This window comes from Streptosporangium amethystogenes (assembly GCF_000721075.1).
GTDB classification, from domain to species: Bacteria; Actinomycetota; Actinomycetes; order Streptosporangiales; family Streptosporangiaceae; genus Streptosporangium; species Streptosporangium amethystogenes.
This window is the reverse complement of sequence record NZ_JOEQ01000005.1, coordinates 57,672-288,357: the sequence shown is the minus strand read 5'-3', so window position 1 is coordinate 288,357 and position 230,686 is coordinate 57,672. Positions and strand designations below refer to the sequence as shown.

At 70.3% G+C, this 230,686-nt stretch carries 181 protein-coding genes, 4 tRNA genes, 8 pseudogenes and 1 riboswitch (1 of these 194 running past the window's edge); of the genes and pseudogenes, 82 read left to right on the top strand and 111 right to left on the bottom strand.

The annotated features are described in order from the left end of the window. On the top strand, window positions 1-94 hold the 3' portion of the coding sequence (locus IG98_RS0109150; protein ID WP_030908432.1) for a VOC family protein. 278 nt of this gene lie to the left of the window's left edge; only the last 94 of its 372 coding nucleotides appear in the window; its start codon lies beyond the left edge, outside the window; the stop codon is at window positions 92-94. Here IG98_RS0109150 and IG98_RS0109145 read toward each other — a convergent pair. From IG98_RS0109145 to IG98_RS0109115, 7 genes are all read right to left on the bottom strand, one after another. Next, window positions 81-869 (bottom strand): enoyl-CoA hydratase/isomerase family protein, encoded by a 789-nt coding sequence (locus IG98_RS0109145; protein ID WP_342666800.1) that lies wholly within the window; start codon window positions 867-869, stop codon window positions 81-83. The two genes, IG98_RS0109150 and IG98_RS0109145, sit on opposite strands and share 14 nt — an antisense overlap. Window positions 870-1,080: 211 nt before the next feature. Further along, window positions 1,081-2,178, bottom strand: a complete 1,098-nt coding sequence (locus tag IG98_RS0109140; protein ID WP_084195284.1) for a mechanosensitive ion channel family protein — start codon at window positions 2,176-2,178, stop codon at window positions 1,081-1,083. 62 nt (window positions 2,179-2,240) lie between these two features. After that, window positions 2,241-3,236 (bottom strand): ribonucleotide-diphosphate reductase subunit beta, encoded by a 996-nt coding sequence (locus tag IG98_RS0109135; protein WP_030908425.1) that lies wholly within the window; start codon window positions 3,234-3,236, stop codon window positions 2,241-2,243. Window positions 3,237-3,313: 77 nt separating this feature from the next. Next, window positions 3,314-5,524 carry a ribonucleoside-diphosphate reductase subunit alpha gene (locus IG98_RS0109130; RefSeq protein ID WP_030908422.1) on the bottom strand — a complete coding sequence of 737 codons (2,211 nt, stop codon included), beginning with the start codon at window positions 5,522-5,524 and terminating at the stop codon, window positions 3,314-3,316. A gap of 116 nt (window positions 5,525-5,640) precedes the next feature. Next, window positions 5,641-5,842, bottom strand: a riboswitch (cobalamin riboswitch). A 4-nt stretch (window positions 5,843-5,846) separates the two neighbouring features. After that, a complete protein-coding gene (locus tag IG98_RS0109125) occupies window positions 5,847-6,869 on the bottom strand; it encodes a tripartite tricarboxylate transporter substrate-binding protein (RefSeq protein WP_157594244.1) in 1,023 nt (340 codons plus the stop codon). A gap of 126 nt (window positions 6,870-6,995) precedes the next feature. Beyond that, window positions 6,996-8,816, bottom strand: a complete 1,821-nt coding sequence (gene glmS / locus IG98_RS0109120) for a glutamine--fructose-6-phosphate transaminase (isomerizing) (RefSeq protein ID WP_030908416.1) — start codon at window positions 8,814-8,816, stop codon at window positions 6,996-6,998. 11 nt (window positions 8,817-8,827) lie between these two features. Further along, window positions 8,828-9,103, bottom strand: coding sequence for a hypothetical protein (locus tag IG98_RS0109115; RefSeq protein WP_030908413.1), 276 nt, complete (start codon window positions 9,101-9,103; stop codon window positions 8,828-8,830). 153 nt (window positions 9,104-9,256) lie between these two features. Between IG98_RS0109115 and IG98_RS0109110 the strand changes: the two genes are divergently transcribed. The 5 genes from IG98_RS0109110 to IG98_RS0109090 all read left to right on the top strand — a co-directional run bounded on the left by IG98_RS0109110 (window position 9,257) and on the right by IG98_RS0109090 (window position 11,902). Continuing rightward, the gene (locus tag IG98_RS0109110; protein ID WP_037969740.1) at window positions 9,257-11,425 is read left to right on the top strand and encodes an N-acetylmuramoyl-L-alanine amidase; all 2,169 of its coding nucleotides are present in this window, start codon (window positions 9,257-9,259) and stop codon (window positions 11,423-11,425) included. Between the two features lie 78 nt (window positions 11,426-11,503). After that, window positions 11,504-11,575: transfer RNA gene (locus IG98_RS0109105), tRNA-Gly, on the top strand. Between the two features lie 26 nt (window positions 11,576-11,601). Continuing rightward, a tRNA-Cys gene (locus tag IG98_RS0109100) sits at window positions 11,602-11,672 on the top strand. A 72-nt stretch (window positions 11,673-11,744) separates the two neighbouring features. After that, a tRNA-Gly gene (locus tag IG98_RS0109095) sits at window positions 11,745-11,816 on the top strand. Window positions 11,817-11,830: 14 nt separating this feature from the next. Beyond that, window positions 11,831-11,902: transfer RNA gene (locus tag IG98_RS0109090), tRNA-Val, on the top strand. 103 nt (window positions 11,903-12,005) lie between these two features. On the opposite strand, the gene IG98_RS0109085 is transcribed toward IG98_RS0109090, so the two are convergent. Further along, on the bottom strand, window positions 12,006-12,587 hold the full coding sequence (locus IG98_RS0109085; RefSeq protein WP_030908406.1) for a hypothetical protein: 582 nt from the start codon (window positions 12,585-12,587) through the stop codon (window positions 12,006-12,008). Window positions 12,588-13,124: 537 nt separating this feature from the next. Next, window positions 13,125-13,307, bottom strand: coding sequence for a hypothetical protein (locus IG98_RS50300; protein ID WP_157594243.1), 183 nt, complete (start codon window positions 13,305-13,307; stop codon window positions 13,125-13,127). Between the two features lie 27 nt (window positions 13,308-13,334). On the opposite strand from IG98_RS50300, the gene IG98_RS48490 reads away from it, so the two are divergent. From IG98_RS48490 to pcp, 6 genes are all read left to right on the top strand, one after another. Next, window positions 13,335-13,634 carry a hypothetical protein gene (locus IG98_RS48490; protein WP_084195224.1) on the top strand — a complete coding sequence of 100 codons (300 nt, stop codon included), beginning with the start codon at window positions 13,335-13,337 and terminating at the stop codon, window positions 13,632-13,634. Between the two features lie 33 nt (window positions 13,635-13,667). Then, window positions 13,668-14,267, top strand: coding sequence for a hypothetical protein (locus tag IG98_RS48485; protein WP_211263918.1), 600 nt, complete (start codon window positions 13,668-13,670; stop codon window positions 14,265-14,267). Then, on the top strand, window positions 14,194-14,502 hold the full coding sequence (locus IG98_RS52395; protein WP_211263917.1) for a hypothetical protein: 309 nt from the start codon (window positions 14,194-14,196) through the stop codon (window positions 14,500-14,502). The genes IG98_RS48485 and IG98_RS52395 overlap by 74 nt, the downstream gene beginning before the upstream one ends. A gap of 84 nt (window positions 14,503-14,586) precedes the next feature. Next, a complete protein-coding gene (locus IG98_RS0109070) occupies window positions 14,587-16,440 on the top strand; it encodes an endonuclease/exonuclease/phosphatase family protein (RefSeq protein WP_030908398.1) in 1,854 nt (617 codons plus the stop codon). A gap of 28 nt (window positions 16,441-16,468) precedes the next feature. Continuing rightward, window positions 16,469-16,846: a thiol-disulfide oxidoreductase DCC family protein gene (locus IG98_RS0109065; RefSeq protein WP_030908395.1), complete on the top strand. Its 378-nt coding sequence runs from the start codon at window positions 16,469-16,471 to the stop codon at window positions 16,844-16,846. After that, the gene (pcp, locus tag IG98_RS0109060) at window positions 16,843-17,469 is read left to right on the top strand and encodes a pyroglutamyl-peptidase I (RefSeq protein WP_030908392.1); all 627 of its coding nucleotides are present in this window, start codon (window positions 16,843-16,845) and stop codon (window positions 17,467-17,469) included. The genes IG98_RS0109065 and pcp overlap by 4 nt, the downstream gene beginning before the upstream one ends. Before the next feature lie 66 nt (window positions 17,470-17,535). Here pcp and IG98_RS0109055 read toward each other — a convergent pair whose 3' ends face one another. Together IG98_RS0109055 and IG98_RS0109050 are read right to left on the bottom strand one after the other, a co-directional pair. Further along, window positions 17,536-18,582, bottom strand: coding sequence for a hypothetical protein (locus IG98_RS0109055; RefSeq protein WP_157594242.1), 1,047 nt, complete (start codon window positions 18,580-18,582; stop codon window positions 17,536-17,538). 88 nt (window positions 18,583-18,670) lie between these two features. Continuing rightward, window positions 18,671-20,107: a glutamate-cysteine ligase family protein gene (locus IG98_RS0109050; protein ID WP_030908386.1), complete on the bottom strand. Its 1,437-nt coding sequence runs from the start codon at window positions 20,105-20,107 to the stop codon at window positions 18,671-18,673. A gap of 254 nt (window positions 20,108-20,361) precedes the next feature. On the opposite strand from IG98_RS0109050, the gene IG98_RS0109045 reads away from it, so the two are divergent. The 5 genes from IG98_RS0109045 (at window position 20,362) to IG98_RS46730 (ending at window position 26,749) form a co-directional block, all read left to right on the top strand. Beyond that, window positions 20,362-21,399 (top strand): alcohol dehydrogenase catalytic domain-containing protein, encoded by a 1,038-nt coding sequence (locus tag IG98_RS0109045; RefSeq protein WP_030908383.1) that lies wholly within the window; start codon window positions 20,362-20,364, stop codon window positions 21,397-21,399. Between the two features lie 103 nt (window positions 21,400-21,502). Next, entirely contained in the window at window positions 21,503-22,807 is a 1,305-nt protein-coding gene (locus IG98_RS0109040) for a hypothetical protein (protein ID WP_157594241.1), read from the top strand. Window positions 22,808-22,962: 155 nt separating this feature from the next. Continuing rightward, window positions 22,963-23,652: an SDR family NAD(P)-dependent oxidoreductase gene (locus IG98_RS0109035; RefSeq protein WP_030908377.1), complete on the top strand. Its 690-nt coding sequence runs from the start codon at window positions 22,963-22,965 to the stop codon at window positions 23,650-23,652. A 261-nt stretch (window positions 23,653-23,913) separates the two neighbouring features. Further along, window positions 23,914-25,818 carry a S9 family peptidase gene (locus IG98_RS0109030; protein ID WP_030908374.1) on the top strand — a complete coding sequence of 635 codons (1,905 nt, stop codon included), beginning with the start codon at window positions 23,914-23,916 and terminating at the stop codon, window positions 25,816-25,818. Between the two features lie 274 nt (window positions 25,819-26,092). After that, a complete protein-coding gene (locus IG98_RS46730; RefSeq protein WP_051751897.1) occupies window positions 26,093-26,749 on the top strand; it encodes a DUF4232 domain-containing protein in 657 nt (218 codons plus the stop codon). A gap of 93 nt (window positions 26,750-26,842) precedes the next feature. Here IG98_RS46730 and IG98_RS46725 read toward each other — a convergent pair whose 3' ends face one another. Beyond that, window positions 26,843-28,273, bottom strand: coding sequence for a class I SAM-dependent methyltransferase (locus IG98_RS46725; RefSeq protein WP_051751894.1), 1,431 nt, complete (start codon window positions 28,271-28,273; stop codon window positions 26,843-26,845). A 303-nt stretch (window positions 28,274-28,576) separates the two neighbouring features. Further along, window positions 28,577-29,542, bottom strand: coding sequence for a serine hydrolase domain-containing protein (locus IG98_RS0109015; protein ID WP_030908366.1), 966 nt, complete (start codon window positions 29,540-29,542; stop codon window positions 28,577-28,579). 66 nt (window positions 29,543-29,608) lie between these two features. Between IG98_RS0109015 and IG98_RS0109010 the strand changes: the two genes are divergently transcribed. Both IG98_RS0109010 and IG98_RS0109005 read left to right on the top strand, forming a co-directional pair. After that, window positions 29,609-29,860 carry a hypothetical protein gene (locus tag IG98_RS0109010; RefSeq protein ID WP_157594239.1) on the top strand — a complete coding sequence of 84 codons (252 nt, stop codon included), beginning with the start codon at window positions 29,609-29,611 and terminating at the stop codon, window positions 29,858-29,860. A 115-nt stretch (window positions 29,861-29,975) separates the two neighbouring features. Then, window positions 29,976-31,844 (top strand): glycoside hydrolase family 97 protein, encoded by a 1,869-nt coding sequence (locus IG98_RS0109005; RefSeq protein WP_051751892.1) that lies wholly within the window; start codon window positions 29,976-29,978, stop codon window positions 31,842-31,844. A 94-nt stretch (window positions 31,845-31,938) separates the two neighbouring features. On the opposite strand, the gene IG98_RS0109000 is transcribed toward IG98_RS0109005, so the two are convergent. Further along, on the bottom strand, window positions 31,939-33,225 hold the full coding sequence (locus IG98_RS0109000; protein WP_211263916.1) for an ROK family transcriptional regulator: 1,287 nt from the start codon (window positions 33,223-33,225) through the stop codon (window positions 31,939-31,941). Between the two features lie 129 nt (window positions 33,226-33,354). Between IG98_RS0109000 and IG98_RS0108995 the strand changes: the two genes are divergently transcribed. Next, a complete protein-coding gene (locus IG98_RS0108995) occupies window positions 33,355-35,589 on the top strand; it encodes an FAD-dependent oxidoreductase (RefSeq protein WP_030908351.1) in 2,235 nt (744 codons plus the stop codon). 125 nt (window positions 35,590-35,714) lie between these two features. Then, window positions 35,715-36,083: pseudogene (locus IG98_RS55125) on the top strand (hypothetical protein); the annotation flags it as partial. A gap of 32 nt (window positions 36,084-36,115) precedes the next feature. On the opposite strand, the gene IG98_RS0108990 reads toward IG98_RS55125, so the two are convergent. From IG98_RS0108990 to IG98_RS51860, 4 genes are all read right to left on the bottom strand, one after another. Continuing rightward, window positions 36,116-37,129, bottom strand: coding sequence for a sugar-binding protein (locus IG98_RS0108990; RefSeq protein WP_030908350.1), 1,014 nt, complete (start codon window positions 37,127-37,129; stop codon window positions 36,116-36,118). After that, the gene (locus tag IG98_RS0108985; protein ID WP_157594238.1) at window positions 37,126-38,619 is read right to left on the bottom strand and encodes a hypothetical protein; all 1,494 of its coding nucleotides are present in this window, start codon (window positions 38,617-38,619) and stop codon (window positions 37,126-37,128) included. Before IG98_RS0108985 ends, IG98_RS0108990 begins: the two co-directional genes overlap by 4 nt. Window positions 38,620-39,326: 707 nt before the next feature. After that, window positions 39,327-40,361, bottom strand: coding sequence for a LacI family DNA-binding transcriptional regulator (locus IG98_RS0108980; RefSeq protein WP_051751890.1), 1,035 nt, complete (start codon window positions 40,359-40,361; stop codon window positions 39,327-39,329). Between the two features lie 34 nt (window positions 40,362-40,395). After that, window positions 40,396-40,704 carry a hypothetical protein gene (locus tag IG98_RS51860; protein ID WP_169750097.1) on the bottom strand — a complete coding sequence of 103 codons (309 nt, stop codon included), beginning with the start codon at window positions 40,702-40,704 and terminating at the stop codon, window positions 40,396-40,398. Here IG98_RS51860 and IG98_RS0108975 point away from each other — a divergent pair. From IG98_RS0108975 to IG98_RS0108955, 5 genes are read left to right on the top strand one after another with little or no spacing between them, the layout of a single operon-like run. Then, the gene (locus IG98_RS0108975) at window positions 40,693-41,958 is read left to right on the top strand and encodes an extracellular solute-binding protein (protein ID WP_169750096.1); all 1,266 of its coding nucleotides are present in this window, start codon (window positions 40,693-40,695) and stop codon (window positions 41,956-41,958) included. The two genes, IG98_RS51860 and IG98_RS0108975, sit on opposite strands and share 12 nt — an antisense overlap. Further along, on the top strand, window positions 41,945-42,853 hold the full coding sequence (locus tag IG98_RS0108970) for a carbohydrate ABC transporter permease (protein ID WP_084195223.1): 909 nt from the start codon (window positions 41,945-41,947) through the stop codon (window positions 42,851-42,853). The genes IG98_RS0108975 and IG98_RS0108970 overlap by 14 nt, the downstream gene beginning before the upstream one ends. Next, window positions 42,850-43,728, top strand: coding sequence for a carbohydrate ABC transporter permease (locus IG98_RS0108965; protein WP_030908336.1), 879 nt, complete (start codon window positions 42,850-42,852; stop codon window positions 43,726-43,728). The genes IG98_RS0108970 and IG98_RS0108965 overlap by 4 nt, the downstream gene beginning before the upstream one ends. A gap of 4 nt (window positions 43,729-43,732) precedes the next feature. After that, window positions 43,733-46,888, top strand: coding sequence for a glycosyl hydrolase (locus IG98_RS0108960; RefSeq protein WP_157594236.1), 3,156 nt, complete (start codon window positions 43,733-43,735; stop codon window positions 46,886-46,888). Between the two features lie 12 nt (window positions 46,889-46,900). Continuing rightward, window positions 46,901-50,110, top strand: a complete 3,210-nt coding sequence (locus IG98_RS0108955; RefSeq protein WP_030908330.1) for a glycosyl hydrolase — start codon at window positions 46,901-46,903, stop codon at window positions 50,108-50,110. 342 nt (window positions 50,111-50,452) lie between these two features. On the opposite strand, the gene IG98_RS0108945 is transcribed toward IG98_RS0108955, so the two are convergent. Both IG98_RS0108945 and IG98_RS0108940 read right to left on the bottom strand, forming a co-directional pair. Then, entirely contained in the window at window positions 50,453-50,734 is a 282-nt protein-coding gene (locus tag IG98_RS0108945; protein WP_030908324.1) for a hypothetical protein, read from the bottom strand. Between the two features lie 147 nt (window positions 50,735-50,881). After that, a pseudogene (locus IG98_RS0108940) lies at window positions 50,882-51,040 on the bottom strand (IS5/IS1182 family transposase); the annotation flags it as partial. A 259-nt stretch (window positions 51,041-51,299) separates the two neighbouring features. Here IG98_RS0108940 and IG98_RS0108935 point away from each other — a divergent pair. Together IG98_RS0108935 and IG98_RS0108930 are read left to right on the top strand one after the other, a co-directional pair. Next, complete coding sequence (locus tag IG98_RS0108935) at window positions 51,300-52,292, top strand: dihydrodipicolinate synthase family protein (RefSeq protein ID WP_063766191.1); 993 nt, start codon at window positions 51,300-51,302, stop codon at window positions 52,290-52,292. Further along, complete coding sequence (locus IG98_RS0108930) at window positions 52,289-53,044, top strand: polysaccharide deacetylase family protein (protein ID WP_030908315.1); 756 nt, start codon at window positions 52,289-52,291, stop codon at window positions 53,042-53,044. Before IG98_RS0108935 ends, IG98_RS0108930 begins: the two co-directional genes overlap by 4 nt. A 727-nt stretch (window positions 53,045-53,771) precedes the next feature. Here IG98_RS0108930 and IG98_RS50285 read toward each other — a convergent pair. From IG98_RS50285 to IG98_RS0108855, 13 genes are all read right to left on the bottom strand, one after another. Continuing rightward, on the bottom strand, window positions 53,772-54,458 hold the full coding sequence (locus IG98_RS50285; protein ID WP_169750094.1) for a twin-arginine translocation signal domain-containing protein: 687 nt from the start codon (window positions 54,456-54,458) through the stop codon (window positions 53,772-53,774). 26 nt (window positions 54,459-54,484) lie between these two features. Next, window positions 54,485-54,847 (bottom strand): hypothetical protein, encoded by a 363-nt coding sequence (locus IG98_RS51855; RefSeq protein WP_030908309.1) that lies wholly within the window; start codon window positions 54,845-54,847, stop codon window positions 54,485-54,487. Window positions 54,848-54,972: 125 nt separating this feature from the next. Then, on the bottom strand, window positions 54,973-55,407 hold the full coding sequence (locus IG98_RS46715) for a hypothetical protein (protein ID WP_030908306.1): 435 nt from the start codon (window positions 55,405-55,407) through the stop codon (window positions 54,973-54,975). Beyond that, window positions 55,389-56,462 carry a hypothetical protein gene (locus tag IG98_RS0108900; RefSeq protein WP_051751883.1) on the bottom strand — a complete coding sequence of 358 codons (1,074 nt, stop codon included), beginning with the start codon at window positions 56,460-56,462 and terminating at the stop codon, window positions 55,389-55,391. Before IG98_RS0108900 ends, IG98_RS46715 begins: the two co-directional genes overlap by 19 nt. After that, window positions 56,462-59,614, bottom strand: a complete 3,153-nt coding sequence (locus IG98_RS0108895) for a hypothetical protein (protein ID WP_157594233.1) — start codon at window positions 59,612-59,614, stop codon at window positions 56,462-56,464. Before IG98_RS0108895 ends, IG98_RS0108900 begins: the two co-directional genes overlap by 1 nt. Before the next feature lie 95 nt (window positions 59,615-59,709). Beyond that, window positions 59,710-60,423, bottom strand: a complete 714-nt coding sequence (locus IG98_RS0108890) for an RraA family protein (RefSeq protein ID WP_030908297.1) — start codon at window positions 60,421-60,423, stop codon at window positions 59,710-59,712. Between the two features lie 10 nt (window positions 60,424-60,433). Beyond that, window positions 60,434-60,694, bottom strand: a complete 261-nt coding sequence (locus IG98_RS0108885) for a hypothetical protein (RefSeq protein ID WP_030908294.1) — start codon at window positions 60,692-60,694, stop codon at window positions 60,434-60,436. Window positions 60,695-60,711: 17 nt separating this feature from the next. Continuing rightward, window positions 60,712-61,296 (bottom strand): DUF7158 domain-containing protein, encoded by a 585-nt coding sequence (locus IG98_RS0108880; protein ID WP_030908291.1) that lies wholly within the window; start codon window positions 61,294-61,296, stop codon window positions 60,712-60,714. Then, window positions 61,293-65,465, bottom strand: coding sequence for a glycoside hydrolase family 38 N-terminal domain-containing protein (locus tag IG98_RS0108875; RefSeq protein WP_030908288.1), 4,173 nt, complete (start codon window positions 65,463-65,465; stop codon window positions 61,293-61,295). Before IG98_RS0108875 ends, IG98_RS0108880 begins: the two co-directional genes overlap by 4 nt. A 6-nt stretch (window positions 65,466-65,471) precedes the next feature. Then, window positions 65,472-66,344 carry a carbohydrate ABC transporter permease gene (locus tag IG98_RS0108870; protein ID WP_245651459.1) on the bottom strand — a complete coding sequence of 291 codons (873 nt, stop codon included), beginning with the start codon at window positions 66,342-66,344 and terminating at the stop codon, window positions 65,472-65,474. Next, on the bottom strand, window positions 66,341-67,270 hold the full coding sequence (locus tag IG98_RS0108865) for a carbohydrate ABC transporter permease (RefSeq protein ID WP_030908283.1): 930 nt from the start codon (window positions 67,268-67,270) through the stop codon (window positions 66,341-66,343). Before IG98_RS0108865 ends, IG98_RS0108870 begins: the two co-directional genes overlap by 4 nt. Next, complete coding sequence (locus IG98_RS0108860; RefSeq protein WP_051751880.1) at window positions 67,267-68,655, bottom strand: extracellular solute-binding protein; 1,389 nt, start codon at window positions 68,653-68,655, stop codon at window positions 67,267-67,269. The genes IG98_RS0108865 and IG98_RS0108860 overlap by 4 nt, the downstream gene beginning before the upstream one ends. A gap of 117 nt (window positions 68,656-68,772) precedes the next feature. Next, a complete protein-coding gene (locus tag IG98_RS0108855) occupies window positions 68,773-70,419 on the bottom strand; it encodes a hypothetical protein (RefSeq protein ID WP_157594232.1) in 1,647 nt (548 codons plus the stop codon). Between the two features lie 99 nt (window positions 70,420-70,518). Between IG98_RS0108855 and IG98_RS0108850 the strand changes: the two genes are divergently transcribed. After that, complete coding sequence (locus IG98_RS0108850; RefSeq protein ID WP_030908276.1) at window positions 70,519-71,634, top strand: LacI family DNA-binding transcriptional regulator; 1,116 nt, start codon at window positions 70,519-70,521, stop codon at window positions 71,632-71,634. A 52-nt stretch (window positions 71,635-71,686) separates the two neighbouring features. On the opposite strand, the gene IG98_RS44645 is transcribed toward IG98_RS0108850, so the two are convergent. The 4 genes from IG98_RS44645 to IG98_RS0108830 all read right to left on the bottom strand — a co-directional run bounded on the left by IG98_RS44645 (window position 71,687) and on the right by IG98_RS0108830 (window position 74,844). Beyond that, complete coding sequence (locus IG98_RS44645) at window positions 71,687-72,007, bottom strand: TrmO family methyltransferase domain-containing protein (RefSeq protein WP_211263915.1); 321 nt, start codon at window positions 72,005-72,007, stop codon at window positions 71,687-71,689. 230 nt (window positions 72,008-72,237) lie between these two features. Next, window positions 72,238-73,218 carry an acetylxylan esterase gene (locus IG98_RS0108840; protein WP_030908273.1) on the bottom strand — a complete coding sequence of 327 codons (981 nt, stop codon included), beginning with the start codon at window positions 73,216-73,218 and terminating at the stop codon, window positions 72,238-72,240. A 106-nt stretch (window positions 73,219-73,324) separates the two neighbouring features. Then, a complete protein-coding gene (locus tag IG98_RS0108835; protein ID WP_030908270.1) occupies window positions 73,325-73,681 on the bottom strand; it encodes a phosphomannose isomerase type II C-terminal cupin domain in 357 nt (118 codons plus the stop codon). After that, a complete protein-coding gene (locus IG98_RS0108830; RefSeq protein WP_084195221.1) occupies window positions 73,678-74,844 on the bottom strand; it encodes an ROK family protein in 1,167 nt (388 codons plus the stop codon). Before IG98_RS0108830 ends, IG98_RS0108835 begins: the two co-directional genes overlap by 4 nt. Window positions 74,845-75,173: 329 nt before the next feature. Here IG98_RS0108830 and IG98_RS0108825 point away from each other — a divergent pair, with 329 nt between their 5' ends. The 4 genes and pseudogenes from IG98_RS0108825 to IG98_RS0108810 all read left to right on the top strand — a co-directional run. Next, window positions 75,174-76,289, top strand: a complete 1,116-nt coding sequence (locus IG98_RS0108825) for a Gfo/Idh/MocA family protein (protein WP_030908265.1) — start codon at window positions 75,174-75,176, stop codon at window positions 76,287-76,289. Next, window positions 76,286-77,158, top strand: coding sequence for a DUF6807 domain-containing protein (locus IG98_RS0108820; protein WP_030908262.1), 873 nt, complete (start codon window positions 76,286-76,288; stop codon window positions 77,156-77,158). Before IG98_RS0108825 ends, IG98_RS0108820 begins: the two co-directional genes overlap by 4 nt. Next, a complete protein-coding gene (locus IG98_RS0108815) occupies window positions 77,152-77,886 on the top strand; it encodes a cupin domain-containing protein (RefSeq protein WP_063766180.1) in 735 nt (244 codons plus the stop codon). The genes IG98_RS0108820 and IG98_RS0108815 overlap by 7 nt, the downstream gene beginning before the upstream one ends. Window positions 77,887-78,242: 356 nt before the next feature. Next, window positions 78,243-78,458: pseudogene (locus tag IG98_RS0108810) on the top strand (IS5/IS1182 family transposase); the annotation flags it as partial. Window positions 78,459-78,858: 400 nt separating this feature from the next. Here IG98_RS0108810 and IG98_RS0108805 read toward each other — a convergent pair. Further along, window positions 78,859-79,488 (bottom strand): nitroreductase family protein, encoded by a 630-nt coding sequence (locus IG98_RS0108805; protein ID WP_245651458.1) that lies wholly within the window; start codon window positions 79,486-79,488, stop codon window positions 78,859-78,861. 171 nt (window positions 79,489-79,659) lie between these two features. On the opposite strand from IG98_RS0108805, the gene IG98_RS0108800 reads away from it, so the two are divergent. After that, window positions 79,660-80,133, top strand: coding sequence for an Lrp/AsnC family transcriptional regulator (locus IG98_RS0108800; protein WP_030908249.1), 474 nt, complete (start codon window positions 79,660-79,662; stop codon window positions 80,131-80,133). Between the two features lie 115 nt (window positions 80,134-80,248). On the opposite strand, the gene IG98_RS0108795 is transcribed toward IG98_RS0108800, so the two are convergent. Then, window positions 80,249-80,620, bottom strand: coding sequence for a hypothetical protein (locus tag IG98_RS0108795; RefSeq protein ID WP_245651457.1), 372 nt, complete (start codon window positions 80,618-80,620; stop codon window positions 80,249-80,251). A 211-nt stretch (window positions 80,621-80,831) separates the two neighbouring features. On the opposite strand from IG98_RS0108795, the gene IG98_RS0108790 reads away from it, so the two are divergent. Both IG98_RS0108790 and IG98_RS0108785 read left to right on the top strand, forming a co-directional pair. Continuing rightward, window positions 80,832-81,803 (top strand): aldo/keto reductase, encoded by a 972-nt coding sequence (locus IG98_RS0108790; protein WP_030908243.1) that lies wholly within the window; start codon window positions 80,832-80,834, stop codon window positions 81,801-81,803. Window positions 81,804-82,115: 312 nt separating this feature from the next. Then, a complete protein-coding gene (locus IG98_RS0108785) occupies window positions 82,116-82,733 on the top strand; it encodes a DUF4142 domain-containing protein (RefSeq protein WP_084195219.1) in 618 nt (205 codons plus the stop codon). A gap of 86 nt (window positions 82,734-82,819) precedes the next feature. On the opposite strand, the gene IG98_RS0108780 is transcribed toward IG98_RS0108785, so the two are convergent. The 6 genes from IG98_RS0108780 to IG98_RS0108755 all read right to left on the bottom strand — a co-directional run bounded on the left by IG98_RS0108780 (window position 82,820) and on the right by IG98_RS0108755 (window position 92,228). Then, window positions 82,820-84,433, bottom strand: a complete 1,614-nt coding sequence (locus tag IG98_RS0108780; protein WP_037969736.1) for a glycoside hydrolase family 43 protein — start codon at window positions 84,431-84,433, stop codon at window positions 82,820-82,822. 147 nt (window positions 84,434-84,580) lie between these two features. Further along, the gene (locus IG98_RS44640; protein WP_051751878.1) at window positions 84,581-87,538 is read right to left on the bottom strand and encodes an endo-1,4-beta-xylanase; all 2,958 of its coding nucleotides are present in this window, start codon (window positions 87,536-87,538) and stop codon (window positions 84,581-84,583) included. A 60-nt stretch (window positions 87,539-87,598) separates the two neighbouring features. After that, window positions 87,599-89,005 carry a glycoside hydrolase family 5 protein gene (locus IG98_RS0108770; protein ID WP_051751876.1) on the bottom strand — a complete coding sequence of 469 codons (1,407 nt, stop codon included), beginning with the start codon at window positions 89,003-89,005 and terminating at the stop codon, window positions 87,599-87,601. A 49-nt stretch (window positions 89,006-89,054) separates the two neighbouring features. After that, window positions 89,055-89,879: a carbohydrate ABC transporter permease gene (locus IG98_RS0108765; RefSeq protein ID WP_030908227.1), complete on the bottom strand. Its 825-nt coding sequence runs from the start codon at window positions 89,877-89,879 to the stop codon at window positions 89,055-89,057. Then, window positions 89,876-90,850 carry a carbohydrate ABC transporter permease gene (locus IG98_RS0108760; protein ID WP_051751874.1) on the bottom strand — a complete coding sequence of 325 codons (975 nt, stop codon included), beginning with the start codon at window positions 90,848-90,850 and terminating at the stop codon, window positions 89,876-89,878. The genes IG98_RS0108765 and IG98_RS0108760 overlap by 4 nt, the downstream gene beginning before the upstream one ends. Window positions 90,851-90,932: 82 nt before the next feature. Next, window positions 90,933-92,228 (bottom strand): extracellular solute-binding protein, encoded by a 1,296-nt coding sequence (locus IG98_RS0108755; RefSeq protein WP_030908221.1) that lies wholly within the window; start codon window positions 92,226-92,228, stop codon window positions 90,933-90,935. Between the two features lie 179 nt (window positions 92,229-92,407). Between IG98_RS0108755 and IG98_RS0108750 the strand changes: the two genes are divergently transcribed. From IG98_RS0108750 to IG98_RS0108715, 8 genes are all read left to right on the top strand, one after another. Next, window positions 92,408-93,421, top strand: coding sequence for a LacI family DNA-binding transcriptional regulator (locus IG98_RS0108750; protein WP_030908219.1), 1,014 nt, complete (start codon window positions 92,408-92,410; stop codon window positions 93,419-93,421). 178 nt (window positions 93,422-93,599) lie between these two features. Further along, window positions 93,600-94,871 (top strand): glycoside hydrolase family 30 protein, encoded by a 1,272-nt coding sequence (locus tag IG98_RS0108745; protein ID WP_245651456.1) that lies wholly within the window; start codon window positions 93,600-93,602, stop codon window positions 94,869-94,871. Window positions 94,872-94,914: 43 nt separating this feature from the next. Then, window positions 94,915-95,946 carry a Gfo/Idh/MocA family protein gene (locus IG98_RS0108740; RefSeq protein WP_030908212.1) on the top strand — a complete coding sequence of 344 codons (1,032 nt, stop codon included), beginning with the start codon at window positions 94,915-94,917 and terminating at the stop codon, window positions 95,944-95,946. Beyond that, on the top strand, window positions 95,937-96,776 hold the full coding sequence (locus tag IG98_RS0108735; RefSeq protein WP_051751870.1) for a DUF6807 domain-containing protein: 840 nt from the start codon (window positions 95,937-95,939) through the stop codon (window positions 96,774-96,776). Before IG98_RS0108740 ends, IG98_RS0108735 begins: the two co-directional genes overlap by 10 nt. Before the next feature lie 18 nt (window positions 96,777-96,794). Next, window positions 96,795-97,463: a cupin domain-containing protein gene (locus IG98_RS0108730; protein ID WP_030908206.1), complete on the top strand. Its 669-nt coding sequence runs from the start codon at window positions 96,795-96,797 to the stop codon at window positions 97,461-97,463. A 48-nt stretch (window positions 97,464-97,511) separates the two neighbouring features. Beyond that, window positions 97,512-99,197: a DNA polymerase/3'-5' exonuclease PolX gene (gene polX / locus IG98_RS0108725; protein ID WP_030908201.1), complete on the top strand. Its 1,686-nt coding sequence runs from the start codon at window positions 97,512-97,514 to the stop codon at window positions 99,195-99,197. Between the two features lie 90 nt (window positions 99,198-99,287). After that, window positions 99,288-100,529, top strand: a complete 1,242-nt coding sequence (locus IG98_RS0108720; RefSeq protein ID WP_030908197.1) for a sulfite oxidase — start codon at window positions 99,288-99,290, stop codon at window positions 100,527-100,529. Between the two features lie 268 nt (window positions 100,530-100,797). Beyond that, entirely contained in the window at window positions 100,798-102,297 is a 1,500-nt protein-coding gene (locus tag IG98_RS0108715) for a WS/DGAT/MGAT family O-acyltransferase (protein ID WP_051751868.1), read from the top strand. Between the two features lie 28 nt (window positions 102,298-102,325). Here the strand turns inward: IG98_RS0108715 and IG98_RS0108710 are convergent, their stop codons facing one another. Further along, complete coding sequence (locus tag IG98_RS0108710; RefSeq protein ID WP_030908191.1) at window positions 102,326-103,699, bottom strand: aldehyde dehydrogenase family protein; 1,374 nt, start codon at window positions 103,697-103,699, stop codon at window positions 102,326-102,328. A 147-nt stretch (window positions 103,700-103,846) separates the two neighbouring features. Further along, a complete protein-coding gene (locus IG98_RS0108705; protein WP_030908188.1) occupies window positions 103,847-104,914 on the bottom strand; it encodes an alpha/beta hydrolase in 1,068 nt (355 codons plus the stop codon). A gap of 102 nt (window positions 104,915-105,016) precedes the next feature. Between IG98_RS0108705 and IG98_RS0108700 the strand changes: the two genes are divergently transcribed. Then, complete coding sequence (locus IG98_RS0108700) at window positions 105,017-105,940, top strand: aldo/keto reductase (RefSeq protein WP_030908186.1); 924 nt, start codon at window positions 105,017-105,019, stop codon at window positions 105,938-105,940. A gap of 72 nt (window positions 105,941-106,012) precedes the next feature. On the opposite strand, the gene IG98_RS0108695 is transcribed toward IG98_RS0108700, so the two are convergent. From IG98_RS0108695 to IG98_RS0108635, 12 genes are all read right to left on the bottom strand, one after another. Then, window positions 106,013-107,686 carry a solute symporter family protein gene (locus IG98_RS0108695; protein ID WP_245651455.1) on the bottom strand — a complete coding sequence of 558 codons (1,674 nt, stop codon included), beginning with the start codon at window positions 107,684-107,686 and terminating at the stop codon, window positions 106,013-106,015. Then, window positions 107,683-108,012, bottom strand: coding sequence for a DUF485 domain-containing protein (locus IG98_RS0108690; RefSeq protein ID WP_030908181.1), 330 nt, complete (start codon window positions 108,010-108,012; stop codon window positions 107,683-107,685). The genes IG98_RS0108695 and IG98_RS0108690 overlap by 4 nt, the downstream gene beginning before the upstream one ends. 197 nt (window positions 108,013-108,209) lie before the next feature. After that, window positions 108,210-109,709 carry a sodium/solute symporter gene (locus IG98_RS0108685; protein ID WP_030908179.1) on the bottom strand — a complete coding sequence of 500 codons (1,500 nt, stop codon included), beginning with the start codon at window positions 109,707-109,709 and terminating at the stop codon, window positions 108,210-108,212. A gap of 49 nt (window positions 109,710-109,758) precedes the next feature. Then, entirely contained in the window at window positions 109,759-110,244 is a 486-nt protein-coding gene (locus IG98_RS44635) for a hypothetical protein (protein ID WP_245651454.1), read from the bottom strand. Then, window positions 110,241-111,002 carry a LytR/AlgR family response regulator transcription factor gene (locus tag IG98_RS0108675; protein ID WP_211263913.1) on the bottom strand — a complete coding sequence of 254 codons (762 nt, stop codon included), beginning with the start codon at window positions 111,000-111,002 and terminating at the stop codon, window positions 110,241-110,243. The genes IG98_RS44635 and IG98_RS0108675 overlap by 4 nt, the downstream gene beginning before the upstream one ends. Window positions 111,003-111,213: 211 nt before the next feature. Next, window positions 111,214-112,413, bottom strand: coding sequence for a sensor histidine kinase (locus IG98_RS0108670; RefSeq protein ID WP_030908171.1), 1,200 nt, complete (start codon window positions 112,411-112,413; stop codon window positions 111,214-111,216). Window positions 112,414-112,735: 322 nt separating this feature from the next. After that, a complete protein-coding gene (locus IG98_RS0108660; RefSeq protein ID WP_030908168.1) occupies window positions 112,736-113,167 on the bottom strand; it encodes an HIT family protein in 432 nt (143 codons plus the stop codon). Window positions 113,168-113,171: 4 nt separating this feature from the next. Beyond that, complete coding sequence (locus tag IG98_RS0108655) at window positions 113,172-113,999, bottom strand: HpcH/HpaI aldolase/citrate lyase family protein (RefSeq protein ID WP_051751866.1); 828 nt, start codon at window positions 113,997-113,999, stop codon at window positions 113,172-113,174. Then, on the bottom strand, window positions 113,999-115,159 hold the full coding sequence (locus IG98_RS0108650; protein ID WP_030908162.1) for an acyl-CoA dehydrogenase family protein: 1,161 nt from the start codon (window positions 115,157-115,159) through the stop codon (window positions 113,999-114,001). Before IG98_RS0108650 ends, IG98_RS0108655 begins: the two co-directional genes overlap by 1 nt. Before the next feature lie 292 nt (window positions 115,160-115,451). After that, on the bottom strand, window positions 115,452-116,012 hold the full coding sequence (locus IG98_RS0108645) for a hypothetical protein (RefSeq protein WP_030908159.1): 561 nt from the start codon (window positions 116,010-116,012) through the stop codon (window positions 115,452-115,454). Between the two features lie 431 nt (window positions 116,013-116,443). After that, window positions 116,444-117,136 (bottom strand): DUF3618 domain-containing protein, encoded by a 693-nt coding sequence (locus tag IG98_RS52390; protein WP_030908156.1) that lies wholly within the window; start codon window positions 117,134-117,136, stop codon window positions 116,444-116,446. Continuing rightward, window positions 117,133-117,531, bottom strand: coding sequence for a phage holin family protein (locus IG98_RS0108635; protein WP_030908154.1), 399 nt, complete (start codon window positions 117,529-117,531; stop codon window positions 117,133-117,135). The genes IG98_RS52390 and IG98_RS0108635 overlap by 4 nt, the downstream gene beginning before the upstream one ends. A 351-nt stretch (window positions 117,532-117,882) precedes the next feature. Between IG98_RS0108635 and mads6 the strand changes: the two genes are divergently transcribed. Next, a complete protein-coding gene (gene mads6, locus IG98_RS0108630; RefSeq protein ID WP_245651453.1) occupies window positions 117,883-119,457 on the top strand; it encodes a methylation-associated defense system protein kinase MAD6 in 1,575 nt (524 codons plus the stop codon). 125 nt (window positions 119,458-119,582) lie between these two features. Here mads6 and IG98_RS0108625 read toward each other — a convergent pair whose 3' ends face one another. Next, entirely contained in the window at window positions 119,583-120,521 is a 939-nt protein-coding gene (locus tag IG98_RS0108625; RefSeq protein ID WP_030908148.1) for a diacylglycerol/lipid kinase family protein, read from the bottom strand. 85 nt (window positions 120,522-120,606) lie between these two features. Beyond that, window positions 120,607-123,300: an immune inhibitor A domain-containing protein gene (locus IG98_RS0108620; protein ID WP_245651452.1), complete on the bottom strand. Its 2,694-nt coding sequence runs from the start codon at window positions 123,298-123,300 to the stop codon at window positions 120,607-120,609. A gap of 379 nt (window positions 123,301-123,679) precedes the next feature. Here IG98_RS0108620 and IG98_RS0108615 point away from each other — a divergent pair, with 379 nt between their 5' ends. From IG98_RS0108615 to IG98_RS0108605, 3 genes are all read left to right on the top strand, one after another. Then, a complete protein-coding gene (locus IG98_RS0108615) occupies window positions 123,680-125,041 on the top strand; it encodes an FAD-binding oxidoreductase (RefSeq protein ID WP_030908143.1) in 1,362 nt (453 codons plus the stop codon). A 186-nt stretch (window positions 125,042-125,227) separates the two neighbouring features. Then, on the top strand, window positions 125,228-127,114 hold the full coding sequence (locus IG98_RS52385) for a serine/threonine protein kinase (protein ID WP_051751864.1): 1,887 nt from the start codon (window positions 125,228-125,230) through the stop codon (window positions 127,112-127,114). A gap of 690 nt (window positions 127,115-127,804) precedes the next feature. Beyond that, entirely contained in the window at window positions 127,805-128,575 is a 771-nt protein-coding gene (locus IG98_RS0108605) for an AfsR/SARP family transcriptional regulator (protein WP_030908138.1), read from the top strand. 17 nt (window positions 128,576-128,592) lie between these two features. On the opposite strand, the gene speB is transcribed toward IG98_RS0108605, so the two are convergent. From speB to IG98_RS50265, 13 genes are all read right to left on the bottom strand, one after another. After that, on the bottom strand, window positions 128,593-129,498 hold the full coding sequence (speB, locus tag IG98_RS0108600; RefSeq protein ID WP_030908134.1) for an agmatinase: 906 nt from the start codon (window positions 129,496-129,498) through the stop codon (window positions 128,593-128,595). 34 nt (window positions 129,499-129,532) lie between these two features. Beyond that, a complete protein-coding gene (locus tag IG98_RS44620) occupies window positions 129,533-130,924 on the bottom strand; it encodes a SagB/ThcOx family dehydrogenase (RefSeq protein ID WP_051751862.1) in 1,392 nt (463 codons plus the stop codon). A gap of 16 nt (window positions 130,925-130,940) precedes the next feature. Continuing rightward, on the bottom strand, window positions 130,941-132,719 hold the full coding sequence (locus IG98_RS0108590) for an ABC transporter ATP-binding protein (RefSeq protein WP_051751860.1): 1,779 nt from the start codon (window positions 132,717-132,719) through the stop codon (window positions 130,941-130,943). Continuing rightward, a complete protein-coding gene (locus IG98_RS0108585; protein ID WP_030908124.1) occupies window positions 132,712-133,614 on the bottom strand; it encodes a sulfotransferase family protein in 903 nt (300 codons plus the stop codon). Before IG98_RS0108585 ends, IG98_RS0108590 begins: the two co-directional genes overlap by 8 nt. A 24-nt stretch (window positions 133,615-133,638) precedes the next feature. After that, entirely contained in the window at window positions 133,639-134,316 is a 678-nt protein-coding gene (locus tag IG98_RS46700; RefSeq protein ID WP_030908121.1) for a hypothetical protein, read from the bottom strand. Next, complete coding sequence (locus IG98_RS0108575) at window positions 134,307-136,004, bottom strand: SagB family peptide dehydrogenase (RefSeq protein ID WP_030908118.1); 1,698 nt, start codon at window positions 136,002-136,004, stop codon at window positions 134,307-134,309. The genes IG98_RS46700 and IG98_RS0108575 overlap by 10 nt, the downstream gene beginning before the upstream one ends. Beyond that, window positions 136,001-136,645: a TOMM precursor leader peptide-binding protein gene (locus IG98_RS0108570; protein ID WP_030908115.1), complete on the bottom strand. Its 645-nt coding sequence runs from the start codon at window positions 136,643-136,645 to the stop codon at window positions 136,001-136,003. The genes IG98_RS0108575 and IG98_RS0108570 overlap by 4 nt, the downstream gene beginning before the upstream one ends. Window positions 136,646-136,677: 32 nt before the next feature. Then, window positions 136,678-138,279: a DUF4135 domain-containing protein gene (locus IG98_RS0108565; RefSeq protein ID WP_211263912.1), complete on the bottom strand. Its 1,602-nt coding sequence runs from the start codon at window positions 138,277-138,279 to the stop codon at window positions 136,678-136,680. A gap of 81 nt (window positions 138,280-138,360) precedes the next feature. Continuing rightward, complete coding sequence (locus IG98_RS50270) at window positions 138,361-138,519, bottom strand: hypothetical protein (RefSeq protein ID WP_157594231.1); 159 nt, start codon at window positions 138,517-138,519, stop codon at window positions 138,361-138,363. Between the two features lie 80 nt (window positions 138,520-138,599). Further along, window positions 138,600-139,514, bottom strand: coding sequence for a JmjC domain-containing protein (locus tag IG98_RS0108555; protein ID WP_030908108.1), 915 nt, complete (start codon window positions 139,512-139,514; stop codon window positions 138,600-138,602). Continuing rightward, entirely contained in the window at window positions 139,511-140,329 is an 819-nt protein-coding gene (locus tag IG98_RS0108550) for a hypothetical protein (RefSeq protein WP_030908105.1), read from the bottom strand. The genes IG98_RS0108555 and IG98_RS0108550 overlap by 4 nt, the downstream gene beginning before the upstream one ends. Before the next feature lie 9 nt (window positions 140,330-140,338). Further along, window positions 140,339-141,646, bottom strand: a complete 1,308-nt coding sequence (locus IG98_RS0108545; protein ID WP_051751858.1) for a YcaO-like family protein — start codon at window positions 141,644-141,646, stop codon at window positions 140,339-140,341. A 161-nt stretch (window positions 141,647-141,807) separates the two neighbouring features. Next, window positions 141,808-141,969 carry a hypothetical protein gene (locus tag IG98_RS50265; protein WP_157594230.1) on the bottom strand — a complete coding sequence of 54 codons (162 nt, stop codon included), beginning with the start codon at window positions 141,967-141,969 and terminating at the stop codon, window positions 141,808-141,810. A 336-nt stretch (window positions 141,970-142,305) separates the two neighbouring features. Here IG98_RS50265 and IG98_RS0108535 point away from each other — a divergent pair, with 336 nt between their 5' ends. The 9 genes from IG98_RS0108535 to IG98_RS0108495 all read left to right on the top strand — a co-directional run bounded on the left by IG98_RS0108535 (window position 142,306) and on the right by IG98_RS0108495 (window position 152,014). Beyond that, a complete protein-coding gene (locus IG98_RS0108535; RefSeq protein WP_051751856.1) occupies window positions 142,306-142,965 on the top strand; it encodes a TetR/AcrR family transcriptional regulator in 660 nt (219 codons plus the stop codon). A gap of 47 nt (window positions 142,966-143,012) precedes the next feature. Next, window positions 143,013-144,545 (top strand): acyl-CoA carboxylase subunit beta, encoded by a 1,533-nt coding sequence (locus IG98_RS0108530; RefSeq protein ID WP_245651496.1) that lies wholly within the window; start codon window positions 143,013-143,015, stop codon window positions 144,543-144,545. A 2-nt stretch (window positions 144,546-144,547) separates the two neighbouring features. Next, on the top strand, window positions 144,548-146,599 hold the full coding sequence (locus IG98_RS0108525; RefSeq protein WP_245651451.1) for an acetyl/propionyl/methylcrotonyl-CoA carboxylase subunit alpha: 2,052 nt from the start codon (window positions 144,548-144,550) through the stop codon (window positions 146,597-146,599). A gap of 58 nt (window positions 146,600-146,657) precedes the next feature. Next, the gene (locus IG98_RS0108520) at window positions 146,658-147,470 is read left to right on the top strand and encodes an enoyl-CoA hydratase-related protein (protein ID WP_030908094.1); all 813 of its coding nucleotides are present in this window, start codon (window positions 146,658-146,660) and stop codon (window positions 147,468-147,470) included. Between the two features lie 34 nt (window positions 147,471-147,504). Next, a complete protein-coding gene (locus IG98_RS0108515; RefSeq protein WP_030908092.1) occupies window positions 147,505-149,241 on the top strand; it encodes an acyclic terpene utilization AtuA family protein in 1,737 nt (578 codons plus the stop codon). Between the two features lie 103 nt (window positions 149,242-149,344). Continuing rightward, entirely contained in the window at window positions 149,345-150,370 is a 1,026-nt protein-coding gene (locus IG98_RS0108510) for a phosphotransferase family protein (RefSeq protein WP_030908089.1), read from the top strand. Between the two features lie 118 nt (window positions 150,371-150,488). Next, window positions 150,489-150,713, top strand: a complete 225-nt coding sequence (locus IG98_RS0108505) for a hypothetical protein (RefSeq protein WP_030908087.1) — start codon at window positions 150,489-150,491, stop codon at window positions 150,711-150,713. A gap of 112 nt (window positions 150,714-150,825) precedes the next feature. Further along, on the top strand, window positions 150,826-151,677 hold the full coding sequence (locus tag IG98_RS0108500; RefSeq protein ID WP_030908086.1) for a helix-turn-helix domain-containing protein: 852 nt from the start codon (window positions 150,826-150,828) through the stop codon (window positions 151,675-151,677). A gap of 67 nt (window positions 151,678-151,744) precedes the next feature. After that, window positions 151,745-152,014 carry a hypothetical protein gene (locus IG98_RS0108495; RefSeq protein WP_030908083.1) on the top strand — a complete coding sequence of 90 codons (270 nt, stop codon included), beginning with the start codon at window positions 151,745-151,747 and terminating at the stop codon, window positions 152,012-152,014. A gap of 16 nt (window positions 152,015-152,030) precedes the next feature. Here the strand turns inward: IG98_RS0108495 and IG98_RS0108490 are convergent, their stop codons facing one another. Together IG98_RS0108490 and IG98_RS0108485 are read right to left on the bottom strand one after the other, a co-directional pair. Continuing rightward, on the bottom strand, window positions 152,031-152,684 hold the full coding sequence (locus tag IG98_RS0108490) for a TetR/AcrR family transcriptional regulator (RefSeq protein WP_051751853.1): 654 nt from the start codon (window positions 152,682-152,684) through the stop codon (window positions 152,031-152,033). A 248-nt stretch (window positions 152,685-152,932) separates the two neighbouring features. Next, entirely contained in the window at window positions 152,933-154,051 is a 1,119-nt protein-coding gene (locus IG98_RS0108485) for an FAD-dependent oxidoreductase (protein ID WP_030908080.1), read from the bottom strand. Window positions 154,052-154,104: 53 nt separating this feature from the next. On the opposite strand from IG98_RS0108485, the gene IG98_RS0108480 reads away from it, so the two are divergent. Next, entirely contained in the window at window positions 154,105-154,797 is a 693-nt protein-coding gene (locus IG98_RS0108480; RefSeq protein ID WP_037969730.1) for a TetR/AcrR family transcriptional regulator, read from the top strand. Window positions 154,798-154,839: 42 nt separating this feature from the next. On the opposite strand, the gene IG98_RS54225 is transcribed toward IG98_RS0108480, so the two are convergent. The 8 genes from IG98_RS54225 to IG98_RS0108440 form a co-directional block, all read right to left on the bottom strand. Further along, window positions 154,840-156,927 (bottom strand): mannosyltransferase YkcB-related protein, encoded by a 2,088-nt coding sequence (locus tag IG98_RS54225; protein WP_084195216.1) that lies wholly within the window; start codon window positions 156,925-156,927, stop codon window positions 154,840-154,842. Next, window positions 156,924-158,120, bottom strand: coding sequence for a bifunctional glycosyltransferase family 2/GtrA family protein (locus IG98_RS0108470; protein WP_030908074.1), 1,197 nt, complete (start codon window positions 158,118-158,120; stop codon window positions 156,924-156,926). Before IG98_RS0108470 ends, IG98_RS54225 begins: the two co-directional genes overlap by 4 nt. A gap of 136 nt (window positions 158,121-158,256) precedes the next feature. After that, window positions 158,257-160,119: a hydantoinase B/oxoprolinase family protein gene (locus IG98_RS0108465; protein WP_245651450.1), complete on the bottom strand. Its 1,863-nt coding sequence runs from the start codon at window positions 160,117-160,119 to the stop codon at window positions 158,257-158,259. Then, on the bottom strand, window positions 160,116-162,155 hold the full coding sequence (locus tag IG98_RS0108460; protein ID WP_030908071.1) for a hydantoinase/oxoprolinase family protein: 2,040 nt from the start codon (window positions 162,153-162,155) through the stop codon (window positions 160,116-160,118). The genes IG98_RS0108465 and IG98_RS0108460 overlap by 4 nt, the downstream gene beginning before the upstream one ends. 442 nt (window positions 162,156-162,597) lie before the next feature. Continuing rightward, window positions 162,598-163,986: a HAMP domain-containing sensor histidine kinase gene (locus IG98_RS0108455; protein ID WP_030908069.1), complete on the bottom strand. Its 1,389-nt coding sequence runs from the start codon at window positions 163,984-163,986 to the stop codon at window positions 162,598-162,600. Next, complete coding sequence (locus IG98_RS0108450; RefSeq protein WP_030908067.1) at window positions 163,983-164,690, bottom strand: response regulator transcription factor; 708 nt, start codon at window positions 164,688-164,690, stop codon at window positions 163,983-163,985. The genes IG98_RS0108455 and IG98_RS0108450 overlap by 4 nt, the downstream gene beginning before the upstream one ends. 73 nt (window positions 164,691-164,763) lie before the next feature. Continuing rightward, window positions 164,764-166,278, bottom strand: a complete 1,515-nt coding sequence (locus IG98_RS0108445; protein WP_030908065.1) for a phytoene desaturase family protein — start codon at window positions 166,276-166,278, stop codon at window positions 164,764-164,766. Between the two features lie 248 nt (window positions 166,279-166,526). Beyond that, a complete protein-coding gene (locus tag IG98_RS0108440; protein ID WP_051751851.1) occupies window positions 166,527-167,453 on the bottom strand; it encodes a LysR family transcriptional regulator in 927 nt (308 codons plus the stop codon). Window positions 167,454-167,523: 70 nt separating this feature from the next. Between IG98_RS0108440 and IG98_RS0108435 the strand changes: the two genes are divergently transcribed. The 5 genes and pseudogenes from IG98_RS0108435 to IG98_RS53205 all read left to right on the top strand — a co-directional run. Then, window positions 167,524-168,612, top strand: coding sequence for a YeiH family protein (locus tag IG98_RS0108435; RefSeq protein WP_084195215.1), 1,089 nt, complete (start codon window positions 167,524-167,526; stop codon window positions 168,610-168,612). A gap of 123 nt (window positions 168,613-168,735) precedes the next feature. Next, window positions 168,736-169,677 (top strand): pseudouridine-5'-phosphate glycosidase, encoded by a 942-nt coding sequence (locus IG98_RS0108430; protein ID WP_051751849.1) that lies wholly within the window; start codon window positions 168,736-168,738, stop codon window positions 169,675-169,677. 7 nt (window positions 169,678-169,684) lie between these two features. After that, window positions 169,685-170,635 carry a carbohydrate kinase family protein gene (locus IG98_RS0108425; protein WP_030908057.1) on the top strand — a complete coding sequence of 317 codons (951 nt, stop codon included), beginning with the start codon at window positions 169,685-169,687 and terminating at the stop codon, window positions 170,633-170,635. 64 nt (window positions 170,636-170,699) lie between these two features. Beyond that, on the top strand, window positions 170,700-172,370 hold the full coding sequence (locus IG98_RS46695; protein WP_051751846.1) for a hypothetical protein: 1,671 nt from the start codon (window positions 170,700-170,702) through the stop codon (window positions 172,368-172,370). A gap of 451 nt (window positions 172,371-172,821) precedes the next feature. Beyond that, window positions 172,822-174,024 (top strand): annotated as a pseudogene (locus tag IG98_RS53205) (MFS transporter); the annotation flags it as partial. A gap of 94 nt (window positions 174,025-174,118) precedes the next feature. On the opposite strand, the gene IG98_RS54590 reads toward IG98_RS53205, so the two are convergent. The 3 genes from IG98_RS54590 to IG98_RS50260 form a co-directional block, all read right to left on the bottom strand. Then, window positions 174,119-176,140, bottom strand: coding sequence for an nSTAND1 domain-containing NTPase (locus IG98_RS54590; RefSeq protein WP_030908051.1), 2,022 nt, complete (start codon window positions 176,138-176,140; stop codon window positions 174,119-174,121). Then, complete coding sequence (locus IG98_RS0108405) at window positions 176,137-177,027, bottom strand: SIR2 family NAD-dependent protein deacylase (RefSeq protein ID WP_245651495.1); 891 nt, start codon at window positions 177,025-177,027, stop codon at window positions 176,137-176,139. The genes IG98_RS54590 and IG98_RS0108405 overlap by 4 nt, the downstream gene beginning before the upstream one ends. A gap of 210 nt (window positions 177,028-177,237) precedes the next feature. After that, window positions 177,238-177,396, bottom strand: a complete 159-nt coding sequence (locus IG98_RS50260) for a hypothetical protein (protein ID WP_157594228.1) — start codon at window positions 177,394-177,396, stop codon at window positions 177,238-177,240. Between the two features lie 201 nt (window positions 177,397-177,597). On the opposite strand from IG98_RS50260, the gene fxsT (IG98_RS0108395) reads away from it, so the two are divergent. Next, on the top strand, window positions 177,598-180,129 hold the full coding sequence (gene fxsT / locus IG98_RS0108395) for an FxSxx-COOH system tetratricopeptide repeat protein (RefSeq protein WP_245651449.1): 2,532 nt from the start codon (window positions 177,598-177,600) through the stop codon (window positions 180,127-180,129). A gap of 11 nt (window positions 180,130-180,140) precedes the next feature. On the opposite strand, the gene IG98_RS0108390 is transcribed toward fxsT (IG98_RS0108395), so the two are convergent. Further along, window positions 180,141-181,445 (bottom strand): HEXXH motif domain-containing protein, encoded by a 1,305-nt coding sequence (locus IG98_RS0108390; protein WP_051751844.1) that lies wholly within the window; start codon window positions 181,443-181,445, stop codon window positions 180,141-180,143. Further along, the gene (locus tag IG98_RS0108385; RefSeq protein ID WP_084195214.1) at window positions 181,442-182,719 is read right to left on the bottom strand and encodes an FxsB family cyclophane-forming radical SAM/SPASM peptide maturase; all 1,278 of its coding nucleotides are present in this window, start codon (window positions 182,717-182,719) and stop codon (window positions 181,442-181,444) included. The genes IG98_RS0108390 and IG98_RS0108385 overlap by 4 nt, the downstream gene beginning before the upstream one ends. 199 nt (window positions 182,720-182,918) lie before the next feature. Between IG98_RS0108385 and IG98_RS50255 the strand changes: the two genes are divergently transcribed. After that, a complete protein-coding gene (locus tag IG98_RS50255) occupies window positions 182,919-185,393 on the top strand; it encodes an FxsB family cyclophane-forming radical SAM/SPASM peptide maturase (RefSeq protein ID WP_030908038.1) in 2,475 nt (824 codons plus the stop codon). 76 nt (window positions 185,394-185,469) lie between these two features. Here the strand turns inward: IG98_RS50255 and fxsT (IG98_RS0108375) are convergent, their stop codons facing one another. Further along, window positions 185,470-188,007, bottom strand: coding sequence for an FxSxx-COOH system tetratricopeptide repeat protein (gene fxsT / locus IG98_RS0108375; protein WP_084195213.1), 2,538 nt, complete (start codon window positions 188,005-188,007; stop codon window positions 185,470-185,472). Between the two features lie 279 nt (window positions 188,008-188,286). Between fxsT (IG98_RS0108375) and fxsA the strand changes: the two genes are divergently transcribed. The 3 genes from fxsA (at window position 188,287) to IG98_RS0108360 (ending at window position 191,402) form a co-directional block, all read left to right on the top strand. Next, window positions 188,287-188,463 carry an FxSxx-COOH cyclophane-containing RiPP peptide gene (gene fxsA, locus IG98_RS48055; RefSeq protein WP_063766178.1) on the top strand — a complete coding sequence of 59 codons (177 nt, stop codon included), beginning with the start codon at window positions 188,287-188,289 and terminating at the stop codon, window positions 188,461-188,463. A 78-nt stretch (window positions 188,464-188,541) separates the two neighbouring features. Continuing rightward, window positions 188,542-189,420 carry an SIR2 family NAD-dependent protein deacylase gene (locus IG98_RS0108365; protein ID WP_030908034.1) on the top strand — a complete coding sequence of 293 codons (879 nt, stop codon included), beginning with the start codon at window positions 188,542-188,544 and terminating at the stop codon, window positions 189,418-189,420. Continuing rightward, window positions 189,417-191,402 carry a tetratricopeptide repeat protein gene (locus tag IG98_RS0108360; RefSeq protein ID WP_030908031.1) on the top strand — a complete coding sequence of 662 codons (1,986 nt, stop codon included), beginning with the start codon at window positions 189,417-189,419 and terminating at the stop codon, window positions 191,400-191,402. Before IG98_RS0108365 ends, IG98_RS0108360 begins: the two co-directional genes overlap by 4 nt. Here the strand turns inward: IG98_RS0108360 and IG98_RS0108355 are convergent. Further along, window positions 191,338-192,153, bottom strand: coding sequence for a hypothetical protein (locus IG98_RS0108355; protein WP_030908028.1), 816 nt, complete (start codon window positions 192,151-192,153; stop codon window positions 191,338-191,340). The two genes, IG98_RS0108360 and IG98_RS0108355, sit on opposite strands and share 65 nt — an antisense overlap. Window positions 192,154-192,363: 210 nt before the next feature. After that, on the bottom strand, window positions 192,364-192,786 hold the full coding sequence (locus tag IG98_RS0108350; RefSeq protein WP_030908025.1) for a DoxX family protein: 423 nt from the start codon (window positions 192,784-192,786) through the stop codon (window positions 192,364-192,366). Between the two features lie 79 nt (window positions 192,787-192,865). On the opposite strand from IG98_RS0108350, the gene IG98_RS0108345 reads away from it, so the two are divergent. Next, window positions 192,866-193,369, top strand: coding sequence for a MarR family winged helix-turn-helix transcriptional regulator (locus tag IG98_RS0108345; protein ID WP_030908022.1), 504 nt, complete (start codon window positions 192,866-192,868; stop codon window positions 193,367-193,369). A 133-nt stretch (window positions 193,370-193,502) separates the two neighbouring features. On the opposite strand, the gene IG98_RS0108340 is transcribed toward IG98_RS0108345, so the two are convergent. The 12 genes and pseudogenes from IG98_RS0108340 to IG98_RS0108305 all read right to left on the bottom strand — a co-directional run bounded on the left by IG98_RS0108340 (window position 193,503) and on the right by IG98_RS0108305 (window position 209,540). After that, window positions 193,503-194,843: a glycoside hydrolase family 6 protein gene (locus tag IG98_RS0108340; RefSeq protein ID WP_030908019.1), complete on the bottom strand. Its 1,341-nt coding sequence runs from the start codon at window positions 194,841-194,843 to the stop codon at window positions 193,503-193,505. Window positions 194,844-194,994: 151 nt separating this feature from the next. Next, window positions 194,995-196,257 (bottom strand): MFS transporter, encoded by a 1,263-nt coding sequence (locus IG98_RS0108335; RefSeq protein WP_063766177.1) that lies wholly within the window; start codon window positions 196,255-196,257, stop codon window positions 194,995-194,997. Then, window positions 196,229-197,407, bottom strand: a complete 1,179-nt coding sequence (locus tag IG98_RS51850; RefSeq protein ID WP_281178462.1) for a serine hydrolase domain-containing protein — start codon at window positions 197,405-197,407, stop codon at window positions 196,229-196,231. The genes IG98_RS0108335 and IG98_RS51850 overlap by 29 nt, the downstream gene beginning before the upstream one ends. Next, window positions 197,382-197,636, bottom strand: a pseudogene (locus IG98_RS54795) (serine hydrolase); the annotation flags it as partial. The gene IG98_RS51850 and the pseudogene IG98_RS54795, both read right to left, overlap by 26 nt. 2 nt (window positions 197,637-197,638) lie before the next feature. Next, the gene (locus IG98_RS53200; protein ID WP_281178461.1) at window positions 197,639-199,231 is read right to left on the bottom strand and encodes a condensation domain-containing protein; all 1,593 of its coding nucleotides are present in this window, start codon (window positions 199,229-199,231) and stop codon (window positions 197,639-197,641) included. Further along, a pseudogene (locus IG98_RS54790) lies at window positions 199,117-201,075 on the bottom strand (non-ribosomal peptide synthetase); the annotation flags it as partial. The pseudogene IG98_RS54790 and the gene IG98_RS53200, both read right to left, overlap by 115 nt. A gap of 112 nt (window positions 201,076-201,187) precedes the next feature. Beyond that, window positions 201,188-202,795 (bottom strand): annotated as a pseudogene (locus tag IG98_RS54785) (condensation domain-containing protein); the annotation flags it as partial. 123 nt (window positions 202,796-202,918) lie between these two features. Continuing rightward, a pseudogene (locus IG98_RS46650) lies at window positions 202,919-203,560 on the bottom strand (AMP-binding protein); the annotation flags it as partial. 257 nt (window positions 203,561-203,817) lie between these two features. Next, window positions 203,818-204,975: an acyl-CoA dehydrogenase family protein gene (locus tag IG98_RS0108320; RefSeq protein WP_425427994.1), complete on the bottom strand. Its 1,158-nt coding sequence runs from the start codon at window positions 204,973-204,975 to the stop codon at window positions 203,818-203,820. Between the two features lie 2 nt (window positions 204,976-204,977). Further along, complete coding sequence (locus tag IG98_RS0108315; protein WP_030908010.1) at window positions 204,978-205,925, bottom strand: hydroxymethylglutaryl-CoA lyase; 948 nt, start codon at window positions 205,923-205,925, stop codon at window positions 204,978-204,980. Window positions 205,926-205,962: 37 nt separating this feature from the next. Beyond that, window positions 205,963-207,963, bottom strand: a complete 2,001-nt coding sequence (locus IG98_RS0108310; RefSeq protein WP_245651446.1) for an acetyl/propionyl/methylcrotonyl-CoA carboxylase subunit alpha — start codon at window positions 207,961-207,963, stop codon at window positions 205,963-205,965. 8 nt (window positions 207,964-207,971) lie between these two features. Beyond that, window positions 207,972-209,540: a carboxyl transferase domain-containing protein gene (locus tag IG98_RS0108305; RefSeq protein WP_030908004.1), complete on the bottom strand. Its 1,569-nt coding sequence runs from the start codon at window positions 209,538-209,540 to the stop codon at window positions 207,972-207,974. 59 nt (window positions 209,541-209,599) lie between these two features. Here IG98_RS0108305 and IG98_RS0108300 point away from each other — a divergent pair, with 59 nt between their 5' ends. Continuing rightward, on the top strand, window positions 209,600-210,229 hold the full coding sequence (locus tag IG98_RS0108300; RefSeq protein WP_084195209.1) for an SACE_7040 family transcriptional regulator: 630 nt from the start codon (window positions 209,600-209,602) through the stop codon (window positions 210,227-210,229). Window positions 210,230-210,235: 6 nt separating this feature from the next. Here the strand turns inward: IG98_RS0108300 and IG98_RS46645 are convergent, their stop codons facing one another. Beyond that, a complete protein-coding gene (locus IG98_RS46645; protein WP_051751823.1) occupies window positions 210,236-211,105 on the bottom strand; it encodes a universal stress protein in 870 nt (289 codons plus the stop codon). A 257-nt stretch (window positions 211,106-211,362) separates the two neighbouring features. Here IG98_RS46645 and IG98_RS0108290 point away from each other — a divergent pair, with 257 nt between their 5' ends. Then, entirely contained in the window at window positions 211,363-213,579 is a 2,217-nt protein-coding gene (locus IG98_RS0108290; protein WP_030907996.1) for a thiamine pyrophosphate-dependent enzyme, read from the top strand. A 135-nt stretch (window positions 213,580-213,714) separates the two neighbouring features. Beyond that, entirely contained in the window at window positions 213,715-214,128 is a 414-nt protein-coding gene (locus IG98_RS0108285; protein WP_030907994.1) for a DUF2730 family protein, read from the top strand. Between the two features lie 44 nt (window positions 214,129-214,172). Here the strand turns inward: IG98_RS0108285 and IG98_RS0108280 are convergent, their stop codons facing one another. The 3 genes from IG98_RS0108280 to IG98_RS0108270 are packed head-to-tail and all read right to left on the bottom strand — an operon-like array spanning window position 214,173 to window position 216,739. Then, complete coding sequence (locus tag IG98_RS0108280) at window positions 214,173-215,318, bottom strand: magnesium and cobalt transport protein CorA (protein WP_030907991.1); 1,146 nt, start codon at window positions 215,316-215,318, stop codon at window positions 214,173-214,175. A gap of 10 nt (window positions 215,319-215,328) precedes the next feature. Beyond that, window positions 215,329-215,805, bottom strand: coding sequence for a nuclear transport factor 2 family protein (locus tag IG98_RS0108275; RefSeq protein ID WP_030907989.1), 477 nt, complete (start codon window positions 215,803-215,805; stop codon window positions 215,329-215,331). Window positions 215,806-215,821: 16 nt separating this feature from the next. Next, entirely contained in the window at window positions 215,822-216,739 is a 918-nt protein-coding gene (locus IG98_RS0108270; RefSeq protein ID WP_030907987.1) for an amidohydrolase family protein, read from the bottom strand. Window positions 216,740-216,822: 83 nt separating this feature from the next. On the opposite strand from IG98_RS0108270, the gene IG98_RS0108265 reads away from it, so the two are divergent. The 9 genes from IG98_RS0108265 to IG98_RS0108225 all read left to right on the top strand — a co-directional run bounded on the left by IG98_RS0108265 (window position 216,823) and on the right by IG98_RS0108225 (window position 227,563). Beyond that, window positions 216,823-217,539, top strand: a complete 717-nt coding sequence (locus IG98_RS0108265; protein WP_030907985.1) for a M50 family metallopeptidase — start codon at window positions 216,823-216,825, stop codon at window positions 217,537-217,539. A gap of 238 nt (window positions 217,540-217,777) precedes the next feature. Beyond that, complete coding sequence (locus tag IG98_RS0108260; RefSeq protein ID WP_051751821.1) at window positions 217,778-218,503, top strand: sensor histidine kinase; 726 nt, start codon at window positions 217,778-217,780, stop codon at window positions 218,501-218,503. Window positions 218,504-218,651: 148 nt separating this feature from the next. After that, a complete protein-coding gene (gene lanKC / locus IG98_RS0108255) occupies window positions 218,652-221,288 on the top strand; it encodes a class III lanthionine synthetase LanKC (RefSeq protein ID WP_030907980.1) in 2,637 nt (878 codons plus the stop codon). 4 nt (window positions 221,289-221,292) lie between these two features. Beyond that, on the top strand, window positions 221,293-221,424 hold the full coding sequence (locus tag IG98_RS50225) for a SapB/AmfS family lanthipeptide (RefSeq protein ID WP_157594223.1): 132 nt from the start codon (window positions 221,293-221,295) through the stop codon (window positions 221,422-221,424). A 49-nt stretch (window positions 221,425-221,473) separates the two neighbouring features. Continuing rightward, the gene (locus tag IG98_RS50220) at window positions 221,474-221,605 is read left to right on the top strand and encodes a SapB/AmfS family lanthipeptide (protein WP_157594222.1); all 132 of its coding nucleotides are present in this window, start codon (window positions 221,474-221,476) and stop codon (window positions 221,603-221,605) included. Window positions 221,606-221,676: 71 nt separating this feature from the next. Further along, entirely contained in the window at window positions 221,677-223,422 is a 1,746-nt protein-coding gene (locus IG98_RS0108240) for an ABC transporter ATP-binding protein (protein ID WP_030907978.1), read from the top strand. A 28-nt stretch (window positions 223,423-223,450) separates the two neighbouring features. Continuing rightward, window positions 223,451-225,142 (top strand): ATP-binding cassette domain-containing protein, encoded by a 1,692-nt coding sequence (locus tag IG98_RS0108235; protein ID WP_051751820.1) that lies wholly within the window; start codon window positions 223,451-223,453, stop codon window positions 225,140-225,142. Between the two features lie 49 nt (window positions 225,143-225,191). Continuing rightward, the gene (locus IG98_RS0108230; RefSeq protein WP_030907974.1) at window positions 225,192-227,186 is read left to right on the top strand and encodes a prolyl oligopeptidase family serine peptidase; all 1,995 of its coding nucleotides are present in this window, start codon (window positions 225,192-225,194) and stop codon (window positions 227,184-227,186) included. Next, the gene (locus IG98_RS0108225) at window positions 227,183-227,563 is read left to right on the top strand and encodes a hypothetical protein (RefSeq protein WP_030907972.1); all 381 of its coding nucleotides are present in this window, start codon (window positions 227,183-227,185) and stop codon (window positions 227,561-227,563) included. Before IG98_RS0108230 ends, IG98_RS0108225 begins: the two co-directional genes overlap by 4 nt. On the opposite strand, the gene IG98_RS54780 is transcribed toward IG98_RS0108225, so the two are convergent. The 3 genes from IG98_RS54780 to IG98_RS0108210 form a co-directional block, all read right to left on the bottom strand. Beyond that, window positions 227,464-227,988, bottom strand: coding sequence for a DUF6461 domain-containing protein (locus tag IG98_RS54780; RefSeq protein WP_030907970.1), 525 nt, complete (start codon window positions 227,986-227,988; stop codon window positions 227,464-227,466). The two genes, IG98_RS0108225 and IG98_RS54780, sit on opposite strands and share 100 nt — an antisense overlap. A gap of 66 nt (window positions 227,989-228,054) precedes the next feature. Next, complete coding sequence (locus IG98_RS0108215) at window positions 228,055-229,320, bottom strand: MFS transporter (RefSeq protein ID WP_245651445.1); 1,266 nt, start codon at window positions 229,318-229,320, stop codon at window positions 228,055-228,057. Between the two features lie 26 nt (window positions 229,321-229,346). After that, window positions 229,347-229,928: an ArsR/SmtB family transcription factor gene (locus tag IG98_RS0108210; RefSeq protein ID WP_030907966.1), complete on the bottom strand. Its 582-nt coding sequence runs from the start codon at window positions 229,926-229,928 to the stop codon at window positions 229,347-229,349. Window positions 229,929-230,686 lie beyond the last annotated feature (758 nt).

Below are 230,686 nucleotides of genomic sequence, written 5' to 3'. Positions count from 1 at the left end.
CCACGACAACGGGCGGATCGACCATCCACTCCGCCCGCGCGGCCTGTTCTTCACGGACGAGACGGGCAACCTCTACGAGGTCATGTCCGACTGACCGCGACACCCCCGGCCCAGGTGAAGCGAGGCGGGCGACGTTCGAGGAAGGCTGCGACGCCCTCGCCGACCTCCTCATGCGCCTCCTTCTGCCACAGCAGGAAGCGCGCCTCGTCGGCGCGGCCGTCCACGATCTCCTTCGCGGCGGCCACCGTCAGCTGGGAGCGGCCGGCCAGGGTGCGGGCGAGGCCGTACACGCGCTCGGACAGCTCCGCTTCCGGCAGGACCTCGTCCACCAGGCCGGTGCGCAGCGCGCGGTCGGCGCCGATGAGCTCCGCGGAGAAGAGCAGGAACTTGGCGGTGGACGGGCCGACGGCGGCGGTGAGGCGCCGGGTGGAGCTCGGCGGGTAGACGATGCCGAGCTTGGCGGGAGTGATGCCGAAACGGGCTCCCTCTGCGGCCAGGCGCAGGTCACAGGCGAGGGCGAGCTGGCAGCCGCCGCCCACGCAGAAGCCCTCGATCATCGCGATCACCGGTTTGGGGAACTCCGCCAGCGCCCGCTCCGCGGCGACCGTCGCCCCCGTGTCGTCGCCGCTCTCGTCGCCGTTGCCGGCGAGTTCGGCGAGCTCCGAGATGTCGGCCCCGGAGCAGAAGGTACCCGCCGCCCCGGTGAGCACCAGCACCCGCACGGCCGGATCGTCCGCAAGCGGCGCGAGCAGCGCGGGCAGGGCCCGCCACATGGCCGCGCTCAGCGCGTTGCGCTTCTCTGGGCGGTTGATCCTCAATGTGGCGACATACTGGTCAACGGACAGTTCAAAGCCTTCGGAGATCTGCACGGGTTAGATTCTCCCGGCACGCTTCATGATCTTGTCATCAGACCACCCCAAAGCACGAGAAACCGCATGTTCAGCATCATGCGCCCCCGCAGTGAGCACTCCTGCGCGGCCCCGCGTCCAAACAGCCGCGGCATCTGAGACATCCCATCGGACATCGCGGGACGCCTCCCTGTCGCACCCCGGCGCGGCCGGATCAGGAAACCGGCCGCCCTCAGGACGGAACCGGCCGGTCGCCGTCCTCACCGCCGGAACACCCCGCCGTCGGCGCCATCAGGCCGGTGAGTGTCCCGGGAAGGGTGGCGGCCATGGGCGGATTCTCGACCCGGAAGCGGGGCAGGGCCTGGGGGTACTTCTCGCGGACGAAGGCCACCAGATGCTCGCGGATGTCGCACTTGAGGTCCCAGGCGCTGGCCGAGTCGGCGGCGCTCATCAGGGCGCGCAACTCCAGCAGCCCGTTGGGAAGGGTGTCGGTGACCTGGAGGGTCCAGTCCTTCTGGTCCCACAGCGGGTGCACGCGCAGGGCCTGGTAGAGCTCGGTGCGCAGTTCCTCGACCGGCACCGACCAGTCGACCCGGATGAACACGTGGCCGATCACCCTGCTGCTGTGCCGGGTCCAGTTCTCGAACGGATTGGTGGTGAAGTAGGAGACGGGCAGGACCAGCCGGCGCTCGTCCCAGAGCCGCAGCACCACGTAGGTCAGGCTGAGCTCCTCGATGCGACCCCACTCGCCCTGCACCACGACGACGTCGTCCAGGCGGAGCGCGTCGCTGAAGGCCAGCTGAAGGCCGGCGAGCAGGTTGCCGAGTGTCGACTGGGCGGCGATGCCGACGACGACTCCGGCGATCCCGGCCGAGGCCAGCAGACCGGCGCCGAGCGCCCGCACCTGCGGAAAGGTGAAGAGCATCGCACCCAGCGCCACCACGATGATCACCGCCGAGGCCACCCTGCGGACCAGGGTGATCTGGGTGCGGATGCGGCGGGCCCTGCGGTTGCGCTCGCCCTGGACGGTGACCAGGCGGTCCAGGACCACGTCGGTGACGGCGTAGGCGGCCTGGATGACCAGCCAGGTGGCGCATCCGATCATCGCCATGCTGAGGCCGCGGTCGATCATCTGGCTGACCGAGCCCTCCGCCATGCCCGGCTCGTAGACGGTGTAGGCGGTCGCCACGGCGGCCGTGGCGAACCCCGGCCAGGTGCAGCGGCTCACGACCGGACCGGCGAGCGCCCACTTCTCGCCGATCAGCCGTGAGCGCAGCACCCTTCGCACCGCCTCCACCGCCACGATGGCGGCGGCCACGGAAACGATCATGATGATCCAGCTGAACACTGACGACTTCCCCTCGTCGCTCTCTTCCCCGGACCATCAGCCAATCAGAAGGACTCGTCGAACGTGACATTCCCCTCGACGGCTATCTGGTAGGCCGAAACCCTCCGCTCGAAGAAGTTGGCCAGCTCCTGCACATCCTGCAGCTCCATGAACGCGAACGGGTTGGCGGTGCCGTACCGGACGGGCATCTGGAGCCTGACCAGCCGCTGGTCGGCCACGTACTCAAGGTAGCGCCGCATCTGCTCCGCCCCCATTCCCTGCAGACCGTCGCCGCACAGGTCGGCCGCGAAGGCCAGCTCGGCCGCCACCGCCTCCTCGATCATCCGGGTGACCTGCTCGGCGAGCTTGTCGTCGAACAGCTCGGGCTCCTCGGCCCGTACGGTCTCCACGACGCCGAAGGCGAACTCCATGTGCATGGACTCGTCGCGGAAGACCCAGTTCGTCCCGGTGGCCAGGCCGCTGAGCAGCCCCCTGGAGCGGAACCAGTAGACGTAGGCGAAGGCCCCGTAGAAGAACAGGCCCTCGATGCACGCCGCGAAGCAGATCAGGTTGAGCAGGAACGTCCGCCGGTCCTCCCTGGTCTCCAGCCGGGTCAGCCCACCGAGCGAGTCGATCCAGCGGAAGCAGAACTCCGCCTTGTCGCGGATCGAAGGGATGTGCTCGACCGCGGCGAACGCCTTGACCCGCTCGTCGGGGTCGGGCAGGTAGGTATCCAGCAGGGTCAGGTAGAACTGGACGTGCACCGCCTCCTCGAACAGCTGCCTGCTGAGATAGAGGCGCGCCTCCGGGGCGTTGAGGTGCTGGTAGAGGTTGAGGACGAGGTTGTTGGCCACGATCGAGTCGCCGGTGGCGAAGAACGCCACGAGGCGGTTGATCAGGTGACGCTCCTCGGGCGTCATCCTCGCCAGGTCCGCCAGGTCGGAGGCGAGATCCACCTCCTCGACGGTCCAGGTGTTGCGGATCGCGGCCCGGTAGCGTTCGTAGAACTCGGGGTAGCGCATCGGCCGCAGGGTGAGATCCATGCCGGGGTCGAGCAACATCGGGAGAACGCCTTTCGGGGTGGCTGAGGGGTGGCTGAAAAGGTGGCGGGGTGCCTTGGGACGGGCCGCCGGCAGGTCTACTGGCAGGCGTCGCAGTACTCGGGGTTCTCCAGGGAGCAGGCGACGGCCTCGGGGTCGGGAACCTCGCCGGCCACCGGTGCCGCCACGGTGGCCTGCGCGATCCGGGTGGCCGGGCGCGAGCGCAGGTAGTAGGTGGTCTTCAGGCCCGACTTCCAGGCGTAGGCGTACATCGAGGAGAGCTTGCCGATGGTCGGCGTGGCCATGAACAGGTTCAGCGACTGCGACTGGTCGATGTACGGGGTGCGCGCGGCGGCCAGGTCGATCAGCGCCTTCTGCGGCAGCTCCCAGGCGGTCCGGTAGAGCAGCCTCAGGTCGGCGGGGATCTCGGGAATGTCCTGGACGGAGCCGTCGGCGCGCTTGATCGCGTCACGGATCCGCGCGGTCCACAGTCCCCGGGCCCGCAGATCGGCGACGAGATAGCGGTTGACCTGGAGGAACTCACCCGAGAGGGTCTCGCGCTTGAAGATGTTGGAGACCTGCGGCTCGATGCACTCGTAGCAACCGGCGATGGAGGCGATCGTGGCCGTGGGCGCGATCGCGATCATCAGCGAGTTACGCAGCCCCGTCCTGGCGATCCGCTCCCTGATCTCCGTCCACTCCTCGGACGTCGCGGCCCCGTAGTGGTCGGGGTGGAGCACCCCGGCGGCGGCCCTGGTCTCCTGGTAGGAGGGGTGGCGGCCACGCTCCGCGGCCAGGTCCGAGGAGGTCCGGTAGGCGGCCAGCGCGATCTCCTCGGAGATCCGGGTGGACAGCCGCAGCGCCCGCGGCGAGTCGAACGGCAGCCGCAGCGTGAACAGCACGTCGGCCAGACCCATCACGCCGAGCCCGATCGGGCGCCACCTCTGGTTGGCGGCCCGGGCCTCGGGGGTCGGGTAGAAGCCCAGGTCGATGGTGCGGTCGAGGAACCGCACGGCGGTGCGGACCGTCGCGCGCAGCCGCACCCAGTCGATCCCGTCTCCGGAGTCCGGAGACAGGTGGGCGGCCAGGTTGATCGAGCCGAGGTTGCAGACCGCGGTCTCGGCGTCGCTGGTGACCTCAAGGATCTCGGTGCAGAGGTTCGACAGATGAATGACGTTCTGGGGCCTGGCCGTCTGGTTGGAGGTCCGGTTGGCCGCGTCCTTGAAGGTCATCCAGCCGTTGCCGGTCTGGGCGAGCGTGCGCATCATCCGGCCGTACAGGGTGCGGGCGGGGAGCTGCGCGGTGAACCGGCCCTCGGCCTCGGCGGCCCGGTAGGCCTCGTCGAACGCGGCACCGTACAGGTCGGTGAGGTGCGGGACCTCCTTGGGGTCGAACAGTGACCACACGCCGTCGGCCTCGACCCGGCGCATGAACTCGTCGGGGATCCAGTTGGCCAGGTTCAGGTTGTGCGTGCGACGGGCCTCCTCGCCGGTGTTGTCGCGCAGTTCGAGGAACTCCTCGATGTCGGCGTGCCAGGGCTCCAGATAGACGCAGGCCGCACCCTTGCGGCGGCCGCCCTGGTTGACCGCGGCGACGCTTGCGTCCAGGGTGCGCAGCCAGGGCACGATGCCGTTGGAATGGCCGTTGGTACCGCGGATCAACGAGCCCCGAGAGCGGATCCGGCTCCAGGCGATCCCGATGCCCCCCGCGTACTTCGACAGCCGCGCGACCTGCCCGTAGCGCTCGTAGATGGCCTCCAGCTCGTCGCGGGGCGAGTCGAGCAGGAAGCACGAGGAGAGCTGGGGCCTGCGCGAGCCGGAGTTGAACAGCGTGGGCGAGCTGGGCAGGTAGGACAGGGTGGCCATGAGCGCGTACAGCTCGGCGGCCTCCTCGACGGTTTCGGACAGGCCGCAGGCCACCCGGAGGAAGAAGTGCTGCGGGCGCTCCAGCACCTTGCGGGTACGCGGGTGACGCAGCAGGTAGCGGTCATAGACCGTACGCAGCCCGAAGTACTCGAATCTGGCGTCGGCGTCCGGCTCGATGAGCGCGTCCAGGACTCCGGCATGGGCGGCCACGAACTCCGCGAGCCCGTCGGCGATCAGCCCCGCCTCGTGCGTCGCGGCGACCGACTCGGAGAAGTCGCGGACGCCGTGCTCGGCGGCCTCGTCGGCGATCAGCTCGGCCAGCAGCGCGGCGGCGACCCTGGAGTTCTCCGGGTCGGTGATCACTCGGGCCGCCGCCTCGTCGATGGCCTGCCTGCGATCGACTGCCGCGGTCCCTGCTGAGATCCCTGCCAAGGCCTGTGTCACGTGGTGTTCCTCGCTCGCTCTGACTTCCCCGTACGGCTCCGCCGAAGAGGCACGCGTCCGCGAGCGATCCCGGGCACGCCGGACCGCCTCGTTCCGCGGGCCCTCCCACGAGGCCCTGGACAATCACGTCACCGGCAGGTCTTCGGACTCACGGGCGCCCTGCGTGTGCCTACCGGCCGTCGCTTCCCGGGCATGGTTCACCCAGTGCTCACCTGACGGCTTTCGTTCCCGTTCACCGCTGCGGGGCAGTCCCGGAATCTCACCGGGTTCCCTCTTGCCTCGCCCCTCCCGGGGCGAACCAGCAACGAGCAGGATCCTACATCTAGGGGCGTCTGACGCAACTACCCCAACAAGTTGTGTCGGAGGACTTCAGTAGCCCGAGTTCGTGGAGCACCCCGCGGGTGCGGGCCGTCTCGGTGAAGAGCCACTGACGGAAGTCGTCACCGCTGAGGTAGACCCGGCTCCATCCATTGGCCGCGCACAGGGCGCGCCAGCGCGGCGCGGCGTCGATCCTGTCGCACAGGGCGACCGCGGCGTCCCGGTCCGCCTGGCTCATGCCCTTGGGTCCCAGCAGGCCGCACCAGTCGCTGTACTCCAGCCGAACCTCGACCTCCAGGAGCGTCGGGGCGTCGATCCCGTCGATCCGGCTGCCCGAGGAGACCACCAGGGGGCGCAGGCGGCCCGCGGCGATCTCGGGTCGCAGGGCGCGGGCCGACCCCAGCAGGGCCGCGACCCGTCCGATCTGGAGCGCCTCGGCGGCATCCTCGGCGCCGAGGAACCCCGCGTACTCCAGCAACCGGGTGTCCACCCCGAGGCACTTGCCGATCATGCCGTAGAGCACGTGGTCGGAACCGCCCTCCGGCCGGCCGCCGACCGTCAGCGCCGCCGGGTTGCGCCGCAGCTCCGCGGCGAAGTCCTCGAAGGTGCGCAGGCGGGAGTCCGAGGGGACGACCAGGACCGTCCAGTCGCCGACCAGGCGGGCGAGGGGGGTGGCGGCGTCCACCACCGCGGCGGTGTTGGCGATCTCCGCGGCCGCCACCATCGGCATCGCGGTGACGAGCAGCCTGCCCTCGCGCGCGAACGAGCCGCGCACGGCGCCGAACGCGTCACGCGGGACCGACCCCAGGGGTCCCGGCCGCTCGACGGCCATGGCGGAGCGCGCCAGCCCCGACAGGACCAGGACGGAGGCGAGCCTGCCCGCGATCCCGTCCCAGCCGTGGCCGTCGGCGGTGGGTTCGAGGATGCTCAGGCGGCCCACGGCCGAGTCCGCGGAGTCACCGTTCAGGTCGCAGCCCGCCACGACCATGGCACCCACGACCAGCGCGAAAAACCTCCTACGGCGCATAAGCGCCCCTTCCCCCAAGAACCCCCTATACCATAGGTTACCGCCTTATCACTATCTGTTACAGACCGGGGGTGTCACCGCCCCCTGGCGGGGCGACCACCGTCGGCGGTCGCCCCGGGAGCCGCCTCACTCCACCGTGACGCTCTTGGCCAGGTTGCGGGGCTTGTCGACGTCCCGCCCCAGCGCCACGGCGGCGTGGTAGGCGAAGAGCTGAAGCGGGATCGACAGCAGGATCGGGTCCAGCTCGGTCTCGTTCCTGGGCACCACGACGCAGTCGTCGGCCAGCTTGGGGTCGGCCGTGCGGTGACCGACCATGAGCACCCGGCCGCCCCGGGCGCGGATCTCACCCAGCGTGGTGAGGTTCTTGTCCAGCAGCTCGTCGTCGGGGACGATCGCCACGGTCGGCATGTCCGGCCCGATCAGCGCCAGCGGCCCGTGCTTGAGCTCGCTGGCCGGGTACGCCTCGGCGTGCACGTAGGAGATCTCCTTGAGCTTCTGTGCGCCCTCGCGAGCCACCGGATATCCTCGGACCCGGCCCACGAACATCATGCTCGGCGCCTCGGCGTACTTCTGCGCCAGCTCCTTGAGCCGCGGCTCCAGCGCCAGGATCTCCTTGATCTGGTCCGGCAGCCTTCGCAGGCCCTCGCAGATCCGGCGGCCGTCGGCGGGAGACAGGTCACGCACCCGGCCGAGGTGCAGCGCGAGCAGCGCGAAGGCCACGGCGGTCGAGGTGAACGCCTTCGTGCTCGCCACCGAGACCTCGGGACCCGCGTGCAGGTAGACGCCGCCGTCGCACTCGCGGGCGATCGCGCTGCCCACCGTGTTGACGATGCCGAGCACCCGGCCGCCCTTGCGCTTGAGCTCCTGGACGGCGGCGAGGGTGTCATAGGTCTCCCCCGACTGGCTGATCGCCACATACAGGGTGTCCGCCTCCACCACCGGGCTGCGGTAGCGGAACTCACTGGCCGGCTCCGCGTCGGCCGGGATACGCGCCAGCTCCTCGATGAGCTGCGCGCCGATCTGGCCCGAGTAGTACGCGGAACCACAGCCGATGATCTTCACCCGGCGGAACGAGCGGGTCTCCCGCGCGTCCATGTTGAGGCCGCCCAGGTGGGCGATGTGGAAGCGGTCGTCCAGACGCCCGCGAAGCGTCCTGGCCACGGTGTCGGGCTGCTCGGAGATCTCCTTGAGCAGGTAGTGCTCGTAACCGCCCGTGTCGTAGTGCCCCGCCTCCCAGTCGACGGTCAGCGTCTCCTTGGACGTCTCCCGCGCGTCGCTGGCGAAGGTGTTGAACCCGTCCGCCTTGAGCACGGCGATCTCGCCGTCCTCCAGGTGGACCACCTGACGGGTGTAGCGGACCAGCGCGGCGACGTCCGACGCGGCGAACATCTCCTTCTCCCCGATGCCCAGCACGATCGGGCTTCCGTTGCGGGCCACCACCACCTCGCCGGGGCGCTCGGAGTCGATCACCGCGATACCGTACGTGCCGACGACCCGCTTGAGCGCGGTCCTGACGGCCTCCTCCAGGGAGTCGGCCTCCTTGACCGTACGAGCGATCAGATGCGAGAGCACCTCGGTGTCGGTCTCCGACAGGAAGATCGCGCCGTCGGCCTCCAGCTTGGCGCGCAGTTCGTCGGCGTTCTCGATGATGCCGTTGTGCACGACGGCGATGCGCTCGTCGGTGGACAGATGAGGGTGGGCGTTGACGTCGCTGGGCGCGCCGTGGGTGGCCCAGCGGGTGTGGCCGATGCCCAGCCCGCCCTTGAACCGCGTGGGCACGACCGCCGCCAGGTCGGCCACCCTGCCCTTGACCTTGCGCATCTTCAGGCCCTTGTTGGAGACCACCACCCCGGCCGAGTCGTAGCCCCGGTACTCAAGACGCTGCAGACCCTCCAGCAGGATGGGGGCCGCGTCCTTGGGCCCTACATAGGCCACGATTCCACACATGTAACCACTCCTTATCCGTAGACGATCCGGCGCAGCTGGCGCAGGGAGAGTTCAGGTGCCGCGACACGGCGTACCGCCAGCTCGGCGACCAGCCTGGGGAAGATCTCGTCATTGACCAGCCCCCTCCCCTTGAGCTCCGCGTGACGCCGCCTGACGAACTCCTCAAGGGGCTCGGAGAAGTAGGCCAGCACATCGGCGACGACTCGCGCCGCTTCCCCCGGGCCGAGCGCGCTCGTCCGGGTCAGGTAGGTGATCAGATCCTCATACGGATGCCGTGTCGTGGGCATAGAGCAGGACCATACGCATCCGGGAGGGAGCACACCAAGTTCTCTGCCCGATTTCGGGCAGAGAATCTCCACAATGCCGTAACCCCGCCACAACGCGCGACAATCAGCAATCTCTGATAACTCTAAGTAGCCACCAGAGGGGGAGGAACCATCATGCGCCGTCTGCCGGGGATCACCGTCGCCGCTCTCGCCGTACTGGTCTCGGCCGTCCCGGCGCAGGCGGCATACCCGGGAGATCGGGTGACATGGCCCCGGAAGCGCCCGGCACCCGCCACGACCACGATCTCCCCCGGCGCTGTCGCCGGCACGCCGTCATCGGCGGGAACGGACGCGCGATCCGGCAGGCAGGCCGCCTTCGCGAAGGCGGCGCGGACGTACGGGGTGCCGGAGAGCGTGCTGCTCGCGGTCTCCTATCTGGAGTCCCGCTGGGAGGGCCACCGCGGGCTGCCCAGCGTCTCCGCCGGTTACGGCCCGATGCATCTGGTCGACGGCCGGGCCAGGCCGGGCCGGCCCCACGGCGTCGGTGAGGACCCGCGCGGCGACGAGACCCGGCCGCGCGTGATCGCCCTTCCGCCCGTCGCGCCGGCCCCGCCCCAGGACACCCTGCGACAGGCCTCGGAACTGACCGGCCTGCCCCTCCGCCGGCTGCGCGAGGACCCCTCGGCCAACATCATGGGCGGTGCCGCGCTGCTCGCCGACTACCGGCGCCGCACCGGCGGGAGCCCCGACGCCGGCCCGGCGGGCTGGTACGACGCGGTGGCCCGCTATCCCGGCGTACCGGAAGAGGGCGCCGCGGGGACGGAGGCGGCACGGTCCTTCGCCGACGAGGTCTACGCGACGATCCAGACCGGTGCCGCGCGGGTGACCGACGACGGCGAACGGATGGCGCTGCCCGCGACGCCGGACCTTTCCACCCCGCGGGCACCACTCGCCGAACCGCCCGGTCCGGCGGCACAGCGCCGCGCGCACGGCCCCACCCCCACCCCCGCACCCGTCACGGACATCGTCGTGAAACCCGCGACGGAGCCTGCCACGAAGACCTCCACGGTGCTCGCCGCGGCCCCCTCCCCCCTGCCCACGGCGAGACCGGCGGCCCTCGCGGCGGCTCCCGCCGCGGGAGCCACTGTGAAAACCACTGCGGGGCCCGACTGCCCGAGGAACGTCTCCTGCGAGTGGCTCCCCGCCGTCTACCGGCGGCTCAAGGACGGCGGCTACGGCAACCACGACCGCTCCGACGGTCCCCGGAAGATCGACTACATCGTGATCCACGACGGCGAGACGAGCTACGACGCGATGACCCGCCTGGTCAGGAATCCCGAATACCTGAGCTGGCACTTCACCATCCGCTCCAGCGACGGCCACATCGCCCAGCACCTACGGGCCAGGGACATCGGCTGGCACGCCGGAAACTGGTACGTCAACTCCCGTTCCATCGGCCTGGAACACGAGGGATACCTGGCCAGGGGCGGATCCTGGTTCACCGAGGCGATGTACCGGGCCTCGGCCAGGCTGGTACGCCACCTCGCGGCCAGGTACGACGTCCCTCTCGACCGGGCGCACATCCTGGGCCACGACAACGTGCCGGGCACCACCCCGGAGACCGTGGGCGGCATGCACGACGACCCCGGCCCGTACTGGGACTGGAGCCACTACTTCGAACTGCTCGGCAGCCCGCTGCGCGCCTCCGGCGGTGCCGCCGCGCGTTCGGTGCTGATCAAGCCCGACTACGGCACCAACAGCCCGAACTTCACCGGCTGTCCCGGAGGGTGCCGCGGCCTGGGCGCCTCCTCGGTCTGGCTGCACACCCGCCCCTCCCTCACCGCGCCACTGGTCTCCGACATCGGCAAGCACCCCACCGGCGAATCCACCTACAGCGTCTACGACCACGCCGCCCGCGCCTCCAGCGGCCAGCGGTACGCGCTCGCCGAGCGCAGGGACGGCTGGACCGCGATCTGGTACCTCGGCCGGAAGGCGTGGTTCAGCGACCCCGCCGAGGCCCCCACCTCCCTGCCCGCGTCGGGTCCCCTGGTGACGCCCAGACCCGGCCGAGCCCCGATCAGGGTGTACGGCAGGGCCTATCCGAAGGCGCACGCCTACCCGGTGGGCGTCCCCGTGCAGGCCCTGACCCCGCTGCAGTACTCGATACCCGCCGGGCAGGTCTACAGCTCCGGCCCGACGACCCGCGCCTCCTATCTGCGGGCGGCCGCCTTCGATCCTGCCGAGCACCGCGTCGTCAGGGGCGAGACCCGCTACCGGCAGATCCAGTTCGGGCACCGGGTCATGTTCGTCCGGGCCTCCGACGTCCAACCGGTCAGCAGGTGAAGATCCGAGCCTTGCGCGCATCCGCCCTGCGGAGGCGCTAGAGTTTTCACGTGCCCCGGAGACGACTCCGGGGAGCACGCGGAAGTGGCTCAGTGGTAGAGCATCACCTTGCCAAGGTGAGGGTCGCGGGTTCGAATCCCGTCTTCCGCTCCGGCAGATCCTTTCGGGATCTGGCTGGTGGAGTGGCCGAGAGGCGAGGCAACGGCCTGCAAAGCCGTCTACACGGGTTCAAATCCCGTCTCCACCTCAGCGCACGACCTGCGGACCCCCGGGATCCGGTAGGGTGGTGCGAGCGCCAAGGGGAAACCCGAAGCAAAACGCGGAAGTGGCTCAGTGGTAGAGCATCACCTTGCCAAGGTGAGGGTCGCGGGTTCGAATCCCGTCTTCCGCTCTGGTGGTACCCGAGGACGATTAGCTCAGCGGGAGAGCGCTTCCCTGACACGGAAGAGGTCACAGGTTCAATCCCTGTATCGTCCACCGGAGAAATCCCAGGCCCTCGGCCTGGGATTTTCTGTTTCCCGGCGCCGTGCCGCCCGCGCGGAGCGGCGCCCCGGCGTCCGGATCCCGCACGGCCCGCGGGTCAGCCGCCGGGTCCCACCTCGTTGTTCGGCGCACCGTCACCGCTGGTCGGCAGATCGCCGCGCTCCACCGGGCCGGGCGGCGGCGAGGACGTCCCGGAACCGTCCGGGACCGCGTGCCGCGCTCCGGCCACGGCCGCCTTCAGCACGGTCCGGTCGACCTCACCGATGCCGCCGTTCAACCGGATGAAGTGATCGGCCCGGACCGCCGTGTACTCATGACGGCCCCCGCCCGAGCGGTACCAGCCCACCTCGTCACGCTCGCACCTCACCGGCGCCGACGCCGGTTCCGCGTCCATCAACGGCGTGTCCGCGCACAGGGCGTCGCTGAACGTGCCGCGGTCGACCCTCAGCTGAACGCGCGCGCTCCCGGAGAAGTAGAAGGCTCCGAACCCGTCGTTCCCGATCACCCCGGCCGACTGCTCGGCCAGCTGGTATCCCGGCAGATCCAGTGCGTAGATCAGCTCCGGAGCCGCTCCCTGCCGCCGCACCTGGTCCAGCACGCTCTGGCCGAGCGACGCCTCGGAGCCGCAACCGGACACGACCAGCCCGAGGAGTGCGACGGAAACGAACCGTTCCTTCATTGTGATCACTTTGTCGTAACCGGTCACCCTCCGACAACCCCGGCCGCGCGAGGTCCGCCAGAGCGCCCCGGGAAGGTCCTCCCTTCCTGCCCGCTCGCCCCCGGACTTCCCCGGCCGAACCCCGCCTGACGCGGCCTCGGGGCCGAAACAATCATCACGATCACCTTTTTGGCCCGCGTCACCGGCGGGCAAAGAGGCACCATGGGAGGACGCATGACCTGAAACACCATTAATCGCTATGCTTTTGAAACGTGGCAAAGGGGGCGAGCCTGTGCAACGCGTAGTGGTCGATCCTGAGGTGCCAAGGGACATCGCCGAACTCCTCCGTCGTAACGGGCCCCTGCTCTACCGCTTTCGCACCGGACGTGTCCCGAGGAGGGACGACGAGCCCCGGGTTCCGGGAGTGCTCATCGGGCTCTTCGGCGGCTCGGCCGCCGTCGCGACGGCCGGATTGACACTCGGTGGCATCCCGCTCCCGGCCTCCGTGGCCGTGCTCACCATGCTGGTCGGTTTCTACCTCCTCATCCTCACGGTGATCTACCTCGCCAGGAAGCCCTCACCCGCCGACTCCATCGAGCGGGTCCTGTACCGGCACTCCCTGCAGTGGCAGGGGCGCTTCCTGATCCTGGAGGACTTCGACCACGACGCCAGGAACCTGCTCGGCCGGGTCCAGCGGGCGATCGACTTCATCGTGCGCTCCCGGGTCAACGCCATGGGCATGCTCGACAGCGTGCGCAACGCGCGGCCATGGCACCGCTGGAGCGTGCCCTGGCCGCCAGCGAGGCCGCCGTGCTCGCGCGGGTGGAGGCACTGGAACGCTACGCGGGCCACGTGTCCGAGGCCGAGCGCGCCCTGCTCTCCCAGGGACAGATCGAGGCCCTGCGAGCTCACCTGCCCGAGTACGAGCAGCTCGTCGCCGAGACGGGCGCGGCCAGATTCTCCGCACCGGAGATCGGGCATCTCAGCGATGACGCCGACATGCTCCGGCGGGCGCTCCGCGAGAGCGTACGCTCGGCACACGAGGCGTTCCGCTATCTCGACCGATGATGTGAGAACCCGACCGGACGGAGGGGCGAGCCTGTGCGGCGAGTGGTGGTCGATCCCGAGGTTCCCGCCCGGACCGCCGATCTCTTTCGCCAGCACGCGTCGTTGTTGTCGCGCATCCGCGCCGGTTGGAGCCCCGAGCCTGCTGAGCCCGCCTCGCGACTGCCCGTCCGTTTCCTGTGGTCCGGAGGGGCGGTGTCGGCGCTCCTGCTGGCCTGCCTGCTCCTCCTCGCGGACGCCGGGCAGCTGTTCTTCTTCGTACTCGCCCTGCTCGCCCTCGTGATCCTCGTCGGTTTCCTCACCGTCCGTGAGCCGCTGGAGCTGGAGGCGACCGAGCACGAGCTGTATCGCGAGGCCCGCTGGTACGAGGGCCGCTACCTGCTGCCCGCCGAGGACTTCGACCACAACGCCGGCCGGCTGCTCGAACGGGCCCAGCGGGCGATCGACTTCATCCTGCGCTCCCGGGTCAACCGCGGCCATGGCACCGCTGGAGCGTGCCCTGGCCGCCAGCGAGGCCGCCGTGCTCGCGCGGGTGGAGGCACTGGAACGCTACGCGGGCCACGTGTCCGACGCCGAGCGGGCGCTACGCGCCCACGAGCAGATCGAGATACTCCGCTCACGGCTTCCCCGCTATGAGGAACTCCTGGCGGAGTCGGGTGCGGACGCCTTCGCCGTACCGGAGATAGGGAAGCTGACCGAGGACGCCGGCCACCTGGAGCAGGCGCTGCGCGACAGTGTCCGTTCGGCACACGAGGCCTTCCGCCACCTCGACGGGGTCTCCGACGGGACCACCGGCCCCTCGTCCTCCCCGAGCGGGCCCGCCCATCCCCCAAAGTCCGGGGACATCGGGCAGGAACCTTCGGCTCCCTGAGGACGAATTTCCCTCCGCGGGCGGACCGGGCCTTGTCACGCATCCCAAAGAAGACGAGGATAGCTCGCGTTCTTTGGAGGTAGCATGCGGATCCGCCTGGACACAACCCTCGGCGTGGTCGTACTGGTCGACGTGTTACGGGTCTTCCTGCCCTCGCTGATCACGCTCTTCGGCCGGGCGGGAAGCACTCCCGCGGAGATGATGGGCCTGTACGCCCTCTCCTGGTTCGTCCTGGCCTTCCTGACCGTCCCGCTGGCCAGGCTCGTCCAGCCGCGGCTGATCGCCCTCGGGGCCGGATGCCTGCTGCTCCTGGCCAGGCTGGCGCTCCAGCTGACCGGGGGCGGGGATCCGCAGCTGTACGTGGCCAGCCTCGGCCTGCTGGCCGGCCTGGTCTGGCTGGTGGCGACCGCGACGGGCGGCCGGGACGCCCGGCCCGTGATGGCCGGGGTGATCACCGGCCTGGCGGCCTCCACTGTGATCCACGCGGCGCTGGACGGCATCGACCTGATGTGGCGGCCTGGAGCGATCCCGTGGGCGCTGCTGGCCGTGGAACTCGGGCTCTTCGGCCTGTTCCTGATCCGGGCGGAACCTCCGGACGAGGAGTACTCCGGTGCCCCCCGCGCCTGGCTGGCCATCGGCCCCGCCCTGCTGCTCTGGGGTCTCTACACGGGCAACACCGCGCACGCCCAGGCGGCGACCGTCTCCGCCCAGCAGGCCGCCGCCGTGATCGTGGCGGCGTTCGCGGTGGTGTCGACGGCGCCCGCCGCGCTGCCGGTGCTGCGCCGCCCGCTTCCGCCCGCCATCGCCCTGGTCGCCTCGGCGGTGGCGTTCACCCTGGGCAGGGCCACCGTGGGCGGCGTCCACGGTGTGGCACCCGGCTGGACGATCGCCGCGCAGATCATCGGCCAGCTCGCGCTCGGCGCCTGTCTGGCGCACGCCGCGGCGACCTTCGGCCCGGACAGGGCGGCGCGGCGAGGCCTGGCCGCGGCAGGAGGCATGCTGCTGTTCGTCGTGTTCGTCTTCGGTTACTACGCCGCCTACGACCTCTACCTTTCCAACCAGTGGGTGCCGGTCGGCGCGGCGCTCATCGTCGCGGTCCTGAGCCTGGTGGGCAGCACGGGTCTGCCGCGCCGCTCCTACGACCGGCGATTCGCGGCGGCCGCCGTGGCCGCGGTCGTGCTGGTGGCGGCCGTTCCCCTCTGGCAGGGGGAGCGACCCCGCTGGGAGGCGCCGCGTGACGGGCTACGGGTCGCGGCCTACAACATCAGGATGGGGTACGGCGAGTCCGGCAGGCTCTCCCTGGAGCAGCAGGCCGACGCGCTCAGGGAGTTGCGGCCGCACGTGGTGGTGCTGAGCGAGGCCGACCGGGGCTGGCTGCTCAACGGCGGCCACGACGGGGTGCGGCTGATCGCCGAGCGGCTGGGCATGCACTACATCTGGGCCCCGGCGACCGACGAGGTGTGGGGCGACGCCCTGCTCACCACGCTGCCGATCACCTCGATAAGGAACCACGTGCTGGTCCGGGGCGGACCGACCGGCGCGCAGGCGCTGCAGGTCGGGCTGCGCTGGCAGGGCCAGGACATCACCGTGATCGGCACCCACCTGCAGCCTCCGCCGGGCTGGCGCGAGCTCGACCAGGTCGAGCAGCTCGGCGGAATCGTCAGGGAGGCCGCCAGGAACGGCGCCCCGGTGATCGTGGCCGGCGACCTCAACCTTCAGCCCGGGGAGCGGGCCTGGGAGGTGCTGACCGGTGCGGGTCTGACCGACCCCCTCGCCCCGGTCAGGCCGTTCAACACCATTCCGTCCCGGGGACATTCTGTCGAGCAGATCGACCACGTGCTCGTCACCCCGGGTCTCACCGGAAAGGACCAGGCCAACCCCGATGTCCCGCACTCCGACCACCGCCCGATCGCGGTCACCCTGGTCGCCGGGCCTTGATCGGGTTCCGCTGGGTAGTGTCGGGTGCATGACAGGACGACCTGTACTGATCTTCGACGGCGACTGCGGTTTCTGCACGACGAGCGTCAGGTTCGCCGAGCGCCGCATCGGGGTTCGCGCCCTGGTCGTCCCCTGGCAGTTCACCGATCTTCCGGCGCTGGGCGTGACCCGCGAGCGGGCCGAGCGCGAGGTGCTCTGGGTCCAGGACGGCGGGGTGTACGGCGGGGCACAGGCGGTGGCCAGGCTGCTGATCGCCGCCGGTCTCCCGTGGAGCCCGCTGGGGTTCGCGCTGCGGGTCCCGCCGTTGCGCTGGGCGGCCCAGGGCCTCTACCGCCTGATCGCCGGCAACCGGCACCGTCTGCCCGGCGGCACCCCCGCCTGCGCCCTGCCTCCGGACCACCGGTGAAGGGCGTCCTGCTCACCGGGTTCGAGCCGCTCGACGGCGGCGGCAACCCGTCGTGGGAGGCGATCTCCCTGGTGCCCGGGGTGCGGACCGCACTGCTCCCCTGCCGGTTCGGCGAGATGCTTGAGCGACTGCGCGCGGCGGTGGCCGAGCACGACCCGGCGGTGGTCGTGTGCGTCGGGCAGGCCGGAGGGCGGCCGGACGTGACCGTGGAGCGGGTGGCCGTCAACCTCGACGACGCGTGCGTCCCCGACAGCGCCGGGCGGCAGCCGATCGACGAGCCGGTGGTACGCGGCGGCCCTGCCGCCTACTTCGCCACGCTGCCGGTGAAGGCGTGCGTGGCGGCGGCACGGGCGGTCGGGGTGCCCGCGAGCGTCTCACAGAGCGCCGGAACGTTCCTGTGCAACCACCTCTTCTATGGCCTGATGCACCTGATCGCCACCGAGCGGCCGGGGGTCCGCGGAGGTTTCGTGCACCTGCCGTACAGCCCCGAGCAGGTCCTCGGCGAGGCCAGACCCTCAATGCCCGTCCCGGTGTCCGCCCAGGCGCTCACGGCGATCGTGACCACCGCCGTCTCCGTCTCGCTGGGCGGTGATCTCCGCCTGGTCGGTGGCTCCCTGCACTGACCTGGCGCCCCGCGCCGAGGCCGGCCGCTCCTTTCGTCCCCGGTCCGGTGACAGGCGGCCCGCCGGTCAGAGCGGCACGCCGTACACCACCCGGCGGCCCGCGAACTCGGTCACGCTCCACAGCGTCTTCTTGTCGCGGACGCAGGTGAGATCCTCGGGCCCCACCGGGTAGGGCCGTCTGCGCACCGTGTCGCCGACCACGACCAGGGTGCCGTTCCCCGTGGCGCCCGCGGTCTGGCTGAGGTACCAGGTGCCGTTGTAGGAGAGCGCGCCCTGGACCTTGCTCACGGGGAGCGCGTGGGCGTCCACGGCCTGGACGACGCCGCCGGCGGGGGCGTTCAGTGCCCCCTGCGCGGTCAGCGACCAGCGGGCCACCCGTCCGACCGTGCCCGCCGTGTCGACGTACTCGCCACAGATCAGGGTGTGCGGGACGGTGCTGCGGTCGACGGCGGCGTAGGAGAAGCGCACCGTGCCGCTGGTGGTGGTCCAGGCGTCGGTCTGCGGCATCACGTACCGGTAGCCGAACGCCTCGTATCTGCCGCCCTTCCTGCCGATCTCGGCCGTGCCGTCCCCGTTGACCTCGAAGATCTGCCGGGTGTCGAACACCCGCAGGCCCCGCGTGGTGTCGACGACGTACAGCAGGCCGCCGTACCAGGCGACGCCGCCGGCGTGGATGTTGATCGGCGTGATGTTCCCGTCGGCGGCGACCCGCACCAGCAGGACGTGCCGGTAGCGGAGCGTCGCGGTGTTCAGGAAGGTCAGCCGCGCGCCCCGCTCGGCCCCCGTCGTCGGCGAGTGGTACCAGCTCACCACGAACGTGCTCCCGGCGATCCCGGCGTCGGAGGCGGAGGTCAGGCCCTGGGGGTACCACTCCCTGGTGACGTTGTCGTCCGCGTCGAAGCAGTACCAGTCGACGGGTCTGGGGGTCATCTTGGCGAACGCCCCGGCACCGGTCGATCCCTTCCTGGCCGCGACGCGATTGGCCTTGGCCAGCACGGTGTCGAGGGAGACCCGTTGCAGTTCCTTCTCCAGGACCTTGATCCCGGCCGCGAGGCCGCCGGCGTCCCGTTTCAACCCGAACGGCTCCGCCGGTGCGGCCTTCATCTGACTCATGTGGGGGTCTCCTCGTCCGGTCTCGCCAGGATCGGCGGATCAAGATACGGAGTTCATGAGTATGCCTTTACTCAAATCCCTTTTGTAGCTAAAAGGGCCAGGTGTGGACGGGCTCCCCGGTCCGTGACAGTTCCCGGTACCGGCTCACCAGGCGCGCCCGCGCCGCGTGGTCGCCCCCCATGCCCGCCAGCGCCTTCCGCTGCCAGATCGCACCGGTACGGCGGCGCGTGACGCGTTCCCGCACGATGTCCAGCGCCCACCGGATCTCATCCGGCTCCACGCCCATCTTGCCGAGACCGGTCTCGGCGACCGGCAGCAGGTCCAGGGCGAGCCGCCAGGCCGGGACCTCCTCGCGCAGGCCGGGCCAGCTCAGCGGCGCGTCCAGGCCGTGGATCGCGCCTCGGTAGAAGTTGCGGTAGGCCCCGGCGAAGGGGAACTCCTCCACCGGTTGGAGGGCCAGGGCCGCGGTCAGCCCGAGCAGGAACGCGCTGTTGGCCGCCATGTCCGCCGCGCTCGGCCCCGCGGGCAGAGCGCGCATCTCCACCCGAAGATGGCCGCCGCCGGCCGGGTCGTAGACCGGCCGGTTCCACAGCCACACGGTGCCCTGGTGGAGCCGGAGCTCGGCCAGCTTCGGGACGCCGCCCTCGGGCACCTCCTCCGGCACCGAGTTCATCGGCAGCACCGGTTCGTAGTCGCGGACGCATGCCTCGAACAGCTCCTCGGCGCTCCGCGCCCAGCCGGAGCCGAACGCCACCCGCCGGACCCTGCGGTCGAGCCGCTCGACGTCCCGGTCGTCGGCGGCCTCCTCGAACAGCGCGATCCTCGTCTCCTCCCAGAGCTGCCTGCCCAGGAAGGCGGGTGAGTTGCCGCTGACCGCCAGGACCGGGCCGATGGCCAGCTGGGCGGCGTTGTAGACGCGGGCGAAGTCGGCGGGAGGCGTGCGGAGATGGACCTGCCAGGAGGTGTTGGCGCTCTCCAGGATCACCCCCTTGACCTCCAGCTCCAGCAGCTCGACCCCCTCGATGCGCACCCGGAAGGGCTCCGTGCGCAGCCGCCGCATGCCCCTGGCCAGCGCTCGGTAGCGCCCCTCACCGCTCAGCGCCTCGTGGGTGAAGTCGAACTCGCTCAGTGAGGGCAGGATCCCGATCATCACGACCTGCCCGCCCTGCGTCTCGGCCGCCGTGTCCACCACGGCCATGATCTCCCGCATCTCGCGCATCATGGCGGTGAACGGCCGCCCGGCGATCGGCAGCGGGGTCAGGTTGGCCTCCAGGTTGAACCTGCCCAGCTCCAGCGTGAGCCGGTCGTCGGCGGCGACCGCCTGCACCTCCTGGTTGCGGGGCAGCGGCCGGCCGTCGGGTGTTACGAGGAACATCTCCAGCTCAGCCCCGATCGTCACGGGACCGGCCCCGAAACCGGGCCGCGCGAGCACCTCGCGGAGGGTGTCGATCTGCTCCACGAGTCTCTCCCCGAAGCGGACGAACTCCGCCTCGGAATAACGGTCCTTGTCGACTTTCTGCCCCATCACACCGTCCGATCAGTCGGTCCTCGTGCTCCCTCCTCTCTCCCAGCTTGCGCCTTCTAATCAGGGCTTTCGTCACAGCCCTCCGCGGACGAGGGCACGCGGCACGTCCGGAGCCCGTCGCCGCGTCTCCCCTGGCTTCCCACGATGCCTCGCGGGCGCCGAGAAGGGAACGGTGCCCGGGACCGGATTGAGTAGTGTCAGGTTCGAGTGGGGCCGAAAAGCGGCGGCCGACAGCCGGAAGAGAGTGTGCGCGGGTGCGAGCGGTGGTCTTCGACGACTTTGGAGCCGAGCTTGAGGTTCGGGAGGTGCCCGCCCCCGAACCCCCGCCCGGTGGAGCGGTGATCCGGGTGGAGGCCACCGGGCTCTGCCGGAGCGACTGGCACGGCTGGCAGGGCCACGACCCGGACATCCGGGTCCTCCCCCACGTGCCGGGGCACGAGCTCGCCGGGGTGGTCGAGGCGGTGGGCGCGGGCGTCGCCTCGTGGCGGCCCGGCGACCGGGTGACCGTCCCATTCGTCTGCGCCTGCGGTTCCTGCGCGGCGTGCGCGGCCGGTGAGCAGCAGGTCTGCGAGCGTCAGACCCAGCCGGGGTTCACCCACTGGGGTTCCTTCGCCGAGTACGTGGCGATCGATCACGCGGACGTGAACCTGGTGCGGCTCCCCGAGGAGATGAGTTTCAGCACCGCCGCGAGCCTGGGCTGCCGCTTCGCCACCGCCTACCGGGCCGTGGCCACCGTGGGCCGGGTGCGGCCCGGCGAATGGGTGGCCGTGCACGGCTGCGGCGGTGTGGGCCTGTCCGCCATCATGATCGCGGTCGCGGCCGGGGCCAGGGTGATCGCCGTGGACGTCTCCGCGGGTGCCCTGGAGATGGCCAGGGCGTTCGGCGCCACCGCCTGCGTCGGTGCCGCCCCGGCCGAGGCCGATGTCCCCGCGCGGGTCGTGGAGCTCACCTCCGGGGGCGCCTGCGTCTCCATCGACGCGCTCGGCAGCCCGGAAACGTGCACGGCGTCGATCGAGAGTCTGCGCCGCCGGGGACGCCACGTCCAGATCGGCCTGCTGCCGGGGCTCACCGCGATCCCGATGGGCCGGGTGATCGGCTACGAGCTCGAACTCCTCGGTAGCCACGGCATGGCCGCGCGTGCCTATCCGGCGATGCTGGCGGCCGTCGTCGACGGCACCCTTCGCCCGGACGCACTGGTCACCCGCTCCATCGGCCTCCAGGAGGCGGGAGGTGCGCTCGCCTCGATCGGATCCGTCCCCGGCATCACAATGATCATCCCGTCCCTGCGCTGACGGCGCGGGCCGCGAACCAAAAGAGAACGCGTTTCAGTTTTTTGTTGACCGAGCCCTGGACACGTGTCTAGTTTGAGGGTCCCGGTTCGGCGAAGGACACGACGTGACAGTGCTGCCCGACTACTCAGGCCCCTTCGATCCCGGCTTCCGACTGGAACGCCTCTCTCGCGGAGCACTCGCCGTCCTCGGCAGAGAATGGCTGCTCCATGGCCACCTGCAGGACCGCGTCGGCGTCCCGATGGTCCTGGAGCTCGGCGACAGGCAGGAGGCCGAGCGGGTCGCCATCGAGGAGTGGGCGGCCGCCAGCCCGATCTACTCGGTCAGGATGCAGGAGGCCCTGGGTTTCCGGGGTGACACCGTCTCGGCCATCCTGAAGAACCTCCAGCTCGACATCGGGGCGCCGCCGCAGTTCATGGACTTCCGGCTGCGGCTGATCGACGAGCGGCACGGTGAGTTCGAACTGGCCCACTGCGGCGCACTGCTCGACGTCGAGCCGATGGGCGAGGACTGGGTCCGCGGCATGTGCCACACCATCGAGGACCCCACCTTCGACGCGACGGGGTCGGCCACCAACCCCCGCGCGAGGTTCCTGCCGCTGCACCGCCCGCCCCGGGTGCCACCCGGCCGGACGCCGCACTGCCACTGGCGCGTCGAGATCTCCGACGCCGCCGAGCCCCTCGCTCCGCACCCCAACCAGGCCTCGGTGGCGAGGTCGTTGCTCGCCCGGCTGCCGATCACCTCGGGCAAGATCTCCGCCGAGCCCGGCGGGCTGGACGGCTACGGTGGCCCCTTCGACACGGACTTCCAGCTGGAGGACCTCTCGCATGCGGCGCTGCAGACCGCGCTGGAGGAGGTGGCGATTCAAAGCCACCTGCTCTTCCGCGGCTACCTGCTCAGCATGAGCGACCACTACGGCGAGCCGGCCGCCCGCAGCGCGGGGTCCCGGGTGCTCGTCGGGCTGGCCGGCCTCACCTCGGGCAGAGTCCGTGCGGCCATGAACGTCCCCGGCGACGACGCCGCCGCCATCGGCAGGGTGCTGCAACTGCATCCGACCTTCCAGCCCGGCTCCTACGTCGGCTTGGAGGTCGAGGTCACCGGGCCGCTCCGGGTGAGGTTCGGCTTCACCGACTCGCCGATCTTCCAGGAGACCGACCCGCTCACCTGGCTGGCCGAGCTCGGCGGCGACGGCGACCGCGCCCTGGACGCGGTGGTCCAGGCGGTCAACCCGCGTGCCCGGTGCGTCCCGGTTCCACCTCGCGAGGGAGAGCGCCACGCCTACGAGGCCGTGATCGACCCCGGCGCCGAGCCCGCGCGCGAGGAGCCCGAGGTGCGCCTGGCCCGCTTCAGCGGCGGCGCCGCCTTCGCCTTCCACCGGTTGGGAGCCCGGTCGCAGATCGGCAGGCCATGAACACCGAGCCCAACAGGCGCACCCGGCGGCCACGTCCCGTTCGCCGTTGAACCGGCTCGCGGCGATCCGGAACGCCCGGCCGCGCCACCACTGATCCACAGGTCACTTACAAGAGGCTGCACCCAGACTGTGCGTACTCAACAGAAGGAGAACCTGTGAAAATCGCACTGGTCACCGGGGCCGGGCGGGGCATCGGCCGGGAGATCGCCCGGCAGCTCGCCGAGCGCGGGATGACCGTGTTCGCCGGGGTCCGCGATGAGGGGCACGCTCCCGAGGGCACCCGTCCCATACTGCTCGACGTCACCGACCCGGCGACGGCCGCGAGTGCGGCCAAGATCGTCGGTGAGGAGTTCGGGCGGCTGGACGTACTGGTCAACAATGCCGCGACCTGCGGTGACTTCGGAGTGGCACCGGCGGAGGTGACCGCCGAGCACATGCGGGTCACCTACGAGGTGGGCGTCTTCGGGGTCGTCACCGTCACCCACGCGATGATCCCGCTGCTGCGGGCGTCCGGCGAGGCCAGGATCGTCAACATGACGACCCGGCTGGCCTCGGTCGGACTCACCTCCGCCGGGGACGACCTCAACGTCGCATGGCCGATGCTGGCCTACAACTCGGCCAAGAGCGCGCTCAACGCGCTCACCGTGCTCTACGCCAACGAACTGCGCGGGTCCGGGATCCTGGTCAACGCCGTCGATCCCGGCCACTGCGCCACCGATCTGACCGGCCACACCGGAACCCGTACGGCGGCCGAGGGCGCGGCGGTGGCCGTACGGATGGCGATCCTCGACGGCGACGGCCCGACCGGCACGTTCAGCTCGCAGGAGGGCCCCATCCCCTGGTAGACGGACCCACCGCCGGTGACAGCCGGGGAGAGCACCGGCCGGTTCTCTCCCCGGCTGTCACCGGCCGGGTGAAATCAGGGTCTCCGGCAAAAGCGGCACCCGCCATCAATGGCCGGCCTGTCCTTTCATTCAATGAGGCCCGATAAAAAAAATCCCCCTCCCCGAAGAACAGGGAACAGCGCAACGACCAGCCAAAACGGGGCAGCCACAGAGCTTTAAATACTTATATAAACGATTAAAGCGGTGATAGCGTCGTTAACCATGCGTCCAGAAGATCTCGCCCTGCTCAACGTACCCGGCAGCGTCACCCGCCATGGCGATCTCCTTCTCGTCGACGTGGCCCGGCCCGATCTGGAGGCCGACGCCTACTCCGGGAGCCTGTGGCGGGTGCCGCAGGACGGCCCGCCCGTCCGGTTCACCTTCGGCGACCGCGACAGCGCGCCGCGCATCTCCCCCGACGGCGCCTGGGTCGCCTTCCTGCGCGCCGGCGACGGCAGCCCGCAGCTGCACGTGATGCCCACCGGTGGCGGTGAGGGCCGGCCGGTCACCGACCTGCCGTTGGGCGCGGGCGTCCCGGTCTGGGCACCGGACTCGCGCCGGATCGCGTTCGTCGCCCGGGTCGCCGAACCGGGCCGGTACGGCACCGAGAAGGACGTGAGCGCCGAGGCCGAGGCACCGCGCCGGATCACCGGGTTCCGCTACCGGACCGAGGGAATCGGCTTCACCTTCGACCGGCGGCAGAGCCTGTTCACGGTCAACGCCCTCGCGGACATCCCGGTGCCGGTACGGCTGACCGAGGGACCCTACGACGTCGACTCCCCCTGCTGGACACCGGACGGCGAGCATGTGCTGGTCTCGGCCCCCCGCGACCTCGACGGTGAGAGCCTGCACACGGACGTGTACGCCGTCCCGGCCGGCGGGGGCGCCCCGGTCCTCGCGGTACGCAGCGACGGCTCCGCCGAGCATCCCGTCGCCCTGCCCGACGGGGAGGTGCTCTACCTCGGCATGGAGTTCTCCGGACTCGACGCGGTGGCCCACAACCTCGGCCTCTACCGCGCGCCACTGCGGATCGCCGGCGAGACGGTGGCCGGGGCAGTGGCCGGGACCCGGCTGACCGAGGAGGAGTCGGTGGACTGCGAGCCACTGCCCCCCGTACCGCTGCGGGACGGCGTCCTGGTCGCGGTGCGGGTGCGCGGCGCGGTCGAACTGCGACTGGTCCCCTCCGGCGCCCTCGACGCGCCACTGGAGAAACTCGTCCCGATCCTGGGCGAGCGGGCGAGCGTCAAATCCTTCACCTCCTGCGGCGAGCAGGTGGTCGCGGTGGTGTCCACCCCCGCGAGCCCCGGCGAGGTGGTCACCCCTGACGGGCCACTGACGGACTTCTCCGGCGCCCTCGCCGGGATCGGCCCGCTGCTGGAGATCACCGCCGTCTCCGCCGACGGCTACCCGGTCCACGGCTGGCTGGCCCTGCCCGAGGGCGAAGGCCCGCATCCCGTCCTGCTGAACGTGCACGGCGGCCCGTTCCATCAGCACGGGTGGGCCTTCCTGGACGAGACCCAGGTCTACCGGGGCGCCGGGTACGCGGTGGTCCTGCCGAACCCGCGCGGCTCCTCAGGATACGGACAGGCGCACGGCCGGTCGGTGATCGGCGCGCTGGGCACCGTGGACGCCGACGACGTGCTGGCCCTGCTCGACGCCGCACTGGAGCGACCCGAGTGCGACGCCGGACGGGTGGGCGTGATGGGCGGCTCCTACGGCGGTTTCATGACGAGCTGGCTGGCCGCCCGGCACGGGGGCCGGTTCAGGGCCGCCTGGAGCGAGCGCGCGGTCAACGCCTGGGACTCCTTCACCGGCTCCTCCGACATCGGCTGGTTCTTCGCCGAGGCCTACTGCGGTCCCGACATCGAGACGCAGCGCGCGATGAGCCCGCTCTACCACGCCGACCGGATCACGCTGCCGTTCGCCGTGGTCCACTCCGAGGAGGACATCCGCTGCCCGGTCGAGCAGGCACAGCGGATGTTCGTCGCGCTACGCCGCAACGGCACCCCCGTGGAGTTCCTGCTCTTTCCCGGCGAGGGCCACGAGCTCAGCCGCGGCGGGCGTCCGAAGCACCGCCTGCAGCGCTTCGAGGCGGTGCTGGAGTGGTGGTCTCGCCACCTGTCCTGACCGGACCTGCTCCCCGGCGGTGAGACGCCGGGGAGTTCCGCCGCATCGTTTCCACAGCCTCCCGGAGAGTCGCCGCGCAGCGGAGCCGAGCGACACCCGTCCGCCTCGCCCCGGTAGGCCCGGAACCGGGTCAGGCCAGGCAGGTCAGAGGCCGGCCCCCAAAGAAGGTCTGCCCTCTCTCAGGCGGTTTCGGAATGAAAAAAATACCCACTCGGCCTCCCGATCGAATGCACAGTACGACAACAAAGCAGGCGCGGTGCGCGTCCAACGGACCATGAAACAATCCATCGGCACCGGACTGCTCGTCGCCACCTCGGCGCTGGCCATGCTGGCGGCCACGACCGCGTGCGCCCCACCCGCCGCCCGCCCCCGGGGCGCCGTCCCGGCTGCCGGCGGCGCTCCCGCGAGTTTCTCCCCCGCACGGGACAGCGCCCCCGCCTCCTCGTCTCCAAGCTCCGCCCCCGCGCGCCCCGCCGTCGCCGTCCAGGCCGCGGGCCTGCGGGTGGCGGGCGGCGGCACCGCCGCCGGGCGCTGCCGCACCGAGGCGCTCGCGGCACGCGTCGGCAGGGTGGACGCCGGAGCGGGACAGCGGTACGCGCCACTGGTGTTCACCAACACCTCCACCAGGACCTGCTGGGTGTACGGCTTCGTCGGCCTGATCATGATCGACGGCAGCGGCGACGCGATGCGTACCAGGACGCGCAGGGAGAGCCTCCAGCCCCGGCGGATCACCCTGCGCCCCGGAGCGAGCGCGCACGCCAGGCTGCACTGGAGCGAGGTGCCCGGCGGAAGCAGGCCCTGCCCGGCCTCCGCACGGCTGATGATCATCCCGCCGGACGAGGTGGCGCACCTGGAGATCCCGTTCAAGGCGGCCGTCTGCGACGACGGCCGCCTGGACGCCACCCCGCTGGCCTCCGGTGCGCGCCTGTAGCTCCTCGAACCGGGTCCGGGAAACGGAACCGCCTGTTTGACCCTGCTCCGCTCCGGCCGCCGTGCCCTCGGCCGGAGCGGAGCGGCGGTACGTCTAGGGGCATCTCCGGTAGACCTGGGTTTTGATGTCCACCCCGATCTCGCATTCCACGCTGAAGTAGTGGTCGCGCGCCTCCAGGAAGCTCTCCTCGATACCGCGCTGCGACCTCACGAAGGAGAGCAGGCTCCACGCCTCCTCCCTGCCGAGCCGGATCTCGTCAGGGCCGAACCCCGGCTCTGCGTCCACCGCGTAGCGGAGCGTGGTGGAAAAGCTCCGGACGGGCTGGAAGCCGAACTCCGCGGCGCGCTCCGGGAGGTCGCCGAGGATCGTACGGTCGGCGGCGTAGTTACGGTCGTAGGTCTCGAGCATGCGGCGAGCCACATCGGGGCCACGGAAGGCCGTGTCGTCGACGTCGACCACGTACAGCAGCCCACCGGGCCGCAGCACCCGGCGCATTTCGAGCAGGGCCAGGTCCGGACTGCGCAGGTGGACGAAGAGGAAGCTCGCCGTGACCACGTCGTGCGACGCGTCCGCCTCACCGGTGGCGTACGCGGTGCCCTGACGGAACGTGAGGCCGGGGTGGTTCGAGCGGGCCCTGGCGAGCAACCGGGGAGCCGGTTCGACGCCCCGCACGTCGTATCCGGCGAACGGGCCCTCCTCGGCGACCGCCGCCAGATAGTCCCCGGGTCCGCTGCCGACGTCGAGCAGCGACGCGGGCGCGGGCGGGAAGGGCGTCGAGGCCAGGCGTGGCCGCTGCTCGGCGAGTACCAGCCGTCCCTGTGCGCCCAGCCGCGGCGCCTCCTCCTGCAGGGACAGCAGGTCCAGGTAGAAGTTCTCCGCGCCGAGTCGCTCCACCGCCAGCAGGTCACCGCACCCCTCGTCGGCGAGAAACCGAACCAGCGAGGGCATCGCCAACCGCTCGTCGCCGGACGGCGACTCCCAGGTCAGCTCCCGATGCCTGAGGTAGAACCCCTCCAGCGCCTCTCCACCCTCCACGGTCATCACCGTGACCGCGTCGTCGCCCGAGCCGACCTCACCGCGCACCACGAAGTCCCGCTTGGCGTACCGATCGAGGAGGTGGTCGTACTGGCTCGGCCGGACGATGAGGAAGAACCGGGACGGGCAGAGCGACTCGCAGAGCTGCCGCACCATCGAGTTGGCGATCCGCGTGCTGATCAGGCGGCCCCGATGGGTCTGGAGCGCCACCCGCTTGCCGATCTCGACGGTCGGCCCGTCCAGGTCGGGCAGCTCCAGAGCGGCCAGCCCCGGTGCTCCCGGGCGGTAGACGTACGCGGAGATGGCGGCCACGATCTTCCCCCCGGACAGGGCGCACAGGTGAAAACCCTCCGGGTCGCTGTCGTGGTGCACCCTCTCCTCGCTCCACCCCAGCTCGGACATGAACACCCGCCGCCGTAGATCAAGGATCTCCTCGGCGGCCTCTTCCCACTTCAGCCAGCGGACCTCGATGTCACTTCCGTTGTGCATGCTCAAAGACCTCTCAGTGGATGCGTCCGAACCGCTCACGCGAGCTGGAGGCGTCCGGCGGCGAGTCGACCGGGGTTCCGGGAACCCCGAGATCGTGACCGCCGGTGAGGACGTCGCCATATCGCGAAAAGAACCAGGAGAGTAGGGGCGGACGGTTCACCGCCGGGCATGGCCAGGGCCACGCCGGGGGCGGTTCACGTCTGCCGGGCAGGCCGTCAGCCGCAATATAGGACAGCGGACTTGTGACTTTCTTGGTGTCCCGCCGGACGGCACGGCACGCCCCGCAGGAGCGGTGAGCGCGCCTCAGCTCACGATCCCCGGCAGGATCACCTCGTCGAGCACGACCGAGGCGGTCGGCTGATCGGGCCTGTCGTACTGACCTGCGGTGACGGCGACCACGAGGTCCAGCGCGGGCGCCACGTAGATCCGCTGACCGCCGTTGCCGAACCCGCCCGTCCAGGTGTCTCCCACATACCACTGGTAGCCGTAGTGGAACCCCTCGTCGATCCGTACCCGCGGACGCAGGGCCTCCGCCAGCCAGGACTCGGGCACGATGCCGGCGCCCCCGGCGAGCACGAGCCGTCCGATCGCGAGGAGACCACGAGGGGTCAGTCGCAACCCCGAGGCCGCCAGGGCCACCCCGTCCTCACCGGCCGACCACTCGGAACGCTCGATCTGCAGTGGCTCGAAGAGCCTGGCACGCGCGTACTCCTTCAGTGCCACTCCCGTGCCCTTCTCAATGAGCCGCGCCAGCAGCGCCGAGGCGCCCCCGCAGTAGGACCATCGGACGCCGGGCTCTTCCACGATCGGCTGTCTCAGGATGTAGTGGAAACGGTCGGGGGCCGCCTCCATCGCGATCTCGCTGTTGGCCGTACTGGTGTATGGGACGTTCTCGTTCCACTCCAGACCGAGCGTCATGGTGAGCGCGTGCTCGACGGTCAGCGCGGCGCGCCGGGGGTCCGCCGCGAGGTCCGGATACTCGGGGAAGTTCCGTAGCAGCGGCTCGTGCGGCTCCGGCACCCGACCGTCGGCCAGGGCGATGCCGTACAGGAGGCCGACGACGCTCTTGGTGACCGAGCGGATGTCGTGGAGTGTGTCGGGGGTGAAGCGCACGTGGCCGAGGGGTTCGCTCAGCCTGAAGTCCTCACCTTCGCCGTAGTGCTCGATGACCACCTGGCCGTGGTGGAGGGCGACAACGGCGTGGAGATCGGGCACTCGGTTCCGCTCGATGGCCCGGGCGAGGCGGTCGGCGATCATATGGCTGCTCATGATCTCGTTCTAAGTTGCGACTGGGGTCAGAGATAGGAGTCCGGGGCCGGCTTGGGCGGCGGACGCGTGCTCGACGCTAGCATCGTCGCCCCACGTGCCGGCTCCCGCTTCGGCTGTGGACGGGGAGCAGTGCGCGGCGACCGCGAGTGGCAGGGCTACTCGGGCTACTACGGCGGCTTCACCGTCATCGGCGCGACGGACATGGCGCGTGGTTTGTCACTCACGGCCGTTACCAACCGGCTGGGGTCGACCAGCGAGGCGGGCGTTATCTGGATGAAGCTGGCCAAGGCGTACGCCAGGGTCACGAACCGATGGTGACGGGTGCCGGTCTGAGCTCTCCGGTGGTTCGGACCGGCACCGCGGTTGCACGGTTCCCATCCTTGATGGGACTATTTATTCCGGAAATCGGAGTAATGAGACAGGAGACATAGGCGTGCAGTGGACCGTGAACTCGCCCGACGGCGCGGTAGAGCTCGATGTGTCACTCGATGAGCAGGGCCGGCTCTGGTATGACGTGCGGCGGCGCGGTGTCGTGCTCCTTGAGCGCTCCAGGCTCGGGGTCGAGCGGCAGGACGCGTCCTTCCACAGCGGGCTCGCGCTGGTCGCCGAACCGGTGCCCGAGGCGCGCAACGAGAGCTACGCCGCCGTACACGGCAAGCGCAGCGCGCTCCACGAGCTTTCCACCGCCGCAACACTCTCGGTGCGAGGGCGCAACGGGGCGCCGCTCGACATCGAGTTCCGCGTCTTCGACGAGGCCGTCGCGTTCCGCTACCGGTTTCCTTGCTCGTCTGACGGACCTGGCGACGCGACGGTCACCAGGGAGCTGACGACCTTCGCCTTCGCTGCCGAAGGGCGCGGGTGGCTGCAGCCGACGTCTCCCTCCGACGGGGGCGGACCCGCGCACGAGAACCTCTACACGAACGGCGTGCCCATCGGCACCCCAACAGTGGCGCGCTCGTACGACCTGCCCGCGACCTTCGAGGTGAACGGGCACTGGCTGCTCGTCTCCGAGGCCGGTCTCGACGCGACCTACCACGGTACGCGGCTCGACCCCTCGCCGGTGGGGCGTGAGTATGGCGTGCTTGGGCCCGACCCCGACGAGGGACTGGGCCATGGCGACGTCCTGGCCACCTCGGCGTTGCCGTGGACCCTGCCGTGGCGGTTCGTCGCGCTCGCGGACACCGCGGCCGAACTGGTCGAGTCCACGGTGGTGTGGCACCTGGCCGAGCCCGCGCGGATCGCCGACACCGCGTGGATCAGGCCTGGACGCGTCTCCTGGAGTTGGTGGTCGGAGAACGCCAGCCCCCGCGATCTGGACGCGTTGCGGCGTTTCGTCGACCTCGCCGCCGAGATGGGATGGGAATACTCGCTGGTTGACGCGAACTGGACGGTGCACGCGGAGGAGGAGATCCGCGAGTTGGTCGGCTACGCAGCCGAGCGCGACGTGCGGCTGTTCCTCTGGTACAACTCGGCCGGGCTGAACAACCCCTCGACGGAGGGACCGCGGGACCTCATGCACCTGCCGGAGGTGCGCAGGGCGGAGCTGGCGAAGATCTCGAGCTGGGGGATCGCCGGGATCAAGGTCGACTTCTTCCACTCGGACAAGCAGGACGGGATCGCGCACTACCTCGGGATTCTCGAGGATGCGGCGGAGGCACGGGTGATGGTCAACTTCCACGGCAGCACGATCCCGCGGGGGTGGGAGCGGACCTGGCCGCACCTGATGACGCTGGAGGCGGTGCGGGGGGCCGAGTGGTACCTGTTCGGGCCGTCGTTCGCGGAGGAGGCGGTGTGGCACAACACCGTTCTGCCGTTCACGCGCAACGTGATCGGGCCGATGGACTACACGCCGGTCACCTTCGGCGACGCGCTGCGGCCGCGGTTGACCACGGCGGCGCACGAGCTGGCGCTGGCGGTGGTGTACGAGTCGGGGCTGGTGCACTTCGCGGACTCGCCGGAGTCCTATCAGGGGCAGCAGGAGGGGGTGCGTGAGGTATTGCGCGCCGTACCGGCGGCGTGGGACGAGACGGTCGGGCTGGCTGGTGAGCCGGGTGAGCACATTGTGCTGGCTCGTCGTACGGGTGGGACGTGGTGGCTCGCGGGGATCAACGGTCCCGCGCCGCGTCCGGAGGTTGAGCTTGACCTCGGACGCCTGGGGCTGCTCTGCGGCATGTGGCGCGTGGTCGCGGACGGTGCGGATCGCGATGAGGTCGCGGTGTCGGAGGTCGCAGCAGGCGAGGTGGTCCGCGTTCCCGCAATGTCGGCGGGCGGCGGTTTCGTCGCGCGCCTGCTGCCCGAGTAACCGGCCGCCGCGGCCTGAGTCGATGGCCGGTCTCACCGACCCCGCCCGCCGGGGAGCCGACCCCCGAGGCCTGGCCTGCAGCGAGCAGCCGCCGCTACGGCCTGGCCGCGAAACGTTCGTCGAGTATCAGGCAGGCCGCGCCGATCGCCGCCACGTCGGCGCCCAGCGCGGTGCCGACCACGTTTAGGCCGTGGATCTCACGCATCACGAACTGCTGGGCGACCATCGGCTTGAGCAGTGGAAGATAGTGGTGCGCCGCAGGAGCCCAGGCCGGCCCCCCGCACACGACGAGCTCGGTGTCCAGGATGCCGCCGATGGTCGTGATCGCCCGCGCGAGCCGCCGCGCGGACTGGTGCAGGACCGCCACCGCCCGCTCGTCACCATCGTCAGCCGCCCGGCACAACGTCCCCACCCGCCTGACCGCCTGCACGAGCTGCCCGTCGTCAGGCGACGCGGGCAACACGCCCGCCGCCACCGCCTCCTGAATGAGAAAGAGCGGCGAGCACGCCGCACCCAGGCACCCCCGTTGCCCGCAGATACATGGCGGCCCGTCCACGTCGACGATCAGGTGTCCGATGTCGCCCGCGTTGCCGGACCGGCCGCGCACCACGATGTCGCCGTTGACAAGCCCCACCCCGACACCAGTGCCCAGATAGAGGAACGCGAAATCGCTGCTGCCAATCGCGGCCCCCGCCCACCGCTCGGCCACGACCGCGGCGGTGACGTCCTTGCCGAGCACGACGGGCAGCCCGGTCGCCTGGTGCAGCCGGTCGACCAGCTCGACCCGATGCCACCCCGGCAGGTGCGGCGGATCGACCATGACCCCGCCCGCGATGTCAATGGGACCCGGCGCCGCGATACCGAGCCCGAGTATCCGGTCCTGCTCGATCCCCGATCCGGCGAGCAGCACGTCCAGCGCCGATGTCATCCCGGCCAGGATGACATCGGCATCCTGGGGACTCGAGGTCTGCCTGCTGAAGTGCGCCACCAGATTGCCGCTGAGATCGAGCAGCACATACGTGATCGTGGCCGGGTCGATGTGGATGCCGAGCGCATAACGGCTCGCGGGCACAAGCTCCAACGTACGGCGGGGCCGCCCGAAGCCGGTCGACGTCGTCCCGGTCTCCGCGATGAGCCCCTGGTCGAGCAGGCGCTGGCACACGTCGGAGACGGTCTGCGCGGCGAGCCCCGTCTCGGCCGTCAGCTCCGCGCGTGAGCTCCCCGTGCGTGAGCGCCGGATCGCGTCGAGAACGACGGAGTCGTTGAAGTCGGCGACGTGTTCGAGATTGGAGCCGCGCCGAAGGCCGGAGGAACCGGCCGGAAGCCTGGCCTCCCGCCTGCCGGTCTTCCCGATTGTGGAGGACTCCCGCCCGACTGCCACTGGTCTCCGTGCCCCCTCGCCCATCATTCCGCTCTCCGTCTACCCTAGCCAACCCGCACATTGATTTATTCAGGATGTCGGAAATATTCTAGGAGTCCTTCGTCGGAGTCGAGCAGAAAGTCGGCATTCATGATCGAGCTCAGCTACACCGCCGATGTCACCGTGGTCGGCGGTGGTCTGGCCGGTGTCACCGCAGCCGTGAGCGCCGCGCGCAACGGCGCGAGAGTCGCCCTGATCAACAACAGGGGCGTGCTCGGCGGCAACTCCAGCAGCGAGATCCGGGTGTGGGTGGTGGGCGCCACGGCGCACGGCGCGCAGAAGTTCGCCCGCGAGACGGGTCTCATGGGCGAACTGTTCACCGAGAACCAGTGGCGCAACCCCGAGGGCAACCCCATCCTCTGGGACCACGTCGTGCTCGACCTCGTGCGCGCGGAGCCGAACATCACGCTCTTCCTCAACACCGAGGTGCGCGAGGTCGAGGCCGATGGCGACGAGGCCGACCGAGTCATCGGCTCGGTCACCGGCTGGCAGTCCGGCTCCGAGCGGCTGATCAGGTTCGAGTCGCCGATCTTCCTCGACTGCACGGGTGACGGCCTGGTCGGCCTGCTCGCGGGCGCCAGGTTCGCGACCGGCAGGGAGGACAGGAGCGTCCACGGCGAGGAGTGGGCGCCAGAAGTCGCCGACGACAACATGCTCGGCAGCACGATCCTCTTCTACACCAAAGACGCAGGACAGCCGGTCCGGTTTGTTCCGCCCGGCATCACCAAGGACATCGAGGCCTTCAACCTGCCGCTCCGCCGCCACATCGACCCCGGCATGAACGGCTGCGACTACTGGTGGATCGAGTGGGGCGGCGAGCTCGACGCGGTCGCCGACAACGAGCGCATCCGCGACGAGCTGTGGGGCGTCGTCTTCGGCATCTGGGACTACGTCAAGAACTCCGGCCGCTTCGCCGCCGACAACCTCACCCTGGAGTGGGTGGGCACGCTCCCCGGCAAGCGCGAGTACCGCCGCTTCATCGGCGACCACGTGCTGACGCAGCAGGACATCACCGGCCAGACCCGCTTCCCCGACACGATCGGCTTCGGCGGCTGGTCCATCGACCTGCACCCGCCAGGCGGCATCTACGCCGCCGACAGCCCCTCCAAGCACCTGTTCGGCCCCGGCCTCTACGACATCCCGTTCCGCTCGCTGTACTCGGTGAACGTGCGCAACATGCTCATGGCCGGCCGCGACATATCCGCCAGCCATGTCGCCTTCGGCAGCACCCGGGTCATGGCGACCTGCGCCGTCGTGGGTGAGGCGGCGGGTACGGCTGCCGCGCTCGCGGTGCGCAGGAGCGTCACGCCGCGCCAGATCGCGGCCGCCCACCTGGACGAACTCCAGGCCATGCTCGTCCGGCAGGACGCCTCGCTGCTGGGCGTGCCCTGGCAGGATCCGCGCGACCTGGCGCTGAAGGCCACCGTCACGGCGTCGTCCACGCTGACCCGGCTGGCTGGTGACGCGGGCGCGGAGCCGGAGCTGCTCCCGATCGGCGAGGCCGATTTCGGTCTGCTCCTGCCCGCCGACCCCCGGGTCGACGTCGTGCGCATCGGTGTCGAGGCCGCCCGCGCGACCACCGCGACGGTCGAGCTGTGGAGCACGGGCAGCGGGCTGAACCACATCCCGGTCACGCTGCTCGCGACCAGGGAGGCGAGCCTCGAGCAGGCCGGGCGCGGCTGGCTGGAGGCCCGCTTCGACGACGTGCCCGTGGAAGGGGGCGAGGTGGTCGTGGTCGTCCGGCGCAACGACGATCTCGCCGTCCTGGTCGGCGCGGGCCGCCCGCCGTACGGCGTGCTGGGCCTACTCAGCAGGGACCCGGCACTCGACCTGGGGACGCCGCAGAGCAACGCGTGGTCGGCCTTCGAGCTGCGCAGGCGCACGCCGCGGTTCGAGGTCGAGCCGGCGACCGCGGCCTACCGGCCCGACCAGGTCGCGGGCGGGCTGGCCCGGCCGTTCGACGGCCCCAACCTGTGGGCCTCGGAGACCGGAGGCGAGCAGCACGTCGAGCTCCGCTGGCCCGAGGAGCGCACCATCGGCCGTGTCGAGCTGATCTTCAACGACGACGTCGATGAGGACCTGGTCAACCTGCACCACCACCGCACGCCGTACCTGGTCATGCCCGAACTCGTGAAGGACTACCGGATCGAGGCGGAGACGGCGGCCGGGTGGGCGCCGGTCGTGGAGGTCACGGGCAACCGCTTACGCCGCCGGGTGCACGCGCTCGGCCAGGCCGTACGGGCGGGCGCGCTGCGGGTCGTGGTCACGGCCACCAACGGCGACGAACGCGCCATGATCGCCGCCGTGCGCGTCTTCGAGAACTGACTGACGGAGAGAGAACTCACTGTGCATGACAACCGCTTGATCGTCGAGGAGCGGCTGGCCCGTTTCGTTCAGCAGTTCCTGCCCGCCGCGCTGTACCGCGAGCGGCGACCACTGGCCGTCGAGGCGTGGAACGTGCCCGGCGAGCCTGTGCCCGCGGCCGAGGCGTTCCAGGCCAGGTACACCCCATCACACTCCCGCACAACTGGGGCACCCCCTGGGGCACGACGTGGTTCCACGCGACAGGACGCGTGCCTGACGAGCTTCCCGAGGGCACGCGCCTCGAGATCGTCGTCGATCTCGGCTTCCACGGCCGCCGCCCCGGCTTCCAGGTCGAGGGCCTCGGCTACCGTGCCGACGGCAGCCTCATCAAGGCCGTCGCGCCGCTGAGCCAGTACCTGCCGTGGAGCCTGGCCGAGCCCGTCGTCGACGTGTACGTCGAGGCGGCCGCCAATCCGGACGTCGCGGGTGAGTACACCTACGAGCCGACCGCGCTCGGGGACAGGACCACCGCGGGCACCGACCCGATCTACCGGCTGAGGAGCTTCGACCTCGCCCTGCTCGATGTCGGGGTGTGGGAGCTCGCACAGGACGTGTGGACGCTGGACGGGCTGATGCGCGAGCTGAGCGTCGACTCCTCGCGGCGCTGGGAGATCCTGCGCGCGTTCGAGCGGATGCTCACCTCGACCCGGCGGTCGGCATCGTCCCAGTTCAGTACTAAGATCGCCGCCTTGACCTGGGCCCCCACCTCGACCTGGTCCTCGTCGAGGGTGATCCAGGCCTGGCACGCACCCGACTCGGGCAGCGCCGCGAGCCGGACGAACTCCTGCGCCGACTTGCCGGTGGCGATGCCGGGGCACCACTGGATCCAGCCCCGCCGGTTCGCGCCGTCGTTGTCGTTGATGATCGCGTTGAACAGCACCGAGCCGCCGGGACCGGGAGCGCCGACGCCGGTCGAAGCCCACGGGAACGCTGCCAGGTAATGGGTCTGGGTGCCGTCACGCCGAGCGGTCAGGGTGACGTCGCTGACCGGCGAGGTGACCGAACCGTCGCTGAATCGGTAGACCTCGGGACCACTGTCGAGCAACGCGAGGCCGTACTCCGGACCGTACCCGCCGTTGCTGTCCCCGAAGGCGATCTGGAACCCGTCACCCTGCCACTGGTTGGTGCCACCGATCGGCCGGTGGACGTTGTCGGTCACCGTCGCCGCGACGTACAGCCGTTCCGCGTCATAGCCGAGCGCGAGGTCGGTCGACAGGTCGTCCTCGCCGGCCCACCCGGTGATCGAAACCTGGTTGTCGCGGCTCGGCAGATGGGCGCCGAACGCGTCGGCGAGGGCTCCGGATCCGCTACCGGCGGGCGTTGTGGTGAGTTTGGTGAGCGGGAGGTGCGCGCCCCGTCCGAGTAATGCCGTGAGCTGTTCGCGGGTCAGGAGGGTTGTCTGCGGATCGGCGGCGGCCCACTGGGCGGTGACCACCGGAAGCATGGCGGCGGTGGCGGAGATGCCGACACCACGGAGGAAGGTACGGCGGGAGATTGTCACAGAGAGACCTCAAGATAGCAGGTGCGGATGGTTGATGCGGCGTTGTACGAAGCGGCGACCGACCCGGGCTCGTCGGCCAACGCGACGGTGACCGCATTGCCGGCGAGGGCCAGCGGCGCGCGCTGACCGGTCAGGTCCACCCGGGCCGCGCCGGCCGTGGGCGGCAGCGTCGCCAGGGTGACGGTGACGTTCGTGCCGGCCCAGCCGGCCGGGGTGTGGATGGCGATGATGATCTTGATGCCGCCGACCAGGAACCCTTCGATAGAACCGGAAGCCCAGTCCCGGGCCGTCGTCAGTCCGGCGTCGTTGGTGTGGTCGTCGTAGGTTTCGGGCACCACGCCGCCGAAGAGATCCGCGATGGTGCTGAGGCAGACGCCGTGGGAGGTGAGCGAACCGTCGGCCTTGCGGAGGTATCGACCGGCGCCGGTCGCCGGCGCCGAAGCGGGCGCCTGCCACGCGTACCAGAGAAGTTTGAACCCGTCGGGCAGCTGCGCGAGGCCGCGCGTGATCGCCCAGTGCAGGAGTCCGGGGTACACCAGGGCGGCCGCCGCCGGGCTGGTCGAGTAGCCGATCTCGGTCTGCCAGATCGGTAGCGACGACCCCAGCGCGGCGACGCACGCGACGCGCAGCGACTCCAGGTCGGACGGCTTGTAGTAGTGCACGTCGAGCACGTCGACGCTGGACCACGCGTTCGTCTCGTTCAGGAGCGCGGTGAACCGCGCGATCGCTGCCAGCGAGGGCCAGCCGCCGTAGACGACCTTGCCACCATGGTTGCGGATCGCCGTTGACGCCGGCTTGTGTATCTGGTCGATGTACTCGTACGGGCTGCCGTACCAGAACCCCGCCGACCAGTAGGTCTCGTTCCACACCTGGAAGTACTCGACGCCGTAGGTGCTGCGGAGGATCGTCACCACGTGGTCGACGAACGCGAGCCATCTCGCCGGATCCGCCGGCGGCGTCTTGTCCTTGGGCAGCACCAGGTCCTCGTCCTGGAGGACCTCGCCGGTGCTGATCCGGGTTCGGGTCACCCGGCGCGACCAACCCGATCCGGCGTCGACCTGGGCCGCACCGACCGCGTACTGCACGTCCCAATGCGACCATCCGTACGCGGTCGTCCGCGCGGCCCACGGAGCGGAGTAGGCCAGCACCGGGAGCAGGGTTACGCCGTTCGCCGCGGCGGCGGCGAACCGGGTGCCGAATGCGTGGATGGCGCTGTCGTCGTACGTCCCTTGGGTCGATTCGACCGCGGCCCAGAGTATGTCGCTGCGATCCCATGACATCCCCGCCAGCGCGCCGATGCTGGGGCCGGCGGCGGCGGCGTGGTTGGTCCCGAGCAGTGTCCCCAGCGGCATCGGTGTCACGGCCGCGCTCGCGGGTCGCGCCGGTCCGGGGAGCCCGAGTACGGCGGTGGCCATTCCGAGACCTGCGCCCGCGAGGACGGCACGCCGGGGCACGGCGTGAGGAACGTTCGAGTGGGGGGCTGCGGTCACGGGTTCTCCTTCGAACGGCGGCGACGTAGACACGATCAAGCCACGGGTAACTAATTCCATTTTCCGGATTAAGCGGAGATTAGAGATCTGAACCGCCTCTCGTCAACGGACGCCGCGCGGCTCGCTTCGCTCCGCAACCGTTGGCCGGCGCCTCGGCTGGCGGGCGGCAGAGCACGGCTGGGAAATACTCTCTCGAAGCTGTCGAAAAGCTCCGGGCCGTACGAGGCGAGGGTGAAAGGTCGCCAAACTAGTGGGTGCGGCGACGTTGGGCGGGGCTGCTTTGGCGGTAATGCGCGCGGAGGTCTGTTCGCCGAGTAGCACGTAGCGGCCGAGGCCGGCCAGATGCTGGTGGCGGCTCTTGGCCCGCCGTCTTCATTTCTCGGCCGCTACGCTAGTGACCAGGTCAAACTCGTACACCACCCATGACCTCGCTCGTACCGTTCGGCTGGGGCGACGGCGGCGGGCCGACCCGCGAGATGCTCGCCGCCGCCAATCGGCTCAGGTCGCCGGAGGGCTCGCCGGCGGTCACGATCGACTCGCCGCAGCCCTTTTTCGAGTGCGCGGAGGGCGAGTACGAGAGCCTGCCGGTGTGGTCGGGCGAGCTCCACCTCGAACTGCACCGCGGATCCCTCACCACCCGGCACCTGACCACGCAGGGCAACCGCCGCGACGAGCACCTGCTGCGCGAGGCCGAGCTGTGGGCCGCTTCAGAGCAACTGGTCGATGAACTCCAGGAGGGTGGTCAGGTCGGCGGATGCCTGACCACCCGCCGTCGTGCGGCCGACGAAGAGCTTCGGCGCGAAGTCGCCCGCCATGCCCGGCGAGATCAGGTGCTGTGCCGCCGCGTTGCCGAGCGCGGGCAGGTTGGGGTCGATGCTCGTCAGGAACCCCGATCGGCGTTCCGGCGGGTCCATGGAGAAGTGGTCGTGGCCCACGAGCGCCACGTCCTCGGGGATCCGCATGCCGTGGGCGCGTAGGCCGACGTAGGCGCCGTAGGCGATGAAGTCGTTGGCGCAGAAGATCGCGTCGAACTCGGTGCCCGCCTCGATCAGCTGGTTGACCGCCTGGAGACCCCAGGCCTTGGACCAGTCGCCGTAGAGCGGCTCCAGCGGCTGCCCCGCGGCGGCGAGGGTCTCCACGAAACCACGCGTGCGCAGCTCGGCGCCCCGCTCGCTGCCCTCCGCGATGTGCGCGATCTTCGTCCTGCCGAGCGACAGCAGGTGCTCGGCGGCGAGCCGCCCGGCACCGTAGTCGTCGGGGAGGAACGACGCGTCGGCGGGGTTGTCGGACTCGCAGAAGGCGTAGGCGACGGGGCAGGACAACCTGTCGGAGATGGACGGGTAGAGACCCGACGGCCCGGAGCCGATGACCAGCACGGCGTCGACGTGGCGCGCTTCGAGCGCGCGGACGAACTGCGATCGCCGCTGGTCGCTCTCGGCGGCGTCGCACACGAGCGTGGCCAGGCCGCCCGTGGCCAGCCTGCGCTCCGCGCCGCGCAGCACCATGCTGCTGAAGATCTCCGAGGCGTCCTCGATGAGGATCCCGACCAGCTCGCTCCGCCCTCGGGCGAAGGACTTGGCCAGCGCGTTGGGCTGGAAGTCGAGCCGCTCCACGGCATCGAAGATGCGCCGGCGGGTCTCCTCCGAGGCGCGTCCGGTGTTGCTGAGCACCTTCGACACCAGCGACACCGAGACCCCGGCGGCCGCGGCGACATCCGCGAGAGTAGCGGCCTTGCGTGCCATGAGTTCCTTTCCATCTCGGTGATAACAGGTTAAATCATGTTTCTCCGGATACTTGACAAAGTAGCAGGAACGACAAGACCATGACGATGGTCAAACGGTTGACCACTGCCACGAAACTCGCCGGCACGCCACTGCTGCCCGCGTGAGCGCCGCGGTCACGACAACGCCCGAGCGTGACCGCCGTTTGCGCCACCATGCCCGCAAAAAGGGGTTCGTCATGCTGCATCAAAAAAATCGGTTCGCCAGTTTCGCGATGGCCGGAATCATAGCTCTCACCGCCGGTGCGTGTTCGTCCGGCCGGCCCGGCACCGAGGCAGACCCGAACGCCAAGGTGACGATCCACGTCGGCAACATGCCCACCAAGGACAACCCTGACAACCTCGCCCTGTTCAACAAGCAGGTCGCGACCTTCCAGAAGCTCCATCCGAACGTCACTGTGGTCGGCGAGGAGACCAAATTCGACCCGCAGACGTTCGCCGCCCTCGTCGCCGGCGGCTCGATGCCGACCACGATGCAGGTGCCGTACACCAACATCCAGCAGCTCGCCCTCAACGGCCAGGTGCGCGACATCACCGACCTCGTCAAGGGCGACGTGATGCTCTCGAAGCTCAACCCGGCCGTCGCCAAGCAGACGCAGAACGCCGAAGGCCGCACCTTCGGCGTCGTCTCCGCCGCCTACACGATGGCCCTCATCTACAACAGGGCGCTGTACAAGAAGGCAGGCCTCGACCCCGACGCCCCGCCGAAGACCTGGGACCAGGTGCGCGAGAACGCCAAGGCGATCAGCAGGGCGAGCGACGCGGCAGGCTTCATGATCGCGACGACGACCAACTCCGGCGGCTGGATCCTCACCACGATGGCCTACGCCAACGGCAGCGCCATCCAGCAGCGCGAAGGCGACACCGTCAAGGCCACGATCAACGCCGGCGGCGTGAAGGACGCGCTGACGTTCCTGCACGACGTGCGGTGGACCGACCAGGCCGCAGGCAAGAACTTCCTGATGAGCCAGGACGACATGCGCAACGCGATCGCCGCCGGGCGGATCGGGCAGACCGTGCTCGGCGCCGACCTCTACCGCGACCTCGTCGGCAACCGCGACATGCCCGGTTCCGACCTGGGGATCGCGCCGCTGCCGCAGTCGGCCTCCGGCATCGGCAGCCTGGGCGGCGGCGACATCGCCGTCGCCAGCCCCAAGGCCAGCGCCAGTGAGGCGGCCGCCGCGCTGGAGTGGGTGAAGTTCCGCTACCTGGGCCGCTTCCTCGACAAGCAGGCGGCGGTCGAGTGGGCCGAGACCTCCAAGGCGGGTGGCCTGCCCGTGGGCGCCCCCGAGGTGCCGCTGTTCTCGCCGGAGATCTACGACCGCTATCTGTCCTGGGTCTCCGGCTACGTCAACGTCGACCGGGCCAACTACAAGGCGTACTTCGCCAGCCTCGGCACCCTCCCGATCCTTGGCGAGCCTCCCGTGGCAGCGCAGGAGACCTACGCGCTGCTCGACGCCGTGACCCAGCAGGTGCTCACGAAGCAGGACGCCGACGTCGACGCGGCGCTCACCCAGCTCCAGACGGACGCGCAGGCGCTGATCGATGCCACGCAGTGACACCCTCCAGGGCGCGATGACCAGGTGGGTACGGCACGGCGGCGCGGGAAAGCTGCTCTTCACCACCCCGCTGCTGATCGTGTTCGGCCTCTTCGCCTGGTGGCCGATCCTGCGGAGCCTGGTCCTCAGCTTCCAGCGCACCAACCTGGTCGCCGATCCCGCCTGGGTCGGGCTGCGCAACTTCAGCCGCGTGCTCGCCGACCCGCTGCTCGTCACCGCGGCCTGGAACACCGCGTGGTTCACGCTGCTGGCCCTGGTCATCGGCTTCCCCGTGCCGGTGCTGCTCGCCGTGTTCATCGGGGAGCTCCGCCGTACCAGGACCATCACCAGCGTGCTCGTCTACATCCCGATCATCATCCCCCCGGTGGTGGCGGTGCTGCTGTGGAAGCAGCTGTACGACCCGAGCGAGCACGGCCTGCTCAACACCGTGGCCGGCTGGGCCGGGCTGGGACCCTTTCCCTGGCTGCAAAGCGCCGAGACGGCGATGCCCAGCATCGTCGTCCAGGCGACCTGGGCGGGCTTCGGCACGACAACGATCATCTACGTCGCCGCGCTGATGTCGGTGCCACCCGAGCTCTACGAGGCGGCCGAACTCGACGGCGCCGGGGTGTTGCGGCGGGTCTGGCACATCACGCTGCCGCAGCTGCGCTCCGTCATCCTGCTCATGCTGATCCTCCAGGTGATCGGCACCTTCCAGGTGTTCACCGAGCCCTACGTCATGACCGGCGGCGGGCCGGACAACAGCACGATCACGCTGCTCATGCTGATCTTCAAGTACGCGTTCGTGGTCGGCGACTTCGGCAAGGCGACGGCGCTGAGCCTGATGCTCGCCGTCTTCCTCACCGCCCTGTCCGCGGTGTACCTGCGGGCGACGAGGGAGTGGAAACCCTCATGAACGAGCGTGGAATCCTGTCCACCGGCGAGCGCCGCCAGCCAGTGACCCGCGTGGTGTTCACGGGGCTGATCGCCGCCGTGCTCGCCTGCCTCGCGATCGTCGCGGCGGGGCCAATCCTCTGGCTGGCCAAGTCGGCGGTGTCGACCTCGCAGGACATCCTGCGCGACCCGTTCGGCTGGTGGCCCAGCGGGATCCGGTGGGGCAACCTCGCCGAGGCCTGGAACGGCATGGACATCGGGCGCGCCTTGGCCAACACGGTCTACATCGCGGCGGGAAACTGGTTCTTCGGCCTGCTCGTCGCGTTGACCGGCGGCTACTCGCTGGCGATCCTGCGGCCGAGGTACGCGGGAGCGGTCTCGGCCGCGGTGATGGCCACGCTGTTCATCCCCGGTGTCGTCTCCCTCGTGTCGCTGTACCTGACCGTGATCGACGTGCCTGGCCTCGGGGCCAACCTGATCAACAGCTACTGGGCCGTGTGGCTGCCCGCCGCCGCGCACGCCTTCAACGTGCTGCTGGTGAAGAACTTCTTTGCCGAGTTGCCGAAGGAGGTCTTCGAGGCGGCCAAGGTCGACGGGGCCAATTCCTTCGACGTGTTCTGGCGCATCGTGCTGCCGATGTCGCGGCCGATCATCGCCGTCGTCTCCCTGCTCACGCTGGTGTCGGCCTGGAAGGAGTTCCTCTGGCCGCTCCTCGTGCTGCCCTCACCCGATCTGCAGCCGCTGTCCGTGGTGCTCTACAAGATCTCGGCCACCGCGGAGACCAGCACGCTCATCGCCGCCATGTTCATCGCGGTGATCCTTCCGCTGGTCTTCTTCCTCCTGTTCCAGAAGCAGTTCCTCCGCAGCGCCGGCCGGGCCGGCGCCGTAAAGGGGTGACCCGATGAACCCACAGTTAACCCGTCGCGTGCTCGCTGCCCTGATCTCCGTGGTGCTGGTCTGGAGCGGCACCGCCGCTCTCGCCGACACTCGGCTCCCGTACTCCAACACCTTCGACGCGTGGAGCATCAGCAGGAACGGCTCCGCCGAGGTCGCCTTCACCGCCACGCCCCAGGGGCACACCGGGTCGGCGCTGCGGATCGTGAACCAGACGCCGAGCAGCCCGGACACCTTCGGGCAGATCGCTCAGACGGTGCCGGTCAAGCCGGGCACCCTCTACCGGTTCACCGCCTGGATCGCCTCGGAGGGCCTGTCGAAGACGGCCGCACTACAGGCCGTGCTCAGCCCCGACACCACCCAGCGCTACAACTTCCCGATGGGCGTCTACGACTGGCGTCAGGTCTCGTGGACCTACACGACCCTGGCCACGCAGACCAGCTTCTCGCTCCGCCTCGTGTCGCAGGACGTGACGCCTGGCGTGCGCCTTGACGACTTGACCATGACCGAGGACGGCAGCGGGCAGAACCTGCTGGCCAACGCCGGGTTCGAGCAGCACTCCACCTACTTCGGGGTCATGAACGACTCCTTGCTCTTCGATCCCGGCACGGCCTCGCTCGAGCTGTTCACCGACGCCCAGAACCCCGATCCCGCAGGCTGGGCCGTACGGGATGTGCGCGGGACCCAGGTGGCGAGCGGGACGGCCACCTTCACCGGGGGGAGCAGCGTGGTGAACCTCGCCTCGCTGCCCAACGGCTTCTACACGTTCGTGTCGGGCACGTTGAGCGCGAGCTTCGGCATCGTGCCGCCGATGCCCGCCGCCGCGGCCGACTCGCCGTTCGGGGTCGGGCTGCACGGCTACGAGCAGGAGCTCATCGACGGCATCGCGCGCATCGGCTACACCCACTCGCGCAACGACGTGTCCTGGTCTGCCGTCGAGAAGCAGCAGGGCGTCTACACCTTCGACCGGTACGACGGCGGGTTCGCCGCATTGCACGCCGCCGGCATCGAGCCGCTGCCGATCTCCAGCTACCGCAACCCGCTCTACGACGGCAACCGCACGCCGAGCTCGCCTGAGGGCCTGGCCGCCTACGGACGCTTCACGGCCACCGTCAACCAGCACTTCAAGAGCTACACGCAGGCGACCGAGGTCTACAACGAGTTCAACATCAACTTCAACGACGGCCTCTGCGGGCGCACGCCCGCCTGCTACGCCCAGCTCCTCCAGGCCGCCGCCGACCGGGTCGACCCGCAGAACCCGCAGGCCCAGCTCGTGGGCCCGGCGATCTCCGGCGCCTCGGCCGACTACGTGCGCCAGGTGCTCGAACTGGGCGGCGCCGCCGTACTGGACGCGGTGTCCGTCCACCCGTACCGCCACCCCACCCCGCCCGAGGGGATGGACACCCAGATGGCGTCGCTGAGCCAGACCATCGACGACGCCGCCGGCCGCCCGCTCCCGCTGTGGCTCACCGAGTACGGCTGGCCGACCCACACCGCGGGCGGCACGACCGACGCCATGCAGGCCGACTACCTGGTGCGCTCAGCGGTGCTCTCCTTGGCCGGCGGCGCCGACCGGCTCTACTGGTACGACGCCCGCGACGACGGCACCGACCCGAACAACCAGGAGCACAACTTCGGCGTCTTCGAGGTACGGCGCGCGACAGCCCGCTACGCCGCCGAGCCCAAGCCCGCCGCCGTCGCGCAGGCGGTGATGGCGGCCGAACTCGCCGGGCGCACTATCACCAAGCGGGACACCCTGGACGCGACGACCTACTCCTTCCCTTTCAAGAACGCGGTGGACGACCTCAACCGCGTCATGTGGGCGCCGAACAGTCCCAAGACCGTGACCCTGCGCACCGGCCAGCCGCTCACGCTCACCGACCAGTACGGCGTGCGGACCACGCTGACCCCGCACGCGGGCGCCGTCGAAGTGACGCTGACCGAGCACCCGGTCTACGTCCGCGGCCAGGTCGACTCCCTCACGGTCGCCCCCGCTCCCGCGATCACGCTGAAGACCACGGCGACCGTCGCCGACGGCGAGAGCATCGAGGTCCACGCGGCTGTCGACCGCACCGGCCAGAACTGCCGCGCGATCCCCGCCAAGGTGGCGATCACCCTGGAAGGGCAGCGCCGCGACGTCAAGGTCAGGGGCTGCGGCACCGGCGAGGCCGTCTTCGACGTCCCCACCCCCGCGGGCGGCAAAGCGAGCTGGGTCACCGGCTGGGCCTCCGCCGGGGCCGATAAGCTGGCGCGCCTGGCGACACCGACGATCAGGATCACCACCCCGGTCGTCGCCGCCGTCGGGGTCGACCTCGTCCGCGACGGCGGCTACCGGGGCGAGGCGTCCGTCACCCTGACCAACACCTCGCGCAAGACCCCGGTGACCCTCGACGGCCTCACCTGGACGCTCGGCAAGCAGTCGGGCACGATCGCCGACACCACCACGCTGCAGCCGGGAAAGCAGGCCGAGCACACCATCCCGCTCCCGTCGCTGCGCGTGTGGGAGCAGGGCTACCTCGACGTGTCGGTCGGCCTGCAGGGCCGCGCGGACCTGTCCCTCCGGCAATCCGTCGGCGCCGGTCCCATCGAGCCCGACAGCGCCACCGCGGTCGCGCCGATCGACCTGTCCACCGACGCGAAGTGGTTCCGCTACACCGCGGACTGGGGCGGGGCCGCCGACCTCAGCGGCCCGGTGAAGATCACCGAGACCGCGACGGGACTGAGGGTCCAGGCCACGGTCGAGGACGACGTGTTCACCCAGAAGAACCCGGCTGGCAACCTGTACAACGGCGACTCCATCCAGCTCTCCCTCTCGCCCGCGCTGCCCGGCGCCTCGACGGAGCGGACCGAGATCGGCCTGGCGCTGACGCCTGGCGGGCCGGCCGCCTACACGTTCGCGGCCTTCGGGATCGCGATCCCCGGGTCGACGCCCACGGAACGGCTCACGGTGACCAGGGCGGGCATGACGACCACCTACGACGTCGTCCTGCCGTGGCAGAGCCTGGGACTCAACGGGCCGCCCACAGGGATGTTCGCGCTGTCCCTGCTGGTGAACGACGACGACGGTGCCGGCAGGAAGGGCTACCTGGAGTGGTCGTCCGGCATCGGCCACACCAAGGACACCAGCCAGCACTTCCCCGTGCGACTCACCAGCGGGCTCTGAAGGGTGACGACCATGACATCGCCACGTTTACTCGCCGCCCTGGCCGCCGCGGTGCTGGCCTGGGGCGGATCCACGGCCACGGCTTCCGCCGGCACGGCCGATTCGCACACCTTCGCGTCGTGGACACAATACGCGACCGGAGGCACCGACCTCACGGTCACGGCCGACACGCAGACCCCGCACGGCGGCGCGGCCGCGGTGAAGGTGGTCAACGCCACGCCGAAGGCCTCGAACGTCTACGGCGGCATCGTGCAGGCCGTCACCCTCGCGCCGTCGACCACCTACCAGTTCAGCGCCTGGGTGAAGGCGGGCGGCCTGCCCTCCGGTTCGGCCGCCCAGTTCGTGCTGAGCCCGGACTGGAGCGTGCGGCAGTCGTTCCCGGCCGGCAGCTATGACTGGACACGGTTCACCTGGAGCTACACCACGACGGCCACGCAGAGCAGTCTCGCCCTGCGCCTGCTGCTCCAGGACGCCGGCGCCCTCTGGCTGGACGACCTGACGATCACCGCGCCAGGCTCGTCGGCCAACCTGGCCGCCAACCCCGGCTTCGAGCAGTACACGACGGTCCCGCCGGTCATCCCCGCCGAGCTCAGCATCACCAACCCGGACCTCGTCTTCACCACCGGCCCCGCTTCGATCACCATGACGAGTAACCGGCCCAGCATCGACTGGAAGGTGACCGACGTGGCCGGGCAAGCCGTGCGCAGCGGCACCACGGCGATCAGCGGGGGCGTCGGCGCCCTGGCCCTCCCCGGCCTCGGCAACGGCTACTACGGGCTCGAACTGACGACCGCAGGTTCCGACCCGATCACTCGAAGGACGTCGTTCGCCGTCCTCCCGCCGCAAAACGACAACGCGCAGAACGTCGGCAGCCCCTTCGGCATTGCCTGGCACGCCGCGGCGCTCAATTTGAACCAGCTGCCGACCATGGACGAGCTCGGAGTCTCCTACGTGCGCTTCGACGTCTCGTGGAGCTCCGTGGAGAAGGCCAAGGGGGTCTACGCGATCCCCACGCTCATCCAGGAGAGGTTCGACAAGATCGTGTCGATGGGCCTGCGGCCGCTGGTCATCCTCAACTACCGGAACACGCTCTATGACGGGGGCAAGACCCCCAGCACTCCGGAGGGAATCGCGGCCTTCGCCGCGTACGCCCGTTTCGTCGCCCAGCAGTTCGGCACGGCCGCCGACTACGAGGTTTACAACGAGTACAACGGCACCGGCTTCAACGACGGCGCCTGCGGCACGACGGCCGACTGCTACCTGCAACTGCTCAAGCCCACCTCCGAGGCGATCCACGCCGCGGTGCCGGGCGCCGTGGTCGCCGGTCCCGTGCTCGCCGGCGTCGACCTCGCGTGGCTGAAGCGGCTGTTCGAGCTGGGCGGCCTCGACTACGTCGACGCCGTCAGCGTCCACACCTACGCGCGCAACGCGGCGCCGGAGGGTGTCACCGCGCCCCAACTGGCCTCGCTGCGCGCACTGATCCGGCAGTACAACAACGGGCAGGACAAGCCGCTGTGGCTCAGCGAGACCGGGTGGAACACCGCGAACGCTGGGGTGAGCGAAGCACAGCAGGCCGACTACCTCGTCCGGGACCTAGTGCTCAACATCCAGACGGGCGTCACCCGTGAGTACTGGTACGACTTCCTCGACGACTGCGTGAACGCCGACGACAAGGAATGCAGGTACGGCTTGCTTCGCGACATCAACAGCGGCCAGTCCGTCGCGGCGCCCAAACCGGCCTACGTGACCTACGCCGTGCTCACCCGCCGGCTCGCCGGATACCGGCCGACCAGGCTGGAGGCCCTCGCCTCCGGCGCGTACTCCGCGCTCTTCACGAACTCCTCCGGCGCGACGACCCGGGTTCTCTGGGCGACGAGCCCGCAGGCGGTGAACGTGACCGCCGCCGGCGCCGTGACCGTGACCGATCGCTGGGGGGTGTCGAACACCACAGACGGCTCCATGCGACTCGCGCTGACGGAGCACCCGGTCTACCTCTCCGGTGCCGTCTCAGCGGTCACCAGTCCCGGCGTGCCCGCCGGCGGGGAGGATCCTCCACCGGTCCTGAGAAAGCCGTGCGGGCCTGCCGCCCTCGTCTATCGTGCCGGCTACCCCGCGGTGGCCGCTGCGGGAGAGTCCATCGACGTCACGGTCAAGGTCGACTGCCGCTCGCAGCGCAACGCCGAACCCGTGACCGTCACGTTCGCCACCCCCGACGGCGCCCACAGGGTGCTCGTGCCGTCGGTGTCACGGAAGCTGAGCAAGGCGACGCTGAGCATCCCGGCGCCGGACACGACGGGGAGCTCGCCGTACACCATCAACGTGCTGGTCAAGGGAGAGGTGGTCGCGCGTCTCACCGGCGACGTGCCGGTGGTGGACAATCGCGCGTCCGTCGATGTGCGACCCGCCTTCACGGCAGGTGCCCCGGGTGCTCAGGTCGTCATTGGCAACGCGAGCGCGTCGACGACGCTCAGCGCGACACATGTCGCCGCACGAATAGGAGAACATCCGGTCACTCTCCGGAAGCGCCTGGACATCGCGCCGGGCCGGTCCGCGACGTTGCCGTTCGATGTGACTGGCCTGCCCGGGTGGACGCGGCTGCCGATGAGCGCCGAGGTCAGGTTCAGCGACGGCATCACCCGTACCGTGAACGGGAACACCGCCCTCGCTCCCGTGCTGCCTGACGGAACCGCGAACCCGCCCGTCGCGGATCTGGCCACGTCGGGAACGGTCGTCAACCTGGCAGGTGACGGCATCGCCGGAGCAGCCGACCTCTCCGGCCGGATGTGGGCGAGCCACACGGGCGACACCATCACGATCCACGCGGTCGTCACCGACGACGTGCACACGTCGACCGCCGATGCGACGAGCCTCTGGACCAAGGACTCGATCCAGTTCGCCTTCGCCACGAAGGAAAGATTCGAGTTCGGCGCCGCCCGGCTGACCGATGGCACGGCCACGGTCTACGGCTACGCCGGTCGAAGCGGAAGGATCACGGACGCCACGGCGGTGATCACCCGGGATAAGGCGGCGAAGACTACGGCCTACGCGGTCACCCTGCCCAAGGAGCTGATCGGCGTGTCCACCACGGACACGGTCGTCGACTTCTCCTTCCTGGTCAACGACGACGACGGGCACGGCCGTACGGGCTACATCGAGTGGGCTTCCGGCATCGGAAAGACCAAGGACATCGGCCAGTACCTGCCACTCGTCCTGGCTGAGTAGCGGAGTCAACATGAATCCCACCATGTCCCGACGCGCCGACTTCCGGCTGTTCGATACAGGCGCGCTCGCCACGGTCGCCGCTCCACTGCTCTCTCCTGCCCAGGTATCAGCCGCTTCCACGCTGCTCGCCCTATCGGACCTGATCGGTGAGACGGGTGCGGGCACCTACCTCCCGTTGTTGCCACTCACATCGGGGCAGACGCGCTGCCCGACGACCAGGTCCTTATAGCCCCTACGGAGGCGCCGACGACCTGTCGGTCATGGCGCGCTTCGGCTACGACGCTGACAACTTCTCCCTCGCCGAGACCGTCAACGACAACCATCACATGCCATCGCGGGCAGTCATGCGCGCGGGGACTGTACGGTCTTCGGCCTGCGCCGTGAGGCGCTGTGATTCGAGTGGGGGTGAAAGACCTTCGCCGCCTTCACCGCGGCCTCCACGCTGTGCGGGCTCGCACCGTCGATCACCATCCTGGTCGCGTCCACCGGCCCGATGCTCGCCCAGGCCACCGCGATCGGCGTCTTCGGCGGCCTGTACCTGACCGTGGGCTGGTCTCGGCCGAGCTCGCGATAGTGGCGACGCTGGTCGTCGGGGTCCGGTGTCGGCGGGTGTGCTCCTCCCACGCGGCGACGAGCCGCGACTCGACAATCCATGGAAGCGTCTCCCACGACGGCCAAGGCTCTCCGAGCGCGGGCCGAAGACCCGCGGCCGGGCCATCATCCCGCCCTTGTAAGATCGCCGCACGTCTCCCCTTGTTGCACATACCTTGCAACTACGATGCCCTCGTGCAGGTAGCGGTAGGCGGTCGTGCGGCTGACGCCGTGATCGATCGCGAGCTGCGTGATTCGGGTGTTGTCCAGGAGCCAGCGCAGGATGAGCATGGCCTGGGTGAAGCAGGTGATCACGCGACGGCCTTTCCGGGTACCGCGACATCCAGCGCAGCGGCGTGCCCATGGGGAGCTCCGCAGGCCACTGGGGGCGCCCCAGTCCCCCGCCCTCGCCGCATCGAAAACCATGACGTTCCCTTGTCACGCGCGATCCGCTGTCACGCACGATCCGCCGAGCCGGGGGCACCCGTCGGCGTCGTCAGGCGGATATCGCAGGTATTTAGAGTGTTAACGCGTTATATGGAGCCGTTTTCCGGTAGCCTTGCCGATGATCGTCCGCCTCCGCGAGAGGAGCAGCCGCATGGCACCTCCACCTCCCGTCCGCCTGATCGCGGCCCCCTTCACGCCCATGTGCGCCGACGGCGCGCTGAACCTGAGCGTGGTCCCCGCCCAGGCGGCCCACCTGGCCGGATCCGGCGTCGCCGGCGTCTTCGTCGGCGGCACCACCGGCGAATGGCCATCGCTGACAGTGGACGAACGGACGCGGCTGGCCGTGTCCTGGCTCCGCGCACGAGACGACCTACGGGACAGCTCGCGGGCCGGCGTGCGAGACGACGACGGCACCCGGGACGACCTTCGAGACGGTCTGGAGGTGATCGTGCACGTCGGCCACGACAACGTACGCGAGGCCCGGGCGCTGGCCGCACACGCCGAGAGCACAGGAGCCAACGCGATCGCGGCCCTGCCGCCGCACTTCTTCCGTCCGCGCACCGTGGCCGAGCTGGTCGAACTGTGCGGCCGGATCGCCGGCGCGGCCCCCACGCTGCCGTTCCTCTACTACCACATCCCCTCGATGAGCGGCGTGGACCTGCCGATCACGCAGTTCGTCAGGGCGGCCCGCGAGCACATCCCGACCTTCGCCGGCGTGAAGTTCACCGACTACCGGCTCGCCGACTTCGACCGCTGCCTCCAGGAGTCGGTACGGCTCTGCTTCGGCCGCGACGAGATCCTGCTGGCTGCCCTCGCCCTCGGCGCCACCGAGGCGGTCGGCAGCACCTACAACTTCGCCGCGCCGCTCTTCCACCGCCTGGCGCGGGCGCACGCCGACGGCGACCTCGTCACCGCCCGGCGCCTGCAGAGCCTGGTACGGCAGGCCGTCGACGTCTGCGAGACCTTCGGCGGCCTGCCCGCGCTCAAGACCGCCGCTTCGATGCTCGGCCCCGAGCTCGGCCCGTGCCGCGCCCCGCTCCGCCCCGTGGACAGGGACGCGCTCCGCGCCGAACTCGACAGGCTCGGCCTGCTTGAGGCGTGCGGAACCGGCGGCGGCGCCGAGCCGCGGAATGTGCGGCCATGACGCGCGGCGAACCCGGGACGGCCCCGATCGCCGCCGACGCCGGAGCTGGCGGCGGGATCCTGCTGCTGACCTTCGACGACTACTTCGTCCCCGAGTGGAGCGCGGCCAGGGAGATCTTCACCCGGTACGGCGCCCGGGTGACGTTCTTCATCAGCGAGCCGTACAAGCTCGGCGCCGACGACTGGCGTGGGCTCCGCGAGCTGGCCGACGACGGCCACACGGTCGGCGCGCACGGTTACCGGCACCTGTGGGCGCCGGACCGGATCGCCGCGCTGGGCGGTGACGGCTACCTGCGCGAGGACGTCGACCCGTGCCTGGACGCGTTACGCGGACACGGCTTCGAGCCACGCTGCTTCGCCTATCCCGTGAGCCGCCGCGACGGCGCCTCGGACGAGGTCCTGGGCCGGATCTTCACCCGGCTGCGCGGCGGAGCGAGGATCGATCCGGGCACCGATCTGGCCTCCGCCGACGCGATCTTCGTGCCCGCGGCCGAGGCGGCCGGGAGACGCGTGCTGCTGGGCGCAGGTGTCGACACCGGCAAGGAGTTCAGGCCCGCGGGCGTGAGCGACGCGTCGGTGCGGTCGGCGCTCGTCCGCGCGGCGGAACGGGCGGAGGCCGTCACCTTCTACGCCCACGCGATCGCCGACCGACACCAGGCCAACCACACCGCGCCGGGACGGGTGGAGGCGATCCTCGCCCAGGCCTCCGAGCTTGGCCTGGGCAGCCTCGGCTTCGACGACCTGGACGGCTGAGATCCGGCTTACACCAGCTTCACCAGCTCGATGCTGGAGTACGCGGGCACACCCGACCGGGTCACCACCGCCCGCACGGTCACCCAGCCCGTCCTGCGGTCCCCGCGCGTCACCAGCCGCCCGTCGCGAACCCGGGCCAGGCCGTGGTCGCTGACTTCGTAGGTCACCTCGGCCCCGGCGAGGTCGACCGGCGTACCGGCCCAGTCGGTGATCGCCAGCGAGACGGCCCGCGGCTCGCCGGCGGGCAGCTCGGCGGCGGAGACGGTCAGCCTGAGATCGGACTTGATCACGTTGAATCGGCATCCGGCCAGGTCGGCGGGGTACCAGGCGATCTTCGGCACGAACCGGCCCGCCGACCAGCGCGACAGATACCCGGGTGCGTGGTGCTCGTCGGCGGTGAGGGCGTAGAGCGGCGCCCCGCCGTACAGCGCGACGAAGCCGTGCGGCGCGACCGCGACGGGCGCGAGACCACCGGGCAGGTCCAGCGAGCGAGGCGCCAGGTCGTGCGAAGCGATGATCTCCACGCCGTCGAACGTGGTGCGCGACACCTTCAGATCCTCGCTGACGTACCGGAAACCGGTCATCGCCCGGCCGAAGTAGCGGCGAGCGATCTCCCGCTGCACGATCGAGAGCGCCTTCAGCGCCTCGAACCCGCGGCCCATCCGGAAGTCGCCCTCCATGTGCTGGGCCTGGTAATGCATGTTCAGCCCGAACGCCAGGGCCCAGCTCAGGTTCTCCGTGGTATCGATCCCCCTGTCCAGGTTGTGCGGGTAGAAGGCGATCCTGTCGTGCATGACCGCGGTGCCGAGCGGCCACTGCTGGACGACGACGCCGTTCCTGTTGGGGTTGTCGTAGACGTTCGCCCTGTCCTGCTGCATGGTGCTGAGGAAGAAGCCGAGGCTGGAGCTGAGGTGGCGGAACAGCCGGTCGCCGCCGACCCCCTCGGTGCCGGCTCCTTGAACCGGGCCGAGCCGCCGAGGTAGTCGAAGGTGAGGAAGTCGGGATAGTTGTGGTCGTGCCGCCCGTCGGCGTAGTAGCTGGCCAGCTCCACGCTGTACGGCCCGCCGGGCACCGCACTGAGGCAGTCGAAGGCCACCTCAGGCTTGCCCGTCGCCCACGTTCCGCCGGTCGGCTGCCACATGTCCACCTTGAGGTGCACCGACCTGGCCAGCGTGGCGTGGATCGGCGCGGACAGTTTCTCCCTGAGCCCTGGCCAGGTGTCGATGCCGTTGTCGGCCCGGTAGCGCGCGAACAGGTCGAAGGCGCTGCCGCCGTGCACGACGCGGGCGGGCGGCAGCGCGGCCGTCTCACCGGGCCTGATCCAGGCGTCGGCGAGTACGATGGGGGCGAGCGCGACCGTGGCGGCCGCCGCGGAGGTAGTGGCGAGGAAGGATCGGCGGGTGACGTCGGTCATGGGGGGTTCCTCGGGTCGAAGGGGTGTCACGGCCCTGCGACGGCGCGGCAGAAGGCGCGCACCGCGTCGTGATGCTTGGGGAAGGTGTCGTCCACGATGGACAGCACGGGCACGTACCCGTCCACCCGCAGCGGTAGGCCGAGCGGCCGCGTTCCTCCCTCGTGGACGCCCGTGCTGCCCGCGCCGGGAGCGCCGTCCAGGAGATGCCCGAGCACCCTGGCGTATCTCATCGGCAGCTCGTCGAAGCGCGGTGGCGCGGCCATGTCCAGCCAGGTCTGGTTCATCGGGAAGATCGCGAGCAGCGCGTCGTACCAGCCCTCGCCGCATACCAGCAGGCCGGGATGGCGGCGTCGCAGCTCGGCGACGAGATCGCGGTACCCGACGTACACCTCGTGGCGCGGGTCGTTGAACCAGCACGCGCTGGTGTCGAGGAAAACCCCTTCGACACCTTAGCGCTCGACCACGGAGCCGACCTGCTCAACGAGGTGCCGCTGGAAGGCGGGCTCGCCGGGGTTCAGGAAGATCTGGTCGTCCTCCACTGCCCGGTCGTTGTCCCAGTCAGGGGTGTTGACCAGCGCCGAGTACCGGTCGGAGGGGCTGCGCAGGGCCGAGCACTCCCAGTCCGGATAGCGGGCGACGTGCGCTCCGTTGGCACCGAACCCCCGCGCAGGAGCAGCTTCACCCCTTTGACCGCGTCCGCGTGCTCGGCGGTGATCTGCCAGGAGCCCTCCTCCAAGGTCACCGTGACGTGCCCCGGCGCCTGCCGCTGGCCGCCGAGCCACTGCAGGCGGTCGGCGGTCAGCCGGTGGCCGTCGAAGGACGTGCGGGCGGGGTCGAGCCCCCAGGCGTCCTGGGTGGTGAACACTTCGACCGTCCACTCGGCGCCCGCCAGCCAGGGGACGGGGTGCCAGGCGTGGCGGGGATCGAAGCTCAGGTCGTTGACGTACAAAGTGGATTCCTCACAGCTGTCACGGCTACGGCGCCATCCGGTTCCGTGCTGTTGAACAGCACGACGTCGCCTTCGGGCGAGAAGACCGGATGCGGGTGGTAGGGGTGGGAGGAGGCCGGGGTGCGGGCCAGCCGTACCCGGTCTCCTGAGGCGACGTCGATCAGCAGCACGTCGGAGACGCCGCCCGCGTCCTGCCAGCCACGTCCGGGCAGGTCGGAGGGGCCGGTGGTGTCGACGGCCGCCCAGCGGCCGTCGCGACTGACGTCACAGTGCCAGAACCGGTCGCCCGCGCCGACCAGCACGGGCGGGCGGTCGTCGGGGTGGACGAAGTAGAGGCCGCGCGGGCCCGCCGCGCTCTCGCCGTAACCGATCACGGCCGCGCCGAGGTCGTGGAACAACCACCGCTCGTGTCCCACCGCGACGAAGGCGCCGGTGGTGTCGGAGATCGCGGCCTGGTCGAGCACGCACCGGGCGGTGTCGTCGTGCCAGGCCCACATCCGGTCAGGTGTGTCGCGGGCCGGTCCCTCGTGGGAGAAGGCCAGCCACGACTCGTCGTACGGGCAGTGGTGGACATGGTTGGCGAACCAGGACATGGTGAAGACCTCGGTCAGCGCGCCGGTGGCGAGGTCGAGCCTGAGGCAGGTGCGCTCGTCCCCTGTCTCCAGCGTCATCGCCACCTGGCCGCCGTCGGCGGTCACACTGCACAGGTCCTGCAGGGCGCTGCCGGGAGGAGCCTGGTACACCCGCTCCACCGAACCCGGGCGGTCCGCGATGTACAGGACGTCGTCCCAGATCCAGACGGTCCGGCCGGTGCCGCGGGCGACGTCGGGGTACGCGGGCCGTACCACGCCGTCGCGCCGCGGCGCGATCGTCGCCACGGGCCACTCGTCGAGTCCCCCGCCCCCGCCCGGTCCCCGCTCTTCCTCACGCCGGCGCACGCTGACCAGGCCGGTCGCCCCGACCCCCGGCTCGTAGCGGGCGAGCACGAGCCGGTCGTCGTGGAAGCCGTTGGCGTGCGGGTACGTCAGGTGCGCACCCGTGGCGACGATATGCATCAGCCGCTCACGAGCTGGGCCGAGCGGAAGAGAGCGGGGTTCTTCGGTGCTGCGCCGACGCCGCCGCCCCACTCCAGATAGCCGTCGCGGGCGTCGCCGTTGGTGCCCGCATCGGCGTCGTTGACCAGGAACGACAGCCCGATCACGCCCTTCGGCGGTCCGTCGAAGCCCAGCGACGCCCACGGTACGGCCAGGCGGTACGTCGTGGTCTTGGCCGTCTCGTCGCGCACGATCGAGACGTCCGCGCCCGGTGTCGGCCCTGCCTGCCCGCCCGGCGGTGCCGTCCAGGTGTAGGCGGCGGGACCGCTCGGCAGCAGCGCCGCGCCGACCTCGACCCTGGTGCCGCCGAGTTCGCCGGGGAACGCCGAGTAGATGTCGTACTGGATCGAGTCCGTCTGCCAGGCCAGCGACGGGTCGGTACGTGCGGCGTTGTGCACATCGTCCTTGATCACCGCGTCGAGGATGAGCGCCTGATCAGTGTGCGTGAACCTGATATTTCCCGAAATATCCTCCGGGCCGGACCGGGTGCCGCCCCGCAGGCCCACCCACCTGCCCAGGATGTCGAGGTCGATGGCGTCGAGCGTGGTCGCCCCGGCCTCCTCAATGGGGCTGAAGCTCAGCGACCCGCTGTCGACGGCGTCTCCCGCGGTCACCGCGTAGGAATAGGACACGTACGGGGCCGCGGCGCTGACCGGGGCCTCCACCGATGCCGAGCCGAGCGGCGGCACCTCGGGAGCGGTCGCCGTCCCCTGCCACGCCCCCACCCGCCAGGTCACCGGACCGGATTCGAGCGTGGTCGTGGGGCTGTTGTTGGTGACCGTCATCTTCAGGCGCTTGCCGTCGATGATCGGACGGCCCACGACCGTGTACGGCTTGACGACCTGGGTGCCGCCGCGCAGACGGGCGATCGGGTCGTGGTTCTTGGCCGCGGCGACGGTGACCGCGCGTCTGCCCGTCGAGCCGGTCGCGGGCAGCTCCAAGGTGACCGAAGTCTTCCGCCCCTTCTCGGTGACCAGCGTGGCTCGGGCGTCACCGGCGGCGACGGCCAGCTTCTTGGGCAGCTTCGCGCCGTCGGTGCGGTCGGCGGTGACCGTGACGGCCAGCTTCTCGCCGGTGACCGACTGCGCGGACGCGGAGACCGACAGCGCCGGGGTCACCGTCGTGACGCTCCGGACGGGACCGTTGACGAAGACCGGGCTGCCGTCCAGGTCGAGCCGGACCTTTCCGGCGTTCGGCGCGTACGTGGTGGCCGCGCCGTACTGGTCGGTCACGGTCAGCGGCACGTCGGTGCGCAGCTCGACCGTGCGGGGGTCGGTCGCCCAGAGCACCCGCACGCCGCCGCTCCAGGGGTAGGAGTAGACGGCGGCGTCGCCCGCGTCCTCGCGCGCCCCCAACGTACGGCCCGCCACCTGCCTGATCAGCACCGCGTTGGCTATCGCGGCGGGCTTGGGCGACGGCGCGGCGACACCCGCGCCCGGACGCCGGAACAGGCCGAACCGGTGCTCTCGCTCGCCCGGGTTGTCACCGTCGTCGATCAGGTCGTACCAGAAGTACTTGTCCGCGCCCGCCGTCCTGGCCAGGGTCTGCGCCCGGATCAGGTAGTCGGCCTGCTGCGCCTCGGTCGAGCCGGCGGTGTGGGTGGGCCAGCCGTTCTCGCTGATCCAGATCGGCATGTCCTTCTTCTGCTTCACCATCCCCACGAGCTTCGGGAAGTCGCCGGTCATCGCCGTCTTCTCCGGCGGGGTGCCGGGGCCGGAGTCGCTGTAGCCGTAGAAGTTGACGCTGAAGGTGTCGAGGTAGTCCAGGCCACCGAGGTCGAAGAAGCCCTGGTGCCAGGAAAGCTGGGTGCCCGCCGAGGTGGGGCCGACGACGTTCGCCGCCGGGTTGGCCCGCTTGATCGCCGGATGGACGGCCTTGACCATGTTCAGGTAGCACTGCGGGGTGATGCCGCAGGCGCCGTCGTTGAAGCCGGTCGAGTTGTACTCGTTGTAGATCGAGATGTCCTTGGTCAGCGCCGCGTACTGCGTGGACGTCGCGGCGCCGAAGTTCGCGAAGGCCCCCAGCCCCGCCGGCGTGCTGGGCGTCTTGCCGCCGTCGTACAGGGGGTTGCGGTAGCCCAGGATCGGCATCGAGGTGATGCCGTGCTTGGCGGCCTCGCGCATGCCCTTGTCGAAGGCGTAGCCGGCGAACTCGTAGACGCCCGCCTGCTTCTCGATCGCCGACCAGTTGGCGTCGGAGCGCACCTCGGTCCAGCCGATCCGGCCCGCGGTCTCCAGCATGGCCGCCTCGGTGGCCTGCTGCCAGCCGTAGTGCATGGCGACGGCGAAGAAGGGGTCCCTGGCGGCGAGCGGCGTGATCACGCCGAACGACGTCGTCCTCGTGGTGAGCGCGGTCTTCGCCGTCAGGGTGTAGTAGCCGGGACCCAGGTCGGAGATGTCGAGCGACGCGGCGCCGTTCGCGACGGGCAGCGTCCCCGAGCGCAGCGGGACACCGGCCGGGTCACCGATCGTCCAGGCGATCTGGTCATCGGCGGCGGCGAAGGTGATGGCGTTCCCCCCCTTGGTGAAGACCAGCGAGGGGTTCGTCACGGTGAGCTGGGAGGGGTCGGTGAAGTGGACGTCGATCCGGGAGAAGCAGACTCCGGGCATCGCGCCCGCGTCCGCCTTGACGTTGAGCCGGAAGTCGGCGCCGTTGGTCCGATTCTTGAAGTTGATGTTCCCGAGCTGGAACTGACCGGTCTTCCACGTGCCGGATCCCGTCAGCGCCAGGTTGGCCGAGCCGGTGAACGCGCCGGAGGTGGAGTCGTAGTGGACGTCCACGCCGACGGGCCCCGCGTCGAAGTAACGGACCACGACATAGGCCGTGGTCGCGCCCGCCGGGATGGCGGAGTCGGCGACGTCCACATAGACGTACCTGTTGTACGGCGTGCCGGAGGTCTGCCAGCAGGAGACGCCGTCGCGCTCGCTCACCGCGGTGGCCGGGTTCTTGTCCGCGTCACCGGGCCAGGCCCGGGTGACGCCGGTGTAGACGGGGTTCGCACCGAGCACGGCGCCGGCCGCGGGGGTCGCGGCGGCGGCCGGCTGGGCCGTCAGCAGCCCGGCGACCAGCATGGCCGCGCAGACCGCGGCCGTCCGCCCTAAAATGCTCTTCATACGAGTCCTTTCTCGTGTGCGGCCGCCCGCCCCTTCTTGGCCGTCGTGGCGGGCGGCACCTGACCTTCGTTTTCGGCTCACCGTTGGTTGTCGGCTCACCATTCGCCGTGTCCGCCGAACCTGTCGCGCGCGGCCTCGGCGAATGCCGTGCCTGCCGCCTCCAGGTCCTTGATCACCTCCTCCAGCGACCGCCCGGCCTGACGCGCCGCCGGGATGACGGTCGCGCACTCGTTGGCGTCCATGAACCCGACGGCTTCCAGGACTCCCGCCTCGTCCTCCGGCGGGATGGCGAGGAAGCCGTGCTTGTCGGCGTGAACCAGCCGTCCCGGCTCGACCACGCGGCCGAACACCTCGACGGGCACGCCCCACCGCACCGGCACCACGTGGGCGTGGCCCACGCACAGCCGCCGCGCGATGGCCTTGAACCCGGCGCCGGTCATCTCGTCGAGGTCGCGGATCGCGCCATCGGTGATCGTGCCGACGCAGCCGAGCGCGCGGTGGGCGTTGCTGTTGACCTCGCCCCAGAACGACCCGATCGTGCGCGGCTTGTCCAGGTCCTGGACCACGACGATCTTCGGGCCGGGGACGGAGGCGACGTAGCGCCGGTACTGCGCCCACACGTCCTTCGGATGGGCCGGGTTGCTCGGCTCCACCACGACGGTCACGGCCCGGCCGACCATGGGCCCCATCTGGGGCATGAAGTCCCTGGTCTCCTCCAGGTTGAAGCCGTCGGCGGCGACGTCGTGGCGGGTGATTTGTTCCCAGCCGTTGTAGACCGACGGGGTGTTCCAGCGCTGCAGGCGGTGCATGGGTCCTCCGCTATCCGGTGATGCCGGCGATCGGCCCGTCGACGAAGACGGGTGACGGCCCCAGGGACAAGGTGGCCGTCGAGGGGAGCGTCGAGCCACGGCCGTATGCGTCGACGACGGTGATCGGCCCGGTCGCCGGGAAGACGCCGCTGCGCTCAAGCGTCGTGCCAAACGTCACGGTCGCCTGCTGCTGGGCGGCGTGCGCGGGCTGGGCGATCACGATGGGCAGCATGAGGAGCGCCGCGGCGAGGCGGCGGAGGGCGGATCTCATAGGGGGTGTCGATCCTCTCAGTGACGGTGACGGTTATCCGGCTGGGTGGGATCTCCTGGGTGTTCGAGGCCTGAGACGAGGGTGAGACGGGTGGCTCGCTGGCGGTCGAGCCAGTGGGCGAAGGCACGGCGCCGGGCGGCCTGCCGTACCTGGTCGCGCAGGTCGGTGACGGGGGTGTCCGGGCGGTACCTGCCGAGGCTGGCGACCTCGGCCTCGTCGGCGTCCACGTCGGCGGTGACCACCGCGTACACGGCGCGCACGTCGGCGCTGCCCGCGTACGCGGCGGCGTTGATGGAGCCCAGCTCGACGGCCGCCCGCTGGTCCAGCGGGCGTTCCGGCTCCTCGGTCAGGCCCCTGTTCACGACCTCGGCGGCACAGAGCCGCTCGGTCAGCACGACCTGCGCGACCCAGCGGGCCAGCTGCCGGTCCTCCGAGCTGCCTTCCACGGGGAGGGCCGCTGCGCGCGGCCCCCTGCGCAGCGCGCCGAGGCGGTCGTCGACCAGGGCTCTGGGGACGGCCCGGCCGTCGACGAACCCCGCCGCGTCCTCGCCGTACCCGTGACCGTGATCCTGCCCGTGACCATGACCGTGACCGCGGCTCACCGGGTCACCTCCAGGCGTATGGCGGGCGCGTACTGGGCCCGGCCGAACCACATGACCTTGGGCAGCGCCCACGCGTGTCCCGGTGCGGCGTCCAGCGGCACCTTGATCGGGAAGCTCAGCTCGGCGCTCTCCCCCGCGCCCACCACGAACCCGGTCACCGCGTCGGGCAGCAGCTCCCAGGTGCCCCACGGGGAGACCAGCTGCGCCTCGCCCCTGATCTCGCCCCTGGTCCGGTTGGCCAGCACCATCGTGATCGCCGCCTCGCTACCCGGCCTCAGGACGATCTCAGGGGTGGTCGGCGCGACGGAGAGCCCGGTGTCCCTGCCCGTCTCCGCCGTCGTGCCGCGCATCACCGCCTGGCCGTCCGGCCGTACCGCCTCGCCGTGGGGGAGGTCGCCGATGACCACGGTGACGACGTCCTCGAACGCCTGGCCCTCGTGCCGGATGCGGGCGGCGACGAAGTACGACCCCGGCTCGGCGCCCGGGGGCGGGGTGACGGTGACCGGGAAGACGGCCGGCTCCTCCGCGCTCACCTTGTACGGCAGGCGCGTCTCCGACACGGTCCAGCCGTCGGGCGTGATCAGCTCGACGGTGCCCTCGGCCCGGGCACCGGTGAGGTGCGTGGCCACGACCACCTCGACCAGGACCGGGCCGTCGGTCGCCGTGGCCAGGCCGGGCGAGACGGTGACGCTGACCGGCAGGTACCCCATGGGTGCGGGCCCCCGGTTGTGCAGCCAGTACCGGCTGTAGACGGGCTGCGTCACCTCCGCCACCGGCCCGAGCGCCGCCCCGCCACTCCGTCCTTCCTCCGGGGTGATCACGAACGTCGCCACCTCCGCACCGCGGAGCACGATCTCGGGGAAGCCGGCCACCGGCTCGCCCGGCCGTTCCAGCAGGTCGGCCTCTCGTACCCCGGCCACCCGAAGTTCACCCGACACGCGGGCGGTGGTGCCGAACCCGGTGGCCTCCACCACCCGCAGCGTCACCTCGCGCCCCTCCTGCGGGATCCGGCCGTGGGCGATGGGGTTGCCGGTGGGCTTGAGCGTGGAGATCAGGACCGCACGCTGGGGCTCCAGCCGGAGGAAGGAGTGGACGGCGGGCAGGTCGCCGCCGTGCTCGGGCTCCGCCCTGCCGTACAGGGGGTGGTTGAACTCCTGGCCCCGCGCGGGCAGCCGCAGCGCGCGCCAGTCACCGTCGCCGGACACCAGGGCGTACCGGAACTCGTGGGTCCAGTGCTGGAGCTGGAAGGAGGTCCCGTCGGGAGCGGTACGGCGGGGCGGGTCGATCCACACACCCGACGGCCAGCCGGTGCAGGAGCGCATGAGCGACAGGTGCATGGCCCCGGTCGGGTCCACCGCGAAGCCCGGCAGGCCGTACGTGAGCAGCGCGACGGTGTGATCGGTCAGCCGCTCGGACTCCGCCAGGTCGCCGGGGCACGGCGCGCCGATCCGCCCGCCGGCCAGCTCAGCGGCCACCGTCGCCACCTGCTCTTCCACGACGACGAGGGCGGGCAGGGCGCGGGCGTCGCGGAGGTCGGCGTTGGGCCGCCACACCTCGGCCAGCGGCTCCTCGGCCGGGATCCAGACGCGGCCGTGCTCGGTGAGGGTCTCGGCGTAGCCGGGTCCCGCGCGGTCGAGCAGCTCGGCCGCCAGGTCGTTGGTCTCCGGGCCGCCCAGCACGATCCGGAAGTCGGGCAGGTTGGAGTCGACCTCCAGCCAGCCGTACCGGGACCAGTCGGCGCTGGAGGTGGTCGCGGTGACGCCCACGCGGGCCAGCGCGACCACCAGATCGCGCGCCAGGCCGGAGGCGTCCTCCAGGTCGGGCACCACCACCTCGGCCACCCCGAGCGCCCGCTGACCGGCCTCGCCCAGGTCCACGCGCGCGGTGGAGCTGAGGGCGAACCAGGTGTTGGCCGGGTTGTCGAGAGTCCAGGGCGCGTCGGCGGTGTCCACGTCGGGGAGGGCGAAACCGCGCCCCACGACCGCGCCCGCGACCTCGGACACCGGCAGGGCGCCGGGCAGGTCGATGGGGAAACGCACCCGCAGCAGGCGGTCGGCGCCCGCGTAGTCCACCACGCGGGTCGAGCACTCGACCCGGTCCACGCCGTGCCACAGGGTGACGGTCTGCTCGTACGACAGCCCCTCCAGGGTGCCGGTGATCACCAGGCGTTCGCCGAGGACGGAGCGTTCGGCGCGTACCTCTGCGGGGTGCTCGGCGGTGCCCGTGACCTCGCCGGTGGGCAGCAGGTGCCAGGGGCCCTCGCCGAACCGGGGGTGCTCGGGGTACTCCGCGTACAGGCGCAGCTCGTTGCCGACCGCACCGTCCTGGAGGAGCTCGCGGCCCGTGACGAGGTTGGTGACGGCGGACAGGCCGCCGCCGCGGGCAGGGTCGGCGGTCACCCGGTAGCGGGCGTTCTCGATCGTGGATCCCGCCAGCGGCGTCCAGACGGGATCGGCGGCCGCCGTCCCGGTGTCCTCGCCCAGGAGCCGCCATGTGCGCCAGCCCATGGCGGGGACGTCCTCGGCGAGGAAGCGCAGCGTGCCCCGGTCGACCACCGCGGGGACCGGCGTGCCCGTGTCGTCGACCAGCGGCGGCGCGGCGCCATCGGGAAGGGGGACGGGCAGGGGGACGGAGACCGGGGCGGTGCGGTCGAAGGACAGCGTGTTGGTGACCACCACCGCGGTCCCCTCGCCGGAGGTGTCCACGCGTCCCGCCAGCGCCGCCAGCGACGTGTCCACCACCGAGGCTGCCAGGTCGTACGCCTCCCGCCAGCCGGACAGCAGGTCGATGTAGACCTGGTCGGACTCGGAGCCGGTGATCGCGTCGTGGTGCGCGCCATAGGCGAGCTGCCGCCACACCTTGTCCAGCGCGGCGTGCGGGTAGGCGCCGAGGCCGCGCAGCGAGGCGAGCGTGGCGAGCTTCTCCGCGTCCACCGCCGCCACCTCGCCCGCCCGCTGGGCCTGCTTGGTGTCGATGTAGGAGACGTCCTTGCCGGTGTAGATCGGGTTCATGTCGCGGGTCTGCGGGCTGAACGACGTCGCCGAGGCGCGCACCGCCGACAGGAAGTCCCGCGGCGTCCCGCAGACGAACCGCGGCCACACGTAGCGGGAGGCCCATTCCCGGTGGATCGCGGTGACCCACTTGTTGGGCGGGGAGTAGTCGGTGCCGACGGGCAGCAGCAGGTTGCGGGTCGCGCCGACCGGCTTGAGCCGCCGGTACAGCTCGTACACCGCGTCCATGGCCTCCTCCAGGGACGGCGCGGAGTCCATCCACCATCCCGCCGAGTAGTGGTGCGGCATGTAGTGGGTCAGCACGCCCTGCCCCGACGGCGAGATCCACTCGAACTCCGACGGGAACTGCATCGCCCGCGCCGACCCGCGCAGCTCGTGCGGCACGACCTCGATCGGTCCCCACTGGTGGAAGGGCCCGCGCGCCCACGCCGACCCGGTCAGGCCGGCCGCCGCGAGGTATCCGGGGAACTGCGGGTCGTGCCCGAACACGTCCAGCTGCCACGCGGTGGCCGGGTCGCCGCCGAGGATGTCGCGCTGGTAGCCGATGCCGTACACGATGTTGCGGATCGTCGCCTCGGCCCCGGTGAGGTTCGTGTTGGGCTCGTTGTACGTGCCGCCGACCAGTTCCACCCGCCCCTCGGCCATGAGTGCGCGCAGGTCCGCCAGCCGGTGCGGGTGGGTGTCGAAGAACGGCTTCAGATAGTCGATCTCGGACAGGACGAACGTGTACACGGGGTCCCGCAGCGCCAGGTCGATGTGCGCCTCCACCAGAGCAAACCCGTTGCGCTCCCACAGCGGCCTGGTCGTCGCGTCACCGGCGAGCATCTCCCACGGCGAGGTGTAGGCGGCCTGGGTGTTCCACCAGACCGGGTCGTAGTGGAAGTGCGAGACCAGGAACATCGTCCACCCCGGCTCCTCCACGGTGACGACCGCCTCCGCCCGCGCCTCCCCCGCCGTGACGACCACGGGTACGGCGGTGCCGGGCGGCAGCGAGGTCTCCACGGGCACTTCCACGACGCCGGAGCCGTCGGCCGTGCCGTACAGGCCGGTCCCGTTGACGGTGACGGTCACGGGGCCGCCCGACAGATGGACGCGGACCACCTGCCCCGACGCCGTGAACAGATCGGTGGACTCCACGGCGGTGATGCATGTCGACAAGACGTGTTACCCCTTCAGTCCGGTGAATCCCACACCGCGCACGATGTACTTCTGGAAGGCGATAAAGATCAGCACGGGCGGCATCAGCGCGAGGAACATCCCGGCGATGACCATGTTCTCCTCGGAGAACTCCGCCAGCCTGGGCAGCGCGACCGAGATCGGGTGCGCCTCCCCGTCGGAGATGGCCACCATGGGCCACAGGAAGTCCTTCCACGCGCTCATCAGCGTCAGCAGCGACGCGACGGCCAGGATCGGCTTGGACATCGGCAGCACGATCAGGAAGAACATCCGCCACGGCCCCGCGCCGTCCACCTGGGCCGCGCCGAACAGCTCGCGCGGGATGCCGTCGAAGAACCGCTTCATCAGCAGGATCGTGAACGCGTGCGCGGCGTGCGGCAGCCAGACCGCCCACGGGGTGTTGGCGATCGACAGGCCGCCGGTCAGCGGCAGGTCGAGGATGGTGAGATAGAGCGCGACCAGCGAGACGCTGCCCGGCAGGAACAGGGTGGCCAGGATCGCGCCGTAGACGTACTTGCCGTACCGGGGGCGCAGCACCGACAGGGCGTAGGCGCCCATCGTGGACACGATGATCTGGGCCAGCCACGAGCCGCCCGCCAGGATGACGGTGTTGAGCATGAAATGGCCGATGCGCAGCCGGCTCCACGCCTCGCCGAGCGCCGCCCAGTCGGGCTGGCTGGGAAACAGCTTCAGCGGATCGGTCAGCAGCTCCTGGGTGGGCGAGAGGGCGCCCTTGACCGTCCAGAGGATCGGGCCGAGGCCGAGCACCAGGATGCCGAGGAAGACGGCGAACTGCGTCGAGCCGAGCACCGCCCGCACGGTGCGGCGCTTCCTGTCGGAGTCGGAGATCAGTCCGCTCACGTCGAGCTCCAAGTCTTGGTCGCGCGCAGGTACACCGCCGAGAGCAGGCCGAGCACCACGGCCAGCAGCACCGACAGCGCCGCGGCCATGCCGTAGTCGCCGTAGACGAAGGCGTACCGGTAGATGAGCAGTAGCACGGTCGCCGTGGAGTCCTCGGGCCCTCCGTCGGTCATGACGAACGGCTCGGTGAACACCTGGAAGGTGCCGATGATCTGCAGGAGCAGCATGAGCAGCAGTACGCCGCGCAGCTGCGGCAGCGTGATGTGCCAGATCCGCCGCCAGATGGAGGCGCCGTCGCTCTCGGCCGCCTCGTACAGCTCCTTCGGCACCGAGGTCAGCGCCGCGATGTAGATCAGCACCGTCCCGCCCGCGCCCGCCCAGGTGGCCTCGAGCACCAGCGACGGCATCGCCCACGCGGTGTCCTGCAACCACGGGAACGGGCCGAGCCCGACCAGGCCGAACATGCCGTTGAGCAGGCCGTAGTCCGAGTTGTAGAAGAACTTCCACATCATGACCGCGACCACGGGCGGCACCGCGACCGGCAGGTAGACCAGCACCCTGAACAGCCCGCCGCCCCTGCGCAGCTCCGACATCACCACCGCCAGGAACACCGGCACGGGAAAACCGAAGATCAGCGCCAGTACGGTGAACCACACCGTGTTCAGGGCAGCAGTGCCGAGCAGCGGATCGGCGAAGAGGTTGGCGAAGTTCTGCCAGCCCACCCACTGGGCCGGGTCCACCAGGTTGGTGCGCTGGAAGGCCAGCAGGGCGCTCTGGACGATCGGCCACCACGAGAAGTAGCCGAAGACGATCACCATCGGCGCCAGGAACAGCGCCGAGGCCAGCGCGTAGGGGTGGCGGGCCCGGCGGGCGGGACGCGGCCGGACCACCGCGTCCCGTTCCGCCTTGTGCAGCACCGCCGTCACTGCTGCGACCTGTCCAGGATCGGTGTCACCTTCTCGACCGCCTTCTTCAGCTCCGCGGCGGGGTCGGCGTCCTGGCGGGTCAGTACGGCCTGCACCACGGTGTCGAGGGCGGCGTACAGCTCCTGGGCGGCGACGGGCGGCTCGGGGACGAACTCCTGCGAGGCCACGCCGTTGATGTAAGTGTCGAAGTTGGCCCACGGCACGTTGGAGTTGGCCCGCTCGGCCTCGATCACCGGGCCGGAGATCGCCTGGGTGAAGAACGGCAGCACCGGCAGGCCGGCGATCAGGTTGTCGGCCTTCCGCTGCTTGGCCCGCTTGGCCGCCAGCGCCACGTCGTACTTGGGCCGCAGGTAGTAGTAGTCGATCCACTTCACGGCGGCCTGGCGCTGCTCGGGGGTGGCCTTGGGCGAGACGACGGCGACCGTGCCGCCCAGGAGCGCCCCGCCCCCGGGGGCCATGGGCAGCGTGGTCTGGCCGAACTTGTCGGGGTCGCCGCCGAACTTGAGCTTGTAGCCGGAGAACAGGTTGGGCGCGCCCACCATCATGCCGATCTTGCCGGAGGCGAAGTCGCGCAGCATGTCGTCGAAGTTGCGAAGCTGCTGGGTGCCCATCGACTTGTCCTCCCACCGCATCGCCTTGAGCAGGTCGAGCACGGTCCTGGTGGACGCGTCGTCGAAGGCGGGCACGTACGTACCGCCCTCTTCCTTCTCCATCCGGCCGCCGTAGGCGTACGTCATGGTGGTGAGGATCCAGCCGCCGGTGTTGCTGGTGGAGTGCATGCCGAACCCGGGAACGCCGGTCTTGTCGTTGATCTGCTTGGCGGCGGCGCGGACGTCCTCCCAGGTCGCGGGCGGCTTGTCCGGGTCCAGTCCGGCCTTGGTGAACAGCTCGCGGTTGTAGACGAGACCGGCCGCGTAGGCCTCGGTGGGCAGGCCGTAGACCTTCCCGTCGGGGCCGCTGGCGGGAGCCAGCAGCCTCGTGTCGAAATCCGCGTGGGTCAGGCTCTTCAGGTCGGCGGTGAGGTCGGCGACCTGGCCACGCTTGATCATGGAGGGCGGGTCGGTCAGCGGCACCCGGAACACCGTCTCCAGCTGGCCCGCCGCCAGGCGCGCCGCGAAGGTCTTGACGTCGTACTGGGTGTCGGTCGGCTTGATCTTGATGGTCGGGTTGGCCTGCTCGAAGGCGGCGACATCGGCCAGGAAATCCTTCTGGCTCGCCGGCTGGGTGCTGGGCGGCATGCCCGCCACGGTGATCTCGACCTTGCCGTCCGCCGCCCGCTCGCCATCGGCGCCGCCACTGCCACTGCCGCCACCGCAGGCGGCCAGGCCCAGGAGCAGCGCTCCCGCGGCGCCGGCGGTGGCCACTCTCGCCAGTTCTCTGTTCATCGGAACTCCGTTCATGCGGCTGCGTTCCCCCGGGGCTGGCTTGAAGTTAGCAATCAGGCGTTAACACGTAAAGCACGAATCCGTAACTAGCCTGTAGTAGCCCTCACATTTAACGCGTTAACTTCTCTCGAAGGAGGTCGGGTGGTCCGGCGTGGCCACGGTCAGACCGGCCCAGCTCCACTGGATCAGCCCGTCGCCGTACGGCTCGCCGCGCAGACTCGCGGGGGTGGGCTCCTCGCCGGGCGGCAGCAGCTCGACGGCGAACGCCGCGCGCAGGACCGCCTCATGGAAGTCGACGGGGCGGCGCGGCCCGCCGTACAGGACGGCCTCGACCGCCACCTCGTCACCCTCTTCCACCAGGGCCCAGGTCGCGGTCCGGCCGAGGAACTCGGCGGGGACCGTGTGCACCACCGCGCGCCGGTCACCCGCGGCCAGCGCGAAGACGCCGTCGCCGAGGCTCTTCCCTTCGACTCCTCGCCCGCGCAGCGTCACCCGCAGGCGCAGGTCGCCGACGTCGAAGACGCTGCCTTCCGGCTTGTCGAGGTTGGGATGGAAGTCGCCCGAGTCGTAGCTGAGCCACCAGCCGGACAGAACCCGTGGCCCCTCCTGGACCTGGCGGCACCACGCCGCGGTCAGGTCGTGGCCGTTGTGCATCATCCTGGCCCTGAGCACCACCGCGGGGTCGTCCGGGGTGCGCCAGTAGCCGAGCAGCGGGCGGCGCTGGATCCAGGCGAACTCCTCGTTGACGCTGCCCAGGCACGCGTCATCGGTGAGCCAGGTCGTGCCGATCACGTCGGCGTCGAAGCGGGTGCGGACCTCGACGGGGTCGTCCGGCAGCGCCAGGAAGCGCGCGGCCACGTGCGCCGGGCAGGGCAGCGACGGGAACAGCCGCGGCGCCTCCTCGCCGGGCCCGTCGCCGCGCGCCTGGATCGGCGCCCCCGTCTGCTCCGCCAGGTAGCTGACCAGGTCAGGCCTGAGCCAGTCGGCATAGGCCCTGGCCTGCGGCCCGGCGAGCTGTCCCGTGCCCGGGTGGAAGCGTTCGGCCAGCGTCTCCCAGACCTGCACGCGCAGCCGCTCGGCCGCCTCCAGGAACTCGGCGTCCTTCACGATCAGGGCGGCCCGCTCCACGATCTCCAGCAGGAACGGGCTGTAGGCGGGGGAGTTGTACTCGGCGAAGCCGCCGTCGCGCTCCAGCAGCTCCAGCAGCGCGCCGAGCCGCTGCCGGGCGTAGTCCAGCAGGTGCGGCGCGGCGAGCAGCTCCCCCGCCGCAGCCGTGGTTACCGTGCCGAGCAGTGCGATGTTGGTGTAGCGCGACCCGACGTTGCGCCGGAAGATCGACATCGCGGCGTGGTGCAGCGCCTCGCGTGTCCTTTCCCGCAGGTCGCCGGGGAGCCTCCCCCCGTGTACGGCGAGCACCTGGGCCAGGCGTACGCCGATGAAGTCGGCCCAGTTCCAGTCGGCGGGCGCCATCCGCTGTGGCGGCTCCTCCAGGAAGTAGCCCCAGATGCCGTAGTGCTCGGCCAGCGGGTCGGTCACCTGGAGCCCGATCACGGCGTCCAGCACGTCGCACGCCCGCTTCTCCCGGTCCGCCTGTCCCGTCTGGAAAAGGGCGAGCGCGTAGTCGGTGGATTCACGCGTCTCATGCACCCTGGTACCCGCGGGAAGTGCCGTGTGGTAACCGTTGCTGCGGGACGGGCGCCACGGCATGCGGACCTCGGGGTCGTAGCGTGCGTCCTGAGCCGCCAGGAACATTGCGAAGTTCACAGGTGCGCTGCCTCTCGGTGATTTCAGCGAATGCCGCCCGAGATTAGCTTTAGTGTGTTAACGTGTCAATGATCGCAATAAGGGACCACGGGGGGCGGTATGAACGAGATGGCCGACAGCCAGGAGCCGCTGTACCAGCAGGTCAAGCGGGATCTCGTGGCGGCCATCTCGCGCGGCGACTACGTCCCGGACCAGCCGTTCGTCAGCCAGCGCGAGGTCTGCGAGCGTTTCGGCGTCAGCACCACCACGGCGGTGCGCGCGCTCAACGAGTTGGTCGCCGAGGGCTACCTGGTACGGCAACGCGGCCGTGGCACCTTCGTGGCCGAACGGCCGTCGGAGCCCGCCAGGTCCCGGGAGCGGTCGATCGCGTACATCATGCACGGCAGCGGCCCACACAACTCCGACATAATCGAGGGCATCGAGTCGGTCTGCGCCGAGCTGGGCTACCGGATGTTCCTCTCGAACACCAAGGGCTCGATGGAGCTCCAGGAGCGGGCACTACGCCAGGCACTGGACGCCCAGGCGGGCGGCGTGGCTCTCTACTCCGTCGACGGACGCGCGGAGTCGCCGGCGCTGGCCGAGCTCAAGCGGCGCGGCGTGCCCGTGGTCATGGTCGACCGCTACAACCCCGAGTTCCCGACCGACGCCGTCCTGTTCGACAACTATTCCGTGGGTTACCGGCTGACCGACTACCTCGTCCGCCAGGGGCACCGCCGCATCACGGCGCTGTGGGACGCGACCGACTGCACCAGCGTCCAGGAGCGGCTGACCGGGCACGTCCAGGCGCTCCGCGAGCACGGCATTCCGATCTCGCCCGAGCTCACTGCCCTCACCACCTACCTCAGGCTGCCCGACCAGCGGCGGCTCGACATGCTGGCCGCCCTGCTCGACCGTCCCGAGCCGCCCACCGCGCTGCTGTGCGCCAACGGATACGTCCTGGCCCACGCCGCCCGCAACCTCACTGCCTTGGGCGTGGAGGTCCCCGGCCAGATCGAACTGGCCGGCATGGACGACGCGGGCCCGTTCGACCTGCTCCCACTCACCATCGCCGCGGCCCACCTCCCGTCGAAGGAGATGGGTCGCAGGGCGATGCGGATGCTCGCCGAACGCATCGACCAGCCGGAGACCCCACGCGAGGTGCAGCACGTCGTGCTACCCATCGAGATCCGCACCCGCGAGAGCGCCTCCGCCTACCTGCGCGTGGTCGCCGGCTGAACGCTCCTCCGGTCGGCCCCGCTCCCTTGGGCGCGTCGGCGAGGTGGCGGGGTCAGCCGGCGGCCTTACCTGCCACCGGCGACCACCGGCTTGACATCCACGATGGGCGTCCCGTCGAGGGCTTCGAGATCCCCGGGAGCACGCGGAGTCCGTCGATCGTGGCCACGCTCACCCGGTGCAGCCCGATCGGGTTCGGCCGGTCCTGGGAGCGGGTGCTGAACACTCCCGTCTCGGGATTCCGCGGGTCGTCACGCGGGTGTACGGCGAGCACGTCGCGCCGTGCCCGATGAAGCCAGGTCAGCACGAGGACGTCGGCGCCGACGGCGAGGTCGCAGATGCCCTCCGCCACGCCGGGGTCGAACACCAGTCGCACTTCCGGCGCACTTCGAACCCCTGCTTCGGCACGGCCTCGCGATCGACCAGGGGCGACTCGACGTGCCCGATCGGCCGGATCTCGTACGGAGTTGTCATCACCGCGGCTCCTCGGTTCGTCGGGGGCCGTCCCATTGTGACCGTGTTCGACCGGCGGTGCCGCGCTCTCGCGAAGAGAGCGCGGCGATGCGCCCGATCATCTGGACGCGGGCTCCGAGGACGTCATGGACGTCATGAGCCGCGGCGCGACAGCGACGCGAGGAACCGGAGCCGCTCGACCTCGTGGAACGCCTGGCCGCCCTCGTGCCCGTTGAACGGATACTCCTTGATCTGCCGGGGCCCGCCGTACTGGTTGAACGCCGCGTACACCGTCGACGGTGGGCAGACCCGGTCCATGAGCGCCACCGAGAACAGCGCGGGAGCGGTGGCGCGCCGCGCGTGCGCCGCGCCGTCGAAGTAGCCGAGCGTCGACATGGCAGTGTCCAGCTTGTCCCGGTGTGTCTTCACGTAGTTGACGATCTCCACGTACGGCGCGACGTCGGTGATGGTCACCGCCCGGGGGAAGTCGCACAGGAACGGCACGTCGGCCATGACCGCGGCGAGGCCCTCGACGAGCCCGGCGACGGCCAGGGTGATGCCCCCGCCTTGGCTGCCGCCGGTGACCGCCACTTTCCTGGCGTCGACGTCGGGCAGGGAGCGCACGGTGTCCACCGCGCGGACGGCATCGGTGAAGACCCGCCGGTAGTAATAGGTCTCAGGGGAGAGGATGCCGCGGGTCATCACGCCGGGATGAGCGGGGTCTCCGGCGGCTTCGAGGTCGGGCGTGTCGCCCTTCGAGCTTCCGGCCGCCCCCTGGCCGCGGGTGTCCATCACCAGGTGGGCGTAACCGGCTGCGGCCCACAGGATGCGCTCGTGCGCCAGCCCGCGTCCTCCGTTGTAGCCGATGTACTCGACGACCGCAGGCAGCGGTCCGGTGCGGTCGACCGGCAGGTGCAGCCAGGCGCGGACCGGCGTCCCACCGTATCCGGCGTAGCTGACGTCGAAGGAGTCGATCATGGTCAGGCCAGTGTCGACCGGGACGACGCCGAGGTCGAGGTCGAACTTGCGGGCCTCGGCGAGAGTCTGCGTCCAGAAGTCGTCGAAGTCGGCCGGCTCGGGGGTGTCGGGCCGGTAGGAGCGCAGTTGGTCGAGCGGAAGGTCGAACAGGGGCACGGTGTCTCCAGATGATCATGGGTGGGAAGGGAGCCGTGTACGGCCGCAGGGGGCGGCTCGCGAGTCACGAGATTCCGATAGTGCGGGCTCGGGGAGAGGCCGAGGTTCACAAGTTCCAGGATGCTCTGGCGTAGTCGTCCTCCAGCCGCTCGATGTCGTCCTCGCCGAAGTAGTCACCGGTCTGCACCTCAATGAAGACAGCCGGGACATCACCCGGATTGCCCGCGCGATGAGCGGCGCCGCACGGGATGTCCGCCACGTCGCCGGGTGACAGGTGACGATTCTCCCCCTCCAGGGTGATCTCGACCGTGCCGCTCACGACGAACCAGTGCTCCGCCCGGCGCGCGTGCCGCTGGTACGACAACCGCGCTCCGGGATCGACCTCGATGCGCTTGATCTTGTGCGCGCAGGACTCCTCCAGCACCACGTAGCGCCCCCAGGGTCTGCTCTCCTCGACCGTCATGCCACTCCTCCATCCATCAGCCATGCGTCTGCTCCCTGCATCGGCGGGCCCAGGGGCGTCGACGGGCGCCCGGCATCGGTGGTTCTCCACGGTGCTCCATCGATCAGCCGGACGGCCGCCGCCGCCGCACCGACCAGACCGGCGTCCCCACCCAGTCGGGCCGGGCGCACCTGGACCTCCCGAATGAACGGCAGGACCGCGTAGTCGTGCAGCGCCTTCCGCAGGGGCGTGAACAAAACCGGTCCGGCACCCGCGACGCCACCGCCCACGACGACGAGCCTCAGGTCCACCAGTGCGGCTGCCGCGGCGATCGCGGCGGCCAGCGCCCGCCCAGCCCGGGCGAACGCCGCCCGTGCCGTCACGTCCCCCGCCGCCGCGGCCCGGGCCACCGCCGCGGCGTCGACCGTCCCACTGCCCGTTATCGCGGTGCCGTCCACGCCGGCCATCCCGATACGCGCCATGGCGGCTCCGGTCGTCCCGCTGTCGGGAGGCATGGCTCCGGTCATCGTGGAGCCGTCCGAGGCGGCTTCCGTTAGGGGCGTGCACCACCCATTGGCCAGGGCCCAGCGCACGATCGCGGGCCCCGAGGCAATCGTCTCCACGCAGCCTCGGGCACCGCACGCGCACATGTCGCCGTCCAGGTCCACGCATACGTGACCGATGTGCCCGGCGTTGCCGCTCGGCCCGGCGTGCGGCGAGCCGCCCAACACCAGGCCGCCGCCGACCCCGGTGGACACCACCATGCAGAGCACGTCAGGGTGCCCCCGGGCGGCTCCTCGCCAGTGCTCGCCCAGCGCGATCGCCGGGCCATCGCCGAGCAGGGTCACGGGGCGCCCGCCCGCCGTCTCCCGCACCCGCTCGGCCAGCGGGAAGTCCCTCCATGCCGGGATGTTGACCGGGCTGGCCGTCCCGTGGCCGACGTCCACCGGCCCGGCACTGGCCACGCCCACCGCCCGTACCCCGGGATCGGCGGCGAGCAGTTCGCGCACCGCGTCGGCCACGACCGCCATCACCCGCTCCGCCGCTTCTCCGGCGGGATCCCGCGAGGGATCCGCCGCCGGAGTCGGCCGCCGTAGCGCGCGGAGCACTTTCCCCTCGCCGTCGACCAGACCTGCGGCGATCTTCGTGCCGCCGATGTCCACGGCGAGGACCCGCCTATCCATGATCTCTTCGCGCGAGCATGCGGCAGAAATTAGCACATTAATACGCTATATGTCAGAGATCTTCCCCATCGATCCTACGCGGCACAGGGGTAGGCACAGGAAGACCAGGCGGACGACACCTGCCACCCATGAACCTCTCCACAGTCCGCGCCACTCTGCGCCGGTCCTCCGGGGCCACGTGGCTCGACTCACACGATCAGGGCGCCTCGCGCTCAGGAAGTGCCCCCGCGCGGCCCGGTTCTCCGGTCCGGCAGAGGCTTGCGTGGGCAAGTAATAACGCGTTAGCGTGCTAGGCAATTGTTCGGAGCGGCCTTCCTCGAGGCCTTCACGTGAGGAGCGGTACCACGGACCCCTCATCCCCCCTCCGTGTCGTCGTCGTCGGCGGCGGGCACATCGCCGACGCCGTGCACATGCCCGCCTTCCGCGGACTGCCGGGCGAGATCGAGGTCGTCGCCGTCGTCGACGCCACCGTCGAGGCGGCCACCGCCTTCGCCCGCAGATGGAGCATCCCCTACGCCTCCGATGATCTCAACCGTGTCCTGGACGAGCTGCGCCCCGATCTCGTCGACATCACCAGCCCGCCCGCGCTGCACCACGCCCAGGCCCTGGCCGCCCTGCGCGCGGGCGCGTGGGTGTGGTGCGAGAAGCCTCCGGGCCTGTCCCTGGCCGAATACGACGACATGGTCGCGGCCGAACGCGAAGGCGGCCCGTACGCGGCCATCGTCTTCCAGCAGCGGTTCGGCTCCGGCGCCGAGCGCGCGCGGCGGCTGATCTCCTCGGGAGCGCTCGGCGCTCCCTACGCGGCGCACTGCCAGACCACGTGGTATCGAGACGCCGGCTACTACGCCGCTCCCTGGCGGGGCCGGTGGGCGACAGAGGGCGGCGGCCCCGCCCTGGGCCTGGGCATCCACCAGATCGACCTGCTGCTCGAGCTGCTCGGAGACTGGAACGAGGTGCGAGCCATGGCCGGCCGGCTCAGCCGCGACATCGAGACCGACGACATCAGCACCGCCCTGGTCCGATTCGAGTCCGGCGCGCTGGCCACCGTCGTCAGCACCTGCCTCGCCCCACGCCAGGTGAGCCACCTGCGCATCGACCTGGCGGACGCCACCGTCGAGCTGACCCACCTGTACGGCTACGCCGACGACGACTGGACGTACACCGCCGCCTCGCACGTGGAGCCCGAACGGGTCAAGGAGTGGCACGCCACCGCCGCGGACGTGCCGAGCTCGCACCTGGCCCAGCTGCGCGGGCTGGTGGCCGACCTTCGCGCGGCCAGGCGCCCCAGGGCCAGCGGCGCGGACGGCCGCCGCTCGCTGGAGCTGATCACGGCCATGTACCGGGCGGCGCTGACAGACACGACTGTGCGGGCCGGCACGATCGCCCCGGGCGACCCCTTCTATCGGAGCCTGCACGGCGATGCCCCCGGCTGGAGGCCTGAATGATCGTCCACACCGATGAGCAGTCCGTCACCATGGAGGCGCACGGAGTACGGCTGCTGCGGTACGTCCACGACCCCGATCCCGAGCCCACCGAGTCTCCCAAGCCGTACCTGCATCCGCTGCGGACGCTGGCCGACGACGTCGTGACGGTCTACCGCCCGCACGACCACCGCTGGCACAAGGGGCTCCAGATGACCGCGTCGCACCTGTCGGGCGACAACTTCTGGGGCGGCGGCACCTACGTGCACGAGTCACGGGGCTACGTCCAGCTCGACAACAACGGCTCCATCCGCCACGACAGCCTCGACGTGAAGGACGGCTCACTGTCCGGACGGCTCTCCTGGCGCAGCGGGCGTGGGGAACTCTGGGCGGAGGAGCGGCGCGAGATCGCCGTCCGACACGTCGCCCCCGAGAACGGCTCCTGGGAACTGGAATGGCACAGCGCCATCACCGGCCTGCGAGCCGAGCCGCTCCGCTTCGGCAGCCCGACGACCCACGGCCGCCCCCAAGCCGGGTACAGCGGCCTGTTCTGGCGCGGCCCCCGATCCTTCACCGGAGGCGCCGTGATCGGCCCCGACGGCCTGGCCGGCGAGGAGATGATGGGGCGACAGGCTCGCTGGCTGGCCTTTCACGGCGTCCACGACGAGGTCGACCGGAGCTCCACGCTGGTGTTCGTCCCCGAGCCCGGCCCAGTGTCCCACTGGTTCGTACGCAGCGGCGAGTTCGCCGCCGTCAACCCGTCCTGGGCCTTTCACGAGGAGTTCGAGCTCGCATGCGGCGAGACGCTCGACCGCCGCTACCGCGTCGTCGTCGCGACCGGCGCCTGGACCGCCGACCGGATCGAGAGCTACCTGCGGGACCGTCCGTGGTGACCGCGGCGGGCGCCCGGGAAGCGCTGCCCGGCGCGGTGGGGCTCTCCTGGCTGCGCGTCTACGACTGGCCCGCGGCCGACGGCAGGTCCGGTGGCACGCCCCATGTGCATCTGACGTGCACAGAGGCGTACGCGGTGGTCGAGGGGCGCGGAGCCGTACAGACAATCGGCGAGCACGGCTTCACGGAGACGCCACTCGAACCCGGCGCGGTGGTGTGGTTCACGCCAGGGACCATTCACCGGCTGGTCAACGACGACGGCCGGTTGACCGTTCTCGTCATCATGCAAAACGACGGCCTGCCCGAGGCCGGTGACGCGTTCTTCCCGTTCCCACCAGAGGTGCTGGACGACCTGGACACCTATGCGGAGGCGGCACGCCCGCCCGCATACGAGGAGGCCGCACGGCTCCGCCGCGACCTGGCCGTGGCGGGGTTCCTCGCACTACGGGAGAGCCTGGCCGAAGGCGACCGCGCGCCGCTCGACCGCTTCTATCGCCGCGCGGCCGAGCTGGCCGCGCCCCGGCTCGACGCGTGGCGGGACAGGTGGCGGACCGACGCCCTCACCGCCGCCGCCCGCACCGGCGACCTGCTCGACCGGCTCGGCCACGGCGACACCCGCCACCTACGCGAGGCCGGCCTGCGCCGGGCGGGCACCGCAACGGCACTGGGAATGTGCGGCCGGCTTGAGAAGATCCGGCTCGACCCTGAGGTGTCGACGAAGCTCGGGTAGCAGTGCCTCGCTCCAGTAAGGTCCCTGAACCACGGCCCCATCGGACAACCCCCGCGCGTCGGGAGTCCTCGGCCGTCAGCCGGATGCGCCGCAGGTGCGGCGCATCCGGCTGAGCCTCCGAGGCGATCGCGTGGACTCCATGGACCCGTCGAGGCCGCCCATCCCGATACCAGCAACAGAAGTTCCACCTTTCACATGGCGGCTGTCACTGTCGCGGCGGAGGTGACGACGATGAGCACACATCGTGACTTAGGGGTCGCGCAGATAGGCGGCAGACAGCGGTCGGCTGACAGACGGGGCAGGCACAGGTTCTGCGATCATGGAGTTGCGACGCTCTGTGATCACTGAGGAGCCCTGTGCCTACGCTGCCATCATGGCTGACCGAGCCGCTGTGGGACCAGTTCTTTGCCCTGCTGCCGCACCGGCTCGAGTTCGACCCGACGCATCCGCTGGGCTGCCACCGGCGCCGGGTCGGCGACCGGATCGTTTTCGAGAAGCTGCTGCAGGTGCTGCGGTTCGGCTGCTCCTACGAAGCCATCGCGGACTCCACCTGCTCGTCCGCGAGTTGCCGCGGACCGTAGCAGCGGTCGCGTTTGGCCAGTGCCTCGGCCTCACCGGACCAGGTGTAGGAGGCCCCGGTGGCGGTGGGCGGTTTGAAGCCATCCCCCGCAGGACGACTCCGGAGGGCCAGACAACCTCCATCTCTTCGTACAGCACCGCAGTCGGCACACCGAGCCAATCACCCAGCCCGACCTACCTTCCACGTTCATGTTCACAACACCACGACAGTCTTCAGCTAACGCAGCAGAGGGCGGTTTAATGCCTCCCCGCGCAGGGCGACATTGGAGGGCCGGGAGTCCTCCATCTCTCACGCAGCACCGCATCAAGAAGCTTTTCCTACACTCCAACTCCTCTCTGCGTTCGTGTCGCACTATTCGTTGGATATTCGGCGCGCGCTCTGTGGAGCCCGTGTCAGACCATGGCCTCGGACAAGGGTTTGCGGACCAGGTCGGGGACCTCGGCGTCGGCGGCGGCGTAGCCGATCGGGAACAGGATGTAGGGCCGCTCGTTGCCCGGCCGTCCGCAGATGCCGGTCAGGAACGCCATCGGGTTCGGAGTGTGGGTGAGCGTGGACAGGCCCATCGCGTGCAGGGCCGCGATGAAGAACCCGCAGGCGATGCCGACGCTCTCGTTGACGTAGTAGTGCTTGACCCTGGTGCCGTCGGGGCGTACGCCGTACTTCTCCGCGAAACAGACCACCAGCCACGGCACCGTTTCGAGGTAGCCCTTGTCGGAGCCGGTCTCCAGGTGGGCCAGGGCCGTACGCCACTCCGGGGTCAGCCGCCCGCCCTCGTAGTTCTGCCGCTCCTCGATCTCGGCCGCCTCCCTGATCCGCCTCCTGGTCTCCGGGTCGCCGATCACGGCGAACTTCCACGGCTGCTGGTGGGCTCCCGAGGGTGCGGTGTTCGCCGTCCTGACGGCCAGCTCGACGCACTCGCGCGGCACCGGTTCGTCGCTGAAGAAGCGCACACTGCGGCGCAGGTCCATATGTTCGTAGAACTCCCGGCCCCGCGTCACCATCTCGGCCTCGGGATAACGCACGGGCCGGTACGGAATGAATGGATGGAAATGTTCCCGTGCCACGATCGCCTCCATGGTTGACATATATGCAGGCGTAGTCTGAATTATGGTTATAAGGAGGGCAACACAGCGGCCGATTCACTGGCAGATTGTCAGTGCCGGGCACGCCCCGCACTCCGGAGGGTGGACAGATTGGCAGCTCGGAGGAACGGCCTGGACGAGCTCGACCGTAAGGTGCTCCGGCTGATCAGGGAGCGCCCCCGGACCGGCCTGCTGGAGATCGCCCGCCTCCTCGGCGTCGCCCGGGGCACCGTCCAGGCCCGCCTGGACCGGATGATCGCCGACGGCGTGATCACCGACTTCGGCCCCAACCTGTCTCCGCACGCCCTCGGCTATCCGGTGCAGGCCTTCACCACCCTTGAGGTGGAGCAGGCCTCCCGCGCCGACATCTCCAGCGCCCTCACAGCGATCCCCGAAGTCCTCGAAGCGCACATCGTCACCGGCCCCGGCGACGTCTGGTGCCGCATCGCCGGACGCGACCACGAGCACATCCAGCAGGTCATCGACCAGACCCTGGCCATCCCCGGAGTGCGGCGGAGCAGCACGGTGATCACCCTGTCCACCGTGGTCCCCCACCGGGTCCAGCCACTGGCCGACGACCGCTGAACGGAACACGCCGGACCCCGAGAAGTGACCCGGACGCGGTGGGAGCCGGCGGTCCGGTGGTGCTTCGCCCCGAAGCCCAGCGGCCGGGGTGTGCTTTGGTCAGGTGCCGCGCTGGTTAGCCGGAACCGGTCGGCCTGGGAGTGTCGATCCAGCGGGCGGCTGCGTCGAAGGTATCCGTTGGGGTGCTGTTGAACGCGATCGCCGCGTTGGGAGCGTGTCGTCGCACCAGGTTGACGACCTGCTCGAACAAGTCAAGCTGATCTTCGGGTTTCCGTACGCCGCCGCCGATGACGACGCATTCCCAGGGCCGCGCGCGCAGGGTATGGCTGACGATCGTTTCCACGTCGTCGCTGCCGTCGAGGCCGAACAGGCAGGTCTCGACGCCGACGCCGTGCTCGGCGAATCGAGCCATGCCGACCTCGATTGCGTCGGCTACCGGCTTCGGGTCCCAGGACCCGGGAACCCGATACGGGTCAAGGCCGATCACGAGGACGCGGGGTACCGGGGCTGTTGTATCCACACCCGGGACCTTACGTCACAGGGGTTGCCGCGCGTGGCCATGTTGGCCGCGGTCGACGACGGGCGACTCATCGGTGTGCACGACGTGGCGTAGGCCGCTGGTGCCTGGCGGCCGAGGGAGCCGTGTCGTCGGCGGTCGTATCGTGGGGCCCAGGGTTGTGAAGATCTGGAGGTTTGACATGGAGTACGTGCGCCTGGGGTCCACCGGTATGAAGGTGTCCAGGGTCTGCCTCGGCATGATGAGTTACGGCGAGGCCGCCAAGTGGGGTGAGTGGGTGCTCGACGAAGCCGCCGCCGAGCCGATCGTGCGCCGGGCGGTCGAGGCGGGGGTGACGTTCTTCGACACCGCCGACGTCTACTCGCTCGGTGGCAGCGAGGAGGTCACCGGCCGGCTGCTGAGCAGGCTCTTCGCCGACCGGGACGACTATGTGCTGGCCACCAAGGTGTGCATGCCGATGAGCAAGGGTGTCAACGACCGCGGCCTGTCGCGCAAGCACATCCTGTCCTCGATCGACGCCTCGCTGCGCCGCCTGGGCACCGACCACGTGGACCTCTACCAGATCCACCGCGGGGACCCCGACACCCCGATCGAGGAGACCATGGAGGCCCTGCACGACGTGGTCCGTGCGGGCAAGGCCCGCTACATCGGTGCCTCCAGCATGTACGCCTGGCAGTTCGCCAAGGCCCAGCACGTTGCCGAGATCCACGGCTGGACAAAGTTCGTGTCAATGCAAAATCACTACAATCTGCTCTACCGCGAGGAGGAGCGGGAGATGAACCCGCTCTGCCTCGACCAGGGGGTGGGCCTGATCCCGTGGAGCCCGCTGGCCCGGGGGCTGCTCGCCCGTGCCGGAGCCGAGGAGGCCACCACCCGCGCGGGCAGCGACCCGCGCATCGAGGCCCTCTACGACGCCGACAACGACCGGCTGATCCTGGAGCGGGTCGCCCAGCTGGCCGGGGAGCGTGAGGTCCCTCCCGCCCAGGTGGCGCTCTCCTGGCTGCTCCACCAGCCCGGCCTGTCGGCGCCGATCGTGGGCGCGACCAAGGAGAGGCACGTGGACGACGCGGTCGCCGCGGTCGACCTGCCCCTGAGCGAGAAGGAGCTCGCCTTCCTCGCCGAGCCGTACCGCCCCCGGGCCGTCAAGCACTGACCTTTCCGGCTCACCCGTGTGGGCCGCCCGATGTCCGAAAGGCCCACGCGGGCGGCCCGGCGCTCACCGGCCCCGTGCCCGCCCGACATCACGACATGACGCCCCGCCAGGAGATCCGAGCGGCGGGGCGTCCGCGTTCGTACCGGGCGGGACGGACGAGGTTCGGCGGGCGCCCGACCGGCCGCCTTACTCAACAGGACCACCTGTGACCTTTTGCCATGATTTACCGCCTGTGGCGCTATATCTCCAGAGATACGCGCATATGAGGGGGAGATAGCAGTTCCGACCGTGGGTTGATCGACGGAGGATCCGATGGTTCGAAAGATGATCATCCTGGTGGCTGTCGCCGTGACCGCGATGGGTGGCACAGCCGTCGCCACCGTCTCCCCCTCCCCTCAGACCGTCACCCAGCAGGACAAGGACTTCCTCGTCCAGGCGCACCAGTCCAACCTGGCCGAGATCGAGTCGGGCAAGGCCGCCCGTGAGAAGACCGCCGGTCAGCAGGACCGGGAGGTCACCAGGACCGTCCGCAAGCTGGCGAAGGAGTTCATCAAGGACCACAAGAAGCTCGACAAGGCCGTCCGCCGGGTGGCCGATCGGCTCGGCGTCAAGCTTCCCGACACGCCCAGCACGGAGCAGCGCAAGCAACTCGACCACCTGTCGGCCCTGAGCGGCGCGGAGTTCGACAGGGCCTGGATCAGCGCGGAGCTCAACGCCCATCACGAGACCCTCGCCGCCGTGGAGCAGGAGATCGAGAGCGGTTCCTCACCCGAGGTGAAGAAGCTCGCCACCGAGGCCAAGCCCATCGTGCAGGAGCACATAGACCTGCTGCTCAAGGCCGAGAGGGCCTCCACTCCCAGCCCCTCGGAAAGCGCCGGCCCTTCGGAAAGCCCGAGCCTGCCGGAGAGCCCCAGCCCCTCGGAGAGCTGAGGCGGGCACCGCGCCACTCCGGGGCGGCTCCCCGCTCAAGGATTCCCACGGCGCCGAGCCCTGCCCAGGTGACCACGGAACGACGGTCATGAGGGCAACGGCAGGTACTCGAACCAGTCGAAGGCGGCCGTGTTGGTGCTCGGGTGGCCGTTGGAGGTGGCGTACAGACCGATCATGGCACCGGTGAAGCCTCCGGCCACGGTGGGGCTGAGAATCCGGCCGTTCACCGGATCTCCGAGGTCGATCCACTCGCCGGGCCGTACCGCGTACCGGGCCTGGTAGTCCTGGCCGTGCGCCTCCACGCCGAGCCAGAGCGGTCCTGGCGGGATGTCTGCGCGGGCCAGGAGGGCGTCCACGCCCTCGGCCCTGCGGGTGAGTTCCAGGCCGCGTGCGGTGCGGGTGAGCGCGATGTGGAAATCGTCGTTCTGGAGCAGGACGAGCCCGGCGCGTTCCTCCCCCTCCGGACGGAACTCCATCACCGTGCGGGCCGCGAAGGCGATGTGCTGCTGCCGCCGGGCGACCAGGCTGGGCGCGGCCCGCTCGCACACGGTCTGCGGAAGCGTCCGGAGGGTGAGGCGACTGTCGGCCAGGCTCCAGTACGGCTCTCTGGGCGTGCGCAGGTGGTTCCAGACCGGCGCGAGGCGTCCGGCGTCGAAGTGGTCGCAGGCGGGAACCGCGGGCCAGCGGTGAACCGGCGTCGAGGGGGCCGGCATACGCGACTCGACCTGGTCGAACACCGGCCAGTCGTCCTCCCACCGCACCCGGGTCAGGAAGGTCTCGCGGCCCAGGTTGTAGCCGCCGGCGGCCCGGACGGCCGCCGTCGTGGGCTGGTCGTCCGAGGGACCCACGAGGGATGGGCCGCCAAAGGAGCCGCCGCCGGACGGGTGGCTGTCAGGAGGGTTGCCATAGGGGCGGGTGGCGAGCAGCACCGACCACCACTCGCCCTGCGCGTTCTGGACCAGGTCGGGGTGGCCGACGCTGGTGATGGGGTGGCGCAGCCCGAGGTGGCGGTGGGTGAGCACGGGGTTGCGCGGGTTGCCCCGGTAGGGGCCGGTGATCTGCTCGGAGCGGGCGACCATGACCGCGTGGTCCTCGGCGGTTCCCCCCTCGGAGGTCAGCAGGTAGTAGTGGGCGCCGATCCGGTAGATGTGCGGGCCCTCGGACCAGATTCCGCCGCGCTGCACCGGTTCCCAGATCACGTGCTCCTCGCCGACCGGCTTGAGCGTGGCGAGGTCGAGTTCGCGCAGCCAGATCTCGGTGTCGCCGTCATAGCGCCTGGCCGCCTTCTCCCGGGTGCCGGTCATCCAGGCGCGGCCGTCGTCGTCGAAGAACAGCGAGGGGTCGAAGCCCCGGGTGTCGGGGAACCAGACCGGGTCGCTCCACGGTCCGGCCGGGTCGGTGGCGGTGACCAGGAAGTTGCCCGGTTCGTCCATCAGCGTGGTGATCATGTAGAAGACGCCGTCGTGGTGCCGGAGGGTGGGGGCGTAGATGCCGCCGGACGGCCGTACGCCGTCCAGGTCGAGCTGGGAGGGCCGGTCCAGCACGTGACCGAGCTGCCGCCAGTGCACGAGGTCCCGGCTGTGGAAGATCGGGACCCCGGGAAACCACTCGAAGGACGAGGTGACGAGGTAGTGGTCCGCGCCCACCCGGCATACCGAGGGATCGGGGTGGAAACCGGGGATGACGGGGTTGGCGTACACGGGTCCTCCGTTGGCATGTGCGGATCCTTCGTCCGCGCGACTTCCTGGCCGGGGCAGGCGGTCTCCTCCGAAAGGCCCGCGTACCCGAAGAGGGGTGCGCCGGCCCGCACGCCGTGGCGCGTGCGGGCCCGGCGACCCGGAGTGTGCCTACTTGACGAGCTGGAGCACCCCCCACCTCGACGTGTCGATGTAGCCGCGCCCGGTCGGGTCGTTCCAGGTCGCGGCGGCCGCACGGGTGGCGCCGACGGCGTCGTTGACCTGGATGTCGAAGCCGAGCAGGGTGTCCTTGGCCAGGGTGACCGTGGGCAGCCTGATCGCCGCCTCGACCACGTAACCGCCGGGGACGCGGGTGGCCGCGCCGGTCAGGTTCTCCTTGACCGCGAAGGCGTCGAAGGTGCCGCCGACGCTCTGCCTGCCGGTGAAGCCGATCCGGTACTGGCCGTCGTCATCGTCGTAGCCCTTGGTCTTGTTGTTCTGCGGGTCCACGAAGATCTCGACGGAGTCCTGCTCCCAGGCGTTGGGCGACTCCTCGCTGAGCTCGGGGTCGGTGACGCGGGCCAGCACGTACAGGGTGCCGGAGTTCCACATCGCCCGCACCTTGGCACTCGCCCCCGAGGTGCCCTGGATCCGGGTGCCGGTGGTGATCTCCGGCGCCTGGTTCCACGCGGCGTCCACGATGCCGTCCACCACCGGGGTCCTCTTCGGCGCGCGGGTCGTCCGGATCGCCGGGATGGGAGTCAGCTCACCCGTCCAGGAGATTTCCTGGCCACCCGCGTCGGCCACGGCGACCTTGACGCCGGTGGCCGTCCCCGAGGGGAGCAGCGCCTCCACCCGGTAGCCGGTGGCGGTCTTCCTGGTGTGCGCCCTGAAACCGTGGGCATGCGTGCCACCTCGCTGGATCCGGTACGGCGTACCGCCCACGGTGAGGGTGACCGTGTCGTTCCTGTTGTCGGTCGGATCGTTGACCTCGGCCAGTACGTACAGGCCGGCCGGTGTGGTGCGCGCCTGCCAACCGGCGGACAGGTCGCCGATCCTGGCGATGGGCGCGTCGGGCAGCAGGTTCCACTCGTCGTCCCGCTTGCCGTCCACCGTGACCGTGCCCGCGGGCGCGTTCAGGCTACGGGTCAGCGGGGGCAGCCTGTCGGGGTCGGCGATGCCCCAGTACGCGGGCTTGGCCTGGAGCTCGTCGTCGAACGGCAGCGGCGGGTTGGTCCGGGTGATCGGGAAGGACGACAGCCAGGTCGCGTCGTCGGCGACGCCCCAGATCGTCACCGAGGACAGGTGGTCCGCCTGCCGCCGGAAGACGTCGAAGATCTCCCGGTACCGATGGCCCTGCAGGGCCAGGATCTCGGCGGGCACCGTGTCGTAGGAGGTCACGAAGTCGGTGTAGACGCTCACGTCCAGCTCGGTGACCTGCTGCTCGACGCCGAGCCCGGCGAACTTCTCGATCGTGTCCTCGATGAACGAGGTGGGCGGCTGCTCGACGTTGACGTGCAGCTGGTGACCGACCGCGTCGATCGGGACGCCCTCGGCGCGCAGCTTCTTGACCAGGTCGTAGAGCGCCTGCCGCTTGCGCGGGAACTCGGTGTTGTAGTCGTTGATGACGAGCGTCGCGTCCGGGTCCACCTCGCGGGCCACCCGGAAGGCGGTCCTGATGTAGTCGAGGCCGGCGATCTCGAACCATGGGGAGCGGCGCAGACCGTCCGGCCGGTTCTCGTCGATGACCTCGTTGACCACGTCCCAGGTGCCGATCCTGCCCTTGTAGCGGCCCATCACGGCGCGGATGTGGTTCTCCATCCGCTGGAGCAGGATCTCCTTGGTGGCGCCCTCGAACACCCAGTCGGGGGTCTGGCTGTGCCACACCAGGGTGTGGCCGCGGAACTCCAGGCCGTTGCTGGTCGCCCAGTCGACCAGGTAGTCGCCGTCGGCGAAGGTGAAGTCGCCCTCGGCCGGCTCGGTGGCGTCCCACTTGAGGCTGTTGCCGGGGGTGACGCTTTCGTAGTGCTTGGTGATCAGCTTGGCGTGCTCGCCCAGGGTGGCGCCCCGGTAGAAGGCCGCGCCGACGGTGAACGGCAACCTGTCCTTCAGCGAGGGGATGTCGGTCTGGACGGGCTTGGGCTCGACGTAGGTCAGCTGGAAGTCGTCGATGGCGAACGGTTCCGTCCCTGCGGCCGACTCGACGTAGACGCTCAGGAAGTCCACGTCGTGGGCCAGGGTGTAGGTACCCGCGAGCCTGGTCCACTCGCCGGCGGCCGGTGCCCTGGGCGCGGCCACCCGCTCGTAGGCGGGGGTGCCGTCCAGCCTCCGTTCGACGGACAGGCCCAGACTCTGGGCGCTGTCGGTGCGCACCCACACCGACAGCTCGTATTTCGACCCCTTGGCCATCTTGCCGAGGATGGTCCGTGCGGGGCCGTCCCAGGAGGCCTGCCGGTTCGTCACGCCCAGGCCGTAGGCCCCGGTGTGCGCGAAGCCGTCTCCCGGGGTCAGGGCGGCGCCGCCGCGCGCGGTCCACTCCTGCGCGGTGCCGGTCTCGAAGTCGCTGGTCAGGCCGGACCGGGTGGGGTCGGTGTCGGCGGTGACCACGATGTCGTCGAGCTGGAAGGCGACGGTCTCACCCGAGCTCTCCGCGTACAGCGACAGGGCCGAGTCGGTCGCGTAGGTGTAGGTGCCGGACAGCCGGACCCACTCGGTGTCGGTGACGGTGGCCGCCGCGACCCGCTCGTAGACCGTCGTGCCACCTGCCGGGGTGCGCTGCATGGTGAGCGCGACCGTCGAGGACGGCTGGCCTGCGGCGGCCCGTGCCCACGCGGTCACCTCGTAGCCGACGCCCTTCTCGAAGGGTGGGGTCACGGCCGCTCCGTGCCAGGTCGCGCCGCGGCCGGTGATGAGCAGGGACCGGGTTCCGCCGTGCGCGGAGTCCGTGGTCGCGATGACCGAGACCCCGGAGCCCCGGGGTTCCCAGCCCTGCGTGCCGGACTCGAAGTCGTAGGTGACGACGGTGGCGGCGGCCGCGTGCGCGGCGGGGACGGTCGACGCGCCTGTCAGGAACGACACTGCGAGGGACAACAGGGCCAGGACCGCTGTTCGCGGCCGGGGGGTGCGCATCTCCTGGGCTCCTCGGTCAGGTAGGAGTGGGTACTCAGACGTCACCGCCGTACGGCTTCGTCAAGCGTCGCCGCCCGGGTTCCCGGCAAGCGGGTTCTCGGCGAGCAGGTTCTCGGCGAGCAGGTCGAGCAGCGGCTGCCGCCGGACGCACCGGGTGAGCGCGAAGGAGTCGGCGAGGGCGGTCAGTTCCTCGTCGGAACAGCCTCGCAGCAGCTCGGCGTACTCGGGAACCAGCGCCTGCGCGATGAGGATGTGCCGGATCAGGTCGTCGGTCTGGTATCGGGCACCCCACGGGTAGGGGTTCCAAGAGGGGAACTCGGTCTCCACCAGCCGGTGCAGCGGCGCCAGCTCACTCGCCGACTCCTCCATCGTCGAACCCCACCGGTCCGCGCCCAGCCGTCCCTTCTTGGCGATGAAGTCGCCGAACCGGCCCATGTAGGGTTCACCCGCGCTGACCAGGCCCTGCAGCCCGACGTCCTTGTAGGTCCACAGCGACCAGCCGGCCTGGTAGGAGTCGAAGATCTCCAGCTGGTCGCGGAGGATCTGGTAGCGCTGCCGGTCGATCTCCGCGTCGCCGGTGTAGACGGGACCGAACTCGCCGACCCACAGGGGCGTGCCCGTCTCACGCTGGAAGACGGTCCGCCGCTCGAAGGATTTCTCCAGCTGGGCCCGGTCCACCCACTCACCTCGGGTGTGGCCGGGGTAGGGGCCGCCGTGCGCGAAGCCGGCCAGGGCGTAGTCGTGGCAGACGAAGACCGTGTTCTCGTACACCTCGCGGAAGATCGAGAAGTCGGTGGAGTAGGTGTTGCCGTCCAGGAACAGCACGTGTCCGGGGTCGACGGCACGGACCGCCTTGACCAGGCGGTCGTAGAAGGGGCCGACGACCCGCCCGCCGGAGTCGCCGGGCTCGTTGACCGGGTTGTAGCCGGCCACCCACGGATTGTCCCGGTAGCGGTCGGCCACGGCCTCCCACAGGTGGACGACGCGGTCCTGGAAGTGCCGGTGCTGCCAGAAGGCGGCTATGTGCGTGGGGTTGTCGGAGTGCCAGTGCTGGTTCTGCGCGCCGGGCAGGGCGTGCAGGTCGATGACACTGTAGATGCCGCGCTCGGCGAGCAGGCCGATCACCCGGTCGAGGTGGCGGAAGCCCTGCTCGATGATCTCGAAGGGGCGGTCGTCGGACTCCAGGTGGCGGTAGTTGATCGGGATTCGGACGCAGTTGGTGCCGAGATCGGCGAGGAGTGCGGCGTCGTCCGCGCCGAAGAACGAGGTGAGCAGGCGGTCGAAGAACAGCTCGGCCCGGTCGTCGCCGAGCACCTCCCGGACCGCGGCGCGCATCGTGGCCTCGTTGGCCGGATATCCGGTGATGAAGTTCTCCATGTTCAGCCAGCCCCCGAGGCCTACTCCGCGCAGCCGTACCGGGGTGCCGGCCGAATCGACGAGACGGGATCCGGCGACACTCAGGGTCATGTTTCTCACTCTCCACAACGGTCGTTGGACACAGCGATGAGGTCCCGGCTCAGCCCTTGGTGGCGCCCGCGGTGAGGCCGCTGATCAGCTGACGCTCGGCGACCGCGTAGAAGGCCAGGGCGGGGACCATGGAGACGATGACGTAGGCCAGGATCTTGGCCGTGTCCGCCGCGTACTCCCCCTGGAACTGCTGGACGCCCAGTGGCAGCGTCCACAGGTTCGGGTCGTTGAAGACCACCAGCGGGAGGAAGAAGTTGTTCCAGCTCGCCACGATCGCCAGCACCGAGACGGTGGCCAGGGCGGGCCTGGCCATCGGCAGCAGCACCCGCCAGAAGAATCCGAAGGGGGTGCAGCCGTCGAGGGTGGCGGCCTCCTCGACCTCGTTGGGGATGGACCGGAAGAAGGTGCGCAGGATGATGATCGTCAGCGGCAGCCCGAACGCGGCCTGGGGCAGGATCACCCCGAGCGGGTTGTCCAGCAGGCCGAAGGTGCGCAGCAGGATGAACAGCGGCAGGATCGCCACCGCGAACGGGAACATCAGCCCGATGGCGAACAGCGTGAACAGGAACTCGCGGCCGCGGAAGGCGAACCGGGCGAAGGCGAAGGCCGCCATCGCCGACAGGAACACCACCAGCACGGTGGTCGCCACCGCGATGAACAGGCTGTTGAGGAGCTGGCGCCAGAACGCGCCGGTGGTGATCACGTCGGTGTAGTTCTCGGTGACCCACGGGGAGGGCAGGCCGAGCGGGTTCTCCGACAGCTGGGCGGTGGTCTTGAAACCACCGAACAGGCCGTACACGAAGGGGACGACGATGAAGACCGCCGCCACCCAGACGATCACGTGGATCGGGACCGTCCGGAACCGGGCGATCATCGGTGGTCTCCCATCGTGGTGCTGGCCCCCTCCAGGTCCCGGCGCAGCACGAACCGCTGGTAGCCGAGGGCGAAGACGAGGCTGATCAGGAACATGGCGACGCTGATCGCGCTGGAGTAACCGATCTGGGTCCGTTTGAAACCGTATTCGAACATGCTGACGGCCATGGTCTCCGAGGCGTGCGAGGGGCCGCCGCCGGTGAGGATCCAGACCAGGTCGAAGAGCTGGATCGTGCCGATGACGGACAGGAACACGCTGACCCTGATGGTGGGGCCGAGCAGCGGCAGGGTGACGTGCCGGAACACCTTCCAGCCACCGGCGCCGTCGATCCTGGCCGCCTCGTGCAACTCCTTGGGGATGCCCTGCAGCCCGGCCAGATAGATGATCATGTGGAATCCGAAGTACTTCCAGGTGATCACCAGGAAGATCGAGAACAGCACGGTGTCCGGCTCCGACAGCCAGCTCCACGGCTCCAGCCCCCAGGAGGTCAGCAGCCGGTTGGCCAGACCCGCCTCGGGCGAGAGGATCAGCGAGAACAGCACGCCGGTGATCGCCTCGGAGAGCATGTAGGGCGCGAAGAACAGCAGCCGGTACAGGGCGCGCCCCCGGATCCGCTGGTTCAGCATCACCGCCAGACCCAGCGAGAGCGGCAGCTGCACCACCAGGGAGAGCACGACCAGGATGCCGCCGTTTTGCAGGTCGCCGATGAAGATGTCGCTGTTCAGCAGCCGGGTGAAGTTGTCCAGGCCGATGAAGTCGCTCGGCGGCCCGATGCCGTTCCATTTGTGGAGGCTGGTGTAGCCGGCGACCAGGATCGGCGTCAGCACCAGCAGGGTGAACAGGACCAGGGCGGGGAGCACGAACAGGATCGCGGTGATCCAGCCGCTTCCCCGGCGCCGCCCCTCGCGTCGTCCTCGCCGCTCGGCGGGTCTTCCTCCGGGAGGGGCCGGACGTGCGTCCGGCCCGGTCATCGTCGTCACCGACCTCGCCCCTTCACCGTGCTCACCGTCGGTTTCCCGGCCTCGATCGGCTCTGTCACCTTCATCCGGGCGGCTACTCCGACTCCGACTTCGCCGTCTCGGTGATGACCTTGACGACCTCCTCCGGTGTCTTCTTGCCCGCGATCAACTCGGCCACGGCGTCGTTGACCTCCTGACCGACGGCCGGCGGGTACGCCTGGTCGAGGTAGAGCTGGAAGCCGGTCGCGGCCGACAGGGCGTCGGAGACCACCTTGATGTTGGGGTCGGTGACGGCCGACTCCTCACCCTTGAGCACCGGGAGCACGCCTCCCGCGGCGACCGCCTTGGAGTGGTTCTCCTGCTTGAGCGCGAACTTCAGGAAGTCCAGCGCGGCGGGCGGGGCGTTGACGCCCACGGCCAGGCCACCGCCGCCGCCGAACGCGTCGCCCGCGGAGCCCTTGCCCCCGTCCACGGACGGGAAGGTGAAGAACCCGAGGTCGTCCCCGAGGCCCTTGCCGGAGTCCTTCTGCACGGACGGCGCCCACTGGCCCATCAGTTCCATGGCGGCCTTGCCGTTGCTCACGGTCGCGGCCTGTCCGTCGGGGGTGGAGTAGTCGGCGTTGAGGAAACCCTTCTGGAACGGCTGGAGGTCGACGAGTTCCTTGAGCCGCTGCCCGGCGGCGACGAAGTCGGGTCCGGTGAAGTCGTTGGTGGTGCCGGCCTGACTGAGCGCGTCCAGGCCCGCCACCCGCATGGCCAGGTAGGCCCAGTAGTAGTGGCCCGGCCACTTGGCCTTGCCGGCGAGGGCTATCGGGGTGGTCCCGGTCGCCTTGATCTTCTTCACCGCGTCCAGGAACTCGGTCCAGGTGGCGGGCGGAGTGGAGATGCCGGCCTTGGTGAAGATCGACTTGTTGTACCAGAAGCCGACCATGCCGATGTCGGTGGGCAGCCCGTAGGTCTTCCCGTCGAACTGGTAGGCGGCCAGGGAGGCCGGGGTGAAGTTGCCGAGAATGTCACCGGCCTCTGACGACAGGTCCTTCACCAGGCCCGCCTCGATGTGCTGCTTCAGCACACCGCCACCCCAGGTGGAGTAGAGATCGGGCGCCTTCCCCGACTGGGTGAGGGTGGCGAGCTTCGGCTTGTAGGAGTCGTTCTCGATGCCGATGTTCTTGATCGTCACATTCGGGTGAGCCGCCTGGTACTCCTTGACACGATCCGCCCAGAAGGACTTGAGCGGTTCGGCCGTCGCCAGGTTCCAGAACTCGAAGGTGACCTTTTCCGAGCCGGTGCTCGCGCCCGGTTGTGTCCCGTCATTGTCCGCGCTCGTACCGCAGGCTCCAAGAAGCAGCACCGATGCCGCCAGCGCCACCACGCCTCGCCGACTCAGCATGGGGGTTCCCCTTTCGGGAGTGAGTCTGAAAAGTTTCATATGTTCCCCGAACATTTCGTGACCCGGAGGATAGGTAAATTGCCGGTTACGCGTCAATAGCCACCGTGGTAGCGAGCTCGAACAGCAACGAAGACGGCCCTCTTACGGGCCTCCGAAAGTTTTCGGTTAGTATTCGCCGCATGCCATCCAACAGGCGGGTGACGATCGCCCTGATCGCCGAGGAGGCCGGGGTCTCCGCGCCCACGGTCTCGAAAGTCATCAACGGGCGGCCCGAGGTCGCCTCCGAGACCAGGCAGCGGATCGAGCGCCTGCTGCACAAGCACGGCTACATCCGCAGGACCGGCCAGGGCGACGAGCCCGTCGGCCTGGTGGACCTGGTCTTCACCGAGATCGAGAGCCCGTGGGCGATGGAGCTGGTGCGCGGCGTGGAGACCGCGGCCCGCGAGGTCGACGCCGGCGTGGTCGTCTCGGTACTGCACAGCCACGCGGGCCCGGGCCGGGACTGGGTGGAGCGGATCGCCACCCGGCGCACCGACGGGGCCATCCTGATCGGCTCGCGGATCAGCGCCGCCCAGCACGGCCAGCTGGCCGCCAGGTCCATCCCCTTCGTGGTGGTGGACCCGGAGGGCGAGCCGCCGCCGGGGGTCGCCTCGGTCGGCGCCACCAACTGGAGCGGCGGCCTGGCCGCCACCCGCCACCTGCTGGAACTGGGCCACCGCCGGATCGGGATGATCGGCGGCCCGGCCGGCATGCTGTGCAGCCGGGCCCGCATCGACGGCTACCGCGCCGCGCTGGAGACCGCGGGGATCGCGGTGGACCCCTCGCTCATCGGGTACGGCGACTTCCTGGTCGGCTCGGGCCGCGACCTGGGCCACGCGCTGCTGTCGGCGGCGGACCCGCCCACCGCGATCTTCGCCGGCAGTGACATGCAGGCGTTCGGCGTCTTCGAGGCGGCCAGGCAGCGCGGCCTGCGGGTGCCGAAGGACCTGTCGGTGGTGGGCTTCGACGACCTGCCGTTGGCACGTTCCGCCTGGCCGCCGCTGACCACCGTGCGCCAGCCGCTCCAGGAGATGGCCGCGCTGGCCACCCGGATGGTGCTCGGCCTCGACCGCGGCGGGCACGAGCCCCGGCGGGTGGAGCTGGCCACCGACCTCGTGGTCCGCGACAGCACCGCCCGTCCTGACAGCTGTTGACTGCCGCCCTCCGAAACATTTACGGTGATCGACACGAAAAGTCTCGGTAATCTTGTGAAACTTTCGGAAAGCGGGTTCCCGCATGTCACGACGTCACAGGGCACTACTGACACCGATCCTCCTGCTCCCCCTTCTCGGGCTTGGCCCTGCCGTTAAGGAAAGCGCTTCCCCAATCCGGGTGGATCAGCACGGCGTGCTCCAGCGGATCGACGGTTTCGGCTTCTCCCAGGCCTTCCGGCGCAACGAACTGGTCCGCGCGCTGCCCGCCGCCAAGCAGCGGGAGATCCTCGACCTCTGGCTGAGCCCGGAGAAGGGCGCCGGGCTCAGCATCCTGCGCCTGGGCATCGGCTCCTCCCCCGCCGGCAGCCCGTACGACCTGATGACCTCCATCCAGCCCGAGGATCCCGGCGGCCCGGACGCGCCGCCGAAGTACGTCTGGGACGGCGAGGACGGCGGCCAGGTCTGGCTGGCCAAGGAGGCCAGACGCTACGGCGTGAACCGTTTCTACGCCGACGCCTGGAGCGCCCCCGGCTACATGAAGGACAACGGCTCCGACAGCGACGGCGGCACCCTGCTCCCGGCGTGGCGGCAGGCGTACGCCGACTACCTGGTGCAGTACGCGAGGTTCTACGCCCGGGAGGGCATCAAGATCACCGACCTCGGGTTCACCAACGAGCCCGACCTCACCGTCTCGTACGCCTCGATGCGCTTCACCCCGGACCAGGCCGCCGAGTTCGTCAAGGTCCTCGGGCCCACGGCGGCCCGCGCCGGCCTCAAGGTGATCTGCTGCGATGCCGCCGGCTGGGCCGAGCAGCGCGAGTACACCCGCGCCATCGAGGCCGACCCCGCCGCGCGGCGGTGGGTCGCCACCCACGCCGGCCATCCCTACGTCAGCCCGGTGGACGGCCCGCTGCCCACGGGCCGGCCGGTCTGGATGTCGGAGTGGTCGCCCAACGGAAGCACCTGGAACGAGGCGTGGGACGACGGCAGCGGCTACGACGGCCTCGCGGTCGCCCAGCAGATCCACGACTCGCTCACCCTGGGCAAGGCGAACGGCTACGTCTTTTGGTTCGGCGCCTCGCGCGGTGCCACCCGGGGCCTGATCCAGATCGACGAGGCCACCTCGACCTACCGCGTCTCCAAGCGCCTGTGGGCACTGGCCGCCTACAGCCGCTTCATCCGGCCGGGCGCGGCCCGGCTCGCCGTCACGGCCGCCGACCCGGCGCTGAAGGTCACCGCCTTCCGCAACGCCGGTGGCTCGGAGGTCGTGGAGATCCTCAACACCGCCACCGTCCCCGTCTCCACCAGGATCACCACCCGGGCAGGCCGGGCCACCTCCTACCTGACCGACGGCGACCACTCACTCGCGGCCACGCCGCTCGCGGGTCTGCGGCCGGAGCGGACCCTCACCCTCCCTCCGCGTTCCCTGACCACGGTCGTCGTACGTTGACGCGCCCGGTACCGGAGACGGCCTCCCCGTGGAAAGGACGCGGATGATCCGGGTGGCGGTCGTGGGCACCGGCGGCATCGCGGGGATCTGCCATCTGCCCGCGCTGCGCACCCAGTCGCACCGGGCGCGGGTGGTGGCCGCCGCGGACACCGACGAGGCTCGGGTCAGGGCGTTCTGCGCCGAGCACGCGATCCCGCGGGCGTACCCCTCCCTGGAGGCGCTGCTCGACGCCGAGCGGCCCGACCTCGTCCACCTGTGCACCCCGCCGCACCTGCACGCCGCCCAGGCGAGGGCCTGCCTGAAGGCCGGCGCCTGGGTGTGGATCGAGAAACCCGCCTGCCGGTCGTTGGCCGAGTACGACCTGATCACCTCGGCCGAGGGGCCCGGCTACGCCTCGGTGGTCTCCCAGCACCGGTTCGGCTCCGGTGCGCGCCACCTGCGCGCCCTCGCCCCCGAGCTGGGCCGCCCGCTCGTCGCGCTCTGCGTGACCGCCTGGTACCGCGACCACGCCTACTTCGAGGCGCCCTGGCGCGGCCGCTGGGAGACCGAAGGCGGCGGCCCCACCATGGGGCACGGCATCCACCAGATGGACCTCATGTTGTCGATCCTGGGCGACTGGTCGGAGATCCGCGCGATGACCGGCACGCTGGACCGCCGGATCGAGACCGAGGACGTCTCGATGGCCGCCGTCCGCTTCGCCTCCGGAGCCATGGCCTCGGTGGTCAACAGCGTGCTGTCCCGGCGCGAGGAGAGCTACCTGCGCTTCGACTACGCCGAGGCGACGGTGGAGCTGCGCCACCTGTACGGCTACCGCAACGCCGACTGGAGGTCCACCTCGGAGCGCTGGAACCCGCCGAGCGACCTGCCGAGCTCGCACGAGGCGCAGCTGGCGGAGCTGCTGGACGCCTACGAGCGCTGTGAGCGCCCGCCGATGAGCGGCCCCGAGGGGCGCCGGTCGCTCGAACTGATCACCGGCCTGTACGCCTCGGCGTTCACCGGCCGGCCCGTGCTCCGCACCGACCTCACCCCCGACCACCCCTTCTACCATCGCCTGGACGGACGCGCATGGAGCTGACCTTCACCGAGCGCGGCGTCGAGATCCTGCGCTACGTCCACCGGCCGGAAACGCCGGTGTTCGAATCGCCCAAGCCCTACTTCCACCCGATCAGGACCCTGGCGGGCGACGTGGTCAGCGCCTACCGCCCGCACGACCACCGCTGGCACCGGGGCCTGCAGCTGACCGTCTCGGACCTGTCGGGGGAGAACTTCTGGGGCGGCGGCAGCTACGTCCGCGCGGCCGCCGGATACGTGGACCTGCCGAACAACGGGACCATGCGGCACGAGGAGTTCCCCGCCCCGGGCGTGGAGCGGCTGACCTGGCACACCCAGGGCGGCGAGCACTGGGTGGACGAGGTGCGGACCTTCGAGATCGGCGACGTCGGCGACGACTCATGGGCGCTGGAGCTGTCCACCGCGATCACCAACGTACGCGGAAGGGACCTGGTCTTCGGCAGTCCCACCACCTCCGGCCGCCCGATGGCCGGGTACTGCGGCCTGTTCTGGCGCGGGCCCCGCTCCTTCGAGCACGGCCGGGTGATCGCCGAAGGCGGCGAGGGGCCGGAGATGATGGGCCGGGAGTCGGCGTGGCTGGCCTACGGCGGCACCCATGACGAGGTCGACCGCTCCTCCACCCTGCTGTTCCAGAGCGCCCAGCCCACCGTCTGGTTCGTCCGCACGACGCCGTTCGCGGCGGTCAACCCGTCCATCGCGTTCCATCGCGAACTGATCCTGCCGCCCGGCGCGACGCTGCGGCTGCGCTACCGGATGGTCGTGGCCACCGGCGCGTGGGACCGTCCCCGGCTGGAGGCGTACGTCCGGAGGCACCCGTGTCCGGCACCGGCGTGAGAGACCCAGGGAGCACCCATGTTCGGCACCGGCGTGAGCGATCTGACCGTCTACGACTGGCCCGCCGCCGACGGCCTGCGCGGTGGCTCGCCGCACCTGCACACCGTGTGTGCCGAGGCGTACGCCGTGGTGGCCGGTTCCGGCAGTGTGCAGACCCTGACCTGGGACGGTTACCAGGAGACGGCGCTGGCCCCCGGCTCCGTCGTCTGGTTCACCCCCGGCACCGTTCATCGCCTGGTCAACGGCGGTGATCTGCGCATCGTGGTGCTCATGCAGAACAGCGGCCTGCCCGAGGCCGGCGACGCCGTCCTGACCTTCCCCCCCGACGTCCTCGCCGATCCGGCCGGCTACGCCGGGGCCGCGCGCTCGGCCCCGCGCGAGCGCCGTGACCTGGCCGTCGAGGGGTTCCTGCGGCTCCGTGCCGCGGGCCGTCCCGGTTTCGCCGCCTTCCTTGAGGCCGCCGCCCGCCTCGTCGGCCCCCACCTGGACGCCTTCGAGTCCCGCTGGCGCCAGGGCCCGCTGCGCGCGGCGGAGACGACGGGCGCCCGGCTGGCCGCGCTCCGCGCCGGCGACCTGGCCCACCTGCGCGAGGCGGCGGTCACCCGGCTGCCCTCCGTGCCCCGTGATGGCATGTGCGGCCATCTGCTGACCTATCCGGCGGACCTTCCCGATCTGGACGGGGCCTGAGGCCGGCCGGGAGCGGGAACTGTCGGTGCGATCTTCTAGGCTGGCCTCATGGCACGAGCTAACGACGACGTCGCGGCCGCTCTGGAGGAGTACGCCGAGCTGTTCGCGATGACCGGCGGCGACGCGTTCCGGGTCCGCAGTTACCAGAAGGCGGCCAAGGCGATCGCGGGCTTTCCCGAGGACATCACGACCGTGCCCGTGCGAAGCGTGCCGGGGGTGGGTGAGGCGATCGCCAAGAAGGTCGAGGAATACCTGGCGCGGGGCGGCTTCCGGCAGCTCGACGACCTGCGGGGGAAGGTTCCCCAGGGGGTGCGGCGGCTGACCCGGGTGGCCTCGCTCGGGCCGAAGAAGGCGGTCTTCCTCTACCAGGAGCTGGGCATCGACTCCCCCGAGGCACTGGTGAAGGCCATCGGGGAGGGGCGTCTGGAGGGCGTCAGGGGCTTCGGCGCCAAGACCGTGGAGAACCTGCTCAAGGGGGTCGAGCAGCTGGCGGAGAACAGCGCCAGGATGCACATCGGAGTCGCCATGGACCTGGCGGAGCGGGTCATCGCCTCACTGCCGGGTGCCGAGCGGATCGCCTACGCCGGGTCGCTGCGCCGGATGAAGGACACCATCGGCGACATCGACATCCTCGCGGTCGGCCCCGAGTCGCTGATGGACGATTTCAAGGCCCAGCCCTATGTCGCGGAGGTCATCGCCTCGGGCGACAAGAAGACCTCGATCCGCACCGCCCAGGGTGTCCAGGTCGACCTGCGCCTGGTCCCCGCCGAGTCGTGGGGCGCCGCACTGATGTACTTCACCGGCTCCAAGGAGCACACGGTGCACCTGCGGGAGATCACGGTGAAGAAGGGCTGGAAGCTGTCGGAGTACGGCCTCTTCGAGGGGGAGCGGGTGATCGCGGCCGCGACCGAGGAGGAGGTGTTCCACGCGTTCGGCATGGAGTGGATCCCGCCGACCCTGCGCGAGGACACCGGTGAGATCGCCGCCGCGCTCGCCGGCGAGCTGCCCGAGCTGGTCACCCTGGAGGATCTGCGGGGCGACCTGCACACCCACACCGACCTGACCGACGGGATCGCCTCGCTGGAGGACATGGTCGCCGCCGCCCACGCTCGCGGCTACTCCTACTACGCGGTGACCGACCATGCGCCCGACCTGGCGATGCAGCGGATGACGCTGGAGGCGGCCCTGGAGCAGCGCGAGCGGCTGCACCGGCTGCAGGAGGGATATCCGGGGATGCGGCTGCTGCACGGCAGCGAGCTGAACATCGCCCCCGACGGCTCGGTCGACTGGCCGGCCGAGGTGCTGGCGGGCTTCGACGTGTGCGTGGCCAGCGTCCACTCGCACTTCACCCAGTCCCGCGAGGAGATGACCCGGCGCCTCGTCACCGCGTGTGAGAACCCCCACGTGCACATCATCGGCCACCCGACCACCCGCAGGATCGGCGCCCGAGGACCGGTGGACGCCGACTGGGACGAGGTGTTCCGCGCTGCGGCCCGCACCGGCACCGCGATGGAGATCGACTCCTTCCCCGACCGCTCCGACCTCCCCTCGGACCTGGTGCGGCTGGCGCGGCACCACGGTGTGAGATTCTCCATCGACAGCGACGCCCACGCGGTTCCCCATCTCGACAACCAGCGGTTCGGCATCGGTGTCGCCCAGCGCGGCTGGCTCACCGGCGACGATGTGATCAACACCTGGCCGCTGGAGCGGCTGCTGGCTTTCCTCGGTCGTTGAGGGGATGATTGAGAACGGCAAGGACGTGACACCCATCGTGCATTACATAGTTTACTGGTAGGAAATAGGTGTAGAGAGGAGCGGTGCCGGATGCCGTACGAGAACCTCGACGACGAGGCCGGCCGTCGGCGCGCCCGAGCCGGACAGATCCCGCAGGAGGCCCCCGACCGGCTCCGGCTGGCCACCGTCGACGGCAGGACCCTCGACGACAGGGGCGGCGACGGCGGGGCCTCGGGCGACGGGCCGTCCGCCTCGGGGATCGTCAAGCCGCTGCCGCCGGAGCTGTTCGTCGAGCACGAGACCAATGCCGAGATGCGTTGGGACGCCATGGGCGACGTCGGGTTCCACGTGCCCAACGACCGGTTCTTCGTCCGCAACCACACCACCACCCCGATCATCGACGCGGCCACCTGGCGACTACGGCTGCACGGCACGGGCCTGAGCGCCCCCCGGAGTTTCGGCTATGAGGAACTACTCGCGATGCCCTCGGTGACACGCGACGTGGCGATCGAGTGCGCGGGCAACGGGCGGAGCCTCTTCACCACCCAGCAGCACCAGGAGGTCACCGGCACCCCGTGGCTGCTCGGCGGCATCGGGGTGGCCCGCTGGCGCGGGGTGCCGCTGGCCACGGTGCTGGAACGGGCCGGGATCACCCCGGACGCCGTCGACGTCATGGCCCGCGGACTCGACCCCGCCTACGTGGCCGACGGGGTCGACCACGGCCGGGTACGCCGCCCGATCCCGGCGACCAAGGCGCTGCGGGACGTCATCCTCGCCTACGAGATGAACGACGAGCCGCTCCCGCCCGACCACGGCCACCCCGTGCGACTGGTCGTCCCCGGCTGGATCGGCCTGGCCTCGGTCAAGTGGGTCGGCGACATCGAGGTGTCCACCTCGCCGCTGTCCTCGCCCTGGAACACCGAGTTCTACCGGATGTTCGGCGACGCCTACCCGCCGCAGGGCGGTGCCCCGCTGACCACGCAGGGAGTCAGGAGCGCCTTCGAGCTGCCCTGGAACGCCACCCTGGTCGCCGGGCGCCCCTACGTGCTGCGCGGGCGGTCGTGGTCGGGCAACGGCCGGATCGCCGACGTGGAGGTGAGCCTGGACGGCGGCGCCACCTGGCAGCGTGCTCCGCTGCGCGGACCGCACGTGGCATCCACCTGGACCCGCTGGCAGGTCACCTGGAAACCCGCGGAGAGCGGCCGGCACTTCCTGCTCGCCCGCGCCACCGACGAGACCGGCGTGGTCCAGCCGTCGCACACCACGCACAACGACTTCGGCTACCTCTTCGACGCCGTCGTCTGCCACCCCGTGACCGTCGTGAGCGGCTGACCGGGAGCCCGATCCGGCCGAACGGCTCGGCCCACGGCTCCGGATGCCCGCGCCCCGGTATCACCTTCGGAAAGAATCCCCCGGACACCTCCATCCGACAGGCGTGACTACCGAGCGAAATGGGAATGTCACCTAACGCGATGATCGACTGGGCCTCCATGCCTCGCCGGAAAGACATCCGCGGTCCCACGGAGGAAACGAGAGGGAAACGTGCCGACCTGATGATGGCAATACGTGTTCTCCCATCTTCCGCCAGGAGGCTCGACCGATGCGCCAGCTGACCGCGCTCGACGCGCAGTTCCTTCACGCAGAATCGGCGACCACGGCGGCCCATGTCGCGGGACTTGCCATCCTCGACCCGGCCTGTTCCCGGGCGGGGGCCGTCACCCGCGAGTGCCTGATCGGGCTGCTCCGCGAGCGGGTGCACCTGGCCCCGGCGCTGAGGCTTCGCCTGGCCACCGTGCCGTTCGACCTCGACCGGCCCTACTGGACGGAGGACCCCGATCTCGATGTCGCCGGCCACGTCCACGAGGTGACCCTGGCCGCGCCGGGCGACGACGCCCAGCTTGCCGAAGAGGTGGCCCGGATCCACGAGCGTCGCCTCGACCGGGGCCGCCCGCTCTGGGAGATGCATCTCATCCAGGGACTGACCGGTGGCCGGGTCGCCCTGTACGCCAAGGTCCACCACTGCGCCATCGACGGGGTCTCGGGAGCGGAGACACTCGCCGCGCTGCTGGATCTGACGCCCGAGCCTCGCGTCGTCGAGCGGCCCGCGCCCACGCCGCGGACCACCGCCCCCGGTCTGGCGGGCATGCTCGCCGGGGCCGTGGCCAGGTCGGTGATGCAGCCCGCCAGAACGCTGTACTCGCTGGGCCGCATGGCGACCGAACTCGACACGATGCCGCTGGCCTCGGCGCTGCCGGGTGCCCGGCAGGTGGCCGCCGCCACCCGGATGATCACCGGAAGGGTGCGGGAGCTGCCGGAACTGCCCATGCTGACGGCGCCGCGCACACCGTTCAACGGCCCGATCGGCCCCGAGCGGCGTTTCTCCTACGGGTCGATCCCGCTGGCGGACGTCAAACGGGTGGCCAGGAGTTCGGGGGCCAGCGTCAACGACGTGGTCATGACGCTGTGCGCCTCGGCGCTGCGCGCCTGGCTACATGAGCGCGACGCGCTGCCCGACCGGCCGCTGATCGCCGCGGTCCCGGTCGCGGTCCGCACCGCGAGCGCCCAGGACATGGTCGGTAACCAGATCTCCGTCATGGTCACCCCCATCCCGACCGACCTGGCCTGTCCCCGCGAGCGCCTGCGCGTCATGGCGCGGACGATGCACACCGCCAAGCGGCGGTTCGCCGGCTCCCCCACCGGCTGGCTGAGCGAGCTGTCGTCGATGCTGCCCGCGGCCGTCACCGCGCTGGCGACCTCCAGGGTGTTCCGGCTGGCCTCGATCATGCTGCCGCCGATCAATCTGATCGTCTCGAACGTGCCTGGACCGCAACTCCCGCTGTACCTGTGCGGGGCCAGGGTGCTCGCCTACCACCCCATGTCCGTGCTGACCGACGTGAGCGGCGGGGTCAACATCACCTGCTTCTCCTATGACGGCTCGCTCGACTTCGGCATCCTGTCCTGCCCGGACCGGGTGGCCGATGTGTGGCGGCTCATGGGCCACCTGCAGGAGGCCATGGACGAGCTGATGGAGCAGATCGAGCCCGCCGGACGGCTCGCCCCGGTGGACAGCCTCCCGGCCAGGCAGATGGTGCCCGCCTGAGGACTCCGCGCCGAGGCGCGGCGGGCGATCAGCCGATCCAGACGGTCTTGGCGTCGCAGAACTCACGGATGCCGTACGCCGACAGCCCGCGTCCGTACCCGGAGCTCTTGACACCGCCGAACGGCAGTTGAGGGTAGGCGGAGACCATCCCGTTGACGTACACCATGCCTGCCTCGATCTCGGAGACGAGGCGTTCCTGCTCCGCCACGTCGCCGCTCCAGGCGGCGGCGGCGAGCCCGAAGGGGGTCGCGTTGGCCAGGGCGATCGCCTCGTCGATGTCCGCGACCCGGTACAGCGCGGCCACCGGGCCGCGGACCTCCTCGTGGAACATCCGCATCTCCGAGGTGATGCCGGTGATCACCGTCGGTTCGTAGAACCAGCCGGGCCGATCCGGGCTCACTCCCCCGCAGAGCACCCGGGCGCCGAGCCCCGCGGCGTTGGCGACCTGCGACTCGACGTGGTCGCGGCCCTGCCGGGTGGCGAGCGGTCCCACGTCCGTCGCCTCGTCCGCGGGGTCACCGAGCCGCAGCGACTCCATCAGCGCCACGAACAACCCGGCGAAGTCGTCGTAGACCTCCTCGTGCACGATGAACCGCTTGGCCGCGACGGAGGACTGGCCGTTGTTGCGCACCCGCGAGGTGACCCCGACGGCGGTGGCCTCGTCCAGGTCGGCGGAGGGCATGACGACGTAGGGGTCGGAGCCGCCCAGTTCCAGGACCGTCTTCTTGATCTCCCAGCCCGCGATCGCGGCGACCGAGCGACCCTCCCGATCGGCCCCGGTGAGGGTGACGGCCGCCACCCGCCGATCGCGCAACAACGGCTCGACCTGTTCGGGCTCGATCAGCAGGACCTGTGCGCATCCCTCGGGAAAACCGGCCCTGGCGAACAGCCCGCCCAGGTGCAGCGCCGTCTGCGGCACGTTCGGCGCGTGCTTGAACAGGCAGACGTTGCCCGCCATCAGGGCGGGCGCGGCAGACCTGACCACCTGCCAGAGGGGAAAGTCCCACGAGGTGATCCCGAGGACGGGGCCCAGCGGCTGGTAGCGCACGTACGCCTGCCGCGCGCCCACGGCGGGCCCGTCTACCGACTCGTCCGCGAGGAACTCCTCGGCGTGGTCGGCGAAGAAGCGCATCTCCCGCACGCACATGTCCACCTCGCAGTGGGCGGCGGCCAGCGTCTTGCCCATCTCGGTGCTCACCAGCCGCGCCAGCCGCTCCTGCTCGGCCCGGAACAGGGTGGCGGCGGCGTGCATCCAGACCGCCCGCTGCTTGAAGTCGACCTTCCGGTACTCGTGGAACGCGGCGGCGGCGAGTGCCAGCCGCCGTTCCACCTCCTCCTCGCCGATCGGGTCGAACGTCCTGAGGGTCTCGCCCGTGGCCGGGTTGATCGTCGCGATCGCCATCGGTGCCTCCCGGAGAATCGCCGTCGGTGCCTCCCGGAGAAACATCGCCGCCGGACGGCGAAGCGTTCGGGCGGCCTCCCCCTCTTCCTTTATGCCCCCTTATGCCCAATATCCGTCCTCGCGGTCGGCGGGAGGAGCGGAAAGGGCTCATCGGGCTCCGACAGCCTCCAGGAGCATGGGCAGCGCCCGGCGGAGTTCCCGGTTCCAGTAGGTCATGTTGTGACGCCCCGAGTAGAAGTGCGGCTGGAAGGGGATGTCCAGCGACTGCAGGCGGCCGGCAAAGGCCAGCGTCGCCTTGTGGGCGAGTTCCTCGGTGATGTCCCCGAACAGCTCACCGTCCCCCTTGCCGCCGTCGCCCGAGGCCAGGTAAAGGCGGACCCCGCGCAACCTGCCCGCCAGATGGTACGGGTCGTGCCGCTCCCACACCTCGCGATTCTCCCGCGGATCACCCCAGATCCGCTTCCAGTCGGTGCCGAAACAGCCCGCCGTGGTGCCGAGCATGACCGCCAGCTCGACCCCGGGCATGAGAATGTGCACCGCGCCGCTGAAGGAGGCCGCGGCCTTGAAACCACCGTCCGCCGCGTACAGCATCGCGCCCTGGCCGCCCATGGAGTATCCGGCGATGGCCCGCTCCTTGCCCGCGGCGTACCTGCTCTCCAGCAGCGGAAGCAACTCCTTGAGGTGGTAGGTCGCCCACCTGGGCGACCCGCCCCCGCCGCCGTTGTACCAGTCGGAGTAGCTGCCGCACTTGCCGCCGTCGGGCATGACCACGATGACCTGATCGTTCTCCGTGAACCTCTCGACGTCGGACTTCGACCATCCCGTGTAGTCGTCGAGCCCCCCGTGGAGCAGCCAGAGCGTCGGCCAGGTCCTGCCCGCGTCCCTGGACCAGCCCTTGGGCAGCAGCAGCCGCACCCGGGTGACGTCGTCGAGGGCCGCCGAGCGCAGGGTCAGGTCCATCCGGCGACCGCCGGACCGCTTCTCCCCGACCACCTTGACACCGTCGGGAACCCCTCCCGGCCTCCTGGACGCGTCCGGCGTGCGGGGCCGCTCCGAGGTCGCGGGCCGCTCCGAAGTGGAAGGGCCCGGCGGGTCCGCGACGGTCCCGCTCTGGTTGGAGATCAGGGCGATCGCGGCGGCCACCGCCAGGACGAAAAGACCGCCCGCGACCACAGCACCGATGAGGAGTCCGCGTAACCGTGAACCGGGTGCCATGGGAGCCTCCGACAGTCTTATTGACGTCGCACATAATAGCGCTCCGACGGCTGTCACCGATGCCCCGCACCCGCGCGATTACTCTAGAAATAGAGTTAGCCCATGAGCTTTTCTGAGCTGAACCTGTTTCCTCTCTGTCTCGGCGGCAACGTATTCGGCTGGACCGCGGACCGGAACGACTCCTTCGCGGTCCTGGACGCCTACGCCGAGGCGGGCGGCAATTTCATCGACACTGCGGACGTCTATTCCGCGTGGGTGCCCGGACACGTCGGCGGGGAGTCCGAGACCGTCATCGGCGAGTGGACGGCCTCCCGCCGCAACCGTGACCGGATCGTGGTGGCGACCAAGGTGGGTTCACTGAACGGCCGCACCGGGCTGTCGGCGGCCAACATCCGAGCGGCGGCCGAGGACTCGCTCCGGCGGCTGCGTACCGACTACATCGATCTGTACTGGGCCCACATCGACGACGCGGCCACGCCCCTGGAGGAGACCCTCGGCGCGTTCGACGACCTGGTCACCGAAGGCAAGGTACGGAACATCGGCGCCTCGAACTACAGCGCCGAGCGGCTCGCGGAGGCGCTGGCGATCTCCGAACGGGACGGCCTGGCCCGGTACGGGGTGCTGCAGCAGCACTACAACCTTCTCGAACGCGACTACGAGGGGGCACTGCGCGACGTGGTGGCCGAGGCGGGGCTGACCAGCACGCCGTACTACGGCCTGGCCCGCGGCTTCCTGACCGGCAAGTACCGGCCGGGGGTCACGGTGGACAGCGTCCGCGCGGGACAGGCGGCGAGATACCTGAAGTCGGAGCGCGGGCCGAGGGTGCTCGACGCCCTGGACAAGGTCGCCGCCTCCCACGGAGCCGCCCCGGCCACCGTCGCCCTCGCCTGGCTGGCCGCCCAGCCCACGGTGGCCGCGCCGATCGCCAGCGCCCGTAACGTCGAGCAGCTTCGGCCGCTGCTCGCGGTCGCCGACCTGACGCTGTCCGCCGACGAGCTGGCCCTGCTGGACGAGGCGTCCCGCTAGAAGGACACGGCGGGGCCCGGCCGCGGTGCGGCCGGACCCCGGTCGGGTTCGGGAGCTGTGCCGGGCCGGCACCTAGTCGGTACTGGGCTCCAGCTCAGGGTCGGTGCCGGGCTGCCGCTGGACCCCGCCGACAGGCTGGTGCGAGGTGGCCTGCTCGGCACCGATGCCGGTGAGCGAGCGGACCTCGATCTCCGCGTACTTGCCGGCGCTGTACTCCTTGCTGAGGCGCGCGCCGACGAACCCTGCCAGGAAGCCGAGCGGGATCGAGACGATGCCGGGGTTGCTCAGCGGGAACCAGGCGAAGTTCGCGTCGGGAAACAGCGCGGTGGCGCTGCCGGACACCACCGGCGAGAAGACCACCAGGACCAGCGCCGAGACCAGGCCGCCGTAGATGGCCGAGACCGCGCCCGCGGTGTTGAACCGCTTCCAGAACAGGCTGTAGAGGATCGCGGGCAGGTTCCCCGAGGCCGCCACGGCGAAGGCGAGCGCGACCAGGAAGGCCACGTTCTGCCCCTGGGCGAGGATGCCGAGCCCGATGGCGACCGCGCCGATGACGAAGGCCGAGATCCGGGCGACCAGGACCTCCTCCTTGTCGGTGACGTTGCCGCGCTTGAACACGTGCGCGTACAGGTCGTGGGCGAAGGAGGAACTCGACGCCAGCGTCAGCCCGGCGACGACCGCCAGGATCGTGGCGAAGGCGACCGCCGCGATGACGGCCAGCAGGATCGTGCCTCCGACGTCGCCGAAGATGGCCTTGCCGACCGCTTCGGCGAGCATCGGCGCCGCCGTGTTGCCCGCCTTGTCCTGTGCCACGATCGCGTCCCCGCCGACCAGCGCCGCCGCGCCGAAGCCGAGCACCAGGGTCAGCAGGTAGAAGACGCCGATGATGCCGATACCCCACAGCACCGACTTACGCGCCTCCCGCGCGGTGGGAACCGTGTAGAAGCGGATCAGGATGTGCGGCAGGCCCGCGGTGCCGAGCACCAGTGCCAGGCCCAGGCTGATCAGGTCGATCTTGCCCGCGATACCCTGCGCCTCGGTGCCGTACTTCAGGCCCGCGTTGAGGAAGGCGTCGCCCTTTCCGCTCTGCGTGGCGGCGTCGCCGAGCAGACCGGACAGGTTGAAACCGTAGTGGCCGAGGACCAGCAGGGTGACCAGGGTGGCGCCGCTCATGAGCAGCACCGCCTTGACGATCTGCACCCAGGTGGTGCCCTTCATGCCGCCGACGACCACATAGACGATCATCAGGACACCCACGCCGACGATCGTGAGCGCCTTGCCCGCCGGCGAGGTGACGCCGAGCAGCAGGCCGACCAGCGCGCCCGCGCCGACCATCTGGGCCAGCAGGTAGAAGATCGACACCGTGATGGTGGACACACCCGCCGCGGTACGGACCGGGCGGGGGCTCATCCGGAAGGCCAGCACGTCGGCCATGGTGAACTTGCCGGAGTTGCGCATCAGCTCGGCGACCAGCAGCAACGCCACCAGCCAGGCGACCAGGAAGCCGATCGAGTACAGGAAGCCGTCGTAGCCCGACAGCGCGATGATCCCGGCGATGCCCAGGAAGCTCGCGGCCGACATGTAGTCGCCACCGATGGCGAGGCCGTTCTGCACGCCGCTGAAGGACCGGCCACCGGCGTAGAAGTCGGTGGCGTCCTTGGTGTTGCGGCTGGCCCAGAAGGTGATCCCCAGCGTTCCCGCGACGAAGAGCAGGAACAGGATCGTGGACAGGGTCTGGTGGCTCATTCGGTCTTCCCCTCGGCCTGGTGACGGATCTCGTCAGCCAGCGGGTCGAGCTTCTTCTCGGCGAAACGGGAGTAGGCCCAGGCGATCCCGAACGTCGACACGAACTGGAGCAGACCGAAGATCAGCGCCACGTTGATGTTGCCCAGGACCTTCGTGCCCATGAAGTCACGTGCCCAGCCGGAAAGGACGACGTAGAGCAGGTACCACCCGAGGAACGCCGCAGTCATCGGGAACGCCCAGGCCCGAAAACGCCTCTTCAACTCCTGGAACTGTTCACCGGCCTGAATCTCTTCGTAGACCGATGAGTCATGTTGCCTGGCGGTCACAAGACCTCCCACAAATGTGATCTGGATCACGGATAACGTAGGAGGGGACAGCACCCTTCGTGGAGACCCGCTCGCGGACTCTTCGCCGAGGCGCCGCCGCGTCGCGTTCAGCTGGACGTGGCTTGCGGTGAAAGGTCTGTCCCGCGCGACGAACGGTCACCGCCGAGGAGACCCGGCCGGGCGACTCGCCGGTCCCGTCAGGAGGAGCGGGGCCGCCAGTCACCCCGGTCCAGGTCGAGGATCTCCGGGGTGTGCAGGCGCACCATCGTACGGGCCACGTTCGGCGGGATACGCCCCGGCGTCAGCAGCGAGACCAGCACCATGACGAGAAAGGCGATCGGCACCGTCCACGCGGCGGGCTGGGCCAGCATGGCGCCCAGCAGACCGGGATAGGGCCCCCCTCCGATCGTCATCAGAACCGCGCCGCAGGCCAGGCCACCACCGACGAGCAGCCCCGCCATCGCCCCGGCGGGAGTCAGCCGCCGCCACCAGATGCCCAGCACCAGCAACGGGCAGAAGGAGGAGGCCGCAACCGCGAACGCCAGGCCGACGACGTCGGCGACCGGTAGCGAGCGGGCCAGGGCCGCCAGGCCCAGCGGAACGATCACGGCGAGCACCGCCGCCGCCCGGAACGACCGCACTCCTCCCTTGAGAATGTCCTGCCCGATGACCCCGGCGACCGAGACCGTCAGCCCGGAGGAGGTCGACAGGAACGCCGCGAACGCCCCGGCCGTCACCAGCGCCGTCAGCAGGTCGCCGGCCACACCGCCGATCAGTCGTCCCGGCAGTGTGAGCACCACCGTGTCACTGCCCTCCAACTCCGGGACGTAGATCCTGCCCAGCGCGCCATAGACGGCCGGCAGCAGGTAGAAGGCGCCGAGCAACGACAGGACCACCAGCGTCGTACGGCGGGCGGCCCGGCCGTCGGGGTTGGTGTAGAAGCGGACCAGCACGTGCGGCAGCCCCATGGTGCCCAGAAACGTGGCCAGGATCAACGAGTAGGTCGAGTAGAGGCCGTACTCCCTGCCGCTGGAGAGCGGCAGCGCCCAGGTGGCCACATCCCGCTCACTCAGCCCCGGGGCTCCCCCGCTCCGCCACGCCAGCAACAGGAACGCCAGCGGCACGGCCAGGGCCGTGAGCTTCAGCCAGTACTGGAAGGCCTGCACGAACGTGATCGACCGCATACCCCCCGACATCACGTTCACCGCGACCACGGCCGCCACCAGCAGGCCCCCCGCCCACTCCGGGGCGCCGGTGATGGCCCGCAGGACCAGGCCCGCGCTCTGGAACTGCGGCATCAGGTACAGCCAGCCGATCAGCACGACCAGCACCCCGGCCATCCGCCGCACCGCCATCGACTCCAGCCGCGCCTCGGCGAAGTCGGGCAGCGTGTAGGCGCCCGAACGGCGCAGCGGAGCCGAGACCAGCACGAGCAGCACCAGATAACCGCCCGTCCAGCCGACCGGCAGCCAGAGCATGTCCGCGCCATAGGTGAGGATCAGCCCGGCGACGCCCAGGAAGCTCGCGGCCGACAGGTACTCCCCACCGATGGCCGAGGCGTTCCACAGCGGGGAGACCGTGCGGGAGGCGACGTAGAAGTCGGAGGTGGTCCGCGACAGCCGGATCCCGAAAGCGCCGATCAGCACCGCGGCCAGCACCACCAGCACGACCGCCGTCACACCGTACGCGGTGCTCATCTGACGCCTCCCGGTGTGCAGACCTCGGGCTCCCGGCCCTGCAGGGGGGTCAACGTGCCCTGTCCACCAGCTCGGCGAAGTGGCGCTCGTTCCGCTCCGCCTGCCGGACATAGAGCCAGGCACCGATCACGAACGCCGGGTAGATCAGACCGGCCAGCACCGCCCAGGGCAGCGGGATCCCCAGCAGGCGGACCGCGTGCAACTCGGGCACCAGCAGGAACAGCAGCGGCAGCCCCACCACCACACAGCCCAGCACCGTGCAGACGAACAGGGCCAGCCGGAACTGGGTGCGGACCAGCGAGCGCATGTAGATCTCACCCAGCCGGGTCTGCTCGTCGATCTCTCGGGTGACCGGGTAGCGGAGGTGGCGGGGTGCCATGGTGCGAGGGCTGGTCACCACCTCGCGCCGCGGCCGCTCGGGCTCCCTGCGTGAGCGGTCGGGCTCCTTACCCGGTCGCTCGGAATCCTTGCGCGACCGGTCGGTGATCCACCGGCGCGGCTCGGCCTCCTCCCTGGCCCCTGGGTCGCGGCTCACTCCGGCCTGCCCTTGCGCGCCCGGCGGACCAGGAGATCGCGCAGCTCGCGGGTGTGGCGGCGACTGACCGGGATCTCGGTCTCACCGATGCGGACCACGCACCGGCCCGAGTCGATGTGCAACTCGTCGATGTGCTTGACCGCGACCAGGTGGCTGCGGTGCACCCGGACGAAACCCGCCAGCGACCAGCGCTCCTCCAAGGTGGCCAGCGAGATGCGCACGAGGTGACTGCCGCCCGCGGTGTGCAGGCGGGCGTAGTCCCCCTGCGCCTCGACGTAGCGGACCTCGGTGCTGGCCACGAATCTGGTGACACCGCCCAGTTCGACCGGGATGGTGTCGGGGTCGGTACGGCCCGCGCCCTCGCTCTCCGGCAGCTCCGCCGAGACGAACACCCGCCGGATGGCCTCGGCCAGCCGCTCCGGCCGCACCGGCTTGAGCAGGTAGTCCTCCGCCTTGATCTCGAAGGCGTCCACCGCGTGCTCCTCGTAGGCCGTCACGAAGACCACCCGGGGCGGGTTGGCGAACTGCGAGAGCAGCCGGCCGAGCACCACCCCGTCCAGACCGCGCATCCGGATGTCGAGGAAGACCGCGTCGATCGGCCGCCCGTCGGCGATCGCCCGGTCCAGCACGCGCAGCGCGGCGGCCCCGTCCCTGGCCAGGGAGACCTCTCCGATGCGGGGGTCGTCCCGGAGCAGGTAGGCCAGGTCCTCCAGCGCGGGAAGCTCGTCGTCCACCGCAAGGACACGCAGGCCGGTCACGGTCATTCCTCCAGGTCGTTCACGCGGGAATTTCTAGAGGGTGATGAATTAGACATCGCCTGTCAACTTTTTCATATTCAGGGGAAGACTTAATCGGATATGGGCGCCCGGTCAGACCGGAGAGCCCGGTAGCCGGTGAACGGCACGGCGGGCGGACGGGCAGAGCGCCGAAGGAGTCCGACCGCGAGCGGGACGGCCGATCGGGCACGGTTCAACGGACGGAGACACCCGGGTGGTACTTCGGCAGGCGGACACTGACCTTCGTACCCGCCCCCTTGGCCGTCTCCGCCACCAGGCCGTACTCGTCCCCGTAGACCTGGCGCAACCGCTCGTCCACATTGACCAGTCCCACTCCTCCCGCCCCCGAGCGCTCGTCGGCGTCACCGGCCAGGATGCGGCGCAGGCGGTCCGGTTCCATGCCGACGCCGTCGTCCTCCACGCTGATCCGGCATTCCGCCCCGGCGTCCTCGGCGACGATCGAGATGCGCCCTATCCCGGGCTTGCTCTCCAGCCCGTGCTGGACCGCGTTCTCCACCAGCGGCTGCAGGCACAGGAACGGCACCGCGACCGCGAGCACCTCCGGGGCGATGCGCAGCGTCACCTGAAGCTGGTCGCCGAAGCGGGCACGTTCCAGGATGAGGTAGCGGTCGATGGAACGCAGTTCCTCGGCCAGCGTGGTGAACTCCCCGTGCCGCCGGAAAGAGTAGCGGGTGAAATCGGCGAACTCCAGCAGCAGCTCACGGGAGCGGTCAGGATCGGAACGGACGAAGCTGGCGATGGTCGTCAGCGAGTTGTAGATGAAGTGCGGGGAGATCTGCGCGCGCAGCGCCCGGACCTCGGCCTCCATCAGGCGTGTCCTGGACCTGTCGAGTTCGGCCAGCTCCAGCTGCGAGTCGACCCAGTTCGCGACCTCGTGGGCGGCCCTGACCAGCCCCGCCGAGGCGTGCCCGCCGTACGCGGCCAGGGAACCGACCACCCGCCCGTCGGTGGTCAGCGGCACCACCACGGCGAACCTGATCGGGCACTCGGGAAGGTCGCACCAGACGACTTCGGGACCGAGGACCCGGGTCCGGCCCCCGCTGAGCGTCTTGGCGGCGTGGGTGAACGCCTCACGGGCGTGATGGTCGTCGCCCTCGCCGTCGTAGACCAGCAGCCTCTCCTCGTCGGTGACCGCCAGCGCCGGGGAGCCCAGCAGTTCCCGCAGGTGCCGGGACGCCTTCTGCGCTCCCGCCTCGGTCAGCCCGGCCCGCAGCGGCGGCGCGGCGAGGGAGGCGGTGTGCAGGGTCTCGAAGGTGGCCCGCTCGGCCGGGCTGCTGCCCAGTTCCCTGCGCCCTCGCAGCACCCGCCACAGCACCAGGGCGGGTACCCCGATCAGGGCGACGACCAGCAACACGGCGATGACGGGTTCCACGCTCCGGACCTTATACGCCCAGCCCCACCCGCGCCCGGCCCATGCGGATCACACCGGCCTTCCGTATCCGGTCAGCACAGGGGCGGGATCCGCTCGGCGGCGGCCTGGCGCCCTTCCGGGGTGAGGCCGGCGACGATCCCGGGCGCCTTTACGCTGTAGATCAAATAGCCTGACGGGCCTCTCCGAACGACCGGCCCTCGCTCCTCGGACAGGCCCCCGTCCCGGGCGAACCCACTCGGGGAGCCCACTCCGGCAGGCGAGGCGGACGTGTACCCGCGGATCTCCTCACCGCCGCCCCCGGAACCGGAGGCGGTCAGGCGGTTCAGGAGGCCGGCGGGCCGAGGGCCTCGCGGACGCGACGGGCGTAGCTCTCGGCCTCGGCGGGATCGTCGTATTTCGTACGGGGCCAGAAGAAGCCGCGCAGGCCGTCCTTGCGGTTACGGGGGACCACGTGGACGTGCAGGTGCGGGACGCTCTGGCTGACGCGGTTGTTCGCCGCGACGAACGTGCCGGCCGCCGCCAGGCCCGACTCGACGGCGACGGCGACGGCGCGGACGCGTTCGAAGAACGGGCCGACCATCGGCACCGGCAGGTCCGCCAGCGTCTCGACGTGGGTCAGCGGGACCACCAGGACATGGCCCTTGAAGACCGGGCGCGTGTCCAGGAAGGCCGCGGCCACGCCGTCCGCGAGGACGATGTGGGCCGGGCGCTCCCCGGTCGCGATGGCGCAGAACAGACACCGTTCACCTGGCACCACGTCAGGATAGGAGGCGGCGGGCGGCCCTCACCACCGCCTCGTCGACCATCTGGCCCCTGGCGTCGGTGACGACACCTGATCCGGATGCCTCGAAGCGGGCGATCAGGTCACGAGCCCGGTCGAGCTCTTCCTGCGAGGGGGTGAAGACCTCGTTGACGACGGCCACCTGGGCGGGGTGGATACAGGCCCTGCCGCGGAAACCGAGGCGTTTCAGGGCGAGGGTGGAGACCCGCAGGGCGTCGAGGTCGCGGAAGTCGGTGCTGACCGGGGCGAGGGGCGGGGCGAGTCGGGCGGCCGCCGAGGCCAGGACGACCTGGGAGCGAGCCCACAGCAGTTCCCGCTCGTCGGGGCCGGTCTCGACCGCGAGGTCGGCGCGGAGATCGGCCTCGCCGACCTGCAGGCGCGAGACACGGGGCGCCCTGGCGATCTCCGGGGCCGCCAGGATCGCGGCGGCGCTCTCCAGCAGGGGGCACACCACGATGGAGCCGCCCGGCACTCCCTGGGCCGCCTCGGCGGCGGTGAGCACGGCGTCGACGGCCTCCAGTTCGGCGGCCGACTCGGTCTTGGCCACACAGACTCCGCGCACCCCGGGCAGGGCGACCGCCCGAAGGTCGTCGTGTCCGGCCGGGCCGGGATTGATCCGTACGTAGATCTCGGGGGTGTCGGGGCCGAGCCCGCGCAGCCACGCGGCGACGGCCGCGCGGGCCGCCTCCTTGTGCACGGGCAGGACCGCGTCCTCAAGGTCCACGATCAGGCTGTCGGCTCCCCTGCCGAGCGCCTTGGCGAGTTTTTCGGGCTGGTCACCTGGTACATAAAGGGCAGATCGCATCACCATCCGACCTTAGCGGTACCCGAGACGAGGGACTTCGCGATGACCATCCGCTGGATGTCGTTGGTGCCCTCGCCGATGGCCATCAGGGGCGCGTCGCGGTAGAGACGTTCGAGGACGAACTCCTGGGAGTAGCCGTAACCGCCGTGGATCCGCATCGCCTCCATGGTGGTGCGCAGCGCCACCTCGGACGCGAAGTACTTGGCCATCGCGGCCTCGGAGTTCACCGCGCCGTTCTCGGAGCGGACCGCCGCCCAGTAGGTCAGCAGCCGGGCCGCCTGGATGTCGGTGGCCATGTCCGCGAGCTTGAGCTGGATGGCCTGGAAGTCGGAGATGGGCCGGCCGAAGGCGTGGCGCTCGCGCGAGTAGCTCAGCGCGGCGTCGTAGGCGCACTGGGAGACGCCGACGGCGCGGGCCGCGATGTTGACCCGGCCGAGTTCCAGGGCGGACAGCGCCTGCTGCATACCCCGCCCCTCGACCCCGCCGAGCAGCGCCGAGGCCGGGACGCGCACGTCCTGCAGCACGATCTCGCAGGTCTCGGTGCCCTTGTAGCCGAGTTTGGGCAGGTCGCGGCTGACCGTGTAGCCGGGAGTTCCCGCCTCGACCAGGATGAGGGACATGCCTCGGTGCGCGGGGTCGGTGAGAGAGGTCTTGACCAGCACGGGCATCGGGTCGGCGTGCCGGGCGTTGGTGATCCAGGTCTTGGTGCCGTTGATCACGTAGTGGTCGCCGTCGCGGACGGCCCGCGTCTGGATGCCCTGCAGGTCGGTGCCGGCCGCCGGCTCGGTCAGCGCGATGCCGGTGCGGCGGACACCGGTGGCCAGGTCCGGCAGGTAGGTGCCTCTCTGCTCCTCCGTGCCGTAGGTGGCGATCATCCAGGCGGCCAGGGAGTGCGAGCCGAGCACCCCGGCCACGCCCATCCAGCCGCGGGCGATCTCCTCGAAGACCAGGGCGAACGACACCCGGTCCAGGGCCAGCCCGCCGTACTCCTCGGGGATCGTGATCCCGAACAGCCCCATCCGCTTGAAGCCCTCGACGATCTCCGTGGGGTAGCGGCCGGTCCGCTCCCACTCCGGGGCGACCGGCACGATCTCCTTGTCGACGTACTCCCGCAGGGTCCGGCGGAACAGCTGCTGTTCCTCGTTGAGTTCGAAGTCCATCACGAGGTCCTTTCGGGAAAAGCGGTCCCGCGGGGGGGGGTGAGCGGGCCGGTCCTGGCCTGCGGGAGGTACCTCACCAGGTACCGCAAGGACATGATCTCGCATCGTCCGGGCCGGGGCCATGGGCCCCCGTTGGAACTCCCCGGTGATCACGGGAAGGATCCCGCTCGGCCTGGAGCCGCTCCGGCAGCGGGTCACTCAGGCCCGGTCCCGAGCGGTAGACGCCTTCCGGCGCCCACCTGGGTGGCGTGGACCTCCTCGTCCGGGGCGTACAGCCGGATCTGGAGGCCGTTCAGGAGTCCCGCGTCGTGGTGACGGTCGCGGTGAAACGGTGGTTGCAGAATCGGGCGCGCGCCTCCCGCCGGCTGAAGCGCCGCTCGGACTCCTTGCGGTCGAGCTCCTCGAAACTGTCGAAACCGAGTCTGGTCACGCCCTTGCCCCCGGTACGGGCGGTGAGGACCACCCTTCCCCGGTTCGGGATGTGGCTGCCCGCGGCGCACCAGACACCGTCGGAGTGCTCGCGGCAGCGCAGGACGGCGACCCGCTTGCCGGCGGCGTCGAGCAGCACCGCCCTGGTGGGGCCCCGCCCCGCGGGAAAGCGGCCGCCCACCCAGAAGGTGCCCCAGTAGGGGGCGAAGGACGGGGTCAGGGTCATCGAGTAGTCAAGGGTGTAGGAGACCTGCCCGTTCGGGGCCGCCGGGGACGTGGCCCTGGCCGCCACCTTGATATCGATCAGTGGCTGGGCCTGGCATTTCCTGGTCACGCTGACGCAACTGGCCTGGGCCTGGGGCAGCGGGGAGAGGGCCGCCGCGATGAGCGCGAGGCCCGCGGCAATCCCCAGAGCGTGGCGCATGAGACCTCCCGTGTGTTCTGCCCCGAGAACATGTCCTGCCCAAGAACGCTACATGCGCTCGGGCACGCATGTTCCTGAGTCCGGATACTTCGCCTTTCGCTATGAAAATATGGCCCGGTCGATGTGAAGGTCCAGGCGGAGCGAAGGCGGTTCTGCGGGACATCAGCGGCGGGAAGGTCCGGGCAGGCGGAGAGGAGGGGGTCCGCCGCCCACCCGGAAACGGTCAGATTACCCCGGCAGAGCTGAGTTTGGCTCGCCTGGGCGCACGGGTATTGGCCGGATCTGCTGGAGATCCGGCGGTTCGCGTCGCCCCGGCGGCGTCGAAGGCCACCCCCGTCAGCCCCTTCGAGACTCCCGTCAGGGTGGTTCTGAGGGCTTTGGGCCGCCCCCCGTGAATCGTCTGGGACGGCCCTGCCGGTGTCGCCGGACGGCTACCTCTTCTTCCCTCTCCGCAGGACCCGGAAGACGACCAGGGCGAACGCGGCCACCGCCGCGATCGTCAGAACGGGGCGCTTACCCGCCTCGGCCGTGACCTTCTCCGCCGCGTCCTTGATCTCGACGGGGGTCGCCTCCTTGACCCGGCCGACGATCTCGGGGGCGGTCTCCTTCATACGTCCGACCATTTCCGGGGCGGCCGTCTTGACCCGCTCCATCATCTCGGTGGCGGTGCTGGCGGTCGCCGCCCCTGCCTTACGTAGATCTTCACCCACGTGGGCGGCGGTCTCCTGAAAACGGCCCTTCACATCGGTCTTGTGCACCAGTGCCTCCACAGTGTCGCCAAGTTCGCGGCGGGCGTCCTCGATATCCCGCCGCAGGGTTTCCGCGTCGTTCTCATCCTTTGTGATGATCTTGCCGGTCTTCGTCTCGCCGACACCGGTGTCGACGGTGTCGGCGTAGGGGGTGGCGCCGGCGGCCACGCTCTCCGGGAGCCGGGGCGTGCCGTCGCGCTCGGGCTCCGGGAGGCCGAGATCCTCGCCGGGCGTGCCGTACGGCTGCTTCGGCGGGATGTTCAGCGACTCCCTCTCATCCGGCGTTATCGGGGCACCGACCCTTTTCCTTCGGGATCCGGTGATTCCGGCCTCGGCCCGGGGCCGGTCGGGTCCCCCCGGGTCTGTCTCAGTCATCGGTGGGCCCTCTCCTTTACCGCGTAGATGTCGTCCCTGACGCTCTCGATGGTCCGCACGGGCGTCGGCGGGGCCGCCTCTGCGACCTGGCGCTTGCCGGAGAACCCGAGCACGCCGGCCAAGGCCAGCAGCACCACGCCCACGACCGCCGCGGCCACCCAGGCGGGCATCACGTACGCGAGAAGCAGGATGACCGCGGCGATCAGAGAGCCTGTCCCGAACAGGGCCACGACTCCCGCCCCGCCGAACAGCCCAGCGCCGATTCCCGCGTGTTTGCCCTTCTCGGTGAGTTCCGCCTTGGCCAGGCGGAGTTCGTCCCTGACCAGACGCGAGACCTGCTCCGACATCTGCCGGATCAGCTCGGACGTCGGCAGTGACTCCTTGGTGTTGACCATGGACTGCCTCCTCCCCTACAGGAAAGGACGCCTACCCTGTCTCACCGTGGCAAACATCGGCCCGGCGGCGATGCCCACGGGAGCCACAGGGATAACACCGCCTCACCACCACGACCCGCAGGAGTCGCGTTCGGCATCCTGATCGGCCGCGATGCCCCGCCTGTCACCTCGGGGCCCGGCGGACGCCCGACGTGCCGAACACGTCGATCACGTCTCCCGGCCAGGACTAGGCCATGATCATAGGGAGGCCCGCGTGTCCGAGTGGTGGAAAAGTAAAGGTACGGGCGAAGATGAGCCTCTTGAGATACTGCGTGACACGATGAGCACGATCAGGAAGGCGGCACGCTAGAGATGGCACAGATCGTCGGCGGCGGAAGCCCGGTCAACGACGCCGAGCGACGGGTCATCGCACACCTGCGAGACAACGCCCCACCGGACTGGCTACTGCTGCACAACATCGAGGTGCCCCGCGGCGACGACACCTTCGAGGTTGATGTGATCGTCCTGACCGGCCACTCACTCTGCGTCATCGACGTCAAGGGCACCCGGGGCAGGATCGAGGTCGCGGGAAACCGCTGGTTCCCGCTGCGACGGGAGGCGTTCGGCTCCCCCGTCGCCAAGCTGCGCGGCAACGGGCGCGCGCTCAAGGGGCTGCTCACCCAGGAGCGGCGCGAGCTGGACCGGGTCTACGTCGACAGCCTGGTGGTGCTCACCGGGGCCGGCGCGGAGCTGGTCGACCCGGCCGGCCGCGACTCGCGCCACGTCACCGACCTGGCCGGGCTTGTCGGCACACTGAGTGACGCCTCCCGGGTCAGACGCGGCCACACCACGGACACCGCGCCGTACGGCACCGCGATCATCGAGGCGCTCAACGGGAGCGTGCGACGCTCCACGGCGCCACCGCGTTTCGGCAGCTGGGAGGTGGAGGAACAGCTGGGCGGCGACAACCGGGTCACCGAGTACCGTGCGATCAACGCGACGGTTCCCGGCAGCGAGACGGTCCTGCTGCGCGTCTACCGGGCCGACCCCCTGGCGGAGGAGGAGCCGAGAGCGGCCGAACGACGGCTGATCACCAACGCCTACCAGGCTCTCACCAGGATCCCGGCGCATCCGTGCGTGGTGCGCGCCCGTGACTTCTTCGCCATCGACGACGAGAGCCGGTTCGTACTGGTCCTCGACGACGTGCACGGTCAGGCGCTGCACCTGCACCTCACCGCCTCCCCCCGTACGCTCTCCACCGCCGCCCGGCTGGACGTGGTGGAGGACATGCTGCTGGGCCTGGCCCACGTGCACGCCAACAACGTGATCCACCGGGCGCTCAGTCCCGCGTGCGTGCTGGTGACGGAGAACGGGCGGGCGATGCTCACCGGGTTCGACTACGCCAAGCCGGGACCCCGCGCGCACACCGTCGCCAACGAGCTGCCCAACGTGCTCGACACCCACTACGCGGCCCCCGAGTGCCAGGCCATGCCCGAGCGGATGACCGCCGCCTCCGACGTGTACGCGGCCGGGGTGATCGCCTTCCAACTGCTGACCGGGGAGCTCCCACCGGCCAATCCCGACGCCGAACCCGCTTCCAGTGAGGCATCCGCCGAGATCATGGACCTGCTCCGGCGCATGCGCGACCACGCGACGCACAAGCGTCCGGACGCCGCCGAGGCCCTGTCCGACCTGCGGCGGGCGCGGCGCCCTCGCCCACCGGCCCTCACCGCGCCGAACCCCCGCCCCCAGGCCCCTGACACGGCGAACACCGGCGGGGCGGCCCCCGAACGCCCGGAGCGGCACGAGCCGCGAAACGCCCAGGTGCCCGCGTGGCACGGGGACGAGCGCGTGGAGAGCCCCCGTGACGGGAGCGGCTCGGGGCAGGAGCCGCTACTCGACAGGCTCAGGATGAGATTCCGGCGGATCACCGGAAAACAGTCGTGAAGGCGGGCCGGGCCCGCGGCGGAGCAGGGGCCGACCCGCAGCCCGGCACATGGCCGCTCTCCCCGGCGTGCCGACGGGAGTCGACGACGCTGCGCTGATGGCACGGCCGCGACGCTCAACGCGGCTCAGGAGTCGACGAAGTCCTCGGGGACCATCACCCGCAGCCCGTTGGGGACGGTGCGGATCGTGATGGGGGTCATCAGGCGGACCTCGCCGTCGACGTCGGCGGCCAGCGGCGGGTCGGTCTCCAGGTGCATCTCGCGCCCCACGACGAAGGGACCTCCCGCGAGACTGCGCCAGCGGCCGCTGCCGGCCCGGATCATGGTCTCCACCAGCAGGCGCAGGCGCTTGCCCGAGCCGAGCTGGTAGGCGACCAGGCGACCGTTGTCGATGCTGATGTCCTTGGCGACCTGCCAGCCGCCGTGGAAGCGGCCGTTGGCGATGTTGAGCTGGTGGGTGAGCAGCTCGTGGCGGCGGCCGTCCACGGTGAGGAAGGCCCGGAACGGCCGGTGGCCCGGGAGGACCGTCAGTGCCGTGAGCGGGTAGGCCGCGCGGCCGAGGAGGCGTTTCACCCCGTGCCTGACCTTGCCCGCCACCTCCACCGACACCCCGAAGCTGGCCAGGTTGGCGAACTCGCGGTCTCCGGCGATGCCCAGGTCGATGTCCGCGACCTTGCCGGTGCGCAGCACCTCGACGGCTCCGGCGAGGTCGAGGGGGACGCCGAGGCTGCGGACGAAGTTGTTGGTGGTGCCCAGGGGCAGCACGCCGAGGGCGACGTCACGGTGGGCGACGTGCTTGACGGCGGAGCTGAGCGTGCCGTCACCGCCGCCCACGACCAGCAGGTCGGGCCCGGTGGCCAGGGCCTCCTCCAGGGTGGCGCGCAGCCGCTTGGGATCGACCACGGGGAAGAAGCGGATCGCCCCGAACCCCGCGGCCCGCAGCGCGCGGACCACCTCCGGGTAGTGGCGCCGGCCTCGGCGTGAGCGCGTGTTGACGACCACGCAGACCCTGCCCTCGGTCCTGATGGCCTCGGTGTGCTCGGCCTTGCTTCGAAGCTCTCCCACGCTGCCCCTATCCGATCGGGTGGTTGCCCGTTCAAATGGTATGGCCCCGCCGTCGGCGACGGCGGGGCCATACTCCTGCGGGGGTCTACTTCTTGGGCGGGGTGACCTGAACGATCGCGCCGAGGTTACCCGGCAGCGGGGTGACGAGCTTGAGCTTCACGCCCAGCGCCTTGCCCTCGTCACCGGGGTTTCCGGAGCCGAGGACGTGGCCGCCGCCCATGTCGGTCCCGTACCAGTCGTTGGCCGGGGTGCCGTCGGCGTTGACGACCCGGGTGCTGTACATCTGGTCGCCCGCCGAGGGCACGACCACCGAGGCGTCGAAGTCGCGGTAGTACAGGCTGGTGCCGCGCGCCTCGAAGCCGGGGTACCAGGTCTTGGCGTCGGTGAACTCCGAGACTCCCTTCAGCCCGTCCACCTTGGTGCAGTACGCGCTGAAGGGCTCGTCCGGCCCCTCGATGCAATCGGTGAAGGGGTAGGTCTTGGCGAAGGAGAAGGCCGCGTTCGAGCTCTGCACGCGTCCCGACATGTTCTTGAGCGTGGTGGGATCCTTCGTGGCCGCCACGCCGGTCCGCCGCAGCGGGTCGAAGTGGGAGTCGACCAGGATCAGGCTGCCCTTGGAACCGATGCTCGGCGCCAGTTCGAGGTTGTTGGCCACCGCGTTGTTGGTGTAGTTCGAGTCGCGGTACCAGATGAGCAGGCCGGGGGCGTTGTACTTGACCTTCTCCACCTTCCACGCGCCGTCACGCGAGTAGTTGGTGGTGTAGGTGTACTGCAGGCCCTTGTCGAACCCGTCGAGGTTGCGCCACTCGGCCAGGTAGAAGCGGGAGACCTCCCGCTTGCCGTCGTTGAGGGTCCAACCCTGGCCGTTGGTGTTGTTGAAGCTGCCGCCGGTGGCCGTCCAGCCGTTGAGGCCGCCCTCCAGATCGTCGCTCCAGACGGTCTGGGTGCCGTTGGTGAGTGCGAAGTCGTCGGCGTGCCAGCCGCGCGGGGTGTAGGCCGCGTCGGTGTTGTAGGTCAGGCGCAGCTTGACGGTCGTGCCCGCGAAGGGGGTGAGGTCGACGTAGTCGTGCCGCCAGCCGTCGGTGGTGCCGCTGAGGCCGTACTTCTTGTCGCCGAACGCGGCAAGGTTCCCGTTGGGGTCGGTGTAGTCGTCGTCGGTGGAGACCAGGGCGCCGCCGTCGGTGTAGACCTTCTGCTGGGTCCAGGTGGTACCGCCGTCAACGGAGGTCTCGATGAAGCCGAAGTCCCAGTCCTCCTCGATCTCGTAGTTGTTCCAGAGCCAGAACTTCAGGTCGGTCCCCGCGGGCACCTGAACGTCACGGGCGATCTTGACGTTGGCCCACTCCTGGTCGAAGTTGGACCAGAGCGTCTTGGTGCCGCTGTGCGGCTCGACCATCGTGACCGGCGGGCTGGCCAGGTTCACCCGGACGCCGTCCTCGGTGAGCTTGGGCGTGCGCGAGGCCTGGCCGATCGTCACCGCGCCGGCGCGGTCACCGGGGTTGAAGACCTTGGGGTTGGCCCAGCCGAGGACCCACTTGCTCCAGATGCTCATGTGGGTGGGCATCGACTGGAAGATCGGGCCGCTGTGCGATCCGCTGGACATCAGGTCCCAGAAGTCCACCGCGGGGGAGGCCTGGCCGCTGCTGTCGTAGAGGTCCGGAAGGCCCAGGTCATGGCCGTACTCGTGGGCGAAGACACCGACGCCGGAGTCCTCGGGCTGCACGATGTAGTTGGAGATCTTCACGTTCTTGCCGGGCACCTGGTAGCCACCGGCCACCGCGCTGGAGTGCGCCCAGATCGCGTAGGTGCCCTCGGCGCCGCCGTCGGAGGACTTGTCCTTGCCCGCGTGGGCCAGAACCAGGTGGTCGATCACGCCGTCGGGCTCGGCGAAGTTCCCGTCGCCGTCGGCGTCACCGACGTCCTCGAGGTCGTAGTCGGCCCACGGGAAGTTCGGGTCGGCGGCGGCCAGGGAGTTCACCGCGTCGATGGCGAGCTGGCCGGCTCCGCGCGGGTTGTCCGGGTGACCGCTCATGTCCTGTACCGGCTGGCCGCAGGCGCGCGCGCCGTAGTAGGCCTCGGAGTGCGGGACCTTGATCCACGGACTCGCCTGCCCGGTGACCGTGTAGGCGCCCTTGGACATCTCCTCGTACATGTTCTTCAGGGTGTGCTTGGAGATGTCTATGCCCTTGCGGCCGTCCCGCGGGTCGGTCAGGTCGGTGCGGACGCGCTGGGTGATGCCCTCGGTGCTGTAAAGCATCTTGTTGAAGTGGTCGGGGCTGAAGTCGGGCACCCAGAAGCTGTTGTTGTCCTTGTGGGACAGCGTGGCCGGGTTGGGAATCTTGTTGTGCAGCGGGCCGTTGAGCCGCGTGCCCGGCGGCTCGGTGACGCACTCGGCCGGGTCCTCGCTGGTCACGCTCGCCGGACGGGAGAATCCGGAGAAGTCGTCGTTCGCCTGGTCGTTGAACTCCACCAGCAGGGTGAGGAGCTTGGCCGTCTTGGGGGTCTTCGCCTTCTTGAAAAGAAGGTCCGCGGGGTTGAGCCCCGTCCTGATCGCCTCGGCCTCGCGGGCGGCCAGCACCCGCGCGGCTGCGGGGTTGCCCTCGGAGTACTTTCGGTCGATCTTCCTGGACGGAGTGGTCTTGCGCGCCTTGGCCGACGGCACGGCCGGGTCGCCGACCTCCGGCTCGTCCCTGGGCGGCGCGTAGTTGATGTAGTAGTCGGCCGCGGTCGGCTGGTACCGCGCGACCGAGGAGTCGCTCTCGGCCGACGCACCGCTCACAGCCAGTCCCGTGACGGCCAGGCCGAGCACGGGAACAATCGCGAGAAGGCGCCGAGGAGCGCCTCCTCTGCTGAGTCTGCCGGACAACGTGTCCCCTCCCTGCGCCCGGGTTTTCCGGGCGCGGACATCTCCGGCGCGCCGGATGAGCGCACCGAACCGGGACGTTAGACGAGAAGGTCAAGCCGAAGTCAAAGCGCCAAATGATGTTGTAAAAATGAAATAAAAGGTCTTTTGCCGAGAATGGTGGTGATTTTCACTACCCTCTGGCTCGGCGCCGCCTGAAACCGCCTCCGAAGGCCCTTTGAGGTGCGGAATTGCCGGACGAGGGGGTCGGCGTACCGCCGAACGTCTACTCGGGGTCAGGCCGTACAGTCCACTTGTGACCGCTATCTCCGAACTCGTCGCCGCGCTCGCACCGGAGAAGGTGCTGACGGACTCCGACGTGACCGACTCCTACGCCCGGGACCGAACCTTTCTTGAGCCCGGCAGACCACTGGCCGTGGTGCTCGCGCACACCAGGGACGACGTGGTCGCCGTGATGAGGTGGGCCACCCGATACCGGGTTCCCGTGGTGCCCCGGGGGGCCGGGACCGGCCTGGCCGGCGGGGCGACCGCCGTCGAGGGGTGCGTCGTGCTGGCGCTGCACAGAATGGCGGCCATCAGGGAAGTGTCCCCCGACGACGAGATAGCCGTGGTCGAGCCGGGGGTCATCACCGCCGACCTGGACCGGGCCGCCCGCGAGCACGGGCTGATGTACGCCCCCGACCCCTCCTCCCACGAGATCTCCACCATCGGCGGCAACCTGGCGACCAACGCGGGCGGCCTGCGCTGCGTGAAGTACGGCGTGACCCGCGACTCGGCGCTCGGCCTGGAGGTCGTGCTCGCGGACGGGCGAGTGATCAACACCGGCCGGCGCACCGTGAAGGGCGTGACGGGGTACGACCTGACCGGCCTGTTCGTCGGCTCCGAGGGGACGCTCGGGGTCATCACCGCGGCGACGGTGCGGCTGCGCAGGGCGCCGTCGGTCTATCCGGCGACGATCGCGGCCGAGTTCACCTCCCTCCGGGAGGCGGCCGCCGCCGTCTCCGCGATCATCGCGGCCGGCTGCCAGCCGTCCCTGCTGGAGTTGCTCGACCGGAACACGCTCAAGGCCATCGACGACTGGCGGAACATCGGGCTGGAGGAGTCGACCCGGGCGATGCTGATCGCCCAGTCGGACGCGGTGGACGGCCCGGCCGTCTCCGAACGCATGGCGGAACTCTGCACCGCCAACGGCGCGGCCTTCGTGGCGGTGTCGTCGTCGGCACAGGAGGCCGCGCAGCTGATCGAGGTCCGGCGGATGGCGTACGAGGCCAAGGAGCGGCTGGGCAAGTGCCTGGTGGAGGACGTGTGCGTACCGCGCTCCCTGCTGCCCGACATGATCGAGAAGATCGAGGCGATCGCGGTCAAGCACGGCGTGCTGATCACCACGGTCGCCCACGCGGGCGACGGCAACCTGCACCCCGTCTTCGTCTTCGACAGGACCCTGAGCGAACCGCCGCCCGAGGTGTGGGCGGCGGCCGACGAGCTCTTCAGGGAGACCCTGAAGATGGGGGGCACGCTCACCGGCGAGCACGGCGTCGGGCTGCTGAAACAGCGCTGGCTGGCCATGGAGACCGGGCCGGTCACCGAGGAGATCCACCACGGGATCAAACAGGTCTTCGATCCGCTCGGCATCCTCAACCCCGGCAAGGCCATCTGAGCGGATTCCCGCCACCCCGGATCCCGTCCTACCAGGGAGAGAGACGGGACCTCCGCGGATTCCCGTCAGGCCGAGCACGGGAATCCGCGGCTCCCCGAATCTCCATGGCCGTTCGCCCTCTCTCCCGCGCTGGTAGCGTTCTGCTCCACATAAACCATTTTTTCGGGTTTTGTCGGGGGGAATCTGGTGGAACCACTAACAGCGGAGGATCCCCCACGCCTGGGATCGTTCGAGCTGACCGGGCGGCTCGGAGAGGGCGGGCAGGGGATCGTCTACCTCGGGCGGGGGCCCGAGGGCGAGCAGGTCGCCGTCAAGCTCCTCCACCACGGACTGGTCAGCGACCCCGAGGCCAGGGCACGCTTCCTGCGCGAGGTGTCGGTCGCGCAACGGGTGGCCCGGTTCTGCACCGCCTCCGTGCTCCACACCGACCTCGCCGGCAGCCGTCCGTACATCGTGAGCGAGTACGTCCCCGGCCCCTCCCTGCGCCAGCTGGTCGACAACCAGGGGCCACGGCGCGGCGCCTCCCTGGAACGTCTCGCCATCAGTACCGCCACCGCGCTGTCGGCGATCCACCGCGCGGGCATCCTGCACCGTGACTTCAAGCCCGCCAACGTGCTGATGGGGCCCGAGGGCCCGGTGGTGATCGACTTCGGCATCGCCAGGGCTCTGGACTCTCCGGGGATGACCGCGACCGGGGTGGCGATGGGCACCCCCTCCTACCTCGCGCCCGAGCAGCTCGGGTCGGGCGAGGTGACATCAGCGGCCGACGTGTTCGCCTGGGGCGTCACGATGGTCTTCGCCGCGACCGGCAGGCCCGCGTTCGGCCAGGATTCCATCCCCATCGTGATCAACCGGATTCTGAACGCGGAGCCGGAACTGAGCGCGCTGGAGGGAGAGCTGCGCGAGCTGGTCGCGGCCTGCCTGTCGAAGGACCCGGCGCTGCGCCCCACCGCCGAGCAACTCGTCAACCGCCTGATGGGCGCCGCCTCCACCACCCCGGTCCAGCGCTCGGCACCCCTCCCCGGCCCGGTGTCCGGCCCCGGGCACAGTCCCGTGCCCGGCCCTGTGCCCGGCCCCGGTCACGTGTCCGTGGCAGCCACCCGGCAGAGCGGGCAACATCAGGACGGACCGCCGGCGGGCGGGCCGGGAGGCGCCGCGCCCGGACACGGCGGACCGGGACAGAACAGCCCCCGGCGGACCGGGGAACCGGGTGGGAGGAGGCCGCGCGGACCTGTGGGGCTCCTGCTCACCGGGGTGGCGGTCGTAGCCGCGCTCGGCGTGACCACCGGGACCGTGGTGGCCCTGCGAAACGACGAGAAGGCCACGATGGCGCGAGCCGGAGCGGCGTCCATCGCGACGGAGACCGCGGGCCCCGGCTCGACGACCGTTCCCGGCGATCCGCCCACGGCCGGGGAAGAGCCCTCCCTGCCTCCGGAGAACAAGGAACTCCTCACCAGCACTCCCCACCCGTCCCGGCGGATCGCGCGGCCGTCATCCCGGCCGGCCGAGAATCCGGGCCGCCCTGCGGGAGCGTCGACGGGGAAGCCGAGCACGCCCCCCTCCCGGACCTCCAGCCCGGCGGCCACCACCGCCAAGCCCACCCCGCCGGCGAAGCCGAGCGGCATCGTCGAGCCCTCATCGGCTCCCGAGCCGACGGCGGCCAAGCCCACCGCCACCACCCAACCGACCTCGGCGACCAAGCCCACCACCACGGCCAAGCCGACTCCGAAGCCCACCCCGCAGAAGCCCAATCCCTACACGGCCACCGGCGTCTGCGGCAGCGGCTACAAGGTCGTCAACTCCAAGGCCCTGGGCAGTGTCGCGACGATCTACCTGCTCTACAGCTCCGCCGCGGGCAAGAACTGCGTCGTCACCATGTCCAGGTACGTGATCCCCGCCAAGATCTCGATGAACGCGATACTCCAGGTGAAGGGTGGCTCCAGCGGGAGCAACCCCGGCAAGTTCACCGTCTACGCGGGCCCGGTACGCCTGTCCGCGGTCAAGAAGTGCGTCATCTGGGGCGGCACGTACGGGTCGCTGTCGTGGAAGAGCGGCTGGAGCCACTGTGGCTGAGCACGAGGACTGTCGCATATTCCTCGGTGACCTGTGTGACGTCGCCGCCGCACTTCGCCCACCGCGTGAGCGTCCTGCCCATCACCACCAGGACGACCACGGCATCCGGCCGGCCCAGACCCGGTAGGGGATCTCCGGGCGGCCCCCTTCGGAGCCTGACGCCGTGGCCGTCCGGGCTCCGAAGGCCGGCGGGGCGTCCACCTTCGAATCGGCCGGCCCCGTGTCCGGCCCCGGAGGAGTGTCCAGCTCCGCTTTCGCCACCGGGCGCCGGATGGCACACCCTCACCGGGATGCCGCGGGCGGTACAGGCCGGCGCCCGGGCCGGCATCGATCGACCCGTCCCGGTCGATTCCACCATCGTCCGCCCCCACCGGCACTCGGCGGGCGCGAGAGAGAATTCGCGACGCGCCGCTCGACCGTGCCTGGATGCCCCCGGCCTGACACCGAGCTGATCTCACCACGGTCCGCGGTGACCCACGCCCCAAAACGATCACTCACCGCGATCATGCGCTGCCGGAATGCGCCGATCGCGAATGCCTGCTACTGCGGATGATGTATGAATCCGGCGAACATACCATCGGAGGTTGATTTAAAGTCAACCAGGTGCGGTATACCACCGACAATGACCGTTAATATATTTTAACCCCATGCGTTTATGGTTGGAGATGAAAGACCGATCCCTCGTATCAAGTGAGCACCGACGAGGATGACGGCATGCACCTGAATATCGCCGAATACAAGGCCGTTCAAATGGAACTCCTCGGTTCGTTTGCCTGCGTCATCGACGATCGGATCGTGCCGCTTACCCCGATGGCGCAGAGACTGGTCATACTCCTCACGCTTCGCGGACCGACAGCCAGATCCACGCTCGAAAGACTGCTCTGGCCTGAGACGGAACCTTCCCAAGCGGCCAAAAGGCTTCGTCAATCTCTGTGGAGGACGCGTCAGGCGACCGGTGACGCCCTGCTCGACACCCATGGAGACCGGCTCCGGCTCCGGAGCCAGATCACGGTGGACCTCGCGGTCGCGAGTTCGCTGGCCGAGAAGCTGGCGCGTGTCACACCGGCTCAGGAAGGGGCCGCCCGCGATGTCATGGCGGCCCAGAACCTGAACTTCCTGGAACTGGAGTTGCTCCCCGGATGGGACGGCGGCGATATCAAGCAGGTTCGTGAGCGTTGGAACCTGGTCAGGTTGATCGCCCTTCAGCGGCTCGCGGAACTGCATCTGGCGGCGAAGGACCCCCTCTCAGCCCTGGACTTCGCCCGGCGGGCCGTTGATGTCGACGCCTACAATGAGCGTTCGCACAGAATCACCGCCAGAGCGCATCTGGAGCTTGGCGACGTGTACGGGGCACGGAAGATCTACGCGAGCTACTCCGAGCTGCTCCGGCTTGAGCTGGGCGCCAGCCCCACCCCTGAGTTCCGGCACATCGTCATGGCGAATGCGTCCGAGCTCTTCTGAAGCACGGAACCCGCGGGCTACCTGCCACGTCTTGATCGCGCGTACTGGTAGATCAGCTCGTATCCGATCTCCGCGGCGAGCAGCGCGGTGGCTCCGCCGTGGTCGTACGCGGGTGCCACCTCGACCACATCGCAGCCGATCGGCTGTAGATCACCGATGCCACGGAGAATGGCGAGCAGTTCTCGTGAGCTGAGCCCGCCGGGCGAGGGGGTTCCGGTTCCCGGAGCGAAGGCCGGATCGACCACATCGATGTCGCAGGACACGTACAGCGGGCCGTCACCCACGCATTCCTGGATCATGGACATCAACGAGCCCACGCCGATTCGGTCGATGTCGGGTGCCGTCACGATGCGGACGCCGCGGGCGCGGGCGAATTCGAGCGCGCCCGCATACGGCACATGGCCACGGATCCCCACCTGGATCATCCGCGCGGGGTCGACGAGCTTCTCCCAGATCGCCCATCTGAAGGGAGTGCCGTGATGGTAACGCCCCCCGTCCACGGGAGGGTAGGTGTCGCTGTGCGCGTCCAGATGGAGAACGGCGACCGGCCCGTGGACCTTGTGCGCGGCGCGCAGGGCGGCCAGGGTCATCGAGTGGTCGCCGCCCAGCATGAGCAGGGCCTGGTTGCGCTCGGCCAGTTCGGTGAGCCGCTCGGTGGCCGTGCTCATCGCCGACTCCATCGAGAACCGGTTCAGGTCAAGGTCGCCGGCGTCCACCGCGCCGATGGCGCCGAAAACGCTCGGCCCGCGGTCCAGGCCCGTACCGTGCAGCAGGGCGGACTCTTCCCGGATGGCGCGGGGCCCGAACCTCGCACCGGGGCGGTAGCTCGTGCCACCGTCGTACGGCGCGCCCACGATCACCAGGTCGGCTCCCTGGGGGGCGGGCTCGTAGGGCAGACCCATGAACGTTGATAGTTGTGGCATTTGTCGCCTGTTCTGTATATGACGGTGCAAGGGATCAGTAGACCTGCGTGCCCAACATGAACTCGCCGACCGGGGACTCGACGAGATGATCGATTCCGGTGACCCGTCCGAAGGACGCGGCGTCACCGTCGCCGAGCGCGCAGGGTGCCAGCTTCATCGCCGTTGCCACGGCGTACATGGCGCTGATGAGAACGCCCACGTTCTTCAGGGTCGTGGCGTAGGCGATGCCCCGGTACTTCCAGCTCAGCCGCGAGAAGCGTGAGGTGATGGTGAACACCACGCTTGGTGTGGACCGGCTCTGACTGGCGTAGCGCGCGTTCTGGAAGGTCTTGTCGACCACCGCCCGGTCGTCGCAGACCAGTGAGAGCTCGTGCTCGGCGGGATCGTAGTGGTAGAGCCCCGGCACCAGCCCCTCGACGTCACGAACCGCCAGATATATCTCCAGATCGTAGGCGCCTCCTCCGCTCGGATACGGCCGGCGCGTGACGTCGTAGCCGCGCTCGTCGCCTTCGTCGGCAGGCCAGAACTCACGCACTCGTGCGGTCCTGAACAGGAAGGCTCCGAGCTCCTCCAGCGACAGGCCCCGGTCACCGAATCGGCGAACGGACTCCCGCTCCTCCATCACCCGCGTCAGCGGCGGGTCGTTCTCCGCGAGTTTGTCGAGGTCCACCCGCGGCAGCGGGACCACCGGGCCATCGAACCGGTGCCGCACCGCCGGGCTGGGCGGGACGATCCCGGCATACGGAAACACGGCGCCGGTGCGTTGATCGGTCAGCCCGTACCGGCTGTGCGTGTGGAGCAGGACGTCATGGAACTCGCGATGCACGAGATCCGGGTCGGTGTCCTCGTCGACGACGTCCTTCCCTGCCAGGGGGACGACGATCCCCACCGCGACAAGGAACTCCAGCCAGCACTCGACCGACTCGACCGGGACACCCGACTCCGCGGCCAGATCCTTCGGACGGCTCGGGCGGCCCAGCATGCCGATCACCTGAAAAACCGCGGGGCGTTCGATCCGTACTCTGAACAGGCTGCGGACCGACTCCAGGATCAGCGAGTCCGCAGAACGCCTGAGGTGGGTGAAACGCGACAGCTGATAGCGGTCCGCGGGGTCCAGCGATCTGGCGAGAAACTTCGAGAGATCAGACGTCGGGACCGCTCGCATCGGCTCGCCGTCGGCGTCCACGCAGCGGAACTCGATCAGGCGCCTCCGCATCATCATGCTCAACGCGCCCCTGGCCAGGCGGACGTCCGAGGCCGCGGACAGCGTTGCGACGTCCACCGGACCGAGGCGCAGCGCCATCAGGACCGAGTCGGCCCCTCCGAGGCCTGAGAGCCTGCACCTGCGATCATCGAGATTGAAGATCAGAACACCGGGGTCCGGGTTCTCGATGCCCACATGCGACACCAGAGCGATCGATATCATCCACCGTCTCCTTGACTCAGCGTGCTGCCGCCGGCATGACCATCTGGGATCCGACGAGGCCGGAGTAGGCGCCTCCGGCGAGCAGTAGCCCCCCGTGGGTCCCGCGTTCGGCGACGCGCCCCTTGTCGAGGAGCACCACCGTGTCGTCGTCGTTCAGGGCCGGGATCCGATGAGCGATGAAGACCAGAGAACGATCACCGCGATATCTTTGAAGGGACTCGTACACCTCCTTGCCGGTCACGGCGTCCAGCGCGCTGATGGCCTCGTCAAGGACCAGGACGGGAGACGGCGACAACAACGCCCTGGCCAGCGCCAGACGCTGTCGTTCCCCTCCGGAGAACTCGTATCCCCGCTCGCCCACGATCGCATCGAGACCGTCGGGCAGACTGTCGATCAACGCGTCCAGCCGGACGATGCCGAGAACGTCCAGCATCTCCTTCTCGCTGGCGGCCGGTCGGCCGAAGAGGAGGTTCTCGCGAACCGATGAGTTGAAGATCGGCGCCTCCTGCGGGACCAGCGTCACCCGGCGGCGCAACTCCGCCTCGGTCAGCGTCCGGTCCGCGCAGGACACCGATCCCCGCGTCGGTGACAGCAGTCCCGCCAGGATCAGCCCCAGGGTGCTCTTGCCCGAGCCCGAGGCCCCCACCAGCACGGTCACCCCGCCTCCGGCGATCTCCAGGCTCACCTCGGAGACAGAGGTCCGGTCCGCCCCCGGGTAGCCGTAGCCGACGTCGTTCAACGTCAGCGGGGCCGCGGGCGACGAGGCCGCACCGGACTCCGCAGGTTCCACGGCGGCGTCGGTTTCGAAAACCCTGTCTTCGAGATCCAGGTATTCGAAGACCCGCTTGAACACGGCCAGCGAGCTCTGGATGTCGGCGCTGACCTCCATCAGGTTCTCGATGGGACCGGTCAGACGCATCTGCAGCATCGCGATGACGATGATCGTTCCTATCGAGACCTCGGGGAACGCCGTGCCGGCCACCCCGTAGATCACCGGAGGGACGCAGGAGAGCGCCACCCCTATCCAGGCGTACCCGGCGCGCCCCGCCATGCGCTCCCGGAAGGTCAGGTCGGCCGTGTCCTGGGAGGCCGCGAGGAACCGCGCCCGCTGCGCGCCGGTACGGCCCAGCGTCCGGCCGACGACCACGCCCGAATACGAGAGGTCCTCGCCGGTGTACCGCATCATGTCGGCGATACGGTCCTGACGCTCGTTCGTCAGTCCGAACCTTCGCTTCGCCAGCCGGCGGTTGACGATGCTCAACCCCAGCGCCAGCAGGATCGAGAGCACCCCGAGCTGCCAGCTCAACGCCATGATGACGCAGATCGCCGCCAGCATGCCGACGCCCGAGATCAGGACGGCCTGCATCGAGAAGGTGACCACATCGCTGATCTCACCGATGTCGCTGATCAGGATCGACTGGATGCGGCTGTTCGGCTCGGACGCGAAGAACGGCAGCGGCGACCGCTGAACCCGGTCGAACACCTCCATGCGCAGTTTGTGCACGACCCGCTGGCCCACCCGGTGCGTCAGCTTCCCCTGCTGCAGGGACACGAGACTCACGAGAGCACCCGCGAGTATCATGCCGCCGCAGAGGAGGAGCAGCTCAGCGGTGTCGTGCGCGGGGAGGGCGTCATCGAGGATCATCCGCAGGAACAGCGGCGCGACAACGCCCAGGGCCACCGACGTGAGCACCAGAAGGGCGGACAGCACGAGCAGCCGGAAATGCGGGGCGAAAACGCGAACCAGCCGATGGACGACTCGGAGCCTGGTCCGGGTGGTCGTTTTTCTATTCATAACCCAACTCCTGAGCCAGCTCAATTATTCGTCGCCTTATCTCGGCAGATAGTCCCCAGTCGTCATCGAAGGCGACCGGACCCGGTCTCTCCACAGGCCTCAACTCGGGGGATTTCATGAATTTCCAGTCCCCGCCGTACAGATTCCGGTCCCGGCCCATACCTGCGAAACGCCATTTTTCAGTCCTGGTCATTCGCGCGAGGCATTCCGCGTCGTAGGGCAGGCACAACCAGTCGAGGATCGGGGGAAGCCGCACCACAGGTTCGCCGAGCAGGTCCTCAGCTCGAACCCGAATCACCTGATGCTCCGGCAGGTCGCGGGTGACGGACACGATCCGGCGGTGCGCCAGATACCACGACGAGGCGGCACGGACCGCCAGCGCGGTGCCCGTGATTCCGGTGAGCGCCCGGAGATGGCTCATCATGGAGCGCTGGGTGCTGATCGGATGCCGGGTCAGGTGGATGAAACGCGCATTGGGATAGGTATCCAGGCACCTGTGCAGCGCCTCATCACTCAGCACGGTCTCCGGTGACTTCTCCAGGCCGATCAGAGGATCGATCCCGTCCAGGAGGTGATCGAACAGCTCCCCCATGGTCCAGGACGAACGCCGGCGCATCCAGGCGTGCGCCTCCTGGATGGCCTGAGGCTCCTGATCGCCGAACTCTATTTCCGCGACGGCTCGGCTGATCCCACTCAGCCGGACCGTATGGAAGTCCCGATATCTCTCGTTCGCCCCATCGACGGCGACGAACAGGTCACCGACCGTCGTCCCGCTGAAACTGACCATCTCCGGGAACCCAAAAAGATCATGATGGCCCGACAGCAATGCCAGGGAAACGGTGGAATACGACCTGGCGGGGGCCAGGAGAAAGACCGGCTGTCGCGAGCTGGGCATGTCAGCGCCCTCCGTGGTAAGCAGTCAGGGGTGGTCGGTTCCGGAAATGGCGCCTTCGGAATAGCCGAGCGCGACGGTGAAAAGATGGCGCTGTCCAGGTCGCAGGGAGCGGCTGATGTCTGTCACCTCACGAAACGACCGCCCGAAGACCGACGCGGACAGTCCCTCCGCGAGCGCGGCCTGCCATATCGCGTACCCGAGAGCTCCGGCACGGGAGACCAGCCCGCCGTACCCGCTCGCGTTCGCCGGGATTCGAGCGAAGTCGCCGGTCACGAACATGAGTGCCGGCGCGTCCGCGTACTGCTCCCGCAGATCCGCCAGGAGCTCCGCTCCCCCCAGTGCCGAGTACGCGGTGGGTCCGGCCGTATCGGGCGTGCGGGCGTAGATGCCGGGAGCGAGCCCGCTGACCGCCGACGCACCGAGCAGCGTCAGGAAGCCCGGATCGCCGTGAACTCTCATCGGCCAGACGCCCGCCTCCGCCGCGTAGGCGGAAGCCAGAACGCGTTGGAGCACCGCCGGCCCTATCTCGCTCTCACGAAAGTCGCGGCAGCTCACCCTGGCCCTGAGCATTTCCTCGGCCGGCGGGCGCGGTGCTGTCCTGGTCGCGTCCACCTGAGTGCCCGAACCGGTCAGCAGCGGTTGACGCGCACGCATCGCCTTCGCCGTCGCCTCAACCGGATCCGTCATTCTGATCAATGCCATGGTCGCCCTCCCTGGTCGACGCCGCCGAGTGCGGCCACCGCGGTGACGAATTCATCGCCGTCCAGAAGCTCAAGCCGGGTGCCGAGATCCTCCGGCCAGGCGGACGCGAATCGCGCTGCCAGGCCGAAGGCGCCGGCGACCATGGCCAGCTGCATCGCGGCGCATCCCGCGTCGAGGAGCGCGAGCCGGTAGGCGAACGCGCCGTACTTCTCCTTCAGCCGCCCCACGGCGCCGACGAGGAAGAGCACGGCCTCCGGCTCCTCGGACAGTTGGAGATCGACACCCTCGAGCATCCGCCGGACATCCGTCTCGTCGTTTCTGACGCGGATCAGCGAATGCGTGGTGTCCCGGTACCTGAACAGGTTTCCTGGGAGGTCGAGCGCGCCCCCCGGGCAGAGGACGTAGATCTCGGCCGAGGCCAGGTTCCCCGCGCTGGGAACCCACCTGTCGAAGGACCTTCCCTCTTCTCCACCGTCCTGGTGCCGGAAACCCGCGACTCTGGCGAGGATCGCGCTGACAACGGCGGGGTCGAGGCCCGGACCGGCAGGTGTCCTCATCGGCGATGGATCGTCGGACGCCGAGCCGCCGGGGGCTGGGCAGTCGGGCCAACGGGGCAGCGCCCAGGTCGGTGAGTACGGGAACTCGGCTCTGGCGCCCTGTGACTTCTCGTACCTGGCCTGTGCCTCCGGGGAGGTGGAGCGCGATCCGGCGATCCTCCGGGGAAGGATCTCCTCCTGCCATTCGTAGACGGCGGGCGGTGTGAGGTCGCCGCAGTTCACACAGCCGGCTTCCGGGACGACGTAGAGGCGTTCCTCCCGGTGGTCCCGCAGGGACAGGCGGCTCATGCCCTTCTGAGATCTCCCCACCGCCATGCCGCCGAGGATCGAGATCACCTCTGTGCAGATCATGCCGACGGCCACACCGTCGAGCGTCCGGGGCGCCTTGACCGGCACGGTCTCGTCGATCGGGTCCGCGGCACGAAAGCACGCCACGCAGGTGGTCACCCCCCGGTGGAAAAGAGGCCCGATCTCCGCCGTCGCCTCGCGCTGGGCGAATCTCAGCAGAGGGATGTCCTCCTTGGCGCACGCCTCCTGCCCGATCACCAGACCGGACCCCCCGGCGCTGTCATCGACGAGCACGAGATCGGGGGCATGATCGGCGAGCAGGCCTGGCAACTCCTCGGCCGCGTCCAGGAACTCGACCCGGCCCACACCGCTGCCGCGCAGATCCCGCGACAACGCCTCGCCGATCGTGAGGTCGCCGACCACCAGCACGCCGGCCTCCGCGAGCACGTCCAGCATGTCGGTGGAACTCGCGAAGCGCTCCCGCATCGTGCTGAACGTCCGCGAGAAGTAGGCGACGACCTGCGGGTCGGCACAGGCCGAGCCCGACGAACGAGGTCGGCGGTGGATCTCGAGCAGGCCACGATCGTCCAGGAGTCGCAGCGCCGCGTTCAGCCGGGCCGCCGGCAGGCTCAGGTGTTCCCGGAGCTCGTCGAAGGTTCGCTCACCGTCCAGGGCTCGCAGGAGCCTGGGAAGGAACGATCCGGCCGACGTGCCGGAGAACAGGTATCGCCGGACCCCGCCGTCGATCAGCAGCCCCTCTTCGGCCTCGACCGTGGCGAGTCCGCGGCAGAAGCCGAGATAGCCGTCGCCCCAGCGGGCCGCCGGCCGGGCAGAGTCGCTCATGTCCGTGTCCCCATAACGGTATCGCTCCGGTGTCCGAGAGCCGATGCCACGGTCAGGCGGAGTGCGGACACGCTTCGGTCCGGCGGCCGGCCGCAGAACCGGCAGTCGTCGCACTCGATGACCTTGTGCTTCACCAGGCCGCCGCCGTGCAGGTCGATCGAGACGACCTCGCCGGTCGCGCCGGGATCTTTCATGATCGCGACAGCGACCGAGGCCGCCATCCTGACGTGGTGCGGCAGAAACCCCTGCGCTCCGAAGGCATGGCCGGTCGTACCGGGCCTGGTCAAGATCGCGCTGATGTGCTTCTGCGTGTCGTGCTGGATCTGCCTCCTGCGGAAGCACTCGAAGCAGGGTGACCGTCCCCCGGTGACCGATGGGCCGATCCTGACGGTCAGTCCGTCCATGACGATCGGAAGCCACTTTCCTCCGGTGCTCACGGCGTGCGCATCCGCCGCCTCGCAGACCGACGGGTCAGGACGGGAGAGGACCACGACCACGATGTCCGCCGTCACCGACCGAAAAGCCTCACCCACGTCGGCGGCGGCCTCCACGGTCGTGCCCGGCAGGGCGGCGAGCGCGTCCCGGACTCGCGAGCCGAACTCACCCGTGGCGACCACTGACGCGTGCACGGTTCTCGTCATGACGTGTTCTTCTTCCTGTGCTGCTCCGCCGGTCACAGGGCGACCCCCGCCTTCTCAAACAGCTGGAGTTCGGTCTGGCTCAGCTCGTGGCGGCCGGTTGCGTATCCGAGGTGTTCCTTGAGCAGCTCGCACTGAGAAGCCACGAAGGTCTCGTCCCAATGCTCAATGTTGCTCATCACCTGTTCCAGCGCGCTGCTGCGGAAGAAGCCGTCGCGCCTGGTCCCGTCGATGAGGCGGATGCTCGTCTCTGCGGGGTCGTTCAGGAAGTAGGGGACATCGCAGCTGAGCAGCGAGCGCAGTTCCTCGTCGACGAGCTCGTTGTATCGCGATTGCTGCGGAAACCGGAGGTAGCGTTCCAGCTCGACCTTCACGAGCGACCAGGAGCAGGCGAGCGACGGCTGTTCCATCAGCCTCTGAAGCAACGCGTAGTAGCCTGTGGTCCGAATCACCTGGCGGCCTTCGCAGTTTCGCGCGAGATCCCACAGCGAATCGTCCGAGAGCAGGTCGTGCCTGATCTGCCGGACCCGCGCGAAGACCGTCCGGAAACCTTCCAGGATCTCCGGAAGATAACCTCCTGGAGTTTGATAGACACCGTCGAGGACCGGCAGGTTCCTCGGCACCTCCCGGACGGTTCCGCGAAATGTCACCGCGAGGAGGTCGGTCCCGTCGTCAACGGGGAAGGGAACGAACACGGTGTTCTTCTCACTCCCCACGACCTGGAACGCCGCGTGCCTGCCCAGCCCTTGCCGCTCCGCGTCGGTGGCTTCGACAAGTCCGGTGTCGAACACCGAGGTGAGAGCCCCCTCCGGGCCATACCACGAGAAATTGTGCAGGAGCGTCTCGGTGTCGATCAGAACCGGGTCGCCACCCGCGGCGATCACGTTCTCCCAGTGCCCGTCGACGAAGTTCAGCAGACAGCAGACCGCCAGCAGGGCTCCGCTCTTCCACCAGAACGCCTGAGCTTCCGACCTGCTCGCGCAGGCCCTGAACTGGATCTCCTCAACCCATCCGTACGACCCTCTGTCAAGGATTCGCGGGAGCCTGACGGGCAACTCCAGCCTGGCCATGAAGGTGTGCAGAAATCCCGTTCCGGTCGGCGACACCGGCTTGTAGAAGATACGCCCACCGGAGAACTCGAAGACGATGACCTGACCACCGCCCGCGTGCCGGTCGCTCTCCGCCAGGTGAATGCTCCTGAGCGGACCGGCCAGCCGGGGAAACGACGTGACAAGGGCAGGAAAGTCCTGGCCCAGGCGTTCGATGGCTGATCGGACAGCCGTCACGCTGCTCCTGATCAGTGCCGACACAATCGCCGCCACCACGGGGTAGCGATCCGCCAGTCGCTCGGGCAGGTCGGTCCCGCGCCAGAAATCCGTGTAGCGTTCCCGCCCGTCGGCTCCCGCCAGCTTCCCCGCGCTTTTCGCCACGGCCAGTTCGTGGGCGACCACCGGGAGGACCGCCCGGTCGAGCTTCACCGACAGGGCGTCGACGATCTGCCGGATACAGGTGTCGGGATCCTCCGGCCGGACCGGTAGGTCCAGCTGCCGTACCGCCGTGCGGATGTCATGGACTCCGGCGTTCAACTCCTGGCGGAAGAGGACCGACCGTGTCTCGTTCGGACCGGCGCTCAGCATCAGCCATCCCTTCTTGCAGATCATCCATTACCGCCCGACCGGGCGGATCCGGGCAGAGGCCCGGACCCGTCCGGCCGCCTTTCAGCCCCTGACCACTGAGCTGAGCGCCATGGTGGTGATCGGGTTCGCCGAGCTGAGCGCCATGGTGGTGATGGGGTTCGCCGAGCTGGGCATTCTGTCGATGACGCCGCGGTGGGCCGGCACCGCGTCCGTCGTCAACTCCGAGATTCCTGTGTTCATCTTTCTTTCCTCCATCTCATTGGGTCGCGTCGCCTGGTGTGTCCAGCCGTCGCCTGGGGAATTGGACTGGTTCCTGAACGTCAGGTGCGCCGGTGCGCCGGATACACCGTGCGCGTCTGGGCGATTCTCGCCGCGGCCACCTTGACGTCATCGTGCGAAACAGGATCGAGTGCGGCCAGGAAGACTTCCCTGAACCTGTCCGCGCCGCTCGTGGCCGCCTGATCCCTCGAAACCTCCGAGGGCCAGTCCGCCGTGCCCTCCACCCGTGCGCAGTAGGCCTCGATGAAATCCCACGGCGTCGGATCCTGGACCTCGATCGCGATGTGCAGCGACGTCTCGGACCTCGCCAACGCGTAGTGTGGGCTGCCGTGCGGCAGGTAGAGCCCGTCACCGGGCGTCAGCCGCGTCTCAAGCCGGCCCTGCTCGGTGATGGCGGTGTGCTCACAGAAAGCCGAACCGCTCGGTGAGACCGGATCGACGGCCCCCGCCACCCAGTCCTTCGTGCCCGAGGTCTGCAGGATGAAGACATGAAGGCCGTCGAGATGGGCGGTGATGACCGGCTCGTCGCCGGGCGGGCTCAGGAACGCATGGGCCACGACCCCGCTCTCGAATATCTCCGACATCTCATCGGTGATCTTCCGGACGGGCAGGTGCCAGTGGTCGATCCTGTTGAACTTCAGCGTCGCTCCGGCGTCGAATTCGCGGCGCAACCGTCCGCGGTCGACGAACCCGTCCACCTCGAAGCCGTTCACCGTTCTGGACCGGATCGGCGCCATCCTCGCGCCGGGGCTCGAACCGCCGAACACCGTTACGTAGGGAAGAGTCAACTGGCCGCAGTCCAGCTCATGCCAGATCTGCTCCTCGGTCAGCAGGCCGGCGACGCCCTCCGCCCGCAACACCCGCGGACGCCTGGCCCAGACGGAGTCGAAGAATCCTGCGGTGTTCGAGACCAGCCAGTCCAGTCGGCCGGTAGTCGTTCCCGGACCGCCGGTCATCCCGCCTCCTCTTTCATCATCGAAAGGGTCAGCGCGAGCAGTCTCTCGCTGGAAATTTTTCCCGCGGTGGCCATCAGCGCCTTTTTCGTCTCAATGGAACGCTCGTCGACGCTCATCGTGTGATAGCACGAGACAAGGTCCGAGTTGGTTACCATCGTGCACGCCTTCAGAGCTTTCAGATAATCTCGGACCCGTGGTGCGGAGATCTGTATCAGCAACTGGCACGACTCTCCGCGAGCTTGTGCGGAAAAGGAGCACGGTGTGGTCAGAAACGCCAGTTCCCCGCATTTAAGGTTCACTTCCCATGAACCGTTTTCAGTAGCGCCCCGGTCAGCTGAACCACATCTGATAATTGCCTCGCCATGGAGCTGAACGATGAAAGCCGGAGCGTTCACATAGGAGGTCATCACCGCGCCGTCCATACGCGCCCAGTACATCCTGGAGGCGACTGCGGCCGAAAGATCCCGAGACAGCCCTTGGGTTATCGCCCGTACCTGGGGGTGCCAGTGGGACAACTGGCTGAGTTTCAGGAAAGCACCCTCACCCAACTCCTGCTCGACCTTGTCGAGATCGGCGAACTCCGCGCACAGACCCCCGCCCGCCACCACTCGTGTCTCGACCGCGGGAACCTCTCCCACGGCATCGTCCACATGGAAGACGGAGAAGTACGGATACCGCAGGGAACCGATTCTCAGGCATGTCAGAAGATGGTCCGTGTCGATGATGCCGTGGCAGTCGACCGCACTGCGGACCGGTCGAGCGGAACCGCTGCATGGATCGGTCTCCCTGAAGAGAGCCGTGAGATTCTTGTACAACTGTCCTCCTCAGGCGAACGGCTGGGGCCACGGATTGAGATCCTTTTCCGCTCTGGGCTCGTAACCCATCGCCCGAGGCCCCGTATACAATCTCGAATGCCCGAAATACTGTGCGGACGGCACAAGAGATATGGGCTGAAGTCCCGGAATGACCACGCTTACGGCGCTGAGCCCGTTACGTCGCAACTCTCTGGGAGTACTGTCCACCACGACCACTTCCATTTTCTTGGCGCCGAAGCGTTCCACGAGAACCTGGAGTGCTGCTGCCGCGTCTTCCGGAAGGGGCGTCGAGTCTGCGTCGGAGCTCGTCCTCCGATGCGCCAGATCATCGGTCAGAAAATCAAAGGCGGCGGCCCGCTCGGGGACACCCATGTATCTGATCCCGTCCTCGACGCCCCCGAACCCCGCGGCTTTCGGATCCTTGACCTGTGCGCCTTCGTCGTAGCAGAGGGCTCTGACCATAATCGTTTCGAGCAATGCCTTGAAAGCGGCCTCGGGCAAGGTCCTCTCAACGGCCGCCCCGACCACGTGCTGCGCACGGACGTCGTGCGGTGCGCGCTGCAGACAGTAGACGGTCGGCACGTTCAGCTCGGACGTGGCGTCGAAGAGATAGGTGTCGATGAAATGGCTGCCACTCCATTCCAGGAGATAGCCGAGCTGTTCGGACGGGTGCTCGATTCGCAGTTTCGGCAGTTTCAGCATCTGGGACCAGGTGAGGGCCACCATGTCGCGTTCGATGATTTCGCAGACGCCTCGCACCATCGCTTCGACGGGATCGGTGTGGATGGCGTATCCGGTGGATATCCCGTTCCAGAACATCTCTCCCTCGGAGTGGTTCTGGGCGCCATAGTGTGCCATCACGGCCGGCACCCACCGATCCTCCATGGTCGTCAACTCGAGCCCCCGCACCCACCTGATCGGAAGCTCGGGGTCATAGGGGCGCAGCGGGCACCCCCGGTCCGCGTACTCCCGTTCCGAGCACCGGGGAATGCTCGACATGTCGATGGCCTTCCCGTTCAACTCGTCGAACCGCGCCTCGACGCCCTCGAACGTCAGAAAACCCGCGCTGCGCTCCGCGCCCTCCGCGATGGCGATGAAGCGCGCCAGATCCTTGGAGTCGATCGCCCGGCCGCAACCGTAGGTCTCCGCCGGCCCCACCAGCCCGGGCCAGGCACTCCCGACCGAAGAGGCGTGAGTCGAAACACGGTCCAGGCCTCTTGTCCCGAACACCTCCCACACCCGTGAGACGACACCGTAGGGAGAGAGCAGCGGTTCGAGGTCCGGCCTGAAAACCTTGTTGGCGAGATCTGCCTGCATGGCGGGAAGTGCCTCCCATCTCGGTCGCCTTCCGGGCTGTCGCGAGTACTGGTGCCGCCGCGACGGCGACGGTCACCAGTACTCGCCGACCCGCTGTCAGAGGATTACCGACTCACCTGACCGAAGCCGTTGGCGGACGGTGACAACAGGATCGAGTGCTTCTACCGGCAGTTGGTGCTGATGGTGCTCGGAAGGCTCGTGCCGCAGCCGCCCCTGCACGGCGACACGTAGTTGACCACTTCCTTGGTGAGCTCTTCCCAGCTCAGCTCGGTGACGTCCTCGGCTACAAGGTCGAGCGTTTCGGAAGTGTCCGCGTGCGACATGGCAAGCCCCTTTCTGAGAGCCGTTTGACAACGCCACGAGTGAACAGAAGGGTCATCTCCGCACCGTCTCGAAAAACGTCGTCCACCGGTCTCCGGTGCGTCTTCGCACCGCCTACGCGGCTGGTCAACGCTCTGGATCGCACCAAAATCCTTTACATTCCATTAATCTTCGGGATTCCGATGACACTTGCCGAAACCGGGCTTGCCCCAAAGAAACGGGTGGGCCGGCGCGGTCAGAGCCGGCAGCGGCGGTCTCGCCCTGATCCGGGGTGAGGGCGGCATCGAATCCATCCCGCCCTCTGGCAGGCGCGTGGGTTCTGGGCTACCGTAATTGACGTGATCGTCAAGTCTGAGACGCTCAGCAGCCGGGGCCGCCGCACGCGGGCGGCGCTCGTCCAGGCCGGACGGGAGATGTTCGAGGAGCGCGGTTACGACGCCGTGCGCGTCGACGACGTCTGCGCGCGCGCCGGTGTCTCGCACGGCACCTTCTACACCTACTTCGGCTCGCGCGAGGAGCTGTTCCGTGAGGTGGCGGCCACCGTGGTGGGCGAGATGTTCACCGCCAGCGTGGTCGGGCCCGCCGCTCCCGACGACCCGTACGCCCGCATCGAGGCCGCCAACCTGCTCTACCTGCGCGCCTGGGCCACCAACTCCCGGTTGGTGAGGATGCTGGAGCAGGTCGCGATCGCCGACGAGGGGTTCCGCGGCCTGCTGCTCGAGTTGCGCGAGGTCTTCGTGCGGCGCGGCGCGGAGGGGCTGCGGCGCCTGCAGGAGCAGGGCCTGGCCGATCCGTCGCTGGACCCCCGGCTGACCGCCGTGATGCTGGGCGGGATGGTCGAGCACTTCGCCCACGTCTGGCTCGACCTCGGCGAGCACGCCGACGAGCGGACCGCCGTCGCCATGCTCTCCACGCTCTGGGCCCGGGCCATCGGCCTGACGCCCACGAGCCAAGGCAACAACATGACGCCAACGTCAATCAAGGAGGCGGGCTCGTGAGCCGGCTGGACACCTCCGGTGACGACTACCTGACCCGGCGCGAGGCGATGCTCGCCAAACTGGCCGAGCTCGACGCCGAGCAGGCCAGGGCGGTGGCCGGCGGCGGCGAGAAGTACGTCGACCGGCACCGCGCACGGGGCAGGCTGCTGGCCAGGGAGCGGATCGAGCTGCTCGTCGATCCCGACTCGGCGTTCCTGGAGCTCTCACCGCTGGCGGGCTGGGGCAGCGACTTCCCCGTCGGGGCGAGCGTGGTCACCGGGATCGGGGTGGTCGAGGGCGTCGAGTGCGTGCTCGTCGCCAACGACCCGACGGTGCGGGGCGGCTCGTCCAACCCGTGGACGCTGCGCAAGACGCTCAGGGCGGCCGACATCGCCTTCGAGAACCGGCTGCCGCTGATCAATCTGGTGGAGTCCGGCGGGGCCGACCTGCCGACCCAGAAGGAGATCTTCATCCCCGGCGGCCGGATCTTCCGCGACCTGACCCGCCTGTCGGCGGCCGGTATCCCCACCATCGCCCTGGTCTTCGGCAACTCCACCGCCGGCGGGGCCTACGTGCCGGGGATGAGCGATCACGTGGTCATGGTCAAGAAGGGCGCGAAGGTCTTCCTCGGAGGGCCGCCGCTGGTCAGGATGGCCACCGGGGAGGAGTCCGACGACGAGTCGCTGGGCGGCGCCGAGATGCACGCCCGGGTCAGCGGGCTGGCCGACTACCTGGCCGCCGACGAGCACGACGCGCTGCGGATCGGGCGGCAGATCGTCAGGGGCCTGAACCGGCGAAGGCTCGGCGCCTCCGCCGGGCCCGTGCGTGACCCGCTGTACGACGAGGACGAGTTGCTGGGCATCGTGCCCGAGGACCTGAAGATCCCGTTCGACCCGCGCGAGGTGATCGCGCGGATCGTGGACGGCAGCGAGTTCGACGAGTTCAAACCCCTGTACGGCGGGAGCCTGGTGACCGGGTGGGCCCGCCTGCACGGCTATCCGATCGGGATACTGGCCAACGCCCGGGGGGTGTTGTTCAGCGAGGAGGCGCAGAAGGCCGCGCAGTTCATCCAACTCGCCGACCAGGCCCGCACCCCCCTGGTCTTCCTGCAGAACACCACCGGCTACATGGTCGGCAAGGACTACGAGCAGGGCGGCATCATCAAGCACGGCGCCATGATGATCAACGCGGTGTCCAACTCGACGGTCCCGCACCTCACGATCGTCATGGGCGCCTCGTACGGTGCGGGCAACTACGGCATGTGCGGCCGGGCCTACGACCCTCGCTTCCTGTTCTCCTGGCCCAGCGCGAAATCGGCGGTCATGGGGCCCGCCCAGCTCGCCGGAGTGCTGTCCATCGTCGGCAGGGCCGCGGCCCAGGCCCGGGGACAGGTCTACGACGAGGAGGGCGACGCGGCTATGCGCCGGATGGTCGAGGCGCAGATCGAGGCCGAGTCACTGCCGTTCTTCCTCTCCGGCCGCCTCTACGACGACGGGGTGATCGACCCCCGCGACACCCGGACGGTCCTGGGCCTGTGCCTGTCCGCCGTACACAACGCCCCCGTCCCGGAGCCCGCGGGCTTCGGCGTCTTCCGGATGTGACCATGCCCGCGAACATGCCCGCGAACATGCCCTTGACCGCCTCGCCGATCCGCCGCCTGCTCGTCGCGAACCGGGGCGAGATCGCCCGCCGCGTCTTCCGTACCTGCCGCGACCTCGGTATCGAGACCGTCGCGGTCTTCTCCGACGCCGACGCCGACGCCCCGCACGTGACCGAGGCGGACCACGCGGTGCGGCTCGGCGGTGTCAGACCCGCCGACACCTACCTGTCCACGGAGAAGATCGTCGACGCGGCCCGCAGATCGGGGGCGGACGCGGTCCATCCCGGCTACGGCTTCCTGTCGGAGAACGCCGCCTTCGCGCGGGCCGTGCCGGACGCCGGCCTGACCTGGGTCGGTCCACCGGCCGAGGCCGTCGCCGCAATGGGCTCCAAGATCAAGGCCAAGGAACTGATGGCGGCCGCGGGGATCCCGGTGCTGCCGGGGTTCACCACGGGTCCCGGCCACTCGGCGGACGACCTGGAACGGGACCTGAACGCCGTGTTCACCCCGATGGGCGGCCCCCTTCCGCTGCTGGTGAAGGCGTCGGCCGGGGGCGGCGGGCGCGGGATGCGCGTCGTACGGCTGACCGGCGACCTGCCGGAGGCGGTCGCCTCGGCGCGCGCCGAGGCCATGTCGGCGTTCGGGGACGGCACGGTTTTCGTCGAGCCCCTGCTGGAGGGCGCCCGGCACATCGAGGTGCAGATCCTGGCCGACGGGCACGGGACGGTGTGGGCGCTGGGCGAGCGGGAGTGCTCGATCCAGCGGCGGCACCAGAAGGTGATCGAGGAGACCCCCTCCCCGTCGATCTCCCCGGCGGCGCGGGCGCGGCTGCGCGACGCGGCGGTCACGGCCGCGCGGGTCATCGACTACGTCGGCGCCGGAACCGTCGAGTTCCTCGTCAGGGGCGACACGATCGCCTTCCTGGAGATGAACACCCGCCTGCAGGTGGAACACCCGGTGACCGAGTGCGTCCACGGTGTCGACCTCGTCGAGTTGCAGTTGCGGATCGCCGAGGGCGCCCGGCTGCCCGCGTCACCGCCCGAGCCGTCCGGACACGCCGTCGAGGCTCGCCTGTACGCCGAGGATCCGGCCCGTGACTGGCTCCCGCAGAGCGGCACCCTGCACCGCCTTGAGATCCCCGGCGTGGACTCCCGCTTCGCGCCCGCGCCCGGCGGGCGGCACGGGCTGCGACTGGACTCCGGCGTCGAGGACGGCTCGGCGATCGGGGTGCACTACGACCCGATGCTCGCCAAGGTCATCTCCTACGGCGCGAGTCGCTCCGACGCCGTGCGGAGGCTGGCCTTCGCGCTGGCGGGTGCGCGGATCCACGGCCCCGTCACCAACCGGGACCTGCTGGTCGAGGTCCTGCGCCATCCGGCGTTCCTCGCCGGGGAGACCCATACGGGTTTCCTGACCGAGCACGGCCTCACCGGGCCGGCATTCGGACGGCAGGCCGCCGGAGCCGGGCCGGGGGTCGTGCGCCTGTCCGCCCTCGCCGCCGCACTCGCGCGGGCGTCGGCCAACCGCGCGGCGGCGACGGTGCAGGCGGGACTGCCGAGCGGATGGCGCAACGTGGTGTCGCAGCCGCAGCGCACCGCGTTCGCGGAGGCGGAGATCTTCTACCGGATCACCAGGGACGGCCTGCGTGCCGAAGGGTTCCCCGATACCGTTCTGGTCGGCGCGACGCCCTCGCTGGTCGTACTGGAGACCTCGGGCGTGCGGCACAGGTTCGCCGTGGCCCGCTACGACGGCGTGACGCACGTGGACTCCCCGCTCGGTTCCGTACGGCTCACCCCGCTGGAGCGCCTGCCCGCGCCGGTGGAGCAGGTGCCACCCGGCTCCCTGCTGGCCCCCATGCCCGGTACCGTGCTGCGGATCGACGTCAAACCCGGCGAGAGCGTCGGGCAAGGGCAGGTGGTCGTGGTGCTCGAAGCCATGAAGATGGAGCACCGGATCACCGCCCCCGCGCCGGGCACGGTGGCGGCGGTGAACGTGACGCCGGGCCGACAGGTCGAGGCCGGGTTCGTGCTGGTCGTGATCGAGGGGCAGACTTGATCCCCTCCCCGGGCTCTCCGGAGCCGGAGTACGGGGTCGTGCGGCTGGAAGGATTCAGATGAGAACCGATGGGGGTTGGCCGGTGGAGCGCCTGGTGCACGGGGAGGTGTCCGGAGGGGTGGCGACGATCACTCTCGACTCCCCCCGCAACCGCAACGCCCTGTCGGTGCGGTTGCTGGGCGACCTGGAGGAGCGGCTCAACTGGGCGCTGGCCGAGGAGGGCGTCCGGGTGATCGTGCTCACCGGGACCGGGCCGGTGTTCTGCTCGGGCGCCGACCTGAAGGAGCAGCGGGTGACCCCCCGCGGCGCGCACGAGGCGCCGGTGACCGCGTCGTTTCCGGAGATCATGAGCCTGATCTGGGAGAGCCCGAAGCCGGTCGTGTGCAGGCTGAACGGCACCGCGAGGGCCGGGGGGCTCGGCCTGGTGGCGGCCTGCGACTTCGCGATCGCCCCCGACTCGGCCTCGTTCGCCTTCAGCGAGGTGCGGCTCGGCGTGGTGCCCGCGATGATCTCGGTGACCGTGCTGCGGCGGCTCGACCCGCGCGCCGCCGCCGAGTACCTGCTCACCGGGGAGACGTTCGACGCCGCCCGTGCCAGGGAGATCGGGCTGCTCACCCGCGCCGTGCCCGAGGAGGAGCTGGACGCGACCGTCGCCCACTACACCGGCATGCTGCTGCGCGGCGGCCCCGAGTCGCTCGCTCTCACCAAGCAGCTCGTGCGGACCGTGCCCGAGCTGAGTGTCGAGGAGGGCATGCGCCAGATGGCCGAGCTGTCCGCCCGGCGCTTCACCTCCGCCGAGGGGCAGGAGGGGATCGCCGCCTTCATGGAGAAGCGGCCCGCGTCCTGGATCCCCGCCTCCGAGGTGGGCTGACACCGCCTGCCGGACACCCGCCCGAGGAGATCCGATGTTGCGTATCGCCAACTGCTCCGGCTTCTACGGCGACCGGCTGTCGGCCGCCAGGGAGATGGTGGAGGGCGGCCCGATCGACGTGCTCACCGGCGACTGGCTCGCCGAGCTGACCATGCTGATCCTGGCCGGGAACCGGCTCAGGGGCCGCCCCGGCTACGCGCCGACCTTCCTCAAGCAGCTGGAGGAGGTCCTCGGGACCTGCCTGGAACGCGGCATCAAGATCGTCTCTAATGCGGGCGGGCTGGATCCCGCCGGGTGCGCCGGGGCGGTGACCGAGCTGGCGACGCGCCTCGGGTTGCCGGTGCGGGTCGCCCATGTCACCGGTGACGATCTCACCGGCCACGACCTGGGCGGAGCGCCGAACGCCGACACCGGCGAGCCGCTGCCCGCGCCCGCCCTGACCGCCAACGCCTACCTGGGGGGCCGCCCGATCGCCGCCGCCCTGTCCGCCGGGGCGGACGTGGTGGTGACCGGCCGCGTCACGGACGCCGCACTGGTCACCGGGCCGGGAATCTGGCGGTACGGCTGGGGGCCCGGCGATCTCGACGCGCTGGCCGGCTCCGTGGTCGCCGGGCACGTCATCGAGTGCGGCTGCCAGGCGACCGGCGGTAACTACGCGTTCTTCGGCGAGGTGCCCGACCTGGCTCGCTGCGGGTTTCCGCTGGTGGAGCTGGAGGCGGACGGCTCCAGTGTGGTCACCAAGCATCCCGGGACCGGGGGGCTGGTCTCGGTCGGCACGGTCACCGCGCAGCTGCTGTACGAGATCGCCTCCCCCCGCTACCTCGGCCCCGACGTGATCGCGCGCTTCGACACGATCCGGCTGGAGCAGCAGGGCCCCGACCGGGTCCGCGTCTCGGGGGTGCGCGGCGAGGCCCCGCCCGGCACGCTCAAGGTCGCCGTCAACTACCTGGCGGGCTACCGCAACACCATGACGCTCGTCCTGACCGGCCTGGACATCGAGGCCAAGGCCAGGCTCGCCCAGGAGGCCATCTGGGCCCGGGTGCCGAGGGAGTCGTTCGACGAGGTCCACGTCGAGCTCACCCCGCTGGCGGGCACCGCCCTGCTGCGCGTCACCGTGATGGACGCCGACCGGCGCAGGGCCGGACGTGCCTTCTCCTCGGCCGTGGTCGAGACCGGCCTGGCGAGCTACCCCGGCTTCTACGGGCTGACCCCTCCCGGTGACGCCTCACCGTACGGGGTCTACTGGCCCACGCTCATCCCGGCGGAGGCGGTGCGGGCCCGCGTCTGGCTCGACGGCCGCGAGCTCCCCACGGTGCCGGACGACTCGGAGGACGACGGCCGGGAGCGGTCCGGGCAGGCGCCCCCTCCCCCGGTCACCCGCCCCGGAGCGCCGGAGGGAGCCGCGCCGGGCGGTCCACGGGGCGCGGACGGCGGCGGCGGGACGGTACGGGTCGCGCTGGGCTCGATCGTGGGTGCCCGGTCCGGGGACAAGGGCGGCAACGCCAACCTGGGGGTCTGGGTCCGCACCCCCGAGCAGTTCGGCTGGCTGGAGAGCCACCTGACGGTCGAGCGCCTGGCCGAGCTCCTGCCCGGCACCGCGGAACTGAACGTCGAGCGCTTCGAGCTGCCCAACCTGCTCGCCGTCAACTTCGTCGTCCACGGCCTCCTCGGCCGGGGTGTGGCCGCCAGCCCTCGCCTCGACGCCCAGGCCAAGGCCCTCGGCGAGGAACTCCGCGCCGTACTCACCGACATCCCGCGGCGCCTGCTCTGATCCCCCGATCGGAACGGCCGGCGTGGTACGGGCGGTGTTGACCGTCGCAGGCGGGGATCATAGATTCACCCTGACTAGAATATGATTCGGTTGAGGAGGGTGCATGACGGCCGCGCACATCGACGTCAATGTGATCGACTTCGGCGTGCTCGGTGCGTGGATGGACGCGCAGGGGCTGCCCGGCGGGCCGTTCGAGCGGGTCGCGCCGGTGGCGGGCGGAACGCAGAACGTCATGGTCCGCTTCGAGCGGGGCGGGGCTCGGTACGTGCTGCGCAGGCCGCCGCTGCATCCGCGCGCCAGGAGCAACGAGGTGCTCCGCCGGGAGGCGAGGGTGCTGGCGGTGCTGCGCGACACGCCGGTGGCGGCGCCGCGCCTCGTCGCGGCCTGTACCGACGAGAGCGTCATGGGCGCGGTCTTCTACCTGATGGAACCGGTCCGGGGTTTCAACCCCACGGTCGGGCTGCCCGAGCCGCACGCGAGCGATCCCGCGATCCGGCACCGGATGGGCCTGGAGGCGGCCTCGGCGCTGGCCGACCTGGGACGGGTGGACCACGGCGTGCTCGACGGGTTCGGCCGCCCCGAGGGGTTCCTGGAGCGGCAGGTACCGCGCTGGATGGGCGAACTGGACGGCTACGGGGCCCTGGACGGGTATCCGGGACCCGACATCCCCGGACTGGCGGAGACGGCCGGCTGGCTGGAGCGCAACCGGCCGAAGGAGTTCACCCCGGGGATCATGCACGGTGACTACCACCTGGCCAACCTCATGTTCGCCTGCGACGGGCCCAGGGTGGCCGCGATCGTCGACTGGGAGATGTGCACGGTGGGCGACCCGCTGCTGGACCTGGGGTGGCTGCTGGCGACCTGGCCGACCCCCGACGGCGTGGGGGTGATCTCCGGCGGTGTCACCGGGCTGGCCCCGGCCGCCGAGCTCGTCGAGTGCTACGCGGCCCTGTCCGACCGCGACCTGTCCGCCGTCGACTGGTACGCGGTGCTGGCCTGCTTCAAGCTCGGCATCGTGCTGGAGGGTACGCACGCACGCGCGTGCGCGGGCAAGGCGTCCAGGGAACTCGGGGACCTGCTCCACGCGACCACGCTGAACCTGTTCGCCCGTGCTCGCACGTTCATGTGACATAAGACGAAATAAGTGGAATGTGCGTTATCTGGTGCTTGAAACCTTCATGCAACCTTCCAAAATCTAGGATTGCTCGCAATTGCTCCATGAGTGTGGTTCGGGGAAGGATTCAGTCATGCGCCTGCGGTTCCTTGGTTCCACCTCCGAAGCGGGCGCCTGCCCCTCCCTCTACGAGACCGATCGCGGGACCGTCGTGGTGCAGGGCCTTCGGGTGACCGACGCGGAGGCCCTGGCCGACCTGCGTCATGTCCTGGAGGGTGAAACCGCCGTCGAGGTGCCCCGCGAGTTGCTCGTGGACATCGCGCGCCGAGTACTTTCTGTAAATATTGGTCACGATTAGGAGTGCTCTCTGGCTTGATCCACATGCCCGGGTCTAGCGTCGTGCGCACCACGCGGGGGATGACGTGAACCCGCGGGAGGAGCAGGCGGGCGAGAGTGGCCGGGGAGATCGTGTGGGCGGGTTCCAACAGGCCAGGACCGAACTCGGCGCGCGGTTACGGCACCTGCGGGAGACCGCTCACCTGTCGGGCAAGGAACTGGCCGAACGGCTGAGGTGGCAGGCCTCCAAGGTCTCCCGGATCGAGAACGCCCGCCAGACCGTCACCGAGGACGACATCGTCCAGTGGGCGCGGGCCACAGACGCCGCCCCCGAGGTGGTCGAGGAGCTGGTGGGGCGGGCACTGGGACTCCTGGATCGCCAGGACCCCTGGCGGCAGCGGCACCGCGGCGGACTGGCCGCCCTCCAGGAGGACGTCCTCGACATGGAGGCACGGACCACGCTGCTGCGAGTGTTCGAGCCGGGCGTGGTCATCGGCCTGTTGCAGACCACCGAGTACGCCCGGAGCATCTTCACTCGGATCAAGCGTCTCTACCGGTCCCCCGACGAGATCGACGCGGCCATCCGGGTCCGCATGCGGCGCCAGGACATCCTCTACGACCAGAGCAGGCGGTTCAGGTTCGTCCTGCCGGAGGCGGTGCTGCGCTACCGGCTGGCCCCGCTGGACGTGATGCGCGGGCAGCTCGACCGGTTACTGGCGGTGACCGCGCTGCCGAACGTGGAGTTCGGTGTGATCCCCTTCGAGGCGCCCCTGCCCTCGGCACCGCTCAACGGTTTCTGGATGTACGACGACGACCATGTCGCGGTGCCGACCAGGACGAGGGACCTGCTTCTTCGTGACCCGGACGACGTCGTCTTCTACGCGCGGACCTTCGAGGAACTCTGCGAGGTCGCGGCCTTCGGGGAGGACGCCAGGTCGGTGATCGTCCGGGTACTCAACGATTTCTCCGGGCAGCCAAGGGACTAAACACCGCAATTGCTTGATTAGCATCCCAAGATCGTGCAATTCTCTGTCGAGACGGAGGTGACACACGATGCTGGACACGCTGTCTTGTCTGGAGAGGTTCGTTGCTGCGATACGGCTGCACGCCGACCTTTCCGTACAGCGGATCTCGTTCGATGATCCCGCGTACGTGTACGTCCGCAACCGTTTCAGCAACACCCTGGCCGAGACCGTGACCTGCTCCCAGGACGGCCGTTTCATCACCTCGTGGGGTTACCGGCTCGGCACCAGCGAGAACATCGACGGCGCCGCGGCGCGGCTGGCCTTCCTCCTCGCGGCCCTGCCCACCCCCCAGGTCTGATCCGGTAGCCCCGCCGCTACGGGGCCTCGGCCGGCTCGTCGGGAAAGTCCGAGAGGCGCAGGCCGACCTCCCTGGCGGCGGCGACCCTGGCGTGATGGAGCATCCGGCTCCGCGACAGGTTGCCGGTGTGCAGGGTGTACCGGACCACGAGGCCGTCGAGCATGCCGTCGATCCGCTCGGCCGACCCCAGGGGGTCGTCGCAGGTGAACTCACCCGAGGCCACGCCGGCGGAGATCACCTGGCTGAGGATCTCGATCCAGGCGTCCTCAAGCTCCAGCAGGATGGTGCGGACGTGCTCCTCGCGCACTCCCACGGCCCAGGCGTCGACCCAGAGGATCCAGCTCTGGTCGGAGCGGGAGGCCGGGATGTAGAAGCGCAGGACCCGGTCGAGGAGTTGGACGGCGGTGCCGGGGCCCGCGACGATCTCCTTCAGCCGCTGGATCTCCGAGTCGCTGGTGCTGCGGAGCATCTCGGTGATGAGATCGTCCTTGGTGGCGAAGTGGTAGTGGATCAGGCCACCGCTCACGTTCGTCGCCTTGGCGATGTCGGCGACCCGGGTGCTGGCCAGCCCGCGCTCGAGCACGACCCGCCTGGCGGCCTCAAGGAGCTCCGCTCGGCGCTGGTCGGCCTGGTCGGCGCGGCTGCTGCGCGCCCCTCCTCCGCTGTGCACGGCGCAAGACTACAGCAGCGCGCGCGCACCGCCTCCATACTACTGATTGGTCAATCAGTCAATGATTTCGCACCTGTCGTACGGGCAAGGAGCGGGGTGAGGAGTCGACGGACAGCCGTTGGCATTTCGATATCGGCCGCCGCGGCCGGACGGGGCAAGGTCTTGGGCACCTTGACGGCGTCGATCCGGTCCATCGGGTTGGCCTGCAGCAGGTCGCGGCGGACCGCCGGTACTCTCGCGCTCGGCGGTCAGGATGGCTGAACTTCGTCGAAGAGGGCGAGGGCTTCGGTGGGGTCCGGGCTCACGAGGCGCTCCAGACCGGCCATCGTGATCTTCGCCCACCTGCCGGCCCGTGCCCACATCTGTTCCTCGAAGGCGCGGACGGCCTCGTCCAGATCGCCGGGGGCGGCGGCGACGGACTCGGCGAGTTCGGCGCCTTCCAGCATCGCGAGGTTCGCGCCCACCCCCAATGGGGGCATCAGGTGGGCGGCGTCGCCCAGTAGCGTCACCCCGGGGACGTGGGCCCAGGTGTGGGACACGGGCAGGACGTAGAGGGGGCGGTGGACGAAAGCGGTGCCGTGGCGGAGGAGGTCGAGGACGGGAGCGGCCCAGCCGTCGAACAGAGCCAGCAGGCTTGACCGCACGGCCTCGACGTCGGCCAGGTCCAGATTCGTGTGCCAGTTCAGCGGCGCGCGGAACTGGGCGTACACCTTGACGTGGCCGCCGCTGTTGCGCTGGGCGACGAGGGCGCGGTTCACGCCGTACACGGCCATGGAACCGTCGCCGATCAGCCGGGCGAGGTCGGGATGGCGGATGTCGACATCGTCCAGGGAGGTCTCGACCAGGGTGACGCCGGTGTGGTAGGGCGTCGCGGACGAGATCGCCGGGCGGACCCGGGACCAGGCGCCGTCCGCGCCGATCACGAGGTCGAACGTCTCCTGGCGCCCGTCCGCGAAACGGACCAGCACGCCGTCCCGGGTCCCCGGCACCACCTCCGTCACGCCCCGCCCCCACTGAACGTCGAGGGGGCCGAGCAGCAGGTCACGGAGTTGCCCCCGGTCGATCTCGGGATTGGCCCGATCACCCGGACGGGGTCGCCAGTCGCGAAGGACGGTCCCGTCCGCGTCCAGGATGCGCATGGCCTGCCCTTCGGGACGGGACAGCGCCTGGAACTCCGCCAGCAGCCCCGCCTTGCCCAGTGCGAGCTGGCCCATCCCTTCGTGCAGGTCGAGCGTGCCGCCCGGGGGCCGGGCGTCGGGGGCGGGATCACGTTCGAGGACGGTGACAGGGTGACCGCGGCGGCGCAGGACGCAGGCGAAGGTGAGGCCGGCGGGGCCGCCCCCGATCACGGCGATACGGTGTCTCATAGCGATATACCGTATTTAACTATTACAGTGTATCGCAACAGTACGATGTAACCATGACTGTGTGGGACCGGCCGGAGCCGCCGACTCGCCCCGTGCCGCTCGACCGGGAGCGAATCGTTGCCGCCGCCATCGCGCTGGCCGACGAGGGCGGGCTGGAGGCGGTGTCGTTGCGCAAGGTCGCCGCCCGGCTGGACGCCGGCCCGATGCGGCTGTACGGATACATCTCCACCAAGGAGGAGTTGTTCGACCTCATGGTGGACGAGGTCCACACCGAGATCCTCCCCGCGGAGCAGCCCGGCGACTGGCGGGAGGTGCTGCGCACCCGCGCCCACCGCACCAGGCAGGCCACCCTCCGTCACGAATGGCTGGCCGACCTGCTCGGCGGCCGTCCGACCCTGGGCCCGAACGCCCTCGCCGTGACCGAGGCCACGCTGGCCGCCCTCGACGGCCTCGCCGACCTCGACACCGTCCTGCGCGCCGTGGAGACCGTCAGTGCCTACTTCACCGGCGCGATCAGGCGCGAGATCGCGAACCTGCGGGCCGAGCGCGCCACAGGCCTGTCCAAGCGAGACTGGCAGCGCGCCTCCGGCCCGCATGTGATGAGGATGCTGGCCACGGGCCGCTTCCCGGCGCTGGCCAAGGCCGTGCACGACGGCACGGAGATGGACGCCGAGGCGTCCTTCGCGACCGGCCTGGACTGGGTCCTCGACGCCGTGGCCGCCAAACTCGCCCGGCCGCCGGCGTGACGCTCAGGATTTCCATCCGTCCCGGACGGCCGGCGTGCCGGCTCAGCCGCAGCGGTACAGGGACTGGTCGGTGGAGCCGCCGTACTCCGACGCCGTGACCGCCGTGCAGTTGGCCCGCACCCACTCGGTCACCTGGGACCCGCCCCCGTCGGGCCCGCCCCGGCCGCCTCCGGTCATCACGTACCTGAGCCGCCCCGAGGAGACGAGCTCGTCGAGCCGGTCCACGGTCATGGCCGGGTCGCTCCCGGTGAAGCCGCCCATCGCGATGACGGGCAGCCCCGTCGACAGGATGGCCGCGGAGGCGTCCCGCGCGCTGCTCACCGCCACCAGCCAGGTCGCGCCGTCCCGGTTCCTCCTCAGGTATTCGATCATCTGCTGGTCCATGGCACCGCCGGGGCCGGCCGGGAGGCCGTAGCGCGTCCGCGGAACGGCGTCACCGGTCGTCCCCTGCTGCGGGTTCTGTCCCGGTGCGCCGCCGGGAGGCCCGCCGTCACCTTCGGGAGCCTCTCCTCTCGTGCCGCCGAGGGAGCCTCCGGGGGAGCCGCCCCGCATGCCGCCGAGGCCGCCGCTGCCCGCGGGACCCGCGGTGGGGTTGGTGCCGTTGACGGCCGAGCCGAGCGGGGTCAGCGCGTAGGCGGCGGGACCGGCGAGGCAGGCGGCCAGCCCGGCCGTCAGCGCGACGGCGGCGATCCGCAGCCGGAGCCGCGGCCCCAGGCGGGCCAGGCACAGCCCGGCGACCGCCGTCACCGTGATCGCGGCGACCGCCCAGGCCAGCCAGGGCACGAAGTCCGTACCGCGGCGCAGCACGGTGAACGCCCACGCCCCGGTGACCGCGCCCCCCGCGGGTAGCACCCACGACCACGCCCTGGAGTGCCGGTAGGCCCTCCAGCCGAGCACCCCGCCGAGACCGGTCAGAGCGGCGACGGCCGGGGCCATCGCGGTGGAGTAGTACGGGTGGAAGGTGCCATTGGAGAAGCTGAACACGACGTAGTGGACCGCGAGCCAGCCGCCCCACAGCAGCAGGGCGACCCTGGTGTCGCGGAGCGGGCCGCGGGCGGTCAGGGCCAGGCCGGTGATCAGGGCGATCACGGCGAAGGGCAGCAGCCAGGAGATCTGCCCGGCCATGGTGTCGTTGAACAGGCGCCCGGCGCCCGCCTCGCCGCCGAACCCCATGCCACCCCCGCCCCGCCCCCCGCCGTTGCCGAAGATCCGTCCGAGGCCGTTGTAGCCGATGACGAGGTCCCAGACGGAGTTGTCGGTGCTGCCGCCGATGTAGGGGCGGTCCGACGCGGGCCACAGGTCCACGATCACCATCCACCAGGCGCTGAAGACCACCAGCGAGGCACCCGCGGCGAGCAGCCGCCCGAGACGGCGGGGCAACGTCCCCGGAGCCATGACCAGGTAGAGCGGGGCGAAGGCCGGCAGCACCAGGTAGGCCTGGAGCATCTTGGTGTTGAACGCCAGGCCGACGAGCGCCGCCGAGACGACGAGCGTACGCGTCCGGCCGGTGCGTACCGCCTCCTGGCAGAACCAGGCCGCGAGCACCAGCAGCAGGACCAGGAGGGTGTCGGGGTTGTTGTCCCGGTTGATGGCCACGGTGATCGGGGTCAGCGTCATCGCCAGGGCCGCGACCAGTGCGGCGGCGTGGCCGTACCCGCCGGGCATGGCTCTTCGCACCGCCGAGTGGAGCACGGCGACGGCGGCGACCCCGGCGACGGCCTGGGGCAGGAGCATGCTCCAGGTGCCGAACCCGAAGATCCTGGCGGGCAGTCCCATGACCCACAGCGCGAGCGGTGGCTTGTCCACGGTGATGAACGACCCCGCGTCCAGGGCTCCGAAGAAGAACGCCTTCCAGCTCTGGGTGCCCGACAGGATCGCGGCGGCGTAGTACTCGTTGGCGTGACCGTTGCGCCCCAGTGCCCAGACGTACAGGACGGTGGCCAGCGCGAGCACGCCCCACAGGCCTGGCCGCGCCCAGCGGGGGTCGCCGGGCCGGCCGAGAAACGCCCGTCGCGCGACACCGCCGAGTCCGCCGTCCCGGCCCGCGCGTCCCGGCCCGGCGGCGTGCCTGCCGCTCTGAGGCTGTGCCGGCGCGCCGGGTCCCGCCTCCGGCGAGGTGTGGGTGATCATCGGGTGCCCTCCTTGGCGCGGCGGGGATTGAAGACCCAGGTGCGGAGCATCAGGAAGCGTACGAGGGTGGCGACGGCGTTGGCCGCCGCGAGCGCGGCGACCTCCGCGGCGGTGGACGCCGCGGGTACCACGAGGTCGAGCAGGGCCAGGCCGCCGGTGCTCAGCAGCAGGCCGACGAGGAAGGCCAGGCCGCCTTCGAGCTGGTGGCGGAGAGCTCCGGTACGGCCGGTGACGCCGAAGGTGAAACGCCGGTTGGCCGCGGTGTTGAGGATCGCGGTGACGAGCAGGGCCACCCCGTTGGCCACGACGGCGGGCATCACCAGGCGCAGGGTCACGAACAGGGCCAGGTACGCCAGGGTGCAGATCACCCCGATGACGGCGAAGCTCGGCAGCTGGCGGACCATGCCCCCGGGCAGCCTCGCCGCCCGCACCCGCGGCGGGACCGGGATCCTGGCCGCCCCCGACAGCGTCTTCCGTGCCACCCTCGCCATCCCCCTGAGGTCGTCCCTGACGGTTCTGACGATGTCGACGCGGCTGTCCGGGTCGTCCACCCAGTCGACGGGAACCTCGTGGATGCGCAGACCGTGCCGCTCGGCCAGGAGCAGCAGCTCGGTGTCGAAGAACCACTCCTCGTCCTCGACCGCGGGGAGCAGCGCCTGCGCGACCTCGGTGCGCACCGCCTTGAAACCGCACTGCGCGTCGGAGAACCGCGCCCCCATCGCCGAGCGGAGCAGCAGGTTGTACGTCCGCGAGATGAACTCCCGTTTCGGCCCGCGGACGACGTTGGCCCCCCGGGACAGCCGGGTGCCGATGGCCAGGTCGCTGTGGCCGGAAAGCAGCGGGGCCACCAGCGGCAGGAAGGCGTCCAGGTCCGTGGAGAGGTCCACGTCCATGTAGCCGACCACGTCGGCGTCGCTGGCCGACCACGCCCTGCGCAGTGCCCGGCCCCGGCCCTTGGCGTCGAGGTGCAGGGCGCGCACGCCGGACAGCTCGCGGCTGAGGTCGGTGGCGATCTGCCAGGTGGCGTCGGTGCTGGCGTTGTCGGCGATCGTGATGCGGAAGCCGTAGGGGAAGGTTCCCGTGAGATAGGTGTGCAGGCGGCGGACGCTCTCGTCGAGCACCCGCTGCTCGTTGTGGACGGGGACCACGATCTCGACCGTTCGGGTGCGCGCCGGTGCTGTCGCCTGCTTCACGCTGCCCCCCGGTGACGGCGGCTCGGTTCTGTCATGTCCTCAGGGTCGTGAGGTGACCTTGAGTGATCCTGAGCCGACCATTAACACCGGGTGAGAAAAGGACGGAGCCTCCCGGCGTCGCCGGGAGGCTCCGTGTTCACACCCGTAGCGGCGGGCGAGGGGCGGGCAGGCCGGTCTCCGCCTCGCAGCGGGCGAGGATCTCCGCCAGCGGCGGCCCCATGTTGAACACCGCGGGCTCGGGCCTGGCGGCGCGCAGGGACTCGCGGAGCCCGGCCGTCGCCTCCACATCCACGGTTCCCGCCTCGTCGCAGGACACGCCGTAGCGGCGGGCGCCGCCGGGGGTGACCAGACCGCGCCGCACCTCCAGCCCGACGAGGTCCGGATCGCGCTCCAGCGGGTCGCCCCACCCGCCGCCACCCCAGGTGACGAAGTGCAGCAGGTCTCCGGGGGCGACCGGGACGTCGTGCACCTTGCTGGGCAGCACCTGCACGGTCCCGTCGGCCCGCTCGATCCACTTGCGTCCCCGGGCGCCGGGGTCACCGCCGTTGACGCCCCACGGGTAGGTGAGCCAGCGGTCGTCGTGGATGGCGATCGTGCCGGGCTCCAGGAACCGGTAGGCGACGTCCACACCGTTGCCGCCGCGGTGCAGCCCCGCCCCGCCGGTGTCGGCGACGGTCTCCCAGCGTTCGACGCGCAGGGGATAGTAGGACTCCAGGAACTCGCACGGGATGTTGGTGAACGAGGGCCAGAGCGAGTGCCCGTCGGGGCCGTCGCCGATCGGGCGTCCGGGGATGCCGCCGAAACCGATGGAGTAGAGCTGGAACCACTCTCCCGTACCGGTCTTGTGCCCCGAGTACATGAAGTGCGGAGAGGAGGAGAAGCCCGCGGCGTTCAGCAGTTCCGGCGTCTTCTGCCCGAGCAGCCCGCCGAACAGGTCGAAGATCCGGCCGATGCCGTGGTTGCGGGCGTTGAGCGCGGCCGGGTACTCGGGTCTCCAGAAGCTCTTCTCCGGGATGCGCACGTCCACCAGCGGGTAGAAGCCGTCGTTCCACAGGATCTGCGGGTCGGCCACGGTGATCAGGTAGATGCCGAAGAACATCCGGGCGAGGTTCTCGTTGATGTAGTAGTTGATCGGCCCCTGGGCCTGCGGGTCACTGCCGGAGAAGTCGAGCAGCACCTTCTCTCCGGTGCGGGTCAGCGACAACGTCAGCCGGTACGGCCCGTACCCCACCCCGTCGTCGCAGATGTAGTCGGAGAAGGTGAGGGTCTCCCCGTCCTCGAACAGCGTCGCCAGGAGGATCCGCATCGCGTCGTGGTTGCGCTGGAGCAGCGCCTCCAGCGCCGAGGTATAGGTCTCGGCCCCGAAGCGCGCGCACAGTTCCTGGATCCGCCGCGAGGCGGTGCGGCAGGCCGCGATCAGGCCGTTGAGGTCGGCGCGGTTCCAGTCGGGCTGGCGCACCTGGTTGAGGATGATGCGCAGCGCGTCCTCGTTGAGCACGCCCCGGGAGTAGAGCTTGAAGGGCGGGATGACCACGCCCTCCTCGAAGATGGTGCGCGCGTCGGTCGGCATGGAGCAGGCGGTCTTGCCGCCGACGTCGGACATGTGACCGAACATCGACGCCCAGCCGACGACCCGGCCCTCGACGTAGATCGGCATGACGACCAGCCAGTCGTTGGCATGGCTGATCGCGCCGTCGCAGGAGTAGGGGTCGGAGGTGAGCAGCACGTCGCCCTCCTCGATGGTCCCGTCGAAGCCGTCGAGCAGCGCCGGGATGGACAGGCCGAACTGACCGACGACCATGCGGCCCCGCGGGTCGCCGATCAACGGGAACTCGTCGTGCTGCTCCCGGATGCCGGGAGAGAGCGCGGTGCGAAAGAGCACCTCGTCCATCTCGTGACGCGCGTTGCGCAGGGCGTTCTCGATGATGTCGAGGGTCACCGGGTCGACGTCCACCGCGGCGAGCGGCACGGTGGCGGTCTCGATGATCTGGGCCATCATGCCTCCAGGGGACGGATGAGCAGACTGCCGCTCTCGTGGACCGTCGCGGCGTGACCGGGCAGCACGAGGGTGGTGGAGTCCATCTCGACGACGATCGCCGGGCCGCGTACCACGTTCCCGGCGAGCAGGGCGGCGCGGTCGTGGACGGCGGCCTCGGTCCAGCCGCCCTCGACCCAGATCTCATGGGTTCCGGTGACGGCCGCCGAGGAGTCCTCCCCGCCCGAGGCCAGCGAGACGGCCTGGACGTTGGGGCGCGGTCCGCTGACGGCCGCGCGGGCGCTGACCAGTTCGTGCTCGTTGCCCAGCAGGAACGAGAAGAGCCGTTCGTGCTCGGCGTCGAACGCCTTGCCGAGGGCGTCGAGCCCGGTGTCCGGGGTCAGCGGGATCGGGATCTCAAATCCCTGGCCGTGGTAGCGGACGTCGACGTGATAGGTCGCGCTCTGGTCCGCGCGGTCGACGCCCTCGGTCTCCAGCGTCCGCGCCGCGGTCTCGGCCAGCTCGGTCAGCAGCTCGCCCAGTTCGGTGTCGGTGAGCTGGGAGAAGCGCCGGATGTAGGTGCGGGCGGCCTCGTCGCGCAGGGACGTGGTGGCGTCGCCGTACGCGCAGAGCACGCCCGGCGAGGGCGGGATGACGACCGGCCAGGAGCCGGTGAGCCGGCCCAGCGCGTTGGCGTGCAGCGGGCCGGCGCCGCCGAAGGCGACCAGCGCGAAGTCACGGGGGTCGAAGCCCTGCTGCACGGAGACCAGACGCAGCGCGCCGAACATGTTCTCGTTGACGATGTCGACGATGCCCTGGGCCGCGGCCTCGACCGACGGCAGGCCCATGGCCTCGGCGACCCTGGCCACCGCGGCGCGCGACCGCTCCCGGTCCAGGACGATCTCGCCACCGGCCAGCCGGGCGGGCAGGTAGCCGAGCACCACGTTGGCGTCGGTGACGGTCGGCTCCTCCCCTCCCCTGCCGTACGCGGCGGGGCCCGGGTCGGCACCGGCGGACTGCGGGCCGACGCGCAACGCCCGGGTCAGCTCGGGGACGTGGGCGATGGAGCCGCCACCCGCGCCGACGGTCCGCACGTCCACCGAGGCCGAGCGGACGGTCAGGTCACCGACCCTGGTCTCGCGACCGACGCGTGGGCGCAGGCCCTCGACGAGGGCGACGTCGGTGGAGGTCCCGCCCATGTCGAAGGTGAGGAAGTCCGGGAAGCCGGCCTGCTCGGCGACCCAGGTCGCACCGGCGACTCCGCCGGCCGGGCCGGACAGCAGCAGGTTGACCGGGCTGCCCGCGGCGGCGGAGGCGGAGGCCAGGCCGCCGTCACTGCGCAGGATGTTCAGGGAGCCCGTCAGGCCGCCTTCGGCGATCCTGCCGGCGAGGTTGTCCAGGTACCTGGCGACCTGGGGCTGGACGTAGGCGTTGGCGACGGTGGTGATCGTCCGCTCGTACTCGCGCAGCTCGGGCAGGACCGCGGAGGAGATGGAGACCGGCACGCCCGGCAGCTCCTCCGCGGCGATCTCTGCGACCCGCCGCTCGTGGCCGTCGAAGGCGTAAGAGTTGATCAGGGAGACCGCGAGTGCCTCGACGCCGCGCAGGCGCCCGAGAGAGGCACGCAACGCGTCCTCGTCAAGGGGCGTGACGACCGACCCGTCGGAGGCGACCCGCTCGATCGCCTCGACCGTGTCCTCCAGCGCGGCCAGCGGCTCGGGTTTGGGCCAGATGATCCAGCCGGCCAGACCTCCGGGGACGAACGAGCGGGCGATCTGCAGCACCTGCCGGAATCCGGCGGTGGTCACCAGGCCCACCCGCGCGCCCTTGCCCTCCAGGATGGCGTTGGTGGCGACGGTGGTCCCGTGCAGGACCTGGCCGATCTCCGAGAGGGGGATCCGCGCCTCGGCACGGACCTTCTCGATACCGGCCAGGACGCCGACCGACTGGTCGTGGGGGGTGGAAGGGGTCTTGGCGCGGAAGGTGCGCCCGGTAGCGGGGTCGATGAGAAGGATGTCAGTGAACGTCCCTCCGACGTCCACCCCGAGCCGGTAGTGCATGCCGTGCTCCTTGGTCGGATGATCCCCGCCGTGGCGAGCCGTGTGATCTCCTCGCCGGTCGGACCGAGCGGCCGGCCGTGGACTCCTCACCACGCGTCGAGCACGCTTCCCGGGGTGGTCGCAGAGCTTGAGGACCCCGTTCCGCGCGGTCGGCTCGGCCTCAGGGGGCGTACCGCCTGCTGAGGATCCGCCCGTACAGGTAGCCATCCGTAGGTATGTGTACATTCCTCCGGTTGATCTGCCACCATGATGGAGATCCGATCATCCAATGACAAGAGATTGCACACAATTGGTGAAATCGACGTCGCGGAACAACGCGGCGATCGGGCCCACGGCCCCTGGGAGTCGCCCACGTCGAAGCACCGGCGGCGGCCGTGCCGTACCGCGTCGAGCCGCCCCGGAGCATCGGGGCGGGTCCTGTCCGCTACGGACGAGCCGTGGCTCACGCCCCGGCGGGCCGGGTGAGGGAGCCGGGCAGGCGGACGCACGCGAGGGTTCCGCCCCCCTCGGCGTTCTCCAGTTCCACCTCCCCCCCGGCGTCGCGCACCGCCTTGGCCACGATGGCCAGCCCCAGCCCCGACCCGGGCATGCTGCGGGCCGAGGACGACCGCCAGAACCTGTCGAACACGTACGGCAGTTCCCCCCGGGGAATGCCGGGGCCGTGGTCCCTGACCGTCAGCTCGCCGCCCCGGAGCCTCACCCGCACCGGGCCCTGTCGTCCCTGCGAGAACTTCACCGCGTTGTCCAGCAGGTTCACCACGGCCCGCTCCAGGGCGGCCTGATCACCTCGCAGGTACCAGGGGTGCAGCTCCACCTCGATCGGGGTGTCGGGGGCGCGCAGCCGCGCCCGGCGCACGGCCTCCTCGACGACCTCGTGGAAGGCGACCTCGACGTACGGCTCGTGCTCGTCCTCGGCGCGCGAGAGCTGGAGCAGGTCCCCGACGAGCGTGGACATCTCCTCGAACTGGGCCTTGAGGTTGATCAGCAACCTGTGCTTGGGAGCGGGGTCGAGCGGACGCCCGGTGTTCTCACTGCGCAGCAGCAGGTCGATGTTGGCGCGCACGCTGGTGAGCGGGGTGCGCAGCTCGTGCCCCGCGTCGGCGATCAGCCGCCGCTGGCGCTCGCGGGATCCGGCCAGCGCGGCGGTCATCGCGTTGAAGGAGACGCCGAGCCTGGCGATCTCGTCGGTGCCCTCGACCGGGATCCTGGTGTCGAGGTCCTCGGTCCTGGCGACGTACTCGACGGCCTCGGTCAGCCGGCCGACCGGGCGCAGCGCGGTGCGGGAGACCAGCAGCCCCGCCGAGGCCGCGCAGAACACGCCGAGCGCGGTGACCCCGATGAGGATCCAGGCCAGGGCCGCGAGAGTGGCCTGGACCTCCTCCAGCGACCGGGACTCCATGACCGCGATACCGGGCCCGACATTCCTCGTCATCACCCGGACCTCCTCGCCGCCGTCGGTCACCCCGTCCCTGATCCTCCTCGTACCGGGCGGGGCCAGGGTCAGGGCCAGGTCGGCGGGGGTGACCTTGACGGGCGTGGTGCCTACGACACACCTGCCGCCACCGGTGTAGATCAACTGAACCGACGGGACGCGGAACGGCGTCCTGTGCTCGCCGCCCTCCCTCGGTCCCGCCGGGCCTCCCGCGCAGTACGACTCGATCCACTCGATGCCCTGCAGCCCCTTCGGCACCTCCAGGGAACGCTCCACCTGCCGCAGCAGCTCGGCCCTGACCACGAACCAGCACAGCACCGCGCAGACCGCGATCGCCAGCGCCACGGCCGCCGCCACCAGCAGGGTCAGCCGTGAGCGCAGCGAGCGGCGACCGTTCACGCCGAGTTCCGCAGCACGTAGCCGACCCCCCGGACCGTGTGGATCAGCCGGGGACGCCCACCGGTCTCGGTCTTGCGGCGCAGGTACATGACATAGACATCGAGGGAGTTGGAGGAGGGCTCGAAGTCGAAACCCCACACCTCGCTGAGGATCTGCTCGCGGGTGAGCACCTGGCGGGGATGGATCATGAGCAGCTCCAGCAGCAGGTACTCGGTACGGGTCAGCTCCAGCCGCTCGCCCGCCCGGGTGACCTCGCGGCTGGCGGTGTCCATCCGCAGGTCGCCGAAGACCAGGCTCGCGTCGTCCTCGGCCGCGGGCGCGCTCAGTGCGCCGCGCCGCAGCAGCGCCCTGACCCGGGCCAGCAGCTCGTCCAGCTCGAACGGCTTGACCAGGTAGTCGTCGGCCCCCGCGTCCAGGCCGGAGACCCGGTCGCCCACGGCGTCGCGGGCGGTGAGCATGAGCACCGGCAGGTGGTTGCCCACCGCTCTGAGTCTGCGGCAGGCGGTCAGCCCGTCCAGCCGGGGCATCATCACATCCAGCAGGACCAGCTCGTACGGCTCCCGCTCCAGCGTCTCCAGTGCCTCCTGGCCGTCCGAGGCCACACCGACCCGGTAGCCCTCGAACTCCAGACTGCTCTGCAGCGCCTCCCTGAGCGCGGGCTCGTCGTCCACGACCAGCACCCGCGCGGCCTCACCGTCACCCATGCCCCTCACGTTAGACGCTCAACATGAGAACCCGATGAGCACCTCCGGCCGTCTTCGCCCAGGCCGGAGGTGCTCAGCCGAGCAGCGCCATGGCGGCGTTGTGGCCGGGGATGCCGCTGACGCCACCGCCGCGCCGGGCACCCGCGCCGCAGAGCAGGACGCGCTCAAGGTCGGTCTCCACGCCCCAGCGCCCCGGCTCCCCGTACGGCCAGGACAGGTCGCGGTGGAAGATGTGCCCGCCCGGCAGTCCCGCCTCGGTCTCCAGGTCGACCGGAGTCTTGGCCTCCAGGCAGAGGCCGCCGTCCGGGGTGCGCAGCAGACAGTCCTCAAGGGGCTCCGCGAGCACCCGGTTCATCGAGGCGAGCGTGGCGCGCAGCGCGGCCTCGCGCGCCCCGGACGGGTCGTCGCGGAACAGCCTGGCCGGCATGTGCAGGCCGAACAGCGTCATCGTGTGGGCTCCGGCCCCCCGCAACCCCTGGCCGAGGATGGAGGGGTCGGTCAGCGAGTGACAGTAGACCTCGGCCGGGGGCAGCGTGGGGACACGCCCGGCCGACGCCTCCGCGAACGCGCGGGCGAGCTGGTCGCGGCCTTCGTTGATGTGAAACGTGCCGCTGAACGCGGCCTCGGGGTCCACAGCGGGGTCCTTCAGCCGCGGCAGCCGGGACAACACCATGTTGACCTTGAGCTGGGCACCCTCGGGGGCGGGCTCGGCGCCGCCGAGGAGCCGGGCGAGCACGGCGGGCGGCACGTTGGCCAGCACCCGCTCGCCCACCACCGTGTGTTCCCCGCCCGCGTCGCGGAAGACGACCTCGCCCGAGGCGTCGACCGCGAGCACCTCGGCACCGGTCAGGATCTCCGCCCCCGCGGCGCGAGCGGCGTCGGCGAGTGCGCCGGAGACCGCGCCCATGCCGCCGACGGGGACGTTCCAGTCGCCGGTCCCGTCGCCGATCACGTGGTAGAGCAGGCACCGGTTGGCCTGCAGGCCCGGATCCGAGGGGTCGGCGAAGGTGCCGATGAGGGCGTCGGTGAGGACCACCCCGCGTACGGTGTCGTCGGCGAACCGCTCGTCCACCACCTCACCGATCGGCCGCTCGAACAGGTCGCGCCACGCCTCGTCGCCGACGAGGCGCCGCATCGCCGCACGGTCGACGAGAGGCTCCAGCAGTGTCGGCGCGACCCTGCCGGCCACCTCGGCGGTCATCCCGTAGAAGCGCCGCCAGGCCTCCAGCTCGTCGGTGCCCCCGGTGATCCGGGCGAAGGAGGCGGCGGTCCGCGCGGCGTCGCCGTTGTCGACCAGCAGCCCGCTCTCCCCCACCGGCGTGTACGAGGCGTAACGGCGCCGGCGCAGCGTGACCTTGAGCCCCAGGTCGGCCACGACCTTGGCGGGCAGCAGACTGACCAGGTACGAGTAGCGCGAGAGCCGCGCGTCGACCCCGGGGAACGCCCGCGCCGACACGGCGAGACCGCCGACGTGGCCGAGGCGCTCCAGGACGAGGACGCGCCGGCCCGCGCGGGCGAGGTAGGCGGCGGCGACCAGGCCGTTGTGGCCGCCTCCGACGATCACTGCTTCATAGCGAGAGCGGAGCACGAGACTTCCCCTTGACGTCCTCCCGCGGCTTGAGAGCCGGGGATTCCAGCACCCGACCTGCCGACCGGATCTGCCGGTTCGCGGTTCACCGGCCCGGACATCCCCGAAGCCTCCCCGCGCGGACACGGCACGCCCTGCGGCGTTCGGAGAAACATGCCCCACGTGGTCATCGCGGAACACCCCGACCCTACCGAGCCGCACCCGCACCCGCACAACGAGCCGAAGCAGGAAGGGGCTTCCCCCAGACGTCAGTGAGCGGACGGCGGGGCCGGGGGCTCCTGCCGCCCGGCGGCGGAGAGGGTGATTCTCAGCAGGGTGGCGGCGGGGCCGCTGGGGGTACGACCGCGGCGCCAGACCGCCCGCAGGCGGCGCGCGAGGTCGATGTCCCTGGTGGGCACCTCGATCAGGCGGCCGGTGGCCAACTCGGCCTCCACGGCGTAGCCACTGAGCACGGCGGGGGCCGCACCCTCACGGGCGGCCCCCTTGACCGCCGCGTTGGAGCCGAGCTCCAGCTTCGGGGAGGCGACGGCGTAGCCGGTCAGCGCGACGTCCAGCGTCTCGCGAGTGCCCGACCCTCGCTCCCGCACGACCAGCGGGGTGGCGGCCAGCTCGGCGGCGCGTAGCGGGGTACGGCGGCGCGCCCACGGATGACCCGGCGCGACCACCACCACGAGCCGGTCCGTGGCCACCACCCGCGACGCCAGTCCCGACGGCACCGAGGGCCCCTCCACGAAGCCGAGCTCGATCTCACCGCCGATCAGCTTCGCCACCTCCGCCGAGTTCTGTACGTCCAGGCCGACCTGCACCTGGGGCTCACGGTTCTGGAGCTCTCCCAGCCAGCGCGGCAGCAGATACTCGGCCACGGTCATGCTGGCGGCGATGTGCAGGTGGGCGGCCCGGCCGTGCCGGACCGCCTCCACTCCCCTCATGAGCTCCTCGGCCGCCGCCAGCACCTGCGCGGCCCAGGCGGAGACCATCGCGCCCTGCGGGGTGAGGACGGAGCCGCGCGGGGTGCGTTCCAGCAGTTCCAGCCCGAGACGTCGCTCCAGCAGCGAGATGCGCTTGCTCACCGACGGCTGCGCGACGCCGGCCGCCCTGGCTGCCTGGCCGAGGCTGCCCAGGCGCTCCACATCGACGAGCAGGCGCAGGGATTCGATGTCGGGCAGCTCACTCATAGCCCCAGGCTATGACCTACCAGCAAGACGGCGGGTACCGGCCCCGCTGGGCCGCGCCGACACTCGGACAATGCCCTCCTCCCCACCCGCCAGTTCACCGGGACCCGCCCGGCACTCCCCCCCGGGGCCCGCTGAGACAGGGCGGGCACCGGCGACGACATCAGGGCTCGGGACGCTCTGGACGCTCGCGCCGGGGCTCGGGGCGGTGGCCGTCGCGGTGGTGCTGGCCACGGCCACCACCCGGATCGTTCCCGAGGTGAGCGCCGCCGTGATCGCGGTGGCGCTCGGGGTCGCGCTCACCAACCTCGGCGGTCTGCACCGTTCGCTGGCTCCCGGGCTGAGGTTCGTCTCCCGCCGGGTGCTCCGCCTGGCGATCGTGCTGCTCGGGTTGCAGATCGCACTGCCGGAGCTGCTGGCGCTCGGCTGGCCGGTGCTGGCGGTGGTCGCGGCGGGGACCGGTGTCACGTTCGTGGCGACGCGGTGGATCGGAGGCCGGGTCGGGGTGAGCCCGCGCAGGTCCCTGCTGATCGCGACCGGCGTGTCCGTCTGCGGGGCGGCGGCGGTGGCCGCCATGCACGAGGTCGCCGGAAGCGATGACGACGACGTGGCGGCCGCGGTCGGCGTGGTCGTCCTGTACGGCAGCGCCTCGATCGTCGCGCTGCCGTTGCTCGCGGGATCGCTGGGCCTGACACCGCACCAGCTGGGCGTCTGGGCCGGCGCCTCGGTCCACGAGGTCGCGCAGGTCGCGGCCATCGGCGCGGCGGCCGGCGCGGGAGTCCTGGTGAGCGCGGTGGCCGTCAAGCTGGTCCGGGTCGTCCTGCTGGCCCCGATCGTCGGCCTCACCTCCGCCGTCCTGCGCTCCGCCTCGACGGAGCCTCCGGAGACCGGGTGGGCGGCAGGCCGGCCGCCGATGGTGCCGCTGTTCGTCGCCGGGTTCGTCGTGGCCGTGGCGGCGCGGAGCCTGGGCGTGGTGCCGGCCGAGGTCACACGGGCCGTCCCCACTCTGACGGCGACGCTGCTCGCGGCGGCGCTCTTCGCCCTGGGCACCGGTGTCGATCTTCGAAAGCTCGTGCGGGGCGGGCGGTCACTGCTCCTGGGCGGGATCGCCACGGCCATCATCGGCGGGATCTCACTGATCGGAGTCCTACTCATTAGCTGATCTTTAAGTGGACGTCTCCCGGCAACCGCCGTAACGTGCTCTTTTTGGGGAAGACGGTGTCGTTTACACCGTTCCAAAAGCAAGCAATGATTACGACCTCGGACAAGGAGACAGAACCAGCTCATGCGTACCACCCGACAGTCCCTCACCGGCGGCACGCTGCGCCCCTCGACCGAGGTGGCCGAGGCGCTGGAACAGGGCGCCCCGATCGTGGCCCTGGAGTCCACGATCATCTCGCACGGCCTGCCCCAGCCCCGCAACCTCCAGGTCGCGGTGGAACTCGAGCAGCTCGTCCGCGAGGCCGGGGCGGTGCCGGCGACGATCGCGGTGCTGGACGGCGTGGCGTGCATCGGTCTCGACAAGAGCCAGCTGGAGCGCATCGCCGGCGAACCCGGGCTCCGCAAGCTGGGCTTCCGCGACCTGCCCGCCGCCGCCGCGCTCGGGGCGAGCGGCGCGACCACGGTCTCCGCCACCTCGTTCCTGGCCGCCAGGGCGGGCATCCGGATCTTCGCCACCGGCGGTCTCGGGGGTGTGCACCGCGGGTGGACCGACAGTCAGGACGAGTCGGCCGACCTCGACATGCTGAGCCGGACCCGCATCACCGTGGTCTGCGCGGGCGTGAAGTCGATCCTGGACGTCGGAGCCACCCTGCAGCGGCTGGAGACCCGCGGCGTCACGATCGCGGGGTTCCGTACCGACGAGTTCCCCGGCTTCTACCTGCACACCTCGGGCGAGCCGATCGACTGGCGGATCGAGACCCCGGCCGAGGCCGCGGACATCATGCGGGCCCAGGACGCGCTGGGCGGCCCGGAGAGCGCGCTGATCGTCGCCAACCCGGTGCCGCTGTCGGAGCAGCTCGACCCCGAACTGCACGACCGGGTGCTCGCCGAGGCTCTCGCGGCGGCCGAGGAACAGAAGATCACCGGTCAGGCCATCACCCCGTTCCTCCTGGGCTACCTGGTACGCGGCACCGACGGCGCCTCGCTCGAGGCGAACCTGGCCGCGGTGCGGGGCAACGTCCGCCTCGCCGGACGGATCGCGGCCTCCTGGAGCCGGGGAAACTGAGGAAACCATGACCGGAACGGGTCTACTGGTCATCGGCGACGTGGTGACCGACGTCGTCGCGCTGCACGGCGGGCCGGCCATGAGCGGTCTGGCCGTCGGCACGGACACCGCCGCCGACATCGTGCTGCGTCCCGGCGGCTCGGGGGCCAACACGGCCTCCTGGGCCGCCCGGCTGGGCGCCGACACCCGCATCCTGACCCGGGTCGGCTTCGACACCGCCGACTGGCACGCCGCCGAACTGCGGCGCTTCGGGGTACGGCCGCACCTGCGGGTCGACCCCGACCGGCCGACGGCCGTGGTGATCGCCATGGTCGACGTGACCGGGGAGCGTTCCATGCTCACCAACCGGGGGGCGGGCGGGCACATCGGCACAGGCGACTGGGACGAGAGCCTGCTGGAGGGGGTGGGCCACCTTCACCTGTCCGGATACACGCTGTTCGCCGAGCCGGGACTCCAGCTTTCCCGGCTGGCCATGGCCGAGGCTTCCCGGCGCGGCGTCTCGATCAGCGTCGACCCCGCCTCGACCGGATTCCTGCGCTCGTTCGGCGTCGAGCGGTTCATCCAGGAGACCCTGACCGCCCAGCTGATCATCCCCAATCTGGACGAGGCGCTGCTGCTCACCCGCGAGACCTCGGCCGAGGGCGCGGCGGAGATTCTGAGCCTGCGCTACGGCGCGGCGGCGGTGAAACTCGGCTCCCGCGGCGCGCTGATGGCCAGGAACGGAAAGTTGGCCGCCCGGGTTCCCGCACTCACCACCGAGGTGATTGACTCCATCGGAGCGGGGGACGCGTTCGCCGCGGGGTTGCTTACGGCCCTGCTGAGCGGGGCCGACGACGAGGCCGCGCTGGACGCCGGACGTCGTGCCGGAGCGGAGGCCGTGACGGTACTGGGAGGCCGTCCACGTATCCTTCCGTCGGAGTTGGGTACGAACGAGCTTTACCCTCTTAACACCAATTGATAGCTTGCGGCGTAGGCTGCACCATTAGCCACACGCGTCACTTTGGGGAGGTTGCGGTCCGCCGATGGATGCCGAGTCATCGATCTGCCTGAGTGATCTGGTCCCAGCCCTGCGCTGGAGCCGTCCCCAGCAAGTCGCCGAAGCCCTGGCCGACCCCCGGCTGCCCGCCGGCTGGTGGTCCTCGGTCACCCTGCCCAAGGCCCTCGGCTCCGCCGGGCTCGACTGGGTCTGCGACAGGCTGGCCCGGCTCTCGCTGTCGCGCTGGGACCACCTTCCGCTGAGCGACGTGCTGCCCGCCCTGCACGTGCACACGGTCGACCCCACCCTGCCGGGCTGGCCGGAGCCCGCACGCCTGGCCATCACCGGGCTGGGCGGCTGGAGTCGCCTGCGCCGCCTGACCGCCGGAGACCTGAGCGGGCCCGCGATGCCCGCCTCTCCCGAGGTCCTGGTCACCGCCATGTTCCGCGAGGTGCTCAGCCGTACCCCAGGGCTCGCCGAACAGGTCGTGCCGGCCGCCCAGGCTCAGTCCCAGGCACCGGAACAGCCCCCCGCGCAGATGCCCACGCCATCGATCCCGGCCCAGCCGCCCGCGCCGCAGGAGCAGCACCGGCCGCCGGCCCCGGATCCGGTCGCCCCGGCCCCCGCCCCCGAACCCCCCGCCGCCAAACCCCCGGTACGCCTCAGCGACTATCCGCTGGTGCGCCTGGTGGACAACATGTTCCGCGACTGGAGCCCGCTGGAACGCGCGGTCGCCGTGGAACGGCTCTTCGCGGTCGACCCGATCAGCCTGCGCGCGCTCGCGCACAAACTGAACGCCGACCGCGACGCGCTCTCCGCGGCCCAGCGCACCGCCGAGGAGCGCATCCTGCTCTGGCTGCGTTCCTCGGAATCCGCGCCGCTGACCGGGCACATGTTCGGGCTGACCGAGTGGCTGGGCGCCGCCGCCACCAAGGACCAGCTCATGGGCGCGGATCCCGCGCACCCGATCGAGGTCCCCACCCTCCAGACCCCGCTCTGGCGGGTGCTGGTCACGCTCATGCCCGATCGGCGGCTCCAGGACGACTGGCTCGTCGTGGGCGATCTGGGCGGCCTGCGCGACAGGACCCGCCAGCTCCTGGCGAACAAGCCGATCGACACCGACGCGGTCGCGCTCATGGAGCACCAGCTCGGCATCCGGGCCCACTCGGCCCAGGCCTGGCTGGACGCCCTCGCCGCGAGCGGGCAGGAGACACCTGCCCAGGAGACCGCCTCCGAGGCGACCAGGCAGCTGCCCCGCCGCACTCCGGGGGCCAACGGCCACCACCACCGCGGCGGCCAGCCGATACCGCAGGTGAACACCGGCAGCATCGATCCCCGCGCCGCCCTGGCCACGCTGTCGGCCCTGTCCGGCGGTAACACCCGGCCACACCTGATCACCAGCCAGCGGGCTCCGCTCCACCCGCCCGCGAGCCCGTCGGCCGACCCGAGCCGCTGGCAGCGCATCGAGGTGACCAGCGACCACCTGCGGGGCGGTCCCGTGGCCGTGCCCGAGGGATACGCCACCCGGCTGGGCATGCGTCCCGGCACGCTGCTTTCGGTCACCGGTCCCGGTGACAACGCGGTGGTCCTGGTCTGGCGGGACCATCCTGTCTTCGACTCCCTGCAGCCCGTCCTGATGCGCCTGAACGCCCGGCCGGGTGACCAGGTCTACGTCACCGTGGACGGCTACCGCCTGGACGCCCAGCTGCCTGCCTGAATCTCCGGCCTCCTCGGGGTGATTTCCGCCCCCGAGAACCGGCCGTCCGCGGTGACCGAAACCGGCATAGGCGGCCCCATTCCCGGGGGCCGCTCACCGGTCGCGTCGATTCGGCCGCCGAGCGCCGTCGACGACCTGTAATTTCCACCAAGGATTCCGAAACGTCCCTTTTCTCGGCATGGGAATGACCAACCTTTCCCGGCTGCTCTTTTTCGACGCTATGCTTTTGGGACTCAAGTGACTTAGCGACACCGCTGGGGCCCGTTTCACCGAAACGGGCTCTCGTTGTTGTTGAATCCTGCGACCTTTCGTAAGGAAACGCCATCTGGTGGGAGTCGGGATAGCTCTATCCTCCGTCGCCTTGTGAAGTGTCCCCAGGGACGCGGACGGGGACGGCGGGCGGCTAAGTCGTGATATGGCCAGGGATTAGAGAGCGACTTAGAACTAGCCGATGAGAAAATTCGCCCGTGTCTGGCTGGGACTGACGTTCTCCACCGTGGGATCACGAGCCGTGAGCGTCGCCTATCCCCTCCTGGCACTGGCCTTGACCGGATCTCCGGTGCAGGCGGGCTGGACCAGCTTCGCCCTGACGTTTCCGGTCCTGATCTTCTACATTCCGGCGGGCGTCCTGGCCGACCGGGTGAACCCGCGCTCGCTCATGCTCCTCACCGAGACCCTGCGGGGGCTGGCCGTCTTCAGCGTGTTCCTCGCCCTCGCCCTCGACTGGCCGTCGCTCCCGCACCTGCTGGTGGCGGCCTTCCTGGAGGGCACGCTGTGGGTCGTCTACTCGCTGGCGGAGACGGCCTTGATCTCGTCCCTCGTCCCGAGGGAGCAGGTCTCCGTCGCGATGGCCAGGAGCGAGACGATCTCGCACGTCGCGGTACTGGCGGGCAGGCCACTGGGCGGGTGGCTTTTCGGGATCATGCAGGTGGCGTCCTTCGCGGTGAACTCCGCGCTGTTCTTCCTGGCGCTGCTGTCCCCTCTGAGCGTGACGGGCGGCGGGAGAGGGCGCCGGCCCCGGTCGCACGCGATCCGCGAGATCGCCGGCGGGCTCGTCGACGGGCTCGTCGACGGGCTCAGAAGCCTGGCGGGGCGGCACCTGCTGCGGGAGATCGCCGACGGCTTCAGCGAACTGGCGAGGCACCCGTTCCTGCGCAAGGCCATGGCCCTGACCATGGTCACCAATCTGATGATCAACGCGCTCATCATGATCTTCATTGCCGGGTCGGCGAACCTGCCCTCCTACGAGGTCGGCCTGGTACTGGCCGCCGGAGGGATGGGCGGGGTGGCGGGATCGAGCCTGGCTCCCTACCTCAAGCTCGAGCCGAGAAACTCCACGCTCTTCGCCCAGCTGTGGATCTGGGTGCTGGCGCTCCTCATCGCGGCGTACGGTGCCGAGCCGATCTTCTTCGGGCTCGCGATACTGCTGACCGGGTGCACCGGGGCGCTCAGCAACGTGGCCATCAGGACCTTCGAGGTCGACACCGTCGACAAGAGCAGGCTCGGGCGTGTGATGAGCGTGCACCGGCTCGTCACGTACAGCGCCGTGTGCGTCGCGGCCCCCCTCGGCGGGACCCTGGTCGCCGTGGCGGGCGTCCGGATGGCGGCCGTCATCCTGGCCGGCCTGATGTTCTGCGTCGCCCTGGTGGTGACGCTCGCGGCACTGCTGAACCTCTGTGCGCGACTCGGCATCGCCGGGACGGCCAGGGAGGTCCGGGCGACCGGGGCCCACGCGGCCACGCGAGTGCTCACGACCTGGCGACCAACCGAGCCGCTTCGGCCGCGAGATGGGCAGGGAGGGTGGGCGCCCTCGCCGTCCCCGCCCTCCGGGCCAGATCGGCCGCCGCCGAGGCGTCGCCGGCCAGAGCCTCGATCCGGGCGGCATACAGCAGCACCGGACCGTGATCTCCCACCTCGGCCAGCACAGCCCTGATCTCCCGCCTTGCCTCGGGGAAGCGCCCCAGCAGGGCCAGCGCGAGGGCGTGGGCGGCCCGGGTGGAGGGCCACTGCAGCGGCCTGACCCGGTCGAGGTCGCGCAACGCCGCTTCCGCCCGGCCGAGCCCGGCGAGGATCTCGCCCCGTGCCCGCAACGCCTCGGTGAGGTTTCCCTCCCTTCCCAGAACGTCGTTGAGAACGTCACGCGCCGCATCGGGATGGCCGTCGTACCAGAGCGCCCAGGCGAGCTCGGTCTGAATGCTCATGTCGTTGGGGATGCGGCGTATCGCCGAGTACAGCTCCCGCACCGCGACCGAGGGGCGCCCCTGGACCAGCCGCAGCCGGCCGATCCCGGCGAGCAGGCCGCCGACGGCCGACGTCGCCCCCAGCGTCTCGAAGAGGACCGCGGCGGTGCGGTAGTGCGACACGGCCTTCTCGAAGTCCTCCCGCCGATGCGCCACGTTGCCGAGAAAGGACTCGATCTCCGCGCGGATCCTGGTGTTGTCACCACACCGCTCCAGAGCCTCTTCGGCCTGCTTGGCGGCCAGCGCGAACTCCCCGTCGCGGAACGAGAGCTCGGCGGCCCGCAGGTAGTCGTCGGGAAGGGCCCGGCTGTCGGCCTGCACGACGAGGCGGTCGTTCTGCAGGATCGGCTGGATGAGACGCTCGTGCGACAGCTCGCACCAGCGTGTGCCCGCCTTGATGTCCTCACGCAGGATGTGGCGGTCCACCAGCGCCCTGACCACCGCGTTCGGCATGCCGGCGGTGACGGTCTCCCCCTGGTAGACGACCTCGCGGGTGCCGAGTTCGGTGATGAAGCAGCGGCGCAGCCAGCTTCTGAGCTCGGCGACGTCGTCACCGAAGTGGTCGTGGGCCACCTCGGCGATCATCCGCTCGGAGAAGCCGGTGAGGGAGCGATCGGCGTTGGCGAACCTGCGGACGTGGTCCAAGGAGATGACCCGCACGTCCTCGGGCAGGGAATGCCACATGGCCGAGCACACGACCTGCAACTGGACGGGCTCGACCACCTTGGCGTCGGCGACGACCTCCTCGCCCAGTGCCCTGCCGACCCTGATCATGCGGAGATCGTCGACCAGGCCGCGCGCCGCGCCCGGGGCGAACGAGCGTCCCGTTCCCTCCAGCGGGCCCTCGGTCGCCCGGACAGCGGCGGCCGTGTCAAGGGCGGTCAGCGAGAAGCGGCTCCTGGCCATGCCCGCCAGCTTCGGCTCGTGGGGAAGGATCGCGGCGAGGTAGTCCTCGCGGATCGAGATGAGAAGGCGCAGGTTCGGGTCGTCGTCCAGCGCCTCGACGAGCTGGCCGATGAACCACTCCCGGTACGGCTGGCGATGGGCGAAGTCCCCGAAGAGCTCCTCGGCCTGGTCGATCGCGGCCAGGGTGAGGACCGGGTCGCCGTAGGGATCCTGGCGCGGCGGGCGCCGGCTGAGGAACTCACGGATCGTCAGCCCCGCCAGCCGGGTGGGCGTCTCGGTGGGAGACCACGACGACAGCAGCGCGAACACGTGCGGGTTGTGCCGGGAGAGCGCGGCCGAGGGGAAGGGCGAGCCGTGCGACACCCTGCCTATCGGCAGGACGTCGGTCCTGCCGATGTCCAGCAGCGGGAGCACGCCCGCCTGGATCAGCGAGGTCTTGCCCACGCCCGACGGTCCGTACAGCACGGTCAGGCGCCCGGCCTGCCACAGGTCGGAGACCTCGTACGCCTCCCTGTCTCGGCCGAAGAACTTGGCTCGGTCCTCGCGGCGGAAGGCCCGCAGGCCGACGTACGGCTGGCCGGCCTCGTCCGGCCGGACAAGGTCGGAGGTCACGTCAGAGGTCACGGCACCGGTCCCATCCGCCGGCGCAGCTCACGGCAGAACTCCTCCGCCGTCCCCCAGAAGATGGAGATCCGCCAGTCTTCGTAGTATCTGGCCAGCTGGCGCTGGACTTCCAGCACGTCCGCCTTCGTGCTGGCGAGCGAGGGGGCGAGCTGGACGCTCACGTGCCTGCGGCGGTTGATTCCGGGAACGGCTTTCAACAACCCATGGAAAAGCACACGAAACGTCCAGTCCTGCAGGCTGTATCCGATGAACAGCAGGGGCCTCCTGGTCAGCGCCGCGAGAATGGAGGTGGGCAGCATCCGCTGGCCGCCCGCGACACCGTCCACCGCGAGGTTGGTGAGAAACTCCAGATAGTCGTCCTCCGCCAGCACTATCGACGCCGGATCCTGCAGGCTGCCGTGCAGGTGGTAGATGAGCGGAGCCTCGGGTCTGGGATTCCAGCCCGCCTCGCTGCTGAACAGATCCTCGGCGTAGGCCAGCCCTTTGTTCCATGGACATACAGCCACATTCGGTCTTTTTCCCACGGCTTCGAGCGAGCGCAGGATGAAGTCGTCGTAGTTCGTCGTCAGATATACCGGAAGCGGGAAACTCGCGAGCAGACCGTGCGGTTCCAGGGGGTCGAGGAAGTCGGGTGCGCCCCCGGCGTCGAGCTCGTCGCAGATCCGCCTCTTCACATATACCGAATCCCCATATCGCATCACCGCGAACTGCGTCACCCGCGGGAGATCATGGTCGTCGTCGAACGGATAGTCCCATCGGCGCGCCATGTCGCGGCTCAGCGCCGTCCCGGTCGGCAGAGTGCCCACGCACGCCCCGGACCCCAGGAACGGCGTGCAGTCCCCGCTGTTCAACTGGTCGAGCAGGCGTTCCCACTCGGCCTCCCCCATGTCATGCACGCAGGGCACCACCTCACGGGCAAGAGGTCCAATCGGATCATGGACTCGATGCCGTACGACTCTATTGGCATGGTCAATCCCTCCGGCGAGGGAAGGCACCTCTTGTCTCGCCGACGTTTGTCCCGACGGCACGCCCGGAGCAGGCGAATGATTCACGATCACCTTTCTGCCGTGACCCGCGTGAAACGGCAGGGTGACCGTTCAGATCGAGCTGGTGAATCCGGCCGTCGGCTCCGCCGTCTCCAGAAACAACGGCTCCAGCGCCCTCCGCAGGGAGTGGTCCTCGATCTCACCGAGCATCTCCAGGGAGAGGCCGCCGAGGTCGACGAAAATCTTTGATCTTGAGCCGTCATCGCGCATGCGCGCTCCCCTTACATCGCTCCGGATCCGGCCTCGACCACCATCCGGGTTTTGGGACGTCCTAAAAAATGCGAAACGACGTCCCTTTCGAAAGTCTCCAGGCCGCTTTCTTCTTACTATGCGATTCTGTAATACCCCACTCGCCGAATCAACCTTTAGGATGACCGTACGATCCCTTTGGCTAAAAAACGGAGGCCCGAGGTGGTGGAGCTTTCACACGCGGCGAACACGGTGCCGGAACGGCAGCCCGAGGTCTGGGAGAAGGTGCCGCCCCGCAACAGGAACTTCACCGGGCGAGACGACCTGCTCGTCAGGCTCCGCCAGGGCATCAGCACCGTCACCGCCGTCGTGCCCCAGCCCCAGGCGCTGCAGGGGTGGGGCGGTGTCGGCAAAACACACCTGGCCATCGAGTACGCCCACCGCTACCGGTCGCACTACGACCTCGTCTGGTGGATCCCCGCCGACCAGCGCGTGCTGGTGCCGTCCGCACTGGCCGCGATGGCACCCCACCTGGGGCTGCCTCCCGCCTCCGCCACCGGTGTCGAGGAGGCCGCCGAGGCCGTGCGCAGGACGCTGCAGAACGGCAACCCCTACCGCCGCTGGCTGCTGATCTTCGACAACGCCGAGGATCCCGGACAGGTCGAGGAGTTCATCCCGCGCGGGCCGGGTCACGTCCTGATCACCTCGCGCAACCCCAAGTGGGAGGACCACTTCGAGACCCTCCAGGTCGACGTCTTCACCCGCGAGGAAAGCGTGGCGTTCCTGAAGAAACGCCTGCGCCGGGAGGTTCCCGACGACGACGCCTCGCGGCTGGCCGAGCAGCTCGGCGACCTCCCGCTGGCTCTGGAGCAGGCCGGCGCGCTGCAGTACGAGACCGGCATGTCCGTCGACGAGTACCTGGAGCAGCTCAGCGAGCAGGCGAGCAGGCTGCTGGGCGTCAACAGGGCACCGGGGTATCCGCTGTCGATGACGGCGGCCTGGAAGGTGTCGGTGTCGCTCCTGCAGGACCGCCTTCCCGAGGCCATCACGCTCCTGCGATGCTGTGCCTTCTTCGGCCCCGAGCCCATTCCGCGCGACGTCTTCCGCAGGGGCAACAAGGCCGTCGTCCCCCGGCTCAGCAAGATCCTTTCTGATCCGATCCTGCTCGCCACGGCACTGAGCGAGCTGAGACGCTTCGCCCTGGCCAGGATCGAGCCCACCACCCGCACGATCCAGGTTCACCGGCTGATCCAGGCGCTGCTCCGTGACGACCTGCCCGAAGAGGATCAGACGGACATCCGGCACGAGGTGCACGTGCTGCTGGCCGGCAGCGCCCCGAACGACCCCGACGAGACCGACAGGTGGCGCAGCTTCGAGGAGCTGGTCGCGCACGTCACCCCCTCCGGTCTGGAGGAGTGTACGGACCCCGCGGCCAGGCAGTTCGCCCTCAACGTGGTCCGCTACCTGTACACGTCGGGCAACTACCAGTCGGCCCACTCCTTCCTCACCAGCTTCATCAGGAGATGGAGCGAGGTCAGCGGGCCGAAGCACCTGGACGTGCTCGTCGCGCACCGGCACCTGGGCAATGTCCTGCGGGCGCTCGGCCAGTACGCCGCGGCCTACGAGGTCGACCACCAGACCCTCGACGACATGCGCGCCATCCTCGGTCCCGACCACCGCGAGACGCTCCTGACGACCAACGGGTACGGGGCCTCCCTGCGGGCCCGCGGCGACTTCGCCGCCGCCCGCAAGCTGGACGGCGAGTCCCGGGACGCCCACATCGCCAACCGGGGCCCCAGCGACCCCGCCACGTTGCGCGTGCTCAACAGCCTGGCCCTCGACTACGCGCTGACCAGTGACTACCAGGCGGCACGACGGTTGCACCAGGAGACATACCTGGAGATGAGCGACGCGATGGGGGGCATCGGCAAGAGCACCCTGCTGCTGTCCTGGAACGGCCTGGCCAGGGCGGTACGGCTCTGCGGCGACTACACCGAGGCCTGCGACCTGGGCGAGGAGGCCTACGCCTACGGTGTCCAGGAGCTGACGCTCGACCATCACTTCACCCTGCTGACGGCCAAGGACCTGTCGATCGCGAAGCGCCGGGCCGGAGAGATCTCCGAGGCGCTGGACCTCGCGCGTGACACGCACACCCGGCTCCAGCGGCTCTTCGGAGACGAGCACGCCGACACGATGGCGGCCGCGATCAACCTGTCCAACTCCCTGCGGGTGACCGGCGAGCTTGAGGAGTCGTTCGCGATAGCGAACAGGACGGTCGCACTGTATCCCCGGGTGTTCGGCGAGGGGCACCCCTACGGCTTCGCCTGCGGCGGCAACCTGGCGATCCTGCACCGCCTGCGAGGCGAGGTCGAGACGGCCCGCCGGCTGAACGAGCAGGCGGTGCGCGGCCTGATCGCCAAGGTCGGCAGGGAGCACCACTACCCGCTGACGTGCGCCATCAGCCTCCAGACGGACCTGGCGATCCTGGGAGAGTTCACCCAGGCGTGCGAGCTCGGCAGGGAGACGCTGAACAGGCTGCAGAAGCTCTTCGGCGAGAACCACTTCCTGAGCCTGGCCTGCGCCGGCAACCTCGTCCTCGATCTGAGAGCCGCCGGCGCGGAGAAGGAGGCCGAGCTGCTGTACCACGACACGATGCGGCACTATGAGCGTCCCCTGGAGGCCGGCCACCCCGACGCCATCCTCGCGAGTGAGGGCCGACGCATCGACTGCGACTTCGACCCCCCGCCGATCTGACCACGCCGAGGTCAGGTGTTGCGCCTCCGCCAGGCGTCGAGGTGCCGCTCCGCCTCGCGGAGGGCCTGTGCCTCCGCGAGGTCGTCCACCGGTTCGGCGGCGCACTCTTCGAGGGTTCTCCTCATGCAGGCCACGAACTCCTCTCCGCGCTCGTTCAGGCTCCCGCTGGCCAGCAGCGTGCCGGTGACCTGGTAGGCGCCCCGCCTCCACCGGGCGAGTTCCACGCGTGCCCGGAACGCCTCGGCGTCCCGCTCGAACCTGTGCTGCCTCCGCCAGAACTCCGCCACCCCGAGATAGGCGTACGAACCCTGCAGCAGGCCATAGGCGGGGCGCGGGTCGTCCCGCCAGGGCGCGTAGTAGCGTCTGCCGTCGTCCGGCAGGGTCAGCGGGATCACGTCGGTCAGCGCCGTCAGCTTCGCGTGCTGGATCTCGTGCGCGAGCGTGGCGGCGAGCCCCAGGCCGTGCCACGGGTCGGACATCGCGACGGTCCCGAACGCCTCGCGGGTCGAAGCGCTGTTCTGCCCCCTGTCCGGCGCCTTGACGGGGGTGAGCACCGACACCGTGGAGCTCACCTCCTCCGCCACGTGCCGGTGGTGGGCGGTCAGGACGCGCCACGCGTCGTCCAGGTGCGCCCGCCACGCGCGGAGCCGCTCGCGGCCGAGCCGCGGCTCGGTGACCCCTTCCACGGGCCACCGGTACGGGTCGAGGTCGTCGACGACCAGGTCGAACCCCGGGATCACCGACCAGCCGCGCAGCGCCTGCCAGCCGGGCCGGTCGCCCGGGGGGGCGACGCGGACCGTCAGGCCGCCGGCGTCGAGTTCGGCGCCGTCCCCGTCCGGCCGCACCTCGACGTCGACCGTGGCCGGCGCGCCGGCGGGGAGAGTGAGGCGCCCCAGGGACGGCAGCATGATCGTGCTGTCGCGGACGGGCAACCGGACCCGGCACCGGACCCGGGCCCGCACCGCGACCACCACGGCCAGTGCGCCCAGCTGCGCGGGATCGTCGCGGCTGTCATCCCCGCTCCGCAGGGACCGGTAGGTCCGCCACGCCCACGCCCCCACCGCCGGATACCTCAGCAGGCGCTCGACCTCCTCGTCCGCCTGCCCCTCCAGTTCGGACAGCAGGCCGTAGGCGCGCATCGCCAGGGCGGCGCCGGGATGCCCGGCCGACCGCGCCTCGCCGACGACACCTCGCACCAGCACCCTGTTCCTGGCGCGCTGCGCGGTCCGCAGCTCGGCCACGGCGCCGGCACCGCCCTCACCGACCGCCAGCGTGAGAAACGTCTTGTCGGACACCTGCTGCGAACCGTGCCTCATCGGCTTCCCTTCAGCCTGGCGACATCCCGCGCGAGCCGGGTGCGGATATGGGTGATCAGCCGGTACAGGTCGGGGCAGTAGACCGAAGGTCCCAGAAAGCCGGCGGCCTCGCTGTACCTGTGCGCGTACAGCCCGCCGCCGCAGACCGAGTGGATGTCACAGGCCAGGCAGACGGGTGCCAGCGCGAGCTCGCCGATCTGCCTGGCCGCCATGGACGGGTGGGTGAGCGCGGCGTCGAACGAGTCGCGGAGCAGGTGCAGGCGGGTCGCGGCCGCCCCGTGGTAGCTGGACTTCAGGATGTCCGACTGCTCGATGCTGCCGTCGGTCTCCACGACGGCCATCCGGGCGGGTGAGAGTCCCACGGTCTCGCTGCGCGAGGCGCCTCCCGTCAGCAGGCGCATGATCTCGCGGAACAGCCGGACCTCCGTCTGGTCGGCGACCGATCCGTACCAGCGGTCGAAGATCGGGATGAGCCAGTCGGCGTACGGCGTCACCCCCGCCTCCGGAACGCGGAAGGGCGGCGGGGTGGACCAGTTGCCGTGCGGGAGCAGGAAGTCGACGGCCGGGGGATCGAACTCCAGAAGCGCCTCGTAGGTCGCCAGCGGATCGTTGCGGACGTCGATGGTGCACAGCAGGCCGCTGAACAGGTGGTGGAAGGGGCCGCCGGTCAGCCTGCGGAGCGAGGCCGCCACCTTCGCGTGACTTCCCCTGCCGTCCGCGTGGCGCCGATGCCGGTCGTGACCCTCCGCGTAGCCGTCCAGGCTCACCCCGACCCGGATCTCCAGGCTGTCGAAGAGCCGCAGGTAGTTCTCGTCCAGGCGCAGCCCGTTGGTCTGCACGCCGACATGGACGCGGGTCCCGACGTCGGCGGCGGCCCCCCTGATGGCGCGCACGGCGTAGGAGATGAGATCCGGCCCGGCCAGAAGGGGCTCACCGCCGTGCAGGACGACCTCCACCTCGGCCAGCTCGTGGGTGAACGCGTGCTCGGCTATGCGCTTCGCCGTGCGGTCGACGATCGCCTCCGACATGCGCCTCGGCTGTGCCCTCCAGGACTGGTCCGCCATCTCGTAGACGTAGCAGTGGCGACAGGCGAGGTCGCACCTGCTGTGGATCTTCAAGATGAACTGCCGGAAAGCCGCCGGTCGCCACCCTGATTCCAGCAATCCCCTGACATCGAGCGTCGCCGGGAACACGCTTCTGGGTGACGGGATTATGGGGTCAAGTTTCTCAGGCAAACGCGGCACACCTCTCTTGCGCCATTTCCTATCTGGCATGAGTTTTCCCAAATAGTCAAGTTCCAGGCTTACAAATAGTGGGCTCCGCGACATGGCCGAAGGGTTTCATCCGTCTCTGGAACGGCGGCCGGCCATCATCTATCGTGGAAGCATCTTTCGGGCATCACATAACGTGGTCTCATCAGGGGGCTGATCAGCGGTGCGCGAGTGGCCGTCGACTCTCGACATCGGCAGGCTGATGGCCGACGGCTGGAGGCCGACGCCGTTCCGGCAGTTCATCTTGAAGATCCACAGTAGGTGCGATCTCGCCTGCAAATATTGCTATATGTACGAAATGGCCGATTCGTCGTGGCTGACACGCCCGAAACAAATGTCACGGGAGATCGTCGCCGCCACCTCCGCGAGAATCGCCGAGCACGCCCACCGTCACGGCCTGCGCGACATCGAGATCATCCTGCACGGGGGCGAGCCACTGCTCGCCGGCCCCGAGGCGATCCGCGAGACCGTCACCCGGATCCGTTCGGCGGCCGCCGGCACCCGGGTCAGGGCCAGCCTGCAGACCAACGGGCTGCGCCTGGACGAGAGCTACCTGCGGCTCCTCGACGAACTGGACATCCGGGTCGGGGTGAGCCTCGACGGTGACGAGACGATGCACGACCGCAGCCGCAGGCGCGCAGGCGGCCGCGGCAGCCATGCCGAGGTGTCCCGAGCCCTCCGGCTGCTGACCTCGCCTGCCTTCAGGCATCTCTTCAGCGGCCTGCTGTGCACCGTCGATCTCAGAAACGACCCGATCGGGGTCTACGAGGCGCTCCTCGCCTTCGATCCCCCGGCCGTCGACTTCCTGCTACCGCACGGCAACTGGTCGGCGCCCCCGGCCGGCCGGCTTCCCCACGAGGAGACGACACCGTACGCGGACTGGCTCATCCCGATCTTCGACCGGTGGTACGGCGCGGCGCGCAGGCCCACCCGGGTCCGGATGTTCGGCGAGATCATCCACGTGTTGCTCGGCGGTTCGTCGTCGAGCGAGCAGATAGGCCTGTCCCCCGCGGGGATGGTGGTAGTGGAGACCGACGGCGGCATCGAGCAGTCGGACGTGCTGAAGTCGGCCTACCAGGGAGCCCCCGAGACCGGGCTGCACGTGACACGTGACTCCTTCGACGACGCCCTGCTCCTTCCCTCGATCGCCGCCCGCCAGATCGGCGAACTGGCCCTGTGTCCCACCTGCCGGGCCTGCCCGGTGTCACGGATCTGCGGAGGGGGGTTGTACGCCCACCGCTACCGCTCCGGCCACGGTTTCGCCAACCCCTCCGTCTACTCCCCCGACCTGCTCCGACTCATCAAGCACGTCAAGAGCACTGTCGAGGCCGATCTGCCGGCTCGATCGAAACGACGGGGAAGGGACACGATGAACCTGCGTGAGCACCGGATCACGGCCGGGGTGTTCTCCAAGCTCGCCGCCGGCGGTGGCGGCGCCGCCGCGGTCGCCAGGCTCTCCGCGGCGCAGCACAGCAAGCACGTGCTTCTCGTACGGGGAGTGCTGGAGGCCGCGCGCGCGAACGGCCACCCGGACGCCGCCGTCACCCGCCGTGCCTACGACCTGCTCGCCACGGTACAGCGCCGTCATCCCGGCGCCGTCGACACCGTTCTGCGCCATCCCTCGGTGGGCGCCTGGGCGCGGCGGACGGTCAAGATGCTCGACGCTCACGCCGAGGACGCGGCACCGGGGCAGCTCGCCGCGCTCGCCGCCGCGGCGGCGATCCGCTCGGGCACGGCCTGCGACATCGACGTGCCCGCGGTGGAGGGGGTCGTCACGCTGCCCTCTCTGGGCCAGGCGATCCTGTCGCCGACCGTCTCGTGGGCCACGGTGGAGTGTGCCGAGGGCGGTGCCGAGGTCACCGCGGACGGGACCATCGTCACCGTCCCGCGCGATTCCGGCCGGGACGCCCCCGGCTGGAAAGGCCTGCGATCGCTCTCCACCGAGGTGGACGGCGTGCCGCTGCACCTGGTCATCGACGACCTCGACCCGTACCGGATGCCGGAGACCACGAACATCGGCGGGCGTCTGACCGAGGCCGAGACCGAGCGCTGGCAGTCGACGCTGGAGGAGGCGTGGCATCTGCTGGTGCGCCACCACCGCGCCGTGGCCGATGAGGTCGTCACGGCGATCACGGTCCTCACCCCGCTGGTCGCCCCGGCCCGGGGCCAGTCGAGCTCGACATCCGGCGAGACGTACGGTTGCGTGGCCCTGTCGACGCCGCCGGACGCCTCCACGTTCGCGGTCACCCTGACCCACGAGACGCAGCACGCGAAGCTCTCGGCCCTGCTCGACCTGATCCCCCTGACCCTTCCCGACGACGGCAGGCGCTACTACGCTCCCTGGCGCGAGGATCCCCGTCCCGTCCCCGGCCTGCTCCAGGGGGCCTACGCCTTCCTGGGCGTGGCCGGCTTCTGGATGCGCCAGCGCCACCTGGAGACCGGGGAGGCGGCCCTGCGCGCGAGTTCGGAGTTCTTCCGCTGGCGCGAGGCGGCCCACCTGGTGACCGGCACCCTGCTCGGCAGCGGGCGGCTGACCCCGGCCGGCGAGAACTTCGCGACCGGAATGGCCCTGCGCCTGGACCGCTGGGCACAGGAGAGCGTGCCGGCCCGCGCCCGGGCCCTGGGCCGCGCACGCGCCGACGACCACTACGCGCGCTGGCTCGAACGCAACGGTTAGGCCCTGCCCGCCGGATCTTGCCGTGGCGAGTGTCGGCCGGGCGTCCGCGGCGGGCAGGAGATCCAGGCGACAGGGTCTAGAGAGCGGGCGGGTCGAAGTCGAAGTCGAGCCGTTCACCGCGCATGGCGACCCTGGTGTCCGGATGGTCGTTGCCCAGCACCCGCTGGTAGCGCTCGAAGGTGTCGGCCTCCAGCGCCTGGGCCTCCTCGAAGGCCCCCTCCGCCCGCAGGTCGATGACCAGGTTGTTCGCGCAGGCGAGAGTGAGCGGGTGGTCCACCCCCAGCAACTCGCGCAGCTGGGCCAGCGTCTCCTGCCCCAGCCGCCTGGCACTGGGGGCGTCCCCCTGTGCCGCGAAGTCGCTGGCCAGGTTGATCGCACAGGTGAGGGAGTAGTGGTGCTCGCGGCCGAGCGTGCGGTCGAAACCCTCCAGGGAGCTCAGATCGAGCCGGCTCGCCTCCTCGATCTGCCCGTTGACCCGCAGCAGCAACGCCAGGTTCATGTCACAGCCGAAGGTGAAGGGGTGCTCGTCGCCGTACATGCGGGGATAGCGAGCCGTCACGTCCCGCAGCAGCTCCAGCGCCTCGGCGATCTCACCTCTGGTGCGTTGCGCGTTGGCCAGGCACAGTGCCGCCGCGAGCGTGTCGTGGTGGTCACGCCCGAAGATGCGCTCCTCTCGCTCGTACGTCGCCTGCGCGAGGTCGAACGCCTCGTCGATCTGCCCCACCCGCCGTTTGGCGATGGACAGATCCTTCGCCGTGCGCAGGGTCCAGGGGTGGTCCGGGCCGAGTTCCTGCACCCCGAACTCGTACGCGTCCTCGCCGAGGTCACAGGCTTCGGCGTAGTCACCTCTAAGCCGCACGATACGTGAGAGACCGTTGCCCGAGGTGAGGATGTTCTGTTTGCTGGATCCCGAGTCGGGACGGCGGTGCAGCCTGTAGGTGGTCTCCTGCAGCTCGAACGCCTTCTCGTAGTCGCCGAGCAGCAGATAGTCGATGGCGAGATTGTTCATGGCGCGCAGCGTCCGGTGGTGCTGGGGGCCGAACACGCTCTGGTGCCGCCGCAGCGACTCCCTGTCGTGCGCCAGGGCCGCCGTGAAGTCACCTCGCATCCGCAGGTCCCCGCCATGGCTGTTGGTGAGCAGGAGGGTCTCCACGTGGTCGGGTCCCAGGACCCTCCTCATCCGCGTCAGGGTCTCGCGGTTGAGTTCGAAGGAGGCCCGGTAGTCGCCGAGCTCGCGAAGGACGATGCCGAGATGCCGCTGCGCGGAGAGCACGTGCTGGTCCTCGTCCCCGCTGTCGGCCCGCCATCTGGCGATGAAGCCCTTGACCAGGTCGCTGGCTGACTGGTAGCCCCCGGACGAGTAGAGGTAGCGCACGACGTCGAGGGCGAAGCGACGGATGCGGGGATCCTCACCGGCCTCCACCATCGCGGGTGTCATGTGGCTGAGCAGCTCGGCGTAGCGCGGCCACAGGACGGTGTCGTCCGGAAGGCCCGGCGCCGCCGCGGCGAGCATGAGGTGCACCTCGTGCCGGAAGGACACGTGCTCCTCCCAGCCCAGCTCGGCACGGAGCAGTGCCTGGACCAGCCGGTGGACCTGGATGGTCCGGTTCTCCGAGTCGATCCGCGCCAGGGCGTATCGGCCCAGCTCCCTGATGGCCCGGCTCAGCAGGATCGGATTGTCGAGGAGCGGGCCAAGACGCGACCCGGCCGCGAGGTCGTCGGGAAGTGCCGCGAACACGTCACGGGGGATGGGGTCGGGTCCGAAGAAGGCGCAGCAGCGCAGGAGCTCCACGGCCTCGGGCAGCTTCGCCTTGAGCTGTGACACCGACAGCGACCAGGCAGCCGTCATGGACAGCGGATAGTCCGACGCCTTGTTGGCGTCGAGCAGCTGGGCCGTCTGCTCGTCGAGCAGCCGGAGATACTGCTCGACGGACATCCCGGTCTCCGTCTGCAGGGCTCCGGCCTGCTCCAGCGCGAGCGGGAGGTCGCCGAGCTGCTCGGCCAGCCGGTTCATGTCCTCCTGGCTGGTCGAGCCGGGGACCCTCCTGGTGAGGAACTCGATGCTCTCCGCCCGGCTGAAGACGTCGACGGGCACGGTGTCGACCACGCTCTGCCAGGCGTAGTTGCGTGAGGTGATCAGGACGTGCCCCGGGCCCCGGGGGACGATGTCGTTGATGTCCTCCGGCTGCTCGGCGTTGTCGAAGATGAGCAGCCACCGGGAGTACGGGTCACCGCGGCGCAGGGCGTCCAGCACGGCGGCGGACGCGTCCTCCACCCCCATCGCGGCGGAGGAGGGCACGCCCAGGTGCGGGGCGAGCGCGGCCAGCGAGGAGCGCACCAGCATCGGCTGGTCCGCGGGTATCCACCAGACCAGGTCGTACTCGTGCCGGAAGCGGTAGGCGTACTCGATCGCGACGTGGGTCTTGCCGACGCCGCCGAACCCGTGAAGGGCGTGCGGCACCACGGCGGTGACCTCGGACGTGACACCGGTGTGAAGCTTGTCGAGGAGGCCTTCACGACCTGTGAAGTTCTTGTTCTGCTGGGGGACCCTGCCCCAGATCTGGGGCTGGCGTCCCGGCAGGCGGGAAGTCCCCGAAGACTGTGAAATGGGCACGCGACGGCCTCCACTCGCCCGATTGGGAATCAGCTTATGGCTCCGGGCCTCCGCAAGCGCATAAGCGAAGGGGTCAGAGTCTCATTGCCACACCTCAACAGCGGATCTCTGTCACACCCTAAAACGTCTATTTTCCGGTCAACTATATAGTCCCACCCGCCAAATTATCTTCCCGAGTACTCGCCTGAGCACCGAAAGGATGTAATCATCAAGGCGTAGGCGAGGACGCTCGGAGATCCGGGGACGCGTGCGTCTCGCCGTGGGCGCAAGGGAGTCCGCATGAGCGAGGAAGCCGCCACCGCTAACACCGATTCCGGCAAAGGTCTGATCGACCTGACGGGTCTGAACTTGGCCGATCTTGACAAAATCGGCGATTCCATCCTGGACCTGGTCCGCCGGCGAATAACCGCCGACGGGGACGCGGGGCCGGTGGCCGGATTCGACTCCTCCATATAGAAACCTTGGTGATAACCCACCAACGTGCGACATTGGAGTGCGAGACTGGCACTTTCTGTCGACAACAATGGTGGGACCGTGGACGATCTCGACTGGCAACGGTTGATCGACCAGCTCCACAGGGGTGACTGCACCCCTTTCCTCGGAGCGGGTGCCTGCGCCGGGACGCTCCCCACCGGTGCCGCCCTGAGTAACCGGTACGCCCTCCACTACGGCTATCCGTTCTCCGACCCGGGCAATCTCGCCCGCGTGATGCAGTACGGCGCGGCGGTGGTGCGGGATCCGGTGGATCTCAAGGAGGGGGTCTGCAGGCTTCTCCGCTCTCACGGGGGACCTGCTCCCGGCGATCCGGAAGAGCCGCACCGAGTGCTGGCCGGCTTCCCCGTGACGACGTTCCTCACCACGAACTACGACGACTTCCTGGTCGAGGCGCTGCGGGCCGAGGGCAAGGAGCCCCACGTCGCCGTCTCCCCCTGGTGGGAGGCCGATCCCGCCGCCACGCCTGTCCTGCCAGAGCCGACGGTGGAATGTCCCCTCGTCTACCATCTGCACGGAAGCTGGTCCGAACCGGCGTCGCTGGTGCTGACCGAGGCCGACTACCTGACCTACCTCGTCAACATGGTGGACGTCGTCGCGACCGGCGGGAGGCAGCCACTGCCGACCCCGATCCTGCGGGCGATGACCGCCCGGCCACTGCTCTTCATCGGCTACAGCCTGCAGGACTGGACGTTTCGGGTGCTGTTCCACGGCCTGATGCGCAGCACGCCGCGCAGTAACAAGCGGCGGCATGTGAGCGTGCAGCTGATGCCCGAGGTCAACGGATCGGCGAGCGACGCGGAGAGCAAGGCCAGGCGCTACATCGCCCACTATCTCGACGGCTGGAACATCTCGATCTTCCTGGGGACCGCCTCGGAGTTCTGCGCGGAACTCCTGCGGAGAATGGGACGGGCACCATGACGGACGCGGTTCACAGGGCCGACAGGGCCACCCACCCGTACGTGGGGCTACGCCCCTATGACCGCGACGAGCACGCACTGTTCTTCGGGCGGGAGCGCGAGGGCCGCGACATCGCCACCATCTGGCAGGCCACCGGTCTCACCGTGCTGTTCGGCGCCTCGGGGGTCGGCAAGACGTCCCTGCTGCAGGCGGGTGTCCTGCCGCGCATCGAGCCCGAACGCGCCGACGTCCTGCCCGTGGCCCGCGTGTCGCCCCGCGGCATCGTCTCGCTGCGCCCGAGGGTCGCCGGCAACCCGTACGTGCTGGCGCTGCTGTCGTCCTGGGCGCCGGAGGAGCCGCTGTCCACGCTGGCCGGGCTGACGGTCTCGGACTTCCTGGCCGGGCGCCCAGAACGCGTGGACCGGTACGGTGACCCGGTGCCCACCCTGGTCGCCGTCGACCAGGCGGAGGAGCTGTTCGGCGGTCCACCCGACCGGGAGGAGGAGCGTCACACGCTGCTGCGCCAGCTCGCGAGGGCCGTCGAGGAGCACGACGGGCTCCACCTGCTGCTCTCGCTGCGCGAGGAGTATCTGGCCTCCGTGCTGCCGTACGAGCGCCCGCTGGGCCGGGGTTCGCGGGCGCGGTTCCAGCTGCTGCCGCTCTCGCGCGCGGCGGCGCTCGACGCCACGACGAGGCCCCTTGAGCGCACCGGCCGGTCCTTCGCCCCGGGGGCCGCCGAACGACTCGTCGACGACCTGCGCACCGTCCCCTTCCTCAACGACGAGGGGCAGACCACCACGGTGACGCTCAACACCGTCGAGCCCGTCCAGCTGCAGGTCGTCTGCTCCGCGCTGTGGGACTCGCTGCCGCCGGGCCTGCACGAGATCACCGCCGAGCACGTGAACCTGCACGTGAACGTCGACCACTTCCTGACCGGTTTCTGCGAGCGGATGCTGGCGCAGGTCGCGGCCGAGTCGGGGGTCACGTCGAGCGAGATCCGCTCCTGGCTGCGCAGGACCTTCGTCACCGAGCACGGGACGCGCAACACCGTCTACGAGGGCCTCCGTGAGACGGCGGGCATGCCGAACGCCATCGCCGAGGCGCTGGAGGACCGTCACCTGCTGCGGGGCGAGCACCGGCTGGGGATCCGCTGGTACGAGCTGCAGCACGACCGCCTGATCGGCTCGGTGCGCCAGTCGCAGCACCCTGCGGCCTACCTCGATGACGCGCGGGCGGCACTGGCCAGGCGGAGCTGGGAGACGGCCCGCGGCCTCGCGGAGGAGGCGGTCCGCGCCTCGGGGCCCGGTGAGACGTGGGTGCGGGCCGAGGCCCTGGTCGTCCTGGGAGAGGTCGCGGCGGTGGAAGGCGAGGTGGAGGGTGCGCGGCGCCTCCTCAAGGAGGCGGCCGACGTGTTCGCGACGCTCCAGCGGTTCAACGGGGTGGCCTCGGCGCTGACCGCGGAGGGACGGCTCTGGCTGGCCCAGGGCGAGTACGCCAGGGCGGTGGAGCAGTTGCGGGCCGCTCTCTCCTGGGTTCCCAACGACCTGCCCGCACACCTGGCGCTCGGGGAGGCCCTGTGGCATCTGGGACAGCCGCGCGCCGCACTCGCCCTTCTCAACGGCGCCGTGGCGCTGGCCGGCGAACCCCCCGCCGAGGCGCTGGCGCTGCGCGGAGAGATCCTCGCCGATCTCGGAAGGCCCGGCGAGGCCCTGCGCGACCTGGATCGGGTCAGACGGCACCAGCGGCCCACCACGATCGCCGCCAGGGCACTGGCCCTCGCCCTGGCCCAGCGGTTCGACGCCGCGGGACAGGAGATCCTCGACGCGACCGCCGACGAGTCGGACAGCGGGCCGGTCCTGCTGCGGGCCGCGCGCGTCCATGCCCTGCTGGGTCAGCACGCGACCGCCGAGGAGTTCGCCTCGCGGGCGCTCGACGCGGTCACTCCCGGGCTTCCACCGCATCTCCGGAAGCAGGCTGAGGAGTTTCTCCGGAGAACGGCGTGACATCGGATCTCGCCGCCTCCCAGATGTGGTTGAACTGCTCCACCCAGTAGGTGTACCAGCGCTCGTCGCGGCCGCGGGTCAGCTCCAGGTGCATGCGCGACGAGGTCGAGGGATTGTGAAAGCCGTGAATCTCCACGATGACCCGGCCCCGCGGGGTCTCCGGGTCGAGAAGCACAAGGCTGAATCCCGGACTGTAGGAAAGGAGTCGGTACTCGAACTCGCCCACGGTCTTCCAGCCGCTCATCAGGCGGAGGCGTTCCATGGTGCTCTCCAGCGCGGCGGGAAGCCTCTGGACGGGAAACTCGATCGAGTCGTCCAGTTGCCTCGCGGTCTGCTGGACCGCCCCCTTCTCCAAGGGGTCGAGGATGACGATCCTGACGCGTCCCCTCTCCCGCGCGAGCACCGTGTTGCGCATGATCTCGCAGGTCTGCGCGGAGAGCAGGTTGACCGCGGAGGGGGCGAACACCCGGACGTCACGCGCGTGGGCGAGCAGCGACGACAGCGGCGCGGTGTCGTATGCCGACCGGTCGTTCAGCAGGCCGTCGGGAGATTCGGTGAGTTCCGCGGGAAGGGTGATCCGGTAGAGCAGCAATCCCACTCCCGAGAGCAGGACCGCCCATCTGAGGTCGTCGTCCAGTGCGTCGCTGACGATCGACAGGAACGCGAACCCGAAGACGACGATCGTGAGGGCGTACGCGTCGATGTGCTGCCGAGCCTTGAAATCACTGCCGATTCTTCGCAGCCACCGCACATCGACCCCCAGCCATTCGGCACCGTCGAAACAGCTATGCCCATTGTCGGGGTCAGGACCTCGTGGCGCGATGGTCCGGATGGCTCCGGATCGTGTCCCGCGGGGCCTGCTGTGGCGAGGATCGGTCAGGTGGTATCTCGGTGACCGGCGAAAACGCGGAAAGGCACCGCCTGACCGGCCACGGCGGACAGAGGATCCAAGAGACGGGGCCTAGACCGTGACCGGCCGGCGGCGCCCCTGACGGAGACCGTCGACGGCGAGGGCACCACCACCGCTGAAGGCGATGGCCAGGGTGCCGGCGGCGAGGGCCAGGACGAACTCGTAGCCGCCCTCGCTCACCGAGAAGCCGGCCGCGGCGTGGGCGAAGACGATCGCGCCGAGCATGTCGAGCACAAGGAGGGTGCCGAAGACCGGCAGGGCCGCGCCCAGGATGAGCGCGACGCCGCCGACGACTTCGAGGGCGGCGACCGCCGGAGCCGCGACGTTCGCCAGCGGGATGCCCAGCGAGTCGAAGAAGGCCGTGGTCTGGGCCAGTCCCATCGTGACGAACTTCTGCAGCCCGTGGACCAGGAAGACCACGCCGATGCCGATCCGCGCCAGCAGCAGAGCGTAGGGGCGCACTTGGTCAAGCATGATGACTCCTCATTGTCATTCGAATTTGAACTAAACCATAGTGGTTAGTTCAAATTTGAACAAGCCGTAGGATGTTCTGGTGAGCGAGACGAGATGGCTCAGCGAGAGCGAGATGGCCATGTGGGTGGCCTACCTGTCCGCGACGCATCTACTGGAGCGCCGGATCGAGGATCAGCTGAAAGTCGACTCGGGTCTGACCCACGCCCAGTACGAGATCCTGGCGAGACTCTCCGAACACCCCGACGCGCGACTGCGGATGACCGAGCTCGCCCGCCGGCTGATCATTTCCAAGAGTGGTCTCACCTACCAGATCGGGCAACTGGAGCGGCGGGGGCTCGTCACGCGGACCACCTGCCCGTCGGATGAGCGGGGCGTGTTCGCGGTGCTCACCGAGGAGGGCTCGCGCTGCCTGGAGCGGACCGCCCCGGAGCATGTGGCCGTGGTCCGCGCCTTCCTGATCGACCGGCTCACCCCCGAGGAGGTCGAGACCATGCGGCGGATCATGACGAAGGCCGTCGCGGCCATGGAGGCGGCGCCGGCCGGTCCGCTCCGCAGCTCCCCGCCGGGCAAAAGCCCAGGCTAGCGCGTGGGGCAGACCCAGGCCCCCGGTTCTCGCTTTCGGCCGCGGAACCGCGGGGAAGACGCGAGAATCCGGTACGGCTCGCACGGGGGGCATACCGTGCGAGCCGCACCGGATTCAGGGCCGCACCACCGGGTCAGGCGGCGGTGCAGCTGACCGAGGAGGGCGCACCGTTGGTCCCGGACCAGCTGCCGGTGAACCCGAAGGACGTCGAGGCGCCCGAGGAGAGGTTGCCGTTGTGGGACACGTTCCGCACCGAGACACCGGCGCCGCTCTGGGTGTGCTGCCCGTTCCAGAGCTGGGTGATGCTCTGGTTACCGGGGAACGACCAGCTCGCCGTCCAGCCCGTGATCGCCTGGGCGCCGCTGCTCTTCACGGTCACCTCGGCCTGGAAACCGCCCTGCCAGGAGCCGACCAGCTTGTAGGTGGCCGTGCAGGCCTTGCCACCGGTCGGCGTGACGGTCGGGGTGGGGGTCGGGGTGATGGTGGGAGTGACGGTCGGGGTGGGGGTCACGGTGGGCTGCGGAGCCGCCATGGCCAGGTCGTAGGCCCGCTGCGGCACGAACTGCCCCGCTCCGGCGATGCAGCCGTCCGCCTCGCCCGGCAGCTTGATCCAGAGGAACGCGTCGATCGCCGGGTCGCCGGTGGCGTTGGTGCTCGGTGTGCCGATCGCCCGCCCTCCCGGGTCGCACCACTCGCTGCCCTGCGGGCCGTTGCCGTTGCGGCTGGTGTCGATCACCGCGCGGAGCCGGGAGACGCCGGTGGCTGAGATGACGTTCTTGGCGTAGGCGACCTCGGTGGAGCTCCACCGGTAGTTGGAGACGTTGACGGAGATGCCGTCCGCGCTGCCTCCGACGTCCGCGGCGTTCAGCCGGGCCGCGGCGTCGGAGGCCGACAGCCATCCCGAGTGCCCGATGTCGTAGTAGACCTTGGCCGAGGAGGAGGCGGCCTTCAGCTTCTTGCCGGCGTACGCCATGGAGGCGTTGGTCTCCTGCTGCTGGGCGGAGCTCATGCAGTTGGTCATGATCGGGAGCACGTCGGGCTCCAGGATGATCGACGCCGGACGCCCCTGGAGGCCGGCGGCCAGCTCGTCGATCCACTGCCGGTAGGCCGTGTGGTTGGGCGCCCCGCCGGTGCTGGCACCGCTGCAGTCGCGGTTGGGGATGTTGTAGACGACAAGGATGGGGATCTTGCCCGCACCGGCCGCCGCCCCGACGAACGACGACACCTGGCCGCGGATGGTGGAGGTGTTGGTGGTGGTGTACCAGCGGGCCTGCGGCACGGCGGCGATCCGGTCACGGATGACCGGCGCCCGGTAGTCTCCGGCGTTGGCCGCGACCCATTTGGCGGCGCCGGTCTCCGGATCGACGTAGAACGGGGAGTCGGCCGCGGACGCGCCGGAGGCGACGGCGACCGCGACACCTGACCCGATCACCAGAGCCGCGCAGAGCGTGGCCAGAACTGACCTTCTTGGCATGGATCGACTCCTTCGGGGGGATGCATGGGAGCGCTCCCACCATAGGCGGCCAGCCGCCCCGCATACAGCAGGCGCCCCTGCCCGCTCACATCAGGACGCGCTGACCTGTGCGAACACCCGTCGCAGTGGATGAAAGTTTCAATCTCGCGGCTCACATCCGATCGGTGGGTGACAACACGGGGAACCGGCGCAGTGTCGGGCTGAGCAGCGTACCCAGCGCGACGAGGGCCAGGCCGGCCGCGCAGGCCGGCACGGCGACCGGGCCGCCGCCGGCCGTCATGAGGAAGCCGCCGGCCATCGGCCCCAGGGCGCCGGCCCCACCGGAGAAGAGCCCCGCGATGCCGGACAGGCGGCCGCGCAGGTGGTCGGGGGTGACCGTGAGCTGGTAGGTCAGGACCGTGGTGTTCGCGACCGGCGCGAGGAACGCGGCACCGCCGAGAAGCACCCCGAGGAGGATGCCGCTCGGGACGAGCACCATCGCCGCGGTCATCACCGCGGCGACGAGCGGAAAGCCGACGATGGTCAGGGCCGGCGGGAGGGCGGCGTGCAGGCGGGCCGCGGCCAGTGCGCCCAGCAGGCCCCCCGCACCGATGCACGCCATCGTCAGGCCCACCTCGCCGGCGCTCACCCCCTCCCCCGACATCGCCAGGACGATGATGACGAGCGCGCTGAAGACAAGGTTGGAGGAGACCATCCACACCAGCGTCGTCCTGATGACCCGGTGTCCCGCCACCCAGCGGATCCCCTCGGCGACGCCGCCCACGGCCGAACCCTCCCTCGGGAGCGCGGCGGGGGCCGCCCGCCGCGGCAGGCGCAGCAGGAGCAGCGTGACGAAGGAGAGGCCGAGCATGATCGCGTCGGCGCCGAAGGGCGCCGTGTGGTGCAGGGTGAACAGGAAACCCGCCAGCGCGGGACCGAGCAGGGTGGCGATGAAGGGGCGCGCGGTATTGCGGGCGACCGCCTGCGACAGCTGCGACTCGGGCACCACCTGGGGAAGCGCGGCGTGCTCGGCCGGCTGGAAGACAGAGCTGAAGAAGCCCTCGACCGCGGCGGCCAGCAGGATGTGCGGGAAGGCGTAGGTGTCCAGGAGCAGCGCCACGACCACACTACCCATCGCCAGGGCACGGGCACCGTGGCACAGCAGCATGACCTTCTTGCGGTCCCACCGGTCGGCGACCACCCCGGCGGGCACGTTCGCCACCATGTGCGCCACCGCGAGCACCGACGACGCCAGGCCCATCTCCAGCGGAGAGCCCGACATGGCCAGGATCAGCAGCGGGAAGGAGACGAAGGTGATCTCACTGCCCAGTTCGGAGAAGAGCTGGCTGGTCCACAGGATGTTGTAGTCACGGTTGCGGGACAGGCGGATCGGCCCGCCGGCCACCTCACCGGCACCTGCCTGCGCGGCGCTCATCGCGGCGCCAGCCTTCCCCGCCGGGGGCGTCGTTCCCGTCGCGCGCCCGCCTGGCCAGCCGTCCGGTGACCTGGATGAGATCGATCCCTCCCGTCTCCGGGTCACGCAGGAAACGGCCGGTGTAGGTGGTGCGGCCACCGGACGTTTCCCGCATCGTGAAGCGCAGGCCCTCGAAGCAGGTCAGCTCGAACCGCTCGGCCTCGCCCGTCGTCAGGCGGAGCCCGCCCGCACCGTCCGCGACGACCGTGAGCTCCATCTCCCCGTTGACGTACCGGCCGGCGCATTCCGGTGGTCCCGACGTCCGCAGGGCCGGGTCCGGCGGCGCCGACAGGCCGCGGCCTCCCACGGCCAGTCCCGCCGACTGGAGTTCCGCCAGCAGGTCCTCCCAGAGCGCCGGTCCGGTGGCGGCGTTCGCGGTCAGCGCGACGACGGTCCCGCCCGCCGGTTCGAACCGCAGATGGCAGGAGGTTCCCTCACCGGTGCCGTCGTGTCCGAACCAGTCGGGCCCGGCGTCGTGGTAGACCGCCCAGCCGAGTCCCCAGGAGTCGGCCATGCCGAACGGGCCGGCCGTCACCCCCGCGAGCTGGTCGCGGCGCATCTCGCGGGCGGAGTCGCGGTCGAGCACCGGCCAGAGCGCCGGGTGGGCCAGGCGCATCAGCGCGAACGTGACCAGATCGGCGGCCCCGAGGGCGAGCCCGGCACTCGGCGCCGCCACCTTCGGCAGGGTCTGCCAGGTGACCGGCAGCATCCGGTCCCCCGGCTGCCGCACCGTGTGGCCGTCCACCACCGGCCGGAACCCCGACGGCGGCCCGACGACGAACGCCGGCGCGATGTCCAGCGGCTTCAGCAGGACCGCCTCCATCGCCTCCCACCAGCTCATCCCGGTGACCACCTCGACGAGGTGGCCCGCCAGGATGTAGCCGATGTTGGAGTAGGAGAAGACGGTCCCCGGCGGGTGCGCGGTGCCGGACTCGCGGCAGTGGCGCGCCACCCACCGCCGCCGGGCCCCGGAGTGGTCGCCGCCCTCGTCGATGTTCGAGGCCAGCCCGCCGGTGTGGCTGAGCAGCCGCCGCGCCGTCATCCTCGGGCCCGGCCCGCCGCGTCCGGCCCCCCACCTCGGGCACGTACTCGGCCAGCGGGGCGTCGAGATCGATGTCGCCGCAGGCCGCCAACGTCATCACCAGCGTCGCGGTGAAGGGTTTGGTGAGCGAGCCGAGCGGAAAGGCGGACCGTCGGGTCACCGGCTCGCCGGTCGCGTACGTCTCCTCGCCGGTCTCGGCGGTGAGGGTCCGACCCTCGTGGTGCACGGCCAGCTGCGCCCCCGGCACGCGGTGCTCGCGGGCCAGCCGGGCCAGCCGGGTGGAAAGGTCGACGTCCACGCTCACTCCCTCTCCGCCCGGCCGGCGGCCGGATCGATGTGTGCGGCGACGGCGCGCAGCGCCTCCAGCAGGTCCTCCGCCAGGCGCTCGACCGTGGCCCGGTCGTGCACGCCGACCACGTGGCGCCAGTCGAAACGCAGCCTGCCGTCCGCCAGGTAAGCGGTGATCTCCAGGGGCCGGACACCCGGTGCGACCGGCTCCGCCCGGCGGGCGGGCGGCGGGGAGTGGAACGAGCGGTAGAGAACGCTCTCGCCGGGGTCGACCGGCTCGTGGAAGGCGAAGGCCACCCGTGGCCGGTCTTCTCCCGGCGGTCGCGGGGCGAGGTGGCGCAGCGCCCCATAGCCCAGACCGGCGCTCGGAACGGCGCGCAGTCGCCCGCGTACGGCCCTGACGATCGCGGGCCAGTCGGGCGGGGCACCGCCGGGCGTGCCCCCGAGCACGACGGGGAACGTGCCGGCGAACCGGCCGACGGCGCGGGAGAGGTCGACCCCGTCGAAGATCTCCTCCCTGCCGTGCCCCTCCAGCTCGACCTGCACGCGGTCAGCGCCCGTCCAGCGGCACAGCACCCGCCCCAGCGCGCCGAGCAGTACGTCCCCGATCCCGGCGCGGAGCGCCGCGGGCGCCGCACGCAGCAGCGCTCCGCTCTCGCCCTCCCCGAGGGAGACGGACACCTCGCCAGCGACCGGCGGCGCCTCACCCGGCCCCTCGGGCGGCAGCACGGTGTCGGGCAGCGCGGTGTCGGGCAGCGCGGTGTCGGGCAGCGCGGTCCAGTAGGCCAGTTCCTCGTCGAACCCTCCCGCCGCGGCGTGCCCGGCCAGCAGCCCCGCCCAGTGCCGGAAGGAGGAGGGCTCCGGCCCCAGGTCCACCTGCGTTCCCGCCACCGACTGCCGGTAGGCCCGCTCCAGGTCGTCGAGCAGGATCCGCCAGGACCGGGTGTCGGCCGCCAGCGGATGGACGGTGAGGCAGAGCCACGGCCGCCGGCCCGGCCCGAAGTCCAGCAGCGAGGCCCGGAGCGGCTCCCCGGCCGGATCGAGGCCGCGGGCCGCCTCGCCGGCCACGAAGCTGTCCACCGCCTCCCGCACGGCCGTGATCTCCGCCGCCTCTCCCACCCCGGATCCGGCCGTGGCCCGGAGGTCGAACCGGCGTAGCGGGTCACCGGCGGCGGCCGACGGCGCGATCCGCTGCCACCAGGAGCCGTCCGCCTGCTCGAAACGCGAGCGCAGCGCGTCGTGCCGGGCCACCAGCGCGGCCAGGGCCGTGCGCAGTCCCTCCTCGGCGGTCCCCTCGGCCAGCTCGACGAGGACCGGCCTGGCGAGGAGGTGCGGGGACGCCCCCTGGTCTCGACGAACTCGCGCTGGCCGGGTGTCAGGGGCACCGGGCCGTCCAGCCGCGGACCGGCCGCCTCCCCCGGTCCGGCCGCCGTCGCGAGCCGCTCCACGGTCTGGTGCAGGAAGAGGTCCCGGGGCGAGAGGCGCAGCCCCGCGCCTCTGGCCCGGTAGATGACCTGCATGGTCAGCAGCGAGTCGCCGCCGAGGTCGAAGAAGTTGTCCTGCACGCCGATCCTGGCCGCCTCGACGCCGAGCACCTCGGCCCAGATCCCGGCGAGCAGCCGCTCGGCCGCGTCGCGCGGGGCGACACGCTCGGCGCCCGCACCGCCCTCTGGAGCGGGCAGCGCGCGCCGGTCGGTCTTCCCGCTCGACGTCAGCGGAAGCTCCTCCAGCAGGACGAAGAAGGCCGGAACCAGGTAACCGGGCAGGGAACGCCTGGCATGGTCGCGCAGCTCCGCGACCGACGGCGGCGCGTCCCCCGCGGGCACCAGGTACGCGGCCAGCCGCCGGTCGCCCGGCCGGTCCTCCCTGACCACCACCGCCGCGGACGCGACGCCCGGGTGGCCGAGCAGGACGCTCTCGATCTCACCGGGCTCGATCCGGAACCCCCGGATCTTCACCTGGTCGTCGACCCTGCCCAGGAAGGTCAGCACGCCGTCGGCCCGCCACCGGACCATGTCCCCGGTACGGTACATCCGTGCCCCGGCGGGACCGAACGGATCGGCGACGAACCGCTCGGCGGTCAGCGCGGGCCGGCCCAGGTAGCCGCGGGCCACGCCGTCCCCGGCGATGTACAACTCTCCCGGCACGCCCGGGGGCACCGGCTGGCAGAGCCGGTCCAGCACGTACACCCTGGTGTTGGCGATCGGCACTCCGATGGGGGGCGCCGCTGTGTTCCCCGCCTCGACCGCCGCCGTGGTGGACCAGATCGTGGTCTCCGTCGGCCCGTACAGGTTGGTCACCGACCGCGCCGAGGCCGCCAGTGTCCCGGCCAGGTCCGCCGGCAGCGCCTCGCCGCCGACGAGGACCCGCACGCCCGCGAGGGCCTGGCCGGTCTCCTCGGCCACCGCCCGCCAGAGGCTGGGCGTCGCCTGTATCACCGTCACGGATTCCTCGGCGATGACCTGCCGCAGCCGCCAGGGGTCGTGGACCAGCCCGCGGCCGGCCAGTACCACCGCCGCGCCGCTGATCAGCGGCATGAACAGCTCCAGGCCCGCGATGTCGAACCCGACCGTCGTCATCGCCAGCAGGCGGTCGCGCGGGCCGAGCCCGAACCGGTCCCGCATGTCCACCAGGAAGTTGCGCAGGTTGCCCCGGGAGACCACCACCCCCTTGGGCCTGCCGGTGGAGCCCGAGGTGTAGATGGTGTAGGCCGCGCTGTCCGGATGGAATCCGCCGGCGGGATCGGTGGTGGGGCAGCCGTCCAGCGCGGCGAGCACCTCGGGGTCGTCGAGAAGGACCCGGGGCACCTCCTCGAAGGCGCCGGCCAGGATCCCGGCCCCGGCGGTCAGCACCAGCGCGGGGCCGGCGTCCTGAAGGAGGAGCGCGACACGCTCCGGCGGGTGTTCGAGGTCCAGCGGCAGGTAGGCGGCGCCCGTCTTCAGCACCGCGAGCACCGCCACCACCAGGTCCGCCGTCCGGGGGAAGGCCAGCCCCACCAGTGTCTCCGGGCCGACCCCCCGCGAGCCCAGGTGGTGGGCGAGCCGGTTGGCGCGCGCGTTCAGCTCCGCATACGTGAGCGTGAGGTTCCCGCGGACCAGCGCGGTCGCGTCCGGGGTGGCGGCGACCTGGTCCTCGAAGAGCCTGGAGAGGTCGGCCCTCGGGATCTCCCTGCCGGTGTCGTTCCACTTCACCAGCGACCGCTCGCGCTCGGCACTGGTCAGCAGGCGAACCTCCGACAACCGCCGCTCCGGATCCTTCGACACGGCGTCGAGCAGCATCACCAGGTGCCTGGTCAGGCGCTCGATCGTGGTCTCGTCGAACAGGCCGGTGCTGTAGGCGACGGCCACGGTCAGCGCGCCCCGGTGCTCGTAGAAGTTCACGATCAGGTCGTGGCTGACCTCGCCGCTCGTGACGGGCAGCGTCTCGGCGCGCAGCCCCGGCAGGTCCATCTTCCGCGCCGGGGTGTTCTCCAGCACCACCATCACCTCGACCAGGGGGGGTGCGGCTGGGGTCCCGCTCGGGCCGCATGACCTCCACCAGCCGCTCGAACGGCACGTCGTCGTGGCTGAACGCGTCGAGCACCGTCGTACGGACCTGGGAGAGCAGGTTCCCAAAGGACGACGACTCGTCCACCAGGGAGCGCAGCACCACGGTGTTGACGAAGAAACCGACCAGCCCCTCCAGTTCGGCCCGGTTGCGACCCGAGGTCGCCGTGCCCACCGCGACGTCCTGCTGGCCGCAGTAACGCGCGAGCAGTACCTGCGTGGCGGCGGCCAGCACCATGAACAGGGTGGCGTCGCGCTCGCGCGCCACGGTCCGCAGCCGGTCCACCAGCTCGGGCGGCGTCTCCACCGTGTGCGTCGCGCCGGCGGAGGCGCGCACGGCGGGTCTCGGCCGGTCCACGGGCAGTGCCGGCGGGGCGAGCCCGTCGAGCCGCCGCCTCCAGTAGCCGATGTGCCCGTCGAGCGCCGGCCCCTCCAGGTGCTCCCGCTGCCAGGCGGCGTGGTCGGCGTACCGCACGGGGAGCGGCGCGGGTTCGCGCCGCTCACCGCGGATCTCGGCGGCGTAGAAGGCGGCGAAGTCCCCGGCGAGCACCCCCATCGACCACCCGTCGGTCACGATGTGGTGCATGAGCAGCGCCAGCACGTGGTCGGCGGCGTCCAGGCGGATCAGCACGGCCCGGAACAGCGGGCCGTGCCGCAGGTCGAAGGGGTGCGACGCCTCCTGTTCGAGCCGCCGCCACATCGCGGCCTCGCGCTCGTCCTCGGGTGCCCCCTCCAGGTCGACCGTCTCGAAGGCCGCTTCGAAGGCCGCCTCGGAGGGCGGGTGGATCGTCTGCGTGCCCTGTCCCCCGACGTCGCCGAACGTGGTGCGCAGCGACTCGTGCCGCCGCACCAGCCGCCGCAGGGCGATCCGCGCCGCACCGGCGTCCAGCTCGCCGCGGAGTCGCAGGGCGAGGGCCGTGTTGTATCCGGTGCCGCCGGGTTCGAACGCGTCGAGGAACCACAGCCGCTGCTGGGCGAAGGAGAGCGGCAGGTCCTCGTCGCGGTCCACCACCTCGATCTCGCGCCGGCCGCCGTCCGGGTCGGTGTCCGGGTCGGCGCCGCCGAGCAGGGGGGCGAGCGTCGCGATGGTCGGCGTGTCGAAGAGCTGCCTGGGCGGCGGCGCCGAGCCGAGCGCTGCCCGGACCCGCGAGACGATCTGGATGCTGAGGATCGAGTCGCCGCCGAGGTCGAAGAAGTTGTCGTCCACCCCGACCCGGGCGGCGTCCACGCCGAGCACCTCGGCCCAGATCGCGGCCAGCAGGCGTTCGGCCGCGTCGCGGGGGGCGGCGTACGCCGTGCCGGTGTCGGCGCCCCTGCCGGGGTCGGGCAGCGCGCGGCGGTTCAGCGTGCCGCTCGGGCTCAGCGGCAGCGCCTCCAGGGTCACGAACCCCGACGGTACGGCGTGTCCCGGCAGGACCCCGCCGAGGAACGTCTTCAGCTCCCGGGCGTCCACCGGCTCGCCTTCGGACACCACGTAGCCCGTCAGCCGGACACGGCCGGGGGCGTCCTCCCATGCGGCGACCGCGGCGGCGGCGACGCGGGGGTGGCGGGCCAGCGCCGCCTCGATCTCACCCAGCTCCACCCGGAAGCCCCTGATCTTGACCTGGTCGTCCGCCCGTCCCATGAACTCCAGGTTCCCGTCGGCGCGGCGGCGCACCAGGTCTCCGGTCCGGTACATCCGGCCCACGCCGCCGGGCGCGAACGGATCGGTCAGGAACCGCTCCGCGGACAGTTCGGCACGGTTCCACTAGCCCCGCGCCACCCCGTCGCCGCCGATGTAGAGCTCTCCGGCGACACCGAGCGGCACCGGGCGCCTCTCCGCGTCCAGCACGTAGACGCGGGTGTTGACCAGTGGCCGCCCGATCGGGACGAACGCCGCCTCACCCACCGGATCGCCGCCCAGCTGGAAGACCGTGGAGTCCACCGTCGTCTCGGTCGCACCGTAGGCGTTGACGACCACGGTGTCCGGCTCCACCCCGCGCAGCACCTCCTCGGAGTCGCCGGCCGGCCGGCCCTCCGAGCCGACCATGAGGACGCGCAGCGAATCCAGCCGCACGCCGCGCCGCCCGGCCTCCTGGACCAGTGCCCTGGCCAGCGACGGGACCGTCACCAGGATCTCCGCCCGGGTGCGGGCCAGCGTCTCCAGCAGGGCGGGCGGGTCCGCCACCGCCTCGGCCGGGCACACCGCCATCGTCCCGCCGAACAGGGCCGACAGCAGGAAGTCGCCGAAGAACAGGTCCACCGACAGGGACCGAGGCCGCGTCCCGGACAGTCCGTAGCGGGCGTCCCAGGCGCGCACCATGTGGTGGACGTTGCGGTGCTCGACCATCACTCCCTTCGGGCGGCCGGTGGATCCCGAGGTGTAGACGATGTAGGCCAGGTCCGCCGGGGTCACCGCGACGTCCGGCGGCGACGCGGGCAGGCCGTCGAGGACGGCCCGGTCCCGGTCCAGGCAGACGAAGGTCGCCGGGGACCCGGCCCCCCAAAAGCCTGAACGCCATCGCCGAGATGATCGAACGAGTACGCGAGCTGGAAGGACTGCCCGACAGCGCGGAGAGGTCGTGAGCGCCCGCCCTCCTCGCGGAGGCACGCGGGCCCGCGACGACGCCGGCACGGCTCACCGGCCTGACCGGTGCCTCTCACGGCTCAGAGGTCGCCGAGTCCCAGCTCGCGGGCGATCAACATGCGCTGGACCTCGCTGGTGCCCTCGCCGATCTCCAGGATCTTGGCGTCGCGGTAGAAGCGGCCGACCGGGTATTCGTTCATGAACCCGTAGCCGCCGAAGATCTGGGTGGCGTCGCGGGCGTTGTCCATGGCGGCGTCGCCGGCGACGAGCTTGGCGATGGCCGCCTCCTTCTTGAACGGCTCCCCCGCGAGCATCTTCTCCGCGGCGTGGTAGTAGGCCAGGCGGGCGGTGTGGGTACGAACCTCCATGTCGGCGATCTTGAACTGGATGGCCTGGTAGTGGCCGATGGGGTGGCCGAACGCCCGGCGCTCGCGGACGTAGCGCAACGACTCGTCCACGCAGCCCTGGGCCAGCCCGACCGAGAGGGCGGCGATGGCGATGCGGCCCTCGTCGAGGGTCTGCAGGAACTGCGCGTAGCCGCGCCCACGCTCACCGAGCAGGTTCCGCGCCGGGACCCTGCAGTCGTCGAAGGAGAGCCCGCGGGTGTCGGAGCAGTTCCAGCCCACCTTGGAGTACTTCCTGGCGACGGTGAGGCCCGGGGTGCCCGCCGGCACCAGGATCGTGGAGATCTCCTTCTTGCCGCCGGCCCGCTCGCCGGTGATCGCGGCCACCCCGATGACGCCGGTGATGTCGGTGCCCGAGTTGGTGATGAACGCCTTCGTGCCGTTGATCACCCACTCGTCGCCGTCCAGCACCGCCGTGGTGCGCATGCCGCCCGGCACGTCGGAGCCGCCGCCCGGCTCGGTGAGACCGAAGGCGCCCAGCATCTCGCCCGACGTCAGCCGGGGCAGCCACTCGGCGCGCTGCTCGGCCGTGCCGAACCGGTAGATCGGCATGGCGCCCAGCGACACCGCGGCCTCGACGGTGATCGACACGCTGGAGTCGACCCTGGCCAGTTCCTCCAGGGCCAGGCAGAGCGCGAAGTAGTCGCCGCCCATGCCGCCGTACTCCTCGGAGATCGGCAGCCCGAACAGGCCCATCGCGCCCATCTGCCGCACGATGTCGTAGGGGAACTCCTCGCGCTCATAGAGGTCGCCGATCACCGGGGCCACCACGTCGCGGGCGAACGCCTCGACGGTCTTGCGCAGTTCCTCGTACTCGTCGGTCAGCTTGGGCATGATCACTCCTTCTCCACGGGGGTGCGGGACGGGCTCCCGGCCAGGGCCTGGACGACCCGCGACGGGCTGGGGCGGCCGAGCCTGCCGGTCAGCCAGGTGCTGGTCTCCACCAGCGACGGAAGATCAAGGCCGGTCTCGACGCCGAGACCGTGCAGCATCCAGACCAGGTCCTCGGTGGCGAGGTTGCCGGTGGCGCTCTCGGCGTACGGGCAGCCGCCGATGCCTCCGGTGGAGGCGTCGACCACCCTCACGCCCTCCCGCAGCGCGGTGAGGGTGTTGGCCAGGGCCTGGCCGTAGGTGTCGTGGAAGTGGACCGCGAGCCGGGAGGGGTCACCGAAGGCCTCGATCAGCGCGGCGACGTGGCCGGCGGTGCCGACCCCGATGGTGTCACCGAGCGACAGCTCGAAGCAGCCCAGGTCGAGCAGCCTGCGCCCGACGGAGACGACCTGGGCGATCGGCGTCGGGCCCTCCCAGGGGTCGCCGAAGCACATCGACACGTACGCCCTGACCTTCAGGCCGTGCGCCAGCGCCCGGGCGACCACCGGCTCGAACATGTCGAACTGCGACTCCAGCGTCCGGTTGAGGTTCCGGCCCGCGAACGTCTCGGTGGCGCTCGCGAAGACCGCGATCTCCTGGACGCCGTGTTCGAGCGCGCGGTCCAGGCCGCGCTCATTGGGCACGAGCACCGGGTAGCGCACGCCGGGGACCCGCTCCATGACCGCCAGCAACTCCGAGGCGTCGGCGAGCTGCGGCACCCACTTGGGGTGCACGAAGCTGGTGGCCTCGATCACCCGGTGTCCCGCGGCGGCCAGCCGGGCGATGAACTCGGCCTTGACCTGGACCGGGACCACCGCCGCCTCGTTCTGCAGCCCGTCGCGCGGCCCGACCTCGTAGATCGTGACCCGCTCGGGCAGTCCCTCCGCCCCGATCCGCTGCGGTTCGCGCATCATGCCCCCTCGCCCCTCTGAGGTTCCGGTACGGCGTGCATCACCGCTCCTGTCCACCGACCACGGCCAGCACGGCGTCCATGCCGACCGCCTGGCCCATCCGGACCCGCAGCTCGGCGACGACCCCGTCGATCGGCGCGGTCACGGTGTGCTCCATCTTCATCGCCTCCACGATGAGCAGCGGCTGCCCCTCGGTGACCCGGTCACCGGCGGCCACCTTCACCACCAGAACGGTGCCCGGCATCGGGCTGCGGACCAGGCCGTCCCCCGGACCGCCGGTGCCCGCCCGGTCGCCGGGGTCGCCCAGGTGGCGGTGGGTGAACGCCCAGGCGTCGCCGTCGCGGCCGAGCCACACCGTGTCGCCGTCCCTGGCGACGGCGTAGCGCCTCGCGGTCTCACCGAGGGTGACGAGCAGGTCGTCGCCCTCGTCGGCCAGCAGCGCCCGCACCGTCTCGGCGCCGGCACCCGCGCCGTCGCCGGAGAGCAGGACCTCGGCGCCGGAGGCGGGCAGGCCGCGCACCCTGAGCTCGTGGACCCCGTCGCGGCTCTCCAGCCGGTAGACGGTCCACGCCGCCTCGCCCAGCCGCCAGCCGTCGGGGACGTCCCACGGGTCGGCGTGCCCCGCGGGGACGTGCTCGCGGTGCAGGACCAGGGCCGCGGCGGTCAGCACGTCGTCGGGGACGCCCTCGCGGGAGACCAGCTCGTCGAGGTGGCGTTCGACGAGGCCGGTGTCGAGGTCTCCCGCGACCACCGCGGGATGACCGATCAGGGCGCGCAGGAAGGAGATGTTGGTGGGCACCCCGAGCACGGCGGTGGCCGCGAGCGCCCCGTCGAGCCGCCGCAGGGCGCTCACCCGGTCCGGCCCCCAGGCGATGACCTTCGACAGCATCGGATCGTAGTCGCTGCCGACCACGCCCCCGGCCAGCAGGCCGGAGTCGACCCGCACGCCGGGCGGCTCGCGCAGTGCGAGGACCCGGCCCCCGGTCGGCAGGAAGCCCCGGAAGGGATCTTCCGCGTAGACCCGGGCCTCGACGGCGTGACCGTCGAGCCGTACCTGCTCCTGGGTGAGCGGGAGGGGCTCGCCGGCGGCGACCCTGAGCTGGAGCTCGACCAGGTCCAGGCCGGTGACCAGCTCGGTGACGGGGTGCTCGACCTGCAGGCGGGTGTTCATCTCCATGAAGTAGTAGTCGCCGGTTGCGCCCTGGACGATGAACTCCACCGTGCCGGCGCCGGTGTAGCCGACGGACCTGGCGGCCTCGACCGCCGCGGCGCCCATCGCGGCCCTGGTCTCGGCGTCGAGAAGCGGGGAGGGCGCCTCCTCGACGATCTTCTGGTGGCGGCGCTGCAGGCTGCACTCGCGCTCGCCCAGGTGGATGACGCCGCCGTGGGCGTCGGCCATCACCTGGATCTCGATGTGCCGGGGGTTCTCCACGAACCGCTCGATCAGCAGGGTCGCGTCACCGAACGCGGCGGCGGCCGTGCGGCGGGCGGACGCCAGTGCCTCCGGCAACTCCGCCGCGGAGCGCACGAGCACCATGCCCTTGCCCCCGCCGCCCGCCGAGGGTTTGATCAGCGCGGGAAAGCCGATCCGCTCGGCGGCCTCGGCCAGGTCGTCACCCGGCTCGGCTCCGCCGGGTACGACGGGGACGCCGGCCGCGGAGACGGTGGCCTTGGCACGGATCTTGTCGCCCATCGCCTCGACGGCCTCCGGCGGCGGGCCGACGAAGACGAGCCCGGCCTCGGCGCAGCGCCGGGCGAAGGCGGCGTTCTCCGCGAGGAAGCCGTAACCGGGGTGCACGGCCTGGGCTCCGGTCGCCGCCGCGGCGGCGAGGATGCCGTCGACGTCGAGGTAGCCCCCGGCGAGCCGCACGGCGACATCGGCCTCGCGGACGTGCCGCGCCCCGGCGTCGGCGTCGCTGTACACGGCCACGGAACGGATGCCCAGTCTGCCGAGCGTGCGGGTGATCCGCAGCGCGATCTCGCCGCGGTTGGCGACGAGGACGGTGTCGAACATCCGGCGGGGTGCTGGTGGGTGGGTCATGGGTGCGGTCACATCCGGAAGACGCCGTAGCCGACAGGGTCGAGGGGGGCATTGGCCGAGGCTGACAGGGCCAGGCCCAGGACGGTCCGGGTGTCGAGGGGGTCGATGACCCCGTCGTCCCAGAGGCGGGCCGTGGAGTAGTAGGGGTTGCCCTGCTCCTCGTACTGCCCGCGGATGGCGTCGGGGTCGGCGTTGCCGACCGTGGACAGGACGTTGGCGGCCTGCTCGCCGCCCATCACCGAGATCCGGGCTCCGGGCCACATCCACAGGAACCGGGGCGAGTAGGCGCGCCCGGCCATCGCGTAGTTGCCGGCCCCGAACGAGCCGCCGACGACCACGGTGAACTTGGGCACCCGGGCGCAGGCGACGGCGGTGACCATCTTCGCGCCGTGCTTGGCGATACCGCCCGCCTCGTAGGCCCGGCCGACCATGAACCCGCTGATGTTCTGCAGGAAGACCAGCGGGGTGTTGCGCCGGTCGCACAGTTCGATGAAATGGGCGCCCTTGAGCGCCGACTCGCCGAACAGGATGCCGTTGTTGGCGATGATCCCGACGGGGTGACCGTGGATGCGGGCGAACCCGGTGACGAGCGTGCTGCCGTACTCGGCCTTGAACTCACCGAACCTGCTGCCGTCGACGACGCGGGCGATGATCTCACGGACGTCGTACGGGGTGCGGGTGTCGGCGGGGACGATGCCGTACAGGTCGCGGGGGTCGCAGACCGGCTCCTCCGACGGCAGGCGCTCCCAGGGGGAGGGCGTGCGCGGCGCGAGGGTGGAGACGATGTCCCGGACGATCCTCAGCGCGTGGCGGTCGTCGTCGGCGAGATGGTCGGTGACGCCGCTGACCCGGGCGTGCAGGTCGCCGCCGCCCAGGTCCTCGGCGCTGACCTCCTCACCGGTGGCCGCCTTCACCAGCGGCGGGCCACCGAGGAAGATCGTGCCCTGGTTGCGGACGATCACCGCCTCGTCGCTCATCGCCGGTACGTAGGCGCCGCCCGCCGTGCAGGAGCCGAGGACCGCGGCGATCTGCGGGATGCCGCGCGCCGACATGGTGGCCTGGTTGTAGAAGATCCGGCCGAAGTGCTCGCGGTCCGGGAAGACCTCGTCCTGCCTGGGCAGGAACGCACCCCCTGAGTCGACGAGGTAGACGCAGGGCAGGTTGTTGTGGAGAGCGACCTCCTGGGCCCGCAGGTGCTTCTTGACGGTGATCGGATAGTAGGTGCCGCCCTTGACGGTGGCGTCGTTGGCGACGATCACGCACTCGCGGCCGGAGACGCGGCCCACCCCGGTGATGATCCCGGCGGCGGGCGCCTCGTCCCCGTACATCCCTCCCGCGGCCAGCTGGGAGAGCTCCAGGAATCGCGAGCCGGGGTCGAGGAGGGAGTCGACGCGGTCGCGGGGCAGCAGCTTGCCCCGGGAGACGTGCCTGGCGCGCGACTTCTCCGGGCCTCCCAGTCTCGCGGCCGCGACGCGTTCCCCGAGGTCGGCGACCAGCCGCTCATTGACCTCGGTGTTGCGCTTGAAATCCTCGCCACCCGGGTCGCAGGTGCTTCGCAGCACCGGCCAGCCACTCATGCGGGCCCTCCTGTCCGGCTCCGTCGCCGCTGGGTTAAGGATCACTAACTTCACCGCAGATGTTAGTCATTATTAACGTTACCGTCTACCATCGGAAGGTGACGACTGCCCAGCCCGCTACCCGCAATCGCGGCTCGCGGCGCGCCGAGATCCTGGACGCCGCGGCGAAACTGTTCGCGGCGCGCGGCTTCCACGGTGTCTCGATCGAGGACATCGGCGGCGCGGTCGGCACCTCGGGTCCGGCCCTCTACCGGCATTTCAGTGGCAAGGAGGCTCTGCTCTCCGAGATGCTGCTGGATGTCAGCGAGCGCCTGCACACCTCGGGCACCCGCCGGGTGACCGAGGCGGCCGGCGCCGAGCAGGCCCTGAACGCCCTGCTCAGCTGCCAGATCGAATTCGCACTGAGCCACCCGGCACTGATCACGGTGCACGACAGGGAGCTGGACAACGTACCCGAGCCCGCCCGGCGACGAATCCGCAGGCTGCAGAGGCTGTACCTCGAGGAGTGGGTCACCGTGCTGAGCGAGCTCTACCCGGGCCGTTCCCAGGCCGAGCTGCGCGCCGCGACCCACGCCGTCTTCGGGCTGCTCAACTCCACACCGCACAGCGCCGGGGAACTACCGCCCGCGGCGATGGCCGAACTGCTGCGCGGCATGGCCCGCGCGGCGCTGGCCACCCCCAAAGGTTAGCAATCACTAACTCATGATGTGAGCGCCCTCGCGCGGGGACGTGAGCCACGTCTGCGAGGGGTGCACCATGACCGTGCACGGCGCCTCGCGCAGCAGCATCTGGCAGGCCGGGCCGATGGCGAGGCCCGGCGGGTCGTCGTGCTCCCTGTCGGCCACCACCATCAGGTCCGAGCGATCAGCCGCGTGACGGAGCGCCTCGACGTGGGATCTCGTCTCGATCATGGTCTCCACCTCCAGTTGCGGATACCTCTCCTCCCACAGCGCGACGTTGGTGTTGAAGCGGACCGCCACCCGCCGGGTGTCGTCGGCGCCCTCGGGGCAGAGACAGATCACCAGCAGTGCCGCCCCGCGCAGCCTCGCCTCCTCGAAGGCCAGACCGAGCTCCGCCGACTCCAGGTGCGCGTCCTCCACGGCGATCGCGACGCGGTCGGTGCGGAGGTGGCCCGGCTGCCTGACGACGGCCACCGGGCAACGGGCGTGCGAGACGACCTGGACCGTCGTCGAGCCGATCTTCAGCTCGTCGAAACCACCGGAGCCGCGCGGGCCGATCGCGACCAGCTCGGCCACACCCGACACGCTCACCAGGGCCGCCCCCGGCGACCCCTCCACCAGCTGGCCGCGCACCTGCGCCCGCGGGGCCAGATCGTGCGCCAGGGCCAGCCCCCTATCCAGGATGTGCGAGCCCATGCGCCGGATGACCGCGGTGGTCTCGTGGGTGACGGAGAGCATCGGGTAGGGCCACTGCCAGGCGTGACAGATCAGCAACGGGAGGAATCTGAGGCGGGCCTCCTCAAGGGCCCAGCGCAGCGCCCGCCGGCTCTCCGCGGAGTCGTCGTATCCGACGACCACCGGTCGCTCATCGTCCTGTACCAGCATTGCGGCTCCCCTCCCGCGTCACTCACCTTCCATACTTCACTGATCCTCACGCTCGGTAAGGCGACCATCCACAAGTCTTGCCTCGTTTTCCGGCTCGCACCGGCAAAGGCACCTCCTTGACCATTGTTTCCGATAATCAGCGGTAAATTCTGACAACCCGTCATGGAAAACTGTTGAACAAGGCCGATCCTCAACCCCGCCACACCAAAGATGTCAAGGTTGGGGACGGCGTCCGCCGAGGAGGACATAATCGGGCTGTGGCGCGCGACTCCGTTGAGACCCACTTCACCGAGACCGTGGCCGCCCTCTCCCCCGGGGCGCCGCGCGATCCCAGCCTTCCCGTACGGGAGGGCACGACCCTGACCGGGGCCCGTTGCCGCGAGCTGTTCGAGTTCCAGCTGGGCAGCAGGCTGCTGGACATCACCGCCCGCTGGCTTCGCGAGCAGGGGCAGGGCTTCTACACCATCGGCTCGGCCGGACACGAGGGCAACGCCGCGATCGCCGCCGCGCTGCGCGTCACCGACCCCGTCCTCCCGCACTACCGGTCCGGCGCCTTCTACCTGACCCGGTCGGCGATGGCGGGACGGCTGCCCGAGGAGGGGATGCGCGACGTGCTGCTCGGCCTGACCGCCTCGGCCGAGGAACCGATGGCCGGCGGGCGGCACAAGGTCTTCGGCCATCCCGACCTGGCGGTGATCCCGCAGACCTCCACGATCGCCAGCCACCTGCCGCGCGCGGTGGGCGTGGCCTTCGCCATCGAGCGCACCCGCCAGCTCGGGCTGCCGGGGCCGTGGCCGGCCGACGCCATCGCGATGTGCAGCTTCGGCGACGCCTCGACGAACCACGCCAGCGCCCTGTCCGGACTCAACACCGCCGCCTACGGCTCCTACCAGAAACTGGCGCTGCCGATCCTGTTCGTCTGCGAGGACAACGGCCTGGGCATCAGCGTGCGCACCCCCGAGGGCTGGGTCAAGGCCGCCCACCACCCACTGCTGAGGTACTTCGAGGCCGACGGCTGCGACCTGGCCGACGTCCACGACGTGGCGCTGGCCGCCGCCGACCACGTCCGCTCGAATCGGGCCCCGGCGCTGCTGCGCGTCGGCACCGTCCGGCTGATGGGCCACGCGGGCTCGGACGTGGAGCTTTCCTACCGGACCAAACGGGAGATCGACGCCGACCTCGCCCGTGATCCGCTCGTCGCGACCGCCAGGCTGCTCGTCGAGGCCGGTCTGATCACCCCCGACGAGCTGTTGCTCCGCTATGAGACGACGCGCGAGCACCTGTTCAAGATGGCCATGGAGAGCTCACGGCGGCCCCGGCTGGTCTCCGCCCTCGACATCGTCGAGCCGCTGGCCCCGCGCACCCCCGCCGCCGTCGCCGCGGCCGGCAGAAACGTCGCGCCCCCCGAGGCCAGGGTAAGGGCCTTCGGCGGCAGGCTCCCCGAGCAGGAGGGTCCGCTGACCCTCTCCCAGGCCATCAACCGCACCCTCACCGACGTCCTGGCCGCCCACCCCGACGTGCTGGTCTTCGGCGAGGACGTGGCACGCAAGGGCGGCGTCTACGGCGTCACCCGCGGCCTGCAAAAACGCTTCGGCCTCGGCCGGGTCTTCGACACCCACCTCGACGAGCAGGCGGTGCTCGGCCTGGCACTCGGCTCGGGGGTCTCCGGCCTGCTGCCGGTGCCCGAGATCCAGTACCTGGCCTACCTGCACAACGCCCTGGACCAGATCCGCGGCGAGGCCGCGACGCTCCAGTTCTTCTCCCGGGGCGCCTTCCGCAACCCGATGGTGCTGCGCGTCGCCTCCTACGCCTACCAGAAGGGCTTCGGCGGCCACTTCCACAACGACAACTCCATCGCCGCGCTGCGCGACATCCCCGGCCTGGTCGTGGCCTCCCCCGCGCGTCCCGACGACGCCGCCTCGATGCTGCGCACCTGCCTGGCCGCCGCCCGCACCGACGGCAGCGTCTGCGTCTTCCTTGAGCCCATCGCGCTGTACGGCACCCGCGACATGTTCGAGGAGGGCGACAACGGCTGGCTCTCCCCGTACGCGCCCCCGGTCCGCTGGGCGGAGACGCACATCCCGATCGGGCGCGCCCGCAGCTACGGCGACGGCCGCGACCTGACGATCGTGACCTTCGGCAACGGCCTGCGGATGAGCCTGCGCGCCGCGGTCAGGCTCACCGCCGAGGGGCACAGCTGCCGGGTGCTCGACCTGCGCTGGCTCTCCCCCCTGCCGGTGGAGGATCTGATGCGGGCCGCCGAGCTGACCGGAAGGGTGCTGATCGCCGACGAGACCCGCCGTACCGGCGGGGTCTCGGAGAGCATCGTCACCGAGCTGGTCGACGCGGGTTTCACCGGCAGGATCGCCCGGGTGACCTCCTTCGACAGCTTCGTCCCGCTGGGTGAGGCGTCCAGGCACGTGCTGCTTTCGGAGGCCGAGATCGAGGCCGCCGCCCGCAAACTGCTCAGCTGATTCCGCCGGACCGAAATCCCGGAACCCGCCTCCAGCATGTCATCCGTACGTGTTCAATTGGATGCGTGCTGTCACGGATCGCGGCTCCGACTCGTAGCCGGACAGCCCTCCGTTTCCCCCTGAGCAGGAGGTACCATGCCCGGAGTGGCGATTGGAAACACAGGTCAGCGCCTGACGGAGTTGGAGGCCCATGCCTTCAAGACGAGCGCAGACCTGGCGTACATCAAGGAGACCTTGAATGATCTCCCTAAGATCGTCCGCGAGGAGGTCATGACCTACACCGCGCCGATGTTCGAAGAGATCATGAACAGGATGGCCACCAAGGAGGCCCTCTCCGCTCTCTCCACCAAGGTCGACGGGCTGGACATCAAAGTCGACAGTCTGGACATCAAAGTCGACGGTCTGGAGACCAAGGTCGACGGTCTGGATGCCCGGATGGGGTCCATGGAAGGTCGTATGGACTCCATGGAAAGCAATATGAGCTCCATGAACGCCCGCATGGACTCCATGGAGGGCAAGCTGGATCTGATCCTGGCCAAGCTCAACTGACGGTGCCGATGTGGCCAGGCGCCTCCTGCCGGGAGGTGCCCGGCTCAGAGCCAGTCCCGGCGTTTGAACACCAGGTACAGGGTGAGGCAGACGCCCGCCATGAGCAGGACCGCGAAAGGGTAGCCCCACGTCCAGTGGATCTCGGGCATCACGTCGAAGTTCATTCCGTAGATGGTGCCGACGAGGGTGGGGGCGAACAGGATGGCGGCCCAGGCGGAGATCTTCTTGACCTCCTCGTTCTGGGCGTTGCTCGCCTCGGTGAGCCTGGTCATGTGCTCGTTCTGGGCCTGGGCGACCATGGTCGAGTTGACCACGAGTATGTCGTGGAGCATCTGGCGGAAGCCGCTGACCCGCTCCGCGACGGTGATCGCGTGGTCGGCCACGTCCCGCAGGTATCTCTGCAGTTCCTCGTCCACCCCGTACTTGGCGGCCCCCGCGATGAAACCCTCGATCATGCCCAGCAGCGGCTGGGTGGCCCGCTGGAACTCGATCACCTCGCGCGACAACTCGTAGATGCGGCGGGACACCCCGGGTTCGTTGCCGAAGACCTGCACCTCGATCTCGTCGATGTCGTTCTGCAGACCGGCGACCACGGGGGCGTAGCCATCCACCACCGCGTCGAGGATGGCGTAGAGCACCGCCTGCGGCCCCTGGCCGAGCAGGTCGGGGTCGTGCTGCATCCTGCGGCGGACCTGTGACAGGTCAGGGGCCTCGCTGTGCCGTACGGTGATCACGAAGTTCCGGCCGACGAAGACGTGCAGCTCGCCGAAGTCGACCTCCTCGGCCTCGTCGAGATACCTGGCGGGGCGGAGCACCACGAACAGGGTGTCGCCGTAGCGGTCGGCCTTGGGCCGCTGGTGAGCGACGATGGCGTCCTCGACCGCCAGCTCGTGCAGGTCGAACTTCTCGGCGACGTCGAGGATGACGCTGTCCTCCGGCCGGTAGAAGCCGATCCAGGCCATGCCGTCCAGGGTGTTCTTCAGGCACTCGAAGGCGTCGGGAAGGGACTCGGGGGTGGCGGCGCGGTGCCCGTTGACGTAGATCGCGTTGTCGATGACGCGCGAGCGGGGTGGGACCGGCAGCCCGTCACCGGCGGATCTGGGGTCCATCGAACGCTCGGGGGACTCCCCACCGACGCCGGGACGCCCACGCATCAGGCTTCGCAGGCCCCGCACTCGCCGGTCGGTCACACGTGTCTCCTTATCGGGTGGTCATGAACTCTTGCAGCGACTGCATCGCGGTGTTGCGGATCTTGGCCCTGAGCATCGGGGTCCAGCCGAGGATGATCCCGGTCGGCACGCCCATGGCCATCTTGGACCAGCGCCGCAGGTCGAAGTCGTCATGGTGGCGAACGATAAGTCCGTCCTCGAAACGGAAGAGAGCGTCGATTTCATTGACGACCCTCCTGCCCGTCTTGCCGAAGGTGTAACTGGCGGTCCAGTGCGCGGTGCCCTCGTGCCGACGGACGGCGATGTCGCGGACCTTCACCCCGAGGTCGGCACTGCGGCCGAGCAGCATCCGCCACATCCCCATGACCCTGTCGCGTCCTTCGAGATCCTGGAAGACGGGGTCGCCGAACGTGACGTCGGGGTGGTAACAGCGCTCCATCTCGTCGGCGTCACGGCGTGCGAAGGCGCCATAGAACGTCTTGATGAGCTCGGCGTTTCGGTCGTTCACGAGTCTCTCCCGATCATCAATGTCCTGCTGACCGAGTGTAGTGCGCCGAAAGGTCAAGGAGATTGTCCGCGTTGTTCCAACACACCGCGCGGAGCCAGTCCTCGCCCAGGTCGAGCCTGTCCAGCGCGTGGAGCTGGTGGGCGTAGGGGTAGGGGATGTTGGGAAAGTCACTGCCGAGCAGGACCTTGCCGGCCAGCCCGAGGTCACGCAGGCGCGGCCGGAGGCGCGTGGGGAACGGCATGCCACGCTCGGCGAAGTCGGTGAAGGTCATCGTGGTGTCCAGCCGCACGTTCGGGAAGGTCTCGGCCAGCTCGAAGAACTCGTCGTACTCCGGCATGCCGAGGTGCGCCACCACCAGCGGCAGGGTGGGATGACGCTCCAGCACCCCGCCTACCGGCACCGGCCCCGTGCAGCGGCCGGGCAGCGGGATCGAGCTGGCGTGGACGACGACGGGAACGCCCCGCTCGGCCAGCAGTCCCCATACCTCGTCGATCTCCTCACGCCTGGGATCGAAGTCGCCGACCTGGAGGTGAACCTTGAAGATCCGCGCCCCACGGCCGAGCGCGTCCTGGACATAACCAAGGACTCCAGGTTCGGGGTAGAAGGTGGCCGAGGGCAGACATTCCGCCGTACGGCGGGCGAAGTCGAGGGTCCATTCGTTGAGGCTCTCGGCCATGCCCGGCCGGTGCGCGTAGGCGAGGGCGGAGAAGGCCCGTACCCCGAGCGCCCGCAGCCGGTCGACCCGCACCTCGATGGGCAGCCGGTAGTGGATCCGCCACCCTTTCCCCATCAGCGGACCGCCGTGCTCGAAGTGGTGCCAGACCCGGCGCTCCATACGCTCGGGCAGGAAGTGGACGTGCACGTCCGCCAGGCCGGGCAGACCAAGCCCACGCCACCAGGTGGGGACGTCGGCATCCGTGAGTTCCGGAATCATATTCTGCACGACCTCGACTTTATCGCCAGCACACCGGCAGTCGTGGGACGCTTTGCTCTCATGCCTCGAAGGAGAAGTGAGCGTTGTCCGACCTCTGGGTGACCCTGACCACGGCCCGTTCCGGGCCGCCCCTCTGGGTCGTACTGCTGTCCGCGCTGGCCGCACTGGGCGTGGTGTCGTGGTCCACCTCGTGGCAGTTGTCGCGAGGGCTCATCACCATCGCCCACGAGGGCGGGCACGCACTGATGGCGCTGCTCACCCGGCGCAAGCTGGAGGGCATCCGCCTGCACTCCGACACCTCCGGTGTGACTCTGACCAGGGGCAGGCCCCGCGGGCCCGGCATGATCCTGACCGCCGCCGCCGGATATGTCGCGCCGTCCCTGCTGGGGCTGGGCGGGGCGTGGCTGACCTCCTCCGGCTACGTGGAGGTGCTGATCGCAGTAGTGATCGTGCTGCTGTTCTGCATGCTGCTGCTGATCCGCAACCTGTTCGGTGTGGTGAGCCTGCTGGCGACCGGGGGCGCGATCTCCGCCTTCACCTGGTACGCCGAGCCCGACATGGACGCGGCCCTCGCCTATCTGGCCGTGTGGTTCCTGCTGCTGGGGGGCGTGCGGCCGATCGTGGAGCTACAGCGCAAGCGGCGTCACGGCCGGGCGCCCGACTCCGACGCCGATCAGCTCGCCCGGCTGACCTTCCTGCCTGGCGGGTTCTGGGTGTTCCTCTTCCTGGTGGTCGCGGGCGCCTGCCTGGTGGCCGGGGCCTATTTGCTGCTGCCTTCGGCGTTCAAGCTCTCCTGGTAACCGTCGCCCTCTTCTCCAGGTCGGTCCGGATGATTTCGCCATGCCGCACAGCACGCGTCAAAAAGCTCCGACCAGCGGCCGGCTCCCCCGTCACCCAGTTTATTTCACCTCATTTTCAGCTCATTCATCACCATTATTTCCCTATCGATGAAAGTAGCAACCGCCCTCCTCGGTTGACATTCAACAACTTCTTCGAGTTTATTGGGAGGAATATCGTTTCCGCTGTGAGAGGCGCTTCATGCCGCACCCCGCCTACCTCGTCGGAGCGGCCGGGGCGGGGATCCTGCTGATCTCTCTGGGCGTCACGCTCACCCTCACCCTGCGGATCAGGCGCCTGCGCGCCGAGCAGGAGCGCGCCCTCGCCAGGGCCTATGAGGGGTTCGCCCGCGACATGCACGACATCGTGGGGCACTGGCTCTGGCTGGCGTCCATCAAGGGGGAGCTGGCCCATCGGCGGGCCGCCGGCGACGCACGCCTGCGTGAGGATCTGGAAGAGGTGCTCCAGGCGGTGCGACAGGCCGCGCACGCGGTACGGAACGTGTCCGCGGCCCGCCACCGGCTTTCGTTCCCCGGTGAGGCCGCCCGCGCCAGAAAGCTGATGGAGGGGTTCGGGGCCTACTGCTCGGTCCGGGTGGACACCGACGAGCTGCCCGAGCCGGTGAGCACGGCGCTGGGCGCCGTGGTGCGCGAGGGCGTGACGAACATGCTGCGGCACAGCCAGGTGAAGCGGTGCGCGATCGAACTGGTCGAGCACGGCGGCCTGCTACGCCTGACCGTCGTCAACGACGGGGCACCCCGGCGGGAGGCGTCCTCCACCGGCGGTGACATCGGTGGGGACATCGGCAGCGGGGTGGGCAACCTCCGCCACCGCCTGGGCGAGCTGGGCGGCACGGTACAGGTGGCGGGCAGCGCGGACGGGTGGTTCACCCTGATAGCCGAGGTTCCCGGCAATTATTCCGAATAACCTTCATGTCTCTCACAAAAGCGCAGGTAGCGCCCACTTTCACGGTCAACACTATGCGTTTCGCATATACGAGTGGTTTAGTTTGTAACTAGTGATTTCTCGGGTTATCCGTAATTCTCTCTTCTGGAAGACAGCAGGGGAGAATGCCGTGGATGACCAGTATGAGCTTTATTGCCTGGCGGACCCGCTTTTTTATGACACGCTTGACGGCCGGCGGAGCGACCACCCCGATTTCGCGCTCGCGGCCCGAGAGGTCCCGGACGGCTGGCAGCACCAGGCGACCGACACCTGGATGCACTACGCGCCGCTCGCGGGCCGCATCCCCGCCCAGGGCTGGAAGATCCACGTCTCGGCCCGCACCGAGGACGCCGAACGTGCCATGGAGACGGTCTGGGACTACTGCGTCCCCCGTGGCATCGCGTTCAAGTTCCTGCGCAGCCTGCCGGTCATGACCATGCTGAACTCCAAGGCCGCCCCCCGCGGCTCCAGCGGCAAGCTCGTGACGATCTACCCGGTGGACGAGGCACAGCTGGAACTCACCCTGAAGGAGCTCGACGAGCTGCTCGCGGGCGTCGAGGGACCGTACATCCTCAGCGACCTCCGCTACGGCGAGGGCCCGCTCTTCGTACGGTACGGCGGGTTCGCCGGGCGGCGCTGCCTGGCCGGCAACGGCGAGCTGGTGCTGGCCGTGGAGGACGGCGACGGGCGGCTGGTCCCCGACGTGCGCGAGCCCTCCTTCGGCGTGCCGTCCTGGGTGACGCTGCCCGCCTTCCTCGAACCCCACCTGACCGCCCGCAACGCGGTCACCACCGAGAACCTGCCGTACCGGATCGAGAGCGTCATACAGTTCTCCAACGGCGGTGGCGTCTACCTCGGCGAGGACCTGCGCACCGGGGAGCGGGTCGTGCTGAAGGAGGCCCGCCCGCACGCCGGTCTCGACGCCGCCGGCCGGGACGCCGTGGCACGGCTGGCACACGAGCGCGACATGCTGGAGCACCTGTCCGGGCTGGACGCGGTGCCCGCGCTGATCGACTACTTCACCCTGGGTGACCACCACTTCCTGGTCGAGGAGTTCGTCGACGGCAACCCGCTCCAGCGGCAGCTCGTCCAGAGATACCCGCTGACCAGGGCCACCTGCGACGGGACGGCCCTCGCCGAGTACACCGCCTGGGTGCTCGGCACGCTTCCCAAGGTGCGGCGGGCGATCGAGTCCCTGCACGGACGCGGGGTGGTCTTCGGCGACCTGCACCCGAACAACATCCTGGTGACCGAGGACGGCCGCCTGGTGCTGATCGACTACGAGGTGGCGACCTTCGGCACCGATCGCGGCCGCGCGGCGCTCGCCCATCCGGCATTCGGCGCGCCGGCCGACCGGCAGGGCACGGACGTCGACCGCTACGCCCTCGCCTGCCTCTGCCTCGGCCTGTTCGCCCCCCAGCTCACGATCATGCTGCCGCTCGACCGCGCCAAGGTGGTCGACCTGGCCAGGCTCATCACCGAGACCTTTCCGGTGCCGCCCGAGGTGATCGACGAGGCGGTCCTGACCGTCGCGGGCCCCGCTCCGGCGGTGGTCACACCGTTCCCGAGGCCGGGCCACGACGGCTGGCCCGAGCTCAGGGAGGCGATGACCCGGGCCATCCTGGCGAGTGCCACTCCCGACCGCGACGACCGGCTCTTCCCCGGTGACGTCGCCCAGTTCCAGCCCGGCGGGGGCGTCAACCTCGCGTACGGCGCCGCGGGCGTGCTCTACGCGCTGGCGGTGACCGGGGCCGAGCGCCTCCCGGCCCACGAGGACTGGCTACGCCGCAGGGCGCTGGCCCCCGCTCCGGGAACAGGCGTCGGTTTCTACGACGGACTGCACGGCGTGGCCTACGTCCTCGACCTGCTCGGGCACCGCCAGGACGCGATCGACACCGTCGACCTGTGCCTGCGCGAGAAGTGGGAGGCGCTGGAGCTGGGGCTGTTCGGCGGCCTGGCGGGCATCGGCCTGAACCTTCTCCATCTGGGCGTCACCACCGGCGAGTCGGCCTTCACCGACCTTGCCCTGCGGATCGTCGACATCTGCTCCGACAGGCTGGGCGGGCCCGATGACGTGCCGAAGATCAGCGGCGGCAGCCATCCCCGCGCCGGGCTGATGTACGGCTCCTCCGGGCCCGCCCTTCTCTTCCTGCACGCCTACGAGCGCACCGGCGACACGTCGCTGCTCGACCGGGCGGACGCGGCGCTCCGGCAGGACCTGCGGCGCTGCGTCACCGGCGAGGACGGAACCCTCCAGGTCGACCAGGGATGGCGCACGCTGCCCTACCTGGACGAGGGGTCCGTGGGCATCGGCATGGTGCTCGCCCGCCACCTGGCCCACCGCGACGACGCGGACCTCCGTACCGCGCTCGACGGCTGCCGGCTCGTCACCCGGGGACGGTACTTCGTGCAGTCCGGCCTGTTCACCGGCAGGAGCGGCGTGCTCGCCGCCCTCGGCTGGGGCCTGGGACCCGAGACCCTCCGTACCGACCACACAGACCTGGCCGCGCAGCTGCGCGGGCTCGGCTGGCACGCGCTGCCCCACGGCGGCGGGCTGGCCTTCCCCGGCGACCAGTTGCTCAGGCTCTCCATGGACTTCGCGACCGGCACGGCCGGAGTCCTGTTCGCGATGAGCGCCGTGCTGCACGACCGGCCGGCGTTCCTCCCCTTCATCGAGCCGCCCGGCGGCATGAACGCCCCTGCCGGGGCGTCCGCGCACGGATCCGCCGGGCGGTTTGGCACCTACGACCCCTCGAAGGAGGTGTAACGACATGGTTCTTCTCGACCTGCAGTCCCTGGAGACCCCCGGCGGCGGCCACGGCGGCGGCGGTGGCAGCACCCTCACCGTCCTCGGTTGCGAGTCCGGCCGGCCCAGCAACCTGAGCCTGCTGCTCTGCCACTAGTCCTCCCGTTCCACGAAAACCCAGAGAACCTAGAAACGGAGCCATTCCCATGGTCCTTCTCGACCTGCAGTCCCTGGAGACCCCCGGCGGCGGCCACGACGGCGGCGGTGGCAGCACCCTCACCGTCCTCGGTTGCGAGTCCGGCCGGCCCAGCAACCTGAGCCTGCTGCTCTGCCACTAGTGAGACCCCGTGCCCGGGACGGCCAGCGACGGCGGCCGCCCCGGGCACACCCGTTCCAGGAAGGAGGGACCGTGCGGGCAGCCGACCGGCTGGTGGCCGAGACCGTACGGCGCGGCGGACCCTGGCTGGCCGTCCTCGCGGTCACCTCCGTGCTGGGCGCGTTCGCCCAGCTCGCGCTCCCCCTGGTGCTGGGCAGGACCGTCGATGCGCTCGTGGCCGACGGCACGGGCGCGGCGACCTGGCTCGGCGCCTGCGCGGGCGTGGTCATCCTGACCGTGGCCTGCGACACCCTCGGCGTCTGGGCCTCGGGATCGAGCGGCGCACGCTCCTCGGCCTGGCTCAGGGAACGGGTGGTGCGCGGCGTCCTCGGTATCGGGCCGGCGATCACCCGCCGGTTCCCCGAGGGGGAACTGGTCACCCGGATGGGCCTGAACACCGAGGAGATCGGACGCGTCCCGGAGTCGCTCGTCACCGGGGCGGCGCTGGTCATCCCCACCGCGGGCGGCGTCGTGGCCCTCACCCTCATCGATCCCCTGCTGACCGCGACGCTGGTCGTCGGGCTCGTCCTCATCGCGTTCGTACTGCGCTCCTTCCTCACCGTGAGCACCGCGATCGCGAGCGACTACCAGGCGGCGCAGGGCGACATCGCCGCCCGTCTCGTCGACGCACTCGCCGGGGCCCGCACGATCGCCGCGGCCGGTACCGCCGATCGGGAGCGGGCGCGGGTGCTGACCGCGCTGCCCCTGCTGCGCAGGCATGCCATGGCCATGTGGCGGGCCAACGCGCGGGCCGGTGTGCAGGCCGGCGCCGTGGTCCCGCTGCTGGAGGTCGCGGTGCTCGGGGTGGGCGGACTGCGACTGGCCGCCGGAGACCTCACGGCCGGCGAGTTGTACGCCGCCGCCCGCTACGTCGTGCTCGGCGCCGGCCTCGGCTCGGCACTCGGCTACGTCGGCCGCCTGGCCCGGGCGCGGGCCGCCGCCACCAGGGTGGACGAACTGGTCGCCGAGAGCCCCCGGGCCTACGGCACCCGGCCGCTGCCGCCGGGCCCCGGCACGCTGGAGCTCCGCGGCGTGGACGCGGGCGGCCTACGCGAGGTGGACCTCGTCATCCCCGGCGGGCAGGCGGTGGCCGTGGTCGGCCGCTCGGGCGCCGGCAAGTCGCTGCTCGCCGCGGTCGCCGGACGGCTGGTGGACCCGCGCCACGGCACGGTCCACCTCGACGGCGTCCCGTTGCCGGAACTCTCCCGCGAGGCGCTCCGCCGGGCCGTCGGGTACGCCTTCGAGCGCCCGGTCCTGCTCGGCGACACCGTCGCCGCCGCGATCGCCCTGGGCACCGACACCCCCGCTCGCACCCCCGGCACCGGCCGCCACGGTCGTCGCCGCACCGGTGACGGCCGGGTCGAGCAACCAGGCGCGAACAGGGAGGTCGTGCGGGCCGCCGCACGGGCGGCCCGCGCCGACACCTTCGTCCGGCGCCTCCCGCTCGGATACGACACGCCACTGCGGGAGGCGCCCATGTCCGGCGGTGAGCGGCAAAGACTCGGCCTGGCCCGCGCCTTCGCGCAGGGGCGGCGCCTGCTCATCCTGGACGACGCCACCTCAAGCCTGGACACCGTCACCGAGCACCAGGTCGCCCGGACACTGTCCGGGGAGCTGCGCGACCGCACCCGGCTGATCGTGACCCACCGGGTGGCGACCGCCGCGGCCGCCGACCGGGTGATCTGGCTGGACGACGGCCGGGTACGCGCCTGCGGCAGCCACCATGCCCTCTGGGCCGACCCGGCCTACCGTGCCGTCTTCCAGGCGGGTGCCTCGTGACCGCCGCAGACCCGTACGGGGGTGCCAGGTGAACCGGCCCATCCGGCGGGCGCTCGTCAGGGACCCGTACCAGCTGGTCAGGCTCGCGGGCTGGTCAGTGGCGGAGACCGCGCCCGCGCTGGTCATCGGCCTGGCCATCGCGCGGGCGATCGACGACGGCTTCGGCGCGGGACGCCCCGCGACCGGGTTCGCCTGGCTGGCCCTGCTCGGCGGCGCCTGGCTGCTGGCCGCCGTCGGCGCGCGTCAGGTGGTGCTGGCCGTCGCCGCGATCGTGGAGCCGTTCCGCGAGGAACTACTCGCGCATGTCGTCGACGACGCGCTGCGCCACTCGGTCGCCTCCGGACGGGGGCCGGGGGCGGGAGCGGTGGCCCGCGCCAACCTCCAGGTCGAACTGGCCCGCGACGCCTTCGCCTCGGTCATCACCGTGGTCAGGTCGTTCGCGTTCACCGTGGTGAGCGTGGCGCTCGGGCTGGCGACCCTCGTCCCCGGGGTGCTCGTGCTGGTGCTGCCGCCGTTCTGCGCGGGCCTCGTCCTCTTCTCCCTGTCGCTGCGCGCCCTGGCCGGGCGGCAGCGGGACTTCATCCTGGCCGACGAGCGTACCGCCGGGGCACTGGCCGACATGGTGGGCGGGCTGCGCGACATCACCGCCTGCCGGGCCGAGGAGCGGGTCGCGGGTGACGTCGGCCTCCGGGTGACCGAGCAGGCCCGCGCGGCCAGGTCGCTGGCGCGGGTGACCGCACTGCGCACCGCGTCGCTGGCGGTGGGCGGCTGGCTGCCGGTACTGCTGGTGCTGGCCGGGACCCCCTGGCTGCTCCACGAGGGCGCGGGTGCCGGGGTGATCCTGGGCGCGCTGGCCTACGTCACCCAGTCGCTGGCACCCGCGCTCGGCAACCTCGTGGAGGGGCTGGGGATCAACGGCGTCCGGCTCCGGGTGGCACTCGACCGGCTGCTGCGCGACGGTGAGCCGCCCGTACCGGCGCGCGGGCGGCTCGCGGCCGAGAGCGGCGGTGCCGAGCTGCGCGGCGTGACGTTCGCCTACGGCCCGCACGCCGAACCGGTGATCGACCGCCTCGACCTGTCGGTCCCCGAGGGGGACCACATCGCCGTGGTCGGGCCGAGCGGCATCGGCAAGTCCACCCTCGCCGCGCTGCTGACCGGCGTGCTGCTGCCGGGCTCCGGCCAGGTCATGGTGGGCGGCGTGGCCGCCGACCGCCTCGACCCCGCCGACCGGGTGCTCATCCCCCAGCAGGCGTACGTCTTCCGCGGCTCCCTGCTGGAGAACCTGACCTACCTGTCCGACGCCCCGAAGGAGGCGGTGGACGAGGCCGTGGCCGCGGTCGGCCTGACGAACCTGGTGGCGCGGCTGGACGGCTACTCCGCCGAGGTCGACTCCGGCCTGCTCTCACCCGCCGAGCAGCAGTTGGTCGCCCTGGCCCGCGCCTACCTGGCCCCGGCCCGGCTGGTGATCCTCGACGAGGCGACCTGCCATCTGGATCCGGCGGCCGAGGCCCGCGCGGAGGAGGCGTTCGCCCGCCGGGGCGGCACGCTCCTGGTCATCGCCCACCGGCTGACCTCCGCCCTGCGGGCCCGGCGGATCCTCGTGATGGACGGCACCAGCGTCCGGCTGGGCACGCACGAGGAGATGCTCGCCGCCTCTCCGCTCTACGCCGACCTGGCCGGACGGTGGAATCCGTCGAGCAGACAGGAGCTGGTGCCTTGATCCTCTTCCCTGAGCCGAAGCCCGAGGTATCCACGCCGAAGGAGATTCGATGATCTATCCTCCCGCCGAGCGGCAACCGGTCGTCGACCACCTGCACGGCCACCCGGTGCCCGACCCGTACCGCTGGCTGGAAGACTCAGCCAGCCCCGAGACGCGGGGCTGGTTGTCCGCCCAGGAGGAGCTGTGGCGCGGCCACGCCGCCGCGCTGCCCGGACACGACCGGTGGCACGCGCGGGTGGCCGCGCTGACCGGCGCCGGGATGGCCGGCGTGCCGATGTGGCGCGGCGGGAGCCGGTTCTTCCTGCGTCGTACGGCCTCCCAGGAACACGCGGTCCTCTATCGCACCGGCCCCGGCGGGGCCGAGGAGGTGCTGATCGACCCGATGGGGCTGGACCCGAGCGGGCTAACCACCCTCGACCACTGGCAGCCCGACGCGGACGGCCGGCTGGTGGCCTACCAGCTCTCCACACACGGCGACGAGCGCTCGGAGCTGCGGGTGATGGACGTCGCCACCCGGCGGGTGGTCGACGGCCCGATCGACCGCTGCCGGTACTCCCCGGTGGCGTGGCTGCCCGACGGCAAGGCGTTCTTCTACGTCCGCGCCCGCCAGATCCGCCTGCACCGGCTCGGCACCCCGGCCGAGGACGACGCTGTGATCATGGGCGAGGACCGCTCCTACGGGCTGGGGATCAGCTACAACGGGCGCTGGCTGACCGTCTCGGCGGCGGCGGACGACGGCAACGACCTCTGGCTGGCCGACCTGTCCACCTCCTCCCCCGAGCGCCCCGACCTGCGGGTCGTCCAGCGGGCGGCGGGGGCGGTGACGGTGCCCGCGGTCGGCCGCGACGGGCGCCTGTACCTGCTCACCACCCTGGACGCGCCACGGGGACGGCTCTGCGTGGCCGACCCGGCGCGCCCCGGCGCCGAGCACTGGATCGAGCTGGTCGGCGAGGACCCGGAGGCGGTGATCGGCGAGTTCGCGATCGCCGGACAGACGCTGCTCGTCGGCTGGACCCGGCACGCGGTCGGCGAGATCAGCGTCCACGACCTGGCGACCGGGAAGCGGCGTGGCCTGGTGCCGCTGCCGGGGCTCGGCTCGGCCGGCGCGATGACCACCCGTCCCGAGGGCGGCCACGAGGTCTGGTTCACCTACACCGACAGCGTCACCCCGCCGGGCGTGCACCGCTACGACACCCGTACCGGGCGGACCTCGCTGTGCAGTGCCGCGCCCGGCACGGTGCGGGTGCCGGAGCTGGAGGCCCGGCAGGTGGTCTTCGCCTCGGCGGACGGCACCCCGGTGCGGATGGTCGTGCTGGCGCGGCCCGGCTCGGGCCCCCGGCCCACGATCCTGTACGGCTACGGCGGCTTCGGGCTCTCGCTCACCCCCTCGTACTCCAGCTACGTCCTGCCCTGGGTCGAGGCCGGCGGGGTGTTCGCCCTCGCCCAGCTGCGCGGCGGCGGCGAGGAGGGCGCCGCCTGGCACCGCGACGGCATGCTGGAGCGCAAGCAGAACGTCTTCGACGACTTCGCGGCGGCGGCCGAGGCGCTCGTCTCCGGCGGCTGGACCACTCCCGCGCAACTGGGCGCCTGCGGCGAGTCCAACGGCGGGCTACTGGTCGGCGCCGCGCTGACCCAGCGCCCCGAGCTGTTCGCCGCCGCGGTCTGCTCGGCGCCGCTGCTCGACATGGTCCGCTACGAGTGCTCGGGGCTCGGCCCGGCCTGGCGTTCGGAGTACGGCTCGGCCGACGACCCCGAGCAACTGGCCTGGCTGCTGTCCTACTCCCCCTACCACCGCGTCGCCGAGGGCGTCGACTACCCGGCGATGCTGCTGACCACCTTCGGCGGCGACTCCCGGGTCGATCCCCTGCACGCGCGCAAGATGTGCGCGGCACTGCAGTGGGCGACCTCGGGCTCACGGCCGATCCTGCTCCGCCACGAGGAGGGCGTCGGCCACGGCTCCCGCGCGACCGGCCGCGCGATCGCCCTGGCCGCCGACCTGCTCACCTTCCTCGCGGCCCACACCGGCCTGGAGCTCCATACGTGAAGCCCCTGGTCACCGCCACCGGCCCCGAGGTCAGGAAGGCGGGCAGTGGTCGAGGAAGGCCGATGCCCACGGTTGCGTGGGGAGTCGGCGAGGCCGTCGGCCTGCTCGCCCCGATCTCCACGGTCGGCGCCCGCCCCGACTCCCCACGCTCCGCCCTGCTGCACGCCACCTTCCTCACCCACGCCCACCTGCTCCGCGGCGACACCGAAGCGGCGGTCGACACGGGCCGGGCCGCACTCACCCGCCTGGACGAGGTCCAGTCGATCCGCGCCCTCACCTACCTACGCCGCCTGCGCCCCGCCTTCGCCCGCCGCAGCCGCTCCCCGGCGGTCGCGGCCTTCCTCCCCCACCTCGACACCGCCCTGGCCCAGACATGATCGCCACCCACTTCCTCATCCGACCCCGCCCCTACGACCACCCGGACGCCACCCGCCTGGTCCGCGCACTCTTCGACGAACACAGCCACACCATCGAGATCAAGAAGATGTACACCGTCCCCACTCATGAAGGGATCCAACGCGGTGATGTCCGTCCCGGCGCGGAGTCCGGGGAAGGTGAAGGTGAGTCTCACCTTCATCGCGCCGTTCACCGCGTAGCCGATCTCATGATTGCCGCCGATGTCCCAGCTCACGCTCAGAACCCGGCGGCCGTCCTCGGAGAGTCGCATGAGGTTCTCTTCGAGCACGACGGCCAAACCCGCCACCTGGAGGATCAGGGTCCACGCACCGGCCCGCCCGGCCAGGATCACGCCGTCACCGTACTGGATGTCCAGGTCGTCGCCGACCCCGGCGAGGGTACACATAGTCGGGTAAGACTGCTGTCATTAGGTACACGCGAACGCGCTACGCCTGATCAGGGTGACCGGTGATCAGCGTTGCCTACGTCCCATCGTGTCAGTACTTTCCCCTGGCGCTGGTACGGCGGGTGGGCCCTGACCGCGCAGCCGGTCCATCTCCCGCCATTCGGGCCGCAGCCCCGTCAGGCTCGTGGTGAGCGCGTAGGCCGCCCCGCCTGCGAGCAGCACCGGCGCCAGCCCTGTGGCCGCCACCGCCGCCCCGCCCACCAGCCCTCCGAGAGGTATCCCGGCCCAGGAGAGGGAGTCCGTCAGCGCGTTGACCCGGCCCAGCAGGCGCCGCGGCACCCGCTCGTACGAGATCGCCCCAAGGATCGGGTTCAGGAACCCGCCGGCGAACCCGCCCACCGCGAACACCGCCACCATGGCCCATACCGGCGCGTCCACCGCCAGGATGAGGAACCGCGACGGACCGGCGAGCAGGAAGGCCACGAAGAACACCGGCCTGCGCCGCATCCGATGCGCCACGGCGGCCGCGACCAGGCTGCCGACGACGGCCGTCAACCCCATCACGCTGCTGTTCAGACCGATCATGGCGGGGCCGTAGCCGGACTCCTTGGCCCACATAGGCGCAAGCACCTGGCTGAAGGCCGCGTCGAGCAAGTTCGTGACGCCGACCATGACGACCACGGAAAGCAGCAGCGATTCGCTACGCAGGAACGCGAAGCCCTGGCCGAACCGCCGCCAGTACCCCTCTTTCACCTCCTGCGCCGACGCGCGGTGCCCCATGCCGCGGGGCAATGCCCATCCCACGATCACGGATCCGAGCGCGAAGCAGGTGACGCTGATGCCCAGGCTGGCCAGCGGCCCGAGTAGCGCTACCACCGCGCCCCCCGCCGCGGGCCCCACCGTCTGGGCCAGCCGCTCGGTCACGCCCATCAGCCCGGTGGCGCGCTCCAGCGGCACCCGCCCGCGCGCGGCCGCCTCGGGAACCATGATCTCCTTGGCCAGGTCACCTGGCCCGCGGGCCGCGCCGACCACCGCGACCAGCGCGATCAGCGCGCCCAGCGGCAACAGGTCCATCGCGTGCAGAAGAACCACTGCCCCGGCCGCCGCGGCGCTCACCACGTCGCCGCTCCACGAGATCCGGCGCGGCCCGACCCGATCGACCATCGGCCCGGTCAGCGCCTTGACCAGCACATACGGGGCCATCTCCGCAAACGCCACCAACCCCGTCTGCGCCGGGCTCCCGGTCGTCGTCAGTACGAACCAGGGCAGCGCGATGGCCGACACCCTCGTCCCGGTCAGCGACACCGTCATGGCCGCGAGCAGGCCGGCCATCGGGCGTAAGGACCCGCGCGATCCCATCACGTGCCCTCCGGCAGCTCGGGCAGGAGCTGCGTGATCAGCGAGACCCGCACGGCGCCCTCGGGCGCCGCCTCGCCGGGCACATCCCGCCGGTAGCGCGCGATCACCTCGCTCAGCTCCTCGTGCAGCCGCAGCCCCTCCTCCTGCGTCAGGCGCAGCGCGAACGAGCTGAGGTCGAGCACGTTCCGCCATTCCCTGGGCATCGTCTGCATCTCGTTTAGCGCCCGATGGGTGCGCAGGTTGTGCATGGCGGCGATGGACTGCATATACGTCAGCACCGCCTCAGGCTCGCTCTCGGACAGCTCGTCCCCGGTGAGGCGTGTGGTGTGGTGCACCGAGCGCCACCAGCGCTCGCGAGCATTGCCGCGCTCGGTGTCCTCCTCCACGAATCCGGCGGCGCCGAGCCTGCGCAGGTGGTAGCTGGCCGTGCCCGAATTCACCCCCAGGCGCTCGGCCAGGCGGGTGGCGGTGGACGGGCCGTGTTTGCGCAGCAGGTCCACGAGCTGCACCCGCACCGGGTGGGCCAGGGCCCGCAGGCCTTTGGCGTCGAGGACGACCACGCTCTCACTGGGTTCGGTCATGCCTCGAAGGCTAGACCGCAAACACTCATTCGCAAACACTCATTCGCGAAGAAATGTTGGCAATCGTTGATCGATCGATCTTGTCAACGCCCCTGAGAGGGCGTGTGAGTACGCGCGCCACGCTGCATCCTGCTCTCCCACAGGACTCCCAACCCCCGGGCGCCGTAACCTCACGAATCCGGATCAATCCGGGTCGCACATGATCGGACACGCGCAGGAATTGAGGAAAGATCCTGTTATGCCTCTGTGCGGGGCTGCCGACCTGGGCTAACGCAATCGCGTGTGTACCTGGTGGCAGCAGCCTTACCGACACATCACTCAGAACGGATCATCTGACTGTTGAACCTCAGCGCTCGGGCCCGACTCCCAAAGCGTTAAGGGCGCTGACACCGTCGGCCGCGACAGCCGCGGCTACGACGCGAACAAGAAAATCAATGGCCGCCCTCAGAAGGCTCGGAACCGACTCAGCAGCTCTTGCGTGGGCTGACTGTCCGCCTTGAACCCGACGAGATCGTGCTGGCCGCTGGGGGTAAGAAAAACAGCGCACCGACGATCCTTCCAGGAACACTGGTCCAACGGTGTGAGTTGGAGTAGTCCTCGATCCGGACGCGTTCAAGCCGCCGGGTCCGCGTGTAGGCCGTAGGCAGGAGCATCAGGCAAGGATGTCAGCACCACTCAATGGCCGGCCTGTGGAGCCGCCGAGGTTTTCAATCACCGTTCAAACACCCACTTAATGATCTTCGCGCCGCTGGCGGTGT

Excerpts from the sequence above, each read along its gene's own strand:
- IG98_RS0109140 (WP_084195284.1), bottom strand. The coding sequence starts at position 2,178 with ATGATCGTTTCCGTGGCCGCCGCCATCGTGGCGGTGGAGGCGGTGCGA.
- IG98_RS0109135 (WP_030908425.1), bottom strand. The coding sequence starts at position 3,236 with ATGTTGCTCGACCCCGGCATGGATCTCACCCTGCGGCCGATGCGCTAC.
- IG98_RS0109125 (WP_157594244.1), bottom strand. The coding sequence starts at position 6,869 with ATGCGCCGTAGGAGGTTTTTCGCGCTGGTCGTGGGTGCCATGGTCGTG.
- glmS (WP_030908416.1), bottom strand. The coding sequence starts at position 8,816 with ATGTGTGGAATCGTGGCCTATGTAGGGCCCAAGGACGCGGCCCCCATC.
- IG98_RS0109115 (WP_030908413.1), bottom strand. The coding sequence starts at position 9,103 with ATGCCCACGACACGGCATCCGTATGAGGATCTGATCACCTACCTGACC.
- IG98_RS0109110 (WP_037969740.1), top strand. The coding sequence starts at position 9,257 with ATGCGCCGTCTGCCGGGGATCACCGTCGCCGCTCTCGCCGTACTGGTC.
- IG98_RS0109085 (WP_030908406.1), bottom strand. The coding sequence starts at position 12,587 with ATGAAGGAACGGTTCGTTTCCGTCGCACTCCTCGGGCTGGTCGTGTCC.
- IG98_RS50300 (WP_157594243.1), bottom strand. The coding sequence starts at position 13,307 with ATGCCCATGGCGTTGACCCGGGAGCGCACGATGAAGTCGATCGCCCGC.
- IG98_RS48490 (WP_084195224.1), top strand. The coding sequence starts at position 13,335 with ATGGCACCGCTGGAGCGTGCCCTGGCCGCCAGCGAGGCCGCCGTGCTC.
- IG98_RS0109070 (WP_030908398.1), top strand. The coding sequence starts at position 14,587 with ATGCGGATCCGCCTGGACACAACCCTCGGCGTGGTCGTACTGGTCGAC.
- IG98_RS0109065 (WP_030908395.1), top strand. The coding sequence starts at position 16,469 with ATGACAGGACGACCTGTACTGATCTTCGACGGCGACTGCGGTTTCTGC.
- IG98_RS0109055 (WP_157594242.1), bottom strand. The coding sequence starts at position 18,582 with ATGAGTCAGATGAAGGCCGCACCGGCGGAGCCGTTCGGGTTGAAACGG.
- IG98_RS0109050 (WP_030908386.1), bottom strand. The coding sequence starts at position 20,107 with ATGGGGCAGAAAGTCGACAAGGACCGTTATTCCGAGGCGGAGTTCGTC.
- IG98_RS0109030 (WP_030908374.1), top strand. The coding sequence starts at position 23,914 with ATGCGTCCAGAAGATCTCGCCCTGCTCAACGTACCCGGCAGCGTCACC.
- IG98_RS46730 (WP_051751897.1), top strand. The coding sequence starts at position 26,093 with ATGAAACAATCCATCGGCACCGGACTGCTCGTCGCCACCTCGGCGCTG.
- IG98_RS46725 (WP_051751894.1), bottom strand. The coding sequence starts at position 28,273 with ATGCACAACGGAAGTGACATCGAGGTCCGCTGGCTGAAGTGGGAAGAG.
- IG98_RS0109015 (WP_030908366.1), bottom strand. The coding sequence starts at position 29,542 with ATGAGCAGCCATATGATCGCCGACCGCCTCGCCCGGGCCATCGAGCGG.
- IG98_RS0108995 (WP_030908351.1), top strand. The coding sequence starts at position 33,355 with ATGATCGAGCTCAGCTACACCGCCGATGTCACCGTGGTCGGCGGTGGT.
- IG98_RS0108980 (WP_051751890.1), bottom strand. The coding sequence starts at position 40,361 with ATGGCACGCAAGGCCGCTACTCTCGCGGATGTCGCCGCGGCCGCCGGG.
- IG98_RS0108970 (WP_084195223.1), top strand. The coding sequence starts at position 41,945 with ATGCCACGCAGTGACACCCTCCAGGGCGCGATGACCAGGTGGGTACGG.
- IG98_RS0108965 (WP_030908336.1), top strand. The coding sequence starts at position 42,850 with ATGAACGAGCGTGGAATCCTGTCCACCGGCGAGCGCCGCCAGCCAGTG.
- IG98_RS0108960 (WP_157594236.1), top strand. The coding sequence starts at position 43,733 with ATGAACCCACAGTTAACCCGTCGCGTGCTCGCTGCCCTGATCTCCGTG.
- IG98_RS0108955 (WP_030908330.1), top strand. The coding sequence starts at position 46,901 with ATGACATCGCCACGTTTACTCGCCGCCCTGGCCGCCGCGGTGCTGGCC.
- IG98_RS0108935 (WP_063766191.1), top strand. The coding sequence starts at position 51,300 with ATGGCACCTCCACCTCCCGTCCGCCTGATCGCGGCCCCCTTCACGCCC.
- IG98_RS0108930 (WP_030908315.1), top strand. The coding sequence starts at position 52,289 with ATGACGCGCGGCGAACCCGGGACGGCCCCGATCGCCGCCGACGCCGGA.
- IG98_RS50285 (WP_169750094.1), bottom strand. The coding sequence starts at position 54,458 with ATGACCGACGTCACCCGCCGATCCTTCCTCGCCACTACCTCCGCGGCG.
- IG98_RS0108900 (WP_051751883.1), bottom strand. The coding sequence starts at position 56,462 with ATGCATATCGTCGCCACGGGTGCGCACCTGACGTACCCGCACGCCAAC.
- IG98_RS0108895 (WP_157594233.1), bottom strand. The coding sequence starts at position 59,614 with ATGAAGAGCATTTTAGGGCGGACGGCCGCGGTCTGCGCGGCCATGCTG.
- IG98_RS0108890 (WP_030908297.1), bottom strand. The coding sequence starts at position 60,423 with ATGCACCGCCTGCAGCGCTGGAACACCCCGTCGGTCTACAACGGCTGG.
- IG98_RS0108885 (WP_030908294.1), bottom strand. The coding sequence starts at position 60,694 with ATGAGATCCGCCCTCCGCCGCCTCGCCGCGGCGCTCCTCATGCTGCCC.
- IG98_RS0108860 (WP_051751880.1), bottom strand. The coding sequence starts at position 68,655 with ATGAACAGAGAACTGGCGAGAGTGGCCACCGCCGGCGCCGCGGGAGCG.
- IG98_RS0108850 (WP_030908276.1), top strand. The coding sequence starts at position 70,519 with ATGAACGAGATGGCCGACAGCCAGGAGCCGCTGTACCAGCAGGTCAAG.
- IG98_RS0108835 (WP_030908270.1), bottom strand. The coding sequence starts at position 73,681 with ATGACGGTCGAGGAGAGCAGACCCTGGGGGCGCTACGTGGTGCTGGAG.
- IG98_RS0108830 (WP_084195221.1), bottom strand. The coding sequence starts at position 74,844 with ATGGATAGGCGGGTCCTCGCCGTGGACATCGGCGGCACGAAGATCGCC.
- IG98_RS0108820 (WP_030908262.1), top strand. The coding sequence starts at position 76,286 with ATGATCGTCCACACCGATGAGCAGTCCGTCACCATGGAGGCGCACGGA.
- IG98_RS0108790 (WP_030908243.1), top strand. The coding sequence starts at position 80,832 with ATGGAGTACGTGCGCCTGGGGTCCACCGGTATGAAGGTGTCCAGGGTC.
- IG98_RS0108785 (WP_084195219.1), top strand. The coding sequence starts at position 82,116 with ATGGTTCGAAAGATGATCATCCTGGTGGCTGTCGCCGTGACCGCGATG.
- IG98_RS44640 (WP_051751878.1), bottom strand. The coding sequence starts at position 87,538 with ATGCGCACCCCCCGGCCGCGAACAGCGGTCCTGGCCCTGTTGTCCCTC.
- IG98_RS0108770 (WP_051751876.1), bottom strand. The coding sequence starts at position 89,005 with ATGACCCTGAGTGTCGCCGGATCCCGTCTCGTCGATTCGGCCGGCACC.
- IG98_RS0108765 (WP_030908227.1), bottom strand. The coding sequence starts at position 89,879 with ATGATCGCCCGGTTCCGGACGGTCCCGATCCACGTGATCGTCTGGGTG.
- IG98_RS0108760 (WP_051751874.1), bottom strand. The coding sequence starts at position 90,850 with ATGACCGGGCCGGACGCACGTCCGGCCCCTCCCGGAGGAAGACCCGCC.
- IG98_RS0108755 (WP_030908221.1), bottom strand. The coding sequence starts at position 92,228 with ATGCTGAGTCGGCGAGGCGTGGTGGCGCTGGCGGCATCGGTGCTGCTT.
- IG98_RS0108750 (WP_030908219.1), top strand. The coding sequence starts at position 92,408 with ATGCCATCCAACAGGCGGGTGACGATCGCCCTGATCGCCGAGGAGGCC.
- IG98_RS0108740 (WP_030908212.1), top strand. The coding sequence starts at position 94,915 with ATGATCCGGGTGGCGGTCGTGGGCACCGGCGGCATCGCGGGGATCTGC.
- IG98_RS0108735 (WP_051751870.1), top strand. The coding sequence starts at position 95,937 with ATGGAGCTGACCTTCACCGAGCGCGGCGTCGAGATCCTGCGCTACGTC.
- IG98_RS0108730 (WP_030908206.1), top strand. The coding sequence starts at position 96,795 with ATGTTCGGCACCGGCGTGAGCGATCTGACCGTCTACGACTGGCCCGCC.
- polX (WP_030908201.1), top strand. The coding sequence starts at position 97,512 with ATGGCACGAGCTAACGACGACGTCGCGGCCGCTCTGGAGGAGTACGCC.
- IG98_RS0108720 (WP_030908197.1), top strand. The coding sequence starts at position 99,288 with ATGCCGTACGAGAACCTCGACGACGAGGCCGGCCGTCGGCGCGCCCGA.
- IG98_RS0108715 (WP_051751868.1), top strand. The coding sequence starts at position 100,798 with ATGCGCCAGCTGACCGCGCTCGACGCGCAGTTCCTTCACGCAGAATCG.
- IG98_RS0108710 (WP_030908191.1), bottom strand. The coding sequence starts at position 103,699 with ATGGCGATCGCGACGATCAACCCGGCCACGGGCGAGACCCTCAGGACG.
- IG98_RS0108705 (WP_030908188.1), bottom strand. The coding sequence starts at position 104,914 with ATGGCACCCGGTTCACGGTTACGCGGACTCCTCATCGGTGCTGTGGTC.
- IG98_RS0108700 (WP_030908186.1), top strand. The coding sequence starts at position 105,017 with ATGAGCTTTTCTGAGCTGAACCTGTTTCCTCTCTGTCTCGGCGGCAAC.
- IG98_RS0108695 (WP_245651455.1), bottom strand. The coding sequence starts at position 107,686 with ATGAGCCACCAGACCCTGTCCACGATCCTGTTCCTGCTCTTCGTCGCG.
- IG98_RS0108685 (WP_030908179.1), bottom strand. The coding sequence starts at position 109,709 with ATGAGCACCGCGTACGGTGTGACGGCGGTCGTGCTGGTGGTGCTGGCC.
- IG98_RS0108655 (WP_051751866.1), bottom strand. The coding sequence starts at position 113,999 with ATGCGATCTGCCCTTTATGTACCAGGTGACCAGCCCGAAAAACTCGCC.
- IG98_RS0108650 (WP_030908162.1), bottom strand. The coding sequence starts at position 115,159 with ATGGACTTCGAACTCAACGAGGAACAGCAGCTGTTCCGCCGGACCCTG.
- IG98_RS0108645 (WP_030908159.1), bottom strand. The coding sequence starts at position 116,012 with ATGCGCCACGCTCTGGGGATTGCCGCGGGCCTCGCGCTCATCGCGGCG.
- IG98_RS52390 (WP_030908156.1), bottom strand. The coding sequence starts at position 117,136 with ATGACTGAGACAGACCCGGGGGGACCCGACCGGCCCCGGGCCGAGGCC.
- IG98_RS0108635 (WP_030908154.1), bottom strand. The coding sequence starts at position 117,531 with ATGGTCAACACCAAGGAGTCACTGCCGACGTCCGAGCTGATCCGGCAG.
- mads6 (WP_245651453.1), top strand. The coding sequence starts at position 117,883 with ATGGCACAGATCGTCGGCGGCGGAAGCCCGGTCAACGACGCCGAGCGA.
- speB (WP_030908134.1), bottom strand. The coding sequence starts at position 129,498 with ATGCCACAACTATCAACGTTCATGGGTCTGCCCTACGAGCCCGCCCCC.
- IG98_RS44620 (WP_051751862.1), bottom strand. The coding sequence starts at position 130,924 with ATGATATCGATCGCTCTGGTGTCGCATGTGGGCATCGAGAACCCGGAC.
- IG98_RS0108590 (WP_051751860.1), bottom strand. The coding sequence starts at position 132,719 with ATGAATAGAAAAACGACCACCCGGACCAGGCTCCGAGTCGTCCATCGG.
- IG98_RS0108585 (WP_030908124.1), bottom strand. The coding sequence starts at position 133,614 with ATGCCCAGCTCGCGACAGCCGGTCTTTCTCCTGGCCCCCGCCAGGTCG.
- IG98_RS46700 (WP_030908121.1), bottom strand. The coding sequence starts at position 134,316 with ATGGCATTGATCAGAATGACGGATCCGGTTGAGGCGACGGCGAAGGCG.
- IG98_RS0108575 (WP_030908118.1), bottom strand. The coding sequence starts at position 136,004 with ATGAGCGACTCTGCCCGGCCGGCGGCCCGCTGGGGCGACGGCTATCTC.
- IG98_RS0108570 (WP_030908115.1), bottom strand. The coding sequence starts at position 136,645 with ATGACGAGAACCGTGCACGCGTCAGTGGTCGCCACGGGTGAGTTCGGC.
- IG98_RS0108565 (WP_211263912.1), bottom strand. The coding sequence starts at position 138,279 with ATGCTGAGCGCCGGTCCGAACGAGACACGGTCGGTCCTCTTCCGCCAG.
- IG98_RS50270 (WP_157594231.1), bottom strand. The coding sequence starts at position 138,519 with ATGAACACAGGAATCTCGGAGTTGACGACGGACGCGGTGCCGGCCCAC.
- IG98_RS0108555 (WP_030908108.1), bottom strand. The coding sequence starts at position 139,514 with ATGACCGGCGGTCCGGGAACGACTACCGGCCGACTGGACTGGCTGGTC.
- IG98_RS0108545 (WP_051751858.1), bottom strand. The coding sequence starts at position 141,646 with ATGCAGGCAGATCTCGCCAACAAGGTTTTCAGGCCGGACCTCGAACCG.
- IG98_RS50265 (WP_157594230.1), bottom strand. The coding sequence starts at position 141,969 with ATGTCGCACGCGGACACTTCCGAAACGCTCGACCTTGTAGCCGAGGAC.
- IG98_RS0108530 (WP_245651496.1), top strand. The coding sequence starts at position 143,013 with ATGCTCGCCAAACTGGCCGAGCTCGACGCCGAGCAGGCCAGGGCGGTG.
- IG98_RS0108525 (WP_245651451.1), top strand. The coding sequence starts at position 144,548 with ATGCCCGCGAACATGCCCGCGAACATGCCCTTGACCGCCTCGCCGATC.
- IG98_RS0108520 (WP_030908094.1), top strand. The coding sequence starts at position 146,658 with ATGAGAACCGATGGGGGTTGGCCGGTGGAGCGCCTGGTGCACGGGGAG.
- IG98_RS0108515 (WP_030908092.1), top strand. The coding sequence starts at position 147,505 with ATGTTGCGTATCGCCAACTGCTCCGGCTTCTACGGCGACCGGCTGTCG.
- IG98_RS0108510 (WP_030908089.1), top strand. The coding sequence starts at position 149,345 with ATGACGGCCGCGCACATCGACGTCAATGTGATCGACTTCGGCGTGCTC.
- IG98_RS0108505 (WP_030908087.1), top strand. The coding sequence starts at position 150,489 with ATGCGCCTGCGGTTCCTTGGTTCCACCTCCGAAGCGGGCGCCTGCCCC.
- IG98_RS0108495 (WP_030908083.1), top strand. The coding sequence starts at position 151,745 with ATGCTGGACACGCTGTCTTGTCTGGAGAGGTTCGTTGCTGCGATACGG.
- IG98_RS0108485 (WP_030908080.1), bottom strand. The coding sequence starts at position 154,051 with ATGAGACACCGTATCGCCGTGATCGGGGGCGGCCCCGCCGGCCTCACC.
- IG98_RS0108480 (WP_037969730.1), top strand. The coding sequence starts at position 154,105 with ATGACTGTGTGGGACCGGCCGGAGCCGCCGACTCGCCCCGTGCCGCTC.
- IG98_RS54225 (WP_084195216.1), bottom strand. The coding sequence starts at position 156,927 with ATGATCACCCACACCTCGCCGGAGGCGGGACCCGGCGCGCCGGCACAG.
- IG98_RS0108465 (WP_245651450.1), bottom strand. The coding sequence starts at position 160,119 with ATGATGGCCCAGATCATCGAGACCGCCACCGTGCCGCTCGCCGCGGTG.
- IG98_RS0108460 (WP_030908071.1), bottom strand. The coding sequence starts at position 162,155 with ATGCACTACCGGCTCGGGGTGGACGTCGGAGGGACGTTCACTGACATC.
- IG98_RS0108450 (WP_030908067.1), bottom strand. The coding sequence starts at position 164,690 with ATGGGTGACGGTGAGGCCGCGCGGGTGCTGGTCGTGGACGACGAGCCC.
- IG98_RS0108440 (WP_051751851.1), bottom strand. The coding sequence starts at position 167,453 with ATGAGTGAGCTGCCCGACATCGAATCCCTGCGCCTGCTCGTCGATGTG.
- IG98_RS0108435 (WP_084195215.1), top strand. The coding sequence starts at position 167,524 with ATGCCCTCCTCCCCACCCGCCAGTTCACCGGGACCCGCCCGGCACTCC.
- IG98_RS0108430 (WP_051751849.1), top strand. The coding sequence starts at position 168,736 with ATGCGTACCACCCGACAGTCCCTCACCGGCGGCACGCTGCGCCCCTCG.
- IG98_RS0108425 (WP_030908057.1), top strand. The coding sequence starts at position 169,685 with ATGACCGGAACGGGTCTACTGGTCATCGGCGACGTGGTGACCGACGTC.
- IG98_RS46695 (WP_051751846.1), top strand. The coding sequence starts at position 170,700 with ATGGATGCCGAGTCATCGATCTGCCTGAGTGATCTGGTCCCAGCCCTG.
- IG98_RS0108405 (WP_245651495.1), bottom strand. The coding sequence starts at position 177,027 with ATGGGGGAGGCCGAGTGGGAACGCCTGCTCGACCAGTTGAACAGCGGG.
- IG98_RS50260 (WP_157594228.1), bottom strand. The coding sequence starts at position 177,396 with ATGCGCGATGACGGCTCAAGATCAAAGATTTTCGTCGACCTCGGCGGC.
- IG98_RS0108390 (WP_051751844.1), bottom strand. The coding sequence starts at position 181,445 with ATGAGGCACGGTTCGCAGCAGGTGTCCGACAAGACGTTTCTCACGCTG.
- IG98_RS0108385 (WP_084195214.1), bottom strand. The coding sequence starts at position 182,719 with ATGCCAGATAGGAAATGGCGCAAGAGAGGTGTGCCGCGTTTGCCTGAG.
- IG98_RS50255 (WP_030908038.1), top strand. The coding sequence starts at position 182,919 with ATGGCCGACGGCTGGAGGCCGACGCCGTTCCGGCAGTTCATCTTGAAG.
- fxsA (WP_063766178.1), top strand. The coding sequence starts at position 188,287 with ATGAGCGAGGAAGCCGCCACCGCTAACACCGATTCCGGCAAAGGTCTG.
- IG98_RS0108360 (WP_030908031.1), top strand. The coding sequence starts at position 189,417 with ATGACGGACGCGGTTCACAGGGCCGACAGGGCCACCCACCCGTACGTG.
- IG98_RS0108350 (WP_030908025.1), bottom strand. The coding sequence starts at position 192,786 with ATGCTTGACCAAGTGCGCCCCTACGCTCTGCTGCTGGCGCGGATCGGC.
- IG98_RS0108340 (WP_030908019.1), bottom strand. The coding sequence starts at position 194,843 with ATGCCAAGAAGGTCAGTTCTGGCCACGCTCTGCGCGGCTCTGGTGATC.
- IG98_RS0108335 (WP_063766177.1), bottom strand. The coding sequence starts at position 196,257 with ATGAGCGCCGCGCAGGCAGGTGCCGGTGAGGTGGCCGGCGGGCCGATC.
- IG98_RS0108320 (WP_425427994.1), bottom strand. The coding sequence starts at position 204,975 with ATGCCCAAGCTGACCGACGAGTACGAGGAACTGCGCAAGACCGTCGAG.
- IG98_RS0108315 (WP_030908010.1), bottom strand. The coding sequence starts at position 205,925 with ATGATGCGCGAACCGCAGCGGATCGGGGCGGAGGGACTGCCCGAGCGG.
- IG98_RS0108310 (WP_245651446.1), bottom strand. The coding sequence starts at position 207,963 with ATGACCCACCCACCAGCACCCCGCCGGATGTTCGACACCGTCCTCGTC.
- IG98_RS0108305 (WP_030908004.1), bottom strand. The coding sequence starts at position 209,540 with ATGAGTGGCTGGCCGGTGCTGCGAAGCACCTGCGACCCGGGTGGCGAG.
- IG98_RS0108300 (WP_084195209.1), top strand. The coding sequence starts at position 209,600 with ATGTTAGTCATTATTAACGTTACCGTCTACCATCGGAAGGTGACGACT.
- IG98_RS46645 (WP_051751823.1), bottom strand. The coding sequence starts at position 211,105 with ATGCTGGTACAGGACGATGAGCGACCGGTGGTCGTCGGATACGACGAC.
- IG98_RS0108285 (WP_030907994.1), top strand. The coding sequence starts at position 213,715 with ATGCCCGGAGTGGCGATTGGAAACACAGGTCAGCGCCTGACGGAGTTG.
- IG98_RS0108270 (WP_030907987.1), bottom strand. The coding sequence starts at position 216,739 with ATGATTCCGGAACTCACGGATGCCGACGTCCCCACCTGGTGGCGTGGG.
- IG98_RS0108260 (WP_051751821.1), top strand. The coding sequence starts at position 217,778 with ATGCCGCACCCCGCCTACCTCGTCGGAGCGGCCGGGGCGGGGATCCTG.
- IG98_RS50225 (WP_157594223.1), top strand. The coding sequence starts at position 221,293 with ATGGTTCTTCTCGACCTGCAGTCCCTGGAGACCCCCGGCGGCGGCCAC.
- IG98_RS50220 (WP_157594222.1), top strand. The coding sequence starts at position 221,474 with ATGGTCCTTCTCGACCTGCAGTCCCTGGAGACCCCCGGCGGCGGCCAC.
- IG98_RS0108230 (WP_030907974.1), top strand. The coding sequence starts at position 225,192 with ATGATCTATCCTCCCGCCGAGCGGCAACCGGTCGTCGACCACCTGCAC.
- IG98_RS54780 (WP_030907970.1), bottom strand. The coding sequence starts at position 227,988 with ATGTGTACCCTCGCCGGGGTCGGCGACGACCTGGACATCCAGTACGGT.
- IG98_RS0108215 (WP_245651445.1), bottom strand. The coding sequence starts at position 229,320 with ATGGCCGGCCTGCTCGCGGCCATGACGGTGTCGCTGACCGGGACGAGG.
- IG98_RS0108210 (WP_030907966.1), bottom strand. The coding sequence starts at position 229,928 with ATGACCGAACCCAGTGAGAGCGTGGTCGTCCTCGACGCCAAAGGCCTG.